Source organism: Pseudomonas sp. TUM25319 (assembly GCF_056388475.1).
Genome location: NZ_CM150751.1, coordinates 1,059,822 through 1,290,507, shown reverse-complemented (window position 1 = coordinate 1,290,507; position 230,686 = coordinate 1,059,822). Strand labels below are relative to the sequence as shown.

Here is a 230,686-nt window from a genome sequence, read left to right as displayed (position 1 = left end):
TAGCGCGCCCAATCGAATGCCGGCCCCGGGTCGGTCTTGCGTCCGGGCGCGATATCGCTGTGGCCCTGGATACCGTCGCCATCAAGGGCCGGCCAGGCCGCGCGCAGTTGCCGGGTCAGGCACTCCAGTGCCTGGTACTGGGCATCGGTGAACGGCAGCTCGTCGGTGCCTTCCAGTTCGATGCCGATGGAAAAGTCGTTGCACCCCTCGCGCGCGCCGAAGCGCGACACGCCGGCATGCCAGGCGCGGTCCAGGCAGGAAACGAACTGGGTGACATGACCGTCGCGCTCGATCAGAAAATGCGCCGAGACGCGCAGGTCCTTGATGGTGTCGAAAAACGGATGCTCGCCCGGATCGAGGCGGTTCTGGAAGAACGCCTGGACCTTGCCGGTGGCGAATTGTGCTGGCGGCAGGCTGATGTTGTGGATCACCAGCAGAGCGATCACTTCGCCGTCGGGGCGCGCATTGAAATTGGGGGAAGGGCAATGGGTGACACCGGCGAACCAGCCTGTAGTGCGATCCAACTGCATAGAAAGTCCTGAAACACGAGGGCACCGCAGCAGTATGCCCCGCCGGGGTGCCCTCTGTATCGTTAAAAAACCTGCTGGAACTCAGTGGCGGTTGCGGCGCAACTGGTTGACCACCGCGTCCAGTGCGCGGTCGAACAGCAGGCTGTCGTCGAGCAGGGTCACTTCGCCCCGCTGCAACGCCACCGCAAGGCCCATGGCCGTCCACTCGCGGACCTTCATGCCGTCGCGGTTGACGAACACATGGCGGTCGCGGTCATCGGCCAGGGCGATCAGCTTGCAGCGCAGCGGTGCGCCGCCGTCGTCCAGTTCGATCCAGGTGCCTGGCTGCAACTGCCTGACGCGCTGCAACGCCGGATCATCCTCGGCCAGTGGCGTGTCGCTGTCGCCCAGCGCCCACTCCTCCGGGCCGCGCAAGACGATTTCGTCCCTCACGAACACGCGCTCGCAGGCCTCGGCGATCTCGACCGTTCCACCCCCCGGATCGAACGCATTTACATGCAGGCTTTCCAGGCAGGAGAAGAAGTCACTGGTCGCGAACGGATCGAAGGCGGCGGCACCCAGCCCGTCGCGCAGCGCCTTGAGCAAGCCTGGCACCCGCTCCAGCAGGCGCGCGCGGTCATCGGGCTGATCCAGCGGACCGACGCTCCACAGCAGCGCGTCCATGGTCTGCAGCGCTTCGCGCCACGACGCCGAATCCTCGCCGTGCTTGAGCCAGGCCAGCAACAGCACCTGGCTCCAGGCATCCTCGAGCATCTGCACCACCGCCCGCGGCAGGTGCTTGCCCTGCACCCGCAGGTTGAGTTCCTGCTGCACCCGGCGCCGGGCCTGCTCGGTACGGGCGCGGCCCTCCTCGGCATCGCGGGTACGCTGCTCCAGCAGCTCGCTGCGGCGGCGCTCGTCGTTATTGAAGGCCAGAAAGTCGTTGAGCAATCCGGCGAAGATCGCCGGGTCATCGCTGAAGTCGTCCAGCAACTGCTGCACCAGCATGTCCACACGCTGGTAGAGGCTGTCACGCTGATAGTCGTCACGCTGGTTCCAGCCCATGGCGACGGTGGCGACTTCGTTGAGCAGACGCCGCGCCGGATGGGTGGCACGGCTGAAGAAGCGTTTGTCCTGCAGGGCGACCTTGAGCATCGGGATCTGCATCCGGCCGATCAGCACCCGCAGCGAGTGCGGAAGGTTGCGGTCGGTGTGGATGAAGTCGAAGAGCATGGCAATGAGGTTGATCACATCTTCGTCACCCGCTTCGATCAGGCGCCCATGACCGCGCTGCATGCTGAGCCGGGTGAGCAGTTGCTCAAGGTGGCGACGAAGGTCGAAGTCTTCCATTTCCAGTTCGGCGGGAACGTATTGCTGCAAGTGTGTGAGCAGCCTCAGCAGGTCGCGGGTGCCCAGCGGCCGGGGCGCAACACCGGCGCCCAGGCGCGGCGCGAGGCGGCCGCGCTCGGAAGAAAGCAGGTTCTGCAGAGAAGCGAACACCGCCTGGGTATTGGCATCGAGTTCGACATCGCCGGGGCTTGCGGGTGTCTCATTGGCCGGCGAGCGGTTTTCCAGCACCCGGCCATCCTCGGCGCGGCGGCGCGGCAACGGCTTGAGATCGGGCAAGACGCCCGTGGCGATCAGCAACTGGTTGGCTTCGCCGTACAACTGATCGGCTTCGCGCAGCACGTAGCGCTCGAACAGTTTGAGCAGGATCAGCTTGACCTTGATTCCCACCCCGAGGCTGCGCCCGGCGCGGAGGAAGTATTCGCACAGCAGCGTCGGGCCCAACGGATTGCTGCGGTCGTTCAGCGGCTGCTCGATCAGGCTGTTCAGCCGCAAGGTCAGCTGGCCGAGGGCAAAACCGTCGCGGGCCAGCACCCGGGCGACCATGGCGTCCACGGCCACGGTGCGCTCCAGTTCGTCGCTGACGACCAGGCCCAGTGCATCGTGCACCGCATCGCGGGAGGGTAGCGCCGCCGTGGGGTCGCCATGACCGACTTCCATGAACGCCGCGTAATAGCTGTCGAGAAAGCCGCGCTCGATGCTCTTGCGCTTGTGCCGCAGGTCACGCATGGCTTCGAAGAACAGGTTCTGCTGCTTGCTGCTGGTGGCCTTGTCGGCCATTTCGAAGAGCGTGTCGTCGGCGTTGTCGAACAGGCGATGCAAGGCATTGCGCAACTGCAGCGCGGCCTTGTCACGCACCGGCAGGAGGGCGACGGGCAGACGAGCGAGGGGCGTGTGCGACGCCTGGCTGGCGACGCTGCGAAAGGGCAGCACCTTGCCGTCTTTGTGCATCCCGGTCTCCTTGCAGGGGGTGAATGATCGTCAATGTCATGACGCCAAATAATAGGCGCGCATTATCGGGAAAAGTTCCCCGGCCCGCCAGAGAGCGAAGGGCGCGAATTCAGCCGTATGTAGACCGCGTCACGGCGCAAAACGCTCAAGCGGCCCGACCAAAGGCGCTGAACCGAGCCTCCGTCGCCGTTTGCTGCACGCGCGCCCCGCCCTGCCCTATAATCCCGGCCACTTAGCTTGTGGAGCCCGTCATGCCGAACCTACGCCTCGCCGATCTGACTGCCGAAATCGAAGCCAACGTGCGCCGCGCGTTGCTGGAAGACGTCGGCGGCGGCGACATCACCGCCCAGTTGATTCCTGCCGAACGGCTGGCCAAGGCCACCATCATTACCCGCGAAGATTGCATCATTGCGGGCACGGCATGGGTGGATGCGGTCTTTCGCCAGCTCGACCCGCGGGTAGCGGTGCACTGGCAAGTCCAGGACGGCGACCGCGCCGTCGCCAACCAGGCGCTGTTCCACCTCGAAGGTCCGGCCCGCTCGCTGCTGACCGGCGAGCGCAGTGCGCTGAACTTCCTGCAGATGCTCTCGGGTGTGGCCACCCGTGCACGTTTCCTGGCCGACAAAGTCGCCGATACCCAGGTCAAACTGCTCGACACCCGCAAGACCCTGCCCGGCCTGCGCCTGGCACAGAAATACGCTGTCACCTGCGGTGGCTGCCACAACCACCGCATCGGCCTGTTCGATGCCTTCCTGATCAAGGAAAACCACATTGCCGCCAGCGGTGGCATCGCCCAGGCGATCAGCGCCGCGCACCGGATCGCACCGGGCAAGCCGGTGGAAGTGGAAGTGGAAAGCCTGGATGAGTTGCAACAGGCGCTCGCGGCCGGCGCCGATATCGTCATGCTCGACGAACTGAGCCTGGATGAAATGCGCGAAGCCGTACGCCTCAACGCCGGCCGCGCCAGGCTCGAAGCCAGCGGCGGTGTGAATGAAAGCACCCTGCGGGTGATTGCCGAGACCGGCGTGGACTACATCTCCATTGGCGCGATGACCAAGGATGTGAAGGCGGTGGATCTGTCGATGCGTCTCAGCCTCTGAAGCTTCGTTGCCTTCGATGGGCCTGGGTATCTAAGGCAGATCACGTCGGGATCCAGTAGGAGCGGCTTTAGCCGCGATCGGCGGCGCAGCCGTCGTAGAGCCCGAATCCGCGATGTTTCTGGAATACCGGAAATACCGTTTTTGTGGCCGCTGCGCGGCCATTCGCGGCTGAAGCCGCTCCCACCTGGATGTGTGTCTGGCCGAGCATTGTGCAGATTCCCATGTCGCAATCCGACAGCCCCGGGACGCAAACGGGTCAATCCCCTCGTAACCGCTCAAGTTAAGGTACTTCCGCCGGCACGCCTGAGCCGGTGCACATGAGAACACGCGTAGAGGCACGTCCCTTGAAGCGGCCAGATTGACCTTCAAACGCTTCGCGGCGTCGCTTTCGTCTCTGCCTCCCATAATCCCTTCCAACACGAGCAGAGTATGTCGAGCCTGAACGACTCCAGCGGCGGACAGCTGTCCAACGGTTTCAAACCTCGCCACGTCACCATGCTGTCCATCGCCGGCATCATCGGTGCCGGGCTTTTCGTCGGCTCCGGCCATGCCATCGCCGCTGCCGGCCCCGCGGTGATCCTCGCCTATCTCGCCGCTGGCACCCTGGTGGTGCTGGTGATGCGGATGCTCGGTGAAATGGCCGTGGCCAACCCCGACACCGGTTCCTTCTCCACCTACGCCGAAAAAGCCATCGCACCCTGGGCCGGTTTCACCATCGGCTGGCTGTACTGGTGGTTCTGGGTGCTGGTGGTGCCGATCGAGGCATTGGCCGCCGGCTACATCCTCAACCAGTGGTTCCCGGTGGTGGATACCTGGATCTACGCCCTGGCCTCGGTGGTGCTGCTGAGCATCACCAACCTGTTCGGCGTGGCCAAGTACGGCGAGTTCGAATTCTGGTTCGCCCTGCTCAAGGTCACCGCGATCATCCTGTTCATCGGCTTCGGTGCCATGGCACTGAGCGGCTGGCTGCCGGCCCACGAAGGCGCCGGCCTGATCAACCTGATGCAGGAGCACGGCGGTTTCGCACCCAACGGCCTGTCAGCGGTGGTGGGCGCCTTTATCACCATCATGTTCAGCTTCATCGGCACCGAATCGGTGACCATCGCCGCCGCCGAATCCGGCGAGCCGTCGCGCAACATCGCCAAAGCCACCCGCTCGGTAATCTGGCGCATCGGCGTGTTCTACCTGCTGTCGATCATGGTGGTGATCTCTGTGGTGCCGTGGAGCGACCCGCAACTGGCCACCGTCGGTTCCTACCAGCGCGCGCTGGAGCTGCTGCAGGTGCCCCATGCCAAGCTGATCGTCGATCTGGTAGTGCTGGTAGCGGTGACCAGTTGCATGAACTCGTCGATCTACATCGCCTCGCGCATGCTGTTTTCCCTGGCCCGCCGTGGCGACGCCCCTGCTGCCGCCGCCCGTACATCAGGCAACGGCGTGCCGCGTACCGCCGTGCTGATCACTGCGTTCGTCGGCGCCTTCATCGCCGCGCTCAATCACTTCGCGCCGGCCAGCCTGTTCGACTTCCTGCTGTCCAGTTCGGGTGCCATCGCCCTGCTGGTGTATCTGGCGATCGCCATTTCGCAGCTTCGCATGCGCCGCAGGCACGGCGATGAACTGGTGCTGAAGATGTGGCTGTTCCCGTGGCTCACCTATGCGGTGATCCTGTTCATCTCGGCGGCGCTGGCGGTGCTGTTGTTCACCCCGGACCATCGCGCCGAAGCCACCAGTACGCTGGTGCTGGCAATGGGGGTTTCGCTGGTGGGAATCGTGGTCTGCCGCAAGCGCAGCAAGGTGTCCGTGGCAGGACTTGAACGAGTGTACTGACGACACCCGGGAAGGAAACCGCGAAGGGCCGTCAGGGCCCTTCGCGGTGCGTCATCAGAACGAAGCGTTCTGCAGACCGTCGAGGTAACGCTCAACATCCAGTGCAGCCATGCAGCCGGCGCCGGCCGAGGTGATCGCCTGGCGGTAGACGTGGTCGGCCACGTCGCCCGCGGCGAACACGCCTTCGATGTTGGTTGCAGTGGCGTTGCCTTCACGGCCACCGGCCACGACCATGTAGCCGTCCTTCAGCTCCAGCTGGCCTTCGAACAGCGAGGTGTTCGGGGTATGACCGATGGCGATGAACACGCCGTCGACCTTGATCTCGTCGAAGCTGCCGTCGTTGTTCTTCAGGCGCGCACCGGTGACACCCATGTTGTCGCCCAGCACTTCGTCCAGGGTAGCGTTGAGCTTGAGCTCGATCTTGCCTTCGGCAACCCGGGCGTGCAGCTTGTCGATCAGGATCTTCTCGGCGCGGAAGGTTTCGCGACGGTGGATCAGGGTCACCTTGCTGGCGATGTTGGCCAGGTACAGCGCTTCTTCAACGGCAGTGTTGCCGCCACCGACCACCGCCACCGGCTTGTTGCGGTAGAAGAAGCCGTCGCAGGTCGCGCAGGCGGAAACGCCCTTGCCCATGAAGGCTTCTTCCGACGGCAGGCCCAGGTAGCGAGCGCTGGCGCCCGTGGCGATGATCAGCGCGTCGCAGGTATAGGTGCCGTTGTCGCCCTTGAGGGTGAACGGCTTCTGCTGCAGCGCGACTTCATTGATGTGGTCGAAGACGATCTCGGTCTCGAAACGCTCGGCGTGTTCCTGCATGCGCTGCATCAGGGCCGGGCCGGTCAGACCGTGGGGATCGCCCGGCCAGTTGTCGACTTCGGTCGTGGTGGTCAGCTGGCCGCCGGCCTGCATGCCAGTGATCAGCAGCGGCTTGAGGTTGGCACGCGCGGCGTAGACGGCGGCGCTGTAACCGGCAGGGCCGGAACCGAGGATGATGACGCGGGAGTGACGAACTTCGGACATGAAACGCTCCTGTCGGGCTGGCGCTGGTATGCCAGCTCCATATCGCCGGGACTATCGGCGGAAATAAAAAAGGACCTGCCAGGCCTTGGGGAAGGCCCGTTGCAGCAGGTCCTGAAAACCGCTACAGCAGAGCCTTGAAAGCCTGTGGCGTGGTGCGCCGGATGGCTGCAGTGCTCACGGGAACTCCTTGCAAACACGGGATTCGAAGGCGTTGAAAAAGAATGTGGGCACTGTAGCGAGGGGGCAAAGATTAAGGAAATACCCTTAAACAATCCACCTTATAGACTGTCTCTATATAGCCCCAAGCCCTGCAGCGCTTTCCCTATCAGGCGCGGCCTGGCGTATTTGTTACAGTCCTTTGCGCCGCCGCCGTGCGGCTTTCGTCGCGTCGGCAAACTCGGTAAGGTCGGCGCGTTTTCCATCGCTCGGAGCCTTATATGCAAGCCCCTGTCCTTTCCGGCCCACAGTACCTGCGCGAGGGCCTGAAACTGGTCCTGAGCCCCGGGTTGCGGCTGTTCGTGCTGCTGCCCCTGGCGATCAACCTGCTGCTGTTCGTCGGTCTGATCTATTTCGCCGGGCATCAGTTCAGCCTCTGGGTCGATGCCCTGATGCCGACCCTGCCAAGCTGGCTGAGCTTTCTCAGCTACGTGCTGTGGCCGCTGTTCGTGGTGCTGGTGGTGCTGATGGTGTTCTTCACCTTCACCTTGCTGGCCAACATCATCGCCGCGCCGTTCAACGGTTTTCTCGCCGAAAAAGTCGAAGTGGTGGTGCGCGGCAAGGACGAGTTCCCGCCGTTCAGTTGGGGTGAGCTGGTGGCCATGGTGCCGCGCACCTTCGGCCGCGAAATGCGCAAGCTCGGCTACTTCCTGCCGCGGGCCATCGGCCTGTTCATCCTCTCGCTGATCCCGGTGGTGAATATCGTCGCCGCGCCACTGTGGTTGCTGTTCGGTATCTGGATGATGGCGATCCAGTACATCGACTACCCGGCGGACAACAACAAGATGAGCTGGCAGGACATGCTCGCCTGGCTGCGCAGCAAGCGCTGGCAGTCGCTGGGCTTTGGCGGGATCACTTACCTGGCGCTGATGGTGCCGTTCGTCAACATCCTGATGATGCCGGCAGCGGTGGCGGGTGCCACGCTGTTCTGGGTACGGGAGCGCAACTGATCCCTCTGCTGGCCGGTGCCTTGCGCACCGGCCATTGTTTTCCAGCCCTTACCTGAGCTGGTTGGAGAACTGCCCTACCGCGTTCACCACCTTCTGCGCGCCGTCCTGGATCTCGACGATCACCGTACCGGTCTGCCCGGCCAGGGCGAGGCCCTGTTCGGCCTGGCGCTTGCTGCTGTCGATGATGTCCACCGCCGCCTTGGCCAGTTGCTCGTTCTGCTGCACCACCCGGGCGATTTCTTCGGTGGCGCTGCTGGTACGCGAAGCCAACTGGCGGACCTCGTCGGCAACCACGGCAAAACCGCGGCCCTGCTCGCCGGCCCGCGCCGCTTCGATGGCGGCGTTGAGCGCCAGCAGGTTGGTCTGCCCGGCGATGTCGCTGATGGTCTTGATGATCGAACCGATGATCTGCGACTGCTTGTCCAGCGCCTCGATGCCGCTGGCGGCATCCTGCATGTAGGTTTCCAGGCCGCGCATCACTTCCACGGTCTGGGTCACCACTTCGGTGGCCCGACGGGCGCTTTCGTCGGTGGCGATGGAGTTGCTGTAGGCGATATCGGCCGCCTGGGCAACGGCGTTTTCCTGGTTGACCTGATCGGTGATGACGGTGGCGAACTTGACGATCTTGTAGAGCACGTCATGGGCATCGATGATCGGGTTGTACGAGGCTTCCAGCCAGACAGTGCGGCCATGGGCGTCGAGGCGCTTGAAGCGCTCGGCGATGAATTCACCGCGACGCAGCTTGTCCCAGAACGCCTGGTACTCGGCGGAGTTGTACTCTTCCGGCTCGCAGAACATACGGTGGTGTTTGCCACGCACCTGATCCAGGGTGTAGCCCATGGTGCGCAGGAAGCGGTCGTTGGCGGTCAGCACTTCGCCATTGAGGTTGAACTCGATGACGGCCGTGGAGCGCATCAGCGCCTTGATCAGGCTCTCGTGCTCGCGGGAGGTTTCGATGGTGCGGGTCAGGTCGCTGGAGTGCAGGGTGAAGTACTGGATGCGCCCTTCGCTGTTCTTCACCGGCTGCAGGATAGAGCGCAGCCAGGCTTCCTCGCCATTGCCGCGCAGCAGGCGGAAGGCACCGTTGAGGTGTTCGCCGCGGCTCAGTGCCGAGCGCATGCGCTGATAGAAATCCAGGGCCTTGACGTGTTCGGGGACGATCTCTTCGAGGCGGCGACCCAACAGTTGCGAGCTGTTGTAGAGCATTTCCTTTTCGAAATTGCTGTTGACCGATTCGATACGCCCGGTGGGGTCCAGCTGCAACACCAGCATTTCGCTGTCGAGACTGCTCTTGACCTGTTCGACGGACATCAGTTGTTCGCGTAAGTCAGCGACTTCTTTCTTCAATTTGCTGTTGAACATCACCGCTCTCCCGGAGCGCTATCGTCATTCGGAATGACAATGCATCGGCTGACAGGGCTGCATTCTTGAGCCATAAAACAGGAATATTTCAAGCGCTTGAAACGCCAATGATCGGGCGTCACGCAGCCGTCACAGGAGTGTCATCGGCACGCAATTGCGCCGCCGGACACTGGCGTTCATGACCACACTCCCGCTGCACATCACCCTCGTCAGTGAAACCTTCCCGCCGGAAATCAACGGCGTGGCCAATACCCTCGGTCGCCTCAGCGAGGGCCTGCGCCAGCGCGGCCATCGCGTCGAACTGGTCCGGCCGCGACAGCGCGATGATGCGCCCGGGCAGACCGACGCCGACCAGTTGCTCTGCCGCGGCTGGCCGCTGCCCGGCTATCCGGGGCTGCAGTGGGGCCAGGTGTCGATGCACAAGTTGCTGCGGCGCTGGCGGCGCGACCGGCCGGATGTGCTGTACATCGCCACCGAGGGTCCGCTGGGGCTGAGCGCGCTGCGAGCGGCACGGCGCCTGGGCATTGTCGTGGTCAGCGGTTTCCACACCAACTTCCAGCAGTACTCCAGCCAGTACGGCCTTGGCCTGCTGGCCCGGGCACTGACCCATTACCTGCGCTGGTTCCATCACCGCACCCACAGCACCCTGGTACCCAGCCCGAGCCAGTGCCAGGCCCTGGAGCGGCGCGGTTTCGAACGCCTGGCCCTGCTCTCCCGCGGCGTCGACAGTTGCCTGTTCAATCCGGCACGACGCAATGCCGCCCTGCGCGAGCAATGGGGGCTGGGCAACGACGATATCGCCCTGCTGTATGTGGGTCGCCTGGCGGCGGAAAAGAACCTGGGCATGCTGGGGCGCAGCCTCAAGGTGTTGCAGGAAAAATATCCACAACGGCGCATGCGCCTGGTGATCGTCGGCGACGGCCCGCAGTGGGCCGCCTTGCAAGAGCAATTGCCGGATGCCGTGTTCTGCGGTCCGCAGCGCGGCGAAGCACTGGCCGATCATTACGCCTGTGGCGATATCTTCCTGTTCCCGAGCCTGACCGAGACCTTCGGCAACGTGGTACTGGAGGCGCTGGCCTCAGGCCTGGGCGTGGTCGCCTACGACGAAGCGGGCGCCGCGCAGCACATTCGCCATGGCCATAACGGCGCGCTGGCCATGCCCGGCGACGCAGAGGGCTTCATCGACGCCGCCTGCTGGCTGCTGGAAGACCGCGAAACCCTGCGCCGGGTGCGCCTCAATGCCCGCCAGCACGCCAGCCGCCAGGGCTGGCAGGCAATCATCGAGCAATTCGAGGCGCACCTGCGCGGCGCCTGCGAGCCGCTGCACCCCGACCATTCGGCGCGCAGCGCACAGGCATTGCTGGTCAAACCAGGCTCGTCAGCGCCTCACGGCTGAACGGCAGAATCTCTTCCTCGCGGCCATCGCGCACTTTTGCCGCCCACTGCGGGTCCACCAGCAATGCGCGGCCCACGGCCACCAGGTCGAACTCCTGGTCGTTGAGGCGTTGCAGCAGGTTTTCCAGGCTGGCCGGCTGCGCCACCTTGTCGGTATCGACCATGAACTGCAGGAACTCGCCGTCCAGGCCGACGCTGCCGACGGTGATGGTCGGCTTGCCGGTGAGCTGACGGGTCCAGCCGGCGAGGTTGAGCGGCGAGCCGTCGAACTCCGGTTCCCAGAAGCGTCGGGTCGAGCAGTGGAAGATATCCACACCCGCGTCGGACAGCGGCTTGAGGAAAGCGCCCAGTGCCTCTGGCGTGGTGACCAGGCGGGCGCTGTAGTCCTGCTGCTTCCACTGGGAGAAGCGGAAAATGATCGGGAAGTCCGGCCCCACGGCAGCGCGCACGGCCTGGATCAATTCGATGGCGAAACGCGAGCGGCCGGCCAGATCACCACCGTATTCGTCGTCGCGACGGTTGCTGGCGTCCCAGAAGAACTGGTCGATCAGGTAGCCGTGGGCGCCGTGGATCTCCACACCGTCCATGCCGATGGCCTGGGCGTCGCGGGCCGCCTGGGCGAAGGCGGCGATAACCTCCTGGATGTCGTCGCGGGTCATTTCGTGAACCACCACTTCACCGTCCTTGAGCTTTCCGCTCGGGCCATGGCCCGGCACGCTGGCGTCCGGCTCGGTGCCGAGGCGGCGCACGCTGCCCACATGCCAGAGCTGCGGCACGATGCGCCCACCCTCGGCGTGCACGGCATCGACCACGTTCTTCCAGCCGGCCAGAGCGTCCTCGCCATAGAAACGCGGCACGTTGGGGTAGCCGTTGGCGGCCTTGTGACCGACGGTGGTGCCCTCGGTGATGATCAGGCCGACGCCGGCAGCGGCGCGATGGCGGTAGTAATCCACCACCTTGGCATGGGGTACGCCACCGGGGCAGAAGGTGCGGGTCATCGGCGCCATGACCACGCGGGTCGGCAGCTCAAGGGCGCCCAGCTGGAAGGGAGTGAAGAGTGCATTGGCGGACATGTGGCGCTCCGGGGGGTTGGCAAGAGCGCTTGAGGATAGGGTGGGGCTTGGGGAGGGCCCAGTACTATTGATTTGAGTGATTGAGAAGCATGGTCCTGACGTGCTCTTCAGGGCTTCATCGCTAACAAGCCAGCGATGAAGCCCTGAAGAACAGCAGAGGACTCAGGCCAATGCTTTCTCGATCGCCTGCACTACCGCCGGATCATCCGGTGCCGTACGGGGCGAGAAACGCGCCAGCACGCGGCCATCCTTGCCTACCAGGAACTTCTCGAAATTCCAGGTGATATCACCGGGAAACTCGGCGCCCTCACCCGCCAGCAGGCGGTACAGCGCATGGCGGTGCGGCCCGTTGACCTCCAGCTTGCCCCCCAGCGGGAAGCTCACGCCGTAGTTGAGGCTGCAGAACTCGGCAATCTGCGCCTCGGTGCCCGGTTCCTGCCCGGCAAACTGGTTGCACGGCAGGCCCAGGACACTGAAGCCCTTGCCCTTGTATTGCTGATAGAGGTTTTCCAGCGCCGCATACTGCGGTGTCAGACCACACTTGGAGGCGACGTTGACCACCAGCACCACCTGGCCCTTGAACGGCGCCAGCGGCAGTTCCTGGCCGTCCAATGCCTGTAACTTCAGGTCGTGAAATGCACTCATGACGAACTCCCCTCTCCAGATCCCCACCGGCCACCACTCGAACGCGGCCCACTAAAAAGGCGCCTGGCCTGCCGCATGCCCCCTTGCGGGCGACACGACGGAAGGGCCAAGGCGCCTTCGCGACTTTCTGAGCTTAGCGCAGAAAATCAGTGGTGATGACCACCTTCGCCATGGACGTGGCCATGGGCAATTTCTTCTTCGCTGGCGTCACGGATGTTGACGACCTTGACCTTGAAGTTCAGGCGCTGGCCCGCCAGCGGGTGGTTGCCGTCGACGGTGACGTCGTCGCCGTCCAGGTCGCGAATGGTGACGATCTGCATCTGGCCATCCGGCGCCGAGGCGTGGAACTGCATGCCGACTTCCAGTTGGTCGACGCCTTCGAACATGCTGCGGTTCAGGGTGCTGACCAGCTCGGCCAGGTATTCGCCGTAGGCGTCTTCCGGCTCGATGGTGACGTCCAGCTCTTCGCCGGCGCCTTTGCCTTCCAGGGCTTTTTCCAGGCCCGGGATGATGTTGCCGGCACCGTGCAGGTACACCAGCGGGGCGCCGCCGGCGGAGCTGTCGATGACCTCACCAGCGTCGTTGGTCAGGGTATAGTCGATGGAGACAGCCTTGTTGGCGGCGATCAGCATGGGGCGAGACCTTTTGCATAAGTATGTTGAACGGGCAAGTGTAACCAACGCATCGCCCGAAAGCGAACGCAACCCGGACAAACGGGTCAGCCGTATAACGGGTTTTCACCAGGACGACGAGGGCCACTGGGTGGTTGAGCTGTCCTGTGGTCACACCCAGCACCTGCGCCATCTGCCGCCCTGGCAATCACGCCCCTGGGTGCTCGACGCCGCCCAGCGCCAGCGCCGCATCGGCCAGCCTTTTGCCTGCGGCTGGTGCGCGCAAGGGGCCGATAGCGATACCCTTGCCAATTGACTCTTTTGCACAGCTCATTTCGAGAAGCTCGCATGCAGACTTTTTTCATCGCGCCGACCGACTTCGGCGTCGGCCTGACCTCCATTAGCCTGGGCCTGGTCCGCACCCTCGAGCGGGCCGGCCTGAAGGTCGGTTTCTTCAAGCCGATCGCCCAGCCGCATCCCGGCGATACCGGACCGGAACGTTCCACCGAGCTGGTTTCACGCACCCACGGTCTGAAGCCGCCCAAACCCCTGAGCCTGGCCCATGTCGAGCGCATGCTTGGCGAAGGCCAGCTGGATGAGCTGCTCGAAGAAATCATCACCCTCTACCAGCAGGCCTGCGTCGACAAGGACGTGCTGGTGGTCGAGGGCATGGTCCCGACCCGTCACGCCAGTTATGCCGCGCGGGTCAACCAGCACCTGGCCAAGAGCCTGGACGCCGAGGTGATCCTGGTCTCGGCCCCGGAAAACGACGTGCTCGCCGAACTCTCCGGCCGCGTCGAATTGCAGGCGCAACTGTTCGGCGGCCCGCGCGATCCGAAGGTGCTCGGGGTGATCCTCAACAAGGTGCGCGGCGACGAGAACATGGCCGATTTTGCCGCCCGCCTGCGCGAGCACTCGCCGCTGCTGCGCGGCGGCGACTTCCGCCTGCTCGGCTGCATTCCGTTCCAGGCCGGGCTCAACGATCCGCGCACCCGTGACGTCGCCGACCTGCTCGGTGCCCAGGTGCTCAATGCCGGCGACTACGAAACCCGGCGCATGAACAAGATCATCCTCTGCGCCCGCACCGTGGCCAACACCGTGCCGCTGCTCAAGCCCGGCACCCTGGTGGTCACCCCGGGCGACCGAGACGACATCATCCTTGCGGTCAGCCTCGCCGCCATCAACGGCGTGCCGCTGGCCGGCCTGTTGCTGACCAGCGACAGCAAACCCGACCCGCGCATCCTCGAACTGTGCCAGGGCGCGCTGCTCGCCGGTTTGCCGATCCTGTCGGTGAGCACCGGCTCCTACGATACCGCCAACCAGTTGAACGGCCTGAACAAGGAAATCCCGGTGGATGACCGCGAGCGTGCGGAAATCATCACCGACTTCGTTGCCAGCCACCTCGACGCCGACTGGCTCAACCAGCGCTGCGGCACACCACGGGAGATGCGCCTGTCGCCGGCGGTGTTCCGCTACCAGTTGATCCAGCGTGCGCAGCAGGCCAACAAGCGCATCGTCCTGCCCGAAGGCGCCGAGCCGATGACCGTGCAGGCCGCCGCCATCTGCCAGGCTCGCGGTATCGCCCGCTGCGTGCTGCTGGCCAAGCCTGACGACGTCCAGGCCGTGGCCCGCGCCCAGGGCATCAGCTTGCCCGAAGGCCTGGAGATCCTCGACCCGGACCTGATCCGCGACCGCTACGTCGAACCCATGGTCAGCCTGCGCAAGAGCAAGAGCCTGAACGCGCCGATGGCCGAACAACAACTGGAAGACCCGGTCGTGATCGGCACCATGATGCTGGCGCTGGACGAAGTGGACGGCCTGGTCTCGGGGCTGGTGCATTCCACCGCCAACACCATCCGCCCGGCCCTGCAACTGATCAAGACCGCGCCGGGCTGCAGCCTGGTGTCGTCGGTGTTCTTCATGCTCTTCCCCGAGCAGGTGCTGGTGTACGGCGACTGCGTGATGAACCCGCACCCGAGCGCAGCGGAACTGGCGGAAATCGCCCTGCAGAGCGCCGACTCCGCCGAAGCGTTCGGCATCGCACCGCGGGTGGCGATGATCAGCTATTCCAGCGGTGATTCGGCCAGCGGCGAGGAAGTGGAGAAAGTCCGCGAGGCAACCCTGCTCGCCCAGGAAACCCAGCGCGCCCTGCAGATCGACGGGCCGCTGCAATACGACACCGCCGCCAACCTCGACATCGCCCGGCAACTGGCCCCCAACAGCCCGGTCGCCGGGCGTGCGACGGTGTTCGTGTTCCCCGACCTGAACACCGGCAACACCACCCACAAGGCGGTCCAGCGCAGCGCCGACTGCGTCAGCCTAGGGCCGATGCTGCAGGGCCTGCGCAAGCCGGTGAACGACCTGCCACGAGGCGCGCAGGTGGACGATATCGTCTACACCATCGCCCTGACCGCGATCCAGGCCCACCGAGCGATGGACTACTGACCGATGGCCATTCTGCGCGGAGCCCTCGCCGCCTTGCTGCTGGGGCTCAACACCATTGTCTGCTGCACGCCGTTGTTCATCGTCAGCCTGTTCAAGCTGTGCCTGCCGTTCGCGGCGGCGCAGCGGGTGACCGACGAACTGATGCGGCATATCCATGAAGCCTGGATCAGCAACAACAACGCCTGGATCGACCTGCTCGCCCGCACCCGCTGGCAGGTCGACGGCCTGGCGGGGCTGGACTACCAGCACAGCTACCTGATCACCAGCAACCACCAGAGCTGGGTCGATATCCTGGTGCTGCAGTACGTGCTCAACCGACGGATCCGGCCGCTGAAGTTCTTCCTCAAGCAGGCGCTGATCTGGGTCCCGGTGATCGGTCTGGCCTGGTGGGCCCTGGGCTTCCCGTTCATGAAGCGCTACAGCAAGGCGTACCTGGACAAGCACCCGGAAAAGCGCGGCAAGGACCTGGAAACCACCCGCAAGACCTGCGCGAAGTTCCGTGGCAAACCGACGGCCATCTTCAACTTCGCCGAAGGCACGCGCTTCACCGACGCCAAGCATCGCCAGCAGCAGTCGCCCTTCCGTCACCTGCTCAAGCCCAAGGCGGGCGGTATCGCATTCGTGCTGGACGCCATGGGTGAGCAACTGGAATCGATCATCAACGTGACCATCCACTACCCCGATGGTGCACCGGGATTCTGGGACCTGTTATGCGGTCGGGTGCGGCGGATCGTGGTGCAGTTCGAGGAACTGGCGATCCCGGAGGCGTTCCTGGGGCGCAGCTACGACCAGGATGAGGAATACCGGCTGGCGTTCCAGCAATGGATCAACCGGTTGTGGGAAGTGAAGGATGAACAGCTGGAGAAGTTGAAGTCGTCCTGAACCACTTCGCCGGCAAGCCGGCTCCCACAAGTTCTTCAGTGCCCTCAGGACACTGTGGGAGCTGGCTTGCCAGCGATGAGGCCATCAAGGCTTATTGCTGATAGTTCTGCCCCGGAATCGGCTTCAGGTTCACCTCGACCCGACGGTTCTGCGCCCGGCCATTGGCATCGGCGTTGCTCGCGATCGGTTGGTCCGGGCCCATGCCGCGCACGCTCACCCGCGACGCATCGACACCCTGGGAGGTCAGGTAGGTGCTGACGGCCTGGGCACGACGCTGGGACAGGTCCATGTTGTGCTGGCGGCTGCCAGTGCTGTCGGTGAAGCCGACCACTTCGATGGTGTTCTGGTTGAACTGCTTGAACGAGTTCGCCAGGTTGTTCAGCGGCGAATAGAAGCTCGGTGCGATGTTCGCCGAGTCGGTGGCGAAGGTGATATTGCCCGGCATGATCAGCTTGATCTGGTCGCCTTCACGCTGCACTTCGACGCCCGTGTTGGCCATGCTCGCACGCAGCGCGGCTTCCTGCTTGTCGGCGTAGTAGCCATAGCCCGCCGCTGCAGCACCCACGGCGGCAGCACCAATCAGCGCGCCCTTGCCGCGGTTGTTATGGTCAATGGCAGCACCGGCGATTGCGCCAGCCAGTGCGCCCAGGCCGCCGTACTTGGCAGTCTTGCTCATCCCTGAGGAGTCCTGCGCCTGACCGCCCTGGTTGTCATAGGGGTTCTGGCCGGCACAACCGGTCATCAAGGCGGCGACGGTAGCGACGGTAATCAAACGACGCATGGTGAACATGGAAAGCTCCTGCAGCAGTGGTTCGTGTAGGTGGCGAACTGCATTCAGTTCGCCACCAGCCTTGGAGTGCGGCGGAGAGGAAAAATTCCCTGCGGCTTCAGGCCCGCACGAACGGGTTCTCGCGCATTTCCTCGCCCAGACGGGTGTCGGGCCCATGCCCCGCCACCACCGTCGCCTCTTCATCGAGGCGGTACAACCGCTGTTTGATCGAACGAACGATAGTCGCCTGATCGCCGCCCCACAAATCGGTACGGCCCACGCCACGGCGGAACAGGGTATCGCCGGCGATCAGCAGCTTGGCGTCGGCGAACCAGAAACTCATCGAACCCGGCGTGTGCCCTGGCGTGTGCAAGGCCACGCCGCAGCCACAGGCCAGCTCCTCGTCGTCGGCCAGCCAGCGGTCCGGCGAGGGCACCGGCACGTAGGGCACGCCGAACATGCGGCACTGCATCTCCAGGTTGTCCCAGAGGAACTGATCGTCCTTGTGCAGGTGCAGGGTGGCGCCGGTCTTTTCCTTCAACTGCCCGGAGGCAAGGAAGTGATCGAGGTGCGCGTGGGTGTGGATGATGCTCACCACCTTCAGGCCATGGGCGTCGAGCTTCTGCAGGATCAGATCGGGGTTGCCGCCCGGATCGACCACGATGGCCTTTTTCGTCACAGGGTCGCCGATGATCGTGCAGTTGCACTGCAACGGGCCGACGGGGAAGGTTTCACGGATAAGGGAGATAGGGGCGGGATTCATGACAGCGTCCTTTCAGGCGAATGGGCCATTCTAGCCACTCGCTCGGCGACCCCCCAGCGCCGCGTCCTGATTCAACTCAACGCACTAAAATCGCAATTGCGACAAATTCTTATCCGCTGCTAACATGCGCCCCGCTCGGATCGGGAGAACGCGCAATGGAGCCGGGAGTCGGCAAGCAAGAGCTGGATGCCTTATTCGTCGATCAACGACCGGTGCTGGTGCGCATGCTCGCCAAGGTGGTCGGCTGCGCCAATCTTGCCGAAGACCTCGCCCAGGAAGCCTACCTGCGCGTGGCCCAGGCACTGCCGGGCCGGCATATCGAGCACCTGCGCCCGTTCCTCTACCAGACCGCCCAGCACCTGGCCTTCGATCACTTGCGCAGCCAGCGCAGCAAGCGGCGTTTCGAGTACACGCCCGAAGACGACCAGCAACTGGCCGCCGTGCCCACGCCGCAACCCGGCCCGGAGTCCCACGCCCAGGGCCAGCAGCAGTTGCGCCAGTTGCAGGAGGTGCTGCGGCGTCTGCCCGAGCGCCAGCAGCGTATACTCCTGCTCCACCGCCTGCATGGCCTGTCTCAGAGCGCCATCGCCGAGCGGCTGGACATCTCGCTCAGCACTGTAGAAAAGGACTTGCGCATTGCCCTGGCCGCTTGCCTCAAAGGCACCGAGTGGGGGTCGCGATGACTGAACACGAGCTTGCCGCCTGTGAAGAACAGGCCCTGGTCTGGTTCACCCGCGGCCTCGACGCGCCCCTGTCAGCCGAACAGCAACAGCACTTCCAGGACTGGCTCACGGCCCGCCCGGAACACGCCGACGCCTACGCCCGGGTCGAAAACCTGTGGCACGCCAGCGCCTTCGAGAACGCCCTGCGCGACCTCGAGGCCGAGCTACCGCCCGTCACCGCGCAACGCTCTGCGGTGCGGCGCAGAAACCGCTGGGCGCACTTCGCCACCGCCGCCGCCCTGATGCTCGCCATCGGTTCCTGGCTCGGCGACGTCCCCGTGCGCCTGCAGGCCGACTACCTCACCGCCAGCGGCGAACAACAACGCATCACCCTGGCCGACGGCTCCCGCATCCTGCTCGGCAGCCACAGCGCCCTGGCCGCCGATATCGACACCGACCATCGCGCCCTGCGCCTGCTGCGCGGCGACCTCTACATCGAGGCGGCCCACGACAGCCAGCGGCCGCTGCGCATCGAGGCTGGCGAAGCCCGGATCGAGGTGGTCGGCACCCGCTTCAGCGTCAGCCTGCGCGAAGACAACACCGCCGTGGCCGTGGATGAAGGCAAGGTGCGTCTGAGCGCTCCCGCCGGCGAATCCAGCCTGCTGGAGGCCGGTGCCTGGCAGCACCTGCGCGCGGGGCGCCTGGGCGAGCGCCACCCTGAAGGCAGCGCCGAACAGCACGGCTGGACCGAAGGCCGGCTGATCTTCCAGGACCGCCCATTGGCCGAGGTGCTCGCCGAGCTGGGCCGCCAGCGCGTGGCGCCGATCCTGCTGTTCGGCGATGCCGGAAAACTGCGGGTCAGCGGCAACTACAAGCTGGACGACCCCGAAGCCGTGGTCACGGCCCTCGCCCGCCTCGGCGGCGCGCAACTCACCCGTCTGCCGGGAGGCGTCCTGATCGTCCACTGACCCCATTGCAGGGTGATGGCCAGACAATCGCAAAAAGTTTTACGGGTTTCCTCCCCTCAACCCGTCAAGGCGGTTCGCGGTTGCAAATCATTCCTGTTCATGAGGGTTCCATGCACGATCTCACTGTCAAAACCGTCTTCGCCTACAGTGCCCTGGCGCTGGCTGTCTGCCTGGGCAGCGGTCAGGTGCTGGCAGCGCCGCAAGCGCCTGTCGAGGCCAGCCAGCAAGGCGCCCAGCAGCGCTTCGATATTGCCGCGCAACCATTGGCCAGCGCCCTCAACCAGTTCAGCCGGCAGACCGGCTGGGAAGTCGGCTACACCGCCGACCTGGCGCGGGACGTGCGCTCCCCCGGCGTGCGCGGCGACATGACCCCGGCCGAGGCGATCGCCCACCTGCTGGCCGGCACGGGCCTGGGTTTTGACTTCAGCGGGCCGAAAGCGATCCTGCTCAACCGCCTGCCTGCGGACGGCAGCGTGCAACTCTCGGCCACCAGCATCGTCGGCGCCGGCGAACTGGGCAGCTACACCGAGAACAGCGGTTCCTACACCACCGGCGCCGTGGCCGTCGGCGGCAAGATGCCCCACAGCCTCAAGGACACGCCGCAGTCGGTGACCGTCATCACCCGCCAGCGCATGGAAGACCAGGCCATGACCAACCTGGCCCAGGTACTCGACCAGACGCCCGGCATCACCATCGTCGGCGGCAACGACGCCAACACCAAGATCTTCTCCCGCGGCTTCAACCTGACCAACATCCAGGTCGATGGCGGCGCCCCGGCGATGCGCGAGCAGACCTACGACACCCTGGCCGACACCACCGCCTACGACCACATCGAAGTGCTGCGCGGCTCCGATGGCCTGTTCGGCGGCACCGGCGAGCCCGGCGGCGCCATCAACCTGGTGCGCAAGCGCGCCCTGGCCGAGACGCAACTGAAGTTCAACACCTCTGCCGGCAGTTGGGACAACTACCGCACCGAAGTCGACGTCACCGGCCCCCTCGGTTTCGACGGCGCGCTGCGCGGGCGCATGGCCGCCTCGGTGGAAGACAAGCGCTACTTCTACGGCGGCGCCGACAGCGAAAAACACGTGCTGTTCGGCACCCTCGAAGCCGACCTGAGCCCGGACACCACCGTCAGCGTCGGCGGCATCTACGAATGGCGCGACCAGGACGGCTACTGGGAAAACGGTCTGCCGCGCTACAGCACCGGCGCGCCACTGGGCCTGTCGCGGGATGAAAAGCTGAGCGCCGACTGGTCGAGCAACAACTACAAGCGCACCGAGGTATTCGCCAAGGTCGATCACCGTTTCAACGACGACTGGAAGATCAACTCCAGCTTCACCCGCAGCCGTTTCGACTCGGAACAGGACATGGGTGAAGTCGCCAACCCGGTAAACCCCGACACGCATGCCGGCGCCACCTACCAACGGGTGATCCGCAACTTCGACAACAACCAGGACCTGTTCGACGCCAACCTGCAAGGCACCTTCGACGCCTTCGGCCGCCGCCACGAACTGGTGATGGGCGTGGACTACTCCGATATCCAGCGCAGCTACGCTGACCGCAGCGAGTGGGGCTCCCGCGTGCCGGTGGACCTCTTCACCAGCGATGTCGGCGCACTGCCCAAGCCGGGCGAACCTGCGCTGTACTACAAGTACCCGGACTGGAACGTGCGCAAGCACGGCGCCTACGTCACCACGCGCCTGGAACTGGCCGATCCGCTCAAGGCGGTTCTCGGCGCGCGTTACTCCGACTACAGCAGCACCCTTCACGCCATCGTTCCGTCGTTCGGCACCGACAGCAAGGACGGTGGCAAGGACAGCGGCATCGTCACCCCGTACGGCGGCCTGATCTACACCCTCACGCCGCAGTGGTCGGTCTATACCAGCTACGCGCAGATCTACAAACCGCAGATCGAAACCCTCGGCGCCGACTTCGCCCCGCTCGACGCCATCACCGGCGACACCTACGAGTTCGGCACCAAGGGCGAACTGCTGGACGGCCGCCTGAACCTGTCGGCGGCGCTGTACTACACCAAGCAGGAAAACAACGCGATCTACGTGTTCTCCCAGGCCACCACCTCCAACGCCTGCTGCTACGTCGCCGGTGGCGAGAACATCAGCAAGGGCGTGGACCTGGAAATCACCGGCGAACTGACCCCGGGCTGGCAGGTCAGCGCCGGCTACACCTTCAACCTCAACGAACAGCGCAAGACCGGTGACGATGCGTCCGCCGGCACGCCGATCAGCACCCAGACGCCGAAGCACCTGTTCAAGTTCTTCACCACCTACCAGTTGCCCGGCCAGTTCAACGACTGGAAAGTTGGCGGCGGCGCCACCATCCAGAGCCGCAACTACGTGACCGGCAGCGTCCAGTACCGGATGGAAGACGGCTCGCTGAGCCCGAGCACCAACGACTTCCAGTACACCCAGGCAGGTTACGCGGTGTGGAACGCCCTGGTGGAATACCGCATCGACGACCACTGGACCGCCGCCCTCAACGGCAACAACCTGTTCGACAAGGAGTACTACCAGACCGTGGCCAGCAGCGCGTATGGCAACTGGTACGGCACGCCGCGCAACTACATGCTGACCCTGCGCGGGAGTTTCTGATCGTCACATGCCCGGCGTCCGCCCTTGCGGCGGGCACCGGGGCACCGCCGGGCATTGTTCCGCCCCCATCAATAATGGCCTAATAGCATCTTTGTCATTTCCTGACCTGCCCCACAGGTTTCTGCCCCGACAAGGACCGTCTCATGACAGCCCGCCCGACGATGGAAGCCGACGCGCTTTTCACCGCCAATCTCGATGCCCTGCTCAACGCCGTCGCCGACGAAGACCAGCGCCAGCTCACGACCGTCGACAGCCCCCGCAACGCCCGTGAGGCCCTGAAGAAACAACGCCTACAGGACCTTCTGAGCCGCTGCCGCGAGGAAGCCCTGCAGCAGGTGGTCGGCCCGTTCGGGCTGTCGCCGGCCATGTTCTCGGACATCGACGGCGGCAACGTCACCACCCAGCACAACGCCAGCCAGGACATCTACGCCAAGCAGTCCGAGCGCTACAACCGCGAGGGCGGCGAGTACAACTACCAGAAGGCCAAGGAGGAAAAGCTCAAGGAGGCGTACAAGAGCGGGCAGATGAACTCGCAGACCTTCACCGACGCCTACACCGGCCAGACCGCGCCGACCAAGCGGACCACCGACAAAGGCAAGGTGATGATGAATGCCGAGCTGGACCACACCATTCCGCTCAAGCAGGCGCACCAGGAAGGCGGCTGGATGCTGACCAGGGAACAGCGCGACAAGCTGGCCTCGGAAAAGAAAAACCTCAACTACACCACGCTGAAAAACAACCGGGCGAAAAGCGACACCGCCGCCGAAACCGCCCTGTCGGCAGAAAACGGCTACGACGAAACCCTCACCCAACCGATCATCGACACCGCCCGCGCCGCCATCGACGAACACCTGCCCGGCACCCGCGAGCGGGTGATCTACCACGGCAAGGAACTGGGTATCACCGGTGCCAAGGAGTTCGGCAAGACCGGCCTGAACCGGGCCATGGGCGTGCTGTTGTTCGAGGTGGTCAACGGCAGCTTCGTCGAGGTGCACAAGGTCATCACCCACAAAGACGACACCCGCCCCCTGCTCGACCGCGCCCTGGCCGCTGTAGAGAGGGTGCTCAAGCGCGTCCAGAACAAGTTCCGCGCGGCCTTCGATGCCTTCTTCGAGGGCGGCCTGCAAGGCCTGGTCAGCAACCTGCTGACCTTCTTCATCAACAACCTCATCACCACCTCGGCCAAGGTGGTGAGCATCATCCGCCAGGGCATGAACGAACTGTTCAAGGCCCTGAAGCTGCTGCTCTGGCCGCCTGAAGGGATGTCCGGTGCCGACCTCATGCGCGCCGTGAGCAAAAGCCTCGCCGGCCTGTTCACCGTGGGGGCGGGGATGCTCTGGGAGCAGTCGATCAACGCCTTCATCCTCGGCATTCCGGTGCTCGCGCCCCTCGCCGGGATGATCGCGCCGGTGCTCACCGGCCTGATGACCGGCCTGGCCAATGCCCTGTTGATGTACGGCATCGACTCACTGATCGACTGGATGCTCGACAAAGGCACCGACTTCATCAACGCCCAGATCGACAACCTGCACGCCAGTGCCGAACTGGGCCAGCGCATGATCGACCACGTGCGCCTGCAGTTTCGCGTTTCGGCCCGATACCGCGAGATCTACGAGACCAACCGCCAGATCGCCGGCCGGCTCGACCAGGCCAATCGCGCGGCCGAAGCGACCGTGTCGCACGCCCAGGCCACCGTCAGCGAGCAGGCGGCTACCCTGGCCGCCCTGTCCAGCGCCATCGACACGAAACAACAGTTCAACGAGCGGCTCGGTGCCTTGCTCCAGCAGTACAGGAAGGAAACGTAAGAGATGTCCAAGGTTATCGCCCAACTCGCCAGCACCGTACCCAGCGAGGACTTGCTCGCCCAGATCGACATCGGCGAGGTGTATGAGAAATTCCACGCCACCTTCAAGCGTCTGGACGAGTTCAAGCGCGTGCGCGACGAACACGAACGGCGCAGCGTCCTCGGCCGCCTGTTCAATCGCGGCGAACTGAAGAACGCACAGCTCGACGCTCAGGAAGTGCAGGCCGAGTTCTCCAAGACCCTGGCGCAACTGATGGTGATCAGCTCGCTGCAGGCGCAGCAGATCACCGAACAACAGGGGCAACTGAGCGAGCAGCAAACCCAGCTCAAGGACAAGGCCGAGCAACTGGCCCGCCAGAACGCTCGCCTCGAACAGCACCAGGCCGTCATCAAGCACCAGGCGGCAAGCCTGCGCACCTACGTCGACAACCTGCTCAAGGTCCAGGGGCTCACCGAAGAGCACGGCGCGATGCTGATCAAGATCGCCGAAGAAGTCCTGCAGACCAAGGACAACCTGCTGGCCGAGTTCGACCGCCGCATGCAGCAGGTCCAGGCCGTGCTGGACGACCAGGCACACCAGGCCCGTGACCTGTTCGAGCAGCACGCCAGGGCATCCGGCGAACAACTGGCAGCGGTGCGCGCGGACGTCGACACACGGGTCGAGCAGCTCCGGCAGGATGTCCGCCAGCAGGTACAGGCCAGCGTCGACGCCCAGCGCGACGAAGCGGTGAAACGCGACGAGCGGCTGCGGGCCGACCTGGCCAGCCATGTGCAACAGCAGCAGGAAAAAGTCACCGACGTCGACCGGCAGATGAGCGAGCTGCGCGAGGTACTGGCCGAACAGGAGCAAGCGTTGCGCACTGAACGCGCCGAACGCCAGCACGAGGCGACCCGCCGGCAAGCCGAACTGGACGCCCTGCGCCACGACCAGCAACTCAGCGAAACCCGCCTGCGCCGCACCCAACGCCAACTGCTCGCCGGCCTGTGTGCCGTAGGCCTGGCCGCTGCGGTGGCGGCGAGCTTGCCGTGGTGGCCGGCGCTGAACACGCCACACCCGCCGGCCACGGTAGCAGCGCCCTGATCCTTCAGGGCGACCGGCCTGGCGTCAGATCCACGGCAGCAACACGCTCACCGCCAGTGGCAAGGCCACGGCGGCGAGCAGCGTCTGCCCGGCGATGATCCCCGCCATCAACGGCGCATCACCGCCCAGTTGCCGGGCCATGATGTAGGACGAGGACGCCGTCGGCAGCGCCTGGAACAACAGCACCGCCACCGCCGCCTCGCCCTTGAGGCCGAACAGGTGACACGCCGCCAGGGTGATCAGCGGCATGACCATGAATTTGGCGACCGACGACATCCCCACCGGCCGCAACCAACTGCGCACCGCCTGCAGATCGAGGGCCGCGCCCACGCACAGCAAGCCCAGCGGCAGCGACGCCTGCCCCAGCGCCTTGAGCAGCGGCTCGACCGCCATCGGCACGCCCAGCCCGGTGCCGTGCAGCAAGCTGCCGACCGCGCAGGCCAGCAACAGCGGGTTCAGCGCCATCTGCCTGGCAACGGTTTTCCAGCTCATCCGCCCCGTCGAGCCGTAGCGGGCAAACACCAGCACGCAGAGGATGTTCACCGTCGGCACGATCGCCGCATTGGCCACCGCCGCCAGCGCGACACCCTGGCTGCCGAACAGCCCCGCCGCCGCCGAAACGCCCACGTAGTTGTTGAAGCGCACACCGCCCTGGAACACTGAGGTGAAGGCAGGATCATCGACGCTGAAGCAGCGCCGCAAGCCGACGATCAACAGCGCCACCAGCACCGTGGACGACACCAGCGCGAGCATCATGCCTTGCACCGGCAGGCCATCGAGCTGTGCCGTTCCCAGCCCATGAACGAACAGTGCCGGCAGCAGCACGTAGTAGCCCAGGCGTTCGGCCTGGGGCCAGAAAGCGTCGGCGAGGAACTGGCTGTGCCGCAGCCAGGCACCCAGGGCGATCAGCAAGGCAATGGGCAAGAGTGCAAGCAGCAGGGATAGGGTCATGAAGCCGTCCGCGAAACCGTGAATGGCCTCACGATAAGGACACTGACGCTTGATTAAAAACGATGAATTATTGAGCCTTCCTCAAGTTTTACTCATCGTTCAGCGCCGCCTGCCGGCGCACCACCTGAGCCAGCGCCGCCGCCAGCCGGCCACGGGGCCGGTCTTCGCGTTCGATCAGCACCACCTGGCGGGTGCGCTGCGGATCGCCAAAAGGCACGAACGCCAGTTGTCCGAGCCGCTGCAGATTGCGCCGCGACGAGGGCACGATGGACACCCCCAGCCCGCTGGCGACCATCTGGATAATCGCTTCCTGGCTGTCCAGCTCCATGGTGGTCCGTACCTGCAGCCGCAGGCGGCGCAGTTCCCGTTCGATGGTGCGGCCGGCCCAGGCGCGGCGGTCGAAGCGGATGAAGGGCTGCTCCTGCAACAACCGGCGCGGCTCGGCGTCCGCCAGGTGCTGCGGCGCAATGATCCAGAAACCCTCCTCGTACAGCGGCGTGCTCACCAGCCCGTAAGGATGAGGCTTGACCGGCTCGGTGGTCACCGCCGCGTCGAGCTCGCCGGCCTCGACCCGCGTCGCCAGTTCCGCCGACATGCCTGAGGCGACGTTCACCCGCAAATGCGGATGCTCGGCGCCCAGCACGGCCAGCGCCGCCGGCAGAATGCCCGCCAGGGCCGTGTGGATCGCGCCCACCCGCAAGCGGCCGCGCAATTCGCTGTCTTCCCCCAGCTCGGCGGCGATGCTGTCGTACAGCGCCAGGATCTCCCGCGCCCGCTCCACCGCCAGGTGCCCGGCCTCGGTCAGCACCGGCAGGCGCCGCGAACGGTCGAACAGCGGCGCGTTGAATTCCTCTTCCAGCCCGCGAATATGCAGGCTCACTGCCGACTGGGTGAGGTGCACCGCCTCCGCCGCACGCACGAACGAGCCGTGCTGGGCGATGGCAACCAGGGTTCGCAGGGCGCGCAGGGACATGGCAATCATCCGCAGGAAAAGTCGCCAACAGGGTAGCAACCCCGCTGCGAAGCGTCTCGTACGGGCCTTCGGCAAAGTGCCATCTGTCGCTTCGTGGCACGTCCCGTCGCCCGCAAGACCGCGCAATTAATTTGAACTCGCTATCATTTGGAAAAGTCTCGAAATGAAAGACAGGTTGCAATGTCTACGCGAGCGAACTGCCCACTCCGCGGACCATTGCCAGACGGGACGAACCGATGCCAGACAAACAGCGCCGCCAGCTCAAGGCTCGAGCCACCATCATCTGCCTGCGCAGCGGCAAGGTCCTGCTGGTGCGCAAGAAAGGCGGCAAATGGAATTTCCCCGGCGGAGCCATCGAGTCCGGCGAGCACCCCGTCGACGCCGCCGCCCGTGAGCTCAAGGAAGAAACCCGCATCCGCAGCCTTGGCCTGCTGCCGCTTTGCACACTGGAAGTGGATGGCGTGCTCCACCACATTTTCACCACGCACCTGGGCGACTATGCCGACGCCGTGGCCGACAACGAAATCGTCGCCTGCAAATGGGTCCGCCGCGACCAGCTCACCGCCACCCTGCTCACGCCCACTGCCGCAGCCTTGATGAGCCGTCAGCTACCCGCCCTCAGCGCCTGACGCCGCGCACTTTGCACGGTGACTGGAAGGTCATTCATGCAAATTGCAGCCCGCGGGTTTTCCTCTCAACGCCCATGACCCCGTATTCATTGAGCCCGAGGCGGCAACCGCACTCGGCACGGCTTTCGCAACAGCCCTGATGAATTGGACGCTGGCGACAGGTATCGCCGGCGCATTTCTACAGGCCTGGAGGAGAAACCGATGAATGCCATCGACCTGCTGAAAGACGACCACGAGCGCGTCAAGAGCCTGCTCAGCGAACTGAGCGAATCCACCGAACGCGGCGTCAAGAAACGCGCCGACCTGCTGGCCAGGCTGGAGCGGGAAATCACCCTGCACACCGAGCTGGAAGAAAAGATCCTCTACCCCGCGTTCAAATCCGAAGGCGGCAAGGAAGAGGACGTCATGTATTACGAAGCCAAGGAAGAACACCGCACCGTCGACTCCCTGGTCTTGCCTGATCTGAAGGACACCGACCCTGGCACACCGGAGTTTTCCGGCCGGGTCAAGGTCGTGAAGGAACTGCTCGAGCATCACATCGAGGAAGAGGAAAAAGAGATGTTTCCAAAGGCCCGCAAGTTGCTGGGCAAGGCCAGGCTCGAAGAACTGGGTGCGCAGATGGAAGCGATGAAAGCCGAGTACAAGAAAGGTCTTCGCGCCCAACCGACGTTGTAAGGGGGTGTTGTCTCCTTGCCCGCCTTCGGGCGGGCTTTTTTACACCGATCGGATCACGCCCGCGAAGCGCGTTCTTCAAAGCCTCGAATCCAACTGAATTTTTTGTGAGCCCCTTGCTCAATACCGTGCACGCAAAGGAGGGATACCCATGGCAGGACAACAGTTGTACGTCATCGAATACGAGCTACAGGGGCAGCACCGCAGCTTCATCATCCGGCTCGAGCATATGGACAACGCCGAGGCCTGGCACTGGGCGAGTTGCGATGCCGGCGTGGGCGTCATCCCGCGTTTCGGTCAGCACAAGATCAAGAAGGTCAGCCGGCCCATGGCCGAGCGCTACGGCATCGCCAATGTCAGGTGGCGCATTTCCGGGCAGGGCCCGGAGTTCGTGCCCACACCGGTCGATCCCAAGACATTCGCCGAGTCGGATTGACCCGGGAACCGAATGGCGCCGGCCCCGCCAGCACGCCGCGAAGGGCCGCAACGCGGCCCACCTCACAACGCCTTCGCCATCTCGGCAGTCCCCGCCCAGCCCAACGCCTGGTACACCGGCCGTCCCACTTCCGTGGCATGCAATATCGCGAACCCCAGGCCGCGCCGCGCGAACTCCGCTTCGCCAAGCTTCATCAGCTTCGACGCCAGCCCCCGCCGCCGATACTCCGGCTCGACGTAGACGTTGAGGACATAGCCACGCTGATCGCTGTGCGGATGCGCCGGATGCGGCGGCCACTCGATGCTCATCAAGCCGATCGCGGCCGCTGGAGCAGCGTGCGCCAGCACCACGAACCCGTAATAGCGCCCGTCCGCCAGGCGTGGCGCCAGCCAGGGCCGAAAGTGCTCGGTCATCTGCCGCAGGTTCTGCGCATCGCCACCGGCTTCGAGAAACATCGCTTCGCGGTGACGGCAGATCATCTCGCGGTCGCCCGGCTCCAGCGGGCGCACCTCGAAGCCAGGAAAGTCGGAACCTGCGGGAATGTCGTTCATCGTCTCATACCTTGGTCGGAGTGCCGGATCGTCGCGCATCCGACGCTGGCGCGTTAGACACAGATCCCGGCCCCGCCTGCCATACAGATTCGCGGCTGTTCGCGCGCTCCCACACCCATGCGACCAAAGCACTGGCCGTCGAGACACTGCGCAGCTGGCGAAGAAAAATGTCGTTGTGGCCAGCGTGTTTGCCCGGTATCAATTGCACTACACGCCTGGAAACAAGACATTCCATGCATCAGATGCAACAGAACCGGACCGTTCACATGAATAACAACAAGACAACGGACGCTGCAGCCCTGCCCGCCCCTGCCCACTGGATCGGCCCTGCCGTCTTCGCTTTGCTGGCCTTTGCCGCCAACTCGGTCTTCTGTCGCCTGGCCCTGGTCAGCGACGCCATCGACCCGCACAGCTTCACCGCCGTGCGCCTGCTCAGCGGTGCGGCATTCCTTTGCCTGCTGGTCAGACTGCACCAGCCCGGCACAGCCCTGGGTGGCAGCTGGAAAGGCGCGCTGGCCCTGTTTCTCTATGCCTGGCTGTTCTCCATCGCCTACGTGCAACTGGGCGCCGGCGTGGGGGCGCTGATCCTGTTCGGCGCGGTGCAGATCACCATGTTCGCCGTCTCCTGGCTGCGCGGCGACGGCATCGCGCCACGGGTGTTACTGGGCATGCTGATCGCCTTTGCCGGGCTGGTTGCCTTGCTCCTGCCGGGCGCCAATGCCCCCGCGCCGGTCAGCGCGTTGCTCATGGTGGTGTCGGGCATTGCCTGGGGCGCCTATTCGCTGATCGGCAAGGGCTCGACCCACCCGGTCAACGACACCGCCGGCAACTTCATCCGCGCCCTGCCGCTGCTGCTGATCCCGGCACTCGCGGCGGTGCTCGCCGGGCATCTGCGGATCGGCGCGGCCGGCCTGTTCTATGCCCTCGGTTCCGGCATCCTGGCCTCGGGCGCCGGCTATGCGGTGTGGTACGGCGTCCTCAAACAGATCAACGCCCAACAGGCCGCGACTCTGCAGTTGAGCGTGCCGGTGATCGCCGCGCTGGGCGGGGTGCTGCTGTTGAGCGAGCCGGTTTCGCTGAGGCTGATGGGGGCTTCGGTGGTGGTGCTGGGTGGGGTGGGGCTGGCGCTGAGTGCTGGGAAAAGGCGCGAGAATTAATGCATCTGGGTTATGGCAGCTATCCCATTGGGCGGTGTTGGGCGGGCTGGCTTCGCAAGGTTCACCCCTATCAAATCGCTCAGGGTTTCCAAGGACGGAGCCCCGTTGGTGAACTGTTCAGGGCCGAAGGTCGCGGGCCGGGGAAAATCCACTCGCGCAATAATCAGAAAGCTGTGCACTGACTTCAAATACCTCAAGCCGGATGAATACATTGATCAGACGCTGCATGCGCTGGCCAATTGGAAAGTAGTGCTACAGGAAGGAGGCATCCCGATACAGGCGGAGAGCGGGATCTTTCAAGCGCTGGAACGAGTACACAACGACTTTGAAAAAGGCTAGGAGGGTGATGCATCAAGCAACAAAAGCCCTGTAATTTCCGACTTTTTCGTAGGCAATTTCCCAAGCATACTTCCGCGCCCTATCTGCCGTTGCGCACTGTGGAAACGCTGCCTAGGCTTGCCCCCGTCGTTGATTCCCAGCGACCGGTTGTGACAGGCCGTGCAAGGTTTCACCCAGTGCCATTTTTCATGGCGGCTGTGCGTGGGGCGCATTCGTGCGCGCCGGGATACCTTGCCTCGGTCTGTCAACCCGCGTACAGCTGCCACCCATTTGTTTGACAGCGAATTCGTGGCGGCTCCAACAGCAAGGTAGATGCCATGAAAAAGATCGTTCCAGATCCTCCCATTCTGTTCCTCTACGAATCCACCAAGCCGCCCCCCGCCGACGCCTGTGTCGATATGAAGATCCCGCAGATGGTGGCCTGGCCCCATGCTGATATCGAAAATGGCCTGCAACAGGTGTCGAGGCTGCTGCGCTCGGCGACCGAGTCCAATTACCACGCCTGTGAAGAAGCCGACCGCAATGTCGAGCCGCTGATCTGGAATACCCAGTTCATGCTGGAAGCGGCCCAGGCGGTGCTGGAGTCGGTGCAGCAGGTGGTGACGCGGAGGGACGCCGGCCGGTAGATCTCCACGGGTCCGAACCGGCCTCATCGCTGGCAAGGCCAGCTCCCACAGGGTCCGAGCCAACCGCACCTTAACACGAACGCGCAGCTCAACACCTTGTGGGAACTGGCTCAACAAAGTCCTCCATCTGGTAGCAACGCCTTTTCCTCCAGGCGGTGGTGCTTAAAGCAGCGAAAAGCGCGCAATTTCCGACTTTTTCGTAGGCAATTTCCCAAGCATACTTCCGCGCCTTATCTGCCGTTGCGCACTGTGGAAACGCTGCCTAGGCTTGCCCCCGTCGTTGATTCCCAGCGACCGGTTGTGACAGGCCGACTAGCGATTCATCCCTCAGTGCCACCTCTCAATGGCGGCTGTGCGTGGGGCGCATTCGTGCGCGCCGGGTTGTCTCGCTCCGGTCTGTCAACCCGCGTACAGCTGCCACCCGTTTGTTTGACAGCAACTCGTGGCGGCTCCACTTGCGAGATAGATGCCATGAAAAAGATCGTTCCAGATCCTCCCATTCTGTTCCTCTACGAATCCACCAAGCCGCCTCCCGCTGACGCCTGCGTCGATATGAAGATCCCGCAGATGGTGGCCTGGCCCCATGCTGATATCGAAAATGGCCTGCAACAGGTGTCGAGGCTGCTGCGCTCGGCGACCGAGTCCAATTACCACGCCTGTGAAGAAGCCGACCGCAATGTCGAGCCGCTGATCTGGAATACCCAGTTCATGCTGGAAGCGGCCCAGGCGGTGCTGGAGTCGGTGCAGCAGGTGGTGACGCGGAGGGACGCCGGCCGATAGATCACGGCGGCCGGCGCAGTTGCCTGATCGAACCTTGTGGGGCTTTAGCCGCGAATGGGCGCGAAGCGGCCACAAAACCTGTGCCCCGGCTGGGTCAGGTGGATGAGGGACTCAGGCTTTACGACGGCTGCGCCGCCGTTCGCGGCTGAAGCCGCTCCCACGAGGGATGTGCAACCCTTCAGATTTTGAGCAAGACAGTTGCTCCCACAGGGTCCGAGCCAACCGCACCATCAAGGCCAGCCCCAATACTTGTGGGAGCCGGCCTTGCCGGCGATGAGGCCGGCACTGACACCACAAAACCCTCGCCCGCCCCACAGCCAAGCGGGGCCAGACATCACTCAATACGCATACCGCAACGTCCCCATCACATTGCGCGGCGCGCCATACAAGCCCGCCGCCGTGGTGGTCAGGTATTCCTTGTCGAACAGGTTGTTGACGTTGACCGTCGCCGACAGCGCCGGGGTGATCTGGTAGCGGGCCATGAGGTTGGTCACGGCGTAGCTGCTCTGGGTGGTGGCGTAGCTCAGGGCGTAACCCGCTTCGCTCTGCCAGTTCACACCACCGCCCACGGTCCATTTGTCCAGCTCGCCCGGCAGGCGGTAGGTGGTGAAAACCTTGGCGCTGTTGCGCGGGATCTCGGTGACGATGCGCTCATCCTCGTCGTTGAAGCTGACGCTGTAGGAATAACCACCCGTAATCTGCCAGCCCTCGGCCAGTTCGCCGTTGACCTCCAGTTCCACACCCTCGCTGCTGGTGCCGCTGATGGCCTTGTACGCCTGGAAGCCGCTGGGCTGAAGGTTGCTGCCATCGGCCACGGCAAGGTTGTCCTGCTCGACGCGGAACAGCGCCAGGCTGGCGTTCAGGCGGCTGTCGAAGAAGTCGGCCTTCAGGCCCAGTTCATAACCGGTGCCTTCCAGCGGATCGAGCGGGGAGCCGCTGACGTCGCGGATGTTGGCGTTCTGCGGGTTGAAGATCTGGGTGTAGCTGGCGTACGCGGTCCAGGTGTCGTCCAGGTCGTAGACCAGGCCGGCATAGGGAATGACGATACCGGTCTCGGTGCGCTCGGTCCTGGTCGTCGCGCCCGTGCTGTACAGCCAGCTCTTGTTCTCGCGGTTCCAGTCCACCACCCGTGCGCCGAGGATCAGGCTGGCGGCGTCGGTGAGGTGCCAGCGCGAGGTCAGGTAGGCCGCGTACTGGGTCTCGGTCATGTCGCTGGCGCCCTGTTTGGTGAACGTTGGCTTGGGCGAGTTGCCATCCCAGGTGTAGATGTTGTCGATGCTGCCGGCATAGCCGGAACTGGCCCGCAGCCAGCCACCGTAGTTGGCGGTACCGCGCTCTTCGAGGCGCGACAGGGTGACGCCGGTGATCAGCTCGTGCTCGCGGCCCAGCAGCGAGAACGAGCCGGTGGCGTAGGCGTCGAGGTTGTCCTGGGTCGGCGCGGCCTCCCAGCGCGTCGGCATCAGATCCACGCCACTGCCGTCCGGCTCGACGTCTCCCGAAAGGTAGGTGGCCACAGTGTCGTAGTCGTTGCGGGCGTGGCTGTACTCGATCTTGCCACTCCAGCCATTGTCGAAGTGGTGTTCCAGCGAGGTGAACAGGGTGCTCTGCTGGCGATCGTAGTAGCTCCAGCTCGGCGAGCTGTTGAACGAACGGCTGAAGTCGGTCATGCCACCGTCACTGGTGAACAGCGGAAAACCGGTGCGCATGGGTGCGTTGCTGTGGGTCACCTGATGGCTGAAGCCGGCGGTCAGCAGGGTCGAGTCGCTGAGGTCGAATTCGGTGATGCCATAGACAGTGGACAGCTCCTGGCTGAAGCGGTCGATCCAGGCATGCTGGTCCTTGTGGTCGGCGACGAAGCGGCCACGGACATTACCCGCGTCGTTCAACGCGCCGCCCACGTCCACACTCAGGCCGTAGCGGTCCCAACTGCCGGCTTCGGCCGAGAGCAGCACCTGCGGATCGCTGGTGGGACGCTTGCGGATCAGGTTGATGGTCGCCGACGGGTTGCCCAGGCCGCTGATCAGGCCGGTAGCGCCCCGGACCACTTCGAAGCGGTCGTACATGGCGGTGTTCTGGGTGTAGTTGTCCATGTTCGCCGAGGTCGGCACGCCGTCGATCTCGAAGTTGCGGATGGCGAAGCCGCGGGACAGGTACGTGGTGCTGTCGGCGCCCAGGCTCTCGCGTACGACCGTGATGCCGGTGGTGGCGTCGAGGGCGTCGGTGAGGTTGTCGAGCTTCTGGTCTTCCATGCGCTGGCGGGTCAGTACGGTGATCGACTGCGGGGTTTCCTTGAGCGACAGGTTCAGCCGCGTCGAGCTGCTGGACGATTCGGTGGTGTAGGAGCCAGAGCCCTCGGTGGTGGCGCCCGGCGCCTTGCCGGAAATGCTCAGGGCGGTGAGCTCCAGCGCGCTGCTGCCCGCCGCCGTGGCCGGCACCAGCAGGTAGCCGCCGTTGCTTTCGCGGCGCACTTGCAGGCCGCTGCCTTCGAGCAGGCGCGCCAACCCTTCGTCCACAGTGTATTCGCCCCGCAGGCCAGGCGAGGTCAGGCCATCGGTCTGCTCGCTGGCGAACGACAGGGTCACGCCGGCGCGGTTGGCGAACTGCCCCAGCGCACTGCCCAGCGGGCCCGGCGCGATGTCGAAGCGGGCCACCTGCTGCTGCGCCACGGCGACTGCCGGCAGCATCACGCAGGGACCTGCGACAAAGCCCAGCAAGGCCAGGTGGACGGCGCGAGCCAGGGGGCTCGCCGCTTTCAGCGTAAGACGGGACATGCGGTTTTCCTTCGGTTGGCGTGGCAAAAATGCGGCAGTTGTCGCCGCTTCATTGCTTGGCCGCATGAGAATGAAAATCGGCAACCCCTTGGCGAAGGTTTTTTCACGCCGCGTCGATACGCACCCAGTAGCGGGTCAGGTAGCGCACGCGAATGGGCAGCGCACCGGCGAGGTTGGCAAGCACCGTGTCGGTATCGTCGATACGGAACGAGCCGGTGACCCGCAGCCCGGCAACCGAATCGTCGCAACTCAGATAGCCAGGACGGTAGCGCCCCAGTTCCCGCAACAGGTCGCCCAGGCGCCAGTCCAGGGCCATGAGCATGCCGTTGGTCCAGGCGTCGCTGGCGACCGGCACGGCGCTGACCGGGTCGAGGTGGCGGCGATCGAAGGCCGATTGCTGGCCAGCGTCCAGGAGCAGCACCCTGGACGGTGCCGCAGACGGGCGCAGTTCCACCGCGTGCTCGAACACCCGCACCTGGCTGCGACCGCCCTCGCTGAACACGCTGAAGCGAGTGCCGAGGGCCCGCACACTGCCTTCGGGGGTGTGCACCACCAACGGCCGGCGTGCGGGATCGGCAGCGGTTTCCAGCAGCACTTCGCCGCGGTACAGGCGGATCTCGCGCAGCTCGGGAGTGAACAGCACATCCGCCGCACTGCCGGTGTTCAGCGCCAGTTGCGTCCCGTCAGCCAGTTGCAGGCGCTGGCGCTCGCCCTTGCCGGTGCGGTACTGAGCCATGCGCGACGACAGCGGCTCGACCGTGAACACCGCAGCCCCCGTCGCCCCGGCGGCCAGCAGAATGCCGAGCACCTTGCCCACCGCCCGCCGCCGCGCCCGCACGCCGGCCAGCGCCGACAGCGCCACCTCCGGCGACAGCACGGCAAACTGGCGTTGTAGTTTCTCCACCTGGGTCCAGGCTTCGGCGTGGCGTGCATCGCTGGCCAGCCAGGCCTGCCAGGCAGCGCGCTGGCGTTCATTGCCGGGGGCCGCGCTCAGTTGCACGTACCAGGTGGCGGCGGCTTCCAGCACGTTGCGATCGAGCATCCGTTCAGCCCTGGGCCAGCAGCAGGCAGTTGGTGATGGCGCGGATCATGTGCTTCTTCACCGTGGTCACCGACACGCCAAAGCGCTCGCCGGCCGCCACATAGCTCAGGCCTTCCAGTTGCACCGCGAGGAAGATCGAACGGGTGCGGTCGCCCAGGCCGTCGAGCATGGCGTCTACGGCCGTGAGCGTCTCGATGATCAACAATCGCGTCTCCGGCGAGATATCCACCGCCTCGGGGCGCAGCGCCAGGGCATCGAGGTAGGCCTGCTCCACCGCCTGGCGCCGGAAACGGTCGATCATCAGGGCACGGGCGATGGAACTGAGGTAGGTGCGCGGCTCGCGGATGGCCTCGACATTGCGTGCAGCCAGCACCCGCACGAAAGTGTCCTGGGCGAGGTCCGCCGCATCGGCGGCGTTGCCCAGGCGCGTGCGCAGCCAGGTTTTCAGCCAGCCGTTGTGCGTCTGGTAGAGCTGATGCAGGGAAGAAGAATCGAGAGCGGACATGGGAATCGCGGATATGAGAATGATTCTCTACATTGTTGGCGCAAAGGCCGTGGGATAACAAGAGGCGAGTGCAAGAGGATCAACACCCTGTGGGATATGCCGGGCAATGGGGCTCCAGTCGCAGCAGAAACGAGACAAAAAGTCTCCTTCCAACTCACGCCTTCCCTAACTCACTCGTTCGTTCAAAAGCCCGTCCCACGGGCCTCAAAGCCAAATTGAGCAGCGGTTCTCAACCGCACCAGATTCGTGCGCCAGGTCATTTGAAATCCACGGAAATACTTCTAGTCTCACGGGGTCCAGAGTGGGCTGTGTTTACAACGGAATGTATTACCACGCTTTTTTGAGACCGCCGCCATGCCAGGTTCTTCTCGCTCTCCGTCGCCGCATTTTCGTCCGCAACGTCATGCCCTGGCCCTGGAGCCGAGGATCCTGTTCGACGGTGCCGCCGCGGTAGCCGCGGCCGATGCCCAGCACAGCGATCCGGCTCAGCCCGACGACGCCAATCCCCACGCCACCCAGACCGAACCACGCCCGGCCAGCGAAGCCGCCCCCTCGGCAGCGCGCAGCTTATTGGTGCTGGATAGCCGCATCGAGAACCGCGAGCAACTGCTGACCCAGTTGCCGGGCAATGTCACAGCCATCGTGGTCAACACGGGCGAAGACGGACTGGCGGCCATCTCCGCCGCACTGGCCCAACTCGGCCAGGTGGACTCGATCCAGGTGCTGTCCCACGGCGCCGCCGGGCAGTTCACCCTGGGCAACCGCACGGTCAGCGCCGACAACATCGGCCAGCTCGGCCAGACCCTCCAGCAGTGGAGCGATCACCTCGGCGCCGGTGCCGATATCCAGCTCTACGGCTGCAGCGTCGGCGCCGGCGAAGCCGGCAAGACCCTGGTCAGCGAACTGGCGCGCTGGACCGGCGCCGATGTCGCCGCCTCCAGCAACGACACCGGCAGCAGCGCCGCCGGCGGCGACTGGACCCTGGAAACCCGGGTCGGCCTGATTGACAAGAGCATCGCCCTCAGCGCCGGCGCCATCGCCAGCTTCGACGGCCTGCTGGCCGACGCCGCGCCCACCGTCAGCCTGCCCAGCGCCGGCAGCGACGTGCTGCTGGGCGACACCTTCACCTTCACCGTGAACTTCACCAACAGTTCCAGCCAGGAAGGCTACGCCCCCTTCATCAACCTGTTCATGCCCAGCACCGGCAAGGACGGCGACGACGGCGTCAAATTCATTTCGGCCAACTACCTGGGGCAGAACCTCGTCACCCACGTGGTCATCTTCGACGCCTCCGGCAACGCCAGCCACCCGCTGGCCAAGGACGCCACCGGCACCGCCCTGCGCATCAGCGCCGCCAGCTTCGGCCTGCGCGCCGGCGACCAGCTGGTGGTGGTGGAACTGCCATTCGCCAGCGTCTCCACCAACCAGCCGGTGATACCGGTGCAGATCACCGCCAGCCTGAGCAACCTGGCCGACACCGCCTTCTCCAACGGCAGCCCCGACCTGACCATCCGCGCCAGCGGCGGCTTCCAGTTCGGCAACGACGCCCTGGACAACCCGATCAACGACCCGAGCCTGATCGGCAGCGGCTCGTCGGCCTTCGTCGTGCACCCGACGGTCATCACCCTCGACCAGACCCTCACCACCCCCGAGGGCGAGACCGCCACCGGCCCCAACTACGGCCGCACCCTGACCGTCACCGTGACCCCGGCGCCGGGCCAGACCCTGACCCATGTAGTGGTCACCCAGCCACTGCCGGACAACGTCCAGGTCACCGCCATCACCCCCGGTGCCGGCGGGCGCCTGACCTCCATCACCCTGCACGACGGCACCGTGGTCACCGACCCCACCGCCATCGCCGCGCTGATCGCCGCCGACGACATCTTCATCAGCAGCTTCAGCGTCGAGTACGACAGCCTCGCTGCCGCCACCGACACGGTGGTCAATTTCTACGTCCCCGAGACCGACGCCAACGGCGCCCAGGTCCTCGACCCGGTCACCGGCGCGCCGCGCACCATCACCGTCGGCGCGCCCACCGCCGCCGGCGAATGGGTGCCGCTCGACCCGCGCGACGTGACCACGCCGGGCGACGTCATCGACTTCACCGGCACCGGGCGGCCCACCGATTTCATCGCCAAGTCCATCACCCTGCTCAAGCAGGTCAACCTGCAGACCGACATCGGCCAGACCGGCATCAGCCCCGGCGACACCCTGCGCTACGACCTGAACCTGGCGGTCTCGGACTACTTCGCCTTCGGCAAGGACTTCTTCAGCGACGGTCAGTTGATCGTGCGCGACCAGCTCAGCGACGGCCAGACCCTGGTCGGTACGCCGACCCTCACCGTTACCCTCGAAGGCGTCCAGCGCACCATCGCACTGGTCACCACCACAGTGGTCAACGCCGACGGCAGCACCTCGATGGCCTTCGACGTTGCCCAGTCGATGCGCAATGCCTTCGCCAACCTGCGCGGCTGGCTCAACGGCGACCTGGCCTTCGACGACGTCCAGCAAGGCGCGGTACTGGCGCTGATCAGCTACGCCGCCGTGGTCGGCCAGGCCTATACGCCACCGGCCGGTACGCCGCACAACGAGATCAACGAAGGCGACGAACTGGGCAACAGCGCCATCGTCGAAGGCACCCTGCTGCACGACATCTTCAACCTCACCGGGCAGAGCCAGAGCGACGATTCCCGCACCACCAGCATGATCCCCACCAACGTCGTGGACATCGAGCTGGTGGAGGTGAACAACGGCACGCCGCCGGCCAACGGCGAGCTGCGTCCGGGCGATGAAGTCACCTTCGAGATGAGCTACGACCTGGTCACCGGCGACTACGAGCAGTTCAAGCTCACCGCCTATCTGCCGCTGCCCCTGTTCAACGTGTCCGGGGTCAACTGGAGCGTCGGCGACAGCGCCGGGCAATGGCAGATCGGCGCCGGCAACACCAATGCCGGCAACGTGGTCAGCGTCACCAGCGGCATCGGCAATTCCATCGTCTTCGACTTCGGCAGCCACGTGACCGCCGATACCACCGGCAGCCGCATCGTCGTGCGCTTCACCCTGACCGTGGGCGACCAGCCGTTCGCCGACCAGCGCTCGCTGGACGTACTGGCCCAGTCCAGCCAGCAGACCACCCTCACCGACCGCACCCTGATTTCTTCCGACGTGGCGGTGATCGCCTCCATCGCCGAACCGGTGCTGGCGATCAAGCACGGTGTGGTGTCGTCGTCCAATGGCAGCGTGACCAACACCACCGGCAGCTGGAACGCGCCGGGCAGCAGCGGCCGGCCATTCAACGGTAGCGTCACCGACCTCGCCGCGGTGGACGGCAACGTCAGCGGCATCGACGGCGGCGACCGCCTGCGCCTGGCCACCGCCATCGAGAACAGCGGCGGCGGCGGTGCCTGGGACGTCACCACCAGCATCACCCTGCCCACCGGCCTGAGCTTCGTCGGCGGCAGCCTGGCGGCGGCCAACCTGCAGATCTACCGCGGCGACGGCACGGCGCTGGTGGCCGGCGTGGACTACAGCGTCTCCGGCCAGCAGATCACCTTCCTCGACGCCGGCGGCCAGGCCACCCTGCTGGCCGGGCGCAACGGCACCGCCGCCGATGCCAGCGGCGCCAACCTGGTGGTGATCAGCTACGACGTGGTGGTCAGCGACAGCATCGCCGCTGGCCGCAGCCTGCAAAGCAGCGCGACCCTGAGCAACTACGCCAGCGTCAACAACGGCAGCGACTTCACCCCGGTGGACCTCAGCGACGTGGCCGACCAGCAGATCGCCGCACCGGTGATCAGCAAGACCTTCGCCGACGGCAGCCTCGACAACGGCGACTCCAGCGCCAGCCACACCACCGGTAGCGATCTGGTGGTAGGCGAGAGCATGCGCTACGACATCCTCGTCACCCTGCCCGAAGGCACCACCCAGACCCTGCGCATCGAAGACCTGATCCCGCCCGGCCTGCGCCTGGACACCAGCTTCAACAACGGCCAGGGCTACCAGCTCATCACCACCCGTACCGGCAGCGGCGCCCTGGCGGCGGACTTTGCCGGCAGTGTCACGGTCAGCGGCTTCAGCGGCCAAGGTGGAGCCCTCGGTGCCGATGGCGCCGACGCCCGCTGGACCTTCAGCGCCGCCGGCGCCACCGCCGACAACCGCACCGACAACAACAGCTTCGTGATCCGCGTGCAGCTGGTGGCCAGCAACGTCATCGGTAACCAGGCCAACAAGTCGCTGCAAAACAGCGCGCAACTGTTCTTCAGCGACCCCGACGGCAACACGCCCAACGGCAACACCGCCCAGGATCGCACCGTCGCCCTCAGCGGCGGCCAGCCCACCGTGACCCTTCGTGAGCCGACGCTCCAGATCAGCCAGGTGCTGACCTCCAGCGCAGGCCAGGGCGGCTACGACCAGGGCGACGTGGTGAGCTTCACCATTACCCTGCGCAACGGCAGCGGCAGCACCGATTTCGACGCCTTCGACATCAGCCTGCTGGACAACCTGCCCAGCCAGTTGAACAACGTCACCCTCACCGGCGTGCTCTACCAGAACGGCGCCACCAACAACGGCGGTGTGGATTTCGAGATCGTCAACGGCCAGTTGCGCACCGCCAGCGGCGCCAATATCGATATCGCCAAGGGCGGCAGCATCGTCCTCAACCTGAGCGGCGTGGTCAACGCCACGGCGGCCTCGCAAGCCTCGTTCAGCAACCTCGCCCAGGTGCAGTGGACCAGCCTCAACGGCAGCGATAGCGGCGAACGTACCGGCGTCGACGGCCAGCTCAACAGCGGCCTGCTCAACGACTACCGCAACCTGTCGCTGCTGACCATTCCCGTGGCCCAGGCCATCCAGATTTCCCGCGTGGGCGGGTTGTCCGACACCCCGGCGCCCTCGCCCACCACCGCACCGCTGGAGTCGGTGACCATCGGCGAGGTGATCCGCTACCGCGTGGTGGTGATGGTGCCCGAGGGCAACAACCCCAATTACTCGGTGCAGGTGACCCTGGCCAACGGCCTGCAGTTCATCAGCCCGGATGCCCTGAGCAATGCCCTGCGCATTGCCTTCGTGTCTAACGGCGGGCTGAGCAGCGATGCCCGCCTGATCGTCGGCGGCACGCTCGATGTCGACGGCAACGAACACAGCCCAGAAGCCCTGCCGATCACCCCGGGTCTCACCGGCCTCTCGCCCCAGGGCGTGCTCGACCCGACCCGGGTCAGCGTGGTGACCAACGCCGACGGCAGCCAGGTGGTGACCTTCAACCTCGGCAACGTGGTCAACGGCAACGGCTTCGACGAAGACCTCGAAGGCGTGGTGCTGGAATTCAACGTACGGGTCGCCAACCAGGCCAGCAACGCCGTCGGCGTGGCCCTCGGCGTGCAGGCCAGCGAGCACGTCAACGGCATCACCCGGGCGGTCAGCGATACCGTGATGGAACGCATCGTCGAGCCGTACTTCACCGATTTCGACAAGCAGATCGTCAACTTCGACCCCAACCCCGGCGGCAGTACCGGCACCGCCACGGTACAGATCAGCTTCACCCAGAGCGGCGGCCTGCCGGCCTACGATGCACAACTGCGCGACAGCTTCGCCGGCGCCACCGATTACCGCCTGTTCAGCCTGAGCATCAACGGCGTCAGCTATGGTCCCGGCAACCTGCCGGCGGGCGTGAGCTTCAGCAACAGTGGCGGCATCAGCGTCGATTTCACCCAGCTCAATGTCGGCGACAAGGTCAGCGTGCAGTACCAGGTCACCCTGACCAACGCGGCGGTCACCGCCAGCAGCGATGCCACCCTGACCTGGACCAGCCTGCCGGAAAGCTTCACCGGCTGGGGCGGCTCGGCGGTGGGTGTCGACGGCACGGTCACCGGCGAGCGCACCGGCAGCGGCGTCGGCCCGAACCAGTACATCCTGCGCGACCGCGCCGGCCTGGGCATCATCAGCGGCACCCTGTGGGACGACACCGCCTCGGCCACCACCAGCACCGCCCCCGACGGCCCGGGCCTGGCCGGGCAGACCGTGACCCTGACCTGGGCCGGGCTGGACGGCAACCTCGGCACCACGGCCGACAACCTGCAATTCACCACGGTCACCGATGCCAACGGCCGCTACCACTTCGGCGTGCTACCGCTGGGTATCTACCGCATCGACGCGCCCACCGGCGTGGTCAGTTATCCACAGCCGCTGGGCGACCTGCGGGTGCGCATCGACAGCGATGGCGGCGCCCTCGGCCAGATCGTCATCAGCCTGGGCGATGCCGACAGCCAGCGCGCCGACGCCGGCTATGTCGAGCAGAACGACGCCCCGGTCAACAGCCTGCCCGGTACCCAGAACGGCCTTGAAGACGTGCCCCTGGCGATCGCCGGCATCAGCGTTGCCGACGTCGATGCCAACCGCAATCCGGACGTTGCCGGGCGCGCCATCAGCGTCACCCTGAGCGTGCTGCATGGCACCCTGTCGGTGGCCAGCAGCCTGCCGAGCGTGACCGTGACCGGCGCCAACAGCGCCAGCCTGACCCTCACCGGCAACCTCGCCGACCTCAACAGCGTGCTCGCCAGCCTGCACTACCTGGGCAACGCCAACTTCAACGGCAGCGACACCCTCACCGTGGTCAGCAACGACCGCGGCAACTGGGGCGACGCCAACGGCGACGGCATCCCCGGCACACCGGCCGACGCCCTCACCGACACCGACAGCCTGCAGATCATCCTCGCCCCGGTGAACGACGCGCCGATTGCCGTGGATGACAGCGTCACCGCGGTGGAAGCCGGTGGCACCTTCAACGGCATCGACGGCGTCGACCCCCGGGGCAACCTGCTGACCAACGACATCGATGTCGATATCGCCACCAACGCCGACCGCCTGCGGGTGATCGCCGTCGGCCCGGCCAATGGCACGGCGACCACCCTGCCGGACATCGGCGTGGTGGTGATCACAGGCCAGTACGGCAACCTGATCGTCGGCAGCAACGGCTCTTACCAGTACCGGGTGGACAACAACAACCCGGCGGTACAGGCCCTGCGCCTGGCCGGGCAAACCCTCACCGACCGCTTCGACTACGTGGTCAGCGACCTGGCCGGCGCCACCGACGGCGCCACCCTCACCGTGACCCTCCAGGGCGCCAACGACACCCCGGTAGCGGTGGACGACGAAGGCATCGCCGTCGAAGCCGGTGGCGTGTTCAACGGCACGCCGGGCAGCGACGCCACCGGCAACGTGCTGGACAACGACACCGACGTCGACAGCGTCGCCAACGGCGAGACCAAGACCGTCACCGGCATTCGCCACGCCCCGGAAGTCAACCCCGGCGCCTTCACCACGGTCGGTGGCGCCACCAGCATCGCCGGCCTCTACGGCACCCTGACCATCAACCCCGACGGCACTTACCGCTACGTGGTCAATAACGACAACGTCAACGTGCAGCGCCTCAGCGCCGGCCAGCAACTGAGCGAAGTGTTCAGCTACCGCGTCACCGACGCCGGCGGCCTCGACGACGTGGCGCAACTGCGCATCGTCATCCAGGGTGCCAACGACAACCCGGTGGCCAGCGACGACTACGCCCGGGCCCAGGCCGCCAGCTCCAATGGCAATGCCGCCGAAAGCAACCCGGCCGGCAACGTGATCTGGTTCCCCAGCCGCCCCGGCAGCATCGACCAGCCTGGCGGCAACGGCGTGGACAGCGACGTCGACCAGAACGACCGGCCCAACACCCGCCTGCAGGTCAATGGCGTCATCAACAAGCCCGAGGCCGCCTACGACCCGCAGAGCGATGTGCTGATCACCGTACCACCAGGCAGCAGCCTGGTCGGCGGCGTGGTGGTCACCGGCCTGTATGGCCGGCTGATCCTCGGCGCCGACGGCTCCTACGCCTATGACGTCGACAGCAACAACCCCACCGTGCAGGCACTGGCGGCCGGGCAGACCGTCACCGAGTACTTTACCTACCGCGTGGTGGACACCACCGGCCTGACCGATACCGCGCAGTTGGTGATCACCGTCTACGGCGTCAACGACCCGCCCGTGGCGCAGAACACCATCGTCGTCGCCGTCGAGGCCGGCGGTGTGGACAACCAGACACCGGGCCTGAACCCTTCCGGCGATGTCACGCTCGTGACCCACGACCCGGAAGGCGACCCCATCAGCGTGGTGCTGATCAAGTCGGGCGGGATCAACGAGCCGGGCATGGCCATCGGCGTGGCGCCGGGCGGTACCCAGGTGTTCGGCAGCTACGGCAGCCTGACCATCCATCCCGACGGCACCTACACCTACGTGCTCAACAACACTCACCCCGACGTGCAGGCACTGCGGGTGGCCAGCGACCTGCTGCTGGAGCGCTTCACCTACACCCAGGCCGACGACGGCTCGCCACCACAGATCGACGCCGGCGAAATCATCGTGCTCATCAGCGGACGCAACGACGCGCCGGTGGCCAACGATGACAGCAACACTGCCATCGAGGCCGGCGGCCTGAACAACGGCATCGCCGGTGTCGACCCGACCGGCAACGTGCTGGACAACGACACCGATGTGGACGGCGGCGAAATACCCGGCGACCTGCCTCACTACGACTACGGCGAAACCCGCGCCGTGTCCTCGGTGCGCACCGGCAGCGAGACCGGCACCGGCACTGCCGGCACCCTCGGCCAGGAACTGCGCGGCACCTACGGCTGGCTGAGGCTGCACGCCGACGGCAGCTACAGCTACCGCCTGGACAACACCATGGCCGCCGTCCAGGCGATGCGCGACGGCGACACCCTGCGCGACGACTTCAGCTACACCGTGATCGACGCCGCCGGCGCCGAAGACCGCGCCACCCTGGCCATCAACATCCTCGGCCGCAACGACACCCCGGTGGCGCAGAACGACACCGCCATCGCCGTCGAGGCCGGTGGCCTCAACAACGGCACCGCCGGCACCAACCCCAGCGGCAACGTGCTGACCAACGATATCGACGTCGATGCCAACGACGTGCTGCAGGTCACCGGCGTGCGCCAGAGCGGCATCATCGGCAGCGTCGGCACGCCGTTCAAAGGCCTCTACGGCACCCTGACCCTGGATGCCAACGGCAACTACAGCTACGTGGTCGACAATGACAACCCGCTGGTGCAGTCGCTGCGCACCAATGCCGAGATCCTGCGCGAAGTCTTCACCTACCAGATCCGCGACCTGGCCGGCGCCACCAGTTCGGCCACCCTCACCGTGGTCATCCGTGGCGCCAACGACAACCCGCTGGCGGTGGACGACACCGCCGTCGCCGTCGAAGCCGGTGGCACCTTCAACGGCACGCCGGGCGTCAACCCGACCGGCAACGTGCTGAGCAACGACCGCGACGTGGATGCCAACGACAGCAAGACCGTCACCGACATCCGCACTGGCACCGAGGCGGCCGGCGGCACCTTCATCAGCCTCGGCGGTGCACAGAGCCTCACCGGCCTGTACGGCACCCTGACGCTCAACGCCAACGGCAGCTACAGCTACGTCATCAACAACGACCTGGCGGCGGTGCAGGCGCTCAAGGCCGGCGACAGCCTGGTGGAAACCTTCACCTACCGCATGCGCGATACCGCTGGCGCCACCGATGTGGCGCAATTGAGCATCCGCATCGACGGTGCCTGGGATGCGCCGGTGGCCCGCGACGATGTGGCCGTGGCAGTGGCCGACAACGGCGGCAACAACGGCGTCAATCCAACCCGCAACGCACTGGACAACGACAGCGACGTCGACCAGGGCGACGTGCTGACCATCACCGGTATCCGCTTCGGCACCGAGGCTGCCGGCGGCACCCTGAGCGGGGTCAACGCCGGCACCGACAGCAGCAACGGCACCCTGGTCGACGGCCTCTACGGGCAACTGATCATCGGCTCCGACGGTAGCTACACCTACATCCTCGACTCGGACAACCCGACGGTGCGCGCCCTCGGCCCGGTGGACTTCCTCAACGAACGCTTCACCTATCAGGTGACCGACCGTGGCGGACTTACCGACCAGGCGGAAATCCACATCATCATCCGCGGCCGCAACGACGCACCCACCGGGGTCAACGACAACGCCACCGCCATCGAGGCCGGCGGGGTCAACAACGGCACACCAGGCCTCAACCCGAGCGGCAACGTGCTGGCCAACGACACCGACCCGGAATCCGATCCCCTGCACGTCATTGGCATCCGTACCGGCGCACTGGGCGAGAGCGGCACCGTCGGCAGCCTGGGCACCGTGCTGCGCGGGCAGTACGGCGACCTGCTGATCAACGCCGACGGCACCTGGGTCTACACCCTCGACAACAGCCTCCCTGAAGTGCAGGCCCTGCGGGTCAGCGGCCAGACCCTGACCGACGTGTTCAGCTACACCCTGGCCGACCGCTGGGACGACACCAGCCAGGCCGAACTGCGCATCACCATCGACGGGCGCAACGACACCCCGGTGGCCCGCGACGACAGCGGTACCGCCGTCGAAGCCGGTGGCGTCGACAACGGCACGCCGGGCAGCGATGCCACCGGCAACGTGCTGGACAACGACAGCGACGTCGACAGCGTGGCCAACGGCGAGACCAAACAGGTCGTCAGCGTGCGCAACGAAGGCGGCCAGTCGGCGAGCGCCGGGCAAGTGCTGATCGGCCGCTACGGCCAACTGCTGCTCAACGCCGACGGCCGCTACACCTACACCGTCGACAACGGCAACCCGCTGGTCCAGGCCCTGCGCACCGCCGGCGAAACCCTGCGCGAAACCTTCGCCTACACCCTGCGCGACACCGCCGGCGCCACTGCCGATGCGCGCCTGACCATCGTCATCCAGGGCGCCAACGACGCCCCGGTGGCACGCAACGACGCCAACGTCGCCAGCGACCAGACCCCGGCGCCACAGACCAGCGGCAACGTCCTGCCCAACGACAGCGACGTGGACGGCGGCGATGCTCTGGTGGTCTCTGGCGTACGCAGCGGCGCCGAGAACGGCACCGGCAGCAGCGGCGTGATCGGCCAGCCGATCAGGGGCCAGTACGGCACACTGATCCTCAATGCCGACGGCAGCTACACCTACAGCATCGACCTGAGCAACCCCGAGGTGCTGGCCGCCGCGGGCCTGGGCCGGGTGCTGCAGGACGTGTTCACCTACACCGTGCAGGACCTGGCCGGCGCCACCGACCAGGCCGAGCTGGTCATCACCCTGGATATCGCCTCGCCGTTCATTCCCGCGCCGGGTGTGGATAACTTCCCCTACCAGCAACCGCCGCAAGGGCCGGCGCTGCCGCTGTTCGACCGCACCCCGGCGATCTTCATCACCCCGGTGGTGGAACGCGATGCCGACCTGCAGAAAGTCTCCGAATGGAGCACCGACGGCAACCGCATGCGCCTGGCCAGTGTGATGACGATGCAGAGCGAATCGATCGGCGCCGGGCTGGGCCTGACGCCGGGGCAGTTCGTGTCGCAATCGGTACGCGACAGCCGCACGGCCAGCGACCAGGACCTCGCCTGGATTCTGGGCCGCGAAGGTCGCACCGAACTCAACGCCGACGGCCTGCTGGCCGACCCGTCGCTGTTCGCCACCGACCCGCGTGACATGGTGCACAACCCGTCCCATGTCGAACCCGAAAAACCGCGTCCTGCCCGGGGCTTCAGCGCCCAGTTGCGCCATGCCGCCGAGCGGCTGCACAAGGGAGGTCGCGCATGACCCGCTACCCAGACACTGCGGCCCCTGTGGGAGCAACTGTCTTTAAGGATTTTTTTCAAACGCCCCCTTCAGGCATGGCTTCGCCAGCGATACCGCATTGCGGTTTCGCTGGCGAAGCCCGCTTTTCAGTAAATCAGCCCTCGCTTGCTGTCAGGTTGCGGGTATCTGAGATTTCGGTTCTTTCCACTTCGTGCCGTCTCGCAGCATCGCGTTAAGACGTACCAGGATCTTGCGCATGCAGGCCACAATAACGACCTTGGCAAGTTTGCCTCGCGCTCGCAGAGCCTCATATTCGGCTTTGACTTCCGGATCGTGGCGAACCATTGACCAGGTCGACATATAGAGCACACGGCGCACTGCATAGCGCCCGCCTTCGATCGATCTGGGGCCGCTCTTCTTGCCGCTGTCGTTGTTGTAAGGGGCTAACCCTACCAGGGCCGCGATCTTGCGCCCTGTCACGGCTCCGAGCTCAGGCAGCGATGCCATGAGCGTGCCGCACGCAATGACTCCAATCCCTTTCACCGATCTCAACTGACTGGCTTTCTCCTGATTCAGGGCGTTCGAGGCCTTCTCAATCGCCTCATCCAGTGCTTTGATTTTCTGGTTCAGATAAGCGATGAGATCGGTGTAGGTGGATATAGCTATGGCCTGAGTGGTTTGTTGTATCCGGCGCTTGTTGCTGTCTCGATCCTTGACCAGATTGCCTCGCAGCTTGATCAACTCCCCCAGCTCATCCCGAGCCTGGTTAGGCTCAACCGGCGGCAAGTCCTCGATATCTCGGGCAAACTTCGCCAGCATCCGAGCGTCGATTTTGTCGGTCTTGGCAAGCTTGTTCATGGATCTGGCATAGTCACGAGCGCGCTTGGGATTGACGCGAACCACATTAAGACCGCTTAGCTGCAGGGCCTTGAGCAAAGCCCTCTCATAACCACCGGTGGCCTCAAGCAGTACTCGCTCGACTTCAAGCCCGTTCAGGCATGCAATCAGCTGAGCGAAGCCATCAGAGTCGTTACTGATCTGGAACTGCGGGTAATTCGCAGGAAGAAACCCCACATCCACAGTCGCTTTCGAAACATCGAGACCAACAAAGTAGGAAATCATCGCCAAGCCCTCTTACACTCAAGAAGTGAGAGCGCTCTGACCTATCCCTAGCTTGTGATTTCGAGTTTTGCCGCTCATCCAACTGTTCGGGCTTCTGGTCAGAGTGAGAGGTGGATGGCGACTTGGCTCCCACTCGTGCTTTAAGCACCGCTGGCATTCAGTCTGCCATCCACCGCTCTCACCCTTCTGAGTTTAAGAGGCCTTGAAGACACAAGCTGGCTTGCCAGCGATGACGATGCCGAACGCACTGACGCAATCGCTGGCAAGCCAGCGCCCACAAGGTCTCGCAAAATCCAAAGGATTGAACATGCCAAAACCCGCAGCCCGGTTCTACGTCATCGCCCTCGCGTCGGCGCTGCTGCTCAGCGCCTGCTCGTCGCTGGACCCCAAGCCCTCCACCGAGGAGGAAAACCGCCAACGCATCCTCGCCGACCAGAGCCGCATGTACGGCGAGCAGGAACCGGTCACCGCGCCCATCACCTTCTACGAGGCCGCCGCACGGGCACTGAAGTACAACCTCGACTACCGCCTCAAACTGATGGAAAGCGCCCTGGCCTCCGACCTGCGCGACGTCTCCAGCCACGAGATGCTGCCGCGCCTGGTGGCCTCCGCCGGCTACGCCGGGCGCAACAACGATTCCGGCGGCACCTCCATCGGCATCGAAGACCGCCAGGTCAGCTTGCGGCCCTCCACCTCCGAAGAGCGCTATCGCGAACTCTACGGCCTGGGCCTGAGCTGGAGCCTGCTGGACTTCGGCGTCGCCTATTACCGCACCCAACAGAAGTCCGACCAGATCCTCATGGCCGAGGAACGCCGCCGCAAGGTGGCGCAGAACGTCCTGCAGGACGTGCGCAACGCCTACTGGCGCGCCCTCGGTGCCCAGCGCCTGATGCCGGAAGTGGACAAGCTGCTGATGCGCACCCACCGCGCCCTGACCTCCGCCCGCGAAGCCGAGACCAAGGGCCTGCTGCCACGCCAGGAGATCCTCGCCTACCAGCGTGCCCTGCTCGACTCGGTGTACCTGCTCACCGTGCGCCGCCAGGACCTGGAGTTCGCCAACGCCGAACTGGCCGCGCTGATGTCGCTGCCGCCCGGCTCGAAGATGGTCCTGGCCGACACCGCCGAAACCCCACTGCCGGAACTGCGCCAGAGCATGGCCCAGCTCGAACAACTGTCGCTGCAGAACCGCCCGGAAATCATGGAGGAGTGGTACCGCAAGCGGGTCAACCAGAAAGACCTGGACATCGCCAAGGCGCAGTTGTGGCCGAACGTCAGCGTCGACTTCGGCTACAAGTACGACTCCAACAAATACCTCTACAACAACGACTGGATGGGCACCGGCCTGCAGGTGTCGATGAACCTGCTGCGCCTGCTGCAACTGCCGGCGATCAACAACGCCGCCAAGTCCCAGAGCGAGACCGACGACGCCCGCCGCGTCGCCCTGTCGATGGCGATCCTGACCCAGGTGCGGGTCGGCACCTTGCGCTACCAACTGGCGCGCCAGGAAGTGGCGTTCACCGACGACAGCCTGCGGGTCGATCGCAGCCTGCTCGACTACGCCACCGCCGCCAGGACCGGCGCCCTGGGCTCGGAGCTGGAAGTGATCCGCGCCGAAGGTCGCTACCTGCTGTCGCGCTACCAGCGCGAAGCGGCGTTCTCCAGCGCCCAGGCGGCCTGGGGCCGGCTGTACAACTCGGTGGGCCTGGACGTGCTGCCGGCCGAGATCGACAAGCACGACATCAAGACCCTCGCCCGGGAAATCCAGAACACCCTCAATGATCAGGAGCGCCAGCGCCTGCTCGTAAGCCAGCAAGGAATCCCGAATGCCCAAGCCGGTCGTTGATCCACGCAGTCTCGCCGTAGTGCTGGCCCTGGCCAGCCTCGGCGCCCAGGCCGACGAAACACCCGCCAGCACCGAACCGACCCTTCGCGTGCTGCTGGCGGCAGAACTGGAAACCACCCTCTCCAGCCAGATGAACGGCACCCTGGGTGACCTCAGTGCACGCTTCGGCGAACACGTCGGCAAGTCCGCCGTGCTCGCCCGCTTCAACTGCAACGAAGCCCAGGCCCGCAGCAAAGTGGCCGCCGCCGAACTGGCGATGGCCAGGCAGAACCTCGAAGCGAAAAAGCAGTTGCGCAAGCTCGAAGCCGTGGGCGACATCGAGGTTTCCATGGCCAACACCGAAGTGCTCAAGGCCGACGGCGCCCGCGCCATGGGCGAGGCCCAGAGCGGCTATTGCCAGGTGCTGGCGCCGTTTTCCGGGCACGTGGCCAAGGTCTACGTCAAACCCTTCCAGACCGTCAGCGCCGGCACGCCGCTGTTCGACCTGGTGGGCGACGGCGCGCTGAAAGTGCGCCTCAACGTGCCGTCCAGCCAGTTGAAAGACCTCAAGCCCGGCCTGCCGCTGCAGGTGACCATCCACGAAACCGGCAAGACCTACCCGGCCAAGGTCAGCGTCATCAATGCCCGCGTCGATGCCGTGGCCCAGACCGTGGAACTGGAAGCCCGGCTGGACGATAAATTCCCCGACCTGATAGCCGGCATGAGCGGCACCGCGCGGTTCAGCCATGACAATGAATGAGCCGTTGCCCCACCCGCACCTGCTGCTGCAACTGGACACCCTGCGCGACAAGGCCCAGGCCGCCGATTCGCTGAACGCCCTGGCGTTCGGCATGGCCAACGACCTTTACCCGATCCTGCCGTTTCACCAGGCGCTGGTGTTCGCCAGCCACGACAAGGCGCTGGAACTGCTCAGCGTCTCGGGCCTGGCCCGCCCTACTGAAGACTCGCCCTACCTGGTATGGCTGGAGCGCGCCGGCCGCTGGGTCGCCGGGCAAGTGCCCGATGCCGAACCGGTGTGGCTCACCGCCGACAGCGCCAACCCGCCCGAAGACATCGCCGAAGGCTGGAGCGAATGGTGGCCGGCGGGTGTCTGGTGCATCCCGTTGCACGACCGCGAACCGCGCCGTCTCGGCCTGCTCCTGCTGCTGCTCGACGAGCCGCCGCCACCGGTGCTGCGCCAGCAGATCGGCGGGCTGGTGGGCACCTGGGCCTATTGCTGGAGCGCCCTGAGCCGGCGCCAGCGCCTCGGCCGCTGGCGGATCAATCGCAAGCGCCTGCTCGTTGGCGTGCTGGTGCTGCTCGGCGTGCTGCTGATCCCGGTGCGCCAGACCGCCCTGGCGCCGGCGCAGATCGTCTCGCGCCAGGCGCAGATCATCAGCTCGCCCATCGACGGTGTGATCGCCCGGATGCAGGTGCGCCCCAACCAGCCGGTGGAGGCCGGCACGCCGCTGTTCAGCCTCGACGAGACCACCCTGCGCAGCCGCGCCGACGTGCTCGGCAAGGAAGTCGCGGTGGCCGATGCCGAACTGCTGGCCGCCAGCCAGCGCGCTTTCGACAATCCACAGAGCAAGAACGAGCTGACCCTGCTCGAAGGCCGCGCTCAGCAGCGCCGCGCTGAACTGGCCGCGGTACAGGCGCAGCTGCGGCGCACCCAGGTGCTGGCGCCACGGGCCGGTGTCGCAGTGTTCAGCGACCCCAACGACTGGCTGGGCAAACCGGTGGTCACCGGCGAGCGCATCCTGCAGGTGGCCGACCCGGCGAAGCCGGCCATGCAGATCCAGTTGGCCGTGGCCGATGCCATCGCCCTGGAACCTGGCGCCGAGGTGACGCTGTTCCTCACCGCCTACCCGCTGAGCCCGCTCAAGGGCCGGATTCTGGAGACCAGCTACCAGGCCCGCCCGAGCGATGAAGGCGTGGTCGCCTACCGCCTGCTGGCGAGCATCGACGACCAGCCCGAACACGCCCGCCTCGGCCTGCACGGCACCGCCAAGCTCTACAGCGACCGCGTGCTGCTGGGCTACTACCTGCTGCGTCGGCCGTTGGCGACCCTGCGCGCCTGGAGCGGCTGGTAATGCTCGACCCCGCCGATCTGCCGCTGCCGCCCCTGCGCGAAGACCTGCGCCTGAGTGAAGCCGCCACCGGCACCAGCGGCGAGCCGGCCTGGGTGATCCAGGACACCGTACTCAACCGCTTCTACCGCGTCGGCTGGCTGGAATTCGAATGCCTGCTGCGCTGGGGCGGCACGCCGCGGCAGATCAGCCAGACGATTTCCGACCACACCGCCCTCAAGCCCGACGTGGAGCAGATCCTCGACTTCCGCCAGTTTCTCGACCAGCACCAGTTGCTGCGGCCCACCCCCGCGCAACTGGCGCGCCTGCAGGCCAAGAGCGAGGAGCGCACCTGGTCGAGCTGGCGCTGGTGGCTGCATCACTACCTGTTCTTCCGCATTCCGCTGCTGCGCCCGCAAGCCGGCCTGCAACGCCTGGCGAACGCTCTCGGCTGGCTGTTCCACCCGCTGACCGGGCTGCTGGTGATCGTCCTCAGCCTGCTCGGCATCATCCTGGTGATGCAGCAGTGGGACAGCTTCACCCATGCCGTGGTCGAGTCATTTTCCACCGAGGGCCTGTTCAGTTTCGCCCTGGCCCTGATCGTCGCCAAGACGCTGCACGAGCTCGGCCACGCCCTGGTCGCCACCCGCCTCGGCTTGCGGGTCGGGCACATGGGCATCGCCTTCGTGGTGCTATGGCCGATGCTCTACACCGACACCGGCGAGAGCTGGAAACTGCAACGCTCGCGCCAGCGCCTGGCGATCGCCTCGGCGGGGATCATCACCGAGCTGTCGCTGGCGGGCCTCGCCACCCTCGGCTGGGCCCTGTGCGACCCCGGCGCACTGCGCAATGCCCTGCTCTACCTCGCCACCACCAGCTGGCTGCTGTCACTGGCGCTGAACGCCAGCCCGTTCATGCGTTTCGACGGGTACTTCATCCTCAGCGACCTGCTGGATTTTCCCAACCTCCACGAACGCGCCTCGGCCCTGGCCCGGGTCGCCCTGCGGCGCAACCTGCTGGGCCTCGACGAGCCGTGGCCGGAGCCCTTTGCGCCCCGTCAGCGGCGCGCGTTGGTGGCCTTCGCCATCGTCACCTGGCTGTACCGGCTGGTGCTGTTTCTCGGCATTGCCGTGGCGGTGTACCTGTTCTTCTTCAAACTGCTGGGGATCGTTCTGTTCATGGTCGAACTGTCGTGGTTCATCGCCCTGCCGGTGATGCGCGAGCTGGGTCACTGGTGGCGTGAGCGCGCACGCATTCCACGTCTGCGCAAAGTGCTGTTCAACGGCCTGCTGCTGGCGATGCTGGCCGGGCTGGCGATCCCCTGGCACAGCCAGATCGACGCCGTGGGCGTGGCCCGTGCCGAACACCAGTGGCGGGTCTATGCGCCATACCCGGCACGGCTGCAATCGGTGCACGGTAGCACCACGGTCGAGGCCGGGCAGGTGCTGGTCACCCTCGACGAACCCGACCTCGCCTCACGCATTACCAGCAGCGAAGCCAACGCCCGCAGTTACGAGGCGCGGCTGTCCGGGTTGCTGGCCGATCCGTCGGGGCTGGCCGAAGATGCCGCCACCCGTCAGCGCCTTAATGTGCAGCTCGAAGAGACCCGCGCCACCCGCACAGAGATCGCCCGGCTGAACCTGCAGGCGCCGTTCGCCGGTACCTGGCTCGACCTCAATCCTGACTGGAAGCCCGGCCAGTGGGTCAACCGCCAGGAACCGCTGGGCATCCTCATCGACCCTCGGCACTGGCAGATCGATGCTTATGTCGCGCAAGACCAGGTGCACCGCATCGCCGTGGGCGACCCGGTGCGTTTCTACCCTGAGGGCCAGACCGCGCCGGTCAGCGGGCGCGTCCTGGCCATCGGCAGTACCCGCACCGGGCAACTGGCACACCGCATGTTGTCGGCCCACTACGGCGGACCGGTGCAGGTCACGGCGCAAGAGCAGATGGTGCCCAGCAGCGCGCTGTTCCAGGTGCTGGTGGGGCTGGATGCGCCGCTGGCCGAGGTTCGGGAGACACGGGGACGGTTGAAGATCGAGGGCGAGCGGCGCAGCGTGCTAGGGGATTTCGGGCGCTGGGTGGCGGGGGTCGGGTTGCGGGAGAGTGGGTTTTAGGTAGGGGCCCGGGTGCATGGCTGTGGCTTTTTCAGCGCCCTTCAGATCGAGCGCCGCCCACGCGGCGCATCGCCGGCAACGCCGGCTCCCACAGGTTGCTGCAGGGTTGATCGCCTTGTGTGTAAGACACGATACCGAGTCGAGCCAGACAGCGTCCCCGCAATAGATCGCCAAGCACCAAAGACTGGCAACTCGAATCTCACAGGCCATGGCGCGTTGCAACGAATGTGGGAGCCGGCGTTGCCGGCGATGCGCCGCGCGGGCGGCGCTCGATCTCAAGAACGCTGAAGCCCTCCAGCCATGCACCACCAAACACACCCAATCCCCACCGATGGTGTCGCATAAAGCAACCAAACTTCCCCGATCTCCGACTTTCTTGTAGGCAATTTCCCAAGCATACTCCCGCACCCTGCCAGCTTGTTGCGCTCATCGGAAACGCTGTCTAGCCTCCCCGGGTCGTTGCCAAATCAACGACCGGATTAGCAGTCCGAACAGATGATATAGGCGCAAAAGCAGCTTTATGGCGGCTGTGCGCGTGGGCACCTTCGGGTGCGCCGGATTCCTATATCTCCGGTCTGCTAACTCGCGTACAGTCGCCACCCTTCGTCTAGCAGCGGATGGTGGTGACTCCAATGATCGATATAGGAGTTACACCATGAAAAAGCTCGTCCCAGACCCCCGCCCATCCTCTGCATCAAACCCGGCCTCACCCACGACCAGGCCCTGCGCCGTGCCGCCGAACATCTCGACAGCGCTCTGAATTTCGCCCTGCAGATCCCTGACCAGCCAATGCCCAAACACCAGACTCAGCTCAGTGACACGCAGATCCATCTGCGGCTGAGCAAGGCCTTCCTCAAGGCCGCCATGGTCGGCGGCACCGTGCAGGTCGAACTCTGACCCCTCACTGCAGGGCCTGGCCTCGCAGTTTCAAACTGAGTGCCTGATAGCCCTCGGGATTCGCACAATCACTCGTCCTGTCACGGTTTGTCGAGCGGCTCAGGAACGAACCCTTGTTCTCTGAGCGCCTTGATGACTCCACGAATCAGATAGTTGCTGGAGAAACCAATCGTGTACTGCCTGGAGCCAGGATTGACGGGAATGAGCATGCCCTGATCCACCAGTTTCTTGATCTGATAAGTGCGCTGGCTTGCACTGAGCTTGGGAACCGCTAGGGCGATGTCACCCGATTTCACGACCTTCATTTTGATCGCGGTAGAGAGAATCTGCTCCTCCGCCTCGGTGATCAACTCTCGGTTACGGGCAAAGCTCACTGCGGGCGACAAGATATGTTTCGTGAGGTAGCTGTAGTGAGTGAGCCTGTCCACTTTTTCAAGCTCGTCCCGAATGCCCTCCAATACATAAACACACCACGCCTCAAGGCCCTCGGTGGTGCCGGTATCAGCCATTCCGAGCATGGTGTAGTACTTCTCACGGTCGTTACAGAACACCGCTGTCGGATTCAGTACCCTTCCGCCCATGTTGACGTTAAAGCCGTACTTCATCAGGAGAGCATAAGTCAGCAGGCGAACCACTCGCCCATTACCGTTGCCAAAAGGGTGGATCCAGCCAAAGCGATGGTGCGCCAGTGCAACCTTCATCAACGCGTATTTTGGCGAATCATCACGGTTGATGAAGGCCACCAGCTCTTGCATGTACTGAGGCACCAACAGTGCGTCAGGGGGAAGATGATCCGACTGAGAAATTCTGACCGGCCCTTCCCTATAGGCTCCTGGAGTTTTATCACCCTCACGCCGCAGGTCATGCACCGTCATGGCGTGCAATTCTCGAATCAAGTGCTCCGTCAGATTCTCACCGGGAGCCATCATCGCCTCGATGTATTCCATCGCCTTTTCGATGTTGGCAACCTCAAGCAGTTGGTCTGTGCTATCGGCTTTCCCTTCGACCTTGCTTTCAATGTAATCCGCAAGCGTCGTGTGATTACCCTCAATCCGGGCGGACCCCAAGCTCTCCAATACATGGAAAAGCGACTTGAGCTGGAAAAAAACCTGCGGCGGCGTATCTCCCTCCAGCCTCAGCCTGCGCAGGTATTCCAGCTCACTCAGTACGTCAACCAGAGGCGAGTCGAAGGAAGGATTGAGCAGTTGAAGGTCGCGATGGGAAAATGTGGCCATGCAAAAACATCTCGAAGTTGAAAAACGATATCTTGAAAATTGTCCTGTAAACACCAGTAATTTAGGGCACAACGCCAATCCGTGAGTTGAACACTATCTCAAAAACCGTAAATCCATAAGTGAAAGATCCTGAGACGCCAACCCGAATGAGGCAGCCTCGCTGATCTCTGCGGGCGCGGCACCGGGGGAGCAGTATTGAACAGCTCGCGGTGTCGCATAAAGCAACCAAACTTCCCCGATCTCCGACTTTCTTGTAGGCAATTTCCCAAGCATACTCCCGCACCCTGCCAGCTTGTTGCGCTCATCGGAAACGCTGTCTAGCCTCCCCGGGTCGTTGCCAAATCAACGACCGGATTAGCAGTCCGCTCCGGCTTGAGACCCATCAGCAACCTGTAATGGCGGCTGTACGTGTGGGCACCTTCGGGTGCGCCGGGTTTTCTCAAGTCTCCGGTCTGCTACCCGCGTACAGTCGCCTCCAATCGTGTAGCAGCGTCCTGGAGCGGCTCAACCTGACTTGAGATACGCCCATGAAAAAGCTCGTCCCCGATCCACCGCCCATCCTCTGCGTCAAACCCGGCCTCAGCCACGACCAGGCCCTGCGCCGAGCCGCCGAACATCTCGACAGCGCCCTGAATTTCGCCCTGCAGATTCCTGTCCAGCCAATGCCCAAACACCAGACTCACCTCAGTGACACGCAGATCCATCTGCGGCTGAGCAAGGCCTTCCTCAAGGCCGCCATCGTCGGCGGCACCGTGCAGGTCGAACTCTGATCCCTCACTGCGGGGCCTGGCCCCGCAGTTTTCCGTCTATATCTGACGAGCCTTCCCGCCCTTCCTCCAGACCATTACTTACAACATGTTCCGGCCCTGTCCGACGAAGCCGTGAACAATGCCCGACTGCTAGCAGGTAGCGACTCAGGGATTAATTACCGCTCCCCCATGCACTTCGGAACAACAGCCCAATGCGCCCTGCCACACCATTGCTGATAACCCTTGGCCTCGCCCTTTCAGGCTGCGGCACCCTCAATACCGTCGTGCGCGGCGACGACGTTACCGCCCGCAACCTCAAGCAATGGCGCACTCACTGCGCCTCAGTCCCGCGGATCTACAGCGGAGCGGTCTACAACTTCTGCATCCTCAATGGCGAGCCCAACGCCACCGTCAACGACCCGGTAGCGCCGGCCGCCATTCCCTTCGTCATCTGGGACATCGCACTGTCTGGAGCACTGGATACGGTGGCGTTGCCCTACACGATTTTTCGTCAGATAGAGGACGGAAACATCGAACTGGGACGGTAGGAGAACCTTCCATGGCGGCTGTACGTGTGGGCACCTTCGGGTGCGCCGGAGTTTGCTCGTTGGCCGGTCTGCTACCCGCGTACAGTCGCCTCCAATCGCGCTATCAGTTCATGACGTTTCGTAAGCGATCCATGAACCCCACCTACCGAGAAGAGGAAGTCTCAGTTACCGTGGCATCTCCGGCGAGCAGTTCCATGGCAGTAACGCTTCATAGTCCGCCACAGACTGCGCGTGGGGCAGTCGCTCCAGTACGTGGCGCAGCCACGTATAAGGCTCTTGGCCGTTGATCTTTGCAGTCTCGACCAAGCTGTAAATCTGGGCACTGGCCGTAGCGCCCTTGGGCGTGTCGCTGAACAGCCAGGCCTTGCGACCGATGACAAACGGCTTGATCGAGCGTTCAGCCAGATTGTTGTCGATTGGCAGATAACCAGCCTCGACGTAACGCACCAACCGGCTCCAGTTGTTCGCCAGATAATTCACGGCCTTGCCCAGCACGCTTTGTGGCGTCACTTGGGATTGGGCCTTGTCCAACCAACTTTTCAACTGGGTCAGGACTGGCAGGCTTTGCGCTTGTCGCGCGGCAAAACGCTGCTCGTCACTGGCGTTTTTCAGTTCGCGTTCGATGCCATACAGCTTGTTGATCATCGTCAGTGCGACATCGGCCCGTCCGGTTTTGCCTTTAGGCTGCACTTTCTGCGCTTCGACAAACTTGCGCCGGGCATGCGCCATGCACGCCAACCGTTCTACGCCAGACTGCAGCGCCAACGCGTTATAGCCAGCGTAATCGTCCGTCATGACATACCCGCGGTAAGTTTCCAGCAGACGCAACGGCACTTCCTGCGCCCGGCTGGAGCTGTAGTCGAACAGCACGACTTTTCGGTCAGGCGGCCCGCTGACTTGCACCCACATCCAGGATTGGCTGGTCGGGTCTCGATCTGGCTCTTTCAGTACCTGGACACGGGTTTCATCGCAATGGATGACCGGACTTTCCAGCAATCGCTCACGCATCAGATTCAGCAGCGGCTGGACATGTTCGCTGCATTGGATAATCCAGCGCGCCAGTGTCTGCCGTGGAATGTCGATCCCGTGCCGGCCCAGGACACTTTCAAAACGGTGCAGCGGCAAGCCATCGACATACTTGGTGGTCAGCAACATCGCCAACACGCTCGGGCTGGCCATGCTCTTCTCGATCAGTTGAGCCGGTTTGTCTGCCGTGACCGGGGCAACTTCACAACCCCGGCAGCCGTAGACCTTACGGACATGTTTGAGCACGCGGATCTGCATCGGCACGATATCCAGTTGCTCACTGATTTCCTCGCCGATCTCATGCTTGCGGCAACCGCAGGCACAGGTCAGTTCGTGTTCAGGCAGTTCGTGGATGACTTCGATACGCGGCAGATCAGCCGAGAGTGGCTTGCGTTTTCCCCGGCGTGGCGCTGGCGTGACGACTTCTTCATCCGGCGTTTCCACCGTCAACAGAGGTTCGCTTTCTGCCTCGTTGAACATCGCCAGTTGCGGCGTGTTGGGATCGATGGCCTGCTCGGACTTGCGGCCGAAAAGGCGATCACGCAGCAACTTGATCTGTTCTTTCAGATCAACGATGTGAGTGGCGTAGGCTTCTTTGACTTCCTGCTCACGCGAGCGTGCTGCGTAAGCCTCAAGGAGCATTTGCTTGAGCAGGACAGGGTCATCGGGAAGGTCATCGGGCATGGAATCCATGCCGAGGATTATACCGATTCAGGCCACGAAACGAGGGGTCAAAACCTGATGTGGGCGGTTGCGCCAAAGGTCGAAGCCGTCGAGTAGCCAGTTCAGTTCCTGAACAGTCAGGACAATGGCTTCGTCAGTGGCGTCAGGCGAGGTCTTGAAGCGTTCGGACTCCAGGCGCTTGAGCCAGAGACAGAAACCGTTGCGCTCCCAATAGAGGATCTTCACGCGATTGCGCGGCTTGTTGAGGAACACGAAAAGTACCGGGTCGAACACGGCCACCTTGATATCCAGTTCGACCAGAGCGGCGAGGCCATCGATGGATTTTCGGAAGTCGACAGGCTTGGGGTAGAGATAGACTTTTTCGACTTTGGCGTCGGGGCGCATCATCGTCGGCAGGCTCCAGAAAGAAATCGGGAGCACAGCATCGGGGATCAGGTAAGCGCTTTGAATGTGGGGTTCATGGAGCGCTTACGACGTTTCCCTGTGTTGGCGCAACCGGATCAAGATGAAGATCGCCGTCGACATTCCTGATGTTTTCAAGGTTTGTGTAGGGGAAATAATCCGAGTTGTATTCATTGAGACCCTGCCCATAAGCGCAATACGCCGCGACCTTGCAGCGCTCGGGGTGAGCTTCATCCACGTAGGCCGATCCTTCGCAGGTCTTGGAGGCTGACGAACGCAGCCATTTATCGGTGCATTTGTCAGCGCTCGCCGCGTTGCCTGTTACCGGCACGAACAGGCAGAGGCAAAGCAGCAAAGCAGGCTTCTTGAATTCGAATGAATAGTTCATGACCAAAGCTCCTTATCTATAAACAGAACGTCAGCAGAAATACGTCTATCGAAAGAAAGGCACACGATCAAAAACTACACTTCCGCAAAAATGAGTATGAAAGTGGATAACGGACTGTCAACAAAACCGACCACAAACAGACAAACGGCACTACATCCATCAGATGCCTATATCCAATGAATTAACGCGAAGGTCTGAATGAAACAACAGCGCGGACGAAAACGACACCGCTGCCCCAAAACTGCAGCGGCTATCGTTTGGAACACCCACAGGACCCTATGGCAAGTCCATGGAGACTCGCAGACTATTTGACCTTGAGCTCTCCGTTATCATTCCATAGCTTCGGAACTTCGTTGATATAGAAGGTATGCCCCAGATAGCCTTCATACGCGTAATCCCCGTTGGATTTTTTGCACCTGACTTGCACAATGCACAAACTGCTGGAGACGTACTGGGCAGCCTGCACCTCGCAGCTCTCGGCCGCACTCGACCTCTTGAAGGCATCGTAACAATCGTCTGCTTTAGCCGAAACAGCGCTGAAAAGCAACAGCACAGAAAGCGCCGATGCCGCAGATTTCAAAATCACCGAATTATTGAGTTTCATGACATATCCCTCACGCGGAATTTAAATAACTGCCCCCTGCAATTCACAAAGGGGGCAGCCGATAATTAGCGCAAGCAGAAATACCGCTATCGAAAGACAGCCACACAATCAAAAACAACACTCCCGCAATACCAAGTATGAAATCGACAGCGTCATTGTCAATGCACGTAAAAGCAAGCAGACAGGCGGGCATTGATACAATGCCCGCTATTCATATCCAGCTAGTTACAAAGTTCCAATGCCCGGTTGCTCTTTCTCAAACCAGGCAGTGAGCCGCTGTTCGGCATCCGCCCCTCAAGGCAAATACATCCTGAACAACCCGCCCCCCAGCGACCCTCCATTGGCAATCTCGATCCGCCCGCGCACGCCATTGCGTTCGTGCAGCGCGGCGATGCGGGCGGCGAAGTACAGGCCCAGCCCCGTGCTGGCAGTGCTGTGCTCGATGCCCTGCACGTACTGGTCCTGCTGGGCGATCATTGCGGCGGGGAAGCCGGTGCCGTCGTCGTTGATGCTGATCACCAGCATCTCCTGCTCTTCGCGCACGGTCACCAGCAGCGCATGCCCGGCGTAGCGGGTGGCGTTGTTGATGATGTTGGACACCACCGACCCCACCAGCTCGCGGTCGAAGAAGCCCAGCGGCGCGGCTTCGTCGATCTCGAAGCGGGCAATGATGCCGCGGCTGTCGAGAATTTCCTGGTAACCGGCGAGCAATCCGCCGATGAAGTCGTCGAGTTCGTGGTAGTCGGGCAGCATCGGCAACTGGTTGATGCCCAGTTTGTAGAGCCCGAGCAGTTGCACCAGCATGCCGTTGAGGTGAGCGAACTCGTGTTCGATCACCACCTGTTCCGGGGCCTGCAACTGGTTGTCGGGCAGGCGCGATACCCATTGCGCATGGGCCTGCATGAGCATGGCCAGGGAGTTCTTCATGTCATGCACGGTGGAGGCGATCACCGTGGAAAAATCCAGCCCCGATTCGTTCGACATCATGTCCCCACGGCGCGGATGCGCAGTTTGCGGTAGCGCTCGAAGCGCGGATCGGTGTCGGGTATCCCGGCCACCTTGGCCAGGCAGTCGCGACACTCCTGCAGCACCGCCGACGCCGGTTGCTCACCGCCCAGGCGCAACAGGGCCTGGGCGGTGTTGAGGGCGATGCTGATGTTTTTCGGTTGCAGCCTGAGGGCCTTGCGAAACAGCTCCAGGGCTTCGTTCATCTGCCCGGCCTGATAGCTGCGCACGCCTTGCCGGTTGAGGTCGACGGCTTCATTGCCGGCACCGAGGATGCTCGGATCATCGGTGAGTTTGGCGATGCTCTGCATCACCGTGTTGTCGTCACCGTACACCTCGACGCAGTTCTTCAGGATCGATTTGCCGGCGTCTTCCTGGCCCAGTTGCTTGAGCTGTGCAGCCACCGCCAGGGCGGCCTCGGCGGAGAAGAACTGGTCCATGGTGTCGAGCCGGGCCATGGCTGCCTCGGTGAGCTTGGCGGCGGTCTCGGCATCGCCCGCCTGTTGCAGGCCGGTGGCCTTGATCAGCCGGGCACGCACCTGCAGGCCCTGATCTTCGCCGTATTCCTTGGCCACGTCGCCAAGCACCTGATTGATTTCCACGCGGGTGCGGGCGTCGAGGCCGTTGCCGGCGTTTTTCTGGATCAGCGCCTGGGCCAGGCCAAGGTTGCTCTCCGGATCTTTGAAGCGCGAGTTCTGGCCCTGGCTGACGGCCTGGCGATACGCCCGCGAGGCGCTGTCGAAGTCGGCGTTGCCCAGGGCCAGCTTGCCCAGCAGCATCTGCCGCTTCACCGCCAGCGGCGACAGGCGCACGGCATCTTCCAGCACATGCTGGGCGCGGCGGTGTTCGCCGGTGGCGGCCAGCACTTCGGCCAGGCCGTCGTACAGGCCGGGCATCATCGAGAACGACTTGATCGCCTGCTCGTAGACTTCACGCGCCTGGGTCATCTGGCCACGCTTGACCATCAGCTTGCCCAGCGCCGAATAGGCCCAGGGCGTCGGCCGGTTGGCGAGAATGGCCTTGAGAAAACGTTCCAGTTCTTCGTGGCGATTGAGCGCAGCCATGGCATCGGCGCGGTAGCGCAGGCACAACGGGGCAAAGCGCGGGTCCTTGCGGCACAGTTGCTCGCAGGCCACCAGCACTTCGGCCGGCTTGCCGCGGTCGAGGGCCTGGAGAATCGGCTTGAGCAGGGTCTTGCGCTGGACCAGCTTGTCCAGCCGCTGGGTCAGGCCGACGCGGTTGAACGGCTTGGTGAGGTAGGCGTCGGGCTCGTGTTCGAGGGCGCTGAGCACCACGGCCTGGCTGCTCTCGGCGGTGATCATGACGAAGATCGCTTCGTGGCTGATCAGTTTGTCGAGCATCAGGTCTTCGAGCACTTGCTGGCCGTTCTTCTTGCCGTCGCCCATGTGGAAGTCGTGCAGGACAAAGTCGTAGCGCTTCTGCGCACACATGCGGATCGCGGTTTCACCGCTCTCGGCGGTGTCGACGTCCTTGATTCCCATCTCCCGCAACATCGAGCGCAGTGAGGTGCGGAAGTCGGTGAAGTCATCGACGATCAGAAAACTCTTTTGGCTGTAGACCAGCATCCGCAAAACCTGTCATTGAAATAATTGAGACGCCCGCACACACAAGGACAGGCCCGGCACCGGCGCGCGCACCGGTCGAAACAAAAGCTCAGCCCTCTTCCTGGCCTCCCAGCCGGTACTGATTGTTGCCGCTGCGCTTGGCGTCATACATGGCCAGGTCAGCCCGTTGCAGCAGCGTGTCCATGCCGGCGGCGTGTTGCGGATAAACCGCCACGCCAAGGCTGCTGCCCACCTGCACGGTGATTCCATCGAGACGGATCGGCCCCGCCAGCGCCTGGATGATGCGCTCGCACAGGACGGACTCTTCGCCATCCTGTCCGCCTTCGACCACCATCACGAATTCGTCGCCGCCAATCCTCGCCACGGTATCGGCAGCCCGCGACAATTGCTTGAGCCGCGCGGCGATCACTGTCAGCACGCGGTCGCCGACGGAGTGACCGTGCTGGTCGTTGATGGTCTTGAAGCCGTTGAGGTCGATGAAGATCAGGGTCACGCGCCCCTCGCGGATTCGGGCCTGCTCCAGGGCAACGGAAAGGCGCTGTTCGAGCACCAGGCGGTTGGGCAGGCCGGTCAGCGCATCGTTGTGAGCCATCTGGTGCAGTTCGCTGGCCCAGGCCTTTTCTGCAGTGATGTCGCGCACCACGCCGATCATCTTGATCGCCACGCCCTCGGCGTTGCGCACGATGTTGCCGGTCTCGCGCAGCCAGCGCACACCGCCGTCGGGGCGGATGATGCGGTATTCCTCGTCGTGGTTTTCGCCGGTCTGGATGCAGCGCAGTTCACCCGCACGGACATGGGCGCGGTCGTCGGGGTGTACGGCGTTGCAGAAGCGCTCGTAGCTGGGGGTGATCTCGCCGACCTGGTAGCCGAACATGCCGTAGATGGCGTCGGACCAGTAGAGGCTTTCGGTGTCGATGTCCCAGTCCCAGGTGCCGATGCGGGCGAAGTACTGGCCGCGCTGGAAGCGTTCGCTATCGCCCGGAACAGGCCCCCGCGCCTCGGCCCGCGCCAACCGCGCCCGCAACTCGCCCTCGCGGCGCCGGGCACGCAGCAGCAGGATCAGCAACAGCAGGGAAACACCGCAAGCAAGCCAGGCGATGAAGGTCATGGGCGGGAAACCGGTGAAAAATAGCAATGTGCCATTATCGCCGCCCGTTTCTCGCCTTACAACGCGCCTCTGCCCAGGACGCCGACTGGCTCTCAGTTAGGGGTGGCTGCACCCGCGAGACGTCGCTCGCGGCTGTACGTGAGTGCCCAATGAGCCACCAGCCCGAAGATCAGCCCCCAGAACGCGGCGGCCAGACCGAGGAAGCTCATGCCCGAGGCGGTCACCAGGAAGGTGATCAGCGCCGCTTCACGCTGTTTCTCGTCCGCCATGGCACCGGCGAGGCCCGTCATGATGGCGCCGAACAGCGCCAGCCCGGCGAGAGCGGCGATCAACTCCTTCGGCAATGCCGAGAACACCGAAGCCAGGGTGGCGCCGAAGGTCCCCATGAGGATGTAGAACACACCGCAGGCGATCCCGGCGATGTAACGCTTGCCCGGCTGCTCGTGGGCTTCGCGGCCGGTGCAGATGGCGGCGGTGATGGCCGCGAGGTTGAAGCCGTGGGAGGCGAACGGCGCCAGCAGCACCGAACCCAGCGCAGTCACCGCCAGAATCGGCCGCGCCGCCGTGCTGTAGCCGGCGCTGCGCAGCACCGCCATGCCCGGCACGTACTGGCCGGTGAGGCTGACCAACGCCAGCGGCAGGCCGATGTTGATGATGGCGTGCCAGCTCCATTGCGGCGCGATGAACACCGGCTCGGCCAGGGCCAATGTCAGTGCTGCACCGTTCAACTGGCCAAGCAGCCCGGCCACGGCGCAGCCGACGATCAGCACCGAGAGAATCGCGTAGCGCGGCGACAGGCGCTTGAACACCAGGTAGCTGGCGAACATCGACAGCACCAGCCACGGCTGCACCTTGATCGAGGTGAACAGCTCGGCGCCGAAGCGGAACAGGATGCCGGCGAGCATCGCGGCGGCGATCGCCTTGGGCAGGCGGCTCATGAGCTTGTCGAAGGCGCCGCTCAGGCCCACGACGGCGATCACCAGCGAGGCGACGATGTAGGCGCCCACGGCTTCGGCCAGTGACACCTGCGGCAGCATCGACACCAGCAGCGCCGCGCCGGGCGTGGACCACGCGGTGATGACCGGCGCCCGCAAGCGCCAGCTCAGCAACAGGCCGGTGACGCCGCTGCCGATGGAGATCGCCCAGATCCACGACGACACTTCGGCCGGCGACAACTGCGCCTCGCGGGCTGCCTGGAAACGATGATCAACGGGCCAGCATAGGAAATGATCACGGCGATCAGCCCGGCGACGATGGCCGACAGGGAGCAGTCTTTTCTCAGGGTTTGCATAGCGTCTCCGGTGAGGTGCACAGCGAATTGATTCGATTCATTTAAAATCTAGTCGATTCAATTGATGCAATTCAATAGACTCAATTAAACAATTTGAAATATCTTTCGATTGCGACGCTGACCTCAACGCGCCGGGTTGATTGACGCATCGGGCCGATTGCCGCGATGTGATAGGCTCGACGCAATCGCTTTTACCGGTAGTCCTGTCCATGTGGGTTCCCCTGCTCAACACCTTCAACCAGCCTGTTTACCTGTCCATCGCCGATGCCCTGGCCCGGGATATCGCCAGCGGGCTGCTCAGCCCTGGCGAGCGCCTGCCGACCCTGCGCGAGCTGGCCCAGGCACTGCAGGTGACGCCGGGCACCATCAACCGCGCCTATGCCGAAGCGCAGCGGCGGGGGTTGTTGCAGGGTGAGGTGGGGCGTGGCACCTATGTGCGTTCGACGCCGGCAGAGCCCGTGCCGACGCCCATGGCCGCTCCCGCCGCCGCACCGACGCAGACCGCCGGGCAGGTGCTCGACCTGTCGATCATCAAACCTTCCGGCGACACCGCCGCTACCTGGCTGCGCGGTGCGTTGGTGGAGCTGGCCAACGGCACCGACTTCGCCCAGGCCCTGGACTACGCCCCCGATGGCGGCCACCCGCAGCACCGCGAAGCCGGTGCCCAGTGGTTGCGCCATTCGCTGCCGGAGGCGAACGGGCAGCAGGTGGTGATCACCGCAGGCGCGCAACATGGATTGATGGTGGCCATCAGTGCCCTGACCGAGAGCAACGACCTGATCCTCTGCGAATCGCTGTGCTATCCCGGCATCATCTCCCTGGCCCACAGCCTGCAGCGGCGATTGCGTGGGGTCGAGATGGACGAGGAAGGCATCACCCCCGAGTCGCTGCGCGAGCTGTGCCAGCGTGAGCGCCCGGCGATGCTGGTGTGCGTCGCCACCTGCCAGAACCCGACCACAGCGACCATGTCGCACCGGCGGCGCGAAGAAATCGCGGCGATCGCTGAAGCGTTCGACTTCCTGATTCTTGACGACGATATCTACGGCTTCCTCGCCAGTGATCCGACCGTGCGACCGCTGGCGAGCTACGCACCGGAGCGTTCGGTGTACCTCACCAGCCTGTCCAAGTCGGTGCTGCCGGCGCTGCGCATCGGCTACCTGTACAGCCCGCCGCGGCTGTTGTCGCGGCTGACGGCGATGGTCCGCAGCAGCGTGTGGATGCCTTCGCCGCTGACGGCGCAACTGGCGAGCAACATCGTCAATGAGGGACTGGATCAGCAACTGGTGCGCCTGCAACGCGAAGAAGCCGCCCGCCGCCAGGCATTGGCGCGGGAGCTGCTGCCGGGCCTGCGGATCAAGGCCCAGCCCCACAGTTATCACCTGTGGCTGGAACTGCCGGAGCCGTGGAGTGCCGACGAATTCACCACGCTGGCGCGGGCGCAGGGGGTGAAGGTACTGAGCGGCTCGCAGTTCCAGGCCGAGCGCAATGGCGAGACCCGTGGTGTGCGGGTAGTGCTGATGTCGCCGACACGGGAAGAGGAATTGAGGTTTGCCCTGACCCAGTTGGCGAGCCTGGCGGGGGCTTCGGATCCGCGGCGGTTTTATTGAGCTAGCCGAGAGGGCGGAGGCGCGCTCGATCGACAGAACGCTGAAGATCTGTCGACGAGCACACCTGAGGCAGATCAGACCTACCGCACAAACACCTGCGCCGTGGTAATCGCCATATCCCCACCCGGCAACTGGATCTTGCCCTTGGGCTCCAGGGTGTCGGCATCGAAGATCGCCACGTCGTTGTAGGTACCGGCCAGGTAGATCCGGGTGCCCGCCTTGTTCATCGACACGCAGTAGTAGGAATGATCGAGGCTTGCGGCCTTGAGCAGTTTCTTTTCCTTGATGTCGTACTTGGCCAGGCGATTAAGCACGCCATACACCACGTTAGGATCCTTCGGCGAGCGCATGCCGCTGAAGTAGATTTCAGTCAGCGGACCGAAGTCGACGGTCTGGCTCTTGCCGGTAGCCAGGTCGATGCTGAAGAAACCATAGACGTACTCGGCCGTCGCCGGATCCTGTTTCTCGTCCTTGAATTTCGACGCGGTGTAGAGCAGCGAGAACTCATGCCGCCAGGTCTGCTGGTTCCACACGTAGAGCACGTCCGGCGCGCTGTAGTTGGGGCGCTTCCAGTTGCGGCTAGGGACGATGACGTCGAATTTGCCGGTCTTGACGTCCACTTTGTAGATGTCCGGCCCGGCCACATACAAGCTGCCGTCATCGCCGCCCTGCATGATGGTCAGTTGCCGCGGCGCCGGGAAGCTGCGCAGCGGCTTGGCATTGAGCCCGCCATCGGTGCCGTACACATCGAGCCGCGGCGCCTGCACTTCGTAGTGGTCGCTGAACATCTTGGTCGGGTTGGCGACGGTGTAGATCTCCTTGCCATCCTGGCTGATGGTGAAGGAGAACATCGAACGCGCCGTCTCACCCGGCAACTGGCTGATGCTGGCGTGGAACACCTGCTTGCAGCTGTCCAGCTCGACGCCGTAGATGTCGGCGTAGTGGTTGTTGAGCACGTAGGCCACGCGCTTGTCCGGCGACATCTGTACCGACCCCGGGCCGAAGGCGTCGGGCATCTGGCAGGTCTTGTAGAGCTTCTCGCTGGCCAGGTCGATGACGTGCAGGTTGTTCGGGTAGTTGGTGACGGCCATGTACTCGTGGCCCGGCGTAAGCGCCTTGCCTTCGTCGGCGGCCATCGCCATACCGGCGCCGAGCGCCACCAGGGCGGCCAGGCCGCGGGTTGCAATCTGAAGCATGCGGATATCCCTCTTCTTGTCGGCCTGGGGGCTCATTTGTCGTCCGGGAACACGGTCCCGAGGTTGCGCCAGCTGTCGCCGGAGGACTGGGCGTCTTTGTTCCAGTCGGGGAAGGTGCTCATCATGTCGGGCACCTGCGCTGGCCACCAGCACGGGTCGGAACAGCCGTAGAGGTCCGATTCCATCGGCTGGCACAGCGACGAGACGCCACCGAAGGCGTCGATTTCCCAGCCCGGGTCGGTGGTCGAGGCGCAACCGGCGACCGAGTTCATGGCCACCACCTCTTCGATGCGGTTTTCCTCGGCGGCCTGTTCCAGCTTCAGGGCTTTGTTGTTGATCGGTTTGAGATGCTTCATGTCAGTGGACCTTGCGCGCAGTGATGTAGCGGCTGATGAAGGCCGGGTTCTCGGCCATGATCCGGGTGTAGACTTCGATGCCGAAGTCCACCCAGTCACGCATCAGTTCGCAATAGTGGTAGGTCGGATGGGCCGGGTCGCCGTAGCGGGCGTAGCTCTCGTGGTAGCAGCCGCCGGAGCACAGGTTGCGGATGCGACAGGTGTCGCAGCCGGTGTTGGTGCGGTCCAGGCGCTGGGAGAGGAAGTCGTTGAGCTCGACCTGCTTCACGCCGCTGTGCACGTTGCCGAAGGTCGGCAGGCTGGAGCCGGTGAAGCGATGGCAGAGGTTCAGCTCGCCCTTGTGGTCCACCGCCAGCATCTTCAGGCCGGCACCGCAGGGCAGCGCCTTCTTGTGGCCTTCGTGGATGTCGGTGAGCAACTGGTGCAGGTTGGAGAAACCGATGTTGCGGTGCTCCAGCGCCGCCTCCAGGTACTTGCGGCCGAGGGCCTTCATGTTGGCGAAGACTTCGATCAGTTCCTCGCCCGAGAGGTTGTAGGCGCTGACATCTCCCGAGGTGACCGGTGCGAAACCGACCTCGGCGAAACCCATCTCGTTGAACAGGTGGTTCCAGATGGTCTCGATATCGGTCACGCCCTTGGTCAGGGTGACCCGCGCCCCCACCGGGCGGCTGTCGTAGCGCGACAGCAGCATGTCGGCCTTGCGCCGTACCACGTCGTACGTGCCCTGCCCGCCCACGGTAATGCGGTTGCGGTCGTGTACGGTCTTCGGCCCGTCGATACTCACCGACAACCCGAAGCGGTGGGCGTTGAGGTAGTCGACGATCTCTTCAGTGAGCAGAGTCGCGTTGGTGGTCATCACGAACTCCACGCGCTTGCCCGCTTCGGCGAAACGCCGCTCGCAGTAATCGACCATGTACTCGATCAGCTTGCGGTTGCTCAGCGGCTCGCCGCCGAAGAACACCACGGTGTAGACCGGCTCGTCAGGCGACTCCTTGAGCAGCATTTCCACCGAGGCCACGGCGGTCTCGACGTCCATGCGCTTGCCCGCCGAGGGCTTGTCCAGGTCTTCCTTGTAGCAGTAGGTGCAGCTCAGGTTGCAGCCGGTGTTGACGTTGAGCACCACGGTGTTGAGCGCGGTGCGCTCGACCTTTTTCAGCGCCGTTTCCGGGGTCAGCGGCGAGCCGTCGCTGACCAGTTCCAGCGCGATCAGCTCGCGCAGGGTCTCGTTGATTTCCTCGCCGTCGAAACGCGCCGCCAGGCGCTGCACCAGAGCATCGCTGGAGCAGGCTTCACCGCGCAGCGCGTCGATGATTTCCCCGGTCAGGGCATCGCTGGCGAACAGCGAGCTGCTGGGGATGTGGAACAGCATGCGGGCGTCATCGACCCGCACTTCATGCAGATTGCGTTCTACCAGATTCAGAATCGCGCCCATCGCAACCTCCTAGAACATTCGGATGTGGCCAGGTCAAACCGCCGTGTCACGGGATGGGCGGGTTGTTCCAGCGCTGGATGGTCACAATCAGCTGGCCTTCGCCACTGCGGGCGGTGCCGGCATCGTCCACGTCGGCGATCACCTTGAGGTTGCCGGCGTTGTTGGTGGACATCTTGCGTGCCGGGTTCGGGCCGGCATCGCCGGGGGTGAACACGCCGCTGTCGGCCTGCATGATGCCGGCGTACTTGACGTCTTCATCCTCGCGGGCGCGCTCGTCGAACGGTTCGACCTTCCACTTGGCCGGGAACACGCCGATGCGATACGCCTTGCCATCGGCTCCCTGGCCCCAGGCTTCGGCGTCGAAGCGACCCTGGACCTTGGGCGTCGAGCCGCCGTTGTCGCCGACCCGCGCCACGGAGAACGCCGGCACCACCTTCACTTCGGCGATCTCGCGGTACACCGCCAGTTGCGGCCCGGCGAGCTTGCCGACGCTGACTGCCTGCAGGCCCGGCGCCGCATCGGCGGCAGCCTTGACCTTGACCCGCACGCGCTGCGGCGTGCTTTCCAGCACCTCCAGCACTTGCACGCCCTTGCCGAAGCCCGGCGTGCCGCTCAGGCCGCTGCCCACCAGGGTCAGCTCGGCCTCGCTGCCGGCTTTCACGTAGCCCGGCTGTACCGCCAGCAGACGCGGCGCGCCTTGCTGTGCGGCCACGAAGTCCAGGCCGCGCTCGTCGTGGGTCTTGTCGAACATGCGGCCGGTGAGCTGGCCCTGACTGGCGGCGAACACCTGGCGCATGCTCACGCCATCCACGTCCACGGTGCCGCGCCATTCATAGCCGCTGTAGAGCATGGCCGAGCCCTGGCCCTTGAACGGCGTGCCGTCGGCGTACTGGCCGTCGAGGCTGACCTTGAAGCGGTCGCCGGCCTCGGGGGTGACTTTCATCACGCCATTGAGTTCGCCCTTGCCCGGCAGGTGGCCGCTGAAGCTCCAATCGCCGGCCAGGGTCGCGGCCTTGGGCATGGACTTCTGCCAGTCGCTCCAGGCCTTGCTGTCGAACGGGTATTTCTGCGCCAGCAGCGGCACCATGTCTTTCTTCGCCAGCTCGAACCAGTCGCGGTCGCGGGACAGCGCCTGGTACTCCAGCGACGGCCACTGGCCGAGGTGGAAATTCACCAGCCGCTCCCATTCCTGGGCCGGACGCCGCTGCAGGGCGATCCGCGCGCCGGAGTGGCAGCGGGCGCACATTTGCTGGGTGGGCTCTTCGATCTGTTCGACGGTATTCAGACGACGTTCGAGGGCGTAGCGCACGCCATCGGTTTCGCTGGGCGCCAGGCCCTGGGTGTCGGCGAGGTACTTGACCAGGGTGCGACGGTCTTCGTCGCTGATCTGCAGGTGGTGCATGGTCTGCATGCGGCCGATGGTCATCAGCCAGCCTTCCGGGGTCTTGCGCTGGTGGCTGATGCGGCTCAGGGCGTTGTCACCTTCGGGCAGGTGGCAACCCTGGCAGGTTTCCTTGAGGATCTGCCGGGCCTCGCGGGCCTGGCTGAGCTGCGGTTGCAAGGCAAGGCTGACCGCCACGGCCAACAGGCCTCCGGTGCTGGCGAGCCTGAATGTTCTCTTCATCGATGACTGACCTCCCACGGTTTTTTCTTCTTGTTCGTGAATTTCTTATAGGTCTCTTCCGTCGGCCGTACAGCGGCAGAGCACGGACCGAAGAGCGGCTGATGGCACCGATACATATTGTGTGCCAACCGCCCGAAGCGCCGTTTCACGGGCTTCGCGGCCCATAGGACACGGGCCCTGCGGATAGATTCGCGACAGATGAGACCGCGTGAGACGGCTGTCGCAGCCCCTTGAGACTGTCTCGGGCCTTGTCGCATTTTGCGACGGCCGGTCTGCGACATCCTGCCACCCGACCAGCGGCGCGACCTTGGATTCAGCGGGCTCGCGGCGACTTCCAGCACCTTGGCACAGCGGTTGCGATCGGCCCTGGCCATCACTCACAAGAACGAGGTCCGCCATGTCCAGCACTGCCCCCCTGAATCCCGCCGTCGAGGCGTTCATCCGGCGTGCGCCGACCATGCTCGTCGGCGCCGACTGGGTCGAGGCCAGCGATGGCGAACGCCTGACCCTGCGCAACCCGGCCAGCGGCGAAGTGCTGTGCCAGGTGCCGGCGGCCACGCCTGCCGATGTCGGCCGCGCCGTGGCGGCGGCGCGCCAGGCGTTCGACGATTCGGCCTGGAGCCGCACCCGACCGCGGGAGCGGCAGAACCTGCTGTGGAAGCTGGCCGACCTGATGGAGCGCGACGGCGAGATCCTGGCCCAGCTCGAATGCCTGAACAATGGCAAGAGCGCTGCAGTGGCGCGGGTGATGGACGTGCAGCTGTCCATCGACTTCCTGCGCTACATGGCCGGCTGGGCCACCAAGATCGAAGGCCAGAGCGTCGAAGTGTCGATGCCGCTGATGCCCGACGACGACTTCCATGGTTTCGTGCGCCGTGAAGCGGTGGGTGTGGTCGGCGCCATCGTCGCCTGGAACTTCCCGCTGCTGCTGGCCTGCTGGAAGCTCGGCCCGGCGCTGGCCACCGGCTGCACCGTGGTCCTCAAGCCTGCCGACGAAACCCCACTGAGCGCGCTGAAACTGGCCGAACTGGTGCTGGAAGCCGGCTACCCGACGGGCGTGTTCAACGTGGTCACCGGCACCGGCGCCGTGGCCGGCGATGCCCTGACCCGTCACCCCGGCGTGGATAAACTGACCTTCACCGGTTCGACCGCCGTCGGCCAGCAGATCGGCCGCGTGGCGATGGACAACATGACCCGCGTGACCCTGGAACTGGGCGGCAAGTCACCGACGATCGTCATGGCCGATGCCGACCTGTCGGTTGCCGCCGCCGGTGCGGCCCAGGCGATCTTCTTCAACCAGGGCCAGGTGTGCTGCGCAGGCTCGCGGCTGTACGTGCACCGCAAGCACTTCGACAACGTGGTCGCCGACATCGCCGGCATCGCCAACGGCATGAAGCTGGGCAACGGCCTCGACCCGAGCGTGCAGATGGGCCCGCTGATCTCCGCCCGCCAGCAGAAGCGCGTGTTCGACTACATCGAACAGGGCCGCAACAGCGGCGCCACCATCGCCTGCGGCGGCGAGCAGTTCGGTCCGGGCTACTTCGTCAAGCCGACGGTAATCGTCGATGTCGACCAGCGTCATCCGCTGGTGCAGGAAGAAATCTTCGGCCCGGTGCTGGTGGCCATGCCCTTCGACGACGAAGCCGAGGCCCTGCGCCTGGCCAACGACAGCCCTTACGGCCTGGGCGCCAGCATCTGGTCCAACGACCTGGGCGCCGTACACCGGATGATCCCGAAGATCCGCTCGGGCTCGGTCTGGGTCAACTGCCACAGCGCGCTGGACCCGGCGTTGCCGTTCGGTGGCTACAAGATGTCCGGCGTCGGCCGCGAGATGGGCGCGGCGGCGATCGAGCATTACACCGAGGTGAAATCGGTGCTGATCAGGCTCTGACTCTTCAGGGACGGTAGCCCTGACTCAACAGCCAGCTTCGGATCTGGCGTTGCTGTTCAGGGCTCAAGGGCGCCAGCACCTGCTCCGCCGGCTCGCTACGCAGCCGGCTCACCAGCGGCGCCAGTTCCACACCATTCAGGTGCCAGATGCCAAGGGGCTGATCGGGGCTGATCACCACGGGCGCGAGGTCTACCAGACCATCACGCAGCACTGGCGCCTGTTCTATTCGCAGGTTGGCGAAATCGACCTCGGCATGGGTCGGCTCGTCATCCGGCCATTGCCTCCGCGCCTGCCAGAACGGCTGCTCGGCCCAGCGCTGTTCTTCCCGGTAGAAATCCCGCCCCAGACGGGCGAAGCGCCAGAACAGGTGCTCGACCCGCTGTTGATGAAAACGCAGTGCCAGGTCGCGGCGTTCAGGATGAGTCAGCAGGGTGTTGATCACCGCCGGTGCCTGCAATGCCGAAGACAACGACTGGAAGATGCCGTTGCCCGACAGCGGGTCTACAGCCATCGCCGCATCGCCCACCCGCAGGCTGGTGTCGCTACCGCAGGCCGGCGTGAGGATCGCCGTGCTGCTGCGCGCATGCAGTTGCAGGTCGTCTTCGTTCTGCTCGGCGAAGAAGGCTCGCGCCAGCGGCGATTGCCAGCGGCGCTCACGGCAGAAGTGCAGCAGCGAGGCTTTGTCCGGCAAGGCGCTGGCGGCCACGTCCAGGGTCCATTGCCAGTAACAGCGACCGTCGGCCTGGCGGGCCATCCACATCCAGCCGTCGGGCTGGCTTTCCACCGCACTGGCGCTGGCGCCGGGCGGACCTTGCCAGCGGTTGAGCAGGCTCAGGGTTTCCGGCCCGCGCCAGGCGCGGCCCAGGGATTTGTCGTGCTGCGGCGCCTGACGACCACGGGCCTCGACGTGGAAGTCGGCCGTCAGCGCCGATGCGCCATCCAGTTCGACAGTCACCCGCCCCGCCTCGCTGCGCACACCCAGCACCCGCGCTTCGATCAGGCGCACGCCAGCATGGTGCAGATCATCCCGCAGGGCCTGGTCGAAACGCGGCCGGTCGAGAAGAAACTCGACGTTGCGATCGTGGGCCTCGCCATTCCAGCGCGCATGCCGGCGTGACGGCTCGCTGGCCACTGCCAGGGCGCGCAGCAGACCCGCACCCCGCAGGGCGTCGAGCACCCGCTGCGACACCCCTTCCAGCGCCGCGAAGCGCCGCCATTCGCTGACCACACAGACCTCGTAGCCCAGCCGCCGCAGCCCCAGAGCCACGGCAGCACCGGCGGGCCCCGCGCCCAGCACGACGATGGATTTCATGCCAGGCCCTTGTATTCACGGCCGCGGTAATGGGCGTTGTACAGCAGCCAGGCCATCACTTGCGGATTGCTGGCGTGAGGCTGGTCACGCAGGAACGCGGCGATGTGGCCGGTGAGCGCTGCGCAGCCGAAACTGGCGCCGGAGAGCGGGCTTTCACGCGCACGCACGCAAGCGCCGAAATCGGCCTGGGGCGTGTCCAGCCAGCTCCACTCATCCGGCTGGCAGCGGGCATCGCCGGTGATGCGCAGCACCCCCGGATAAGCCGCAGGAAACACCGGCGTGCCCTGGGCCGGGGTCGAGGCGCAGATCAGCACGCCGGCCTTGATCGCGGCCGCACAGGCTTCGCGCAAGGCCGGACGATCCTCGCGCAAGCCGAGGCTGAGGTTGATCACCCGCACCCCGCGCTTCACCAGCCAGTCAATGCCGGCGGCGACCTGCAAGGCGGAGGTGATGCCACGCTGATCGAAGACCTGGGCGACATGGATCGGCAGGTCGCCCGCACCGGCGGCAATCAGTTGCACCACCGCGCTGCCGTGGCCCAGGGCATCCTCCAGCGGCGGCTGCTCGCTGACGCCCACCGAGGCCAGTTGAAAACGCCGAGCATCCGCCATGCGCTCGTGCGGCGTGCCGCTGTCGACCACGCCGATGCGCACCTCACGCATGACCGGCCTCCGTTTCCAGGTGCAGGCAGCCGTCGCGCAGGGTCAGGCGCACGCTGGCGTCGGCCAGGGTGGAAGCACGATGGCTGACCAGGATGCGGGTCCGGTCGGCAAACAGGTGGTCAATGGCGGCAATCACTTCACGCTCCGTGTGTTCGTCAACTTGTGATGTAGCTTCGTCCAGCACCAGCAGCAGTGGATCCTGCAGCAGGGCGCGGGCGATGGCGATACGTTGTTTCTGCCCGCCGGACAGTTGCTGACCACGCTCGCCCAAGGGGCTGTCGAGGCCTTCCGGCAGGCTGGCGATCAGGCTGTCCAGTTGCGCCAGGCGGGCGACCTCGGCGATGGCCTGGCGGCTGGCGTCCGGCACGCTGTAGGCGAGGTTGTCGGCCAGGCTGCCGCGAAACAGCACGATGTCCTGGCTGACCACCGCCACGCGCCGACGCAGTTCATGCAGATCGAGTTCGCGCAGGTCGATGCCGCCCAACAGGATCTGGCCTGCGTGGGGATCGTAGAAGCGCTGCAGCAGATCGATCAAGGTCGATTTGCCCGCGCCGGAAATACCGCTCAGGGCCACCTTGCTGCCGTGGGCAATGCTCGCCTCCACCGCCTGCAACAGCGGGGGCCGTCCCGGGTGGGCGAAGCTCACGCCGCACAACTGCAGATCGCCACGGGTCGGCATCGGCCGGGTGTTCGAAGGGCTATCGACCTCGGGCTCGACACCGCGCAACTCCATGACCCGGCCAAGGCTGACGCTCATGCGCTGCATCGCCACATACAGCCCGAGCAGGCTCTGCACCGGCCCCACCGCCATGCCCAGATAGGTGGAAAAAGCGATCAGCGCGCCCAGTTGCCAGGTGCCCTGCACCACCCAATAGCCGCCCACCAGAAAGGCGCAGGCACGGGAAAGCGAGGTCAGGGTGCCGGGCACCGCCTGGGTGAAGAATTCGGTGACCTGGGTGCGCAGCAATTGCTGCATATAGCCTTGGCCAAGACCGTCGAGGCGACGCGCTTCGCGCTGCTGCTGGCCGGCGGACTGGATGAATTTCATCGCCGGCAGGGTCTCCACCAGGAACGACGAGACATCCGCCGAGCGCTCGCGCAACTGCCGTACCTCGCGCTCGACCTTGCGCCGCATCCAGCGCAGCCACAGCACGTCCAGCGGAATCAGCACCAACGCCAGCAGCGCCAGTTTCCACGACAACACCAGCAGCATGGCCAGGGCGCAGACCAGGCCGATCACACTGGAGACCGCAGAGAACAGCGAGTCCACGGCGAAGCGCTGGATCTCGGCAACATCGCCGTCCAGACGCGACATCAGGTCACCGAGGCGGCGCTGGCCGTAGAAGGTCGGCGACAGCCGTTGCAGGTGGCGGTACAGCTCGTCGCGCAGGGCGAAGAGAATGCGCCCGGACAATCGTGTGTGCAGGTAACGGTTGAGCCCGGACAGCAGCGTGCCGAGGATGCCAGCCAGCACCATCAGCCCGGCGATCAGCGCCAGTTTGGGGAAGTCCCTGGCCAGCAGACCGTCGTCGATCAGCAGCTTGGTCAGCCAGGGCTGCACCAGCACCAGCGCGGTGGCACACAGCGACAGCCCGAGCAGGCCGGCGATGGCCAGCCGCTGCGGACGCACGAAGCTGTACAGCCAAGCCAGGGCGGCATGCAGGGCGGGACGGTCCTGATGGTCGATCAGGCGCGACAGCAGGTGCTGCATCACTGCGACATCTGCTTGAGCTTGCGGTACAACGTCGCGCGGCTGATGCCCAGGGCCAGCGCGGCAGCCGATGCATTGCCGTGATGGCGATCGAGGGCCTGGCGAATCAGTTCCAGCTGGTTGTCCCGCAGGTTGTCGGGACGGCTGGGCGGCTCGCCGGCGCGCAGTTCATCCAGCAGGTTGTCGGGCAGATGGTCCACGCCCAGCTCCTGCTCGCCCTCTTCGCGCATCGCCAGCAACAGCCTCAGGCTCATTTCCAGCTGGCGGATGTTGCCCGGCCAGTGATAACCGGCGAACAACCGTGCAACCTCGGCGGACAGCCGCACGCCCTGGCCGCCGAGGCGGGCCAGCAGGTTGTCGATCAGGGCCGGCAGGTCTTCGCGCTCACGCAGGGCCGGCAACTGCACGCTGATGCCGTTGATGCGGTAGTAGAGGTCCTGGCGGAACTGCTGCTCCTGCACCTGGCGCTTGAGGTCGCGGTGGGTGGCGCAGATCAGGGCGATGTCCAGGTCCTGTTCCTGGGCCGCGCCCAGCGGCGCCACCTTGCGTTCCTGCAGCACCCGCAACAGACGCGCCTGCAGGGCCAGCGGCATGTCGCCCACTTCGTCGAGGAACAGCGTGCCGCCGTGGGCCTGTTGCAGCCGCCCGACCATGCCGCCGCGGCGCGAGCCGGTGAAGGCGCCTTCGCGGTAACCGAACAGTTCCGATTCGATCAGCCCTTCGGGAATCGCCGCGCAGTTCACCGCGATGAACGGCTTGCCGGCGCGGGCGCTTTCCTGATGCAGGGCTCGCGCCACCACTTCCTTGCCGCTACCGGTTTCGCCGAGCAGCACCACCGGCAGCTCATTGGCCAGCCCTTGCCGGGCCATGCGCAGGGAACGTGCGAAACGGCTGTTACCAGCGCCGAGGATTTCCAGCGATGGCGTGGTGGATGACGGCGCAGTGGCGCGGCCAACCAGCGCCGGCACCGACACTGCCAGCGGGCGCTGGGGAACGTGGAGGGTCTTGTAGAAAAAAGCGCCCTTGGCGGTTTCGACATGGTCCATCTGGCCCTGTTGCAGACGCGCCAGCCACTGCTCGACGCGCAGGCCCAGCAGGCTGTCGCAACGCTGCCCCACCAGGCTGGCGCGGTCGCTGCGCAGCAACTGGCAGGCCTGGTTGCTGGCGGCGAGGATACGCCCGTCCAGGCTCACCGCCAGCAGACCCTGCCAGCAGGACTCCAGGTACTGCCGACGACTGTGGAAAGCCAGCACGATTTGCTCGGGGTAGCTGTTCTTGAACAGGCGGCCTTCGATCTGGCTGACCGCCATGGCCAGCAGCGCGGTGCGATCGTGCAGGCGACCCAACGGGCCCTGGCGGGTCAGGTCGAGCACACCGAGCAGTTCGCCCTGGGGGCAGTGGATCGGCACCGAAGTACAGGAAAAATCGCTGAGCCGTTCGAGAAAGTGTTCGCCGCAGTCGATCTGGATCGTGCGGGCCTCCACCAGTGCCGTGCCCAGGGCATTGGTGCCGCGGGCCGCTTCGCTCCAGCAGGTGCCGGGCGTGATGTCGTCCAGTCCGCAACGCTTGAGCGAGGCGGGTTCGCCCTGGACGTTGAGGATGGTCGCATCGGCGTTGGCAAGGATGACCACGCTGTCCGAGCCCTGGCGTGCGCCCAGGTAGTCGAGTTCGGCGGTGGCGGCGTCCAGCAGCGGGCGATTGTTGGCCAGCAGCAGGTCGAGGCTGGCAGCGGAGGTCAGGGCCACCTGCTGTCCGGCGTTACCGGCGACCCCATGGTCGAGGCTGCGGCGCCAGGAGGCGTCGATCTCCGCCCGCAGGAAACCGTCGGGCAACTGGCCCTCGACAGTCAGGCGTTCGCGGGCAAGGCGCGGGTTCGAGGTCGACGTTGTTTTTATTGTGCTCATCGGCGGCTCCGGATCGGTTAATCCGTTACAAGCAAGTCCTGCGCCAGCGGTGCAAGGCAGCGTCGCTGGCTTGCCAGCGATTTCGTCCTTGAATATACCCTGTTACAAAAGACCGAGCGACTTGGCTCTTGCCACCGCCTGGGTGCGCCGCTCCACACCCAGTTTGCTGTTGATGTGGCTGGCGTGGGTTTTCACCGTGTGCAGCGAGATGAACAACTGTTCGCTGATTTCCAGGTTGGAGCAGCCCTGGGCGATCAGCTTGAGTACCGCATGCTCCCGGGCACTGAGGGTTTCGCCGCTGCCGTTGGCTTCCTGGCTTGGCAGCAGCGCCAGCAGGCTGATCTGGGCCGGGCTGGCGGGTTGCGTCAGCAGTTGCTCGCGCAGCCAGTCGGGATGGTCGTTGAGCAGGCGCTGAAAAGGCTGCAGCGCTCCGCCTCGCGCAGCGTCCAGGCTGGCACCGAGGCGTTCGCGGGCCGCCGCCTGGTCGCCCTGGGCCAGGAGCAGCCCGACCTGCTGGCACAAGGCGGTGACACACAGCAGGTGCCCGCCGCTGGCCTGCCCGCGACCGACCAACGCCTGCAACCGCTGCCCGGCCTGGGCCACACGGCCCTGGACCTGCTCCAGCAACGCCTGCTGCAGTTCGATGTGCAGGGGCAGCAGCGGGTGGAACTCCGGAGCCGCGGCCGCCTGCTGTCCGCCGTAGGTCTGGCTCAGACGCAGCAACCACGACTCGGCCAGGTCGTTGCGTCCCTGGGCCAGCCACAGCTCGCACTTCACCAGGGTGATCATCGCCAGGTAGAAGATCGGCGGCACGTCCCAGATATGCATCAGTCGCTCGGCTTCGGCCAGTTCGGCGAAGGCTTCGGCGAAACGGCCTTCACGACCATCGAGGGTCGCCAGTACGCAGTGACCGATCAGCACACTGATATCGCGGCAGGCCCGCGCCTCGATCAGGCCGGCGCGCAAGCGGCTGCGGCCGGTATCGGATTGCAGGCGGCCCACCAGCAGGTAGCCCTCGTAGAGCATCAGCCGCGCGCGCACCGCGTACAGCCGCTGCGACGACAGGCCGTGAAGGCGCTGCAAGCCCTGGCGCACTTCATCCAGTGCCCGCAAGACCTCGCCACGGGCATGCAGCACCCGCGCCCGATCGTAGTGGGCCAAGGCCTCGAACAGCGGATTGCCGACCCGCTGGGCCAACTCCAGTGCTTCGCGGTTCCAGCCCCGGGCACGCCAGAAATCGGCGTCGGCAATGGCCAGGTTGGACAGCGTCGAGAGGCACATCAGGCGCTGGCCGTAACGCTTGTGCGGCAGGCTTTGCAGCGCCTGCTCGCAATAGGACCGGGTGCGCTCGCGATCACCCCGGCCACGGGCGATGATCCCGCTCAGCGCCAGCCACTGGGCAAGCATGGACTTCTGCGCGGTGGCCGAGGGCGCCGGGAGGAAACGGCTGAGGTGGCTGGCCAGTTCCTCGGCGGCGTCCAGTTGGCAGGCCAGCCCCAACGCCCAGCTGTAGAGCACGATCAGTCGCGGTGTACTGATCAGCAGGCTGTCGGGCAAGTCCATCTTCCAGCGCAGGAGCATGCCGACGTTCTGTTCGGCCAGCAGCTGCTCCTCGGACAGGTTCTGCACCAGGTTGGCCGCCACATCCAGATGCCCGGCGCGCAGGGCCTGCTCCACCGCTTCATCCAGCAGGCCCTGGCCGTGGAACCAGCGGCAGGCGCGCAGGTGCAGGCTCGACAGCGGCAGGCTGGCCTGGCGGGTACGCAGCAGGTCGGAGAACAGGTGGTGATAGCGGAACCAGTAGCCGTGTTCGTCCAGCGGCACCAGGAACACATGGTGCGATTGCAGGTAGCGCAGGATCTCGGCGCTGTCGTGGCTTTCGCGCAGGGCATCGCACAGGTCGGCGCAGAAGCGCTCCTGGCAGGCGGTGTCGTTAAGGAAGTTCTGCACCTCGGCGGGCAGGCAGTCGATGACTTCTTCCAGCAGGTAGTCGCGGATCAGCCCTTCGCCACCGTGCAGCGCCTGGGGCAAGGCGCTGTCGGCACCGGACTCGGTGGCCGCCAGCAGCCAGAAGCGCAGGCCGGCGACCCAGCCGTCGCTGCGCTGGATCAGGTTGTCCAGCGCCTGGCCGCGCACCGAGGGATGCTGGCCGAGCACGGCGAGGGATTCGTCGGGGGTGAGCCGCAGGTCCTGCTCGTTGAGTTCCAGCAATTGCCGTGACAGGCGCAGGCGCGCCAGGTGCCAGTCCGGGCGCTGGCGGCTGGTGACCAGCAAAACCAGGCCCGGAGGAAGGTGATTGAGGAAGAACTGCAGGCAACGGTCCAGTACCGGGCCTTGGGCCAGGTGGTAATCGTCCAGCACCAGCAGGATCGGCGCAGCGCTCTGCAGGTGCCCGGCCAGTTCGTCGAGCAGGCCGTCGAGCCATTCTTCGAAGGCAAATGGCTGGTGGCGCTGGCGCATCTTCAACAGGCCGAGGGCCTGGCTGCCGAGGCTCGGGCAGCTTTGTTGCAGCCCCTCCAGCAAGCGCTCCAGAAAACGACCGGGGTCGCTGTCACGCCGGCTCAACCCCAGCCACAGGCTGCGCCACTGGCTGGGCAGGCTCTGGCAGAACTCCACCGCCAGCGAACTCTTGCCGAAACCCGCCGGCGCATTGACCAGCAACAGTCGCCCGCCGAGCCCGGCCTGCAAACGCTGGCAAAGGCGTGCCCGCGGCACATGCCCTTCAGGCAGCGGTGGCCGGTAGAAACGTCCTTCCAGAACAGACACGGTCTGTTGGGTAAACCCTTGCGTGCTGGACAGATCAGTCATGGCCGGCTCGTTTTTGGTGGAATGCTTCGGCGACAGGGATTGGCGCAGACTAGCGGGTTAACCGGCACATTTGAAGGCGATTGCCGCCGATGCGGAAAAAAAGACTACAACAAGAAGCAACAGAGACAACATTGACGGGAGACAACAGACTACGAGGCAGGCGAAAAAACAGATCCGGGCAAGCACGCTCCGAAATCAGAACGCCCCGGCAAGCCGGGGCGTTCTGGGGATCACACGGAGGGGTCGAACGTCAGCGAACGCCCGACTGGCGCAGCGCTGCTGGCTGGAAGTCAGCCTTGCTGGCGCTGAAGCCGAAGTCGTAGGCCTTCTTCTCTTCGTTCTTCATGCCCAGTGCCAGGTAACGGCCCGATTGCAGGTCGTAGATGGCTTCCAGGGTGTACCACGGCACTTCCACGTTGTAGTAGTCCTGGGAATGCGCCTCGGACACACGCCACAGCTGGCCGCGACCGTCGTACTGGTCGATCACCGCGGCTTGCCAGGTGTCTTCGTCGATGTAGAAGTCACGCTTGGCGTAGATGTGGCGCTGGCCCGGCTTCAGGGTCGCCACCACGTGCCAGACGCGGCGCAGCTCGTAGCGGGTCAGGTCCTGGTTGATATGGCCAGGCTTGAGGATGTCGGCGTACTTCAGGCTCGGCGAGTCCAGCTTGTAGCTGTTGGAGGCGATGAACATCTCCTTCTTGCCTTCCAGCTTCCAGTCGTAGCGGTCTGGCGCACCGTTGTACATATCGAGGTTGTCGGACGTACGCAGGCCGTCGGCCGCCGTACCCGGACCGTCGTAGGACACCTGCGGCGCCTGGCGCACGCGACGCTGACCGGCGTTGTAGATCCACGCCTTGCGCGGCTCCTTGACCTGGTCGAGGGTCTCGTGAACCAGCAGCACGGTCCCGGCCAGACGCGCCGGCGCGGTCACTTCCTGCTTGAAGTAGAACAGGATGTTGCCCGGGTTGGCGGGGTCGTAGTCCTTCATCCGGTCACGGAAGACGAACTGGTCCTGGAAGTACACCAGGCTGTAGCTGCCGTTCTGCTGCGGGGTAGCTTGCGTGACCAGACGGGTTACGCTGCCACCGCGGTAGCGGGTGATGTGGTTCCAGATCACTTCCAGGCCGCTTTTCGGGATCGGGAAGGGAACTGCCACCTGGAAGTTGTTCAGGCCGTTGCCGCCTTCGACCAGCGTGGTCTCGGTGGCGTTTTTCTTGATGGCCGCGAACACGCTGTCCGGCACGGTGGAGCCGCGATGGGTCGGGTAGACCGGGATCTTGAAGCTGTCCGGGTAACGCTTGAACATCGCGACCTGGCCCGGGGAGAGCTTGTCCTTGTACTGGTCGACGTTCTGCGCGGTGATGACGAACTTCGGCTGCTCGCTGCCGTACGGGTCGGACAGGAAGCCCTTGGCATCCACGGTTCCGGCGGTCTTGGACAGCGGTTGCCAGGCGCTGATGGAACCGTCGGCGTTACCGGCCTTTTCGGCGCCCATCGGCGTCAGCGTGGAACCCAGCTTGGCCGCTTCATCGGCGGAAACGGCCGCCATCACGCTGGTCGCCAGCAGGGACAGGCCCAGCACACCGGCTTGCAGCAGAGTCTTGGTGGTTTTCATTGTCATGTTCTTCTTCCTGAATAATGCGCTTAGAAGTTCACGCCGAAGCTGAGGGCGACGAAGTCGCGGTCATCCACGGTGGTGTACTTGCCGTCGAAGAAGTTGGTGTACGACAGGCTCGCGGTGTAGGTGTTCTGGTATTCGGCATCCAGACCGAGGCTGACCGCCTTGCGGCCTTCCTCGAAGTTGCCGCCAGGGCCTGGCGAGTAGCCATCGACGTCGTGGGACCAGGCCACGCTCGGCTTGAGGTTCACACCGGCGAACACGTCCGGGTATTCCCAGATGGCGCGGGCGCGGTAGCCCCAGGAGTCGGAGGTGGTGAAACCGTCGTTCTCGCAGTAGCGGGTCAGGTTGTTCTTTTCAGCACCTGCCAGGGTGCTGGCGTTGAGCGAGGCGCAACGGCCGTTTGGCAGAGGCCCCGGGCCGTAGACCGGGTCGCGGCCATAACGCGCCTTGGAGTTGCTTTCCAGGCCGCCCACGTGAGTCCAGCCGATTTCGCCGACCAGGGTCAGGCGGCTCGCGCCCATGACCTGATCGAAGAAGTGGGTGAAGGTGGTCTGCAGCTGGGTGATTTCCTTGCGGCGATAGCCGGGTTGGTCCTGACCTGGACGACCTTGCAGGACCGATGCGGTCGGATCCAGCGGCGTCAGACCGGAATACAGGATGTCGGTGGTGTTGAGCTGTACCGGCGCGTTCGGCCGGTAGCTGACTTCACCGCTCCACGCGGTGCCGGTAGGCAGCGTGGTGGAGAAGCTCAGACCGTACAGACGGATATCTTCGGGGTACTCGACGTAGTAGCTGGAGTTGCCCGCAACCACGAGAGGCAGCAAGGTCGGCGCCAATGCCACCGCCTGGCCCTGGGTCAGCCCGTTGGCCATCAGCCGGCCGACCAGGCCGGCGGCGCTGTAGGCACTGGCCGGACCGCCCTTGCCACTGAAGATCGGCGCGCGGCTGTGGTAGTTCATGAAGTAGGCGCCGAACTCGGTGTCCAGCGGCTCGAACATGTAGCGGAAGGCAACACCGAACTGGCCGCTGTCACGGGCATCACGGTCGCCGTCGCGGCGCACGATCACACCTTCGTCAGGCGAGCCGTAGTTCACGCCCAGTTGGGTCAGGGCATTGCGCACGGCCGGCGAGGCAATGCTCGACTGCTTGGCCAGTACGGCCAGGTTGCGGTCGCAGCCGTCGGCGATCACGTCAGGCTGGGAGAAGAAGGTGCCGCAGTTGTCGGCGACGGTCTGGTCCCATTCAAGCTGGTAGAAGGCCTCGGCCGACAGGTTGTCGGTCAGGCTCTGGGACACGTAGAACATGTTGACCGGGATCAGGCCTTCCTTGATCTCGGAACCCGGACGACGGAATGCGGACACGTCGATCGGGTTGATGCTGTTGATGCCGCCACCGATGAAGGTACTTTCACCCCAGCTCACCACCTGCTTGCCCAGGCGGACGCTGCCCGGCAAGTCGGCGATGGAATAGTTGTGGTACACGAAGGCGTCGAGAATCTGCGCGCCGGACGACTTGGCGCCTTCCTTGCGGTTGGAGTCGCTGATGTCCTTGAACTCGCGGCCCTCGTCCTTCAGTTCGAAGTCATACCAGTACTTGCCCCGGACGAAGACGCCGGTGTCGCCGTACTTGAGTTCGAGGTCATGGATACCCTTGAAGATCTTCGAGAAGGTCTCGCCCTTCTTGAAGTTCAGGTGGCCATCGTCGGAAGTCTGCGAAAGGCCCCGGCCGCCGTTGTTCGCACCGATCAGGTTCTTGTTCGCATCGGCGGTGGACCAGCTCGCGCCGATCGACAGCGACGAGTCGAAACTCCCCTCGATTTCCCCGATGTTGAAGCTGACGGCGAATGCTGGACTTGCAAGCGTAGAAGCGAGGCTGACAGCCAGGGGCAGTTTCGCCCGGCGCCAGAACAGGTTTGCTGATGTCATCGACGCTACTCCATGTACTTTATTTTTATGGCAGTGAGTCCTTCAAAGAAACGGAAGCCGATGTCGCCAGATATGGCAGGGCGTCTGTCGGTGCGCAGCCTGCGCATCCCCGTTCCTCAAAATCCCCTGACCCGACTATAGCCAGCAGGTAGTAGTGCTTGATCCCTCTAAAGTGTGATTTGCACATCCCCCCTGTCGATGGCAGGTTGCCTTCGTGCCGGCTGAGCAAGAATGGCTGATATTTTTCATTTCACAAGGCGGCGAAGCCTCTGGAACGCGGCCCGCACCGGTGAGGGCGCGGGCCGGTGCGGCCTACAGGGTGGAAAGGAAGGCGCTGTTGCTGGCCTGCCACTCGATGATGTCGACGCGGATGCGCTTCTTGTCGAGCTTGCCGACACTGGTCTTGGGAATTTCGGTAACAAGGGCGATCTGGCTGGGAATCGCCCACTTGTTGATGTGTCCGAGTTCCACGAAGGGCTTGAGGTGTTCCTTCAATACCCGCGCATCGATGCTCGCGCCGTCGCGCACCACCAGCAGGGCGAAGGGGCGCTCGCCCCACTGCGGATCGGCCACGCCCACCACCGCCACTTCGCGGACCGCCGGGTGACGGCTGATGAGGTCTTCCAGGTCCAGTGACGAAATCCACTCGCCACCGGTCTTGATCACGTCCTTGATCCGGTCGCGGATATCGATCACGCCCATGCTGTCGAGGGTCGCCACGTCACCGGTGTGCAGCCAGCCTCCGGCCCACAGCTCTTCGCTTTTCTCGGCCTCGCGGAAGTAACCCATGGTCAGCCAGGGGGCACGCAGGACCAGTTCGCCCTGGGACTCGCCATCGGCAGGCAGGAACCGGCCTTCGCCATCGATGATCGCCGCCTCCACCAGCGGCACCGGTACCCCCGCCTTGATCCGGTAGGTAACGCATTCGTCCTCGCTGCCGGCCAGCAGTTCGTCGTTGAGGTGGGCGCAGGACACCAGCGGGCAGGTTTCGGACATGCCGTACGCGGCCGTGAGCTGGATGCCGCGGGCCTTGGCCGCCTCGTACAGGGCGCGGTTCAGCGCGCTGCCACCGATGATGATCTTCCAGCCGCCGAAGTCCTCGTTCTGCGCGCCCTTGGCGTTGAGCAGCATCTGCAGGATGGTCGGCACGCAGTGGGAGAAACTGACCTTTTCGTCACGCCACAACCTGACCAGCAGTTCCGGATCGTAACGCCCCGGGTACACCTGCTTGAGCCCGAGCATGGTTGCCACATACGGGATGCCCCAGGCATGGACGTGGAACATCGGGGTGATGGGCATGTAGACGTCGTCGGTGCCGAGCAGGCGGATGCTATCGATGCTGCCGGTGACCGTGGCCACGCCCATGGTGTGCAGCACCAGTTGGCGGTGGGTGAAGTACACGCCCTTGGGATTGCCGGTGGTGCCGGTGGTGTAGAAGGTGGTGGCGACGGAGTTCTCGTCGAAGTCAGGGAAGTCGTAGTGCGGGCTGGCGGCGGCCAGCAGTTGCTCGTACTCACCCACCAGATCGGGCAGGTCGGCGGTCTTCTCCTCGCCGTCGGTGAGCAGCAGGGTCTTTTCCACCGTGGTCAGCTGCCCGGCAATCGCCTGGTAGAGCCCGACGAACTCGCTGTTGACCAGCACGAAGCGGTCTTCGGCGTGGTTCAGGGTGTAGAGGATCTGCTCCGGCGACAGCCGCACGTTGATGGTGTGGACCACCGCGCCGATCATCGGAATCGCGAACATGCACTCCAGGTAGCGATGGCTGTCCCAGTCCATCACCGCCACGGTGTCACCGGCCTTGACGCCCGCTTCGGTCAGTACGTTGGCGAGCCGGGCGATGCGCTCGTTGAGGGTCAGGTAGCTGTAGCGCAACTGGTCGCGGTAGACGATCTCGCGGGTTTTCTCGTAACGGCTGCCAGACATCAGCAGACGCTTGATCAACAGCGGAAACTGATACGCACCCTCTGCCGGGGCGATGATACGGGTCTGCAACATAAGAATCCCTTTTCTGGAGTTGCACGGGGCATGAACGAAACTGCCCTTACTCTAGATCGGGGATGTGACGGTCAAATCAGCCAAAGGAATGATTTGACCGTCTTTCGACCCAACGGTCATACCGTCGGGCGCCTCTGTTCAGCGTATTTCGCTGAACGCGATCTTCACGCCGAGGGCAATCAGCACCGCCCCCATGGTACGGTCGAACCAGTGGCCCATGCGGGCGAAACCGGCGCGCACCCGGGCCTGGCTGAACAGCATCGCCACCAGGCAGAACCACAGGCCGGTGGCGATCGCCAGGTACACACCGTAACCGGCCTGGACCAGCAGCGGGGTGTGCGGGTTGATGACCACGGTGAACAGCGACAGGAAGAACAGCGTCGCCTTGGGGTTCAGGCCGTTGGTCATGAAGCCGGCGACGAAGGCGGCACGCGGCGTGCGCTCCACCGTGGATACCTGGATCGCCTCGCCAGCCGCCGCAGGCCTGGCGCGCAGGGCCTTGAAGCCGATGTAGATCAGGTACGCCGCAGCCAGCCATTTGAGCGCGTTGAACAGCATGATCGACTGGGACACGATCAGGCCGATGCCCAGCAGCGAATAACCGACGTGCAGGAAGATCGCTGTACCGACCCCGAGAGCGGTCCAGGTGCCGGCGCGGCGACCGTGGGTCACGCTTTCGCGGACCACGACGGCGAAGTCCGGGCCGGGGCTGGCGACAGCCAGCAGGTGGATCAGGGCGACGGTGAGAAATTCTGCCCAGTACATTGAGGGGCTCCAGATGAAGGTGGGTTGCGTACCTTAACCATTCACACCTTGTTACAACAGATACAGCTGGGCACGACTTTGCGGCCCTCTCGCTGGCAAGGCCAGCTCCCACAGGGTTCTGGGCCAGCCAAGCTATCGAACCGTCATAGCAGGCACCAGCATTACCGATGCCGGGCTCATCACTGCGGTTCGGCCCTGACGACTTGACCCTCCCCTATGGGTCACCCCCTACCCTGCGGCCCTTTTCCCTTCGAGACCCGGGCCCATGACCCAACGCACCCTGATCATCCTCGGCCATCCCGCCGCCGACAGCTTCTGCGCCAGCCTCGCCCGGCAATACGCCGACGCCGCCGGCGAGGCCGGCCATGAGGTCCGCCTGCTGGCCCTTGGCGAGCTGGCGTTCGACCCCGTCCTGCATCAGGGCTACCGTCAGGAACAACCACTGGAACCCGATCTGCTGGACGCCCAGCAGCAAATCCTCTGGGCCCAGCGCCTGGTGCTGGTGTTCCCGATCTGGTGGGGCGGCGTGCCGGCGCTGCTCAAGGGCTTTCTCGACCGGGTGCTGCTGCCGGGCTTCGCCTTCCGCTACAAGCGTGGTTCGCCCTTTCCGGAAAAACTCCTGGCCGGGCGCACTGCCCACCTGCTGGTAACCTTGGACACGCCACCCTGGTACTTCCGCTGGTTCCAGCGCATGCCCGGCCTGCACCAGATACGCCGTACGACGCTCGCCTTCTGTGGCATCCGCCCCGCGCAGACGCTAACCTTCGGCCCGGTGCTCGACTCCACCGAGCGGCGCCGCCGGTCCTGGCTGGAACAGGCCCGCACCCTAGCCCTGCGTTGAAAAGGATCTTCATGTTCATCGGCGAAGCTGCCCGCCTGTCAGGCACCACCATCAAATGTATCCGCCACTACGAAAGCATCGGCCTGCTGCCACCGGCCCGGCGCCAGGGCAGCTACCGCATCTACGACCAGCATGACGTCGATCTGCTGGCGCTGATCAAATGCGCACAGAAGCTCGGCTTTACCCTCCGCCAGATGCAGGCTCTAATGGCCGACGGCCAGATATCCCGCCAACGGGTGACCGAAGCCATCACTGCCAAGCGCGCGGAACTGCTCGACCGCATCGCCGGACTGCAACGCCAGCACGACGAATTGCAGGCGTTCGAACGCCATTTCCAGCAGATTCCCGACGATTGCTTGCGCTCTAACGTCGCCGATTCAGGAGCCCCGCATGACCCACGCCGTCTTTCTCGACCACAGCTCGCTTGACCTCGGCGACCTCGACCTCAGCGAGCTGAGCGGCTGCTTCGAGCGTTTCGATGTCCACGCCGCCACCGCCCCGCAGCAGGTAGTGGAACGTCTACACGGTGCCAACGTGGTGATCAGCAACAAGGTCGTGCTGGATGCTGCCACCCTCAAGGCCTGCCCGGACCTGAAACTGATCCTCGTGGCCGCCACCGGCACCAACAACGTCGACCTCCAGGCGGCCCGCGCGCAGGGCATCGTGGTCAGCAACTGCCAGGGCTACGGCACGCCGTCGGTAGCCCAGCACACCCTGGCGCTGCTGCTGGCCCTGGCGACCCGCCTGCCGGATTACCAACAGGCCGTTGCCGCCGGCAAATGGGGCCAGGCCAAGCAGTTCTGCCTGCTGGACTTCCCCATCGTCGAGCTGGAAGGCAAGACCCTCGGCCTGCTCGGCCATGGCGAACTGGGCAGCGCGGTCGGCCGCCTGGCGGAAGCCTTCGGCATGCGCGTGCTGCTCGGCCAGTTGCCGGGCCGCCCGCCACGGGAAGACCGCCTGAGCCTCGATGAACTGCTGCCTCAGGTCGACGCCCTGACCCTGCACTGCCCGCTCAACGACAACACCCGCCACATGATCGGCGCCGCGCAACTGGCCCGGCTCAAGCCTGGCGCGTTCATCATCAACACCGCCCGCGGCGGGCTGATCGATGAACAGGCGCTGGCCGACGCCCTGCGCGCCGGCCACCTGGGTGGCGCGGCCACCGACGTGCTGTCGGTGGAGCCGCCGGTCAACGGCAATCCGCTGCTGGCCGCCGACATTCCGCGCCTGATCGTCACCCCGCACAGCGCCTGGGGTGCGGTGGAAGCGCGGCAACGCATCGTCGGCCAGTTGAGCGAAAACGCCCGTGCCTTCCTGGCCGGCAGCCCGCGACGGGTAGTCAGTTGAGCCACGGCGGCTTCTGGTAGACTTCGCCACTTTTTTCAGGAGCCGCCGCCCATGGACCCGCGCAGTGAAGTGTTGCTACGTCAGGCCGATCTGTTCACCGGCCCGCTGTTGATCGCCGGCCTGCCCGCCGACAGCCTGCTGGGCAGCTTTCCACAGGCCCACGGCTGGTGCTGGCATGCCGGCGACCAGGCGGCGCTGGATGCCCGTTACGCCGGGCGCAGCCACTATGGCGTGGACGTACCGGACGTCGCCTTCGACAACGCCGTGCTGTTCCTGCCCAAATCCCGCGACCTCGCCAACTACCTGCTCAACGCCCTCGCCTCGCGCCTGGGCGGCCGCACGCTGTACCTGGTGGGTGAAAAGCGCGGCGGCATCGAGGGCGCGGCCAGGCAACTGCACGCCTTCGGCAAGCCACGCAAGCTGGACAGCGCCCGCCATTGCCAGCTCTGGCAGGTGACCGTGGAACATCCCCCCGTGGCGCAGCCGCTGGAAAGCCTCGCCGAACGCTTCGAGCTGCCCCTGGCCGACGGCCCGCTGCACATCGTCAGCCTGCCGGGCGTGTTCAGCCATGGCCGCCTGGACCGCGGCACCGCGTTGCTGCTGGAACACCTGGATGGCCTGCCCTCGGGTCATGTGCTCGACTTCGGCTGCGGCGCCGGGGTGCTGGGCGCCACGATCAAGCGTCGTTATCCACAAAGCCGTGTCACCTTGCTGGACGTTGATGCCTTCGCCGTCGCCGCCAGCCGCCTGACCCTGGCGGCCAATGGTCTGGAAGGCGAGGTGATCGCCGGCGATGGCATCGACGCCGCACCACGCGAACTGGACGTCATCCTGAGCAATCCGCCGTTTCACACCGGGGTCCACACCAACTACCAGGCGTCAGAAACCCTGCTGAAAAAATCCGGCGAACATCTGAGAAAAGGTGGTGAAATGCGCCTGGTCGCCAACAGCTTCCTGCGCTACCAGCCGCTGATCGAAGGGGCCCTGGGCAACTGCGAAACCCTGGCCCAGGACAACGGCTTCAAAATCTACCGGGCACGGCGTTCGTAAAAACTTCGCTTGCCGAAACGATTTGGCGGAGGCAGAATCCGCCCCGTCCTAGGGGAGTAGTCTCCCGCGAGCGCCCTGCTCGCATGGTGCGACGTCAACATACTTGGTCCACAGACCATGGCGCGCACGACCCACGGTCCGCATCAGACGGATCCAGGGTTTGACAAGACCTATGACACGCACACCTTACCCGGGGCGGGGAGGCTGTACGTGTCATAGCCGTGTCGACCCGCCCCCGTAGGAACCCTGATGCTGGAATCGCTGCTCGTCCCCACCGCTGTCGTTGCCCTCGCCGAAATCGGCGACAAGACGCAACTGCTTGCCCTTATTCTCGCTGCGCGCTTCCGCAAGCCGTGGCCGATCATCGCCGGTATCATTGCCGCGACCCTCGCCAACCACGCCGCCGCCGGTGCGGTCGGTGCCTGGGTCGGCAGTTTCTTCAGCGAGGCCACTCTGCACTGGATCCTGGCCGCGAGCTTCCTCGCCACGGCGCTGTGGACCCTGGTGCCGGACAAGATGGACGATGACGAAGCCAGCACCGCGCGCCGCTTCGGGCCGTTCCTGACGACGCTGATCGCATTCTTCCTGGCGGAAATCGGTGACAAGACCCAAGTGGCCACGGTGATGCTGGCGGCCCAGTATCCGCACCTGATCATGGTCATCATCGGCACCACCCTGGGCATGCTGATTGCCAACGTGCCGGTGGTTTTGGCGGGCAACTTCGCCGCCGAGAAACTGCCGCTGACCCTGATCCGTCGCCTGGCGGCGAGCGCCTTTGCGGTGCTGGCGGTGATCGCGGTGTATTCGGCGATGAAGGTGAGTGGCTGGGTGGGATAAGGCTGCAACGCGGGCGGTGAGGCGGATGGCGTCATCGCCGGCAAGCCGGCTCCCACAGGGTCATTGTGGGGCCGGCAGTTGGGGCTGGCTTATTTCTTCGCCTGCTCGTAGAGCGGCATCACTTTCGGAATCGCCGCCTGCAACGAGGCGATCCGGCTTTCCGAAGCCGGGTGAGTGCTCATGAACTCAGGCTGCGAACTGCCGCCGGAGGCCGCGCTCATCTTGTTCCACAGGGTGATCGCGGCATTCGGGTTGTAGCCGGCGCGAGCCGCCAGCTCCAGGCCGATCAGGTCGGCTTCGTTCTCGTTGCTGCGGCTGTTGGGCAGGGTCAGGCTGTACTGGACCACGGTGTCGGCCAGCGCCAGGCTGTCGTCACCCAGGCCCAGCAATGCGCCCGCGCCCTGGCGAGCCATCTGCACGCCATAGGCCTTGGACATCGCCTCACGACCATGCTCGCGCAGGGCGTGGGCGATTTCATGGCCCATCACCGCGGCGATTTCATCGTCGGTCAGCTTCAGTTTGTCGATCAGTCCGGTGTAGAAAATGATCTTGCCGCCCGGGCCGCAGTTGGCGTTGAGCTCGTCGCTCTTGATCAGATTGACCTCCCACTGCCATTGCGCCGAGTCCGGGCGGAATTGCGGCGCCTGGGCGATCAGGCGATCGGCGATGGCCTGCACGCGCCGGGCATTGGCGCTGGTCTTGTCCAGTACGCCCTGGGTCGACGCCTCGCCCAGGGTCTGCTGGTAGGACTGGGCATACATCTGGTTGACCTGGTCGGTCGACAACATGCTGAACATGTATTGCTTGCGCTCGACGCCCACCGCACCACCACTGGTGGTGTTCACCGCCTGGCAACCGGCCAGCAGCAGCGAGGCGCCCAAGGCACCGATAACAACCGATCTACGCATGAAAAAACTCCCTTCTAACCTGGGCCGTATCCTAGGACGGCGCACGGGAACGCGCCACCGCCATCAACAAAGATTTCTGTCAGACAAGACTCATGATTTACCGGTTCCAGGCCGATAACAGCGGGGCAAGGCGACCCTTCTCTGCGCTCGGAGCTCCCCATGAAGTTCAAGTCGATCCAGTTTTCCGTTGCCGCCCTGGCGGGCGCAATCGTGTTGAGTATCGTCGCAGCCCTGGTGCTGTATGCGGTGTATTCCGGCGCCAAGACCCAGGAGCTGGTCGAAACCCGGACCCAGCAACAGTTCGACGCGGTGATCGAGCAACGCCTGACCGCCCTGGCGCAGACCCAGGTCAGCCAGATCCTGCGCCGCCTGGAAGCACCGCTGCTGATCGCCCGCGGCCTGGCCACCACCAACTCGCAACTGGGCATGAAGGACCAGGCCGGCAACCCGCGGGTGCACCTCGAGCGCGAGGACCTGATCAACCTGCTGAAACAGACGATCGTCGACAACCCGTTGCTGCTGGGCGGCTACATCGCCTGGGAGCCGAACGCCCTGGATAAAGACGACGCGCGCTTCGTCGGCACCTCGGTCAAGGGCATCGACCCGGCCACCGGTCGCTTCCAGCCCTGGTGGTACCGCAACACCGACGGCACCCTGGGCCTGGAGCCACTGGTAGACCTGAGCAACAACACTCTGCTCTCCACCGGCGTGCGTGCCAGCGAGTACTACCTGTGCTCCCAGGAAAGCAAGCGCGCCTGCGCCATCGACCCGGCGCCCTACAAGGTCGGCGACAAGATGGTGATGCTCGCCTCGTTCATCGAGCCGATCCTGGTGGACGGCAAGTTCCAGGGCATCGTCGGCGCCGACCTGTCGGTGAACTTCATCCAGGACCTGCTCAAGGCCGCCGACGCCCAGCTGTACGACGGCGCAGGCGAGCTGGCGCTGATCTCCAGCAACGGCCGCCTGGTGGCCTACACCAAGGACGAAAACAAGTTTGGCGAGAAGGCCAGCGACACCCTCGACGCCCCGGCGGCGGCCGGTCTGGCCAAACTCAGCGGCGACGCCCTGCGCTACGAAGTGGACCACGCCAATGGCCAGATCCGCCTGCTGCTGCCGTTCAGAATCGCCGACACCGACGCCCGCTGGACCCTGCTGCTGCAACTGCCGCTCTCGGCAGTGATGGCTGACGCGCAAAAACTGCAGAGCGACCTCAGCCACCAGCGCGCCACTGACATCACTGGCATGACCCTGGTCGGCCTGGTGATCGCCGGCCTCGGCCTGCTGGTGATCTGGCTGCTGGCCCATGGCATTGCCCGTCCGCTGCGGCAGATGGTGGCGATGCTCGACGACATCGCCCAGGGCGAAGGCGACCTGACCCGTCGCCTGCACAGCGACCGTGCCGACGAACTGGGCTCGATCGCCAAGGGCTTCAATACCTTCCTCGGCAAGCTGCAGTCGATGATCAGCCAGGTGGTGAGCTCGGTGCAGAAGGTCAGCGATTCGTCGGAGCACACCGCCGACATCGCCATTCGCACCAATCAGGGCGTGCATAAACAGATGGCCGAAATCGACCTGGTGGCGACTGCCGTCCACGAGATGACCGCCACCGCGCAGGACGTGGCACGCAACGCCACCCACGCCGCTCAGGCTGCGAGCAATGCCGACCAGGCCGCCAACCAGGGCCTGGGCATCGTCCGCGACACCTCGCAGTCCATCGCCGCCCTGGCCGATGAAATCGGCCGGGCGGTGGGCGTGGTGCAGAACCTGGCCCGCGACAGCGAGAACATCAACGCGATCCTGGTGGCGATCCGCGCCATCGCCGAACAGACCAACCTGCTGGCACTCAACGCCGCCATCGAGGCGGCGCGGGCGGGCGAACAGGGTCGTGGTTTCGCCGTGGTGGCCGACGAAGTGCGCAACCTGGCGCAGAAGACCCAGCAGGCCACCGAAGAAATCCAGCAGATGATCCAGCAACTGCAGCAGGGCACCCGCGACGTGGTGCGGGTCATGGAAGACAGCCAGAGCAAGACCGACGTCAGCGTGCAGCAGGCGGCGAAGGCGGCGGATGCGCTGGAAAGCATCACCCGCGCGGTGTCGGTGATCAACGACATGAACACCCAGATCGCCAGCGCGGCCGAGGAACAGAGCGCGGTGGCCGAGGACATCAACCGCAACGTGATCAACATCGGCCAGGTGGCCAACGAGGTGGCCGGAGGGGCGGACGAGTCCAGCACCGCCAGCGCCGAACTGACCAAGCTGGCCGAACAGCAGCGCCGGCTGATCAACCAGTTCCGGGTGTGAAGCAGCTGCAAGCTGCAAGCTTCAAGCTGCAAGTAAGAGCAGGTGCGCGGCGCTTCTTCTTGCAGCTTGCAGCTTGCAGCTTAAAGCTCGCCGTTGATCAGGCGGGGGTGAGGCACTCGGGGGCGTTGAGCTTCGGGTCGTTGACGAAGTTGGCCAGCACCCGCTCGCGCAAGGCGGCGGGAGGGCTGGTCAGCAGGCCCTGAAGCTCGCCCGGCGGGGTGTCCGGGTTGAGCCAGGCGGCCTGGCCGGCGGCGTCGAGGATCAGCGGGCGACGCTGGTTCATCGCCGCCTGAGTCACCACTGCCGTGCTCAGCCACACCTGCTCCTGCACCGGATACGCCTCCCACACCGCCGCGAAGAACAGCGACGAGCCCTCCCCCGGCGTCAACCAGTAAGGCCGCTTGCGCACCGTACCGCGCCACTCGTAGAAACCGTTGGCCGGCAACAGGCAGCGCCGCTGGGCGAAGGCTTCGCGGAACATGGGCTGTTCGGCCAGGGTTTCGGCGCGGGCATGGGCAGGCGTTCGGGTCAGGTCAGTCAGCCAGGGCGGCGTCAGGCCCCAGCGGGCCCGGGCCAGGGTCATCCGGCCGTCTTCCTGACGCTGGATCAGCACCTGGGCACCAGGAGAAATGTTCCATTGGGCCTGCTGGCCAGCAGGAAAGCCGGGCAGCGCAGCGAAGGCCGGCGACCAGCGAAACAGGGCGTAGCGTCCACACATCAGGCGAAACCTAGCAAATCAGGACTCCAGGGAGATTATCCGGCTCGTCGCCAGGAAGCGGCAGCGCGGCATTGTACGCGGTGATCAGCTCCCGCGCGTAATCGGCCTGCTCGTCGGACACCGCCAGCCCCAGCAGGCCATGCAGCGGTAACTCGCCGATGCCACCGAGCAGATCACCACCGACCAGAAGCGCATCGATCCCTTCGCTGTCGAGCATGCCGATCAGCATTTCGGCCTCCAGCAGGTTCTCCGGCTCGTAGATTCGCCGCATCACTCATCCTCGCGCTTCACGTCGAGCATCCATTCGTCACCATGGACCTGCAGAATGAACACCACCGGTCGACAACACACCTGGCAGTCCTCGATGTAGCGCTGGTCGCCACCGGAAAGATCGACGGTGGTTTCCACCTCTTCACCGCAATAAGGACAATCGTAGAACGCAGTTTCGAGCATCGCGGCCTCCGCGGTTACTTGTGCGTATAATTGCCGGTCTTGCGCCCCCCGAGCCCGGTATTTCGGGCGCAGCCCTACCCTTTACCCTAGCCGTTTCACAACAAGAGAGCATGATGGGCGAATTCGATGCCATCCGACCGTACGACGACGCTGAGGTCCCTGCCGTTCTGGCACGCCTGCTCAGCGACCCGGCATTCCTCGATATCCTGACCCGGTTCCGCTTTCCGCGCATGGCCGACAGCTTCGGCTGGCTGCTCAAGCCGCTGATCGCCCGCCGTCTGCGCAAGGAATTCGCCGGCGTGACCTGCGTCTCGACCCTGCAGGACAAGGTCGAGTTCTACGTCGACCACACGATCGAGCGGGCCACCGATGGCGTCACCTACACGGGCGTGGAGCAATTCAAGTCCGGCACTGCCTATCTGTTCCTGGCCAACCATCGCGACATCGTGATGGATCCGGCGTTCGTCAACTACGCGGTGTACCACGCCGGCCTGCCGACCCCGCGCATCGCCATCGGCGACAACCTGCTGCAGAAGCCGTTCGTCAGCGACATGATGCGCCTGAACAAGAGCTTCATCGTGCACCGCTCCATCAGCGGCCGGCGGGAAAAGCTGGCGGCCTATCAACTGCTCTCGGCCTACATCAACCACTCGATCCGCAACGACGGCGCCTCGATCTGGATCGCCCAGGCCGAAGGCCGCGCCAAGGACGGTGACGACCGCACCGACTCGGCGATCCTCAAGATGTTCCACATGAGCCGCAAGGACGAGCCGTTCGGTGCGGTGATCCAGTCGCTGAACCTGAGCCCGGTGTCGATCAGCTACGAATACGACCCGTGCGACCAGGCCAAGGCCCGCGAGCTGTTCATCCGCGCCACCACCGGCAGCTACAGCAAGGCGCCGGGCGAAGACGACCTGAGCATTGGCCTGGGCATCACCGGCTACAAGGGCCGGGTGCACATCAATTTCACCCCGCCGATCACCGCGCAGTTCGATGACACCAAGCAACTGGCGGCAGAAATCGACAGGCAGATTCTCGGCGGCTACCGACTGTTCCCGGTGCATTACCTGGCGTACGCGCAGTGGGCCGAGGCCGACCCGCAGTTGCAGGTGCCGAAGGCGAGCGAAGTGTTTGGCGCCGAAGAACTGGCCAAGGCCCAGGCCGAGTGGCAGCGCCGGCTCGACGCCTGCCCGCCGGAGCATCGTCCGTACCTGGTGCTGCAGTACGCGACGCCGGTGAGGAATCAGTATCGGGTCAAGGCCGGATTGCCACTGTAAATCCTGACGGCCTCATCGCCGGCAAGGCCGGCTCCCACAAGGGTCGGTGCATGCCAGCCTTCTGTGGGAGCTGGCCGGGCGGCGCTCCGCTTGCCAGCGATGAGGGCCCCGAAGGGCTCAGATCCAGGTGCTGACCCAGGACAGCAGCAAGGCCATCGCCAGGAAGGCGAAGCCCAGGCTGTAGTAGAAGCGGTTGACCCGCTGGGTCAGCAGGTCGATGGCTGCCTCGCTCGACGGCAGGCTGGCCATGGCCCGCGAAGCGCGGCGGCGGGCACTGTGCAGGAGCATGCCACCCGGGCAGGTGAGCAGCAGGGCCAGCAGATTGATCAGTTTGGCGGGGGGGGAAACGAACAGCCCCCAGAACATTTGCAGCGACATCGCCTTACCTCGAAAAACCACGGAATCCGGTGAAAACGCGCGCATTCTACCCAAGCTGCACATCCGTGCCCGTGCTTTGCGACCAATGACGATAAATCCCACCGTCATACAGTCGTCATCCAGACAAGCCACCCTGTCGCCCTCCCAACGAACCGGAGCTTGTCATGTTGCACGCCGAAAACCAGGATCGCCTCTATCTGATTGCCCAGAGCGAGGAGCAGGAAGCGCTGATCGACGGTTTGGCCTTCAACGTCCAGGACCGCCAATGGCTGGTCTATTGCGCCCTGGGCGGCCATCCCCACGATCATTTGCCGGAGGTCGACAGCCAAACCGGCATCAGCGTGCTGGACTTCTACGTCGAAGCGGCCTGAAACGATTTGGAGCTGCAAGTTTCAAGCTGCAAGCTGCAAGAAAAAGCCCGATACCTGTCTTCAGATATCGGGCTTTCTCTTATGGCTTGCAGCTTGAAGCTTGCAGCTCGTAGACCGCTTATTCGCCGAGGACCTGACCGATGGTCGGGTCCTTGAACAGACGGGTCAGGGCATCACTGAGCACATCGCCCACCAGCTTGGTGTTGGTTTCCTGGTTCGGCGCCATGCCGAAACGCTGGTCCAGCGAGGCACCGTAGCGACCGCTGTAGCGACGGTTGGCGTTGCTCACGTCAGCCTTGAAAGTCGCGCCGATGGTGGCTTCGGTCACGTACAGGCCTTCCTTGGGCGACTGGTACTTCAGCTCGGCCAGGGTCACGGTCAGTTGCGGCGCGTTGTAGGCGTTCGGCGACGGGGTGAAGCCCAGCAGGCGTACAGCGGCTTCGGCCTGGGCCTGCAGTTTCGGCAGGATGTCGTTGCCGCTCACGCTGATGGCGCTGGTTTCGGGGTACAGGCCACCGCGGGTGCCGAGGGTCTGGGTGCCACGGCCATCGACCACACGCACCACCACGGGCTGGCCGTGGCCAACCGGCGCGAGCTGGGCGGTGAGTTTCGGTTGCGGGCTGAGCTGTTGCGGACTATGGGCGCAACCCACCAGGGTCAGGCTGGTCACAGCGATCAAACCGAACAACAAACGTTGCAACATGCTCATCTCTCCTGGAATGGCGGCAAAGGGCGCCAGTATACCCAGCGCACGCCGCGCCAGTCATCGGCCCCATGCGGGGTAAGACCGCTCTTTCATGCGCGGATTCCCTGTCACACGGACTTCATCATCGCCGACGTATCCTTGCGTCAGTTCCCAACAGGTAGATCGCCATGTCCAGCTTCTGGTCCCTGCTCTTCAAACGCCCGCAACGTCACTTCGCCCGTCTCGACGCCCAGGGCCTGTGCCAGGCATTGAAGTGCTGCGAACAGCCGCCAGCAGGCGCCGGCTGGGTCGAAGTCGGCGAATCCGCCCTGCACTGGCTGAACCGTCCGCTACCCGCCGGCGCCCGGGTCGTACAGCGCCGTCGCCCGAATCTGCTGCAACGCGCCCTCGCCGCCTGACCGCCGAGCAAGAAAAGTCATTAATAAAGGCCATTTCTGCCCGCGACATCGTTATAATCTGCCCCCGATTATAAGGACGTCTCCTGATCGGGCCCCGCAGCACCGCCAATGTCATGCATCGGCACCCCCCATATCCGCCCACAGAGAGCCGTTCACACAGGTCTTGCGAAGCCGGTGTGCCCGCTTTTTTTCGGCCCCACGCTCTGCCTGAACCTGACGAGCCTGCCCCGCACGGCTCCTTTTTGAGGTTCACGACTCCAAAAGAGCGTGAAAAAACGGGTTTTCACAACTTCACGAGAGTGTGGCGAGCATGAACAGTCTGGTATGTGCAAAAGCATCATCAGTGTCCCGAACAGCCCCGATCAGCTGGCAACAGTCCTCATCCACGGTGGGTGACTGAGGCCGGTCCACAGCGCACGACGGGCGCCCTCGACCATAAGTCGAATTGCCGCACCGGCCGCCAGATGCGTTCATATGCATCGTAGATAGCCCGGTTGGCGGTGTCCGTGAACGTTGGAAAAACTGCGAAGTATCGGACATGGCGATTCTGGTGAGTCCGGGATCCTATGCTGTCATTTAGGTGCTGAAGATTTTGGAGATGCGTTAATGGCGCAGAACGAAACAGTCGATGTGGTACTGGTAGGGGCGGGCATCATGAGTGCCACCCTGGCCGTACTGCTCAAGGAACTCGACCCGGCGATCAAGCTGGAAGTCGTGGAGGCAATGGACTCGGGTGCCGCGGAAAGTTCCAATCCGTGGAACAACGCGGGGACCGGCCATGCCGGGCTGTGTGAACTGAACTACACGCCTCAGGCCGCTGACGGCAGCATCGACATCAAGAAAGCGGTGCACATCAACACCCAGTTCGAGGTTTCCCGGCAGTTCTGGGCCTACCTGAGCAAGAAGGGTGCTTTCACGTCGCCGCGGGCGTTCATCAATCCGGTGCCGCACCTGAGCTACGTCGAGGGTGAAAAAGGCATTGCCTTCCTCAAGAAGCGCTTCGAGCTGCTCAAGCAGCACCATGCCTTCGCCGAGATGGAATACACCGAAGACCAGTCGGTGATGAAAGAGTGGATGCCGCTGATGATGCCAGGGCGCCCGGCTGACCAGAAGATCGCCGCCACCCGCGTACTCAAGGGCACCGACGTCAACTTCGGCGCACTGACCAACAAGCTGCTCAAGCACCTGGGCAACGCCCAGGACGCACAGGTCAAGTACAGCAAGAAGGTCACCGGCCTGCGCCGTAACGGCAGCGGCTGGACCGTCACGGTCAAGGACGTCAACAGCGGCAGCAGCCGTGATGTCGACGCCCGCTTCGTCTTCCTCGGCGCCGGCGGCGCGGCCCTGCCGCTGCTGCAAGCCTCGGGCATCCCGGAAAGCAAAGGCTTCGGCGGCTTCCCGGTGAGCGGCCAGTGGCTGCGTTGCGACAACCCGGAAATCGTCAAGCAGCACCAGGCCAAGGTCTACAGCCAGGCTGCCGTCGGCGCCCCACCGATGTCGGTTCCGCACCTCGACACCCGTGTGGTGGACGGCAAGAAATCCCTGCTGTTCGGCCCCTACGCCGGCTTCACCACCAAGTTCCTCAAGCACGGCTCGTTCCTCGACCTGCCGCTGTCGGTTCGCATGGGCAACATCGGCCCGATGCTGGCCGTGGCCCGCGACAACATGGACCTGACCAAATACCTGGTCAGCGAAGTGATGCAGTCGATGGAGCAGCGCCTGGACTCCCTGCGCCGCTTCTACCCCGAGGCGAAAGCCGAGGACTGGCGCCTGGAAGTGGCGGGTCAGCGCGTGCAGATCATCAAGAAAGACCCGAAGAAAGGCGGCATCCTGCAGTTCGGTACCGAACTGGTGGCCGCTCAGGACGGCTCCCTCGCCGCCCTGCTGGGTGCCTCGCCAGGTGCCTCGGTGACCGTGTCGATCATGCTGGAACTGATCGAACGCTGCTTCGCCGACAAGGCCAAGGGTGAATGGGCCGCCAAGCTCAAGGAAATCTTCCCGGCACGGGAAAAAGTCCTGGCAGCCGATGCCGACCTGTACCACAAGGTCGCGGCCTACAACGACGAGGCCCTGGGCCTGGTCGAAAGCAGCCCGGCCCCGAGCTACGCCTGAGGCGCAGCCCAAAAAAAACGCCCTTCGGGGCGTTTTTTTTGGGCGGGATTCGATCAGCCGCGGGCTTTCTCGATGATCTCGACGTAGTCAGGCGCGTTGCGCTGGTCGGCGATCACTTCGATGAAGGTCTTGCCGTGCTCGTCCTTGCCGTCCAGGTCATGGCCGGCTTCGACGAAGAACCCGACGAAGCGCTCGAAGTCGTCGATACGCAGGCCACGGTAGCCCTTGATCAGCTTGTGGTGCGAAGGCGAGGTCACGCCATCGGCTGGCTCGAAATTGAGGAACGATTTGACGTAGTCGTCGCTGATCTCGTCGCCAATCACCTGCTTCTTGTCTTTACGCATTACCGACTCCAACTGAACCATCACGGACATTTTCCACGGGCGGGCAGTGTACCCCCCGGCGCCCTCGCCGCTCAACGCGCGCGAAGGGTTCCGGTATGCAGATCGGCCCAGATATGGCCGTTGGCGTAGCTGAGGAACTGCACGTAGACGGTGTCGTTGCGCAGCAGGTCGAGAATGACCCGGTACTGCGCCGGTGGGTAATTGAGCGTCAGGGTACGGGTGGCGCTGTCGTAGGCCGGCTTTTTCAGGCTCTTGCCCTCGCCATCGAAGCTGATCAGCACCTGGGCGATGGTCGCGCCCTGGCTCAGCGGCTTGCCTTTGAGGCGCATGGTCAGGGTCGAGGTGATCGGCAGTGGCTGCTGGTTGGACTGACGCTGGTTGCCCACCACCACCGAATAGCTGGTCACCTGCAACAGTTGCTGGCTTTCCGGCGCGTCCTGGCGCACCGCCTGCTCGTCTGGCGGCAGGAACTGGCTGTGCATCGGCGCGGCGGCCAACGGCAAACTCATGAACAGCAGAAGCGGAAGAATCGCACGCATGACAGGCTCCTTGGGGGCAGCCTGGCACTCTAGCATGATGCGCGGGGCTGCCGCCCCGCGGTATCAGAGCCCTTTGACGGCGTAGATGCCATTGGCGTTGCGCCAGTAGCCCTTGTAGTCCATGCCGTAGCCGAATACGTAGCGATCGACACAGCTCAGGCCGACGAAATCGGCCTTCAGGTCCGGGCTGGCCTTGCGGTCGTGGTCCTTGTCGATCAGCACCGCGGTGTGCACGGCGCGGGCACCGGCATGGCGGCAGAAGTCGATGATGGCGCTGAGGGTGTGACCTTCGTCGAGGATGTCGTCGATGATCAGCACGTCGCGGTCAATGAACGACACTTCCGGCTTGGCCTTCCAGAACAGGTCACCGCCGCTGGTCTGGTTGCGGTAGCGGGTGGCGTGCAGGTAGGAGGACTCCAGCGGGAACTGCAGATGAGTCAGCAGTTTGCCGGCAAAGATAAGACCGCCGTTCATGACACAGAACACCACCGGATTGCTCTCGGCCAGACGCTCGGTGATCTGGGCGCCGACGCGGGCGATGGCCGCTTCGACCGTGGCCTCATCGTGCAGGCAATCGGCCTCGCGCATGACTTGACGGATGTGCTCGAGATCAGCGGACATGAAACTCTCCAGGGAGTCAGGTTTTGGAAAAGCGGGCAAAGGTACGCATCCACACGCACCAGATCAAGCATTTCTGGACTAACGTCCAGTATGCCTAAGGACACACGCGACCGAATGGATTAATCTAGCGCGGTTTTTTTGCCCGCATTCCGGAGCCCTCCCCCTATGCCCATCCGTGAGATCCGCCATCCGCTGATCCGCCACAAGCTCGGCCTCATGCGCCGCGCCGATATCAGCACCAAGAATTTTCGCGAACTCGCCCAGGAAGTCGGCGCGCTCCTGACTTATGAAGCCACCAAGGACCTGCCGCTGGAAACCTATTCCATCGACGGCTGGTGTGGCAGTGTCGAGGTCGAGAAGATCGCCGGCAAGAAGATCACTGTAGTGCCGATCCTGCGTGCCGGCATCGGCATGCTCGAAGGCGTGCTCAGCCTGATCCCGGGCGCCAAGGTCAGCGCCGTCGGCGTGGCCCGCAACGAGGAAACCCTCGAAGCCCACACCTACCTGGAAAAACTGGCCCCGGAAATCGACCAGCGCCTGGCGCTGATCATCGACCCGATGCTGGCCACCGGCGGTTCCATGGTCGCCACCATCGAGCTGCTCAAGCGTGCCGGCTGCAAGGACATCCGCGCGATGGTTCTGGTGGCGGCGCCGGAAGGTATCGCCGTGGTGGAGAACGCCCACCCTGACGTGCAGCTCTACACCGCCACGATCGACCAGCGCCTGAACGAAGACGGCTACATCATTCCCGGCCTGGGCGATGCCGGCGACAAGATCTTCGGCACCAAGCAGAAGGACGCCTGAGCATGCAGGACGAGTTCAACGACCCGCTCTGGCGTCAGATCGTCTCTGGCGCGCAAATGCTCTTCGTGGCCTTCGGCGCCCTGGTGCTGATGCCGCTGATCACCGGCCTGGACCCTAACGTCGCGCTGTTCACCGCTGGCCTCGGCACACTGCTGTTCCAGGTGGTGACCGGGCGCCAGGTGCCGGTATTCCTCGCCTCCAGCTTCGCCTTCATCACCCCGATCATCCTCGCCAAGGGTCAGTTCGGCCTGGCCGAAACCATGGGCGGCGTCATGGCCGCAGGCTTCGTCTACACCTTCCTGGGCCTGGCGGTGAAGATCAAGGGCACCGGCTTCATCGACCGTCTGCTGCCGCCGGTGGTGATCGGGCCGGTGATCATCTCCATCGGCCTGGCCATGGCGCCGATCGCTGCCAACATGGCCATGGGCAAGGCTGGCGACGGTAGCGTCCTGATGCCTTACAGCACGGCCATGATGATCTCCATGCCGGCACTGCTGACCACCTTGATCGTCGCGGTCTTCGGCAAGGGCATCTTCCGCCTGGTGCCGATCATCGCCGGTGTGCTGGTGGGCTTTGCCTTGTCGTTCGCCTTCGGCGTGGTCGACGTGGCCAAGATCGCTGCCGCGCCCTGGCTCGAGCTGCCGAAGTTCACCGCGCCGGCCTTCAACTGGCAGGCCATCCTGTTCATCGTCCCGGTGGCACTGGCGCCGGCCATCGAGCACATCGGCGGGGTGATTGCGGTCGGCAGCGTGACTGGTCGCGACTACCTGAAGAAGCCGGGCCTGCACCGCACCCTGCTGGGTGACGGCATCGCCACCACCACAGCCGGCCTGTTCGGCGGCCCGCCCAACACCACCTATGCCGAAGTGACCGGCGCGGTGATGCTGACCAAGAACTACAACCCGAAGATCATGACCTGGGCGGCGGTGTTCGCCATTGTCCTGGCCTTCATCGGCAAGTTCGGCGCGCTGCTGCAGAGCATTCCGGTGCCGGTGATGGGCGGCATTCTCTGCCTGCTGTTCGGCTCCATCGCCGCCGTGGGCATGAACACCATGATCCGTCACAAGATCGACCTCTCCGAAGCCCGCAACCTGGTGATCGTCTCGGTGACGCTGGTGTTCGGTATCGGCGGCGTGCTGATCGGCAGCGGTGACGGCCCGGATGACTGGGGCCTGAAAGGCATCGCGCTGTGCGCGATCGTGGCGATTGCCCTGAACCTGCTGTTGCCCAAACAGCAGCATTAAGCCGCAAGCGACAAGCTGCAAGAGGACCGAGGCGGCCACTCTTGCAGCTTTTGACGCTAGCTTGAAGCTTGAAGCTCGAGGCTTGAGGCTCTTTCACACAGCGTGGTCAGAGCCCTTACCCACTCCGGGTGGTCGTTCAGGCAAGGCACCAGTTGCAGCTCTTCGCCGCCCGCCTCGATGAACTGTTCGCGACCGCGGTCGCCGATCTCCTCGAGCGTCTCGATGCAGTCGGCGACGAACGCCGGGCACATCACCAGCAGCTTCTTCGCGCCGCCCTTGGCCAGTTCGTCCAGACGCGCCTCGGTGTAGGGCTCGATCCACTTGGCCTTGCCCAGCCGCGACTGGAACGACACCGACCACTTGCCGTCCGGCAGCCCCATCTTGCGGGCAAACGCCTGGGCGGTGCGCAGGCACTGGCCGCGGTAGCAGACGGCAAGCATCTCGGCGGAGGCATCGCGGCAGCAGTCGGCGTCCTGGAAGTTGTGAGTGCCGGTGGGGTCGAGCTTCTTCAGGTGGCGCTCCGGCAAACCGTGGAAACTCAGCAGCAGGTGATCGAAATCCTGCTGCAGGTAGGGCCTGGCGCTTTCGACCAGGGCGTCGATGTACTCCGGCTGGTCATAGAAGGGTTGCAGCACGTTCATCTGCAGCGGCAGTTTCTGCTCGGCGATGACCGCCTTGGCCTGTTCCACCACGGTGGTCACGGTGCTGTCGGCGAACTGTGGATAAAGTGGCGCCAGCGTCACCTTGCGCACACCCTGGGCGGCGAGCTTCTGCAGCACCGACGGCAGCGACGGCTCGCCATAGCGCATGGCGATTTCCACCGGGCCGTGGCGCCAGTGCGAAACCATGGCCTGTTGCAGGCGACGAGTGAGCACCACCAGCGGCGAGCCCTCCTCCCACCAGATCGAGGCGTAGGCGTGAGCCGACTGCTCGGGGCGCTTGATCAGGATCAGCGACACCAGCAGCCGCCGCACCGGCCACGGCAGGTCGATAACGTAGGGGTCCATCAGGAACTGATTGAGGTAACGGCGCACATCGGCGACCGAGGTGGACGCCGGCGAACCCAGGTTGACCAGCAGCAAAGCGTGATCGGTCATGCAACATCCTTTTCAGAGGCGCGGTGACAACTCATCCAGCGCCGATTGCACATCGTTGAAACGGAAGGTGAAGCCCGCCGCCAGCGCCTTGACGGGGCGGGCGCGCTGGCCACCGAGCAGCAGCGTCGACAGCTCGCCGAGCCCGGCCTTGAGCACCAGCGCAGGCAGCGGCATGAAAGCCGGCCGGTGCAAGGTGCGGCCAAGGCGCCGGGCGAATTCGCGGTTGCGGACCGGTTCCGGAGCGCAGGCATTATAAGGACCGCTGGCGTCATCGCGCTGCAAGAGAAAATCGATCAGGGCGATTTCATCGTCGATATGAATCCACGGCATCCACTGCCGACCATCGCCGATAGGCCCGCCCAGCCCGAGTTTGAACGGCAGGCGCAGGCGCGACAAAAAGCCGCCCTCGCTCGACAGCACCAGGCCGGTACGCACCAGCACCACACGCACTCCCAAAGCCTCGGCGCGCTGCGCGGTTTCTTCCCAGGCGATGCACAACTGGCTGGCGAAATCTTCCCGCACCGGGCGCGAGGTCTCGGTCAATTCGCGTTCGCCACCATCACCGTACCAGCCCACCGCCGAGCCGGAGATCAGCACCCGTGGCCGCTGCTCCCGCCGTTCGAGCCAGGCCAGCAGGTGCTCGGTCAGGGTGATCCGGCTGCCCCAGAGTTGCGCACGCCGCGAAGCGGTCCAGGGACGATCGGCAATGGGCGCGCCGGCGAGGTTGATGACCGCATCCAGCGGCCCGTCACCGTAGGCCGAGAGTTCAGCGATACCGCGTGCACCCGCACCACAGAGCCGGCCGACCTGATCCGCGCGTCGACTCCAGACCGTCAGGCTGTGGCCCTGGTCGAGCCAGTGGCGACACAGTTGCTGTCCGATAAGGCCGGTACCGCCGGTCAGCAATATATTCATGGCCGTGTCCTCATGATGGCGCGCGCTGGTCTACCTTTAAGAGCAAGGCACTTTTTTGACCGTTCACTCTGGGATAAACATAGGCCAACTTGCAGTAACGAGCCGATTAATCTTATACAGAACTTCAGAGTTGTACAGGTTTGTCCGACAGCGCGGCTGTCTGTACCTATCACAGGTTCGAAGAGGCCATCATGACTGTACCTATCGCCATCATCGGTGCCGGCATCGCCGGACTCTCCGCCGCACAGGCATTGCAGAAGGAAGGACTGACCGTCCACCTGTTCGACAAGGGCCACGGCAGCGGCGGACGCATGGCCAGCAAGCGCAGCGAGGCCGGGGCACTGGACCTGGGCGCGCAATACTTCACTGCACGCGACCGCCGCTTCGTCGAACAGATCCAGCAGTGGCAGGCCAAGGGCTGGGTCGCCGAGTGGAAGCCGCAGTTGTACAACTACCGGGACGGCCAGTTGACCCCCTCCCCTGACGAACAGACCCGCTGGGTCGGCGTACCGCGCATGAGCGCCATCACCCGCGGCCTGCTCAAGGACGTGACGGTCAACTTCAGTTGCCGGATCAGCGAAGTGTTCCGCGGCAAGCAGTACTGGCACCTGCAGGACACCGAAGGCTGCAGCCATGGCCCGTTCAGCCGGGTCATCGTCGCAGTGCCCGCCCCGCAGGCCACGGCCTTGCTCGCCGCCACGCCGAAACTCGCCGCCGCAGCAGCCGGCGTGCAGATGGAGCCGACCTGGGCCATCGCCCTCGGCTTCGACAACCCGCTGGATACGCCGATGCAGGGCTGCTTCGTGCAGGACTGTGCCCTCGACTGGCTGGCCCGCAACCGCAGCAAGCCAGGCCGCGAGGAACGACTCGACACCTGGGTGCTGCACGCCACGTCAGCCTGGAGCAAGCAGCACATCGATCTGCAGAAGGAGTCGGTCATCGAGCACTTGCTTGGCGACTTCGCCGAGCTGGTGGGCTGTGCGGTTCCTGCGCCGAGCTTCAGCCTGGCTCATCGCTGGCTGTATGCGCGCCCCGCCAGCAACCATGAATGGGGTGCGCTGGCCGATGCCGACCTGGGCCTTTATGCCTGTGGCGACTGGTGCCTGTCGGGCCGGGTCGAAGGGGCCTGGCTCAGCGGTCAGGAGGCAGCCCGTCGGCTTATCGAACATCTGGAATAAACCGGCACGCACCCGCTGACCTCTACAAAGACATTGACTTGTACAACTTCGAGCCTATGCTGAGCGAAGTTGTACAGGTTTTCATCTTTGTACAAGAAAGGTCGCTTACAGCATGCCCGTCACCAAGCCCAGAATCGCTATCAGTGCCTGCCTCGCTGGCGAAGAAGTTCGCTACAACGGCGGTCACAAGGAATCACGCCTTTGCACCGAAGCACTGGCGGAGCATTTCCAGCTCGTGCCCGTGTGCCCGGAAATGGCTATCGGCCTGGGCACGCCCCGCGCCGCGATCCGTCTGACCGGCGACCCCGACCAGCCCCGCGCCACCTGCAGCCGCGATCCCTCCATCGACGTCACCGACGCTCTGGTACACCACGCGGAGCAGATGGCAGGCGATCTGGACGACATCTGCGGCTACATCTTCATGCAGAAGTCGCCGTCCTGCGGCCTGGAGCGGATCAAGGTCTACCAGGCCAACGGTTATCCCGCCCACCAGCGCGCCAGCGGCCTGTACGCCGCACGCTTTCGCGACCTGCGCCCCGATTTGCCGGTGGAAGAGGAAGGCCGCCTGTGCGATCCGGTGCTGCGGGAAAACTTCATCATTCGCGTGCTGGCCTTCGCCGACTGGCAGCGGTTGTGCGCCGAGGGCCTGACCCGGCAGGCGTTGATCGGCTTCCATTCCCGCTACAAGTACCAGCTGATGGCCCACAATCCCGAGCAGTACAAGGTGCTCGGCAAACTGCTGGGCAGCATGACCCGCCAGGACGACCCCGCGCAGATCGGCCCGCTCTACTTCAGCCAGTTGATCGCGGCCCTGCGTCGTTGCGCCAGCCGAGGTACCCACGGCAACGTGCTGATGCACCTGAGCGGCTATCTGCGACGCTTCCTCGATCCACGGGACAAACAGGAAATCCGCCACCTGATCGATCAGTACATGGCCGGGATCGTACCGCTGGTGGTTCCCATGACGCTGCTCAAGCATCATCTGAGTCATCACCCCGATCCCTATCTGCTGTCTCAGGTGTACCTGCAGCCGCACCCGGAAAACCTGAGTCTGCGCAATGCCATCTGAGCCGCTGCTGCCGATTCGCGAGGTCGCCCGACTGACCGGCGTCAACCCGGTCACCCTGCGCGCCTGGGAGCGTCGCTACGGGCTGGTGGTGCCGCAGCGCACCGGCAAGGGCCATCGGCTTTACAGCAGCGATCAGGTGCAGCGTATCCGCACCATCCTGTCGTGGCTCAATCGCGGCGTTGCCGTGAGCCAGGTGCTACCGCTGCTCGACGGCGACGCCCCGCCCGAACCGAGCACTCCTGGCGATGACTGGCAGGCGCTGCGCGACCACCTGACCGACTGCATCGCACACCTTGCCGAGCGCCAGCTCGACCAGCAGTTCAACCAGGCCATGGCGCTGTACCCGGCAACCACGCTCTGCGAGCAATTGCTGCTGCCGCTGTTGGCCCACCTGGATACCCGCTGGCAGATCCACCCCGCCGCGCGCCTGGAACGAGGCTTCTTCAATGCCTGGTTGCGCAGCAAGCTGGGGTTGCGGGTCTACCACAACAACCGCCAGTGCACCGGCGCACCGGTGATGCTGGTCAACGGCGGCGCCCTGACCTTCGATCCCTGGTTATGGCTGTGTGCCTGGCTGGTCAGCGACTCAGGCCGCCCGGTCGAAGTCTTCGACCAGCCGCTGTCGGCCCGCGACCTCGTCGTGGGGATGGAAAGGCTCAACGCCGGGGTCTTGCTGATCAGCGCGAGCACCACGCTGGACAGCGTCTTGACCCTCTCTCAGCTCGCACCGCTCAGCGCCCCGAAACTCTTGTTCGGCGCTGCGGTCGCTTTACATAAGCACGCTTTGACGGCCGACGGCGGCTGGTACCTGCTCGACACGCCACTGACGGCATATCGCTGCCTGCAGGGCCTTGCGCCGATTACCGTACAAACCTCGTAACCGGAACCACTCCATGCAACTGATCTGGCTGCGCAACGACCTGCGCATGCATGACAACACTGCACTGTCCGCCGCCGCCGAGCGCGGGCCGTGCCTGGCCCTCTGGCTGGTCAGTCCCGGCCAGTGGAAGCGCCATGACGACGCCGCCTGCAAGGTCGATTTCTGGCTGCGCAACCTGCGCGAACTGAAAGAGTCGCTTGCCGGCCGCAATATCCCGTTGCTGGTGCGTCATGCCGAGCACTGGTCGGACGCGCCCAAGGTGCTGCTCAAGGTCTGCCGCGAACACGGCATCGACGCCGTGCATGTGAACGAGGAATACGGCATCAACGAGCAGCGGCGCGATACCGAGGTGGCCAGCCACCTGGCCAGGCACGACATCCCCCTGCACAGCCATCTGGATCAACTGCTGTTCAAACCCGGCACCGTGCTGACCCGCGAGGGCGGCTATTTCAAGGTCTTCACTCAATTTCGCAAGGTCTGTTACCAGCGTCTGCACCATGGGCTTCCGGCGCTGCAGCCCCTGCCGCGCAAGCAGGATGCAAGCACAATCGCCAGTGACGAGATCCCCGACGCAGTGAAAGGCTTCCCGCTACCGCCGCAATCCCTGCGCGAGCACTGGCCGGCCGGTGAAACCCATGCTCGCCGACGGTTGTCCGGTTTCGTCGAAGACGACATGGCCGATTATCCCGAGCAGCGCGACGTGCCTTCCGTGGACGGCACCAGCCAGTTGTCGCCCTATCTGGCGGCCGGTGTGATCTCCGTGCGCCAGTGCCTGCATGCGGCGCTGGCGAACAACCAGGGCGAATTCGAAAGCGGCAATCCCGGTGCGGTTACCTGGATCAATGAACTGCTGTGGCGCGAATTCTACAAGCACGTGCTGGTGGGCTATCCGCAGGTGTCCCGGCACCGCGCGTTCCGCCCGGCCACCGAGGCGGTGAAATGGCGCGACGCGCCCCAGGACCTGGCCGCCTGGCAGGAAGGTCGCACCGGCATCCCTATCGTCGATGCCGCCATGCGTCAATTGCTCGCCACCGGCTGGATGCACAACCGCCTGCGCATGGTGGTGGCCATGTTCCTTAGCAAGAACCTGCTGATCGACTGGCGCGAAGGTGAAGCATTCTTCATGCGCCACCTGATAGACGGCGATCTGGCCGCAAACAACGGTGGTTGGCAATGGAGCGCTTCGACCGGAACCGATGCCGCCCCATATTTCCGGGTATTCAACCCCCTCAGCCAGTCCGAGCGCTTCGACAGCAAGGGTCGCTTCCTGAGACACTGGCTGCCGGAGCTGAGCGCATTGAGTGACAAGGATATCCACAGCCCGGGCGGGCTGTTTGCCGTTCAAGGTTATCCACAACCCATAGTCGACCTGGGATCGAGTCGCCAGCGGGCGATCGACGCATTCAGGCAGCTTCCAAAAGAGCATGGCACAGAGCATGAGCGTGAGTACTGAGCATTCCGAACGTATCTGGGTAACCGGCGCCAGCAGCGGCCTGGGGCATGCCCTGGCGCTGCAGTTGCTCGCCACAGGTCACCAGGTAGCGATGAGCGGGCGGGCGCCCTTCGACCCACTGCCTGAAACCCTGAAGTCGCGCTGCCTGCTCCTGGATGGCGACCTCAGCGATGCCACCCAGGCCGAACACATGAGCCAGCAGATCCAGCAGCACTGGGGGGCACTCGATGCCCTGATCATCAACGCCGGCACCTGCGACTATCTCGACCCGCAAGCCACCGGTACCGCCCTGTTCGAAAGCCTGATCGAAAGCAACCTGAGGGCCAGTGCGAACGGCGTGCAAAGCGCGCTGCCGCTGCTGCAAGCCGGCCAGAACGCCCATGTGGTGGGTATCCTGAGCAGCGTCACGGCGCTGCAACAGTATGAAAGCAGCCAATGGCCGACTGCCCAGAACAGCCTCGGCCAGTGGTTCAGCGAAGTCCGCAGCCAACTGTCGCCCAAGGAAATCGATCTGACGCTGGTGGGGCCGCAGACCTTGAAAAAGCCGGTGACCCTGACCGTCGCGCTGCCCCAGGGGTGGGACGCGCAGTCCGCGGCCAGCGCGATCATCGATCGCCTGCCATTGCGGATGCCGGAGATGGTGCTGGAAGCAATGTCGGTGAGCAGCCTGTGGCCGCTGCACCGCGACTGAATCGAAAGGGGCCGCTTCAGCGGCCCCTTCGGTTTTACAGCGACATCCGGTAATGCAGCGCGAAGCTTTCCGCGCCGTCATTGGGCTGGCTCAGGCCGGCGTTGGAATAGTGAATGGCGCGGATGCCCACCTCATGGCCGCCGGCGAAGCGCAGACCGAAGCCGATCCTGTCCTCGAACTGGAAGGATGAGCCCAGTTCATTGCTTTCCAGCTTGGTGTGGGCGAATGCCGCAACACCGATGCCTGCCTCGATGTACGGTTTGACCGAGCCGCCGCCGAACTCGTAGACGAATACCGGGGCGAACGACAGGCTGTGGTTGCTCGAGGTTTCGTCGCCATCCCAATAGGTGTAGCCGGCGTCCCAGTAGCCGGTCAGGCGACCGACGCTGGTCTGCCACCAGCTGGCGTCCCAGTCGGATTCCAGGCCGATGCGGTAGGTCATGGTGGAGTCGCTGGTCTGGCCGACGGCGAAAGTGACGCCCGCGGCCTTTGCGGTAAGTGTGGCCCCCAGGGTTGCGGCTGCAACCACAGCCAAACAAAGCAGTTTCTTCATGAGAAACGTCCTTTCAGAAATCCATGTTTGTTGGTTTTGTTGTCTCATCAGACACAAAGTAGAAATCGCCGATTGCAAAGGAGTTCACTGGTTTTTCAGCTTTTTTTCACAAACTGATTACCTGCTGAAGCTTTGCACAGAGTCAGATTTATTCCACAACAAAGGTAGGATTCTTCTTAAATGCTCAGGGTCCGCACTGGTCCAGAATTGCGGAGGGCGCGCAGGGCCTGTCGCCAGGAGGTGGCGTTCGGCCAGTAAGCGCTGAAGTTGCCGGGCCACGGCGGCACCGGTATCGATGATCGCCACGCTCGCGGGCACCATCTGCGCCAGCAGCGGCTTGAGGAAGGGATAGTGCGTGCAGCCGAGAATGATGGTGTCGCACCCGGCATCCAGCAGAGGCGTCACGTAGCCTTGCAACAACTGACGCAGGACCGGGCTGTCGAGGTCGCCGGACTCGATCAGTTCCACCAGCCCGGGGCAGGGTTGAGTCACCACCCGCACATCGGTGGCGAAGCGGTCGAGCAGTGCGGCGAATTTGGCGCTTTGCAGCGTGCCCGTGGTGGCCAGCACGCCAACCACGCCGCTGCGGGTAGCCGCAGCGGCCGGCTTGACCGCCGGTTCCATGCCTACCAGTGGCCACTGGGGGAATTGCTCGCGCAAGTCGGCGGCCGCCGCCACGGTGGCAGTGTTGCAAGCCAGGACCACGGCCTTGACGCCCTGCTCCTGGAAGAATTCGGCCACCCGCCGGCATCGCTGACGGATGAATTCCGGCGACTTCTCGCCGTACGGAATATGCCCGCAGTCTGCCACGTACAGCAGCGACTCGTCGGGCAGCAAGCGGGTGATCTCCGCCAGCACCGACAGACCGCCGACACCGGAGTCGAAGACGCCTATCGGCGCCGAAGCCTCAGGCATGGGCGGTCCCGCACACGGCGCAGGCCGGATCGCGCTTGACACGCAGTTCGCGGAAACGGCTGCCCAGCGCATCCACCAGCAGCAAACGCCCCACCAGCGGCTCGCCGAAACCGGCCAGCAGTTTCAGCGCTTCAAGCGCTTGCAGGCTGCCTACCAGGCCCACCAGCGGACCGACCACTCCAGCCTCGCTGCAGGTCAGCTCGGCATCGCTGCCATGGCCGTACAGGCAGTGGTAACAAGGGCTTTCGGCGCGGCGCGGGTCGAACACCGACAACTGGCCTTCCAGGCGGATCGCCGCGCCGCTGACCAGTGGCTTGCCCGCCTTGACGCACGCAGCATTGACCGCCTCGCGGGTAACGAAGTTATCGCAACAGTCGAGCACCAGGTCGACAGCAGCGACGGCCTCGGCCAGTGAATCCTCATCCAGCGCCTGGCGATGGGCAACCAGAGTGATATCCGGGTTGATCGCCCGCAGCCGCGCCAGGGCCGAGTCCACCTTGGGCAGACCGACCGAGGCGCCATCATGGATGATCTGCCGTTGCAGATTGGTCAGATCGACCGTGTCGAAGTCCGCCAGATGCAGCGTACCGACGCCGGCCGCCGCCAGGTACAGCGCCACCGGCGAACCCAGGCCACCGAGGCCGACGATCAGGGCACGGCTGTCCTTGAGACGCAACTGGCCGTCGATATCGATCTGGGCCAGCAGGATCTGCCGGCTGTAGCGCAGCAACTCTTCGTCGGTCAGCACGGCAGGCGTCCCAGGGTGATGCGTTCATGGCCGCCCAAGTCGACGCGGCTCTCGATCTGCTCGAAAGCGTGCCGCGCCAGCAGTTCGCGCACGGCAGCGGCCTGGTCGTAGCCATGCTCCAGCAACAGCCAACCGCCTGGCAGCAAGTGATCAGGGGCCTGGGCAGCGATCTGGCGCAGGTCGTCCAGGCCGTCGATACCGGCCACCAGGGCACTGCTGGGCTCGAAACGCACGTCGCCGGCGACCAGATGCGGGTCTTCGGCACGGATGTACGGCGGGTTGCTGACGATCAACTGGAAGCGCTGGCCGCCCAGGGCACTGAACCAGTGGCTGTTGAGCACGCTGACGTTGTCCAGTTGCAGCCGTTGACGGTTGCGCTCGGCCAGTGCCACGGCTTCAAGGACCCGGTCCACTGCCGTGACCTGCCACTGGCGCCGCTCGCTGGCCAGCGCCAGGGCGATGGCACCCGTGCCGGTGCCGAGGTCGAGCACCTTCGCCGGCTCGGCGGGCAGCAACGCCAGGACGGTTTCCACCAGCAACTCGGTGTCGGGACGCGGGATCAGGGTGTGCGGCGCCACTTCCAGGTCGAGGTTCCAGAAACCCTGCTGACCCAGGATGTAGGCCACCGGCTCGCCGGCCCGACGGCGTTGCAGGTAGCTGGCGAAAGTCTGCGCCGCCTCGCTGCTGACGATGCGCTCCGGCCAGGTGTGCAGGTAACTGCGCGACTTGCCGATGGCCGCGGCCAGCAGCAGTTCGCTGTCCAGGCGCGCGGTCGGGGAATCAGGAAGCTCCGCACCGCGGAGCAGGCTGGCAATGATGGTCATTCAGTCACCCAGTGCGGCCAGTTGATCGGCCTGGTACTCGGCCAGCAGCGGTTCGATCACCGCGTCTACGCCGCCAGCCAGCACGTCGTCCAGCGAGTACAGCGTCAGGTTGATACGGTGGTCGGTGACCCGGCCCTGTGGATAGTTATAGGTGCGGATGCGCTCGGAGCGGTCGCCGGAGCCGACCAGCAGCTTGCGCTCACTGGCGATGGCGTTCTGTGCGGCGCTGGTCTGCATGTCGTTCAGCCTGGCCGACAGCCAGGACATCGCCCGCGCGCGGTTCTTGTGCTGCGAGCGCTCTTCCTGGCACTCGACCACGATGCCGGTGGGCAAGTGGGTGATGCGGATGGCCGAGTCGGTCTTGTTCACATGCTGACCACCGGCGCCCGAGGCGCGGTAGGTGTCGACGCGCAGGTCGGCCGGGTTGATCTCGATCGCCGCCTGCTCGTCCGGCTCCGGCAGCACCGCCACGGTGCAGGCCGAGGTGTGGATACGGCCCTGGGATTCGGTTTCCGGCACTCGCTGCACACGGTGCGCACCGGACTCGAACTTCAGCTTGCCGTAGACGTTCTCGCCTTCGACCCGACAGATGATTTCCTTGTAGCCGCCGTGCTCGCCCTCGTTTTCCGAGAGGATTTCCAGGCGCCAGCCACGCCGCTCGGCGTAGCGCGAATACATGCGGAACAGGTCGCCGGAGAAGATCGCCGCCTCGTCGCCACCGGTACCGGCACGAATCTCGAGGAATACGTTGCGACCGTCGTTGGGATCCTTCGGCAGCAGCATGCGCTGCAGCTGGCCTTCCAGTTCGGCCAGTTGCTCCTTGGCTTCGCGGACTTCCTCCACGGCCATTTCCCGCAGGTCGGGGTCGCTGTCCTTGAGCAACGCCTGGGCACCTTCCAGGTCGTCCTGCAGCTTGCGCCACTGGACATAGCCGGCCGCCACCGGTTCGACCTCGGCGTACTCCCGGGAGTAGGCGCGGAAACGGGTCTGGTCGGAAATGACCTCGGCATCGCCCAGCAGGGCGGTCAGTTCCTCGAAGCGGTCCTGGAGGGTTTCCAGTTTAGTGAGCAGCGACGCTTTCATTGCGGGGTTTTATCCGTGGGGCCCTCGGTGAGGGCAAAGAGTTCCTGGGCCATGGCCAGCGCATCGAGGCGGCCTTCGGCGGAGAGCTTTTTCAGTTGCACGCTGGGGGCGTGCAGCAGTTTGTTGGTCAGGCCGCGGGCCAGTTGCACCAGTACGTCTTCGGCACTGGCGCCGTTGGCCAGCAGGCGCTGGGCCTTTTGCAGTTCGTCGTCACGCAGGCGCTCGCTCTGCTGGCGGTAGGCCTTGAGCACGTCCACGGCGGCCAGCTCGCGCAGGCGCGACATGAAGTCCTCGGCACCGACCGTGACCAGTTCCTCGGCGGCCTGGGCCGCGCCCTGGCGGCTCTTGAGGTTCTCGGCGACCACGTCGTGCAGGTCGTCGACCGTATAAAGGTACACGTCGTCCAGCTCGCCCACTTCGGGTTCGATGTCCCGGGGCACGGCGATATCGACCATGAAGATCGGCTTGTGCCGGCGCAGTTTCAGCGCACTTTCCACCGCGCCCTTGCCGAGGATCGGCAACTGGCTGGCGGTGGAACTGATGACGATGTCGCTGTTGACCAGTTCCTGCGGAATGTCGGCCAGCAGTACCGCATGGGCACCGAACTGTTCGGCCAGGATACTGGCGCGCTCCAGCGTGCGGTTGGCGACCACGATGCGGCGCACGCCCTGCTCGTGCAGGTGGCGGGCGACCAGGGTGATGGTTTCGCCGGCACCGATCAGCAGCGCCTGGCTGCGACCGAGATCACTGAAGATCTGCCGGGCCAGGCTGACGGCGGCGAACGCCACCGAAACCGGGTTCTCGCCGATGGCGGTGTCGGTGCGCACCTGCTTGGCGGCGCTGAACGTCGCCTGGAACAAGCGCCCCAGCAACGGGCCGATGGTCCCGGCCTCGCGCGCCACGGCGTACGCGGACTTCATCTGGCCGAGGATCTGCGGCTCGCCGAGCACCAGCGAGTCGAGGCCGGAGGCCACCCGCATCATGTGCCGGACGGCGGCATGGTCTTCGTGGATGTAGGCACTGGCGCGCAGTTCGTCGATGCTCAACTGGTGATAGTCGGCCAGCCAGCGCAGGACGCTGTCCGCCGCCAGGTGGTCCTGCTCGATGTACAGTTCGCTGCGGTTGCAGGTCGAAAGGATCGCGGCTTCGCGGCTGGCGGTCAGTCGGCAGAGCTGCTGCAAGGCTTCGACCAGCTGCTCGGGGGTAAACGCCACGCGCTCGCGTACGTCTACCGAGGCAGTCTTATGGTTGATACCGAGGGCAAGAAAGGCCATTCAAGGTCGCTGGTTGTGACGTGAAGCCGATAATTGTCCTACTTCGCTGGATCGAGAACAACCACCGCTCGCGATTGTCTCTATAGACTGTATCCATCACACCCATCGCGAGTGGGTTTGCCATGACGCTTGTGTCATGATGGCCCGACCGCAGGTCAGTCGCTCAAAATCCTCAATATGAATAGATCTTCCGCGTTGCTCCTCGCCCTCGCCCTGCTTCAGGGTTGCCAGGCCCTGCCAGGTGCCCGGGACGCCACGCCGCCCGCCGAACAACCGGCGGCACCGCCGGCTGCGGCCGAGCCGACGGTCTACGGTTCGTTCAGCCAGGAAACCGTCTACAGCCTGCTGGTGGCCGAACTGGCCGGGCAGCGCAACCGCTTCGATATCGCCCTGGACAATTACGTTGCCCAGGCCGAGAAAACCCAGGACGCCGGGATTTCCGAGCGTGCCTTCCGTATCGCCGAGTACCTCGGTGCCGACCAGTCGGCGCTGGACACCTCGCTGCTGTGGGCGAAGAACGACCCCGAGAACATCGACGCCCAGCGCGCCGCGGCAATCCAGCTGGCCCGCGCCGGCCGCTATGACGACGCCATGGCCTATATGGAGAAGGTGTTGCAGGGCCAGGGTGACACGCACTTCGACTTCCTTGCCCTGTCCGCCGCCGAAACCGACCAGGACACCCGCGACGGCCTGCAGAAAAGCTTCGACCGCCTGCTGCAGAAGTACCCGGACAACAGCCAGCTGGTGTTCGGCAAGGCCCTGCTGCTGCAACAGGACGGCAAGTCCGAGGCCGCGCTGAAGCTGCTCGAAGACCACCCGCCGCAAGACGACGAAATCGCCCCGATCCTGCTTCGCGCCCGCCTGCTGCAGAGCCTGGACCGCGGCGCCGAAGCCCTGCCGCTGCTGCGCAAGACCATCGCCAGACACCCTGACGACAAGCGCCTGCGCCTCACTTACGCACGCATGCTGGTCGAGCAGGACCGGGTCGACGACGCCAAGGTCGAGTTCGCCAGCCTGCTGCAGCAGTACCCGGACGACGACGAACTGCGCTACTCGCTGGCGCTGGTCAGCCTGGAGGCCAAGGCGTACGACGAGGCCGCCACCTACCTGGAAGACCTGATCGCCCGCGATAGTCACGTCGATGCCGCGCACCTCAACCTGGGCCGCATCCGCGAGGAGCGCAACGACCTCGAAGGTGCACTGGCCGAATACGCCCAGGTCGGCCCCGGCAACGACTACCTGCCGGCACAACTGCGCCAGGCCGATATCCTGATCGCCAACGGCCGTAGCGAAGAAGCCGTTCGCCGCCTCGACGCCGCCCGCGAGGCCCAGCCCGACTACGCCATCCAGCTTTACCTGATCGAAGCCGAGACCCTGGGCAACAACGAGAAAGATCAACAGGCACTGCAGGTCCTGGAAAAGGCCATCAAGCAGTACCCCGACGACCTCAACCTGCTCTATACCCGTGCCATGCTGGCCGAAAAGCGCGACGATCTGTCGCAGATGGAAAAGGACTTGCGCAGCATCATCACCCGCGAGCCGGAAAACGCCATGGCGCTCAATGCCCTCGGCTACACCCTGGCCGACCGCACCACGCGCTACGCCGAAGCCAAGCAACTGATCGAGAAAGCCCACCTGATCAACCCGGAAGACCCCGCCGTGCTCGACAGCCTGGGCTGGGTGAATTATCGCCTGGGCAACCTCGACGAGGCCGAGCGTCTGCTGCGCCAGGCCCTGCAGCGCTTCCCCGACCATGAAGTCGCGGCCCACCTGGGCGAAGTGCTCTGGGCCAACGGCAAGCGCCGCGAGGCGCGCCAGGTCTGGGCCAAGGCCTTCGAAGCCCAACCCGACAGCACCATCCTGCGCAAGACGGTCTTGCGCCTGACCGGATCAGAGACTCTTTAAATGTTCTTGCGCCACCTCATCACCTTCAGCCTGATCGCCCTGCTCGCCGGTTGTGCCGGCTTCGCTGGCAAGGAAGCCGTCCAGGGCGAAGGCAGCCCGCAACTGTGGAAAGAACACAAACAGCAGTTGAGCACCCTCGACGGCTGGCAGATCAACGGCAAGGTCGGCATTCGCGCACCGAAGGACTCCGGCAGCGGCACCCTGTTCTGGTTGCAACGCCAGGATTACTACGACATTCGCCTGTCCGGCCCGTTGGGTCGCGGCGCCGCCCGCCTGACCGGCCGCCCGGGCCAGGCCGTGCTGGAAGTCGCCAGCCAGGGCCGCTTCGAAGCACAGTCTCCGGAAAGCCTGCTGGCCGAGCAACTGGGCTGGGAATTGCCGGTGTCGCATCTGGTCTGGTGGGTTCGCGGCCTGCCGGCCCCCGACAGCAAGAGCCGCCTGACCCTCGACGGCGACAGCCGCCTGGCGCATCTGGAACAGGACGGCTGGAAAGTCGAATACCTGTCCTATAGCGAACAGAACGGCTACTGGCTGCCCGAGCGGATGAAGCTGCACGGCGAAAACCTCGACGTGACGGTGGTCCTCAAGGAATGGCAGCCACGCCAGCTGGGTCACTGACATGAACCGACTGACCCTGCCCGCCCCGGCCAAGCTCAACCTGATGCTGCACATTCTGGGTCGCCGCCCGGACGGTTATCACGAGTTGCAGACCCTGTTCCAGTTCCTCGATCACGGCGACGAACTGAGCTTCGCCGTTCGCCAGGACGGTGAAATCCGCCTGCACACCGAGATCGACAACGTCCCCCACGAAAGCAACCTGATCGTCCGCGCCGCCCGCAAACTGCAGCAACTGACCGGCTGCCCCCTGGGCGCCGACATCTGGCTGACCAAGGTGCTGCCCATGGGCGGTGGCATCGGCGGCGGCAGCTCGGATGCCGCGACCACCCTGCTGGGCCTGGATCACCTGTGGAAAACCGGCTGCAGTGAAGACCAACTGGCGGAACTGGGTCTGGGCCTGGGCGCCGATGTCCCGGTGTTCGTCCGCGGCCATGCGGCCTTCGCCGAAGGTGTGGGCGAGAAACTCACGCCCGTAGATCCGGAAGAGCCTTGGTACGTGGTTCTGGTCCCACAAGTGTCTGTAAGTACAGCGGAAATTTTTTCGCACCCTTTGTTGACACGTGATTCAAAGCCCATTAAAGTGCGCCCCGTTCCCAAGGGAAACAGTCGAAATGACTGCCAAGCGGTAGTTGAGCAGAGTTACCCAGAAGTACGTAACTCACTGAATTTGCTAAACAAATTCACTGATGCAAGACTCACCGGCACTGGAAGTTGTGTGTTTGGGGCCTTCCCAGACAAAGCTGAAGCTGATAAAGTTTTGGCCCTTCTTGCAGAGACCCAGACAGGGTTCGTAGCAAAGGGAAGCAACGTTTCGATGTTGCATCGCGAGTTACGAAATCTGCTTCAGGAATCGAGTACCAGGTACTCGCAGTAACAGATACAGGGGCGTCGCCAAGCGGTAAGGCAGCAGGTTTTGATCCTGCCATGCGTTGGTTCGAATCCAGCCGCCCCTGCCATTTTCCTTATACTCATCCAGGTATACCCTCAGCCTTCAGGTACTGCGCGTGTCCAAGATGATGGTCTTTACGGGGAACGCCAACCCCGATCTGGCTCGGCGTGTCGTACGTCAGCTGCATATCCCACTGGGTGATGTTTCTGTCGGCAAGTTCTCCGACGGCGAAATCAGCACTGAGATTAATGAAAACGTCCGCGGTAAGGACGTCTTTATCATTCAGCCGACTTGCGCGCCAACCAACGATAACCTGATGGAACTGGTAGTGATGGCCGATGCCTTCCGCCGCTCCTCAGCGTCCCGAATCACCGCCGTGATTCCTTACTTCGGATATGCCCGCCAGGACCGCCGTCCGCGTTCGGCGCGTGTTGCAATCAGCGCCAAAGTCGTCGCTGACATGCTCACCGTCGTAGGTATCGACCGTGTTCTCACCGTCGACCTGCACGCTGACCAGATCCAGGGTTTCTTCGATATTCCGGTAGATAACATCTACGGCTCCCCCGTTCTGGTGGATGACATCGAAGACCAGCGTTTCGAAAACCTCATGATCGTTTCCCCGGACATCGGTGGTGTCGTGCGTGCACGTGCCGTCGCCAAGTCCCTGGGTGTCGATCTGGGTATCATCGACAAACGCCGCGAGAAGGCCAATCACTCCGAAGTGATGCACATCATCGGTGATGTCGAAGGACGTACCTGTATTCTCGTCGACGACATGGTCGATACCGCCGGCACCCTGTGCCACGCGGCCAAGGCCCTGAAAGAACACGGCGCTGCCAAGGTTTACGCCTACTGCACGCACCCTGTCCTCTCCGGTCGCGCGATCGAGAACATCGAGAATTCCGTGCTCGACGAGCTGGTGGTGACCAACACCATCCCGCTGTCTGCCGCTGCACAAGCCTGTGATCGTATCCGTCAACTGGATATCGCACCGGTCGTCGCCGAAGCGGTCCGCCGCATCAGCAACGAAGAATCGATCAGCGCGATGTTCCGCTGAGGGCTTGCCCTCGCGAACACCGAGTTGACGTAAAGCGCCCCGCCCCAGCACTGGTTGTTGGGGCGGGGCTTTTTTGCCCTTTCCGCTTTGGCGTTGGTCGCAAACGCCATTCGGAACCGGCTAATTTTGGAGATACAAAATGACTGATTTCATCCTGAACGCCCAAGCGCGTACTGACCTGGGGAAAGGTGCGAGCCGCCGCCTGCGTCACGCTCTGAGCATCCCTGCCGTTGTTTACGGTGGCGACAAAGCCGCTGAATCCGTAACCATCCTGGCCAAGGAAATCGCCAAACTGTTCGAAAACGAAGCTGCCTTCAGCCACGTTATCGAACTGAACGTTGACGGCGCCAAGCAGAACGTCGTTGTCAAAGCGATGCAACGTCACCCGTCGAAAGGCATCATCCTGCACGCTGACTTCGTTCGCGTCGTAGCTGGCCAGAAACTGACCGCTGTTGTTCCGGTTCACTTCGTCAACGAAGAAGCTCCGGTCAAGAAAGGCGGCGAGATCTCCCACACCCTCAACGAGATCGAAGTTTCCTGCGAAGCCAAGGACCTGCCTGAGTTCATCGAAGTCGACCTGGCCAACGCCGAAATCGGCACCATCATCCACCTGTCGGACCTGAAAGCTCCGAAAGGCGTAGAGTTCGTCGCTCTGGCCCACGGTGATGACAAGGCTGTTGCCAACGTCCACGCTCCGCGCGTTGCACCTGAAGCAGAAGGCGCTGCCGAGTAATCCACTCGGTACGCCGGTGTTGACCGGGTTGCGGTGCTGACACCGCAACCCCCAACTCCAAGGAAGAGCCCCTGACGTGACAGCCATCCAGTTGATCGTCGGCCTGGGAAACCCGGGCCCCGAATACGAACAGACCCGGCATAACGCAGGGGCTCTTTTCGTTGAACGCATTGCCAGCGCCCAGCGCGTCTCCCTGACAGCTGACCGCAAGTATTTCGGCCTGACGGCAAAATTCAGCCATCAGGGCAAAGACGTTCGTCTGTTGATCCCCACCACCTACATGAACCGCAGCGGCCAGGCCGTTGCTGCTCTGGCCAATTTCTTCCGTATCGAGCCAGATGCAATCCTGGTGGCCCACGACGAACTCGACCTGCCTCCGGGCGTCGCCAAACTCAAGAAAGGCGGCGGCCATGGCGGCCACAACGGCCTGCGCGACATCATCGCGCAGCTCGGCAACAAGAATGACTTTCACCGTCTGCGGCTTGGCATCGGCCACCCGGGTGATGCCAAGCTGGTGTCCAACTTCGTTCTGGGCAAGGCGCCGCGCGCCGAACAGGACAAACTGGACGCCAGCATCGATTTTGCCCTCGGCGTGCTGCCGGACATCCTCGCCGGCGACTGGACGCGTGCGATGAGAGAGCTGCACAGCCAGAAGGCCTGACTTCACGAAGAGGGATTCACCATGGGATTCAATTGCGGCATCGTCGGCCTGCCCAACGTCGGCAAGTCCACCCTGTTCAACGCGCTGACCAAATCCGGTATCGCGGCGGAGAACTTCCCCTTCTGCACCATCGAGCCGAACAGCGGCATCGTGCCAATGCCCGATGCACGCCTGGATGCGCTGGCAGCCATCGTCAAGCCGCAGCGCATCCTGCCGACCACCATGGAATTCGTCGACATCGCCGGTCTGGTGGCGGGCGCGTCCAAGGGTGAAGGCCTTGGCAACAAGTTCCTCGCCAACATCCGCGAGACCGACGCCATCGCCCACGTGGTGCGCTGCTTCGAAGACGAGAACGTGATCCACGTCTCCAACAGCGTCGATCCCAAGCGCGACATCGAGATCATCGACCTGGAACTGATCTTCGCCGACCTCGACAGCTGCGAGAAGCAACTGCAGAAAGTCGCACGCAACGCCAAGGGTGGTGACAAGGACGCCCTGGCCCAGAAAGCCATTCTGGAAAAGCTCATCCCTCACTTCACCGAAGGCAAGCCTGCGCGCAGCCTGATGAAGAACATGGGCGACGACGAGAAAGCCGTGATCCGTGGCTTCCACCTGCTGACCAGCAAGCCGGTGATGTACATCGCCAACGTCGCCGAAGATGGCTTCGACAACAACCCGCACCTGGACGTGGTCCGCGCCATCGCTGAAGAAGAAGGCGCGGTCGTGGTGCCGGTGTGCAACAAGATCGAAGCGGAAATCGCCGAGCTGGACGAAGGCGAAGAAAAGGACATGTTCCTCGAGGCCCTGGGCCTGGAAGAGCCTGGCCTGAACCGCGTGATCCGCGCCGGTTACGCCCTGCTCAACCTGCAGACCTACTTCACCGCCGGTGTACAGGAAGTCCGCGCCTGGACCGTCCGCGTCGGTGCTACCGCCCCGCAAGCCGCCGGTGTGATCCACACCGACTTCGAGAAAGGCTTCATCCGCGCCGAAGTAGTCGCCTATGACGACTTCATCCAGTACAAGGGTGAGGGCGGTGCAAAGGAAGCCGGCAAATGGCGTCTGGAAGGCAAGGACTACATCGTCAAGGACGGTGACGTGATGCACTTCCGCTTCAACGTCTGATTCGATCACGAATCACCGAAACCCCTTGAGGACCAGGGCTTCAAGGGGTTTTTCTTTGCCTGCGGCCATCGCCCCATACCCCATCGCGCATAGTCAACATATCGCCCGCGACATGGGCGCCCCTCCCCCGGTTCTCTAGCATGGACCCCGCACCCGCATCCGGACTCGCCCCGGCCGGTGCCATGCCCATAACAGGAGAACCTCCATGAACACCGCCGCCCTGGCCTGCCAGAACGTGACCTGGAACCCGATCACCCGAACCAGTACCTTCACCGATCACGACCGCGAGATCCTCACCCACCATTGGCATCCGGTCGCGTTTTCCGCGGATGTGAAAGACAAGCCCTACGCCGTCACCCTGCTGGACGAACCCGTGGTGCTCTACCGCACCGGCGACAAGGTGAACGCCGCCCGTGACATCTGCAGCCACCGTGGCGCGCCGCTGAGCAAGGGCTGGGTCCAGGGCGAGAACCTGATCTGCCCTTACCACGGCCTGCACTTCGGCACCGATGGCCGCTGCACCCGCATTCCGTCCGAACCGAACGCCAACCTCACCGAACGCCACCGCATCCAGATGTACAAGACCCGCGAAGACTACGGGCTGATCTGGGTGCTGATGGCCGGCGACAGCGCACCGTTCGCCGAAATGCCGTCGTGGCACGACGAGGACTTCCAGCGCATCCTGCCTCCGTCGATCGATATCGCCGCCTCGGCCGGCCGCCAGGTGGAAGGCTTCATCGACGTCGCCCACTTCGCCTGGATCCACCACGAAGCCTTTGCCGAGCGGGACAACCCGGTGGTGCCAACCTACAAGGCCGAGGTCACGCCGTACGGGGTTCACGCCGAGTACGTCAGCAACTTCCCCAAGTCGCTGCAGCACCGCGCACCGAAAGACTTCCAGTGGACACGCACCTTCGATGTGTTTGCGCCCTTCACAGCGCGCCTGACGGTCAACTTCCCCGACCCGGAACAGCGCCTGGTGATCCTCAACGCCGCCAGCCCGATCTCGGCGCGCAAGACCCGCATGTTCTGCGCCATCACCCGCAACTTCGACAAGGAGATGCCGCTGGAAGACGTCTACGCCTTCAACCAGCAGGTGTTCGAGGAAGACCGCGACATCGTCGAGCTGTGCCGACCCGAAGACCTGCCGCTGGACCTGTCGCTGGAGATCCACATTCCCGCCGACCGCTCCTCCACCGCCTACCGCCGCGCCCTCCGTGCGCTGGGTCTGGGCCGCGCCTTCACCAGCTGAACAATCGACGGGAGTTTTCACCATGTACACATGGGAATGTCTGGTGTGCGGCTTCATCTACGACGAGGCGGCCGGCAGGCCGGAAGACGGCATTGCCGCCGGCACCCGCTGGGAGGACGTGCCGCAAGACTGGTACTGCCCGGAATGCGGCGTCGGCAAGGCCGATTTCGAGATGGTCCGGGTCGCGGCAAGCGCAGCTCCGGCCCAAGTCGCGCAAGCGGACCCGGTGATCATCCTCGGCTCCGGCCTTGCCGGTTACACCCTGGCTCGCGAGCTGCGCAAGCTCGATACCGGGACACCAATCCTGATCGTTACCCGCGACGGCGGCGAGTTCTACTCCAAGCCGGCGCTGTCCAATGCGTTCCAGACCGGACGCCAGCCGGATCAACTGGTCACCTCCAGCGCCGAGCAGATGGCGGCGCAATTGAACGCTCAGGTCAGGCCCCGCACCGAAGTCGAACGGATCGACGCCGAGGCGCAACTGATCTGGCTCGACGGCCAACCGCAACGCTACCGCTCGCTGGTGCTGGCCCTCGGCGCCGATGCGCGGCGTCCGACGCTGGCGGGCGACGGCGCGGACGCAGTCACCACGGTCAACGATCTGGAAGACTACCGCGGCTTTCGCCAGCGCATCGGCGACAACAGCCGCATCGCCATTCTCGGCGCGGGGCTGATCGGCTGCGAGTTCGCCAACGACCTGCGCCATGCGGGGCACGAGGTGCACATCATCGACCGCGCCACCTGGCCACTGAGCCGCCTGCTGCCCTGCGAAGCCGGCGAGGAAATGGCCAATGCGCTGAAATCCATCGGCGTGCGCCTGATACTGGGCAATGCGCCGGTGGCGGTGCAGCGCAATGGCGCAGGGTTCCGGCTACAGCTGGCCGACGCCAGCGTGCTCGATGTCGACTATGTGCTCTGCGCCATCGGCCTGGAGCCCCGTGGCGATCTGGCGCGGTCAGCGGGAATCGCGGTGGCCGGCGGCATCGTCACTGACGCCTGCCTGCGTACCAGCGCACCGAACGTCTATGCCCTGGGAGATTGTGCGCGGGTACATGACCTGGTGTTGCCCTACGTGATGCCGATCATGCTCCAGGCCCGCGCCCTCGCCCGCACGCTGGCCGGGGAGCCGACGCCCGTGGCTTATCCGGCGATGCCGGTGACCATCAAGACCAGCGTCCTGCCCACGGTGGTCGCCTCGCCGCTGGACGGCAACGGCCTGTGGTCCACCGCCCTGGGCGAGCGTTGCGACAAGGGCATCGCGGCGGTGCGGTCGCTCTGCCACGACGAAGACAGCCGCATGCTGGGCTTCGTGCTGATGGGCGCAGCGACCCAGGAAAAAGCCGAGCTACTGAAAGCGCTCCCGGACTGGCGCTGACAGAGGGAGCATCTGCGCATGGATGCGCTTTCGGGCATCGCTATATATTCAACTACATAGCGATGCCTTTTTTCCGAGAACCGCCATGCCCAACTGCGATGCCCATTTGCTGCGCACGCTCTACACCCTGCTGACCGAGTGCAGCGTGTCGCGCACCGCCGACCTGCTCGGGCAAACCCAGCCCGCCGTCAGTGTCGCCTTGCGCCGGCTGCGCGAACTGACCGGCGATCAACTGCTGGTACGCAGCGGCAGCCGCATGCTGCTGACCAGCCATGGCCAGTCGCTGATCGATCCGGTCGCCCAGGCGCTGGAAGGCATCGAGCAGATCCTCAACCCCATCGACCGCTTCGACCCCGCCAGCACCCGCCAGACCTTTCGCATCAGTACACCGGATTACCTGAGTGTGTTCTTCGTCCCGGCGATCATCGAGCACTTCTACGCCGAAGCCCCGTTCGCCACCCTGGAATTCACCCACCTGCAAGCCGAAGGCGGTTACTCGCGCGGTCTGGAAGAGGGCTATCTGGACCTGGTGATCGGCAACTGGCGTACACCGGCCGATCACCTGCACCTGCAGCCCCTGTGCGACGACGACCTGGTCTGCCTGATGCGCGAGGCGCACCCGATCGCACCCGGCGGCCTGACCCGCGAAGCCTATACCGCCGCAGATCACCTGGCGGTGATGACCCACAACGCTTCCGGCCAGGGCACCATCGGCGCCGAACTGGCCGGCAGCGGCCTGGAGCGGCGCGTCACCACCACCCTGCCCTACTTCTGCCTGGCGCCCTATGCGCTGGTGAAGTCCAATCTGGTGTTCACCACCACCCGCTCCTTCGCCAAGCATTACAGCGACCTGCTGCCGCTGCGCATCGAGCCCTTCCCGGTACCGGCGCCGCCGCTGCGCTATTACCAGCTATGGCATGCCCGCAAGCACCGTTCGCAGGCATCGAAGTGGTTGCGGGCCGTGGTGCTGGCAGCGGCGCGGGCGATTACGCCCAGCCTTTGAATGCGCCGTTTGTTCAAGCGCCCACGGCCACGCCTGGCCGAGACTCGCAGCTCCTTTTTCATGGAGCAGCCTCATGCGCAGCCTGTACGGTCCACTGTTCTTCTTCGGTTTCATCGGTGCCGCAACGCTCGTCGTCAGCCGTGGCGCAAGCCCCGGCTGGCTGCTGTTGCTGCTGGTCGCGGCGATCGTCGTCAGCACGACCTGCGAACGTCTGTGGCCATACCGCCCCGGCTGGAACCAGAGCCGCAACGACAGCGCGCGGGACGTACTGCACGCCAGTGTCAATGAAAGTCTGAACATCCTCAGTGTCGCGGCGATTCCCTTCATTGCCCTGTTGCTGCCGGACGTCGGCCTCTGGCCCCGGCACTGGCCGATCGCGTTACAACTGCTGCTGGCGCTGCCCATCGCCGACCTCGGCATCACCCTGGTGCACTACGCCAGCCATCGTTCGGCCCTGTTGTGGCGGCTGCACGCGGTGCACCACAGCGTCACCCGCCTGTATGGGTTCAATGGCCTGATGAAACACCCGTTGCACCAGTTGCTGGAAGCGCTCGGCGGGACCTTGCCGCTGCTGTTGTGCGGCCTGTCCCAGGAAGTGACGGCGCTGCTGGCGTTCAGCATTTCCATTCAGTTGCTGCTGCAGCACAGCAACGTCGATATGCAGATCGGCCCGCTGCGTCATGTATTCGCCTGGGCACCGGTACACCGCCTGCATCACCTGAAATACGGTCGCAACGGCGACGTGAACTTCGCCCTGTTCTTCAGCCCGTGGGACCGTTTGCTGGGCACGGCGCTGCATCTGCCGGACTACCGATTGGCGGAGGATGATCTGGGTATCGGCGACAGCCCGGATTATCCGGTGGACTATTGGGATCAGTTGAGCCAGCCCTTCGCGGGCGAGGCGGCCACTCATCCGCCCGCGCCGCTACCGGCCGGCCTGCGCGACGCCCTGGCCGATCACATGAAGGGCTAGGTGACGCAGGGTGTGGTCGGCGCGGACGCCGAAGTGGCGACGGATCGAACGGGACAGATGGGCCGAATCGGCGAAGCCGGCGGTGGCCGCCGCCATGGTCAGGTTGCTGCCGGACAGGGCCAGTTGCAGAGCAAAGCGCAGGCGCTGCCAGAGCACCAGCCGACGCACCGACACGCCCAGTTGACCGCTGAACAGTCGCTCCAGCTGGCTGAGGGAAAGGGCCGCTTCGCTGGCCACGACCGAGGCGGGAAGCGTGTCGGCATCGAGCTGGCGGATGCGTTGCACAGCGTTCGCCAGGCGTGCCGGCAAGGCGCGGCGGGGCAGATCGTGCAACTGCCGGATCAGCCCGTCGATATCCGGGCCTTGCTGCGTGCAGAGGCGCAGCAGGTCTGCCGACTCGAAGGCCAGTGGCTCGGCGAACAGACTGATCAGCGGCTGTGCGGTCAGGATGACATGCGGCTGGTTCGACTCGATCAGCACCACCGGAGCGCACCTGGGGTGGCCATCGACCGTGACCGCTACCTCGTCCCCGCAAGCGATCAGCACCTGATGAGGATAATGGGCGTGCTCGTCGGTGTGCCCGGCACTGCCGGCGACCAGACAGAAATCGCTGGCGAGCCAGAGCTGACCCTGCCAGGCCGTTCGGGACGACGGTTGTTGCACGAAAGGCTCCGCTGGTGTCTTGCGAAAGAGCCAGACAGTAACACCTTGCAGTGGCTCACCGGCAACCCTGCGGGCGCGCACCACCAAGGCGTAGGACTCATCTGATTCCTGCGTCCACCCCAGCTAATTTCTCGGCAGTACCGTTCCAGCTACAACCCTCACGCCCTCGCGTCTGCAAGTACCGAATTTTCGCCAAGGTCTCTCGGAATTGTCTTATTTATCCGGGAAGCGCTCCCCCGGAGAATCCGGCCTCGGGACATCCGCTGACTCCACTGACGCACCCGCCGTCGCTCACACCGCGCACCTGCGGCCAAGGCGGATCTCCCGCACAGGGAGGAGGCATGGCATCACTCAAGGAAAAATTCGTCGAGGAACTGGACTACCTGCGTCGGTTGGGGCGGGTCTTTTCTCGTCGCAATCCGGCCCTGGAACCCTTTCTGGGGGGTTCGGCAAAAGACCCCGGCGTCCAGCACCTGCTCGAAGGCTTCGCTTTTCTCAACGCCAGGCTGCGCCTGAAGATCGACGACGACTTCCCGGAAATCACCCAGCCGCTGCTGCAGGCCCTGGACCCGGCCTGCCTGCAACCCAGCCCCAGCATGACCATCATGCGCTTCACACCGACGGAAGGTGCCCTCACCGCGCCTCACCGCGTGTCCCGGGCAACGGTAGTGCAGTCGCGTCGGGTGCAGGGCGTGCGCTGCCAGTTTCGCACCTGCACCGACGTGACACTGCTGCCACTGACCCTCGAGTCCGTCCGGGACAGCCACGGCCCCGACGGCAGCCTGCTGCGCGTAACCCTTCAGGCGTTCCCCGGCACGTCCCTGCATACGCTGGGCTGCGACGACCTGGAATTCCACCTGAGCGGCAGCGAAGACACCGCTTCGATGCTTTACGGCTGGCTGGGCAGGCATCTGCAGGACGTCCGCCTGGAGTGCGATGACCGGCGCCACATGCTGCCAGCACACAATGTCGAGTTTTCCGGCTTCGCGCCCCACGAAGCCCTGCTGCCACAGCCGCCCGGCAAACCCGATGGCTACCGGATCCTGCAGGAATACTTCTGCTACCCCGGCCGTTTCCACTTCTTCCGCCTCACTGGCCTGCGCCGCCTGTGGCCAACCACACCCTGCCAACGCGCCATCCTCGAGTTTCGCTTCCACCGCCCGATGCCCGACGGCAGCCGCGTGACCACCCGCGACCTGGCCCTGTTCTGCACCCCGGCCATCAACCTGTTCCCGGGCAAGAGTTCGGCCATCAGCCTGGAAGAACCCAGGCTCGGCCACCCCCTGGAGCCCGCCGGGGCGAGCGATGCCGGCGCACGGGAGATCTTCAGCGTCGACGGCGTCTCCTGCGCACGTCGAGCCACCACGGCCGAGGGCGCATCGCCGGTCCCGGATTTCCGACCGTATTCATCGGTGCGCCACCCACTGCTCGAGCGCGACGAAGGCTTCTACCTGCACGAGGTCAGCGCCCACCTGCTGCACGACGGGATGGCCCACCGCCTCTCGTTGCTGCGAGGCGACGGCAGCCCCTACGTCGCCAGCGACGAGATTGCCCGAGCCAGCCTGACCTGCACCGACGGCCAGTTGCCGGCCTGTCTGGCACCCGGCGATATCACCTGCCAGACCGACACCACCACCGACCTCGCGGAGTTCACCAACCTCACCGTGCCCACGAAGGCCTGGCCGCCGGAGTTCGGCGGAGACCATCAGTGGCACTGGATATCCAACCTGTCCCCCAGCTACCTGACCCTCGGCAACGTCGAAGCGCTCGCCAGCTTCCTGAGTGCCTACGACCTGCCCGGCCTGCGCGATATCCAGCAGGCCCGCGCGACGCGCCGCAAGCTGGGCGCCATCCGCTCGATCAGCACCCAGCCGGTAGACCGGATGTTCAAGGCGTTGCCGGTGCGCGGAATCCAGACCCACCTGGAACTGAACCCGGAGGGCTACACGAGCGAAGGCGAGATGCACCTGCTGTTCAGCGTGCTCAGCCATGCCCTGTCGGTGTTCTGCACCACCCATTCCTTTCACACCCTGTCCATCGGCACGGGCCCGGGCGAGGCGCCCTACCAATGGCCCCTGCGCCCGGGCACGCAGCCATTGATGTGAGAGGACCCTCGCCTTCGCATGAACCCAAGCAGACAAAGGACGTATCGATGAGCCACCAGGCCAACACGCGCTTCACCTTCTCGGTGACCGACGCAGACGACTTCGAGGTCGTCGAGTTTTCCCTCACCGAGGCGTTGTCCGAAACGTTTCGCCTGGACATCGAGCTTTCCAGCCCTGAGGCGGACATCGACTTTGCCCGGATCGTCGACCGCGGCGCCCGCTTTGTCATCTGGCAGGACGAGCGACCGGTGCGCTACCTCAACGGCCGCATCAGCTCGTTCTTCCAGGGTGAAACCGTGTTTCGCCGGACCCGATACCGGGCAGTGGTCGAGCCGCCGCTCGCGCGCCTGGCACTGTCGTCGGACTGGCGCATCTTCCAGACGCACAGCGCTGCGCAGATCCTCAGGATACTGCTGAAGGAGCACGGCATTGCCTACGATGACCAACTCCTGACCGAAGCACACCTGCCCCGGGAATACTGCGTCCAGGCGGGAGAAACACACCTCGGTTTTCTGCAGCGCCTGGCAGCCGAAGAAGGCATTTTTCACCGTTTCGTCCACGACGCCGAAGGCAGCCGACTGGTGCTGGGCGACCACCTCTACATCCACGGCGCCATCGACGGCGGACCGGTGCAGTACAACCCGACGCCGGGTGGCGATACGGCACGCCCCTGCCTGCGCCGCTTCACCTACGGCGAACATGTGCGCACCGGCCAGCAGGCCCAGCGCGACTACAGCTTCAAGCACCCGCGCTCCCAGCAAGAGTACAGCGCCCAGGCCGAGGACAACGGCTACCAGACGTCGCAGTACGAGCGCTTCGACTACCCCGGCCGCTACAAGCAGGAGAGTGCCGGCGTTCCTTTCACCCGTGACCGCCTGCGCGGCCTGCGCCGCGACACGCAGGTGGCCGTGGTCGAAGGCGACGACCCGAGGCTGGTCCCCGGCGTGGCCTTCGACCTCGTCGGCCATCCGCGCCAACAGTGGAACCACGGCTGGCGCCCCGTGCACATCCGGCACGTCGGCCGCCAGTCCACCCGCCAGCTCGAGGAAAGCACCGACGCCCCGCGGGGCACCCACTACAGCTATGTCGCCGACATCATTCCCGACCGCGTCGAGTGGCGCCCTGCCCCGCTCCCGCGCCCGATCATCCCGGGGCCGCAGATCGCCACCGTGGTCGGTCCTCCGGGCGAGGAGTTTCACGTCGACGAGCACGGTCGCGTGCGCGTGCAGTTCCCGTGGGACCGCCACAGCCGCAACGAAGCCGACAGTTCCTGCTGGATTCGCCCGGCTCACGCCTGGGCCGGCACCCGCTGGGGGCAGGTCGCCCTGCCCCGGATCGGCCAGGAAGTCATCGTCGACTTCCTCGACGGAGACTGCGACCAGCCGGTGATCACCAACCGGCTCTACCGGGTCACCAACCCCTCGCCGTACAAGCTGCCCGACCACCAGGCGCTCTTCACCCTCAAGAGCAAGGAGCACAAAGGTTCCCGCGCCAGCGAATTGCGCCTGGACGACAGCAACCAGCAAATCAGCGCAGCCCTGATGAACGACCACGGTGCCAGCCACCTGCACCTGGGCTACCTCACCCATCCCCGTCCGGACGGCGGCAAGCCGCGTGGCGAAGGCTTCGAACTGCGCACTGATCTGCAAGGCGCGCTGCGAGCTGCACAAGGCCTGCTGCTGAGCACCGAGGCACGGACCGGGGCCGAAGGCGGCCAGCTCGACCGCGACGAGATCGTCGCCACCCTCGAGGCAGCGCTAGATCTGGCCCGTAGCCTGGGCCAGCACGCCAACCAGCACCAGGGCATGCTCCATAACGCACAGCCGCGCGAGCAATTGACCGACGCGGTACGCAAGCTGGGCCAGGGCGCCAACGACCAGCCCGGTGGCAACGGCGCGGAACCGGTCATGGCCTTTTCCGCCCCGGCCGGCATCGCTGCCGGCACACCCCGCTCCATCGCCCTGGCTGCAGGCGAACACCTCGATGGCGCGGCCCAGGTCAACGTGCAACTGACGGCGGGCGACCGCGTGGTGATCAATGCCGGCTACGGCCTGGGCACCTTCACCCAGCGCGGTGACATGCGCCATATCGCCCACACCGGCCAGCTCCTGCTGCAGGCCCAGCACAACGATATCCGCATCGAGGCGGACCGCAGCGTGGAGATCAGCGCCAACCGGCACCACGTCACGCTGTCCGCCGAAGAACACCTCACCCTGCTGTGCGGCGGCGCCTACATCCGCATGGCCGGCGGCAACATCGAAATGGGCATGCCCGGCACCTTCACCGTCAAGGCCACGGACCACAACCTGGTCGGGCCGGCCACCATGACCCCTGACCTGGGCCGGTTCCCCGGATTGCCTGGCGACTTCAAGGAGTATTTCGTCCTGCAGGATCCAAACACCCAGAAGCCCCTGCCAAACCATGCCTACGAGATCGTCCGCGCCAGCGGCGACATCCTGCGCGGCCGTACCGACGAGAACGGCCAGACCGAAGTCGTCACCAGCGACCGCCCGGAAGCCCTGGAAGTCACGCCAATACCCGACCCGGATGACCTGCTGCAACTCGAGGCCAGCTACTGGAGCGGCGACGGCGAGCACTCGCTGGACTTTCTTCGCGACCCCACCCAGGAGAGGGACTGAACCATGACCGCCAATACCCGCAAGGTCGGAAAAAAGAACGATTCGGGCGTCGCCCGCGGCAGCACCAAAGCTGATGTTTCAGGGCAGGTGCTGCCGGTGACCAACCCCCTCGACCTCTGGTACCTCTGCGAAAAAGCCCGTTATGCCAAGGCCAACCCGTACCGGCGTACCGGCGACGAAGCGCCCATGTACCAGCGCACCGTGGCCCTGCTGGTGCGCGCCGACAACGAGATGTTCGAGTACCGCTGGCCCTACTGCGCCGAAGTCGGCTACGACATGACCAAAACTCCACCGGCCCCGATCATGAGCCGCAAACAGCCGCACCGGCCAAGTTCCTTTCCGCTGTCCCAGTACAAGCGCATCAGCAGCACTTATCTGCCGGAATACAGCAGCGTGGAAGTGGTGCAGGACATCCTGGGGTTGAAGGAACTGGAACAGATGATCGAGCTGCCGTTGCCTGCAGGAGTTGAGAACGGCATTCGGCTGGGGACGGGGAAAAAGAAACAGGTACTACTGCGTATTCCTGATGTGGTGCGGGTCATCGATCACACCTCTGGCGGTGAAGGGCAGTACAGCCAGTCCAATCTGGCTAGCGTGATTGAGATGAAGTTCGAGAAGGACGTACTTAATGAGCAACAGAGAATGGCTTATGTAGAGATCGCAGGTAGGACTGAGAGATTTAGATTGCTACGCACCGACCGATGCGACAAAGCGGACCGGCGCCAACGACGGGAATGGATGACCGCCGCCCAGCATGAACCGGTCTACAAACCCGTATCGCAAGTCCTGTCCCGGCCCCTGCGCGCCTCAGCCGACCCTCATGGGCTGATCGTCGGCCTGATCGATGCCGAACACCTGGCCGCCCGACGGCAACTCGAAGTCCTGCTCCCACCACCCGGCACTCACATCATGAGCGCCAGCCCCGATATGCGGGAAGCCAACGCACAGGCGGCCCGGGCACGCATGCAGATGGAACTGCCGTTGATAGCGCCTTTCCTCGCGCTGGCCGGCCCGGCCTTTGTGTCTCGATTAACGGCTACTGCTGGCACTGGAACAACCACGGCGCCGGTCCTTACAGCCCGGGCAGGCCCAAAGGTCGTTCGTTATGCGCGGCTCCTCGACTGGGCACGCCTGGGCGTTGGCACCAGCGCCGCAAGCGCCCCTCTTGCCTTTGCCGAAGCCGAAGGGGGCACCTCCTCTCCCGTTCTCACACCCGAGCACCTGCGTCACTGGCAGGCCTACAAGGACTGGGAATTCACTCAACTTCATAAACCCCGCACGGAACAGCTTTATCTGTTCTGGCCAGATGCTCCGGAAATCGACCAATGACTGATTTTTTCACCGAATTCGACGCAGAACGCTGGCATTTCACTTATGTCGATGAGAACGATCATGATCTGCCCGTTCAACAAGTTGGAATAGTCGCGACATTTCAGTTGCTCGACGCCTATCACCCTTTACGCCGAAAGGGCATCGCAGAGGCTTTTTCCTTATACAACGAACTATATCACGGCAAACTCAAAGGGGGCTATCGAGGAGACAAGCCAATGGTCGTTCGCCCTCTTTCCAAAATGGGAATTGATGAATACCACGACTATATAATCAACACCGACCCCATGGATGCAGTTGAATTAAAATGCATGTCTAGACTTAGCTTTGAGCATACAAGCGATTATGCATTCAGTGTTTTTTCCCCCGAAGGTTGGTTTGAGAAAATCCACAAAAGGTTCACCACTGTACGAATCTATTTACCCATAGAAGCACTTTTGGATGATGGAAAAAAACGATTTGAAAGTTTTCTACTGAAGTGCTGCACCTTGCTTCGGCCAATTCATGGAGCAGCCGGACTGGGAATACAGGATTGCCACAGTTGGGAAGACTACCAGCACCTGGGCTATGAGACCGCCTGGGCGTACAGGGGAGTGGATGTGTGTCCGCCAACAGCCGAAAAAAATTGGCGAGCGGGCTACTCCAATCTCAACTGGTACACCTTCCTCGCCCACCACTGGATCGCCACGCTGGGCACGCCTGAAGAACTCCAGGCCAAACTGGGCGATCCCCGTATCGTGCAGATCCCCTACGAGTGGGGGACGGTGATCCGCGCCGGTGACTGGCCGGCACTGGGCAAGGCCCAGGTGGATCCGCAGCCGGAACTGTACGTCAAGGTCAATAACGCCATCCGCAACCTCCGGGTACGGGACATGGGCTCCCTGCACTACGGCTCCATCGGCGGCGAAGTGCGCTTCAACCCGCTCACCAGCAACCTCTGGCTGCGCCGTTTCGATACGCCAGAGGAAATCCGCAAGGCCATCGACGAGGCCGGCAAGGTCACGACCAAAGAGCATCACTACCTGCGTGTCGTGTCTGGAATGCCGTGTCCATGGCCCGGCATCTGGATATGCGAAGAAGACTCTTCTCCGGGACGACAGACATTCCAGCACAACGTGATCCTGCCCGAAGTAAACGGCCAGCGGGTGACGTGGCGCATGGTCAAGTTCTTTTGAGCCGAATTCATGAATCACGGACGAAACACAGGAACAAAACCATGACCGACTTTTTTACCGAGTTCGATGCTGAACGCTGGCACTTTACCTATGTTGATGAGGACGACCACGACCTGCCCGTTCAACAGGTAGGGATCGTCGCCATCTTCAGTTTGGTCGACGCCTACCTTCCTATTCGCCGAAAAGGAATCGCTGAAGCATTTTCGCTTTATCACGACCTTTATGGAGACAACATAAATGGAGGATATCGCGAAGACAAGGGGACGACTATACGGCCCTTGTCAAAGATGAGGTTCGAGGATTACAAAAGCTACATCATGAATAGCGACCCAATGGACGTTATCGAACTCAAGTATCTATCAAGACTCAGCTTCGAACACCCCAGCGACTATAGCTTTGAAGTCTACTCCCCCGAGGGATGGTATGAAAAAATCCATGAAAGAATCAGTACAGTCCGAATTTATTTACCGATTGAAGAACTTCGCGGGGAAGGAAAGTCCAGATTCGAATCTTTTCTGTTGAAGTGCTGCACTTTACTTCGCCCCCTTCACGGTGCCGCCGGATTGGGAATGCAGGACTGTCATAACTGGGAGGACTATCAGAGCATCGGATACGAAACAGCCTGGTCCTACAGGGGAGTGGATCTATGCCCACCGACAGGAAACAAAAGATGGCGTGATGGCTACGTCAATCTCAACTGGTACACCTTCCTCGCCCACCACTGGATCGCCACGCTGGGCACGCCTGAAGAACTCCAGGCCAAACTGGGCGATCCCCGTATCGTGCAGATCCCCTACGAGTGGGGGACGGTGATCCGCGCCGGTGACTGGCCGGCACTGGGCAAGGCCCAGGTGGATCCGCAGCCGGAACTGTACGTCAAGGTCAATAACGCCATCCGCAACCTCCGGGTACGGGACATCGGCTCCCTGCACTACGGCTCCATCGGCGGCGAAGTGCGCTTCAACCCGCTCACCAGCAACCTCTGGCTGCGCCGTTTCGATACGCCAGAGGAAATCCGCAAGGCCATCGACGAGGCCGGCAAAGTCACGACCAAAGAGCGTCACTACTTGCGTGTCGTGTCTGGAATGCCGTGTCCATGGCCCGGCATCTGGATATGCGAAGAAGACTCTTCTCCGGGACGACAGACATTCCAGCACAACGTGATCCTGCCCGAAGTAAACGGCCAGCGGGTGACGTGGCGCATGGTCAAGTTCTTTTGAGCCGAATTTATTAATCACGGACGGAACACAGGAACAAAACCATGACCGACTTCTTCACCGAGTTCGATGCCGAACGCTGGAACTTTACCTATGTTGATGAAACCGACCATGACATTCCCGTTCAGCAAGTTGGGATTGTCGCGAACTTTCATCTATTGGACGCCTACCACCCTATTCGTAGAGAAGGTATTGCGCAGGCATTCTCTTTATATAACGAACTATATGGAGACAAGCTCAAGGGAGGGTATAGAGAAGACAAGCGCATGATCGTTCGCCCCTTCTCAAAGATGAGCACGGACGATTACAAAAACTATATCTTGAACACGAGCCCCATGGAAGCAATCGAGTTCATGTGCATGTCACGACTGAGCTTGCAGCATACCAGCGACTACATGTTTGGGGTTTTCTCCCCTGAAGGCTGGTTTGAAAAAATTCATGACTCATTTACTACTGTAATAATCTATCTCCCCACAGAAGAACTACAGGGGGAAGGAAAAGACCGATTCGAGCTTTTTCTTCTGAAATGCTGTGCTTTCCTGCGACCTATCCATGGTGTTGCGGGGTTGGGTATACAAGAATGTCAGAACTGGGAGGATTATCAGCACCTTGAGTACGAAACAGCCTGGGCCTACAGGGGCGTTGATGTATGTATCCCTACCGGGAATGAAGAATGGCGAACGGGTTATTCCAATCTCAACTGGTACACCTTCCTCGCCCACCACTGGATCGCCACGCTGGGCACGCCTGAAGAACTCCAGGCCAAACTGGGCGATCCCCGTATCGTGCAGATCCCCTACGAGTGGGGGACGGTGATCCGCGCCGGTGACTGGCCAGCATTGGGCAAGGCCCAGGTGGATCCGCAACCGGAACTGTACGTCAAGGTCAATAACGCCATCCGCAACCTCCGGGTACGGGACATCGGCTCCCTGCACTACGGCTCCATCGGCGGCGAAGTGCGCTTCAACCCGCTCACCAGCAACCTCTGGCTGCGCCGTTTCGATACGCCAGAGGAAATCCGCAAGGCCATCGACGAGGCCGGCAAGGTCACGACCAAAGAGCGTCACTACTTGCGGGTCGTGTCTGGAATGCCGTGTCCATGGCCTGGCATCTGGATATGTGAAGAAGACTCCTCTCCGGGGCGACAGACATTCCAGCACAACGTGATCCTGCCCGAAGTAAACGGCCAGCGGGTGACATGGCGCATGGTCAAGTTCTTTTGAGTCGAGCTCATGAATTACGGACGGGGCACAGGAATAAAACCATGACCGACTTTTTCACCGGGTTCGATGCCGAACGCTGGCACTTTACCTATGTTGATGAGGACGACCACGACCTTCCCGTTCAACAGGTTGGGATCGTCGCCATCTTCAGTATGGTCGACGCTTATCTTCCTGTTCGCCGAAAGGGAATTGCGGACGCGTTTACCCTATACCACGACCTATACGGCGACAACCTAAAGGGGGGATACAGGGGAGATAAGCGCATGATAGTACGCCCACTTTCAAAAATGGACTTCAACGCATACCGAGACTATGCAATAAAAACCAGCCCTGATAGCGCGATAGAGTTTGATTGCATGTCGAGAATTAGCCTTGATCACGCCAGTGATTATCTGTTCGGCGTATTCTCACCGGCGGGCTGGTATGAAAATATCCATAAAAGAATTACTACAGTACGAATTCATTTACCAATAGAAGAACTTCGCGACAAGGGAAAGTCCAAGTTCGAATCTTTTCTGTTGAAGTGCTGCACCTTACTCCGCCCCCTTCACGGTTCCGCTGGATTGGGAATGCAGGATTGCCATAACTGGGAAAACAATCAGAGCGCCGGATACGAAACAGCCTGGTCCTACAGGGGAGTGGATCTATGTCCACCGACAGGAAACAAAAGGTGGCGTGATGGCTACATCAACCTCAACTGGTACACCTTCCTCGCCCACCACTGGGTCGCCAAGCTGGGCACACCCGAAGAACTTCAGGCCAAACTGAACGACCCACGTATCGCCCTCCTCCCCTACAAGTGGGGCACTGCCATCCGTGCCGGTGACTGGCCGGCACTGGGCAAGGCCGAAACAGACCCTCGCCCCGAGCTCTATGTGAAGGTCAACAACGCCATCCGCAGCCTGCGCGTGCAGGACATCGGCTCGCTGCACTACGGCGCCATCGACCGCGAAGTGCGCATGAACCCGCTCAGCAGCAACCTCTGGTTGCGCCGCTTCGACACCCCGCAGGAGATCCGCCAGGCCATCGACGCCTCCAGCGAACAGGACCTCCTGCGCATGCCCTCGGGCTTGCCGTGCCCATGGCCCGGCGTATGGATCTGCGAGCAACAACCCGACCTGAAACCACACACCTTCAGCCACGCCGACCGCCTGCCCGACGTGAAGGGGCAGAGGGTCAGCTGGCGCCTGGTCGAGACTCACTAGCACGGAGGACAATACATGCTGGAAATCATCCGCAAAGGCGACCGCACCGACCATGGCGGCATGGTTCTGGAAGGCTTTGCCCACAGCCATCTCAACGGCAGCCCCATGGCGGGCATCGGTCATCAGGTGTCTTGCCCACAATGCGGCGGAGTGTCTGCCATCGAAGAGGGCAGCAAGCGCTACAAGGTCAATGGCATCCCCGTCGCCTTGCACGGCATGCAAACCGGCTGCGGTGCCCGACTGATCGCCAGTGGGGCAAAGGGGCAGGTCGATGGATAAGTTGCCTGAAACGACGACACCGCAGGCTCCGCACCCGGTGCTGGACCGCCTTCCCCTGCTGCGTCAGGCTGCTGATCGCCAGGGTTTCGAATGCCTGGACGATACCTGGAAAGGCCACCACGCACGCTATCGCTTCCGCTGCGCGCAGGGGCACTTTTTCCTGCGAACCATGAGCTGCTTCAGCCCTGGTCGGGAAATCAAATGCCAGCAGTGCTACCAGCAAGCCAAGTGGAACAAGCTCAGTTCACTCGCTGAGCAGGCCGACGTAAAGTGCCTGGACGAGCGCTGGCAGGGCGCGAAACACGCCTACCGCTTCGAGTGCACGCAGGGCCATGCCTGGACGCGGATTGGTCGCCGGGCAATGGGCGATATCGGTTGCCCACGTTGTGCACGTTACTCCGTTTACCAAAACTGGGTTTCGGAAAGCTGGCAACGGCTGAACGAGAGCGTCACCAGACGGGGTGGTCAGGTCCTGACGGACAGGGCTGACTACGTCGGCACCAATCACGTCTATGGGTTTCGTTGTGAGGCAGGCCATGAGTGGTTCACTCAGGGCAGCCACCTGATAGGAGGCACCTGGTGCCCCGAGTGTGCAAGCCTGCGCAAGGCCAGGGAGTACCTCGATCAGGACGGCCTCAAGCGCCTGCAAGACAAAGCGACAGAACAGGGCGGCCAATGCCTCTCGAGCAGCTATCACGGCATCGTCAGAAAGTATCGCTTCCGCTGTGCCCGGGGGCATGAATGGGAGATGGTGGGCTACAGGGTTGTGGAGGGAGGCTGGTGTCGGCAATGCGCCATCGACCGCAGTCGCCTGACCCTGAACGACGCCCATGCTTCTGCGCGGGCGCGGGGCGGCCAGTGTCTGTCCACCCGCTACACGGGCTGTTTTGAAAAGTTGCATTGGCTCTGTGCCAGCGGGCACAGTTGGCACGCAACCTATGCTTCGGTTCGGAGGGGCAGCTGGTGCCCGGACTGCGCCTGTATGGCAAGAACCTTCAGCCGCAAGGCGAAAAGCCTGAAACGCTACAAGCCCTTTCCCGTGTAGGCGACCTGCGCTGGTGCGCGCTGGTCGACTGACTCCCGTGACGGATCTGTCACGGGAGTATCCGCTGCCTACTCGGTCTTGAGATCCACCACCAGGTCTCTGGCGGCCTTGCTCGCCAGGACGCTCATCAGCTTGTTCATCTCGTCCTGCCGTCCGACACCACCCTCGGCGCTGCCCATCATGACCGAAGGCACCGGTGCCCGCGCGGCGGCCTCGGCCCAGGCCTGGTTGATCCGTACCAGGGCATCGAGCTTGGCCTGCAAGGCACCGTCCGCCTTGAGCGATGCCGCACGCGCGTAGGCTTCGGCATCGGCGGTGACCTTGGTCGCCTCGCCGGTGACACGGGCCTTGTCCCGCAGCAGTTCGGCGGTGCTTTTCTCGATTTCGGCGCGCCGCAGTTCACGCTCGGCATTGATCAGCGTGAGCTGTTTCTCGGTCTCGGCCTGGGTGGTGCGCTCAATCTGCTCGCGCAGGCTCTCCTGGCGCTTGGCCTCGACGTCCTTGGCACCACGGGCCGAGACCAGTTGCTTCTCTTCCTCTTCCTTGAGCCGGTTCTGCCGGGCCACGGCCAGTTCGGCCAGCGCCTGCTGCACCCGTACCATGCGCTCCTGGTATTGCGGATTGGGGTCGATATGGGTGACCCGTGCGTCTACCACGTCCACACCGAACAGGCGGAATTGCTGCTGCTTGCGGATCTCTACGCCATTGCCATCGCGCAATTTCTCGATGATGAAGCGAGTGGAGAGCGTGTCGCCATACTGGCCCTGCTCGGTACCCGCCTGGAGGATCGCGGTCTGGGCTGGCGGGTTGTCGCGCTGGACACGCACTTCCTTGCGCTTGGTCAGGTACAGGCCATCGCGCAACTGGTTCTCGAACTCCGCACCGAACTGGTTGCGGTCGCCGGCGTAGTAGTCGTCGGCGCTCATCAGCGAAGCGGTGGCCTGCAGGGTTTCCTTCACCGCCGGCAGCAGTGCCCGCTGCATGAAGTTTTCCGGGGTGCGGTATTCCTGCGCGATGGTCAGGAATGCGTCGCCTGCCGGCAGGCGAAACTGCGTACTGAACTCGGCCTTGGCGTCGACGTTGCCCAGGAACACGATCGGCAGGGTACCGACGGTCACCGTGGGATTGCCACTGGCGTGGGTATCGCCCTGCAGGGCCGATTGCACGCCAATCGTCCGCTTCCACGTGGTGGTGCGACCGAACCACTGGGTGGCGTAGCCAACATCCTCGACCACCTTCTCTTCACCGAAGATGGTGCGCACATGGGCCATATGACCGGCTTCGTTGTAGAAAAACACCTGGTTGAACACAGCAGCCAAGGTACCGAGCGCAATCAGGGGGATGGCGACGAGGGCAACCGTCTTGCGGCGGATGCGTGGAAAGTCGATGTCACGCATTGAAGAGTTTTCCATAAAGGCCTCCTTGAAATGGAAGCGCGCATGCTCTGCGCTGGGCCTTTTCACCACAATGAGCCGATTCAGAACAACCTGTGAGAATCGTCTGACGTATAGGGCCTGATTTTCTTCGCCCTTCAGACGCCGGGCGAATTCGGTATTCAGACCCGCCTGACAGAAGGAGCGAAAACAGAACGGGCCGCACAAGGCGGCCCGTTCCAGGTTCAGGTCGAACTCAGCGATACCGCTCCAGCCAGTGTGCGTAAGGCGCCGGCAGCACCCACGAGGCTTTGTCCACACCCAGCTCTTTCGCGGCAAAGTACGCCCAGTGCGGATCGGCCAGGTGCGCACGGCCCACCGACACGATATCCAGTTGCCGCGAGCTCACCGCCTCTTCCGCCAGTTGTGGCGTGCCGAAGCCCCAGGCGGAGGTGACCGCCAGCCCAGACTCGTCACGCACGCGGCGGGACACTTCGCCCAGGAAGGCCGGGCCCCACGGGATGTTGGTCTCGGCAATGGTGAAACCGACGCTGACGCTCAGCAGATCCAGGCCACCGGCCTTGAAGCGGCGGGCCAGTTCGATGGATTCGGCGAGGGTCTGCTCGTCGCGGCCGTCGTATTCGATCACGCCGAAACGCGCGGTCAGCGGCAGGTGCTCCGGCCAGACTTCACGCACGGCGGCCAGGGTTTCCAGCAGGAAGCGGCTGCGGTTGTCGAAGCTGCCGCCGTAGGCGTCGGTACGTTTGTTGGAATGTTCGGAGAAGAAACTCTGGGCGAGGTAGCCGTGGGCGAAATGCAGTTCGATCCACTCGAAACCGGCTTCCAGGGCACGGCGGGCACCGTCGACGAAGTCCTGCTTGACCCGGGCGATGTCGTCGAGGGTCATTTCCCGTGGCACGTTCGGCAGGTGATGACCGAAGGCGATGGCGGACGGGGCGATGGTCTGCCAGCCGCGAGCGTCATCGGCAGCGATATGGTCGTCACCTTCCCACGGACGGTTGGCGCTGGCTTTGCGGCCGGCGTGGGCGATCTGGATGCCCGGGACCGAACCCGCCGCCTTGATGGCTTTCACCACGGGCACGAACGCCTGGGCGTGGGCGTCGCTCCAGATACCGGCGCAAGCCGGCGTGATGCGGCCTTCAGGCGCGACGGCAGTGGCCTCGACCACCACCAGCCCGGCGCCGCCACGGGCCATGCTGGCGTAGTGCACCTGGTGCCAGTCGTTGACGATACCGTCTTCAGCCATGTACTGGCACATCGGTGGAATGGCGATGCGGTTGCGCAGGGTGACGTCTTTGAGTGAGTAGGGTTGGAAGAGTTTGGACATGCAGAAAGCTCCGACAGGTTTTGATACGATTGTTCGATAGTATTCGAACTATGGCATTTAGTGAAGCCTCCGTTATCATTGCCCCTATGCGTGCCTACAAACATCCTGATCCCAAAGACCTCGTCCTCGAGCGCGTCCTCTACGCGCTGAGTGATCCTGTTCGCATGGAAATCGTTCGCCATCTGGCCGGTGTTGCCGAAGCCAGTTGCGGCGAGCTGGACGGCGGACGGCCGAAGTCCAGCATGTCCCACCACTTCCGCGTGCTGCGGGATGCGGGCCTGGTGCAGACCCGTTCGGTGGGCACCACGCACATGAATTCCTTGCGTCTGGACGCGATGGACGGGCGTTTCCCGGGGCTGATCGGGGCGATCCTGTCGCACAAGTGATCCCTTCGCCCAACGAAGAAAGGCCGCTATCGAGCGGCCTTTCTTCGTTTCGCAGGGTTTATTTGCCAGCGGTCAGGGCGTTGTAGCTGGTGATGAGGTTGCGGTAGTCGGGGATGTGGTTGGAGCACAGCGCCGCCAGGCCTTCGATATCGTTGCGCCAGTCGCGGTGCAGCTCACAGGCTACGCCGAACCAGGTCATCAGTTGCGCGCCGGCCTGGCTCATGCGGTCGTGGGCGGCGTCGCGGGTCATCTCGTTGAAGGTGCCGGAGGCATCGGTCACCACGAACACCTCGAACTCTTCTTCCAGGGCCGACAGCGCCGGGAAGGCTACGCACACCTCGGTAACCACACCGGCGATGATCAGCTGCTTCTTGCCGGTGGCCTTCACCGCCTTGACGAAGTCTTCGTTGTCCCAGGCGTTGATCTGGCCTGGGCGGGCGATGTAGGGCGCATCCGGGAACAGTTCTTTCAGTTCCGGCACCAGCGGGCCGTTGGGGCCTTGCTCGAAGCTGGTAGTGAGGATGGTCGGCAGGTTGAAGAACTTGGCCAGGTCCGCCAGGGCCAGGACGTTGTTCTTGAAGCGGTCCGGCTCGATGTCGCGCACCAGCGACAGCAGGCCAGCCTGGTGGTCAACCAGCAGTACAGCGGCGTCGTCTTTGTTCAGGCGGTTGTATTTGAATGCGGTCATGGTCGTTGCTCCTAAAGGTTCTGATCTTCGTAAGGGGTGGTGTTTCGCGTTGATGGGAGAAGATTAATTTCAGAACCTTTAGGGCGGTAGATAGTGAAAATTGGCTTTAGCGTTCCATTTCGGGAACGATAAAAACCACAGCCCTGCGGTAGCCCGCCCACACCGCCAGCAGCACCAGCCCAGCCGCTCCCAGGGCCACCGCAAACCCCGCCTGCGTCCCGTGGGCATCGAGCATTTGCCCGGACAACGCCGCGCCCGCCGCTACACCGACATTCAGCCCTGCCAGCAGCCAGGTCATGCCTTCGGTCAACCGCGCCGGCGGTACGACCCGCTCCACCAGCGACATGGCCACGATCAGGGTCGGGGCAAAGAACACGCCTGCCAGCAGCACCGCAGCGGCCAGTGCCGGAAGGCTGCCGGCGAGCCACAGGGGCAAGGTGGTCGCCGCCGTCGCCAGGCCGCCCAGGAGCAACAGGCGAGGCAGCGGCTGTTGCAGCTTCAGCGCACCGAATACCAGCCCCGCCACGCAGGATCCGGTTGCGTAGGCCGCCAGCACCAGACTCGCCGCCGCAGGCTGGCCGCGCTCGGCGGCAAAAGCGACGCTGACGATATCGACAGTGCCGACGATCACGCCCATGGCCACCATCAGCAGCGTCAGCAGGCGCACCTGAGCCAGGCGAAGCAGCGAGCCATCGGCCTGATCGCCCGCCGTGCTCAGCGCCGGTTCACCGATCCGCTGCATCACCAGCGCCAGCACGCCCGCCACCAGCAACAGCGCTGCCATCAACGGCCCTGCCTGAGGGAACAGCGTCACGCACAAGCCCACCGACAGCGGCGGGCCGGCGATGAAGGTCAGCTCGTCGAGCACCGTTTCCAGCGAATACGCCGTCTGCAACAGTGGCTGGCCCCGGTAGAGCGCGGTCCAGCGCGCCCGCACCATCGCCGACAGGCTGGGCATGAAGCCGGCCAGCAAGGCACCGACGAACAGGCTCCAGTCGCCCAGCTCCAGCCAGGTGCCAAGCAGCAACAACGCGGTGCCCGTCACACTGACCATCATCGCCAGCGGCAACACCCGTCGCTGTCCGTGGCGGTCTACCAGCCGGGAAATGCGCGGTGAAAGCACCGCATAGGTCAGCACGAAGGTCGCGGACACCGCGCCCGCCAGGGCGTAGCTGCCGCGCAATTGCGCCAGCAGGGTGATGATGCCGATGCCGGTCATGGGCAGCGGCAATCGCGCCAGCAGGCCGGCCAGGACAAACGTCCCGGTGCCTGGCCGGTTGAACAGTGCTCGGTAAGGGTTGGTCATTTCGCTCTCCTTGGCTCTCGCTGCTTGCCATCTCGACCCGCTGCAGGAAAAATACATACGCCGCGTATGAATAAAACCTACTTACCTACGAGCCGTATGTAAAGCCTCTTTTCTCAGGAGAACCCATGGCCCGCCGAACCCGCGCCGAGATGGAAGAAACCCGCATCGCCCTGCTGGCCACGGCCCGCAAGGCGTTCTGCGAGACCGGCTACGCCGCCGCATCGATGGACGAACTCACCGCCCAGGCCGGCCTCACCCGTGGCGCGCTGTACCATCACTTCGGTGACAAGCAGGGCCTGCTGGCCGCTGTCGTGGAGCAGATCGACGGTGAGATGGATGAGCGCCTGAAGGCCATTTCCGACTCAGCCGACAACGCCTGGGAAGGCTTCCGCCAACGCTGCCAGGTCTATCTGGAAATGGCGCGGGAGCCTGAAATTCAGCGCATCGTTATGCGCGATGCCCGGGCGGTGCTGGGCAATGCCTCGGCAGAGGCGCAACAGCCCTGCATTGCTTCGTTGCAGGGGCTGCTCGAGCAGTTGATGGCACAGGAGACGCTGGTCGACACTGACCCGCAGGCGCTGGCGCGCCTGATTCACGGCAGTCTGACCGAAGCCAGCCTGTGGATCGCCGAGGGCGAAGATGGCGAGGCGCGACTGGCCAAATCCAGTGCCGCGATCGACATGCTGTTGCGGGGGCTGCTGCGTCGACCACTGCCCGCATGAAGGGGACCGCTGTGCGGTCCATCGCGGCTGACAGCCGCTCCCACAGGGTTTCCGTCGCCGCGAGTACTGAGGACGCCTTTTACTCCACCGCCGACACCCGATACGCCTTGCGATTGGCCGACCGCGCAAAGCACACGAACAGCGCCGCCATCACCGACAGCGCCATCGGCAGGCCATGGGGCGCAGCATCCATGGCCGCACCGCTGACCAAGGGTCCGACCAGGCTGCCAACGCCCCACAACAGGCCGACGCTGGCATTGGCCGTCACCAGATCCTGGCCCTTGAACTGCTGGCCGATCAGGACCAGCGCCAGGGTATAGACCCCGCCTGCCACTGCGCCCAGCAGCACCAGCGCCGGCCACAGCAGCCATTGCACCTGGATCAGCCAGGGCAGCGCCAGGCCGATCAGCATCGCGATCACCCCGCACACCAGATGCACCAGGGTCCGCTCGCAGCGGTCGGCGAGCCAGCCGATGGGCAACTGGAACAGCATGTCGCCCGTGAGGATCACCGTCACCATCAGCGCCGCCACGCCCACAGCAAAGGCGTGGTGGGTGGCATAGACCGGCAGCAGCGAGAGGACCACCGCATCGAAGAAGGAGAAGAACAGCACGCCCATGCACAAGGCCGGCGCGACGCGGAAGAAACCGGCCAGGGAGAAGCTCTTGTCACCGTCGTCGCCGTGTTCGACATGATCGTTGGGCACCGTCCAGACAATGCATGCCAGCGCCAGCGCATAGCCCACCGACACCATGACGATCAGCCACGGCCCCTGCGCGCCCAGCAGCGACAGCATCGCGGGGCCGAGCATCTGGCAGCCGGTGAAGGCGGTGGCGTAGAGCGCCATGACCTTGCCGCGGTTGTGTTCCTCGCTCAGTTCGTTGACCCAGGACTCGCCCAGGATGATCGCCACGCCCATGCCGATGCCCAGCCCCAGACGCAAGGCGGCAAGCAGGTAGATCGAGGAGAACGCCCATTCGATCAACGCCACGCTGAGGGCGCAGACGCTGAAGCTGAGCAGGTAGATCGTGCGGCGGGTCAGGTGGCGACAGCAGGCATCGACAAGGAATGCCGAAAGCATCATGCCCGCCGCCGGCATCGCCGAGAGGATACCGATGCGCAGGCTGCTGGCCCCGGACTCCAGCAGGCGCAGGGACACCAGCGGCAAGGTGGCACCGAGGCTGAAACCGACGATGGAAACGACAAACAACAGACCGACGAGAAAACGCTTGTTCACAACTCACTCCACAACCGCCGGCGCGCGAGGCAAAAGGCTCGTGCGCGGGCACAGGCACGCTCGATGACGAAAGAAGACGGGCAGGCGGCGAAGGCCCGCAAGAGGTCAGCGCAAGGAGCGGTGTGGCGAGAATGTGAAGGCGAACAGCACGCTGCGCCGGCGCTTGAGCACGGTGTCGCTCGGCCAGTCACGACGAACGGCCCGGGCGACGGGCAGTTGGGCGGTGAAAGGAAGGACAGCGCAGGTCATGGTTCGGCGACAGCAAAGGCGACTGGAAAGGGCCGGCACTCTAGGCCATGGGGTTCGTTTACGTCAATGGAACGATGGTCAGGGAACCGCCGGCAGCTTCTCGTCGTCCAGCCCCGTGCCCTCGACCAGGCGGTTGCGGCCCTGCTGCTTGGCCCGGTACAGCGCCAGATCCGCCACGCGCAGCAACGCGGTGAGGGCGATGCTCTGGCCGGGGCGGCCCGGGTCGTGGCTGGCACTGCCGATGCTCAAGGTCACTCGACCAAGCGGACTGCCAGCGTGACTGAGATTGGCGTCGTAGATTTCCTGGCACAACTCGCGGGCGACGGTGCGGGCACCGTGGGCATCGGTATCGGGCAGGATCACCGCGAACTCCTCGCCACCATAGCGGCAGACCTGGTCGCCCGGGCGCAGCAGCGACTGGCCCAGCAGCATGGCGATCCGCCGCAGACAGTCGTCACCGGCCTGGTGCCCGTAGTGGTCGTTGAACACCTTGAAGTGGTCGACGTCCACCATCAGCAGCGACAGTGGCCGGCTCTCGCGGCGGGAGCGGGCTTTCTCCTGCAACAGCGCCTCGTCGAAACGGCGACGGTTGGGCAGGCCGGTGAGGAAGTCCTCGCTGGCCAGCGCCTGCAAGCGGGCGTTGGCTTCGGCCAGTTGCGCATTGCTTTCGGCCAGTGCCTGGCGCATCAGACGCTGCTCGGTGATGTCACTGAGGGCCAGGGTCATGCCGAGGATCTCGTCGTCCAGATCCCGCACCGCACCGATCTGCAGCAGATAGGTACGGTTTTTCCAGTCCAGTTCGCGATCAGCCAGCGTCTGCCCGCGCTCCAGTTCGCCCAGGCACTGGCTCAGGTCCAGTTGCTCGGCAGGCAGCAGACCGTCGAGGCGCTGCCCCACCAGGTGCGTCGCATCGCCGCCGAGCAGTTGGCCGAGGGCGCGGTTGACGTTGACCAGCACACCCTGCCGATCCACCAGCCCCAGGGCCACGGAAGCCGCCACGTACAGGGCTTCGAGCTGCACCTCGCGGCGATCCAGCGGACCGTTGCCCGGCGTCACGTCGCGGTCGATGCCACGATAGCCGGTGAAATTGCCCTGGGCGTCGAACAGTGGCACGCCACTGGTTTCCAGCACCACCAGACGACCGTCGGCGCGCACGTTGCGGTTGATCAGCCCGGCGAAGGGCCGTTGCTCGGCGACGATCCCGCCGAAGATCGCACCGACCCGCGCCGCTTCATCCGGCGGCATGAAGTCGAATGGCGTCTTGCCCAGCACCTCGCTCGGGGCGAAACCGAGCATCTGCCGGCTGTGCTCGGAACAGAAGGTGTAGCGGCCCTGGCTATCCACTTCCCAGAGCCAGTCGGAGTTGTGCGCAATGATTTCGCGCAGGCGCAGGACTTCCTGGTCCTGGGACAGCGGATCGGGATCGGAAACGTTGGGCATGGCGGGCACTTCGGGCAAGAGCCAAACGATTGCTAAAGCGCCACGTTACTGGATCGGGGCCTCAGCGGGCAAATCCGACGCAACGCGGCGCATGTGCCCTGTGTCAGCGCTTCTTCGTGGAAGGCAGGAGAATCGCCAGAATCCCCAGCAGCGGCAGGAACGAACACAGGTAATAGACGTACTCGATGCCATGGATATCGGCCAGGTAACCCAGCAGCGCCGCACCGATCCCGCCGAAGCCGAACATCAGGCCGAAGAACACCCCGGCGATCATGCCGACGTTGCCCGGCACCAGTTCCTGGGCGTAGACCACGATGGCGGAGAAGGCCGAGGCGAGGATGAAGCCGATGATCACGCTGAGCACGCTGGTCCAGAACAGGTCGGCGTACGGCAGCGCCAGGGTGAACGGCGCCACACCGAGGATCGAGAACCAGATCACCGCCTTGCGGCCGATACGGTCACCGATCGGTCCGCCGAAGAAGGTGCCGGCGGCCACCGCGCCGAGGAACAGGAACAGGTGCAGTTGCGAGCTGCCCACCGACAGGTCGAATTTCTCGATCAGGTAGAAAGTGTAGTAGCTGGTCAGGCTGGCCATGTAGAAGTACTTGGAGAACACCAGCAAGCCCAGCACCACCAGGGCGCCGGTCACTCGCCCGCGGGACAGGCCATGGGTCGCGGCCTGCCCGGCCTTGGCCTTGAACAGGTTGAGGTGCTCGCGATACCAGCGGCTCAGGCCGTAGGTGACGATCACCGCCGCCACCGCGAACAGCCCGAACCAGGCCACATTGCCCTGGCCGAAGGGAATGATGATCGCCGCCGCCAGCAGCGGGCCGAACGCCGAGCCGGCGTTGCCGCCCACCTGGAAAGTCGACTGCGCCAGGCCGTAGCGCCCGCCCGAAGCAAGCCGGGCGATGCGCGAGGTTTCCGGGTGGAAGGTCGAGGAACCGATACCCACCAGCGCGGCGGCCAGCAGAATCATCCAGAAGCTGCCGACGAAGGCCAGCATGACGATCCCCACCAGGGTACACAGCGTGCCCAGCGGCAGCAGGTTCGGCTTGGGATGACGGTCGGTGTAGAAGCCCACTGCCGGTTGCAGCAGCGAGGCGGTGATCTGGAAGGTCAGGGTAATCAGGCCGACCTGGGCGAAGCTCAGGTCATAGTTGGTCTTGAGCAACGGGTAGATCGACGGCAGCACCGCCTGGATCAGGTCGTTGATCAGGTGCGCCAGGGCACAGGCAGCAATGATGCGCATCACCAGCGGGCTGCTCTGGCTGGCAGCAGTGGTCGGCGCGGCGGTAGTTGCGGACATGGGAACGACATCCATACGGGCGGATCGGGATCCGATTATGGCGAAATCGTTAGCAAGCGCACTATTCTTTTTGCCGAATGGCTGCTTGTGAATAATTCTCAATAACGCTAGCATCGCCGCTCATTTCACCTGCGCGGCGCCCCAGCATGTCCGAGGATCAGCAAGACCGCAGCCTCGCCGGCCTCTACCAGCGCCATCGCAACGAGCTGATGGCCTTTCTCACCCGCCGTACCCGCTGCCGCGAAACCGCCAGCGACCTGTTGCAGGACGCCTTCCTCCGCCTGATGCACAGCGAACGCGGCGAGGTGGGCAACCTGCGCGCCTTTCTCTACCGCATCGCCAACAACCTGAGCATCGATCACGCCCGTCGTAACCAGGTGCGCGGGGTCAATGACGAGCAGGCACTGGAACAGTTGCTCAACGAGGCGACGCCGGAGCGCAGCGCCGTGGCCGGCAACACCCTCGAACACCTCGAACGCCTCATTGACGGCCTGCCCTCGCCCACCCGCGAGGTGTTTCTGCTGGCCCGGGTCGAGCAAATGAGCTACAAGGACATCGCCGTGAAACTGGGCCTTGAGCCGCGAGCGGTGGAGCGTCACCTGAACAAAGCCCTGAGCCACTGCGCAGCCGCCGCCCTGCATGCGCGCCAGCAGACCGAATCGCCATGACCGTCCCGCCCTCTTCCGCCGACACCGCCACCGACACCGCCCAGCAAGCGCTGGACTGGTTCACCCGGCTGCGCGCCGAGGACGTGAGTGACGCGCAGCGCCAGGCGTTCACCGCGTGGCGCTCAACGCCGGACAACGCCCGGGCGTTTGCCGAGGTCGAGGCGCTGTGGGGCGCGCTGGAGCTGCCGGCGCGCAGGGTGCGCAAGGCGGACCGCAAGCGCACCGCCCGTTGGCCGCGCCTGGCGACGGCGGCATGCGTGCTGCTGGCGGCCGGCGTGCTCTGGCTGCAATGGCCGACGATCCAGCGTCTGGACAGCGACTACGCGACCCGTGCCGGCGAGCGTCGCGACATCACCCTCGCCGACGGCTCGCGCGTGCAACTGGACAGCCAGAGCGCGGTAGATGTGCAACTGACCGGCGAGACCCGTGTCCTGCGCTTGCGCCAGGGCCGTGTGTTCCTCGATGTGAAGCACGATGGCCGGCCATTCGTGGTCGAGGTCGACGAAGCGCAGGTGCGTGTCCTCGGCACGCGCTTCTCGGTGGCGCGCCAAGGCGACAGCGATGAAGTGCTGCTGCAGAGCGGCAAGGTGGAGGTGCTTGCCGGCAACCATCGCCAGTTGCTCGCTCCCGGTCAGCGCCTCAGTGTGCAAGGCACCGACATTGACGCCCCGCAAGCGGTGGATGCCGAACGTCTGCTGGCCTGGCGCGACGGCCAGCTGAGGGTTCGCGACGTGCCCTTGCGCGAGGTGCTGCAACGGCTGGCGGACTACCGGGGCGAAGTCTTGGTGATGCTCGACAGTGCCGCCGGGCAACGCCCGGTCAGCGGCAGCTTCAATCTGGACCAGGCCGACAGCGCCCTGGACGCGCTGCTGTCTTCGCAAAAACTCCGCGCTCACGCGGTCGCCGGGCGCTGGCTGATCGTTCGCTGAAAATTTTTTCGCGGGCGTTCGGTAATTTCAGATCCTGCTGCGTCACACCTCCACATGAGAAGCATTGGCATTTGTATTCCTGGGGAGGAACACATGCAGTACCCGTTCGATTTCACCTTCAAGCCGTTGGTCCGTGCCGTCCTGGCGGCCACCCTGGTCACCACGCTGCCGGCCATGACGCACGCCGCTGAAACCGGCAACAGCGAGGTCCGCGCCCAGCGCTTCAGCTTCAATATCGCCGCCCAGCCGCTGGCAGATGCGCTTGACCAGTTCAGCGCCCAGAGCGGTTACCAGGTGATCTACCAGTCCAGCCAGGTCAACGGTCTGCGCTCGCCGGGCGTGCAAGGCCAGCTCAGCGCCGGGGAGGCGATCCAGCACCTCACCGAAGGCACCGGCGCGCGCATGAGCCAGCCCAACGCCAACAGCTTCCTGCTCGACCTGCCGATGAACCTGGGCAGCGGCAGCCTGCAACTGGAGGCCCTGAGCATTTCCGGCAAGGCGCCGGGCTCGATCACCGAAGGCACCGGGCTGTACACCACCTACTCCTCCAGCAGTTCCACACGGCTGAACCTCAGCCCGAAGGAAACCCCGCAGTCGCTCACCGTGATGACCCGCCAGCGCCTGGATGACCAACGCCTGACCAACCTGACCGATGCACTGGAAGCGACCCCGGGCATCATCGTCACCCGCGACGGCCTGGGGGCGGAAAGCGACTCCTTCTGGTCCCGCGGCTTCCAGATCATCAACTACGAGATCGACGGCGTGCCCACCGCCTCGCGGATGGACAATTACACCCAGAGCATGGCGATGTACGACCGCGTCGAAGTGGTCCGCGGCGCCAGCGGCCTGATCAGCGGCATGGGTAACCCGGCGGCGACCATCAACCTGATCCGCAAGCGCCCGACCTACGAGAACCAGGCCAGCATCACCGGCTCGGCCGGCACCTGGGACCGCTACGGCAGCGGCTTCGACGTGTCGGGCCCGTTGAACGACAGCGGCAATGTGCGCGGCCGGCTGGTAGCCGACTTTAAGAGCGAACATGCCTGGGTCGATCGCTACAAGCTGGACTCGCAACTGCTGTACGGCATCAGCGAGTTCGACCTGAGCGAAGACACCCTGCTCACCGTCGGCTTCAGCTACCAGCGCACCGATGTCGATGCCCCGGCCCGCAGCGGCCTGCCCACTCGCTTCAGCACTGGCGAGCGCAGCAACCTGAGCCGCTCCCTCAGCGGTACGCCGGTCTGGTCCTACAACGACCACGAGCAGACCAGCTACTTCGCCTCCCTGGAGCACCAGTTGGGCAACGGCTGGAGCGGCAAGATCGAGTACAGCCACTCGGAAAACCAGTTCGACGAGCTGTTCGGCTACGTCACCGGCGACCTCGCCCCGGACGGCAGCGGCATGGGCCAGATGCCGGTGCGTTTCTCCGGCACCCCTCGCCAGGACAACCTCGACCTGTACCTGACCGGCCCGTTCAGCCTACTGGGTCGCGAGCATGAACTGATCACCGGCCTGACTCTGTCGCAGTACCGGGAAAACGTTCCGAGCTGGGGCGGCTGGCGCCGCGATTACTACGCAACGCCAGGCGCGCAGATCCCGAATATCTTCGACTGGGACGGCAAGCAGCCGAAGCCGGACTTCGCCGTGTCGGGCAAATCCAGCATGGAAGAAAACCAGTACGGCGCGTACGCCACCACTCGCCTGAACCTCGCCGACGACCTCAAGCTGATCATCGGTGGCCGCCTGACCGACTGGAAACGCGACACCGAGGACTACAGCTACGGCTCGCCGGCCAGCGAGGTCAAGCGCAAGGAAACCGGTGTGTTCATCCCCTACACCGGCGTGGTCTACGACCTGGACGACACCTGGTCGGCCTACGCCAGCTACACCAAGATCTTCAGCCCGCAGGCGTCCTACGTGCGTGACGAAGAGAACAAGCCACTGGACCCGATGGAAGGCGTCGGCTACGAGATCGGCATCAAGGGCAGCCACCTGGACGGCAAGCTCAACTCCAGCCTGGCGCTGTTCAAGCTGCAGCAGGACAACCTGGCGATCTGGATGCACGACGATGTGTACAGCGCCGAGCAGGACACCACGTCCGAAGGTGTCGAGCTGGAACTCAATGGCGAACTGGCGGAGGGCTGGCAGGCATCGGCGGGCTACGTCTACACCACGACCACCGACAAGGACGACGAACGCATCAACACCCTGCTGCCGCGCCACAGCCTGAAAACCTTCACCACCTACCGCCTGCCGGGCGCGCTGGACAAACTGACCGTGGGCGGCGGTGTGAACTGGCAAAGCAAGGTGGGCTACGACCTGCACAGCTTTACCCAGGGCAGCTATGCCATCACCAACCTGATGGCGCGCTACCAGATCAGCCAGAACCTCAGCGCGACGGTCAACCTGGACAACGTCTTCGACCGCAAGTACTGCAGCGTGGCGAGCAGCTACGGCACCTACGGCGCGCCGCGCAACCTGATGGCGGGGTTCAGATACGACTTCTGAGGGCCCGGACGGCTAAGCAGTTGAAAGCGCGTAAAATTTTTTGAAATAGAGTGTTGACAGATATCCGTTTCAGGCGAATAATGCGCGCCACTTGGCTACATAGCTCAGTTGGTTAGAGCATAGCATTCATAATGCTGGGGTCCGGGGTTCAAGTCCCTGTGTAGCCACCATACCCCGCCAGAGAATCTTCGGATTCGACGGCAAACAGAAAAGCCCGCCTCGCGCGGGCTTTTTTGTGCCTGCTGTCCCGTCCTGAATAAGGTTTACACCTCCCATCCCGAATTTCCGGAGAGTCAGATGGAGCAAGGTGTAAAGCGCACACAGCGGGATTACTCACTGTCTTTTAAATTGGCGGTGGTTGATCAGATTGAAAAAGGCGAGCTGACCTACAAGCAGGCCCAGGTGCGGTATGGCATCCAGGGTCGGTCAACGGTTCTGGTATGGTTGCGTAAGCACGGTCGCCAGGATTGGAGCCAGGGGGCCTCGATCCGAGACGAGAGGAGCTGCGCGATGTCTGACCCCAAAACGCTCACTCCCGAGCAGCGGATCAAAGAGCTTGAGCAACAGCTTGAGCTGATGAGCCAGAAGGCCCAGTTCTTTGAGACGGTCGTTGATGTTCTGAAAAATGACTATGGTGTCTCGGTCGTAAAAAAGCGATCCGGCAAGTCCTCTCGCAAGGTCAAGTCTCAGGACTGAGCATTGCCAGGGCTTGTCAGTTTCTAGGCATCAGTCGACAGGCTTACTACAAGCGCAACCGAGCGGCTGATGGCAAAGAGCATCAGGCAGACCGGGTGGTTGAGTTTGTTCAGCAAGTCCGGATGCGCCAGCCTCGTTTGGGTACACGCAAGCTGCACTATCTGCTGCATTGCCAACCTGACAAACGATTCCAAGTCGGCCGAGATAGGCTGTTCCAGGTCTTGGGAGAGCGCCGTTTGCTGGTGCTGCCCAAGCGGGCCTACCACAAGACAACACAGAGCTTTCATCGCTTCTACCGCCATCCCAATTTACTCAAGCCCGGTCCAAGCCAAGTCGTTCCGACAAGGCCGGAGCACGTCTGGGTTGCCGACATTACTTACCTGCCCGCACGTAACGGCCCGCTGTACCTGAGCCTGGTAACGGATGCGTACTCCAGGAAAATTGTTGGCCACCACGTTCATGAAAGCCTGCATGCCGAGTCAGTGGCGCAAGCCTTCAAGCAGGCATTACGAACGCGACGTCGTCGCCAGCCATTAGTCCACCATTCGGATCGAGGCATCCAATATTGCTCAGCGCTGTACCAGTCACTGCACCAACGGCACGATGTTCAGTGCTCCATGACTGATGGGTATGACTGCTACCAGAACGCGCTGGCCGAGCGAATCAACGGAATCCTCAAAATGGAGCTGCTGTTGAGCAGCCCTGAAGATCTTGAGCAGGCGAGACAGATGGTTGACGAGGCAGTGCAGATCTACAACACAGAACGGCCCCATATGGCCCTGAAAAACAAAACGCCCGATGCAGTGCATCGGGCGTTTTGAGGCCTATCGGCCTACCTGAACAGGTGTAAACCTATTTCAGGACTAGACATGCAATTCGGACTTGATGCGCTGTAACGCAAAAGGCCTCATCGCGGGCAAAGCCAGCGATGAGGCCCGTCAGCCTGCGAAGATCGGTCAGACCAGCGACGTGTCCCCACGCAACTCCCGCGCTGCCGCCACCATGTTTACCAGTGCCGCCTCGGTCTCAGGCCAGCCACGGGTCTTCAGGCCGCAATCCGGGTTGACCCACAGGCGCTGCGCCGGAATCCGTTTCGCCGCCTTGCGCAGCAACTTGACCATCTCTTCCTTGCCCGGCACCCGCGGCGAGTGGATGTCGTAGACGCCAGGGCCGATCTCGTTCGGATAGTCGAACTTCTCGAAGGCCTCCAGCAATTCCATGTCCGAACGCGAGGTCTCGATGGTGATGACGTCGGCGTCCATCGCGGCGATCGACTCGATCACATCGTTGAATTCGCTGTAGCACATGTGGGTGTGGATCTGGGTTTCGTCGCGCACGCCGGAGGCGCACAGACGGAATGCTTCGGTCGCCCAGTCCAGGTAATGCCCCCAGGCACCGCGACGCAGCGGCAGTCCTTCGCGGAACGCGGCTTCGTCGATCTGTACGATCCTGATGCCGGCAGCTTCCAGATCAACCACTTCGTCACGGATCGCCAGGGCCAGTTGCCGGGCCTGCACTTCACGGCTCACGTCCTCGCGCGGGAACGACCACATCAGCATGGTCACAGGGCCGGTCAGCATGCCTTTCATTACCTTGTCGGTCAGGCCCTGGGCGTAGCGGATCCACTCCACGGTCATGGCTTTCGGCCGGCTCAGGTCACCGAAAATCACCGCCGGTTTCACACAGCGGGAACCGTAGCTCTGCACCCAGCCAAAGCGGGTGAAGACGTAGCCGTCCAGTTGCTCGGCGAAGTACTCGACCATGTCATTGCGCTCGGCCTCGCCGTGCACCAGCACATCCAGCCCCAGGTGCTCCTGGATCTGCACGGCGTGACGGATCTCGCTCTGCATGGCTTCGATGTAATCGCTCTCGGTGAGCTTGCCCTGCTTGAAGGCCTGACGTGCCAGGCGGATCGCCGAGGTCTGCGGGAAGGAGCCGATGGTGGTGGTCGGGAACGCGGGCAAGTCGAGGCCGGCCCGTTGTTTGGCGATACGCTGCTCGAAGGCGGAAACCCGCTGGCTGTCAGCGGGCTTGATCGCCGCCAGACGCGCCTGCACCGCCGGCTTGTGGATACGCGGCGAAGCGGCGCGGCTGGCCTGCACGGCGCGACTGTGCTCCAGCGCCACGATGACATCGGCGGCTTCCGCCTGGTTGACGGCTTTGGTCAGCACCGCGACTTCATGGCACTTCTGCACGGCGAAGGCCAGCCAGCTTTTCAACTCGGCATCGAGCTTGTCTTCACGGGCCAGGTCCACCGGACTGTGCAGCAGCGAACAGGACGGCGCGACCCACAGGCGATCGCCCAGGCGTTCGGCGGCGTGACGCAGAATGCCCACGGCTTTCTCCAGGTCGCAGGCCCAGACGTTGCGGCCGTTGACCACGCCCAGTGACAGGACCTTGTAGGCCGGCAGGCGGTCGAGGATGGTCGGGTACTGGTCCGGCGCACGCACCAGGTCGATGTGCAGGCCATCCACCGGCAGGTTGGCGGCCAGGCCAAGGTTGTCTTCCAGGCCGCCGAAGTAGGTGGCCACCAGCTTTTTCAGCGGCTCGCGCTGGATGATGTTGTAGACGCGCTCGTAGGCGTTCTTCCAGTCCTGCGGCAGGTCGAGGGCGAGGATCGGTTCGTCGATCTGTACCCATTCCACGCCCTGGCTCGCCAGGCGCTGGAAGATTTCGCCGTACAGCGGCAGCAGGTGGTCGACCAGGTCGAGCTTGTCGAATTCGACGCCCTTGGTCTTGCCCAGCCACAGGTAGGTCAGCGGACCGATCACCACCGGCTTCACCGCGTGGCCCAGGGCCCTGGCTTCCTCGACTTCCTCGAACAGTTGTTCCCAGCTCAGCTCGAACTGCTGGTCAGCGCTGAACTCCGGGACCAGGTAGTGGTAGTTGGTGTCGAACCACTTGGTCATCTCCTGGGCGTGGGCACCGCCGCAGCAACTGTCGGAAACACCGCGGGCCATGGCGAACAGGGTCTGCAAGGTGGGCTTGGCACCGCCGTGGCCACGGAAGCGCTCGGGGATCACACCGAAGGTCAGCGAGTGGGTCAGTACCTGGTCGTACCAGGCGAAATCGCCGACCGGCAGGAGTTCGATACCGGCGTCTTTCTGCACCTGCCAGTGAGTGGCACGCAGCTCGCGACCCACGGCACGCAGGCCGGCCTCATCCAGTTCGCCTTTCCAGAAGGCTTCCTGGGCCTTTTTCAGTTCACGGTCGCGTCCGATGCGCGGAAAGCCCAGGTTGTGTGCCAAAGCCATTTGCAGTTCCCTCAAGGTAAATATGAATGAGGGAATTGTCGGGATCTGCCATTAATGAAACAAACTCATTTTCTTAACGATGATCTGTAGAATTGCTCACGTTAAAAGCTCAACCCCATGTCTTTTTCAAAACAGCCTCGTACGGTTTCGGGCATGGCGGCGCGACCGGCATGGCCCAGAATGGCCGCAAGGTCAGCCCGCTCGATTAGCGAGAAATCATGAATGTGTTGAAACAGGCACTCCTGCAACGGCAGTTCGTGTGCGTCATGGAGTTCGTTCCCAAGCCGCAGCGCTTCGCCGCGTTCGAGCAGGTCATGCAGCGCCCGCACTTTCGCGGCTGGCCGATGATCGCTGCCATCGGCGATCGGGTCGGCAGCCCGTTCGACCTGTCTCCGGAAGACGCCTTCACCACCCTCGCCCATCCGGTGCCGACGCTGCTGCACTTCTCCGGCAAGAACCGCGAACGCCAGGACCTGCTGGCGCAGCTCGAACGCATGGACGCCTTGGGCCTTGACCAGTTGCTGCTGCTCACCGGCGACCGCCTGCCGGGCCACTACCCCGGCCAGCAGCCGGTACGCTACCTGGAGTCGGTGCCGGCGCTGCAGATCGTGCGCAAGGCACGGCCGGACTGGCTGCTGGGCGCTGCCCTCAACCCGTTCAAGTACCGCGAGGAAGAAGGCGGCGCACAGTACTTCAAGGCCGAGAAAAAACTCGCGGCGGGGGCGGACTTCCTGACCCTGCAACTGGGCTTCGACATGGACAAGTTCCGCGAAGCCTTCGCCTGGATGAGCCGCCAGCCATCACCCAAGCCGCTGATCGCCTGCATCATGAGCCTGACCCGTGGCCGGGCGGCGATGCTCGACAACGTCGCCGGGGTCACGGTGTCGCCGTCGATGCACGCCCTGCTGGCGGCGGAAGAGGCCGTCTCGAAAGCCCATGCGCAAGCCCGCAGTGTCGAGCGCCTGGCACTGCAGATCATCGGCCTGCGGCTGATCGGCTATGCCGGCATCCACCTTTCCGGCATCCATGAAGCGGCGCAACTGGAGGCGCTGGAACAGGCGCTGGATCACTGGGAAACGAAGGTCCATACCCTTGAGCAATGGGCGCCGGCCTGGGAGGCCAGTTGGCGGATGCCGAACGTGCCGACCGTGACCTTTCATCCGCCGGGTATGGATTGGCAGGCCGGGCAATCGCGGGTCAGCGCCTCGTTGAAGGAAACACTGCGCTATCGGCTGCTGTCCGGCCTTCATTCGCACCTGTTCGACCGCGCTACGCTGCTCAGCCGTGCCTTCGGCTGGGCCGTGCGCCGCCCGCTCTGGTCCACAGCCGGCGGCGCCCGCTGGCTGCACCGTATCGAACGCAGTCTGAAACGCCCGCTGGTAGGCTGCGACACCTGCGGCCACTGCCGCCTCGAAGACACCCTCTACACCTGCCCCGAAACCTGTCCCAAGGGCCTGGCCAACGGTCCGTGCGGCGGCACCCGGCTGAACCGCTGCGAGTTCGGCGACCGGGAGTGCATCCACAGCGTCAAGTACCGCACAGCCAAGGCGGTCGGGCAGACGGCGGTGCTGAGCGAGCGACTGATTCCGAGCGTGGAGGTGGGTGGACGGCATCGGAGCTCCTGGCCGGAGTGGTTCGAGATCGAGACCCCGAACCGGCATCCGACAGTGACCAGAAATCTAGTCAGAAACCCGGAAAACCCGGCTTAACGGATGACATTTCATCCATTGGATCAGACCAGCGCCACAACCCCGATCACCGGCCAACCCACCACCGCCAGCCACACCGCGCCGCGGGCGCGATACGGCAACAGCAGCACCAACCCCAACCCCGCCAGCGACAACAGCCCGAACCAGCCAATCGGTCCCATTGCCCACCCCCAGGCGGCGACGCTGGTGGCAAAGCTGCCTGCCAGCGCCAGCCAGCCGGCAATGCGCAGCACGCGGCGCAGGGTGGGCGACAGCACACGCCCCCACACCTGCTTGAAATGCCGCTCCAGCCCCAGGCACAAACCGAGCATGCCGCTGTAGGCCAGCAACAGCCCTGTGGATAACGCCAGACTCATCTCAATTGACCTCCAGGCTGGCGCCAGCGGCCCGTCGGGCCGGACGTTCCTTGGCCGGCTGGCCAATCTTCCAGCAGCACCAGCCGAGCAATACGCCGATCAGCACGGTGGTGATTTCCAGAGACAGGAAGTCGCCACGGTTGACGGTGTGGAAATTCAGCAGCGGCAAGGTCAGGCAGAGCAATGCTGCCGCGCCGAGTTGTTCCTGCCAGGCGCGCAGCCATGGCCGGACGATGGCGTGCCCCAGGGTTGCCAGCCAGATCAGGAAGAACACCCGCACTTCCCAGCCACCGCGCTGGGCCAGTTCCACCGGCAGAAGGCGATTGGCCCAGAGCAGGCCGATACAGGCCAGCGACAGGCCGGCCACCACGCTGACATTCAGGCGCTCGGCGACGTGATACAGCACCGCACCGATCGCGCCTTCGCTGTCGTGGCGGCGGCGACGCTTGACGGTGAACAGCACCAGCCCGGTGGCGATCATGGCGCAACTCGCCAGACCACACAGGAAGTACAGCCAGCGCATCGGGTAGCCACCGAACTGGGCGAAGTGCATGCCGGACATGACCCGCTGGGTCAGCAGGCTCGGCCGGCTCTCGGCGGGAGCCCGCAGCACCTTGCCGCTGACACCGTCGAAAACCATGCTCTGGCCCTTGGTCAGTTCGATGCGGTTGCCCAACATCGGGCGGACCTCGATGCGCGCATCGCTGCGTCCGGGGTTCTGGATCGACAGGCCGGACAACGGCCCCATGGCCTTCTCCGCCTCATCCAGCACCGGCCCCAGCGCGGCCAGCGGCGCCGCTTCGCCCTGCGCCCTGCCCGCCTCGCCACCACGCCCGCCCCCTGCGCGTTCACCGCCGTGCTGGCCCTGCTGCTGCCCACGCTGCCCGCCATTCGGCGCGGCGGCATGCTGTTGCGTTGGCATGCCGCGCATGGCCCGGTTGAGCGCATCGCGGTCGCCGTCGAACAACGCATCGGACGCGGCCGGCATGTAGATCAGGTAGAAAATCACCAGCCCGGTGTAGGTGATCATCAGGTGGAACGGCAACACCAGCACCGCCGTGGCGTTGTGCGCGTCGAGCCAGGAACGCTGGCCTTTGGCCGGGCGGAAGGTGAAGAACTCCTTGAAGAATTTCTTGTGGATGACGATGCCACTGATCAGTGCCGCCAGCATCGCCATGGCCGCCAGCCCTACCACCCAGATGCCGATGTTGCGCGGCAGGTTGAGGGTGAAGTGAAAGCGGAAGAAGAAGCTGCCGCCAGCGGTCTCGCGCACGTCCAGCGTCTCGCCGGTGTGCGGGTCCAGCGCGGTGCCGCCGCCCCGGCGCTGCTCGCCGGCGGACACCGTGAGGTTGGGCGAGCGCTCGCTGGGCAGGCCGATGTTCCAGGCGCTGGCGCCGGGATGGTTGGCCTGCAGGTAGTCCAGCCCGCGCTGCGCCGCCTCGTTGCGGTCGAGGGTGTGGGTCGGGATTTCCGGACGCATCCAGCCGTCGATTTCCTTGTCGAACACCGCCAGGGTGCCGGTGAGGAAAATGGCGAACAGCACCCAGCCAAAGATCAGGCCGCTCCAGGTGTGCATCCACGACAGCGATTGGGTGATGGTTTTCTGTTTCATCCGGCGATCCCCGTCAGTTGCGGCCAGAAGCCGATCGCGGCCAGCGGCAGACCCAGCGCCAGCCCGGCCCAGGCGCGGGTTGCGCTGCGGCAGGCGAACGCCCAGAGAATCGCGCCGGTGTAGACGGCGAAGGACAACAGGCTGGCGCTGATCAGGGCATCCACCTTGTCCAGCGGCAGCAGCCGCGCCAGGGCGGCGGTGAAGGCGTAGGTGAAGGCATAGCCGCCCAGCAGCGCGGCGGCGATGCGCGACAGCATGGGCCAGGAGAAGGTCGTTGTTTTCATGAGGGCCTCATCGGCTCAGGACGACGCAAGCCCTTGGGGTAGCACGCACAGAGGGAGCGGCTTCAGCCGCTCCCTCAGGGATTTGCACCGTCCTGGAGGTTTGGGTCAGAAGCTGGTCGTCACCGACGCATAGAACGCCCGGCCCGGTTCGTTGTAGGTGCTGGCACCGGCGCTGGTGCCCGCGCCTTCGCGGTACACGCGCTTGTCGAACAGGTTGTTGATGCCGGCGCCGAACGACAGGTTCTTGTTCAGCGCGTACGTGCCGCCGATGCCCCAGACATGGTACGGATCGAGGGTCTTCATTTCGTTCTGCGCGGTGACGCTGACGTCACGGGTCGGGTTGAACTTGCGCGGCTCCTGCTTACCGTAATAAGTGCCGGTCAGGCTCAGGGCCAGGGCTTCGGTCACTTGCCAGTCGAGCATGGTGTTGACGGTGTATTCCGGCACCACCGACAGCGGGTTGCCGTCGCTGTCCTCGTTGGAGTCCATGTAGGTGAAGTTGGTGTTCCAGCTCAGCACTTCACCCGCTTCGCCCAGCAGCGGCACGCCGACGTTGCCTTCCCAGCCCTTGACCATGGCGTCCTTGGCGTTGTCCCACTGCAGGATGGCTTCGTTGGCCGAGGTGCGGCCCACCAGGTCGTTGGACGAGACGATCTTGCTCTCGTAGTCGTTGCGGAAATAGGTCAGGCCGGCAGTCCAGCCGTCGCGGGCAAAGCTGATGCCCAGCTCCTTGTTGATGCTGATTTCCGGATCGAGGTCGGCGTTACCCAACACGTAGCAACCATTCGAACTCAGGCTCGGCGCACAGCCGTTGCCGTTGCTGCGGTACAGGTAGTTGGGGTTGGACTGGTACAGGTTCGGCGCCTTGAAGGCGCGGGCGATACCGCCCTTGAGGGTGATGTCCTCGGTGAGCTTGTACGAGGTGTTCAGGCTCGGACTCCAGTTGGCGCCGAACTGGTCGTGATGGTCCAGGCGCAGACCCGGGGTCAGGTACCAGTCGGGGGTCAGCTCGATGTTGTCCTCGGCGTACAGCGCCATGATGGTCGCGTCCATGTCGGTCGGACGCGCACTGGCAGCGGAGTTCGGCAGGGTGGTACCGATGGCGCGATCCATGGTGCTCGGGTCATCCAGCTCCTGGTAGTTCCATTCGGCGCCGAGGGTCAGGGTCTGCGGGCGCAGCACGTCCAGCGGGATGTCCAGCTGGCCCTGGACCAGGTAGCTGTCGTAGGTGCTCAACGACTTTTCCGCATTGGCACTGATATCGCCGTCCACCGAACCGGTCTGGCCTTCCAGCAAGCGGTCGTTGCGGGTTTTCTCGTACTGGGCGAGCAGGCGCGACGTACCGAACTCCCAGTCGCCACGGTGGGTGACGGAGAAGTTCTGGCGGTACATGGTGTTGGTCTCGCGCCCCAGCCAGCCGTTGATGGTGCTGCCTGGCGTCAGGGATTCGGTGCCGCCCGTGCCGACGTCGCCGGTGTAGATGTTGCCCTGGCGGCTGAAGCCGGTTTCGAAGTCGATGGTCTGCTGGTTGTCCAGCGCCCAGCTCAGCAGCGCGTTGACGTCCTTGTTGCGCACGCCTTCGCGGCCTGCGGCCAGGGAGGCGCCCGAGGCGGTGTCGGTATGGGCCTGGTTGATGTCGGCGTCGTCGGCGTCGGTCTTGTTCAGGTTGCCGTAGACGCGGAAGGTCAGCGAGTCGGTCAGGGGGCCTGCGAGGCTGAAGGTGGTGCGCTTGGTCACGCCTTCGGCGTCGTCTTCGGGCAGGTTGGTGAAGGCGGTGATGCTGCCGGTCATTTCCTGGGTCGGGCGCTTGGTGATGATATTCACCACACCGCCCATGGAGCCGGAACCGTAGCGCGCTGCTGCCGGGCCGCGCAGCACTTCGATGCTCTCGACTTCGTTGGCCGGCACCCAGTTGCTGTCGCCGCGGGTGTCACGCTCGCCGGAGCGGGTGTAGCGCACCGAGTTGCGGGAAGTGACCGGCTTGCCGTCGATCAGGATCAGGGTGTTTTCCGGGCCCATGCCGCGCAGGTCGATCTGACGGTTGTTGCCGCGGGTGCCGCTGGCACTGTTGCCGGTCAGGTTGACGCCGGGCATCTTGCGCACGATTTCCGACAGGTCGTTCACCGGCGGGCGTTTCTTGATGTCTTCGGCGGTGATCAGCGATACGCCCGGCGCCTGTTTCAGCTCTTCCTCGGCGGTCGCCACCACGTGGGTTTCGCTCAGTTCCAGAGCGTCGTCGGTCTTCGCCTCGGTGGCGGCCATCAAGGTCGACGGGGACAGGGCCAGCAGGGCCAGGCAGAGGGGATTGAGCTTGAATCGGGGTTGCATCGACGACGCTCCTTTCGCAGTGAGGGCACGCAGGAAAGGAGCGAGGGAGGACGTTGGAAACAGTCAGGTCCGGCTCGCCCCGGACCTGCCCGGGACGAGCGCGAATGCTATAGATTCGTAAATGAGAGTAAATCTTTTTTACATTTCATACACTTCTCAGCCGCAGGTTCACCCGCAAGCCCGGCGAGACGTTCTGCGCCCAGACCTCGCCGCCCTGCAACTGCACCACGCTGCGGGCGATCGACAGGCCAAGACCGAAGCCGTCGCCGCCAGGACGCGCCGCGTTAAGCCGGGTGAATGGCTGGAAGATGCTCTCCAGCTTGGCCGGCGATACGCCGGGGCCCTGGTCTTCGATCCACAGGTGCCAGTCATCGCCATCGCGCCCGCCGCCCAGGCGCACGATGCCGCCGGGCGGCGAGTGACGCACCGCGTTGCGCAGGATGTTTTCCATGGCCTGGGCCAGGCTGTTGAGGTTGCCGAGCACCCGGCAGCCGGCCGGCAGTTCGTTGTGCAACTGCTCGGCCGGCCAGCCGGTCTCGTAGCAGACGTCTTCGCACAGCACGTCCCAGAGGCGACCGATATCCACCGGTTCCAGCGGCAACAGCGGCCGCTCGGTATCGAGCCAGACCAGCTCCAGGGTGTCGTTGATCAGCCGCTCCATGCTCTGTACTTCCCGCTCCAGACGCTGACGCAGGGCGGTGGTGTCCTGCTCGCGCTCGCCGGTGACCCGCAGGCGACTCAGCGGCGTGCGCAGTTCGTGGGAGAGGTCGCGCAACAACTGACGCTGGAACTGCACGGTGTTTTCCAGGCGCCCGGCCATATGGTCGAAGGCCCGCGCCAGCTCGCCCAGCTCGTCGCGCCGATGGGTGAGCTGCGCGCCGACCCGGGCCGACAGATTGCCGGAGCTCAGGGCATTGGCCTGACGCCGCAGGATCACCATCGGCGCGATCACCGTGCGGTACAGCAGCACGCCCAGCCCCAGCGCCAGGCACGCCGGCAGGATGCGTTCCAGCAACAGGCGCCAGAGGTGGTTGTACTTGCGCGGATCGAGCCGGGCCGGCAGGTCCATGACCAGTCGCGCCTCGCTGTCGCTGAACGGCATGTAGAAGGTTGGCGTGCCACCGGGCCGCCCCACCGACCAGTCCAGCGAACGCATGAAATTGAGCTTCTTGCGCTCGCGCCCACGCAGCGGATGCGACGACAGCGATTTGTCGTACTGCCCCACCACCACCGCCCACACGCCCTCACGCGCCTTGAGTGAGGCGAGGAACTCGTCTACCCCAGGCGTACCGCGCTCGTTCCAGGCCGCCTCGGCTTCCCGCGCATAACCGGAGAGCACCGCCTGGGTCGACTGCGGCAGTTTGGCGGTGGCCATGTCGATGCGCTGGCTGACATCCACATGCAGGCTGATGATCAACAGGCTGAGCAGCGCGATGCCGCCTACCAGTTTCCAGAACAGCGAGTGTCGGTCAGGCAGACTCATGGCGTGACGCGCTTGAGCACGTAGCCCGCACCGCGCACCGTCTCCACCCGGCCGGCGCTGTAGCCGATGGCCTGCAGCTTGCGGCGGATGTGGCTGACATGCATGTCGAGGCTGCGGTCGTGGATCGAGTAGGCGCGATGCAGTGCCTGCTGGTACAGGAAGGTCTTGCTCAGCACTTCGTTGGGCGAATGCAGCAGGGTTTCCAGAATGCGGTATTCGGTACTGGTGAGGTCCGCCCAGGTGCCATTGTTACAGACGTCGCTGCGCACCGGATCGAAGGTCAGGCCGAGAGCCTGACTCAGCTCCTCGTGGCCGCTGTGCTCTTTGCGCTCGTAGGCCACGCGACGCAGGATCGCGTCGATGCGCACGTCCATCTCGACCATGCTGAACGGCTTGGGCAGGTAGTCGTCGGCGCCCTGGCTGAAGCCGACGATGCGGTCCTGCTCGGCGCCCAGCGCCGACATCAGGATCACCGGCACCCGCTGGCGCCGGCGCAGTTCGGCGAGCATTTCCAGGCCATTGCTGTCGGGTAGCAGGATATCCAGCAGCACCAGGTCGTAGGCCCCGTCGCGCACCAGCTCCACCACATCGCTGGCGTCATGGCGCAGTGTTACCGCGAAGCCGCGCTGGCCGAGATGGCTGTCGATATGCGCGGACAACACCGGATCGTCCTCGATGGCGAGGATGCGTACCGGAGCACGGGGAGAGGCGGCGAACTGCATGTGGGCACCCTGCAAATGAGAATGTTTCTTTGTCGCGTATTCTGACGAAAGAAAGGGAAGATGCCCATAGCTGTTTGTAGGACTCGGGCTTTATCGCTGGCAAGCGGAGCACCGCCAGCGATGAGGCCATCAGTAACAATCAGGAGTCTGCCATCCAGCGAAACTTCAAAAAAATCCTATGCCACTCTCGGAAACGTCTGATTCTTTTCCCTATATCAATACGTCAGGGTTGCAGGCTTCCAACCGACAAGCACCGTCGCCTTTTCACTCCTGGAAGAGGACGGTGCTCATGAGCAAGGAGCCATACCATGCAATCCCCCCCTGCACGTTTCACCAACGAAGTCTCCCCTGAGTATCTGCGTTCGCTGGATCACCACGATCCCGAACACCCGGCATTGGCAATCTTCCGCCTGGCCACCGAAGGCAGTCGCAGTCGCAACGGAGGTGTCATTCGCAACGCATCCAGCTCGGTGCAAATCGCCCTCCCCAATGGAGACAAGGTCCGTGTGGCCTGCGCCGGCGACCTTGTCGAATACGCCGATGGCAGCAGCGCTGCGATCCTTTCCGAGTCTGGCGAGGAACACGGTCAGGTTGCAGTCGTCGGCAGTCGAATAGCCAATGGCGACGAAATCATCGATACCCCGCAGCAAGCGACGCATCTCGTCAAACGGGAAGGCAAGCCATTTTCCGTCGATCATTTTCGTCTGAAGAGGGCTTGAGCCATGGCTCGTGCAATCGTGGACGGCCTGGGTCAGGGACTCCACGGCGACAAGACCACCACTGGCGCGACCTGCATCGGCAATTTCCCCTGGGCGACCCAGGATGATCGGGACGTCCTGCGTATAGGCGACACTACAACCCCATGCCCCAAATGTGGCGAGGCAGGCACCATCGTGGAAGGCTCACCTGCCATTCACTGGCACGGCCGCGCGACAGCACTGCATGGTGCGCTTATTCGATGCGCTTGCCCGACAGGTGACAACCGGCTGATTGCATGGCCTGAACCCGAGCTGGTCAGGGAGATGCCGCCGATACCCCTGCCATTCGCCGACGCCCCCTCGCCAGCGGCACCGTCAACTGCTTCACGTCCCAATAACTCCCTCAGCGGTTCGGGGCCTGGTTCTGCGGATGAAGACAACGAAGCTGCCGAACCCGGCTTCTACATCGTGCCAAAGTCCACCACCCGCCAGCAGTTGATTGCCGAACTGTTCGGCGAAACGCCCTCGCCCGAGGTGATGCGCAAGTTCAACGGGCTGAATGGCAGCCTTGGCGAAGACATCGTCAAGGCCGGGCAGATGGTGGTGCTGGGGGATCCGCGCAATTACATGTGCATGCGCGAAGAAGCGCATCTGATGGAGGCAGCGGACGAGGTTGCGGTGGCGTTGGCAGATCTGGAGCCGGCCGACGCTGATTTCATGGTCAAGTACCGCGGGGAGATTGCGGCGCTGCTCGGTGAAGTCTCGCTTTGGGCGGGGGTTTCCGCAGCCGTGCTGGAAAAGCACATGCGGGATCTCACTGACACTTTGATCCGGTTAGAAAAGCTTCATCAGGATACCCATCGCACTTACGGACACCTGCGAGTACCCGATTTTTTTGAGAAGCGAAAAAAAACTGCTTGAAGAGCTGGATAGTAAATTTTTCAAGTCAACTCGCGTTCGAGGTTTCACTTCGCTGGGGGATCATCCGAAGCTGCGAAAATCCCTGAGCATCTCGACAAAGAGCCTTGTGCATCACTGGAGAAAAGCTGGTGGCCCCGGGGATATCCCTGGTTTCTCGCGATACGTAAAATCCATGTCCAAAGCCGCAGAATATATGAAAACTGGCGGGTTTATAGCTATTGGAATCGGTGGAGTATCTTCAGCATTAGCGATTTGGGAGACATGCACCACAGACAATGACGCCGCATGCAAACAGGTAGCCATGAAGGAAGTTCCAAAATTCCTGATCTCATCGGGCACGGGTTTTCTTGCCGGAAACATGGCAGCCAAGCACAGCCTGAAAATATGCGGTGGTCGCAGTAGAAGCCCTACCGGATTCACGGCCTGCGTTGCAACTGTGGTTGGAGGGGCTTCATTTGCAGGGGTAGCCATGGGTGAGCTCGCTGGAGAATATCTAGGGGAGTCCGTGCATGATCACTTTCTCCGTGATTGACATGAGCACATGGTCAAAGGGCATGTGGCTTTGCATCATAGGCTTCGGCATCCTTATGCTTATTGCAGCCTTTCGACTCACAAACAAACTGGAAGAACTGCATCACAAGAAGCTATTCAAGGAAATGAAAAACAGCAACTACATGAACATTATCGAGCATCAGCTCGAAATTTCAACGAAGCGCCAGAGCAAGAGCATACGAAATGCTCTGAACCATATATTAACTTCTCCAGAACCCTTTTTCGGAGATGGACGAATCTGCAAAGATGACATAAAGAAAGTACAACCGCTCATGGACGAATGGGTAAAAACAAACCGACTCATCCTGGCATTTCCACTCGCCTGGATAATCGTTTTCACCGTAGCCATGAAAATATACACAGACTAAAGTGCAAGCGCCCCCTCGTTTCACGAGGGGGCGATCACATTCAAAACTCCCACTTCGTCGTCACCATCACATTGCGCGGCTCCCCGTAACTCCCGCTGTAGAAGTTCTCGTCCAGCGAACTCACGTACTTCTTGTCGAACAGGTTGTTCACCGTCGCGGTCGCCGACCACTGTGGCGTCAGCTGGTAGCGGGCCATCAAGCCCACGGTGGCGTAGTCATCCTGCTTGTAGGTGGACGCCTGTGGCAGCATCCAGCTCTCGGAGGTGAAGTGGATGCTGCTCTGCCAGTTCACGCCGCCGCCCACGGTCAGGCGCTCCAGGGCGCCGGGCAGGCGGTAGCTGGTCCAGAGTTTGAAGATGTCCAGCGGCACGATGGTCTTGATGCGCTCGCCTTCGCTGTCTTCGACCCGGGAATGGCTGTAGCTGGCATCGATGTTCCAGCCAGGCAGGATCTCGCCGCTGATCTCCAGGTCGAGGCCGCGGGTGGTGGTTTTCTTCGGCGCGTAGGCGGTGTCGTAGTCAGTGCCGATGATGATGCCGTCAGGCACGTTGTCGTTTTCCAGTTTCACTTCGAACAGGGCGATGGCGGTGTTCAGCCGGCCGTCGAAGTATTCGCCCTTGAGGCCGATCTCGTAGTTGTCGCCCTCCCGTGGCTGCAGGACCTTGCCGTTCTGGTCCTTGTAGGTCTGCGGCTTGAAGATGCTGGTGTAGCCGGCATAAACCGAGTGGTGCTGGTCGAGGTCGTAGACCACGCCGGCATAGGGCGTCACTTCGCCCGAGGCGGTGATGCTGTTGTCGGTGTCGAGGTAGACCATCGCCGGCACGTTGTAGTGGTAGCTGTCGCGGTACTCGAAGTTGCTCACCCGCGCACCGAGCACCAGCGAGAGGTCGTCGGTGGGCTTGAGGCGGGTGGCGAGGTAGGCGCCGTTCTGCCGCTGACGCAGGTTGTCATCCTCGCGGTTGATGCTGTAGGTGGGGCGCGGGGCGTAATTGTCCCAGTTCCAGATGTTCACCGGCAGGCCGCTGACCAGATTGTTGCTGCCACCGGTCGCCGTGGGATGGCCGAAGCCGTTGCGGCGGTTTTCGTAGTCCTGGTAGTTGAAGCCCATTACCAGTTCATGCTCGCGACCAAACGCCTGGAACGGGCCGGACAGCATCAGGTCCAGCCCCTTCTGCCGCTGCCAGTTCTCGCCCTTGGTCGCGGTGTACTTCAGGCCGCTGCCGGTGGCCGGATCGACGAAGCCGGTGGAGGTGCCAGCGATCACCGAGTCGTAGTCGCGGGTGCCATAGAGGTAGCTGGTGGACAGTTTGAGGGTCCAGTCGTTGGCCAGCTTCTGCTCAAGGGAGGCGAAGCTGTTGATCACCTGCTGACGGTTGGTGCTGTCGCGGCTGGCCGGGTTGTCGGAGCGCGAGGTGTGCAGCTTGTTGCCGTATCGGTCGAGCACCGGCAGGCCGGTGGTGGAGAAACCACGGGGGTTGTTGTCCAGGTAGTCCACACCGACGGTGAGCAGGGTGCTGTCGCTCAGGTCGAACTCGGTGATTCCGTAGAGGATGGTTTTTTCCTGCTGCAGGTGGTCGGTGAAGCTGTTGCTCTGCTGATAGGCCGCGACCGCCCTGCCGCGTACATTGCCGGTTTCGGTGAGAGGCCCCGAGACATCCACTTCCGAGCGGTACAGGTCCCAGGAGCCCAGGCCGCCGCTGATGTAGCCCTTGAACGTATCGGTCGGCCGCTTGCGCACCAGATTGACGGTTCCGGAGGGATCGCCCGCGCCCGACATCAGTCCGGTCGCCCCGCGCACCACTTCGACACGGTCATAGATCGCCATGTCGGCCAGCGCATGGGGCAACGCCTGGCTGAAGGCGAAGGACGTGGTGGGCATGCCGTCGAACTGATAGTTGTCGATGGCCAGGCCGCGGGAGAACACATAGAGCCGGTCGCTGCCCGGGCTCTGTACGTTGAGTCCCGGTGTCTGCTCCAGTACCTGGCCAATGCTGCGCAGGTTCTGGTCGTCGATGCGCTGGCGGGTCATCACGCTCACCGACTGCGGCGTTTCACGCAGGCTCATGTTCAGTCTGGTGGCGGTGTTGGTCGACCCGGTGGTGTACGAGCCGCTGCCTTCGGTGGTGCTCCCCAGCCCCACACCGGTGATGCTGGTGGCGCCCAGTTCCAGCGCGCCGCTGGTCACGGGTACATCAATCAGCACGTAGCCGTCTGCGCTCGACTGCGCCTGCAATCCTTGCCCCTGCAGCAGTGCAATGAAACCTTCCTGTACACCGTAGCTGCCTTGCAGGCCGGTGCTGCGCTTGCGGGCGACCTGCTCGGCATTGAAGGAAATCGCGACGCCTGCCTCGCGGGCATAGCGGCTGAGCACATCCCCCAGCGCACCGGCGGGAATGTCGTAGCGCTGGACCTGTTGCTGGGCCTGGGCGGGCAGTGCCGCCAGCAGTGGCGTGCCGATCGCGGCGAAATGAATGGCCAGCGCCAGGGTGCTGCGGCGGCGGAACAGTGCGGGCATGTTGCGTAGTCCTCGTTAGGTGTTGGGTAGTACAAGGACGCACCACGACGCAAAAGTGGAAAAAGCGTTGAGAATTATTTCTGTTGAGGACTGATGCGCGTCAGCCACGGCGTGTAGTGCTCGACGCGAATCGGCAAGCTGCGCGCCAGCAGCCGCAAGGCGCGTTCGCTGTCGTCGGCCGGCAGCACCGCCGACACCCTGATCCGCGCCAGTGCCTCGGCGTCGTAGCTCAGGTAGCCGCTGTGATGGCGGGCCAGGCGCTCCAGCACCCGGTTCAGCGGCTGCTCGCGAATCACCCATTGATGGGCGTTCCAGGCCTGCTCCAGGCCCGCGCCGTCCACTGGTTGCGGCGGCCGGATGCCGCGGGCGTCGAATTGCACCTGCTGGCCGGCTGGCACGATGAGGCTGTCACTACCGCTCTTCACCTCGGTGCTGGATTCGATCATCGCCAGCCGCGTGGAATCACCCAGGCGCTCCACCACGAAGCGGGTGCCGAGGGCACGCACGCTGCCGTGCTCGGTGACCACCACAAATGGCCGGCTGGCATCCTTGGCCACCTCCACCAGAATCTCGCCGCTAAGCAGCCGCAACGTCCGGCTGGCGGCATCGAACTGCAGGTCCACGGCCGAGCGGCCATCGAGCTGCAGGCGACTGCCGTCCGGCAATTGCTGACTGCTCCACTGACCAACCCCGGTGCGGATATCGGCCAGCAGGTAGGCCGGTGGGAACTGCTGCAAGGCCAACCCCGCCGGAATCGCCAGCAGCGCCGCCAGTGCCAATGCCTTGAGCGCACGTGGTCCACGAGAACGCGTCGTCACACTGCCCAGCGCGGCGCGCACCGGCGCTCGCGGCAACTCGCGCAACGGTGCCAGGCTGCCCTGCAGCGCCTGAACCGCCTGCAGGTGCGCGGGGTCGGCACTCAGCCAGTCACGGAAGGCTTCCCGGTCTGCGGCATCCGGTTCGTCGTCCAGGCGCACCAGCCACTCGGCGGCCTGCTTCAGGACCGCGGCGGACGGCTTCACCAGGCACCGCCAGCCGCGTGGCATTGCAGCAGCGCCTGGACCAGATCGTTCTGCACGGTCTTGGTCGACACCTGCAACTGCTCGGCGATTTGCGCGTGGCTCAAGCCATCCAGGTGGCGCAGCACGAACACCTGACGCATGCGCGGCGCCATGGTTTCCAGCGCACGGGCGATATGTTCCAGCGCCTGTATCGCCGCCATCACCTCTTCGGCAGAGGGCGCCTGCTCCATGAATTCGGCATGGCGCGCCAGTTCATCGCGATAGGCCTGCTCCAGCTTGTGCCGACGGCCACGGTCCACCAGCAGCCGGCGCGCCACCGTGGCGAGAAAGGCCCGAGGCTCACGCGGCGCGGCGTAGGCACCGGCGCCGAGCAGACGGGTGAAGGTGTCCTGGGCCATGTCCGCGGCGTTGTGCGGACAGTCCAGGCGACGCCGCAGCCAGCTCAGCAACCAGCCGTGATAGCCCTTGTACAACGCGTCGAGACTGTCTGCTGGTGGAGTGGCTTTCATGGGGTACGAGACTAAATGGGAATGATTCTATCTTATGGTGCCGACACAGAAAGTTGCAATCCGCTCAGCGCACGCTGGCGAACAACACCATGACACCGAGTCCGAGCAAGGCCGTACCAATCACGCGATCGACCATGCGCTGGCGCTCGATCATCAACCGACGCATGGACGCATTGGAAAAGCCCAGCGCCACCAGGCTGAACCAGGCCCAGTGCGCCAGCGACATGAACAGCCCGTAGCCGAACTGCTGCACCAGCGAACTGCCCGGCTGCACGACCTGGGTGTAGGCACTGACCACGAACAGCAAGGTCTTGGGGTTGAGCGCGTTGGTGAGGAAACCCGACACGAAAGTGCCGGCAGCCGCGCCGTCGCTCTCCAGCGAGACCTGGGTGGTGTTGGTCAGCGAGCTGTAGCCGAGGTAGATCAGGTAGCCGGCGCCCAGCACTTTCATGGCCATGAACAGCGCTGGCGAATGCTGCACCAGCACCGACACACCGAGCACGGTGTACAGCACATGCACCTGTACGCCACAGGCGATTCCCAAGGCAGCACGCAGACCACTGCGTCGGCCGAAGGCATAGCTGGCCCGGGTGACCATGGCGAAATCCGGCCCCGGGCTGATGACCGCCAGCACGGTGAACAGGGCGACGGCGATGAGTTCGTTCACGAAAGGCTTCCTCTTCTGATACGCAAGAAAATGGCGCAGATTGATTGCGCCCCTCGCATTATCGAAAGCCTTGTTGCTGGGTAAAAACGATTTATAGTGCGGCACATCCGCTAGTTTTCCTCACCGATATGAAACTACCCGCCCTCACCGCCTTTCGTTACTTCGACGTGGCTGCGCGCACCGAAAGCTTCGTTCGCGCCGCCGAGCTGCTGCATGTCACTCACGGCGCGGTGAGCCGCCAGGTCCGCCTGCTGGAAGCTTCGCTGGGCGTGGAATTGTTCGAGCGTCGCAACCGCGCCCTCTTCCTCACCGCCGCCGGCCGCACCCTGCTCGGCACCACCCAGTCGGTGTTCGAGCAACTGGAAGGCACCGTCTCGCGGCTGCACCAGCAGGCGCGGGAAAACGTGCTGGTGCTGTCTTGCGAGCCGACCCTGGCGATGAAATGGCTGATCCCGCGTCTGCCGGATTTCCAGGCCGCGCATCCCGATATCCAGTTGCACCTGATGGCCGCCGGCGGCCCCGTGGATTTCGCCCGCAGCGGGGTGGACCTGGCCCTGCGGCGGGACGACTTTCAGTGGGAGGACGGGCTGCACGCGCACAAGGTCTGCGACGAATGGGTCGGCCCCGTACTCAGCGCGGCGCTGCCGGGTCGCCTGGACGACCAGCGCCGTCTGCACAGCGCCACTCGCCCCGATGCCTGGCCCACCTGGCAACGCCTGAGCGGCCAGCCGGACCGCAGCAGCGGACGCGCTGATTTCGAACATTTCTATCTGTGCATCCAGGCAGCGGTGGCAGGGCTGGGCGCTGCCATGGCGTCGCGGCTGATGGTGGGTGACGAACTGGCCAGCGGGCAGTTGAAGGCGCCCTACGGTTTCGTTCGCGACGGTTCGGCGTATGTGCTGTTGTGTCCATCGTCGCTGGCGGAGTCGGACAAGTGTCAACGGTTTACCGGCTGGGTTACGGAACAGGCCCAGCGCTCCCTGGGTCAGTGACCCTGGCCGCTCAATCGCGGGCAGTACGACGAGTCCGATCCAGAATCGGCGCCCCAGGTGCGATACCCCGCCGTGTCGATATGAATCCGTCCCGACGGATAACGGCCCAACCCCATGTTCCAGGCCTCGCCATAACGCTGCCAGAAACGACAGAGCCCCTGCGCGTCGGCAGCGTCGGCCAGCAGCAGGTCCACGGCGAACGCCCGGATGTGAGCACTGTTCGCCGCACCGCCGGCACAACGGTTGAGCGCCGGATTGCGATAGGCCGAGACCACCTCGAACACCCCGAGAACCCGCTCGTCCCTGAGCAGATCCAGCAGCCGCAGCGTGCGGCGCACCTGCGGCCATTGCGCCTGCGGCGGCACCGCGAAGGGCTCGGCATGGCACTGGCGCCAGTCGCTGGCCGAACGCAGCAACTGATGAATCGGCACCACCCCATACAGCCGCGCCTCCACCAGCATCTCGCGCAAGGGGCGGGTCTGATGGTCCGCGGTCCATTGGGCGAACAGCCACTCATCACGCTCGTCGGCCTGTACCACACTGCTGACCAGCAGCACCGCGATCGCCGTTTTCCATCCGTTCATGCGCCCTCTTCCCACAGCCCCGATACCTCCGCCAGTATGGCAATCCTCCCGAACGCGGGGAGCTTTCTGACAAGGAGTTAAGCATGCGCAAGATTGCACCGATCGCCCTGGGACTGATCGCCCTCGGTGTTGGCAGCCAGGCGGCAGCCGATACCCGAGTAGAGCTGGGCAATCAGGAACGGGTGACCCGACTGTTCGCCTATCCCAACAACTGCAATGTCATCTGCTTCAAGGACTGGACGCTGGAACAGACCGTCGAGCATTACCTGAACCAGAGCGTTCAACGGGACGGCTACCCCGCCGCGACGGTAAAAGTGCATCGGGACAACGACAGGTACTACGCCGATATCAACGGCGTCCCACATGACTACAAGAACCCGCTGAACGCCCTGCTCGACACCGGCGAGCTGGCCTACAACGGTGCGAAAAAACTCAACGCCGATGGCAAATGGGCCTACAACTGGTACCTGTTCCTGCCGCTGGGCATGGCCCTGGAAAACCGTCGCAGCATCGAATTGCTGCACTTCCCGCCGGACTACTCGCTGACCCAGGCCCAGGACTACCTGCGTTCCAACACCACCGACCGCTGGGCCAGCCTGCTGACCTTCAACGGCATCCCCGCCGACCAGACACCGGCCTTCCAGACCATCGTCGACATCGCCCCGATCGCCGCCCCGGCCAGCGCCGGCAGCGACCTGGAAGGCACCTACGGCTACTTCCAGGACTACCAGGTGCGCATGGTCAAGGAAGTCACCCGCACCCAGAGCGGCGCGTCATTGCCGATGGTGGCGTTCGGTTCGCCGGTGCGTAGCTGGATCAAGCAGCAGTACGGCGTTGAGCTGAAAGTGCTGGGGCTGGGGATCATCAGCCCCAGCGAAGGCCAGAAGGTGCCGGTGCTCGGCTCCAATCACCCGAGTGCCATCTGGTATGCGGCGGACAAGGCCAATTACAACGGCGACCAGGACAAGGCCGACGCGGCGGGCTTGAAGATGATGGGCCAGGACTTGAGCGCCGCTTGCTGGCAGGCCGGCGTGGGCAGCAATACGAACGCCGATCCGCAGGCCACGCTTGAGGCCTGTACGCAGAAATGGCAGGTCACGGCGAAAAAGCAGACCTGCGAGCTGTTCTACCGGACCATCCGCGAGATGACCCCGGAGCAGGCGAGCGCGAAGTGCAATACCGGGGCGGTGACGCGGGAATTGCGGGAGTTGCAGAAGCCGGTCGAAGAGGGCTGAGGCGCAGCCTTTGCACATGGCCTCATCGCCGGCAACGCCGGCTCCCACAGGCCCGATACTGTGGCTGAGCGAAAAACCTGTGGGAGCTGGCCTTGCCAGCGATGAGGCCGGCACCGGCAACTGCGTCGGCTGCAATGACGCCATCGCCGGCAAGACCGGCTCCCACCGCGTCAGGCCCGATACTGTGGCTGGCCGGGAACCCTGTGGGAGCTGGCCTTGCCAGCGATGAGGCCAGTATTGGCTGAAGATTATTCCTGCGGCCGCAACCGATACTGCGGCGGCACCTGTTCCATCCCGCTGATGGTCACATCCAGACTCTTCCAGCGACCGTCCTTGATGCCATAGATACACCCATGCACCGACAGTTCCTGACCACGATGCCAGGCGTTCTGGACGATGGTGGTATGGCTGACATTGGCCACCTGCTGGATCACGTTCAGCTCGCACAGCCGGTCCACCCGGGCTTCCTCGGTCGGCAGTTTGGCCAGGTCATTGCGATGCTCGTAGTACAGGTCGCGGATCGAACGCAGCCAGCCGTCGATCAGGCCGAACTGGCGGTCCTGCATCGAGGCCCGCACACCGCCGCAACCATAATGGCCGGTCACCAGAATGTGCCGCACCTTGAGCACGTCCACCGCGTACTGGATCACCGACAGGCAGTTGAGGTCGGTGTGCAGCACCACGTTGGCGACGTTGCGGTGGACGAACAGATCACCCGGCAACATGCCGACGATCTCGTTGGCCGGCACCCGTGCATCCGAGCAGCCGATCCAGAGGAATTCAGGGGTCTGTTGGCGCGCCAGCTTGGCAAAGAAATCAGGATCCTTCTGCTTGATGCCATCGGCCCAACGTTCGTTGTTGTCGATCAGTTCTTGCAGGTCGTGCATGGTCAAGCCTCACGGAAATGATGCTTTCTTGTGACAGGCAGCGACCCGCGAGGGTCACCGCCCTTATTCGATCAGGGTGCAGGCCATCACCAGCGCATCCTCGCGCCCGCCTGCCGCCGGGTAGTAATCGCGACGCCGGCCCACTTCGTTGAAACCGTAGCGCTCGTACAGGCGATAGGCCGACTGGTTACTGGCGCGCACTTCGAGGAAGCATTCGCGGCCGTTCAACTCGTAGGCGCGCTTCATCAACTGTTCCAGCAGCGCCAGGCCCAGGCCGCGGCCCTGGCTTTCCGGTTTGACGGTGATGTTGAGCAGATGGGCTTCGTCGATGATCACATTGATCACGCCATGGCCGACCTGCTGCTCGCCTTCGAACATCAGCCAGATTTCGTAGCTCTTCAGGCCATCGAGGAAAATCCCGCGGGTCCACGGATGGCTGAAGGCGGCGTATTCGATCTTCAGTACGGCATCCAGATCCGCCTCGGTCATGCGGCGGAAGCTGAGGGTGTCACTCATTGCTCGGTTTCCAGCGCGCCATCAGCCGGCGCATGGCTTTCCAGACGTCCGCCTTGCGCGGCGGCTCGTCCATCAACAATTCAAGGGCCGGCAGCCCCCAGGCAGCGCCCAGGCCTTGCACCGACCATTCACGGTAATAAGCGTCTTCGTCGGCCTCGCCGGCGAAACGGATGGCCGGCAGGCCGACCAGCCACAGGCAGGTGCAGGGTTCTTCTTCGAGACGGGCAAGAATGAAGCCCTGGACGAAGTCCCGTGCCGCGTCCGGTCCCTGGTCGAGGCTGCCACGCACCAACAGCGGCCAGCGCACCGGTTCGCCGACGATGCGCGGGCTGTCCGGCAGGCCGGCGGCGCGCAGCATGTCCTTGAGCAGCAGGTAGGACGGGTCGCGGCTCTGGAAGGGCTGGCCGGTGGCGAGTTCGACGAGGATCAGGCAACTGCCGGCCCGCAGCAGTTGCAGGGAAAAACGTGGCGGTGGAGCGACCACGACCTTGACCGGGGCGGGCGTTGCCGCTTCGGCCTCGACCGGCTTGCCGGCGGCCTTGGCGACGACACTCGGGCGGGGAATCTCGATCTTCGGCCGTTCCGTCGGCTTGGCCGAGGGCCTGGCCTCAGGCTCGCTGCGGGTTGGCACAACGGATGGCGCGTCCTCCACCAGCGGCTCCGGCGGCAACAGCAGTTCCGGGCGCGACGGCGCGGCGAACGGCAGTTCGGTACGCGGCAGCCAGTGCACCACTTGCATGGCGTTCAGGTAAGCGCGGCGGCGGGACTCGGTGAGCAAGGCGATCGGCCATCTGTGGATAAGTCAGGGCGCATAGTCTAACGCCGTTGCGCGCTGTGCGCCGCAGTCGATCGGCGGAAAAACGCCGGACACCACCGGCAAACGATCAAGGGTGAAGCCAATCCCCCCCAATGCAGTACAATCGGCGCTTTTATTTGGCAGCGAGTCGAACCGCCAATGATCGAACCCAAGCGCGTCCTGCGCGCCCTGGCTGAACACTGGAACCTGTTGGAACCGCTGTGCGAGCGGTTCGACGGGGGCACCCTGAGCCTGGGCGAACTGCGCCAGCAACTGGCTGCCCAGCAGTTGGAAAGCACGCCCCAGGACATCACCAACCTGCTCGACGTATGGATCCGCCTGGACATCCTCGTCCCGGTGGCCAAAAGCCCGAACCGCTTCGAGCTGAACGCCCAGATCCACGATTTTCTCGCCTACCTGCGCCGCGAACACCGCCTGGGCCTGTGCCTGGAGATCGAAGCCTACCTGCGCCACCTGGAGCGGCTGGCCGGGCATATCCAGGACGCCTTCGACATCCGCGACGGCCACGATCTGGCCCGTCAGTTGCGCCTGCTCGACATGCGCGTGCGCGATGTGTTGAAGAAGCTCGACAACGACGAGCAGGCGCTGGTCGGCGTGGCCGAACGGGCCAAGACCAGCGACCGGCAGATCCCGCTGCGCCAGCGTTACGCCGAGGTCCTGGCGACCTGGGACGAATACGTCGAGCCGATGATCCAGTTGGTCAACGCCGACGGCGCCTTCGAGCAAGGCGTGCGCAAGGTCGAGACCGTGCTGCTGCGCCTGCTCAGCGAGCAGGCCCGGCTCGGCCAACTGGTCGACGACGACATGCTGTTGCGTACCCACGCGCGCATCCTGGAAATGCAGACCAGCGCCCAGTTGACCCTGCGCCACGCCCGCGAACTGCTGCTGCCGCTGCGTGAAGAGGCGCGCCGGCACAACGCCGTGACCCGCGGCGCCGCCCTCGCCCTTTCGGTGATCCGGCGCAAGGGCATCGACGCCGTGCCGCAGGCCGCCATGCCGCTGTTCACCCGGCCGCAGAGCACCTTCCTCGGCAGCGCCAGCCAGGTCGAGGCCTATGTCTACGCCCTCGCCCGCTTCGAACCCAAGCCGGCGCAGTTCCCCAAGGCGCACAAGAGCCACAAGGGCGAGCCGACCCGTGCGCCACGCACGGTCAAGGAAATGCTCGAACGCTGCGAAGATGCCCTGCCGCTGCCGGACCTGATGGTCTGGCTGCTGGAACAGGAACCCGAAGGCGCCACCGACGAGTTGCTCTACTGGTTCTCGCGCCTCTCGCGGGAAAAACGCTTCGCCCGCGAGCGCCTCGAACGCCGCAACTACACCACCCGCGAACACCTGGTCAGCCTGCGCTCCTTCGCCCTGACATCCAGCCGCGAGACTTCGCCCGAGCCAAAAGCGAGCCCTACCCATGCATCTTGATCTTTCCGAACTGTCCCAGCTCGCACCGATCTTCCGCGAGCTGTTCAAGGGCTTCCACATCAGCCGGCGCGACCCGGAGCTGTACGCTCAACTGTCGAATTTCCAGGACCAGTACCGCAGTCTGTTCAGGGCCCTGGGCTTCGAGCTGGTGTGCGATACCCGCGGGTTCTACTACTTCGTCCCCGAGCAGGCCGCCGCCCAGGTCAACAAGACCGCGCAGCGCCTGTCGCTGTTCACCTTCATCCTGGTGGAACACCTGGCCGACCAGGGCCGCGACCCGATGGCCGTGCTCGACGGCGGCAGCCTTGGCCGTGACGAACTGCCTTCGCTGCTGGACAAGTACCGCGACCTGTTCCTCCAGGCCGAAGTGCAGACCCCCGACGAGCTGGAAGAAAAAATCATGCGCCGCATGACCCAGCTCGGCTTCGCCCATGAAGAGAACGGCATCTACCGCTTCCTGCCGCCGATGCACCGCTTCCTCGATGTCTGCCTGTCGGTCCAGCAGGACCGCGACCTGGCCGCCAGCCTGCACAGCAACCTGCCGCTGCCGACCCCGGTGCTGGTGGAAGAGGAAAGCCCCGAAGAGCTCAACCGCACCGACGATCCGCTGGATCTGGCGCCGTTCGAGGAAAGCGAAGAAGAGGCCCTGGCCCGGGCCATCGCCGAAGAGCAACAGGAGATTGACGCATGAGCCAGGAACGCTACGGCATCCGCCGCTTCGCACTGCTCAACACCGCCGGCTACAGCCTTGGCCTGTTCCCCCTGGAACACCCGCTGTCGGTCTACGGCGCGAACAACCTGGGCAAGAGTGCCTCGATCAACGCCCTGCAATTCCCCATCCTGGCGCGCATGTCGGACATGAGCTTCGGCAAGTACAGCCTGGAACAATCGCGGCGCTTCTACTTCGCCAGCGACACCAGCTACATCCTCTGCGAAGTCAACCTGCCCCACGGCCCCCATGTGATCGGCGTGGTCGGTCGCGGTCCGGGCGGCGGTTTCGGTCACCAGTTCTTCGCCTACGCCGGCGAACTGGACCTGGCCCACTACCAGAAGAACGACACCTGCCTGCGCCAGAAAGAGCTGTTCGCCAACCTCGAGCGCAACGGCCTGAAAGCCTACGAACTCAAGCCTGACGAACTGCGCCGGCTGCTGGTGGGCGGGCACACTTCGATCCCGCTGGACCTGACCCTGATCCCGCTGCGCTCCACCAGCGAACAGAGCCTGAAGACCTTCCGTGCGCTGTTCATCAACCTGCTGCACATGCGCGAAATCACGGCGGCCAAGCTCAAGCAACTGTTCCTCGACGCCTTCGAGCACAGCCTGCGCTCGGGCAGCGTCGACTACATCGCCGCCTGCGAAGAAGCCTTCCGCGACGTGCGCCGCATGGAGCAGGACTACAACTCGCTGGTGGCCGCAGGGCCACTGGTCGAAGCCCTGGCCAACGGCGTGGCGCAGCGCGACATTTTGCGCGGCAAGCTGCACCGCCTGTCACCGCTGCTCGACTCGCTGCTGGGCACCTGGCAGGACTACGCCAGCGCGCGCAAGGAAGAGCTGGTCATCCAGTCCGAACACTACCGCGGCGAGCAGGACGCGCTGCAGAACGACCAGCGCAGCGGCACCCAGGAACTGATGCGCCTGGAGCGGGAAATCACCGGGATCCAGCGCTGGCTCGGCGAGCTGTCGGTGCTCAAGCACCGCTTCGCCCTGGTCGATGACGTCAAGGTCCTGGAGCAGCAACTGCTGGCAGCCAAGGACGCCCACGACGAGCTGGCCGGCGCCCTGGCGCAATCCCGCCAGTTCAGCGCCGAAGACCTCGACGAGCGGGTACGCGAGCTGGAAAAACGCCTGAAGGCGGTCAAGCAGCAACTCGACCACGCCGACAACAACAGCTACGCCCGCCTGCGCGAGGAATTCTCCCAACAGGACGTCGAACGCCTGATGCGCCTGTTCAACGGCGCGCTGTTCAGCCTGCCGCTGGGTGAACGTGGCATCGAGCTGGACGACAGCGAGGTGTGGGTCAAATCCCTGGAAAGCGTACTCGACCGCTTCAAGGGCGAGCGCTTCGAAGTGCCGGGCCTGTCCATCGACCTGTCCCACATCGAGCCACCGGCGCTGCAGGCCCTGGCCGACCGTGCCGCGCTGCGTGACCAGAAGGAGCGCCTGGAGAAAGAGCTCAAGCAGCTCAAGACCCAGCAGTCCGTGGCCGCCGACCGTGCCGCCAGCAAGACCCAGACCGAAACCCTGTACCAGCAGGTGCTCGACGCACAGAAAGCCCTGGAAGACTTCCGCCGCACCCAGACCCTGTCGGCCGAGGAAGGCGACAAGCTGGAGCAACTGGCACAACTGGAAGCCGCCCAGGACGAGCTCAAGCGCTCCAGCGACGCCTTCACCGAGCGCGTCCAGCAATTGTCCGCCAAGCTGCAACTGGTGGGCCGGCAGATCGCCGACATGGAAGCCAAGCAGCGCACCCTCGACGACGCCCTGCGCCGCCGCCAGTTGCTGCCGGCAGACCTGCCGTTCGGCACGCCGTTCATGGAACCGGTGGACGACTCCATGGACAACCTGCTGCCGCTGCTCAACGACTACCAGGACAGTTGGCAGGGCCTGTTGCGTGTGGATAACCAGATCGAAGCGCTGTACGCCCAGGTCCGCCTCAAGGGCGTGGCCAAGTTCGACAGCGAAGACGACATGGAGCGCCGCCTGCAACTGCTGATCAACGCCTATGCCCACCGTACCGACGAAGCCCTGACCCTGGGCAAGGCGCGCCGTGCGGCCGTCACCGACATTGCCCGGACCCTGCGCAACATCCGCAGCGACTACGACAGCCTCGAACACCAGCTGGCCCTGTTCAACCGCGAGATCAACCGTCGCCAGGTGTCCAACCTGGAAAGCTTCCGCATCGTTCTTGCGCCGAACAAGGAAGCACTCAAGCACATCGACCAGATCATCCACAGTGCCGGCCAGTACGAGGAAGGCGAGACCCTGTCGGTGTTCGACCTGAGCCAGAGTGCCGAGCAGGACAACAAGAACGAGGAAGCCAAGGAATACCTGGCCCGCCTCGTGGCCGCCAACCATAACCAGCTGGGCCTGAAGGACCTGTTCGAACTGGCGTTCGAGATCACCAAGGTCAACGGCCAGCCGATCATCCACACCGACATCGACGGCGCCGCCTCCAACGGCACCACCATGACCATCAAGGCGCTGACCAACATGTACCTGTTGTTGCACCTGATGGACCGCGACCTCGCCGGCCGCGTGCGGTTGCCGTATTACCTCGACGAGGCAGCGGACATCGACGAACGCAACCAGGCGGCACTGCTGGAAACCAGCCTGCAACTGGGCTTCGTACCGATCCTGGCGAGCGTGAAGCCGCAGGTGTCGGCGCGCGTGGCGATCGACCTTGAAGGTGGCAGCGGACCGAACGGTATCTACATCGACGAGGCGGACTGGAAGTTCATCAGCCGGCTGGATGTGGAGAAGGCGGTGGTGCGGGAAGAGGCTGAAGAGACTTCAGCATGAATGTGATGCGGGGCTTTTTCGGGCCCCATCGCCGGCAACGCCGGCTCCCACTGGTTTCGCGGCGTACTCAAACTCGTGGGAGCCGGCGTTGCCGGCGATGAGGCCCGAAAGCCCCCTGAATCAATTGGCCCAAGGCAGAATCGGAATCGCCGTCACCGCGTTCTGCGGGCTGCCTTCGATCAGGCGGTCGCTGTACACCAGGTAGACCAGCGTGTTGCGCTTCTTGTCGAGGAAGCGCACCACCTGCATGGTCTTGAACACCAGCGAGGTGCGCTCCTTGAACACTTCCTCGCCATCCTTGAGCTGGCCCTTGAAGTTGATCGGCCCGACCTGGCGGCAGGCGATCGACGCCTCAGCCCGATCTTCCGCCAGGCCCAGGCCGCCTTTCAGGCCGCCAGTCTTGGCCCGGGACAGGTAGCAGGTCACGCCGTCGACCTTGGGGTCATCGAAAGCTTCGACCACGATGCGGTCATTGGGCCCGACGAACTTGAACACGGTGGAGACCTGACCGATCTCCTCCGCCGAGGCCAGCATTGGCAACGCCAACACGGCGGCGGCAAGCAATCCCTTGAACACGCGGTCTCTCCTCACACCAGAATCAGGTTGTCGCGGTGCACCAGCTCAGGCTCGGCGCTGTAGCCCAGCAGGCTCTCGATGGCGTCCGACGGCTGGCCGATGATTTTCTGCGCTTCCAGGGCGCTGTAGTTGGCCAGGCCGCGGGCCACTTCCAGGCCATCAGGGCCGACACAGACCACCATCTCGCCACGGCGGAAGCTGCCTTGCACGGTTTTCACGCCAACCGGCAGCAGGCTCTTGTTCGCTTCGCGCAGGGCCTGCACGGCACCGGCGTCCAGCACCAGGGTGCCACGGGTCTGCAGATGACCGGCCAGCCATTGCTTGCGCGCCGCCAGCATGCCGCGCTCGGGCGACAGCAGGGTGCCGATGCGCTCGCCAGCCTTGAGACGGTCCAGCACGCGCTCGATACGGCCACCGATGATGATGGTATGGGCGCCGGAACGGGCCGCCAGGCGCGCAGCGCGCAGCTTGGTCTGCATGCCGCCACGGCCCAGCGCGCCGCCGGTACCGCCGGCCACGGCATCGAGGCTCGGGTCGTCGGCGCGGGCTTCGTAGATCAGTTGGGCCTCGGGGTTGTTGCGCGGGTCGGCGTCGAACATGCCGTCGCGGTCAGTGAGGATCACCAGCAGGTCGGCTTCCACCAGGTTGGCCACCAGCGCAGCCAGGGTGTCGTTGTCGCCGAAACGGATCTCGTCGGTGACCACGGTGTCGTTCTCGTTGATCACCGGTACCACGCCCAGCTCCACCAGCGTACGCAGGGTACTGCGGGCGTTGAGGTAACGCTTGCGATCGGACAGGTCGTCGTGGGTCAGGAGGATCTGTGCGGTGTGCTTGCCGTGCTCGGCGAAGCTCGATTCCCACGCCTGCACCAGCCCCATCTGACCGATGGAAGCAGCGGCCTGCAGCTCGTTCATCGCACTCGGTCGCTTGGTCCAGCCCAGACGGCTCATGCCGGCAGCCACGGCCCCCGAAGAGACCAGCACCAACTCGACGCCCGCTTCACGCAGCGCCACCATCTGTTCGACCCAGACACCCATGGCCGCGCGATCCAGGCCCTTGCCATCCGCTGTCAGCAGGGCACTGCCAATCTTCACGACCCAGCGCTGGGCACCTGTCACCTTGCTCCGCATCTTCTTCCAACCTATCGATCTGTGTGGATTCTGTAGATTCTGTAGATAACAAAACGCCGCTTGAAAAAGCGGCGTTCAGTGTACTGCAACGGATCAGTCGCGCACGTAAATGATTTCCGGACCGTCTTCGTCGTCCTCGTCGTCCCAGAAGTCATCGTCGTCGCTGACATCGTCCACGCTCTTGACGCCGGTGCGGCGCAGGGTGCGGGCGTCGTCGAGGGCCTGCAACTGGGCGCGGGCTTCGTCTTCGATGCGCTGGTCGAGGTCGGCCAGTTCCTCGGCGTAGGCCGGGTCGTTGGCCAGCCGGTCGGCACGGTCTTCCAGGTAACGCATCAGGTCATGGCTGAGCTGCTCGGTCCCCTGGCGGGAGATGGCCGAGATCACGTAGACCGGGCCTTCCCACTGCAGACGATCGACCACTTCCTTGACCCGCTCGTCGCGCTCGTCGTCCGGGATCATGTCCGACTTGTTCAGCACCAGCCAGCGCTCGCGCTCGCCCAGGGAGGGACTGAAGCGCTCCAGCTCGTTGACGATCACTTCGGCGGCATCGGCCGGGCTGCTTTCGTCCAGCGGCGCCAGGTCGACCAGGTGCAGCAGCACACGGGTACGCGCCAGGTGCTTGAGGAAGCGGATACCCAGGCCGGCACCGTCGGAAGCGCCTTCGATCAGGCCGGGAATGTCGGCGATGACGAAGCTCTTCCAGCGATCGACGCTGACCACGCCCAGGTTCGGCACCAGGGTGGTGAACGGGTAGTCGGCAACCTTCGGCTTGGCCGCGGAAACGGCGCGAATGAAGGTGCTCTTGCCGGCATTCGGCAGGCCCAGCAGGCCAACGTCGGCCAGGACTTTCATCTCCAGCTTCAGGTCACGCTGGTCGCCCGGCTTGCCAGGCGTGGTCTGGCGTGGCGCGCGGTTGGTGCTGGACTTGAAACGGGTGTTGCCCAGGCCGTGCCAGCCGCCCTGGGCGACCATCAGTTTCTGGCCGGGTGCGACCAGGTCACCGATCACTTCCTGAGTGGCCGAGTCGATCACCGTGGTGCCGACCGGCACGCGCAGGATCAGGTCGTCGCCTTTCTTGCCGGTGCAGTCGGTGCTGCCGCCGTTGGCGCCGCGCTGGGCTTCGAAATGACGGGTGTAACGGTAGTCGACCAGCGTATTGAGGTTTTCGTCGGCAACCATGAACACCGAGCCACCGTCACCGCCGTCACCACCGTTGGGGCCACCGTTCTCGATGAATTTTTCGCGGCGGAAGCTCATGCAACCGTTACCGCCATCACCGGCTTTGACCCGGATCGATACTTCGTCAACAAACTTCATAAAAACCGCCTCTCGTCAGCTGGACGAGCTGAATGACACAAAGACATAAGGCTCTTGCAAAAATGAGCGCGGCGGCCCCCGTCAACGACCGTAACAACCAGCGCCGGCAGCCCATACAAACAGTTTTGCAAGAGACTCACCCCACAAACGAAAAAGCCCCGTCGCAAGACAGGGCTTTTCCAGCGTTCGCGCGATTACTCGGCGACAACGCTCACGTAACGACGACCGAAGGCGCCTTTTACTTCAAACTTGATCTTACCCGCGATCTTGGCGAACAGGGTGTGATCCTTGCCCATGCCAACGCCGTAGCCAGCGTGGAACTGGGTGCCGCGCTGACGGACGATGATGTTGCCAGGAACGATAGCCTGGCCGCCATACATCTTCACGCCAAGGCGTTTGGCTTCTGAGTCGCGACCGTTACGGGTACTACCACCAGCTTTTTTGTGTGCCATGGTTCAAATTCTCCAGAAGTGGATTCAGGCGATTAAGCCGAAATACCGGTGATCTTGATTTCGGTGAACCACTGGCGGTGGCCCATACGCTTCATGTGGTGCTTACGACGGCGGAACTTGATGATGCGCACTTTGTCGTGACGGCCTTGGGAGACCACTTCAGCGACAACCTTGGCACCCGCTACGACTGGAGCGCCGATGTTCACGTCGTCGCCATTGGCGACCAGCAGAACGCGGTCGAAAGTAACGGATTCGCCAGTGGCGACTTCCAGTTTTTCGATTTTCAGGTATTCACCTTCGGTGACTTTGTACTGCTTGCCACCGGTAACGATTACTGCGTAAGACATGGTATTTCTCCGATAAATCCTGCTCACCCAGCTCTTTATAGGAAGAGTATTGGCTGGCATGGCTGCACGAGGCTGGAACGGCCCGGTGCATTGCGTAAGGCAGGTGCTGCCCAGGAAGTTAGGGTGCGCGATTGTACGCAAGGCATTGCACCCTTGCAAGTGCCGCCCCCCGGCGTCCGGCCGGGCGCCTTGACAGGCCGGGACCCGCAACCTAGCATGCCGCGCAACCTCTATGGAGCACCTGTGGCCGATGCAACCCCAAGCTTTCTACCGCGCGGTAGCGGACGATTTCAGCGCCGTTGACGAGATCATCAAGAAACAGCTGACTTCCCGCGTCCCGCTGGTATCGAAAATCGGCGACTACATCACCTCGGCCGGCGGCAAGCGTCTGCGCCCGCTGCTGGTGCTGCTCTGCGGCAAGGCCCTGGGCCGCGAAGGCGACGATCTGCGCCTGCTGGCCGCCACCATCGAATTCCTGCACACCGCCACCCTGCTGCATGACGACGTGGTCGACATGTCCGGCATGCGCCGCGGCCGCTCCACGGCCAACGCCCTGTGGGGCAACGCGCCAAGCGTGCTGGTGGGCGACTTCCTCTACTCGCGCTCCTTCGAAATGATGGTCGAACTGGGCTCCATGCCCGTGATGCAGATCCTCTCCAAGGCCACCCGGGTGATCGCCGAAGGCGAAGTGCTGCAACTGTCGCGGATCCGTGACGCCAGCACCACCGAAGAAATCTACATGGACGTCATCCGCGGCAAGACCGCGATGCTGTTCGAAGCCTCGACCCACAGCGCCGCCGCCCTGGCCGAAGCCAGCCAAGAGCAGCGCGAGGCCCTGCGCACCTTTGGCGACCACCTGGGCGTGGCCTTCCAGTTGGTGGACGACCTGCTGGACTACAAGGGCGACGCGCAGACCCTGGGCAAGAACGTCGGCGACGACCTGGCCGAAGGCAAGCCGACCCTGCCGCTGATCTACACCATGCGCGAAGGCACCCCTGAACAGGCCGCCCTGGTTCGCCAGGCGATCCAGAAAGGCGGGATCGAGGACCTGGAAAGCATCCGCGAAGCCGTGGAAGCAGCGGGCGCCCTCGACTACACCGCACAACTGGCCCGCGACTACGTCGCCCGTGCCATCGCCTGCCTCGACGCACTGCCGCCGAGCGAATACCGCGATGCACTGGTCGAACTCAGCGAATTCGCCGTCGCCCGCACACACTGATAGTCCCTCCGGCCCGTCGCTCGACGGGCCAGGCTTCTCCCGCGCTTTTCCTCTGCCAGGCAAAACCCTATACAATGTGGGCTTTCTGTACGCACGCCCCGAGGAAATGTAGTGAGCACCTTGCCACCCTGCCCCAAATGCAACTCCGAATACACCTATGAAGACGGCGCCCAGCTGATCTGCCCCGAGTGCGCCCACGAGTGGTCCGCCAGCGGCGAAGCCGAAGCGGCCAATGACGATGTGGTGAAGAAGGATGCAGTGGGCAACGTCCTGCAGGACGGCGACACCATCACCGTGATCAAGGACCTGAAGGTCAAGGGCACCTCGCTGGTGGTCAAGGTCGGCACCAAGGTGAAGAACATCCGCCTGTGCGATGGCGACCACGACATCGACTGCAAGATCGACGGCATCGGCCCGATGAAGCTGAAATCCGAGTTCGTCCGCAAGGTCTGACCCTGAATTCAGAGGCGCGCCCTGCGACACGGGCGCGCACTTCGACAGAAAATGCAAAAAATTCTCATTTGTCACTTGCCATTTAGATAATAAGAATTATTCTCATTGAACGCTTTCAAGGAGAATAGCCATGACTTATCTGATCGACGCCTGGCTTGACCGCCCCCAACCTTACCTGCGCATCCTTCATCGCGAGACCGGCGAAGTCTGTGCCGTACTCGAAGAAGCCGCGCTCGATGAACTGCGCGACCAGGGCGACCTGGATCTCAGTGGATTGAATTCGAGTGAGCCGATCGTGCTCAAGGAACTGGTGAGGAACCTGTTCCTGTTCTGTTATGCCCGGGCGTTGCGCCCGAACACCCCGCATACGGGGTTCTAGCGGATTACTTTGCTGGTCTTTAGGGCCTTATCGCTGGCGACGCCAGCGATAAGGCCTGAAGCCTTACAGAACGTCCAGCAGCTCGACGTCGAACACCAGGGTGCTGTGCGGCGGGATGCTGCCGACGCCCTGGGCGCCGTAAGCCAGCTCGCTCGGCACATACAGGCGCCATTTGCTGCCTGCGTTCATCAGTTGCAAGGCTTCGGTCCAGCCGGCGATCACGCCGCCAACCGGGAATTCGGCTGGCTGGCCGCGCTCGTAGGAGCTGTCGAAGACAGTGCCGTCGATCAGGGTGCCGTGGTAGTGGGTACGCACGTTGTCTTCGCGGGTCGGCTTGGCGCCTTCACCGGCGGTCAGCACTTCGAATTGCAGACCCGAAGCCAGGGTGGTGATGCCTTCGCGCTTGGCGTTCTCGACCAGGAATTCCTTGCCGGCAGCCGCTGCAGCTTCAGCCTTGGCGGCTTGTTCGGCCTGCATGACTTCACGGATGACCTTGAAGCTGGCGGACAGGGCTTCTTCGCTGACGCGGCTTTCGGCACCGTTGAAGGCGTCGGTCAGGCCAGCCAGGATGGCTTCCAGGCTGACACCCGGTGGCGGGTTGTCACGCAGTTGGCCGCCCAGTTGACGGCCGATGCCGTAGCTGACGCGGGTTTCATCGGTGGACAGGTTGATTTCGGACATTGACGTGCTCCGCTGCAGGGCGCATGAAGACCGCGCCCTTCATGAAAAGGGCAAGCAGCCTAGCACACTGCGGCAAAGCAGTTCAGCTACGAGACGGAGCCGCGGGACAACGGCAGCCTGAGGTCTTCCTCGGCGACATCGGCCATGCCACACATTTCATCCTGCACCGACCAGTGCACCAGGTGCGTGGGCAGCGCTGGCAGCCCCACCAGCAGGCGCTGCGCGTCGACCACCGAGTGGACTTTAAGGCGGGCGCCACGGGCGTCGGTCAACGCATGGGCCTTGCCGTGGCAGCGCGCTTCGAGGAGGAAGTCTCCGCCTTCTATGGCGATCAGGTTCAGCTCCTGGACATGACCCGAGCGGGCCTGGGCGTTCAACTCATGCAGGTTCATGGACGTACCTCGCAACAGAAACATTCGAGCGACCGTTCATTTTTTGTACAGCACCGGACAAAGCACAAGGCAAAAACGCAACCGCCCGTCCGTTTTGCAACGGACGGGCGGTGTCTTCGGGGCGGCAATCCGGGATCAGTGCTTGGTCAGCTTGTCCAGGTAACCCATGGCGAACGCCGAGACCACGAAGGTCATGTGAATGATCACGTACCACATCAGGTAGTTCGACGAGATGTTCTGGGCATCCATGAACACCCGCAGCAAGTGGATCGAGGAAATCGCCACGATCGACGCTGCGACCTTCATCTTCAGCGAAGACGAGTCCATCTTGCCCAGCCAGTTGAGCTTTTCCTTGCTTTCGTCGATGTCCAGTTGCGAGACGAAGTTCTCGTAGCCGGAAATCATCACCATCACTAGCAGGCCGCCCACCAGTGCCATGTCGATCAGCGACAGCAGCACCAGGATCAGATCGGCTTCCGCCAGGGCGAAAACGTTCGGCAGGACATGGAAGATCTCCTGGAAGAACTTCAATGCCAGCGCCAGCAGGCCCAGTGACAATCCAAAGTAGATCGGTGCGAGCAGCCAGCGCGAGGCGTACATCGCATTTTCGATAAAGCGTTCCATTGAGCTAGTCACCTGAAGGCGGGGGGAAAATCGAGCGCGAGTATATCAGCCAGACGTGTCAGAAAAAGCCCGCGACGCGCTGCCGCAGGCACGAAGAAAGGCCGGAACACGGGTGTTTCCGGCGCTGCGGGGCTCAGACCGCCTGATGCACGTGGCCGTTGACCCGCCGCAATTGTGCCTGCAGGTGCACGCACCAGATCTGCGGGTCGTCAGCCACCTGATAGCCGTGCAACGTCAGGCTGTCGACGATGGCATTGAGCACCGACTCGGCCACGAATGGTCCGTGGAAAGGGCCTTGGGCCTTGATCGCCGAGGGTTGTTCGCCCGCCATGCCGGCGGCGAAGAGGAGCGTCCACATGCCGTTGTCGCCGGCCAGCGGGCGAATGCTGCATTCGATGCGGGTCACCAGACCCAGGCATTGACGGGTGAGACTGAGGCTGCGCGTCATGGCGAAGACCCTCGGAAGGAACCTTGTTCAGCCTTCGACCACAGAAAAGGCTGTTTCTATCCTGTACCGACGACTATCCATGCCCTGAAGGATAGAAGAAAACCGGCTCCGACAAGTCCACCATGGAAAACGGGCGCCGAATGGTCATGCCACTGCGGCGCCCGCCACTGCTCCATCAGGCCGGCTTGACCTCCGCCAGCGCCTGCTCTGCCTGTTCCTTCTCGGCTTCCTTGAGGTCTTCCTCGCTGATCATCTCGGCAATCACCCGCAGCCGCTCCACCACCCGGGCGTTGACGCTGCCCTCGGGGAACTCGCCGTTCTCGTCCGGCGCGCCGGCAGGCTCGCCCACCAGCAGGCTCAGGGCTTCGTCGGCCTGACTGACCGCGTAGATATGGAACTGCCCGGCACGTACCGCCTGCAGCACACGCTCGTCGAGCATCAGGGTGACGACGTTGGCCTTCGGAATGATCGCGCCCTGCTCGCCGGTAAGACCGCGAGCCTCGCACAGGCGGAAGAAGCCTTCGATCTTCTCGTTGACCCCGCCCACCGCCTGCACTTCACCGAACTGGTTGATCGACCCGGTGATGGCAAAGCATTGCTTGAGCGGTGTCTTCGACAGCGCCGAGATCAGCGTGCACGCCTCGCCCAGCGACGCGCTGTCGCCATCGACGTAGCCGTAGGACTGCTCCAGGGCGATGCTCGCCGAAATCGCCAGCGGGAATTCCTGGGCGTAGCGGCTGCCCAGGTAACCGGTCAGGATCATCACGCCCTTGGAGTGGATCGGCTGGCCAAGGTTGACCTCGCGTTCGATGTCGACGATGCCGCTGCCTCCGGGATAGACGGTGGCGGAAATCCGCGCCGGCACGCCGAACGCCGAGTCCCCCACTTCCAGCACGGTGAGGCCGTTGCACTTGCCCACCGCCGCGCCTTCGGTATCGATCAGGATGATGCCCGCCAGCATGTCGTCGAGAATCCGCGCCGACACCCGTCCGGTGCGGAATGCCTTGGCCTTGAGCGCACGCTCGATATGACCGACGTCGGTCTGCTCGTCGTTGGCCAGGTGGCGGATGAAGTCCGCTTCGCTGACCAACTGGAACAGGTCGCCAATCCGCGCCGACAGACGCTTCTGGTTTTCCGCCAGACGTGCACTGTAGGTCGCCAGGCGCGCCACCGCATCGGCGGTCAGCGGCGCCATGCCTTCCTCGCTGGTACGGGTCTTGAGCAACTGGGCGAACTGCTCGAGGCTCTCGTCATGCATCGGGATTTCTTCGTCGAAGTCCACCAGCACGCGGAACATCTCCTGGAAGTCCGGATCATGGTCCTGCAGCGCGTAGTACAACTGGCGCGAACCGATGATGACCACCTTGACCTGCAGCGGGATCATCTGCGGCGTCAGGGTCACGGTGGCAATGCGGCCCAGCTCGCCCAGCGGCGACTCCATCTTCAGCTTGCGCGATTGCAGCGCGCGCTTGAGGGCGTCCCAGACGAAGGGCTCGCCGAGCATCTTCTCCGCTTCGAGAATCAGGAAACCGCCATTGGCCCGGTGCAAGGCGCCGGGGCGCAACTGCCGGTAAGTGGTGTACAGCGCACCCTGGTCGGTGCTGTATTCGATACGGCCGAACAGGTTGTCGTAGGTCGGGTGCGGCTCGAACACCACCGGCGCACCGCCGCTGGCCGAATGGCCGACCACCAGGCTCGGAGCGTACTGCTCTTCGAGCATCTTGCGCGCGGCGGCGTCGCTCTTGGCGTCATCCACCAATTGCTCGACCACGGTGCGCAGCAGGTTGACCTGCATGGCCTGCAGGTAGGCGCAGACCGCAGCGTTCTCCGAATACTTTTCAGAAAGCGGCGCCAGCAACGGCTGCAGGGCCAGGGTAATGGTCTCTTCGTTGAGCTGACGCAACTGGTTGTTCGACTCGCGCTTCCATTGCGGCAAGCTGGCCAGTTCCTCGTTGAGGCGCTCCTCGAGCTCGGCGATGTCTTCGTGGAAGCGCTCGCGCTCGGCTTCCGGCAACTGGGCGAATTCCGCCTCGTCAAGGGCCTTGCCGTCGCTCATCGGGGTGAAGGCGACATTGCTGCTGTCGCGATACAGCGCCACGTCCTTTTCCAGCGAAGCGCGTTCGATCACATCGAGGGCGCGGTCATAACGCTGGTTGAAGGCGCGGTCGATGCCGCTCTTTTTCTGCTGGTAGGACGGGTGTTCGAAGACCGCCGGGAAGGTCGCCAGCAGGTTGTCGATCAGGCCGCCGATATCGGCGATGAACGTGTTCGCGCTGCCTGGCGGCAGCTCCACCGCACGGGGCTCGCGCGGTTCGTCGAAGTTGTTGACGTAGACCCAGTCCGACGGGGTCTGCAGGCGCTTGCCTTCGGCCTTCAGGTAGCGTTTGACGAACGAGAAGCGGCCGGTGCCCGGCTCGCCCATGACGAAAACGTTGTATCCCGGACGTGGCATGGCGACGCCGAACTGCAAGGCTTCGACCGCACGCTCCTGGCCCAGCACACCGCGAAATGGCTCCAGATCATTGGTTGTGGAAAAAGCGAACTGTTCAGCGGAAAACGGCCGGGTCAGGGCTTCGGGCGCAAGACGCAGGCTCGCAGCGACAGGATCGGGCATCGGGCTTCCTTACTTCGGCGGGGCAGATGTCGGCATTCTGGCGCCGCCAGCGCCCGCGTTGCAAGGCTCTTGGCGCATTTGCCCACAAGGCTCGAAAGCGTTATGAGTCAAGGGCGTTAAAGCAATATTTCGCAATTAATCGCGGAACCGTGGAAGCTGCCTAAACTCATACACTGCGCGGCCGGGTGATAACCGGACCCGATCTGGCAACGCCAGCCCTGGCAGGCCAGACAACCCTGACCTTTGGTTTGCACAATCAGAAAGAGAACAAAGCTATGAAACGGATTCTTCTGGGTACTCTGTTCACCGCAGTTTCGATCAACGCCATGGCCCAGGCGCCGGGCGGCCCGGATTGCGGTTGGGGCAACATGCTGTTCGAAGGGCAACGCGGCACGCCTGCCCACTTCCTCGCTTCCACCACCAACGGCACGTCCGGCAACGCAACCTTCGGCATGACCTCGGGCACCAACGGCTGCTCGACCAACGCCGCACTGACCTATGGCGGCAAGTCCTGGTTCGCCATGAACGGCATGATGAACGAGCTCTCCGAAGACATGGCCAAGGGCCAGGGCGAAGCCCTGACCACCTATGCCGTGGTACTCGGCGTGGCACCGGAAGACCGCGCGCACTTCGCCGCTGTCACCCACCAGCACTTCCAGGACATCTTCAAGACTGCGGACATCACCGCCGAAGACGTTCACACCAATACCCTCGCTGTCCTCAAGTCCGACGCGCGCCTGGCCAAGTACGCGACCCCGGCCTAAGCGCTGCTCATCCCGCCCCGGTCCGGGGCGGGATATTCCGGATCGTCCCTAATATCGGCTTCATTCAAGACGTAGTTGCCCGACATGCTCAAACGCCTCGCCTATCTGGCGCTGTTCGCCTGCGCCCCGCTGCACGCCGCACCCTTCATGGACGATTCGCGCCTGCAACGGCTGGCCGCCGATCCCTACTGGATCAGCCTGGGGCATTACGAGACCGGCAAGCTGGGCGGCTGGCGAAGCTATGTCGACGACACGCGATTCTTCCTCGCCGAGGACGGCGCCCATCACCCCGACCGTGAACTGGCGGCGACCCTCAAGGCCCTCTACGAGCCTGCCAGCAAGGGCGAGCAGCATGCGCAATGTGTCTTTCCGGCACGCACCCGCTGGTTGCGCGATCAACTGCAACTGAACGACCTGCCGGCGCCAGCGTGCAAGGAATACCAACAGTGGTTCAAGGATGTCTCGCCGCACAGCGCGGTGCTGATCTTCCCGGCCGCCTATCTCAACAGCCCGTCGTCGATGTTCGGCCACACCCTGTTGCGCATCGACCAGGCCGACGTGCAGAGCAACGAAACCGCCCTGCTCAGCTACGCGGTCAACTTCGGCGCCTACATCGAAGGCAACGACAACAGCATTCTCTACGCCTGGAAGGGCCTGATGGGCGGTTACCCCGGCCTCTTCGCCCTGGTGCCTTACCAGGAAAAACTCTCCGAATACCGCAGCCTGGAAAACCGCGACCTGTGGGAATACCGGCTGAACCTCACGCCCGAGGAAACCGGGCGCATGGTCGAGCACATCTGGGAGCTCAAGCAGATCCGCTTCGACTACTTCTTCTTTGATGAAAACTGCTCCTACCGCCTGCTCGAACTGCTGCAAGTGGCGCGCCCGAGCCTCGACCTGACGTCACAATTCCCGCTCACCGCCATCCCCACCGATACGGTGAAGGCGGTCAAGCAGGCCGGGCTGGTCGAGCGCACCGACTACCGTCCCTCCCGCGAACGCGAGTTGCTGGACCGCGCCGCGCCCCTGGACAAGGCCGAGCAGCAACAAGTGCTGGCCATCGCCGCCGATACCGGCCATCTGCAAACCCACGAGTTCACCAGCTTGCCGCGTGATCGCCAGGCACTGGTGCAAGATGCCGCCTACCGCCTGGAACGCTACCGCGCCAACGGCCAGGAGCGTGATCCGGCGCAGGCCAGACGCAGTTTCGAACTGCTGCGGGCGATCAACCGCAATCCGCCACCGCCGCTTCAGGTCGAACGCCCGGGGCTGCCGGAAGACGGTCACCAGTCACGGACCTGGCAACTGGGCGTCGGCACCCGCGAAGACCGCGCCTTCGCCGAGTACGGCCTGCGCATGGCCTATCACGATCTCAACGACAACCTGTACGGCTTCCCGCTGGGCGCACAGATCGAGATCCTCCAGCTCAAGCTGCGCCAGTACGAGGGCAACGACTGGCAGGTGCAGCGCCTCGACCTTGCGACCATCCGCTCGCTGACACCGCGCAACGACCTGCTGCAACCCTGGTCGTGGCAGGTGGCGGGCGGCCTGGAGCGAGTGCCGGGCAAGCATGACGACGAAGTGCTGGTCAGCCATGTCAACGGCGGCGCCGGCGGCACCTGGACGCTGGGCGATGACATGCTCGGCTTCGCCCTCGGCACGGTGCGGGTCGAGCATCACAACGACTTCGCCCAGTTCATCGCCCCCGCAGCGGGCTTCAATACCGGCGTGCTGTGGCGCAACGGGCTGGGCAACCTGAGCCTGGAGGCCAAGGGCGACTACTTCATCAACGGTGAAGTGCGCCGCAGCCTGAGCCTGAACCAGCAGTGGGAACTGAGCGACAGCCTGGGCCTGCGCCTGAGCGCGAAGCGGGAGTTCAGCCAGTTGGCGACTGCACAGAACGAAGTGATGCTGGAACTGAAGTGGTACAACTACTGAGCTTGATGCCGCTCTTCAAGGCCTCATCGCAACAGTTTCACGGTCTTTTGACGGCACTCTGACAATCCCGCACCTAGACTTTTCCGATCATGCGGAGAGTGTTGCGATGCGGCGGTACGCGTTTGTTCTGTTGTTACTGTTGGCCGGTTGCCAATCAACCCACCAGCAATTGCTCGACCGGGGTTATCCACCGGCGTACGCCGATGGCTTCCAGGACGGTTGCGGCAGTGGCCGCCAGGCCGCCGGGGTGATGGCGGGAGAATTCCGCAAGGACGTGCCGCGCTATCTCCACGAGCGCCAGTACGAAACCGGCTGGGACGACGGCTTTCGCCAGTGCCAGGCCATGCGCCAGCGCCAGGACCAGCAGAACTACTACAACCGTCACTGGGATGAACGGGAAGAACAATGGCAACAGGAAAAGGACCGTGACGCTGCCCGCGCCTATCGGCGCTGAAAAGGTCGCGAATGGACATCCACTGAAACCGTGACCCTGCCAGCATGGTCTTCTGGCAAAGGAGACCGTTCATGAGCCGTGCATTCGTCAACGAAGACCAGGCCGCCGCGCAGGCCAGCCAACCGGTGGAGCGCAAGGTCAGCGACCAGCCCAACTACGTCACCGCCCAGGGGCTGACACACCTGCAGCAGCGGGTGGCGCAACTCAACCAGCTACGTAGCGAACTGCTCGCCCAGGGTGAACGGGCCGACAAACAGCGCCTGGCCGATACCGAACGAGACCTGCGTTACTTCAGCGCCCGGCAGCAGAGCGCCCAGGTGGTGCCGGCGGCAACGTCGCGAAAGAAGGTGCAGATCGGCAGCCGGGTGACCTACGCCGATGAGCAGGACCGGGAGCACCAGGTGCAACTGGTGGGGGAAGACCAGGCCGACATCGCTGCCGGCCTGGTCAACTGGGGTTCCCCGTTGGGCCGGGCGCTGCTGGGAGCGGCGCCCGGTGACGAGATTGTGTGGCGACGACCGGCGGGCGATCAGTTGATCGAAGTCGTCGCCATCGAGCCGGAGCCCGAAACTTAGACTACGCCTTGAGCAAGCATGGCATCGGCGACCTTCACGAAGCCGGCGATGTTGGCGCCCTTGACGTAGTTGATACGGCCGTTTTCTTCACCGTAGTGAACGCAGGCGTGGTGGATCGACTGCATGATGTTGTGCAGCTTGCTGTCCACTTCACCGGCGGTCCACAGCAGGCGCATAGCGTTCTGCGACATTTCCAGGCCGCTCACCGCAACGCCACCGGCGTTGGACGCCTTGCCCGGAGCGAAGAGGATGCCGGCTTCGATGAACAGGTCCACTGCTTCCAGCGTAGTCGGCATGTTGGCGCCTTCGGCCACGCAGATGCAGCCGTTGGCCAGCAGTGCACGGGCGTCTTCCAGGTCCAGTTCGTTCTGGGTCGCGCACGGCAGCGCGATATCGCACGGCAGGCTCCATGGACGCTGGCCGGCACGGAATTCTAGGCCGAACTGGCTGGCCAGTTCGCTCAGGCGGCCGCGCTTGACGTTCTTCAGCTCCATCAGCGCGTTCCACTGCTCGTCGGTCAGGCCGGCTTCAGCAAACAGGGTGCCTTCGGAGTCGGACAGCGAGATAACCTTGCCGCCCAGGTCCATGACCTTGCGCGCAGCGTACTGGGCAACGTTGCCGGAACCGGAGATGGCAACGCGACGACCGTCGATACGCTTGTCTTCACGCTTGAGCATTTCTTCGGCGAAGTACACGCAGCCGTAGCCGGTGGCTTCCGGACGGATCAGGCTGCCGCCGTAGTTCATGCCCTTGCCGGTCAGCACCGAGGTGAACTGGTTGGCGAGGCGCTTGTACTGGCCGAACATGAAGCCGATTTCGCGCGCGCCCACGCCGATGTCACCGGCAGGCACGTCGAGGTCGGCGCCGATGTGGCGGTACAGCTCGCTCATGAAGGCCTGGCAGAAGCGCATGACTTCCGCGTCGCTCTTGCCCTTCGGATCGAAGTCCGAACCGCCCTTGCCGCCGCCCATGGGCAGCGAAGTCAGGGAGTTCTTGAACACCTGTTCGAAGGCAAGGAACTTCAGCACGCCGATGTTCACCGACGGGTGGAAGCGCAGGCCGCCCTTGTAAGGACCGATGGCGCTGCTCATCTGGATGCGGTAACCGCGGTTGACCTGGACCTTGCCAGCGTCATCGACCCAGGAGACGCGGAACAGTACGGCGCGCTCGGGCTCGACCATGCGTTCGAGAATGCCGGCTTCGAGGTAATGCGGGTTGGCTTCGAGGAACGGCCACAGGCTGCGGAGAACTTCTTCGACGGCCTGATGGAATTCGGGCTGGGCAGGATCGCGCTGTTTCAGGCGCGCGAGGAAATGGTCGACAGATTCGATCATGAGTAGACATCTCACCGAGGGAGTTGGACTTTTTGGTTTTTTCGGGACTTTACCAAGAAGCAATCGCACTGGAATAGGGCGAAATGTCGTTTTTATGAATTTTTTTGGTGCATTTCTGTAAGTGTATACAGCCTTCGATGGCCTCATCGCTGGCACAGACCTGATTCACAGGCACAAAAATGGGGCCACCAAGGGCCCCATTCCTGTGCATCAATAACCGACCTTACTGGGCCAGCTTCTTGTGGCGTACGCGGTGCGGCTGGGCAGCTGCGTCGCCGAGACGCTTCTTGCGATCCGCTTCGTACTCGGTGTAGTTGCCTTCGAAGAACACCGCCTGCGAGTCATCCTCGTACGCCAGGATGTGCGTCGCAACGCGGTCCAGGAACCAGCGATCGTGGGAAATCACGATGGCGGCGCCCGGGAAGTCCAGCAGGGCTTCCTCCAGCGAACGCAAGGTTTCGACGTCGAGGTCGTTGGACGGTTCGTCGAGCAGCAGGACGTTGGCACCCTCTTTCAGGGTCAGGGCCAGGTGCAGACGGCCACGCTCACCACCGGAGAGGTCCTTGACGAACTTCTGCTGGTCGCCGCCCTTGAAGTTGAAGCGGCCGACGTAGGTCCGCGACGGGATCTCGTAGTTGCCGATGCGGATCTGATCGGAACCATCGGAGATCTGCTGGAACACGGTCTTGTTGCCGTCCAGGTCTTCGCGGCTCTGGTCGACGCAGGCCAGTTGCACGGTTTCGCCGATCTCGATGCTGCCGGAGTCCGGTTGTTCCTTGCCCATCAGCATGCGGAACAGTGTGGATTTACCAGCACCGTTACCACCGATAACGCCGACGATCGCGCCTTTTGGCATGGTGAACGACAGGTTGTCGATCAGCACGCGGTCACCGTAGCCCTTGGAGACGTTCTTGAATTCGATGACCTTGTCGCCCAGGCGCGGGCCGGCCGGGATGTAGATCTCGTTGGTCTCGCTGCGTTTCTGGAATTCCTGCGACTGCATTTCCTCGAAGCGCTGCAGACGAGCCTTGGACTTGGACTGGCGGGCCTTGGCGCCTTTGCGCACCCACTCCAGCTCTTCCTTCATGGCCTTTTCATGAGCCGACTGCTGCTTGGATTCCTGGGCCAGACGCTCGGACTTGGCTTCCAGCCAGCCAGAGTAGTTGCCCTCGTAAGGAATGCCGGCGCCGCGGTCGAGTTCCAGAATCCAGCCGGCGACGTTGTCCAGGAAGTAACGGTCGTGGGTAATCGCGACCACGGTGCCCGGGAAGTCGTGGAGGAAGTGTTCCAGCCAGGCGACGGAGTCGGCGTCCAGGTGGTTGGTTGGTTCGTCGAGCAGCAGCATGTCCGGAGCGGACAGCAGCAGACGGCACAGGGCGACCCGACGCTTTTCACCACCGGACAGGTGTTCGACCTTGGCATCCCAGGCCGGCAGACGCAGCGCATCGGCGGCAACTTCCAGCTGGCGCTCCAGGTTGTGGCCGTCGCTGGCCTGCAGGATGGCTTCCAGCTTGGCCTGCTCGGCGGCCAGCTTGTCGAAGTCGGCATCCGGCTCGGCGTAGGCCGCATAGACCTCGTCCAGGCGGGCCTGGGCGTCCTTGATCACGCTGACCGCTTCCTCGACCACTTCACGCACGGTCTTGGACGGATCCAGTTGCGGCTCCTGGGGCAGGTAACCGACGTTCAGCTCGGGCATCGGGCGGGCTTCGCCATCGAACTCGGTGTCGACGCCAGCCATGATTTTCAGCAGGGTGGACTTACCCGAGCCGTTCAGGCCGAGCACGCCGATCTTGGCGCCCGGGAAGAAGGAAAGGGAGATGTTCTTGAGAATTTCACGCTTGGGCGGAACAACCTTGCTCAGCCGGTGCATGGTGTAAACGTATTGAGCCAAAATGCGGACCTCGCTCGAATCGTTGGAAACGCCCCGTCGCCAGGACGGAGCTTGAATAAACCGGGTATCGGGGGACGGCCGCGTCGCTGCGTCGGCGGAATACTCCCCAGGCAGGCGCGCGGCGGGTTCAGGCAACGGCCTCACCCGTTTCTGTCGCGTAGTCGAAGGCCGTAAGGTTACCCGAACTGGGCGGCCGCGGGCAGTGGCTCCCACGGCGCGAGCGGTGTCGCCGACGAACAGGACTGGCACTTTGCCACAACTCAGGGCATGCTAGCCGCCCTTCGGGCGTCAGGCTTATAGTGCAGCCCTCAGATCGCCGCCCGTGTGGTCGGCATTGCCCACGGGCTGCTGCGCCACGGCCAGCCATACCGCAGGATCACCGTTTGACCAATCTCACTCAGTCGTCTTCCTTGCGCAAAGCCCCCACTGCGTCGGGTCAGTCCCTGCGCGGATCGCTGAAAGGCGCGCTGGCCCTGCTGGTGCTGTTGCTGCTGGCGTTGCTGTTTTGGCAGATGATCGACCAGTATCACCACACCCTCGCCGATCGCCGCCAGCACAGCGTCGATGCCAGCGCCGAGCTGGCCGATCGCCTCAACCTGAGCCTGGCCCTCGAGGCACAGACCGCGCTCAACCTGCTGCCGTCCGGCACTGCGGCACCCGACGAAACCGACATGCCGGTGCTGTTCACCCGTGCCCACCAGCGTCTGCCTGCCCTGCACAGCCTGGCCTGGATGGATAGCGAAGGGCGCATCCTGCGCGACAGCATGAACAACACGCCAGACCAGGCGGCCATGGCTGAACTGCTGCGGCAGAACCGCGATCACACCCACCGCTTCAGCAACGCCGAAGACAACACCTTCGTCTATCTGCTGCTGCGCCAGCCCGGCGACGCGCCCGACGGTTACTGGCTGCTGCGCTTCCAGCCGGTGTGGTACGAACAACTGGCGAGCCGCCTGGGACATGACGGGAAAACCCGCTGGCAACTGGAAAACAGCCGCACCGCACAGGTGCTCAGCGAACACCCCACGGCGCAGCCGGTTGCGGCACCCGACAGCGAAGTGGAACCGCTGCAAAGCGTGATGCTGGCTTTCCTCGACAACAGCGACTGGCAACTGCGCGGCCTCTACGATGCCGAACGCAGCCGTCGCGAGTTGCTTCCGGCCCTGATCGGCAAGGCCATGTTCGGCGTGCTCTGTGCACTACTGCCGTTGCTGGCGCTGATCAATATGCGCCGCCGTCACCAGGTGCTGCAGGAAGGTCGGCGACGCTACCAGGACATTTTCGAAGGCACCGGGGTGGCACTGTGCGTGCTGGACCTCTCGGGCCTGACCGCAATGCTCGACCGCCTGCGCCTGCGCAGTCGCCTGGAACTGGAGCAGCGCCTGGAACTGGACCCGGCACTGCGCGAGATCCTGCTGCACGAGTTGAAAGTCACCGAGGTCAATCAGGTTGCCCTGCAGTTGCTCGGCGTGGACTGCTGCGAAGGTGCCTGGCGCCATCTGGTGGCCGGCAGCGCCCTGGAAAACGACGGCATCGGCCTGCAACTGGTCAGCTCCGTTCTCGACAATCAGGCGCAACTCGAGCTGGAAGTCCGCCTGCCCGGGCCCCAAGGCCTGGAGCAACACCTGTGGCTGATGGTGCGTTTTCCAGATGAGCGCCGTGACTACCATGCGGTGATCCTCAGCATCAGCGACATCACCAGCCGCAAGCGGGTCGAGCTGTCGCTGCTGGAGCGCGAGAGTTTCTGGTCCGACGTGGTCCGTACCGTGCCGGACCAGCTCTACGTCCAGGACGTGCAGAGCATGCGGATGATCTTCAGCAACCGGCATCTCGGCCAGACCCTCGGCTACGCGCGCAACGAGCTGGCGCAGATGGGTGAGTTCTTCTGGGAGATCCTGCTGCACCCCGAGGACGCCGAGCTCTATCGCAGCCTGCGCCAGCACCAGCGTCAGACCGGCTATGTCGAGCAACTGCATTGCCAGTTGCGCTTCCGTCACCATGACCAGCGCTGGCGCCGCTATGACATCCGTGAGCAGGCCCTGACCCGCGACACGACGGGTCATGTCACGCGGATCATCGGGGTGGCCAAAGACGTCACCGACCAGCTGGAAGCCAGCGAGTCGCTGCGCGACAGCGAGCAGCGCTACCGCATGCTCGCCGAGAGCATCAGCGACGTGATCTTCTCCACCGACGATCAGTTGCGCCTGAACTACGTCAGTCCGTCGGTGCGCACGGTACTGGGCTACGACGTCGACTGGATCTTCAACAACGGCTGGCAATCGACCATCGCCAACCCAGGGCAACTGTCCGGCCTGTCGGCCCTGGTGGAGCGGGTCAACCGCGCCCTGGGCGACGCCGCGCAACTGGAAGCCCTGCGCACCCAGGTTCCGACCCAGCTGTTCCTGTTCGACTGCCTGCGTGCCGACGGCCGCAAGATCCCCATCGAATTGCGTCTGGTGCTGGTCTGGGACGAACACGACCAGTTCGGCGGCATCCTCGGCGTCGGCCGCGATATCAGCCAGCAACGCCGCGCGGAAAAAGACCTGCGCATGGCCGCGACGGTCTTCGAGCACTCCACCTCGGCAATCCTCATCACCGACCCGGCCGGCTATATCGTCCAGGCCAACGAAGCGTTCAGCCGGGTCAGCGGCTATGCAGTCAGCGATGTCCTCGACCAGTTGCCGAGCATGCTCACGGTCGACGAACAGCAGGAAGCCCACCTGCGCTATGTGCTCAAGCAATTGCACCAGCGCGGCACCTGGGAGGGCGAAGTCTGGCTCAAGCGGCGCAACGGCGAGCACTACCCGGCCTGGGTCGGCATCACCGCGGTGCTCGACGACGAGGGCGACCTCGCCAGCTACGTGTGCTTCTTCACCGACATCAGCGAACGCAAGGCCAGCGAGCAGCGCATCCACCGCCTCGCCTACTACGACGCCCTGACCCACCTGCCCAACCGCACACTGTTCCAGGACCGCCTGCACACCGCGTTGCAGCAGGCCGAGCGGCACAAGTCGTGGGTGGTGCTGATGTTCCTCGACCTCGACCGCTTCAAGCCGATCAACGACTCCCTGGGCCACGCCGCCGGCGACCGCATGCTCAAGGACATGGCCGAGCGCCTGCTGGACTGCGTCGATGACGACGACACCGTGGCGCGCATGGGCGGCGACGAGTTCACCCTGCTGCTGCAGCCGCGGGCGACCCGGGACATGGCGCTGAACCGTGCCATCCATGTGGCCGAGCAGATCCTCGGCAGCCTGGTGAGGCCGTTCGTCCTGGAGAACCGCGAGTTCTTCGTCACCGCCAGCATCGGCATCGCCCTCAGCCCGCAGGATGGCAGCGAGCTGAGCCAGTTGATGAAGAACGCCGACACCGCCATGTACCACGCCAAGGAACGCGGCAAGAACAACTTCCAGTTCTACCAGGCGGACATGAACGCCAGCGCCCTGGAGCGCCTGGAACTGGAAAGCGACCTGCGCCATGCCCTGGAACAGAACGAGTTCATCCTCTATTACCAACCGCAGTTCAGCGGCGACGGCAAGCGCCTGACCGGCGCCGAGGCGCTGCTGCGCTGGCGTCATCCGCAGCGTGGACTGGTGCCGCCGGGCGACTTCATCCCGGTGATCGAAGAGCTGGGCCTGGTGGTGGATGTGGGCGACTGGGTGATTGCCGAAGCCTGTCGCCAGCTCAAGGCCTGGCACCAGGCGCGGGTCCGGGTGCCGAAGGTGTCGGTGAACATTTCGGCGCGGCAGTTCTCCGACGGCCAGCTCGGCACGCGGATCGCCACCATCCTCGGCGAAACCGGCCTGCCGCCGGCGTGCCTGGAACTGGAGCTGACCGAAAGTATCCTGATGCGCGAGGTCAACGAAGCGATGCAGATCCTCGACAGCCTCAAGAACCTTGGCCTGAGCATTGCCGTCGACGACTTCGGCACCGGCTATTCGTCGCTCAACTACCTCAAGCAGTTCCCCATCGACGTACTGAAGATCGACCGCACCTTCGTCGATGGCCTGCCGGAAGGCGAGCAGGACGCGCAGATTGCCCGGGCGATCATCGCCATGGCCCACAGCCTCAACCTGGCGGTGATCGCCGAGGGCGTGGAAACCCACGAGCAACTGGAGTTCCTGCGTGAGCACGGCTGCGACGAGGTCCAGGGCTACCTGTTCGGCCGGCCGATGCCGGCCAACCAGTTCGAGGCGCAGTTCAGCAACGAGACGCTGTTCATGCTCGAATAGCGGCGAGCTTTAAGCTGCAAGCTGCAAGAAAAAGCGGATCGCGGTGCCCTTCCGTCTGCGCTCAGGCCCAACAGGTTGCCCCGGAGAAGCAAGAGTTCGTGCGGCGACACCGTACCGCTCTTCTCTTGCGGCTTGCAGCTTGAAGCTTGCAACTCCTCTTGAACCCCATTTGTCTGCCAGATGATCCCCTTTCATATGCCAGACAAAAGTCTATGGGGTAGAATGCCCGCCTATTTCAGCCCGATCCTTGAGGACCGCCATGTTCAGCCGTGATTTGACCATTGCCAAGTACGACGCCGAGCTCTTCGAAGCCATGCAGCAGGAAGCTCAGCGCCAGGAAGAGCACATCGAGCTGATCGCTTCGGAAAACTACACCAGCCCAGCCGTGATGGAAGCCCAGGGTTCGGTTCTGACCAACAAGTACGCCGAAGGCTACCCAGGCAAGCGCTACTACGGTGGTTGCGAGTACGTCGACGTGGTCGAGCAACTGGCCATCGACCGTGCCAAGGAACTGTTCGGCGCCGATTACGCCAACGTCCAGCCGCACGCCGGTTCCCAGGCCAACGCCGCGGTCTACCTGGCCCTGCTGCAAGCCGGTGACACCATCCTCGGGATGAGCCTGGCCCACGGCGGCCACCTGACCCACGGCGCCGCCGTAAGCTCGTCGGGCAAGCTGTACAACGCCATCCAGTACGGCATCGACGGCAACGGCCTGATCGACTACGACGAAGTCGAGCGCCTGGCAGTCGAGCACAAGCCGAAAATGATCGTGGCCGGTTTCTCGGCATACTCGCAGGTCCTGGACTTCGCCCGCTTCCGCGAAATCGCCGACAAGGTCGGTGCCTACCTGTTCGTCGACATGGCCCACGTTGCCGGCCTGGTTGCCGCTGGCGTGTACCCGAACCCGGTTCCGTTCGCCGACGTCGTCACCACCACCACCCACAAGACCCTGCGCGGTCCACGTGGTGGCCTGATCCTGGCTCGCGCCAACGCCGACATCGAGAAGAAACTGAACTCCGCGGTCTTCCCTGGCGCCCAGGGCGGCCCGCTGGAGCACGTGATCGCCGCCAAGGCCATCTGCTTCAAGGAAGCGCTGCAGCCTGAGTTCAAGGCTTACCAGCAACAAGTGGTGAAGAACGCCCAGGCCATGGCCGGCGTGTTCATCGAGCGCGGTTTCGACGTGGTTTCCGGCGGTACCCAGAACCACCTGTTCCTGCTGTCGCTGATCAAGCAGGAGATCTCCGGTAAAGACGCCGACGCCGCCCTGGGTCGCGCCTACATCACCGTGAACAAGAACTCCGTCCCGAACGACCCACGCTCCCCGTTCGTCACCTCCGGCCTGCGCTTCGGCACCCCGGCAGTGACCACTCGCGGCTTCAAGGAAGCCGAGTGCAAGGAACTGGCCGGCTGGATCTGCGACATCCTGGCTGACCTGAACAACGAAGCGGTAATCGACGCTGTTCGCGAGAAAGTCAAAGCCATCTGCAAGAAGCTGCCGGTTTACGGCAACTGATTCAGGGCTGAAATGAAAAAACCGATGCCGGGTGACCGGCATCGGTTTTTTTGTGCCTGGGTTTCGAGGGCTGCTGACGGCCTTATCGCGGGCAGCGGCAACGCTGTTCCCGACCTGCAGCCACGCCCTCAGCAAACGCCTCTTCACGAACGCACAGTCATTTCGTCCTTTTGCTTGGGATTTTTCCTATATACCCACCACTGACCGGCCTTCAGGATTTGCACGGAACTTCTTCCCCAAGGAATTCCAATGGCCAGCGCCCATCCCGTCCAGTCCGCCCCCAATCCCAGAGACACCGTCACCAACTTCGCCGAGCAATCCCGTAATCCGGATGACTACCTCTACCTGCTGGTGGACGGGCAGGCCGAATGTGCGCTGGATCATCCGCTCAGTGTGCCGTCGCTGATCAAGTCACTGGGCGCCAGCGCAGTCACGCGGGTACTAGGCTCTGTACGAAATGTATTCGAGCGAAGGCCAGGCAAGGCGAAAACAGGCGAGGAAGCGGAGTTTACTGGCTGTAAATGAGCATTCCGAGCCTGTTTTCAACGCAGCATGGGCGAGTTCGGATGCATTTCGTACAGAGCCTAAGGCCAGACCTCAGCCACTCCCCCGAGTGTTGCCCGGCGCTGATACAGCTGGCCGCACCAGGCGAGGAGGTGTCGCCGCACTACCTTGAGCTCAGCGCCAAATACGCCGAATGGGACCTTGGTTACAACCGGCGCTATATCTGCGGCTAGGCTGGCCAGTGAGCAGCCGCTGGAAGTCATCGCCAGCCATATCGCGACCCGCTGCGAAACCATCGCCTCCGAAGACGGCTGGCCCTCGCCCTGGTTCGAACCCCTGAGGCTGGAGTTGCTGGTCGGCGCAATGGGGGCCCAGGCAGGCGACTTGCTGGGGCCGATCCGGTTGTGGCTTTTCCCGGTCAGTTGGGAAGAGGGCTACACCCAGATACGCAGCACCCACTACTTCCCTGATTCGGGACTTCCCAAACTGGTCCGCGAGACCCAGCAACTGGCGCCGGTGATTCGGCGGTTCCTGGGCGTCTGGCGGTATGCGGTGCAGAACCCGCCGGTATTTGCGCCGTGGGGCTGGAGGGGCAAATCAGTGCTGCCGCCCCAGGCCGGTGTGCACGGTTTTCGCCTGATCCGCGATGCCCGCAGGCTCGGGCTCAAAGACAGTCGCGACCTTATCGTCCTCAGTCTGCACCGGGTGTTCTATCACCCCGATCTGCCACAGCACCCGGATATCCAGAACGCCATCGCCCAAGTGCGGGCGGGCGATAGAGACCTGCTGAGCCATTTCACGAAATACACCCCGAACGACTGGAAACGCATCTTTGCCGAGCTGCCACGAGCGGAGGATTACTCATGACTTTCGACATCAACTTCAAGCCCGAGCTCAACCTCGAGGCGGCCACCGAGCAAGCCGATCCGGTCCCCCTCGAACGCTGCATGACCTGCCAGCGCTGGGGACTGCCCATCCTGCCGCTGCGCGCCGCCTACGCCCCCGAGCCTTGGCAAGTCCACGCCCAGCCGGTGTCTGGTGACTCCGAGGTCACGGCCGTGCGCATGGTGCCCGACCAGCCGCGCATCCTGCGCCGGGGCTTCCTCTATGTCCTGCTCGACCGCACGTATTGGCAGGCCTACCAGATTACCCCCGAGGGCGCCTTGCGCCAGTTCCCGGCGCTCCAGATCCCGCGCGAGGAACCGGTGCCCTTGAGCGAGCTCTGCCTCCAGCAGGACCACGACATTCCCGCCGCTTTCATCAATATCAATACCCACCGGTACTCCACCGCCTGGCTGGCCATCTCCAACGATCCCTGGCCCCGGGAGGTGCTGCACGCCTACAAGCGCGGCGACGTGGTCGACGGCATGAACCTGCACGACCGTTTCTACAAGCTCGACCTCAAGGTCGCCCGCGACGACCCGGCCAGCGTCGGCATCGCCATGACCGAAACCGACCTGCAATTGCACCAGGTTCTTGAATATGCCCAGTCCATGACCGGCGATTTCTGCAGCGTGCACGGCTTCTATCCGCGCAATCACCGGCTGCGTGCCATGGCCGGGCATGTGCGGGCCGTGACCAAGGAATACCAGTTGCCCAAGGGTGTACTGGCCCTGGTGTTGCCCGATCCTGTTGGTATGGTCCAGGAAATGAATAACCAGCGTCTGTTGCGCTATCAGGCCATGCAGGAATGGATGGCCGAACCGCAACGGTGTTTCGAGCTTTTCACCTCGCAGACATTGCTCGGCATCCGTCAGTTTCAGGTCAAAAGAGCGCATGACCGTGCGGTCAAGGGGGCCGAGGCAGTGTTCGAGCACCGGGAGAGCCACAACAGATTCACCGAGTCTGAGGGGTACCCTTACTACATGCCCCCCCTGCCGGCCCTCGATCTGGAGCAGGAGAAGAAGCTCCGGAGCACCGAGGCAATCGCCGATGCCCACAAACGGCTCGACGAGCGCTACGACGAAGAAAAACGCAAGACGTTCCAGGACAAGTACGACAAGACCCTGGCGGCCTGGCAGAAGACTGTAGACGACGTCGCCGAGCTCTATGCCGACCATCACGATGGCGCGGCGTTCCGGCTGGCGGCGCTCCATGACTACGACTGCCATGTCACTGAATCGCATGATGGCTTTCTCTGCATGTTGGCGATGTGTCAGGCCGGCGGCGTCACCGAGTCCCGCACCGCCAAGCAGCCCGGCGCAACGCGCAGCCTCTGGCTGGAGCAACTGGAAGATCAGGACAGCTTGTTCCACAAGGCCATGCGGGACCGCGACCGGACGGGCCTCGAACAGTTCTTCCACGACCTGGCTGGCGACGAGCAGACCCGGGTTTTCCACGGCGGCAAGACCCTGATCGGCGGAGTCGAGGGCGACAAAGGCATTGCCAACGCCGTCAGCCAGTTGCTCAGCGCTGCTGCAATTGCCAGCAATGCCCTCGGGGAGCAGTTATCGGAAAAGAGCAGAACATTGCTATTGGAACTGCACCGGAAGGCCTGGCTGCGCTATTACGGCCTCGAGACCACCCGGATCACCGTACCCCTCAAGGCGGGCGAGTACCTCACGCTGCTCAACAAAGTGCTCTACGAGGGTGTCGAGCGGGTTGCCAGCAAAGTCGACCAGCAGTTCCGCAAGCCGGCCGAGCGCAAGGTTCGGGCCATGCTGCTGAGCAATAGCATTGCCCCGGCACTGGCCAGCAGCCACGCCAAATTGATCGATGTCGTCGTATGGACGACGGAAAGCGCCGAAAGCCTCAAGGCCCGCCTGGACAAACTGGGAGGCGGCCTCGACGATGCCCTGCGCAGCGTCAACATCGACGGTTATGCCTTTAAGGCCGGTATGACGGACTTGGCCCACCGCCTCAGCCTCGATGCTGAAGCCGCCCGTGTGCTGGTTGGGGATTCGATGCGCAACATGCGCAATGCCGTGAATTTCAACGGGACCGGTGCGGCCAATGTGGGGATGGCCTTGGGCAGCCTGTACTTCCAGCAGGATGCGCTGCGCAGGAGCTACAAAAACATGCTCAAGACGATTGGCGACGAGCATGACGAAGCGGTGGCGGCGGTGCTGTCGGCGTCGGTCGGGGTGATGGGGGCGGGGGTCGAGATTGTTGGTGGGACTATTCAGATGCTGCGGCCGGATTTGAAGGTTGCGGTTCGCACTGCTGGGGGGCTGGAGAAGATCGGCTTGGGAAGCCGGATTCTGCAATACGGCGGGGCGATTGTGTCGGTGGCGAGTGCGGTGGAAGGGGTGCAGTATGCGCTGGCAGCGGTTCGGACTGGAAAAGTTGGTGATAAAGCTGCAAGTGGTGCTTACATGGGGGCGACTCTTGCATCTGCGTTGTCGGCAGGGGCTGGGATATTAGGTTCTGTTGGCGGGACAAGCATGCTTCTCGGCCCGCTCGCCATCGCTGTTTTTGTGGGCTTTGTTGCTTTTGGACTTGCAGTGTGGGCGAAAAGATTGGAGTCGCAGCCTCTGGAGTTCTGGGCAAGACATTCGCTCTGGGGGCTGCCTGTCGAGCACCGACGCTGGGTGGAATCGCACGAAATGGATACAGCCATCGGCGCGTTGAATGCGGCGCTGCTGGGTTTGATTGCGCAGCTTGACGTAGTCCATCAGATCCAAGCGCGAGGTAAGGAGATATTAGGCTCAGGTGGGTTCATAGACTACAAAATCGTCTTGCCAGGCTACAAAGCTGACGCCTCGCGCTATGAATGGGCATTGTGGGCGTACCGGCAGCGAGAGGTGCCGGGGCAGACTATCGCTGGTGGGCGGAGTGATAGCACTAATGCTTCTCTGCCTGCTCCTGCATCATGGAAGCAACCTGCTTACCTCCCTGCCACAACAGCACCAGTAATTCAGCATGATGCCGAGTCAGAAACGCTCGAGATCAAAGGTTCCATTTCTTTCTTAGGGAAACTTGATTTTCACGCCTTGGAACTTGAGGTGTCCTTCTGGCCAGACAAAAGCGATGAATCCGGAGTAGCTCGACTGGGCGTCAAGGAAGACAAAATTAGCGGTAAGCAAGGGTGGGGCTCTCATGAGTAACCCAAAACTTGCTCCCCCCTGCTCTGGCTGGCAGGAGGATCTGCCCCGCCCTGACGAAGTGGTAACTGTGATTCCTACTCTTGGATTCCATGCACCCAATCATCAGGATGAGACCTATTTGGAGTTGCCACGAGCGGCAGCACTTATAAGAGGTTTGCTGGTCTGGTTTGCACTGGTCAGTAGCTTCATACTTGCTGAAATGTTGTGGATTTACTTGTCAAGTACACGAACACTGTGGCGTGAAGAGTCGTTCATATTCGGTTCTCTTGCTATCTTTGGTATTTGGTTGATTCTAATTTTCTGGAAGTTCGATGTAGCTCCTCCCAGGGATCAACCCCTACGCTTCAACCGAGCCCGCCAACGCCTCTATGCCTACAACTTCAAATTCCGCTGGTGGAATCCCTTCGAACGCTGGTGGGTGAAGCCGGTCGCTTACGACTGGTCCCAGGTCCGGGCCGAACGCTGGTTGAAGCGCGGTGCAACGACGGATGGAGCGGTCATCAAGGGCGGTGTAGTGCTCTCCATCGTCAAGCCCGGCACCAACGAAGTCATCGACCGTTTCCCCCTGACAACCATGGGTGCTGACGAGCATGCCTGGGCCTATGTCTGCACCTACATGCAACAAGGCCCCGATGCACTACCACCTCCAGGCCCGCCGAAAGACCACAACGATGTGTCGGCTCTCAACATCGCCCTGCTTCTGGCGCCGAAGGTGAAATGGCCTGCGGATATGGATCTGGAATCGAGGACTGCGCCATGAGCGACGTAATGAGGAAGGCTTTTCATGAAAAGGCCTAACCTTGCCCCGCCTTGCTTTGGCTGGAAGGAGGACCTGCCCGGTCCTGATGAGTTGCCGGTCGTAGTTCCGGCACTTGGGTTCGATACCCCGAATCATCAAGATGAAGTCTTTCTCGAGCTGCCGCGCGCGTCCGCACTCCTAAGAGGCGTGGTGATCTGGCTTTTACCATTCATGGTAATTTCACTGGCCGCTATAGTTTGGAGCTCTTTGTCGGCCGAACGTACTTTGAAGCTCGAAGAGTGGATCTCATCTGCGTCGGTTACTTTCGTTGGAGTTTGGCTAACTTTAATCGCTTGGAAGTTCGACGTAGCCCCTCCCCGGGATATGCCTCTCCGCTTTAATCGGGCCCGCCAACGCATCTACGCCTACAACTTCAAATACCGCATCTGGAACCCTTTCGAACGCTGGCGAGTGGTACCCGTCGCCTACGACTGGTCGCAAGTACGGGCTGAGCGCTGGTCGGTAGGCGCTGGAACTTCGTTCCGGTGCGGCGTGGAACTGTCCATCGTCAAGCCTGGCACCAACGAAGTCATCGATCGTTTCCCACTGACCGCCATGGGCGCCAACGAGCATGCCTGGGCCTACGTCTGCACCTACATGCAGCAAGGCCCCGAGGCACTTCCGCCACCGGGTCGCCCTTGGGACCACAACTTCGTTTGGTGGACGAACGTCTCCATGCTGCTGGCGCCCAAGGTGAAGTGGCCCGCCGATATGGATATGGAGTCGAGGACTGCGCCATGACCAGGATGTCTTTCCGGGAGCACCGAGTGCATGTGCCTGTCCGGTCTCATCAAGGTGGGCAACCTGCATAGGTGCCGATACTTAATAGCAAGAGTCCGATACGACTAAGCTGACCTCGGTCTTCGCGGGAGGGGCGCGCTCCTTGCTTATCCTTCAGGGATCAGGCGGACCTCTATTCGTTGCCCCAGCGCGCGAGCGGCACTGGCCAGCGTTGCCAGCGTCATGCCGGAATCACTTTGATCCAGCGCTCGATCCACTGCCGCTCGGCTCGTTTTCATCCTCTCTGCCAAGGCCTTCTTGCTGATTTTCAGCTCTTTCATAGCCTGTTCGAGTTGCCAGGCTATCACTCGCTTGAGTGCAGCAGCAGAGACCTCCTCATCAAGGCCTTCTTCGGCAAGGAAGTCGTCAAAGTCCGACCCGATATGCTGGCTCATGTTCTTCCCTCACAATTTCGCCTTTCGTTGCCTGGCGGTTTCCAGGTCGGACAATGGCGTTTTCTGACTCTTCTTGATGAAACCGTGGAGCAGGACCATGCTCCCCTCCACAAGCGTAAAAAACACTCGTGCACCTACATCACCCAGATCGACACGGATTTCCCAAAGGCCACGTTCCATTTTCCTGACCAGCGGCATGCCTAGAGGCCAACCTGTCTGCACCGTTTTGATCTCTATTCCAATCAACTGCCGATACGCTCGTGGCAGTTGGCTCAGCCACTCTCGCACAGGCTCATTGCCAACCTCCGTCCGAAAAAACCTGACCGTTAAAACCAGCGACTGGGGATTTGAATCGAAGTGTACCAAAAATGGTACTCCTTTCAACAAGACTGATCGTTGTGCTCCGCAACAGCGGGGCGCCTTGAAAATCCAAGGCAAAAAAATGCCGCCATCAGGCGGCATCAACCAGTCAGAAACGTCCTAATCAACCCCCACTCAACGCCGCAAACCCCGCCCGAATCTTCTCCTCCGGCAACTGGTCGGCAATGAACACCATCACACTCTCCCGCGTCTCGCCCTCGGCCCATTCGGTATCCCAGTCGAAGCCGTAGAGCTTCAGCACCCCCTGGAACACCAGGCGGCGATCTTCGCCGGCGATGCTCAGCACGCCTTTGTAGCGCAGCAGTTGCTTGCCGTGCGCTTCCAGCAGTTCGTTCATGAAGTCGCTGAGGCGGTCGATGTCCAGTGGGGTTTCGCTGCGCAGCACCAGGCTGGAGATTCGGTCCGGTGTCGTGGTCGCGGTGACCGGGCGCAGGCTCATGCCGGCATTGAGGTTGAAGCCGCGCACATCCAGCAGTTCGGCGAGGTCGATGCGGCCGTTATCCACCACACGGATCGGCGCGCGCCGGTTGATGCGGCCAAGACGCTCGGTCAGGGCTTCGACGCTGGCAGCGTCCACCAGGTCGGTCTTGCTCAGCAGCAGGCGGTCGGCGAAACCGACCTGGGCCTGGGCAATGGCCTGGGTCAGGTGCAGGTCGGCATGGGCCGCGTCCACCAGGGTGATGATGCCGTCGAGGATGTAACGCTCGCGCAGTTCCTCGTCGATGAAGAAGGTCTGCGCCACCGGCGCAGGGTCGGCCAGGCCGGTGCATTCGATCACCAGCCGGTCGAAGGCGATTGCTCCGCTGTCCAGGCGTTCCAGCAACAGGAACAGCGCCTTGGTCAGGTCGGTGTGGATGCTGCAGCAGACGCAGCCGTTGGCCAGGGTCATGACCTGGACCGGTTCGTCGCCCAGCAACTGGGTGTCGATGCCGGCATCGCTGAATTCGTTCTCGATGACGGCGATTTTCAGGCCGTGCTCGGCCTTGAGGATGTGGCGCAGCAAGGTGGTCTTGCCGGCACCGAGGAAGCCGCTGAGCACGGTTACGGGAATCGGGGACTGCACGGGGAAATTCTCCTGACGCTGAAAATGACTGTGGGAGCCCGGCGCACCGGGCTCCCACAGGTCTGTCACTGGCGCCGAGCGCTGTGTTTCAACAGCACTTGGGCCCACCCTTGCCGCCGTAACGGGCTTCCTGGCGTTCCCGGAAGAACGCCTCGTAGCTCATCACCGGCTTGTCCGGGTGTTTCTTCTGCATGTGTTCGACATAGTTGTCGTAGTCGGGCATGCCGACCATCAGGCGGGCTGCCTGCCCCAGGTACTTACCCAGTCGACCCAGGTCGTTGAACATCACTGCATTCCTCGGTTAGGCGTCCGGCTGAGCCTGGAACGGGGTTTCCTTGTCGGTGCGCTCTTTCTTGCCGAGGGCGGCGATGCCGACCTTGAGGGCGAAGAACAGAATGCTGAACACCACGACCAGGAACAGCACGGTCAGGGTTGCGTTGGTGTAGGCATTGAAGATCACATGCTGCATCTGCCCGATGTCCTTGGCCGGAGCCAGCACCTGACCGGCATCCAGCGCGGTGCTGTACTTGTTGGCCAGGGCCAGGAAGCCGACCGCCGGGTTCGGGTCGAACAGCTTGATCAGGCCTGCGGTGGTGGTGCAGATCAGCAGCCACACTGCCGGTACCAGGGTGACCCAGATGTATTGCTGACGCTTCATCTTGATCAGGACCACGGTGCCCAGCATCAGCGCAATACCGGCCAGCATCTGGTTGGAGATGCCGAACAGCGGCCACAGGGTGTTGATGCCACCCAGCGGATCGATCACGCCCTGGTACAGCAGGTAACCCCAGAGGGCCACGCAACCGGCAGTCGCCAGCAGGTTGGCGCCCCACGACTCGGTGCGACGCAGCGCCGGAACGAAGCTGCCCAGCAGGTCCTGGAGCATGAAGCGACCGGCACGGGTACCGGCATCCACCGCCGTCAGGATGAACAGCGCTTCGAACAGGATCGCGAAGTGGTACCAGAACGCCATGGTGTTCTCGCCCGGCAGCACCTGGTGCAGGATCTGCGCGATACCCACCGCCAGGGTCGGCGCACCACCGGCGCGAGCCAGAATGGTGTGCTCGCCGATGTCGCGGGCGGTTGCTTCAAGCTGTTCCGGGGTGATGGTGAAGCCCCAGCTGCTGACGGTCTGCGCCACCGACACGACGTCGGCACCGACCACGGCGGCCGGGCTGTTCATGGCGAAGTACACGCCCGGCTCGATCACCGACGCGGCGACCATGGCCATGATGGCGACGAACGACTCCATCAGCATGCCGCCGTAGCCGATGTAGCGGGCGTTGGTTTCGTTGTCCAGCAGCTTGGGCGTGGTGCCCGAGGAGATCAGCGCGTGGAAGCCCGACACCGCGCCGCAGGCGATGGTGATGAACAGGAAGGGGAACAGGGTGCCCTTCCAGACCGGGCCGGTGCCGTCGGTGAACTGGGTCAGCGCCGGCATTTTCAGCTCGGGGGCGATGATCAGGATGCCGATGGCCAGGCCGACGATGGTGCCGATCTTGAGGAAGGTCGACAGGTAGTCACGCGGCGCCAGCACCAGCCAGACCGGCAGTACGGCAGCGACGAAACCATAGCCCACCAGCATCCAGGTGATCTGTACACCGGTGAAGGTGAACGCCGGGCCCCAGACCGGATCGGCGGCAATCTGGCCCCCCAGCCAGATCGACAGCAGCAGCAGGACCACACCGATCAGTGAGATCTCGCCGATGCGACCCGGACGGATGTAGCGCATGTAGATGCCCATGAACATCGCGATCGGGATGGTCGCCATCACGGTGAACATGCCCCATGGGCTTTCGGCCAGGGCCTTCACCACGATCAGCGCCAGCACCGCGAGGATGATGATCATGATCAGGAAGCAGCCGAACAGGGCGATGGTGCCCGGGATGCGGCCCATCTCTTCGCGCACCATGTCGCCCAGGGAGCGGCCGTTGCGGCGGGTGGACAGGAACAGGACCATGAAGTCCTGCACCGCACCGGCCAGGACCACGCCGGCGATCAGCCAGAGCGTTCCCGGCAGGTAGCCCATCTGCGCGGCCAGGACCGGACCCACCAGAGGGCCGGCGCCAGCGATGGCGGCAAAGTGGTGACCGAAGAGAATGTGTTTGTTGGTCGGAACGTAGTCCAGGCCATCGTTGTTGAGCACCGCCGGGGTGGCCCGACGCGGATCCAGTTGCATCACCTTGGTGGCGATGAACAGGCTGTAGTAACGGTACGCGACCAGGTAGATCGCCACCGAGGCGACGACAATCCACAAGGCATTGATGGCTTCGCCACGCCGCAGGGCAACCACCCCGAGCGCGCAGGCCCCTATCACTGCCAGCGCCAGCCAGGGGATATGGCGGGCCAGGCTATTATTGTTGTTCATGGTTCGCTTCCAGCTAGTGGATAAAAGGTAGCTTTCCGAGTCTAGCGACACTGACCGGAAAGGCCAGCCCCAACGTTGGTCTAGAGCCTCCAAGGCCCATCGCCACCATCGAAGATTGCGCCCCTTGGCCGACGCTGGCAAGCACCTCGAACACGCACTGGACTATAGTTCAGACGTTACCCGGAGGGCCGAGCATGAGCGAGCACACTGAACGTCGACGCTTCAAACGCATTGCCTTCGATGCGCCCACCCGATTGATCCAAGGCGACCGGGAATGGCCGGTCAACCTGCTCGACATTTCCTTCAAAGGCTTTCTGATCGAATCTCCCGAACCCTGGGATGGCGATACCGAGCAACTGTTCGATGCGCGGATTGATCTGGACAAGAACGTACGGGTGTCGATGCAGGCGCAACTGCGCCATATAGAGGACACACAGCTGGGGTTCATTTGTCTACATATCGACATCGACTCAATGGAGCATCTGCGCCGCCTTATAGAGCTCAACCTGGCCGACCGCACCGAATTGGAGCGGGAATTCCATGAACTGATCGAAGTTTAAGATCTTTTAGCCAGCTACCCAGTTAAACCTGACTGGTCGATCAGCTTTATCCGCCGGTATTTCCACACACCCAAAGGGCCCTTTCAGGGCCTTTTCGCGCTACGACGGGCTTTTTGGAACGAAAGCTGCAAACGGAGACAGTGCTCAAGTCAAGGGCTGAAGTGTCCTGAGCCAATCAAAAAATTGTATACAATTGTGCTGGTAGGACCTTGTAGGAATTGTCTACAGTGGCGGCACAACAATAAACAGAGATCACGCTCCCATGAACACGTCCTCACCCAGCACGTCTTCAGTTTCGCGTCCGGAAGACGAAAACCTCGGCCTCGGCGCGAACCTGGCCTATGGTCTGCAACACGTTCTGACGATGTACGGCGGTATCGTTGCGGTTCCCCTGATTCTCGGCCAGGCGGCCGGGCTGGGGCCTTCCGAGATCGGCCTGCTGATCGCTGCCTCGCTGTTCGCCGGTGGCCTGGCCACCCTGCTGCAAACCCTCGGCCTGCCGTTCTTCGGCTGCCAGTTGCCGCTGGTGCAGGGGGTTTCCTTTGCCGGTGTCGCCACCATGGGCGCGATCCTTTCCACTGAAGGCGGTGGCGGTCTGCCGGGTGTCCTGGGTGCGGTCATGGCTGCGTCGGTGCTGGGCTTCCTGATCACGCCGATCTTCTCGCGCATCACCAAGTTCTTCCCGCCACTGGTGACCGGTATCGTCATCACCACCATCGGCCTGACCCTGATGCCGGTCGCGGCCCGCTGGGTGATGGGTGGCAACAGCAAGTCGCCGGACTTCGGCAGCATGGAAAACATCGGCCTGGCCGCCCTGACCTTCACCATCGTGCTGCTGCTGAGCAAACTGGGCAGCGCCTCGATCTCGCGCCTGTCGATCCTGCTGGCCATGGTCATCGGTACCCTGATCGCCTGGTCGCTGGGCATGGCCGACTTCAGCAAGGTGCCTGACGGTCCGCTGGTGGCGATGCCGTCGCCCTTCCACTTCGGCATGCCGACTTTCCACATCGCCGCGATCCTGTCGATGTGCATCGTGATCATCGTGACCCTGGTGGAAACCTCGGCGGACATCCTGGCGGTTGGCGAGATCATCGACACCAAGGTCGACTCCAAGCGCCTGGGCGATGGTCTGCGCGCTGACATGGCGTCGAGCATCCTGGCGCCGATCTTCGGCTCCTTCACCCAGAGCGCCTTCGCCCAGAACGTCGGCCTGGTGGCCGTAACCGGCGTGAAAAGCCGTTATGTGGTGGCGACCGGGGGCGTGATCCTGGTGGTGCTGGGCCTGCTGCCGATCATGGGCCGGGTCATTGCCGCCGTACCGACCTCCGTGCTCGGTGGCGCCGGTATCGTGCTGTTCGGCACCGTGGCAGCGAGCGGCATCCGCACCCTGTCCAAGGTGGAGTACAAGAACAACATGAACCTGATCATCGTCGCCGCCTCCCTGGGCTTCGGCATGATCCCGATCGCGGCGCCGAACTTCTACGATCACTTCCCGAACTGGTTCGAAACCATCTTCCACTCGGGCATCAGCTCGGCGGCCATCATGGCGATCTCGCTGAACCTGCTGTTCAACCACTTCAAGGTCGGCAACTCGGACCAGCAGTCGGTGTTTGCCGCAGGCTACGAGCGCACCCTGAACTACTCCGACATTTCCTCGCTGCGCGACGGCGACTTCTTCAAGGACGGCAAGCTGTTCGATGCCGATGGCAAGGAAGTCCCGGTCGTGGACCATGACGGCAACCCCGACACGGCGCCACGACGACAGGCCGTCGCGGAACACTGATCCCCCCGCAGTCCTTTCAGGGCCGGTCGCGAAAGCGCCGGCCCTTTTCATTGGCGAATGCTCGCACGCTGGCAGGTTAAAAAATCCGACACAGGGTCATGGCACTTTACTGGCACTGATCTATCGTCAATCGGCCCGTATGGAGCACCCTTCACATGGAAAAGGAGCAGGTGAGCATGACCTATGTACGCAAGGATCTGTGGAAACTGGGCGAAACCTGGAACCCGACACTGCTGTGGTACGCCAAGGCGATCCGCGAACTGCAATCGCGGCCGCTGAACGACCCCACCAGCTGGCGCTTCCTCGCCGCGATCCATGGTTTCAACCAGAAACTGTGGACCACCGAGGGCTACTTCAAACCGGGCGACAAGCTGCCGGATATCAAGGACCGCGAACTGTTCTGGAACCAGTGCCAGCACCAGTCCTGGTTCTTCCTGCCGTGGCACCGCCCCTACCTGTTGTCGTTCGAGGAGATCGTCCGCGCCGCGGTGGTCAAGCTCGGCGGCCCGGCTGACTGGGCGCTGCCCTACTGGGACTACGACGACTATGTGAATCGCCCGCAAGTGCTGGGCCTGCCAGAGGAGTTCTACGCCAAGACGCTCCCGGACGGTACGCCGAACCCGCTGGCGCTGCCGGTGGAGCTGCGCTTCGGCCTGCAACGCGACGGCATCATCACGCTGGACATCGAGCAGATCGAACTGGCCAAGGCGATCACCGAGGTGCAGTACACCGGCGTTGCAGGCGGTTCACCAGGCTTCGGCGGTCCGAGCACGCGCTTCAACCACAACGGCGGCCACCCGTCCGGCCTGCTGGAAAGCAGCCCGCACAACCACGTTCATATTATGGTCGGCAACGACAATGGCCTGGACCCGGACGACCCGGACTACCGCGAGGGCCTGATGTCCGATCCGGAAAGCGCCGGCCTTGACCCGATCTTCTGGCTGCACCACGCCAACATCGACCGTCTGTGGCAGGTCTGGCTGAACCGCGACCCAAGCCACCAGAACCCGACCGAGCCTGCGTTCCTCGACGGCCCGCCCGTCGGCCGCCCGTTCGTGTTCCCCGAAGCCAACGGCGAAAGCCGCTTCTGGAAGGTCGCCCAGACCCTGGACCTCAATGCCCTGGGTTATACCTACGAAAGCTTCGACGATCCGGTGCCGAAGGCTGCCAAAGCACCGCAACACGCCGCGGCCTTCGCCGCCCAACCGAAGGTGGCTGCCGTGAAGGAACCTGTGGTCGAACTGATCGGCGCCAACGCCAGCCGGGTGAAACTGCTGGGTCGCAAGAGCTCCACCGAGGTGCAACTGGACAAGCCAGGCGTCGCCAAGGTGGCCAAGCGCATCGCCGCCAAAGGCCTGGTGGCCGGTGCCGCAGCAGCGCCTTCCCATGACCGGGTGTTCCTCAATCTGGAAAACATCCGCGGCCGCCGCAACGCCGTGCGCATCGAGGTGTTCCTCAACCTGCCCGATGGCCAGCAGCCCGACGCCCATCCGGAATTGTGCGCCGGCTCCATATCGCTGTTCGGCGTGGTCGCCGCCAGTGACGTCAACTCCAGCCATGGCGGCAGCGGCCTGAGCGCCTCGCTGGAGATCACCGATCTGGTCAACACCCTGCAGCAGAAAGGCGGGCTGGACCTGGCGCACCTGCAGGTCAGCCTGTATCCCGACAAGGACCTGGGGGACAGCGACGACATCTCGGTGGGGCGTATCAGCCTCTATCGCCAAGGCGAGTGAGCATGGCGGTCAGGCAAACCCTCACCGCCTGGCTGCACAGCCCCTGGCCATGGCTGGCCACCGCCAGCCTGGCCGGTTGGGCCGCGTTGACGGCGACGCCGACACAATCGGCGCTGCCGGCGTTCTGCGGTTCCATCGCCGACGTTCTGTCGGCGCTGGGCTGGCGCGGCGTGACCCAGGCACTGGTGCTCGACCCGTTCGGATTACTGCTGGCCTGGCTGGTCATGCTGCTGGCGATGATGCCGCCGCTGCTGGCCGGGCCCATGGACTACCTGTGGCAGCGCAGCCTGCCGCGCAAACGGCCACTGGCAATCGCCCTGTTCGTCGTCGGCTACACGCTGGCCTGGAGCCTGGCCGGCGTGGCGCTGACGGTCGTGTCGATCAGCCTCAAACTGTTGGCGGGCGAATCCGGCTGGAATGCCATCCTGCTGGCATTGCTGACATGGCTCCTATGGCAAGCCACGCCGCTCAAGCAGAAGGCGCTCAATCACTGCCACTATCCACCCCGCATCTCCGCGTTTGGCTGGCCGATGGTCCGCGACTGCCTGCGTTACGGGCTGGTCAAGGGCGGCTGGTGCATCCTCGCCTGCTGGCCGGCGATGCTGCTGCCAATGCTGGTGCAACAAGGCCATTTGCTGGTGATGCTGGCGTGCATGGCGTGGCTGATTCACGAGCGTCGCCGCCTTGGCCGCCAGGCTGTCTGGCGCTGGCCTTTGCCCGGTTATCGCACGGTAGCGGGGCGCTGGTCGCGGCTGGCGAAGTAGCGGTCCAGCCGCTGCAGATCGCCAGCTTCCAGGGTTCCCGCCAGGTAGTGCACCTGCAACCAGGCCCGCAGGTATTCATGGCGGGCCTGGGCCAGGTCGCGGCGGGCGGCATACAGCTGCTGCTCGGCATCCAGTACGTCCCGGTTGACCCGCTCCCCGCCCGCCACGCTCTTGCGCGTGGCCTCCACCAGGCGATCCGCCGATTCCACCGCCAGCTCATAGGCGCGCACCTTGGCCACGCTGCTGGCACACAGGTTGAACTGCTTGCGCAATTGATTGAGGGTATCGGCGGTGGCGCCGTCCAGTTGATATTGCACGCGGTCGCGCTCGGCGCGGGCCTCGCGGGTCGCTGCCGACACGCCGCCGCCGGCGAACAACGGCATGCTCAGCTGGATGCCGACACTGTCGGTGTCATAACGCTGGTTGTACGTGCTCTCGGAGCTCGAACTGGAGCGCCCGGTGCTGGCATAGGCGCTGAGGCTGGGCAGGTGCCCGGCGCGATTGCGTTCGACGCCCTGCTCTGCCGCTTCGACGGCGTGACGCTGGGCAATCAGCTCGGCGTTGTTGGCCACTGCCAGATCGCGCCAGTGTTCGAACCTGGCCGGTGCCAGCGGCTCCACCCGGAACCCTGCGGCCAACGGCGCCAGGTCGTCCACCGCCACCGGCTCACCGATGATGGCCTGCAACTCGCGCAGGGCCGCGTCCTGATTGTCCGCCGCTTCGATTTCCTGGGCCTCGGCCAGTGAGTAGCGAGCGCGGGTTTCCAGCACATCGGTGCGGGTGCCCTCGCCGCCCTTGAGCAAGCGTTCGTTCAATTGCAATTGCTCGGCGTAGGCCCGCCGCTGGGCCTGGGCCAGGGCGATCTGCTCGCGGGTGAACAGTGCCTCGCTGTAGGCCTGAAACAGGCGCACCACCAATTCCTGCCCCCGCCCGCGGAACTGCGCATCGGCCAGCAATGCCTTGGCCACGCCCTGGCGGTACTGGGCCCAGGCCGCGTAATCGAACAACGGCTGTTGCAGGGTCAAGGTCGAAGAATAACTGCGGTAGTCACGCTCACTGGTGAGCTTGCCCACCGTGGTGGACTGGGTCACTTGCGAATCGTTGCGCGCACTGTTGTAGCGATACGACAGGTTTGGCAGCAGTGCCGCGCGGCCAATGGCACGCTGCTCCAGCCCGGCGTCGCGTTCGGCGATGGCGGCATGGAAGGTCGGGTCGTTGCGCAGCGCCAGGACGAAGGCATCACTCAGATCGAGGGCCGCAGCGGGAAGGCTCAGGCCCATCAGCATCACACAGGACAACAGGCGCATCATTCCTCCGCCAGGGCGACATGGGCCCGGTCGGTCAACGGCTTGAACAGGTAATTGAGCATCGAGCGTTCACCGGTGCGGACAAAGGCTTCCACCGGCATGCCGGGGCGGATGTCCTGCCCGGCCAGTTGGCGCAGGCCGTCTTCGCCGACCCGCACGCGCACCTGGTAGTACGGCTGTCCGTCGCGTTCGTCCAGCAGGCGATCGGCCGACACCAGGGTGACCTCGCCCTCGACCCGCGGCGTGGTGCTCTGGTTGAAGGCGATGAACATCAGCTCCACCGGCAAGCCCGGGCGCAGACGGTCCACCAGGTCCACCGGGGCGCGGGCATCCACCAGCAGCGGCACGTCACGAGGGACGATCTCCATGAGCGACTGACCGCGGGCGATCACCCCGCCGTTGGTGAATACGCTGGAGCCCACCACGGTGCCGCTGGCCGGCGCTTTGATCGCGGTGCTGTCCAGGTCGAAGGCGGCGCTGCGCAGGCGGTTGTCGAGGTCGGCGGCGCTGGACTGGGCCTCGGTGAGTTGCTGCTGGACCTCGCGCCGGTACTCCTGCTGGCGCTGGTCGATGCGCAGTTTCAGCTCGCCGAGCTGGCGGCGGGTGCGGCCGAGGGTGCCGAGGTCTTCGGCGATGGAGCCGTTGACCTGAGCGTACAGGCGTTCGTTTTCCAACAGGCGGTTGCGCGGGATGTAACCGTCGCGCGCCAATTCACGCAGCCCCTGCAACTGCTCCTGCAGGGCCGCGCGCTGTTCCTGCCTGGCCGCCAGCGATCCCTGCACCCCGTCGAGGCCGGCCTGGGCCCCGGCGCGGTTTTCGCGCAGTCCGGCCAGCTCCATTTCCAGCGCCAGCCGGCGGCTGTGCAAGAGTTGCCGCTGGGTGTCGAGGATCGCCGCCAGCCACGGTTCGCTGGCTTCCTTGAGCAAGGCCGGGGAAAACACCACGCCGCTGGCGCCATCGCGCTCGGCCATCAGGCGCTCCTGCATGGCCAGCGCCGTCAGATACTGCACCCGCAGCGATTGGTACTGGGCTCTGGCCTGGGTGGCGTCGAGGCGCACCAGCACCTGCCCCGCCGTCACCGGGTCGCCATCGCGCACCAGCAATTGCTCGATCACGCCGCCGGTGGGGTGCTGAACCACCTGGCGGCTGCCGGCCACCACCACGTTGCCGGCCAACGGCACGCCTTTGTCCAGCGGCGCCAGGGCGGCCCAGAGCATGAAGCCGCCGAATCCGGCCAGCACCAGCCACAGGCCGAACCGCGCCGGACGGCGGTCATCCATGTTCAGTACGTTAGCGGGCCGGGCGGTATCGACCGGGCCGGGAAGCGGTGCGCGGGCATTCATGGATCAGGCTCTCGGTGTGCCGTAGCTCATGCTGACGGTGTTGGGGCTGCGCGGGGCGGCGGGGGCCGGCACCACGGTAGGACGGGCGGCCCGTTGCAGATCCTGGAGCACCCGTGCGGTCGGACCGAATGCCTGCAACTGGCCGTTTTGCAGCACCAGCAGCTTGTCCAGGCCGGCCAGCAGGCCGGGCTTGTGGGTGATCAGGATCAGCGTGCGGCGTTGTTCACGGACCTTGGCTACGGCTGCCAGCAATGCCTGCTCGCCCGCTTCGTCGAGGTTGGAGTTGGGCTCGTCGAGCACGATCAATGCCGGCAGCCGGTACAAGGCGCGGGCCAGCCCGATCCGCTGGCGCTGGCCACCGGACAAACCGCTGCCACCCTCGCCGAGCAGGGTGTCGTAGCCGGCCGGCAGCTTGAGGATCATCTCGTGCACGCCGGCCAGTTGCGCCGCCGCCACCACCGCGTCGGCGTCCACCTCGCCGAGACGGGCGATGTTTTCGGCGATGCTGCCGGCGAACAGCTGCACGTCCTGCGGCAAGTAGCCGATGTGCTGGCCCAGGGCGTTCTTGTTCCAGCGTTGCAGGTCGGCACCGTCGAGGCGGACCTTGCCGTCGAAGGGCTTGGACGCGCCCACCAGCAGGCGGGCGAGGGTCGACTTGCCCGAACCCGAGGCGCCGATGATGCCCAGCGAATCCCCGGCGTCGAGGGCAAAGCCCAGGTTGGTCAGGCACGGCTTGCGGGTGCCCGGCAGCAGCGCCGTGACCTGCTCCACCATGAGCCGGCCGTTCGGTGCCGGCAGCGGCATGCCTCCAGGGCGTGGCGGCTGGGCCTGGAGCAACGCGGTCAGGCGCTCGTAGGCCTGGCGCGCCGACCCCCACTGGCGCCACACGGCGATCACCTGGTCGATCGGCGCCAGCACCCGCGCCATGAGGATGGAGCCGGCGACCATCATGCCCGGGCTCACCTGCTTCTCCAGCGCCAGCCAGGCTCCCAGGCCCAGCACCAGCGATTGCAGGGTCAGGCGCAAGCCCTTGGAGACCGCCGCAACCGCTGCGGCGCGCTCGCTGCCGTAGTTCTGCCGGCCGAGAAAACCGTGGTGCAGGCCGGTCCAGCGCTGGCGCACGGCGTCGAGCATGCCCATGGCCTCCATCGCCTCGGCATTGCGCAGGTTGCCGCTGGCCTGCAGCCCGGCCTGCTGGGCCAGTTGCCCGGCATCGGCGAAGGGCTTTTGCGTCAGCCGTTCGTTGAGCCAAGCCAGGGCCATCAGCAGCACCGCACCGACCAGTGCCATCAGGCCAAGCCAGGGGCTGAACAGGAACATCACCGCGAGGTAGACCGGAAACCACGGCGCATCGAAGAAGGCGAACAGCGCCTGGCCGGTGGCGAACTGGCGCAGGCTGGTCAGGTCCGCCAACACCTGGCCGGCGGCGCCCTTGCTGCCGGCCAGGCTGGCTTCATAGGCGGCCTGGAACACCCGCGGGCTGAGGCGCAGGTCCATATGCGTACCGAGGCGGATCACCACCAGGCTGCGCACCCACTCCAGCACGCCGAGAAAGACGAACACGCCGACGATCATCAGGCTGAGCATCAGCAGGGTCATTTCATTGCCCGACGACAGCACCCGGTCGTAGACCTGCAGCATGTACAGCGCCGGCGCCAGCATCAGCAGGTTGATCACCGCCGTGAACAGGCCGACATTGGCGAAGCCGGCGCGGCAGGCTTTCAGCGCCTGGCGCACTTCATTGACCGAAACGGGAGCGGTTCCCATTGCTTGTTTTCCTCGCAGACA

General features: G+C 63.9%; 195 protein-coding genes, 2 tRNA genes and 4 pseudogenes (1 of these 201 running past the window's edge). 101 read left to right on the top strand and 100 right to left on the bottom strand.

Translation table 11 applies throughout. The features are described from left to right. Both ampD and AC05QJ_RS05965 read right to left on the bottom strand, forming a co-directional pair. A protein-coding gene (gene ampD / locus AC05QJ_RS05970) for a 1,6-anhydro-N-acetylmuramyl-L-alanine amidase AmpD (protein ID WP_476746045.1) crosses the window boundary here: on the bottom strand, positions 1–530 show its 5' portion. It extends 31 nt beyond the left edge of the window; only the first 530 of its 561 coding nucleotides appear in the window; it begins with the start codon at positions 528–530; its stop codon lies off the left edge, out of view. A gap of 81 nt (positions 531–611) precedes the next feature. Next, positions 612–2,807 (bottom strand): DUF1631 domain-containing protein, encoded by a 2,196-nt coding sequence (locus tag AC05QJ_RS05965; protein ID WP_476746044.1) that lies wholly within the window; start codon positions 2,805–2,807, stop codon positions 612–614. Between the two features lie 251 nt (positions 2,808–3,058). Between AC05QJ_RS05965 and nadC the strand changes: the two genes are divergently transcribed. Both nadC and AC05QJ_RS05955 read left to right on the top strand, forming a co-directional pair. Continuing rightward, the gene (gene nadC, locus AC05QJ_RS05960) at positions 3,059–3,907 is read left to right on the top strand and encodes a carboxylating nicotinate-nucleotide diphosphorylase (RefSeq protein WP_476746043.1); all 849 of its coding nucleotides are present in this window, start codon (positions 3,059–3,061) and stop codon (positions 3,905–3,907) included. A gap of 429 nt (positions 3,908–4,336) precedes the next feature. Continuing rightward, a complete protein-coding gene (locus AC05QJ_RS05955) occupies positions 4,337–5,731 on the top strand; it encodes an amino acid permease (protein ID WP_476746042.1) in 1,395 nt (464 codons plus the stop codon). Positions 5,732–5,785: 54 nt separating this feature from the next. Here AC05QJ_RS05955 and trxB read toward each other — a convergent pair whose 3' ends face one another. After that, complete coding sequence (trxB, locus tag AC05QJ_RS05950) at positions 5,786–6,748, bottom strand: thioredoxin-disulfide reductase (protein ID WP_476746041.1); 963 nt, start codon at positions 6,746–6,748, stop codon at positions 5,786–5,788. Positions 6,749–7,185: 437 nt separating this feature from the next. Between trxB and cysZ the strand changes: the two genes are divergently transcribed. After that, positions 7,186–7,914 (top strand): sulfate transporter CysZ, encoded by a 729-nt coding sequence (cysZ, locus tag AC05QJ_RS05945; RefSeq protein WP_476746040.1) that lies wholly within the window; start codon positions 7,186–7,188, stop codon positions 7,912–7,914. 48 nt (positions 7,915–7,962) lie between these two features. Here the strand turns inward: cysZ and AC05QJ_RS05940 are convergent, their stop codons facing one another. Both AC05QJ_RS05940 and AC05QJ_RS05935 read right to left on the bottom strand, forming a co-directional pair. Further along, positions 7,963–8,370, bottom strand: a complete 408-nt coding sequence (locus tag AC05QJ_RS05940) for a methyl-accepting chemotaxis protein (RefSeq protein ID WP_476747876.1) — start codon at positions 8,368–8,370, stop codon at positions 7,963–7,965. Positions 8,371–8,499: 129 nt separating this feature from the next. Beyond that, a pseudogene (locus AC05QJ_RS05935) lies at positions 8,500–9,186 on the bottom strand (PAS domain-containing protein); the annotation flags it as partial. 268 nt (positions 9,187–9,454) lie between these two features. Here AC05QJ_RS05935 and AC05QJ_RS05930 point away from each other — a divergent pair. Next, positions 9,455–10,672 (top strand): glycosyltransferase family 4 protein, encoded by a 1,218-nt coding sequence (locus AC05QJ_RS05930; RefSeq protein WP_476746039.1) that lies wholly within the window; start codon positions 9,455–9,457, stop codon positions 10,670–10,672. Here the strand turns inward: AC05QJ_RS05930 and AC05QJ_RS05925 are convergent. The 3 genes from AC05QJ_RS05925 to AC05QJ_RS05915 all read right to left on the bottom strand — a co-directional run bounded on the left by AC05QJ_RS05925 (position 10,641) and on the right by AC05QJ_RS05915 (position 13,021). Further along, positions 10,641–11,744 carry an NADH:flavin oxidoreductase gene (locus AC05QJ_RS05925; protein WP_476746038.1) on the bottom strand — a complete coding sequence of 368 codons (1,104 nt, stop codon included), beginning with the start codon at positions 11,742–11,744 and terminating at the stop codon, positions 10,641–10,643. The two genes, AC05QJ_RS05930 and AC05QJ_RS05925, sit on opposite strands and share 32 nt — an antisense overlap. Positions 11,745–11,906: 162 nt before the next feature. Further along, positions 11,907–12,389: a glutathione peroxidase gene (locus tag AC05QJ_RS05920; RefSeq protein ID WP_476746037.1), complete on the bottom strand. Its 483-nt coding sequence runs from the start codon at positions 12,387–12,389 to the stop codon at positions 11,907–11,909. Between the two features lie 146 nt (positions 12,390–12,535). Beyond that, positions 12,536–13,021, bottom strand: coding sequence for an FKBP-type peptidyl-prolyl cis-trans isomerase (locus AC05QJ_RS05915; protein WP_476746036.1), 486 nt, complete (start codon positions 13,019–13,021; stop codon positions 12,536–12,538). Between AC05QJ_RS05915 and AC05QJ_RS05910 the strand changes: the two genes are divergently transcribed. From AC05QJ_RS05910 to AC05QJ_RS05900, 3 genes are read left to right on the top strand one after another with little or no spacing between them, the layout of a single operon-like run. Continuing rightward, positions 13,020–13,316, top strand: coding sequence for a DUF3565 domain-containing protein (locus AC05QJ_RS05910; protein ID WP_476747875.1), 297 nt, complete (start codon positions 13,020–13,022; stop codon positions 13,314–13,316). The genes AC05QJ_RS05915 and AC05QJ_RS05910 overlap by 2 nt on opposite strands. Positions 13,317–13,348: 32 nt before the next feature. Beyond that, positions 13,349–15,445 carry a phosphate acetyltransferase gene (gene pta, locus AC05QJ_RS05905; RefSeq protein ID WP_476746035.1) on the top strand — a complete coding sequence of 699 codons (2,097 nt, stop codon included), beginning with the start codon at positions 13,349–13,351 and terminating at the stop codon, positions 15,443–15,445. Positions 15,446–15,448: 3 nt separating this feature from the next. After that, complete coding sequence (locus tag AC05QJ_RS05900) at positions 15,449–16,327, top strand: acyltransferase (protein WP_476746034.1); 879 nt, start codon at positions 15,449–15,451, stop codon at positions 16,325–16,327. Between the two features lie 91 nt (positions 16,328–16,418). Here AC05QJ_RS05900 and AC05QJ_RS05895 read toward each other — a convergent pair whose 3' ends face one another. Beyond that, positions 16,419–17,117 (bottom strand): YiaD family glycine zipper/OmpA-like lipoprotein, encoded by a 699-nt coding sequence (locus AC05QJ_RS05895; protein WP_476746033.1) that lies wholly within the window; start codon positions 17,115–17,117, stop codon positions 16,419–16,421. 97 nt (positions 17,118–17,214) lie between these two features. After that, positions 17,215–17,859 carry an MBL fold metallo-hydrolase gene (locus AC05QJ_RS05890; protein ID WP_476746032.1) on the bottom strand — a complete coding sequence of 215 codons (645 nt, stop codon included), beginning with the start codon at positions 17,857–17,859 and terminating at the stop codon, positions 17,215–17,217. Between the two features lie 155 nt (positions 17,860–18,014). Between AC05QJ_RS05890 and AC05QJ_RS05885 the strand changes: the two genes are divergently transcribed. The 5 genes from AC05QJ_RS05885 (at position 18,015) to AC05QJ_RS05865 (ending at position 24,983) form a co-directional block, all read left to right on the top strand. Further along, the gene (locus tag AC05QJ_RS05885; protein ID WP_476746031.1) at positions 18,015–18,542 is read left to right on the top strand and encodes an RNA polymerase sigma factor; all 528 of its coding nucleotides are present in this window, start codon (positions 18,015–18,017) and stop codon (positions 18,540–18,542) included. Beyond that, complete coding sequence (locus tag AC05QJ_RS05880; RefSeq protein ID WP_476746030.1) at positions 18,539–19,489, top strand: FecR family protein; 951 nt, start codon at positions 18,539–18,541, stop codon at positions 19,487–19,489. The genes AC05QJ_RS05885 and AC05QJ_RS05880 overlap by 4 nt, the downstream gene beginning before the upstream one ends. A gap of 110 nt (positions 19,490–19,599) precedes the next feature. Continuing rightward, positions 19,600–22,098, top strand: coding sequence for a TonB-dependent siderophore receptor (locus tag AC05QJ_RS05875; protein ID WP_476746029.1), 2,499 nt, complete (start codon positions 19,600–19,602; stop codon positions 22,096–22,098). A 143-nt stretch (positions 22,099–22,241) separates the two neighbouring features. Continuing rightward, positions 22,242–23,903: a hypothetical protein gene (locus AC05QJ_RS05870; RefSeq protein ID WP_476746028.1), complete on the top strand. Its 1,662-nt coding sequence runs from the start codon at positions 22,242–22,244 to the stop codon at positions 23,901–23,903. 3 nt (positions 23,904–23,906) lie between these two features. Next, on the top strand, positions 23,907–24,983 hold the full coding sequence (locus AC05QJ_RS05865; protein ID WP_476746027.1) for a hypothetical protein: 1,077 nt from the start codon (positions 23,907–23,909) through the stop codon (positions 24,981–24,983). Positions 24,984–25,007: 24 nt separating this feature from the next. Here the strand turns inward: AC05QJ_RS05865 and AC05QJ_RS05860 are convergent, their stop codons facing one another. Both AC05QJ_RS05860 and AC05QJ_RS05855 read right to left on the bottom strand, forming a co-directional pair. Further along, complete coding sequence (locus AC05QJ_RS05860) at positions 25,008–25,934, bottom strand: AEC family transporter (protein WP_476746026.1); 927 nt, start codon at positions 25,932–25,934, stop codon at positions 25,008–25,010. A gap of 88 nt (positions 25,935–26,022) precedes the next feature. Next, on the bottom strand, positions 26,023–26,907 hold the full coding sequence (locus AC05QJ_RS05855; protein ID WP_476746025.1) for a LysR family transcriptional regulator: 885 nt from the start codon (positions 26,905–26,907) through the stop codon (positions 26,023–26,025). A gap of 236 nt (positions 26,908–27,143) precedes the next feature. On the opposite strand from AC05QJ_RS05855, the gene AC05QJ_RS05850 reads away from it, so the two are divergent. The 3 genes from AC05QJ_RS05850 to AC05QJ_RS05840 all read left to right on the top strand — a co-directional run bounded on the left by AC05QJ_RS05850 (position 27,144) and on the right by AC05QJ_RS05840 (position 28,644). Then, entirely contained in the window at positions 27,144–27,536 is a 393-nt protein-coding gene (locus tag AC05QJ_RS05850) for an NUDIX hydrolase (RefSeq protein WP_476746024.1), read from the top strand. Positions 27,537–27,737: 201 nt separating this feature from the next. Then, entirely contained in the window at positions 27,738–28,211 is a 474-nt protein-coding gene (locus AC05QJ_RS05845; RefSeq protein WP_476746023.1) for a hemerythrin domain-containing protein, read from the top strand. Positions 28,212–28,359: 148 nt separating this feature from the next. Further along, on the top strand, positions 28,360–28,644 hold the full coding sequence (locus AC05QJ_RS05840) for a DUF6555 family protein (protein WP_476746022.1): 285 nt from the start codon (positions 28,360–28,362) through the stop codon (positions 28,642–28,644). A 62-nt stretch (positions 28,645–28,706) separates the two neighbouring features. Here AC05QJ_RS05840 and AC05QJ_RS05835 read toward each other — a convergent pair whose 3' ends face one another. Continuing rightward, positions 28,707–29,195, bottom strand: coding sequence for a GNAT family N-acetyltransferase (locus AC05QJ_RS05835; RefSeq protein ID WP_476746021.1), 489 nt, complete (start codon positions 29,193–29,195; stop codon positions 28,707–28,709). Between the two features lie 266 nt (positions 29,196–29,461). Between AC05QJ_RS05835 and AC05QJ_RS05830 the strand changes: the two genes are divergently transcribed. The 3 genes from AC05QJ_RS05830 to AC05QJ_RS05820 all read left to right on the top strand — a co-directional run bounded on the left by AC05QJ_RS05830 (position 29,462) and on the right by AC05QJ_RS05820 (position 32,097). After that, on the top strand, positions 29,462–30,352 hold the full coding sequence (locus tag AC05QJ_RS05830) for a DMT family transporter (protein ID WP_476746020.1): 891 nt from the start codon (positions 29,462–29,464) through the stop codon (positions 30,350–30,352). A gap of 656 nt (positions 30,353–31,008) precedes the next feature. Then, positions 31,009–31,317 carry a hypothetical protein gene (locus AC05QJ_RS05825; RefSeq protein WP_476746019.1) on the top strand — a complete coding sequence of 103 codons (309 nt, stop codon included), beginning with the start codon at positions 31,009–31,011 and terminating at the stop codon, positions 31,315–31,317. 471 nt (positions 31,318–31,788) lie between these two features. Continuing rightward, positions 31,789–32,097 (top strand): hypothetical protein, encoded by a 309-nt coding sequence (locus tag AC05QJ_RS05820; protein WP_476746019.1) that lies wholly within the window; start codon positions 31,789–31,791, stop codon positions 32,095–32,097. 338 nt (positions 32,098–32,435) lie between these two features. Here the strand turns inward: AC05QJ_RS05820 and AC05QJ_RS05815 are convergent, their stop codons facing one another. The 3 genes from AC05QJ_RS05815 to AC05QJ_RS05805 form a co-directional block, all read right to left on the bottom strand. Next, entirely contained in the window at positions 32,436–34,868 is a 2,433-nt protein-coding gene (locus AC05QJ_RS05815; protein ID WP_476746018.1) for a TonB-dependent siderophore receptor, read from the bottom strand. A 103-nt stretch (positions 34,869–34,971) separates the two neighbouring features. Then, the gene (locus AC05QJ_RS05810; protein WP_476746017.1) at positions 34,972–35,910 is read right to left on the bottom strand and encodes a FecR domain-containing protein; all 939 of its coding nucleotides are present in this window, start codon (positions 35,908–35,910) and stop codon (positions 34,972–34,974) included. 4 nt (positions 35,911–35,914) lie between these two features. Then, positions 35,915–36,415 carry a sigma-70 family RNA polymerase sigma factor gene (locus AC05QJ_RS05805; protein WP_476746016.1) on the bottom strand — a complete coding sequence of 167 codons (501 nt, stop codon included), beginning with the start codon at positions 36,413–36,415 and terminating at the stop codon, positions 35,915–35,917. Positions 36,416–36,769: 354 nt separating this feature from the next. On the opposite strand from AC05QJ_RS05805, the gene AC05QJ_RS05800 reads away from it, so the two are divergent. After that, positions 36,770–48,076 (top strand): VCBS domain-containing protein, encoded by an 11,307-nt coding sequence (locus AC05QJ_RS05800; RefSeq protein WP_476746015.1) that lies wholly within the window; start codon positions 36,770–36,772, stop codon positions 48,074–48,076. A gap of 150 nt (positions 48,077–48,226) precedes the next feature. On the opposite strand, the gene AC05QJ_RS05795 is transcribed toward AC05QJ_RS05800, so the two are convergent. Further along, a complete protein-coding gene (locus AC05QJ_RS05795) occupies positions 48,227–49,177 on the bottom strand; it encodes an IS110 family transposase (RefSeq protein ID WP_476742461.1) in 951 nt (316 codons plus the stop codon). A gap of 307 nt (positions 49,178–49,484) precedes the next feature. Here AC05QJ_RS05795 and AC05QJ_RS05790 point away from each other — a divergent pair, with 307 nt between their 5' ends. Genes AC05QJ_RS05790 through AC05QJ_RS05775 form a run of 4 tightly spaced genes read left to right on the top strand, consistent with a single transcriptional unit; the run spans position 49,485 to position 55,185 of the window. Further along, the gene (locus AC05QJ_RS05790; protein WP_476746014.1) at positions 49,485–51,020 is read left to right on the top strand and encodes a TolC family protein; all 1,536 of its coding nucleotides are present in this window, start codon (positions 49,485–49,487) and stop codon (positions 51,018–51,020) included. Next, positions 51,001–51,759 carry an efflux RND transporter periplasmic adaptor subunit gene (locus tag AC05QJ_RS05785; protein WP_476746013.1) on the top strand — a complete coding sequence of 253 codons (759 nt, stop codon included), beginning with the start codon at positions 51,001–51,003 and terminating at the stop codon, positions 51,757–51,759. Before AC05QJ_RS05790 ends, AC05QJ_RS05785 begins: the two co-directional genes overlap by 20 nt. Next, entirely contained in the window at positions 51,746–53,092 is a 1,347-nt protein-coding gene (locus AC05QJ_RS05780; RefSeq protein WP_476746012.1) for an efflux RND transporter periplasmic adaptor subunit, read from the top strand. The genes AC05QJ_RS05785 and AC05QJ_RS05780 overlap by 14 nt, the downstream gene beginning before the upstream one ends. Next, the gene (locus AC05QJ_RS05775; protein WP_476746011.1) at positions 53,092–55,185 is read left to right on the top strand and encodes a site-2 protease family protein; all 2,094 of its coding nucleotides are present in this window, start codon (positions 53,092–53,094) and stop codon (positions 55,183–55,185) included. The genes AC05QJ_RS05780 and AC05QJ_RS05775 overlap by 1 nt, the downstream gene beginning before the upstream one ends. 977 nt (positions 55,186–56,162) lie before the next feature. Here AC05QJ_RS05775 and AC05QJ_RS05770 read toward each other — a convergent pair. After that, entirely contained in the window at positions 56,163–57,317 is a 1,155-nt protein-coding gene (locus AC05QJ_RS05770) for a Fic family protein (protein ID WP_476746010.1), read from the bottom strand. 527 nt (positions 57,318–57,844) lie between these two features. On the opposite strand from AC05QJ_RS05770, the gene AC05QJ_RS05765 reads away from it, so the two are divergent. Together AC05QJ_RS05765 and AC05QJ_RS05760 are read left to right on the top strand one after the other, a co-directional pair. Next, on the top strand, positions 57,845–58,087 hold the full coding sequence (locus AC05QJ_RS05765) for a hypothetical protein (protein WP_476746009.1): 243 nt from the start codon (positions 57,845–57,847) through the stop codon (positions 58,085–58,087). Between the two features lie 191 nt (positions 58,088–58,278). Then, positions 58,279–58,614, top strand: a complete 336-nt coding sequence (locus AC05QJ_RS05760; RefSeq protein ID WP_476746008.1) for a YceK/YidQ family lipoprotein — start codon at positions 58,279–58,281, stop codon at positions 58,612–58,614. A 165-nt stretch (positions 58,615–58,779) separates the two neighbouring features. Here the strand turns inward: AC05QJ_RS05760 and tnpC are convergent, their stop codons facing one another. From tnpC to AC05QJ_RS05720, 8 genes and pseudogenes are all read right to left on the bottom strand, one after another. After that, complete coding sequence (gene tnpC / locus AC05QJ_RS05755; protein WP_476743066.1) at positions 58,780–60,333, bottom strand: IS66 family transposase; 1,554 nt, start codon at positions 60,331–60,333, stop codon at positions 58,780–58,782. Between the two features lie 18 nt (positions 60,334–60,351). Next, positions 60,352–60,711: an IS66 family insertion sequence element accessory protein TnpB gene (tnpB, locus tag AC05QJ_RS05750; RefSeq protein ID WP_004883347.1), complete on the bottom strand. Its 360-nt coding sequence runs from the start codon at positions 60,709–60,711 to the stop codon at positions 60,352–60,354. 70 nt (positions 60,712–60,781) lie between these two features. Then, positions 60,782–61,114: a hypothetical protein gene (locus AC05QJ_RS05745; protein ID WP_476746007.1), complete on the bottom strand. Its 333-nt coding sequence runs from the start codon at positions 61,112–61,114 to the stop codon at positions 60,782–60,784. Between the two features lie 304 nt (positions 61,115–61,418). Then, on the bottom strand, positions 61,419–61,718 hold the full coding sequence (locus AC05QJ_RS05740) for a hypothetical protein (RefSeq protein WP_476746006.1): 300 nt from the start codon (positions 61,716–61,718) through the stop codon (positions 61,419–61,421). Positions 61,719–62,012: 294 nt separating this feature from the next. Then, positions 62,013–62,705, bottom strand: coding sequence for a sensor histidine kinase (locus AC05QJ_RS05735; RefSeq protein WP_476746005.1), 693 nt, complete (start codon positions 62,703–62,705; stop codon positions 62,013–62,015). Further along, positions 62,702–64,309, bottom strand: coding sequence for a response regulator (locus AC05QJ_RS05730; RefSeq protein ID WP_476746004.1), 1,608 nt, complete (start codon positions 64,307–64,309; stop codon positions 62,702–62,704). The genes AC05QJ_RS05735 and AC05QJ_RS05730 overlap by 4 nt, the downstream gene beginning before the upstream one ends. Positions 64,310–64,397: 88 nt before the next feature. After that, the gene (locus AC05QJ_RS05725; protein ID WP_476746003.1) at positions 64,398–65,417 is read right to left on the bottom strand and encodes a diguanylate cyclase domain-containing protein; all 1,020 of its coding nucleotides are present in this window, start codon (positions 65,415–65,417) and stop codon (positions 64,398–64,400) included. 92 nt (positions 65,418–65,509) lie between these two features. Next, positions 65,510–66,708 (bottom strand): annotated as a pseudogene (locus AC05QJ_RS05720) (benzoate/H(+) symporter BenE family transporter). Positions 66,709–66,917: 209 nt separating this feature from the next. On the opposite strand from AC05QJ_RS05720, the gene AC05QJ_RS05715 reads away from it, so the two are divergent. Further along, positions 66,918–68,315 carry an aminotransferase-like domain-containing protein gene (locus tag AC05QJ_RS05715; RefSeq protein ID WP_476746002.1) on the top strand — a complete coding sequence of 466 codons (1,398 nt, stop codon included), beginning with the start codon at positions 66,918–66,920 and terminating at the stop codon, positions 68,313–68,315. Positions 68,316–68,395: 80 nt separating this feature from the next. Here AC05QJ_RS05715 and peaD read toward each other — a convergent pair whose 3' ends face one another. Genes peaD through peaA form a run of 4 tightly spaced genes read right to left on the bottom strand, consistent with a single transcriptional unit; the run spans position 68,396 to position 72,923 of the window. Then, positions 68,396–69,511 carry a quinohemoprotein amine dehydrogenase subunit beta gene (gene peaD / locus AC05QJ_RS05710; protein ID WP_476746001.1) on the bottom strand — a complete coding sequence of 372 codons (1,116 nt, stop codon included), beginning with the start codon at positions 69,509–69,511 and terminating at the stop codon, positions 68,396–68,398. 32 nt (positions 69,512–69,543) lie between these two features. Continuing rightward, positions 69,544–69,867: a quinohemoprotein amine dehydrogenase subunit gamma gene (gene qhpC, locus AC05QJ_RS05705; RefSeq protein WP_476746000.1), complete on the bottom strand. Its 324-nt coding sequence runs from the start codon at positions 69,865–69,867 to the stop codon at positions 69,544–69,546. 1 nt (position 69,868) lies between these two features. Beyond that, positions 69,869–71,299 (bottom strand): quinohemoprotein amine dehydrogenase maturation protein, encoded by a 1,431-nt coding sequence (gene peaB / locus AC05QJ_RS05700; RefSeq protein WP_476745999.1) that lies wholly within the window; start codon positions 71,297–71,299, stop codon positions 69,869–69,871. 46 nt (positions 71,300–71,345) lie between these two features. After that, positions 71,346–72,923: a quinohemoprotein amine dehydrogenase subunit alpha gene (gene peaA / locus AC05QJ_RS05695; RefSeq protein ID WP_476745998.1), complete on the bottom strand. Its 1,578-nt coding sequence runs from the start codon at positions 72,921–72,923 to the stop codon at positions 71,346–71,348. A gap of 397 nt (positions 72,924–73,320) precedes the next feature. Here peaA and AC05QJ_RS05690 point away from each other — a divergent pair, with 397 nt between their 5' ends. Next, entirely contained in the window at positions 73,321–74,814 is a 1,494-nt protein-coding gene (locus tag AC05QJ_RS05690) for an aldehyde dehydrogenase family protein (protein ID WP_476745997.1), read from the top strand. 4 nt (positions 74,815–74,818) lie between these two features. On the opposite strand, the gene qhpG is transcribed toward AC05QJ_RS05690, so the two are convergent. The 9 genes from qhpG to AC05QJ_RS05645 form a co-directional block, all read right to left on the bottom strand. Next, entirely contained in the window at positions 74,819–76,126 is a 1,308-nt protein-coding gene (gene qhpG, locus AC05QJ_RS05685) for a flavin-dependent monooxygenase QhpG (protein WP_476745996.1), read from the bottom strand. Then, entirely contained in the window at positions 76,123–76,788 is a 666-nt protein-coding gene (gene qhpE / locus AC05QJ_RS05680) for a subtilisin-like serine protease QhpE (RefSeq protein WP_476745995.1), read from the bottom strand. The genes qhpG and qhpE overlap by 4 nt, the downstream gene beginning before the upstream one ends. Next, the gene (locus AC05QJ_RS05675) at positions 76,781–78,499 is read right to left on the bottom strand and encodes an ABC transporter ATP-binding protein (RefSeq protein WP_476747874.1); all 1,719 of its coding nucleotides are present in this window, start codon (positions 78,497–78,499) and stop codon (positions 76,781–76,783) included. Before AC05QJ_RS05675 ends, qhpE begins: the two co-directional genes overlap by 8 nt. Further along, positions 78,499–80,403: a sigma-54-dependent Fis family transcriptional regulator gene (locus AC05QJ_RS05670; protein WP_476745994.1), complete on the bottom strand. Its 1,905-nt coding sequence runs from the start codon at positions 80,401–80,403 to the stop codon at positions 78,499–78,501. The genes AC05QJ_RS05675 and AC05QJ_RS05670 overlap by 1 nt, the downstream gene beginning before the upstream one ends. Before the next feature lie 102 nt (positions 80,404–80,505). Beyond that, the gene (locus AC05QJ_RS05665) at positions 80,506–83,211 is read right to left on the bottom strand and encodes a helix-turn-helix transcriptional regulator (RefSeq protein ID WP_476745993.1); all 2,706 of its coding nucleotides are present in this window, start codon (positions 83,209–83,211) and stop codon (positions 80,506–80,508) included. A gap of 250 nt (positions 83,212–83,461) precedes the next feature. Then, positions 83,462–84,826, bottom strand: coding sequence for a DUF1329 domain-containing protein (locus tag AC05QJ_RS05660; RefSeq protein WP_476747873.1), 1,365 nt, complete (start codon positions 84,824–84,826; stop codon positions 83,462–83,464). 29 nt (positions 84,827–84,855) lie between these two features. Continuing rightward, positions 84,856–86,757: a DUF1302 domain-containing protein gene (locus AC05QJ_RS05655; RefSeq protein ID WP_476745992.1), complete on the bottom strand. Its 1,902-nt coding sequence runs from the start codon at positions 86,755–86,757 to the stop codon at positions 84,856–84,858. A 312-nt stretch (positions 86,758–87,069) separates the two neighbouring features. Then, positions 87,070–88,752: a fatty acid--CoA ligase gene (locus AC05QJ_RS05650; protein ID WP_476745991.1), complete on the bottom strand. Its 1,683-nt coding sequence runs from the start codon at positions 88,750–88,752 to the stop codon at positions 87,070–87,072. Positions 88,753–88,890: 138 nt separating this feature from the next. Continuing rightward, positions 88,891–89,517: a LysE family transporter gene (locus tag AC05QJ_RS05645; RefSeq protein ID WP_476745990.1), complete on the bottom strand. Its 627-nt coding sequence runs from the start codon at positions 89,515–89,517 to the stop codon at positions 88,891–88,893. Between the two features lie 265 nt (positions 89,518–89,782). Here AC05QJ_RS05645 and AC05QJ_RS05640 point away from each other — a divergent pair, with 265 nt between their 5' ends. The 5 genes from AC05QJ_RS05640 to AC05QJ_RS05620 all read left to right on the top strand — a co-directional run bounded on the left by AC05QJ_RS05640 (position 89,783) and on the right by AC05QJ_RS05620 (position 93,592). Further along, a complete protein-coding gene (locus AC05QJ_RS05640; RefSeq protein WP_476745989.1) occupies positions 89,783–90,358 on the top strand; it encodes an NAD(P)H-dependent oxidoreductase in 576 nt (191 codons plus the stop codon). Between the two features lie 11 nt (positions 90,359–90,369). After that, positions 90,370–90,786: a MerR family transcriptional regulator gene (locus AC05QJ_RS05635; protein ID WP_476745988.1), complete on the top strand. Its 417-nt coding sequence runs from the start codon at positions 90,370–90,372 to the stop codon at positions 90,784–90,786. Beyond that, positions 90,749–91,705, top strand: a complete 957-nt coding sequence (locus AC05QJ_RS05630; RefSeq protein ID WP_476745987.1) for a 2-hydroxyacid dehydrogenase — start codon at positions 90,749–90,751, stop codon at positions 91,703–91,705. Before AC05QJ_RS05635 ends, AC05QJ_RS05630 begins: the two co-directional genes overlap by 38 nt. 51 nt (positions 91,706–91,756) lie before the next feature. Continuing rightward, a complete protein-coding gene (locus AC05QJ_RS05625; RefSeq protein ID WP_476745986.1) occupies positions 91,757–92,755 on the top strand; it encodes a methyltransferase in 999 nt (332 codons plus the stop codon). Positions 92,756–93,007: 252 nt separating this feature from the next. Then, the gene (locus AC05QJ_RS05620) at positions 93,008–93,592 is read left to right on the top strand and encodes a TMEM165/GDT1 family protein (RefSeq protein WP_476747872.1); all 585 of its coding nucleotides are present in this window, start codon (positions 93,008–93,010) and stop codon (positions 93,590–93,592) included. A gap of 89 nt (positions 93,593–93,681) precedes the next feature. Here the strand turns inward: AC05QJ_RS05620 and AC05QJ_RS05615 are convergent, their stop codons facing one another. Next, positions 93,682–94,500, bottom strand: a complete 819-nt coding sequence (locus AC05QJ_RS05615) for a M48 family metallopeptidase (RefSeq protein ID WP_476745985.1) — start codon at positions 94,498–94,500, stop codon at positions 93,682–93,684. A gap of 159 nt (positions 94,501–94,659) precedes the next feature. On the opposite strand from AC05QJ_RS05615, the pseudogene AC05QJ_RS05610 reads away from it, so the two are divergent. Continuing rightward, positions 94,660–95,943 (top strand): annotated as a pseudogene (locus AC05QJ_RS05610) (methyl-accepting chemotaxis protein); the annotation flags it as partial. A gap of 15 nt (positions 95,944–95,958) precedes the next feature. Continuing rightward, on the top strand, positions 95,959–96,801 hold the full coding sequence (locus AC05QJ_RS05605; RefSeq protein ID WP_476747871.1) for a methyl-accepting chemotaxis protein: 843 nt from the start codon (positions 95,959–95,961) through the stop codon (positions 96,799–96,801). Positions 96,802–96,898: 97 nt separating this feature from the next. Here the strand turns inward: AC05QJ_RS05605 and AC05QJ_RS05600 are convergent, their stop codons facing one another. The 3 genes from AC05QJ_RS05600 to AC05QJ_RS05590 are packed head-to-tail and all read right to left on the bottom strand — an operon-like array spanning position 96,899 to position 97,972. Continuing rightward, positions 96,899–97,519 (bottom strand): SOS response-associated peptidase, encoded by a 621-nt coding sequence (locus AC05QJ_RS05600; RefSeq protein ID WP_476745984.1) that lies wholly within the window; start codon positions 97,517–97,519, stop codon positions 96,899–96,901. Between the two features lie 10 nt (positions 97,520–97,529). After that, positions 97,530–97,790, bottom strand: a complete 261-nt coding sequence (locus tag AC05QJ_RS05595; protein WP_476745983.1) for a putative signal transducing protein — start codon at positions 97,788–97,790, stop codon at positions 97,530–97,532. After that, complete coding sequence (locus AC05QJ_RS05590; protein WP_476745982.1) at positions 97,790–97,972, bottom strand: CPXCG motif-containing cysteine-rich protein; 183 nt, start codon at positions 97,970–97,972, stop codon at positions 97,790–97,792. The genes AC05QJ_RS05595 and AC05QJ_RS05590 overlap by 1 nt, the downstream gene beginning before the upstream one ends. 110 nt (positions 97,973–98,082) lie before the next feature. On the opposite strand from AC05QJ_RS05590, the gene AC05QJ_RS05585 reads away from it, so the two are divergent. Continuing rightward, complete coding sequence (locus AC05QJ_RS05585) at positions 98,083–99,249, top strand: 1-acyl-sn-glycerol-3-phosphate acyltransferase (protein WP_476745981.1); 1,167 nt, start codon at positions 98,083–98,085, stop codon at positions 99,247–99,249. Between the two features lie 117 nt (positions 99,250–99,366). On the opposite strand, the gene AC05QJ_RS05580 is transcribed toward AC05QJ_RS05585, so the two are convergent. Continuing rightward, positions 99,367–99,627, bottom strand: coding sequence for a hypothetical protein (locus AC05QJ_RS05580; RefSeq protein ID WP_476745980.1), 261 nt, complete (start codon positions 99,625–99,627; stop codon positions 99,367–99,369). Positions 99,628–99,791: 164 nt separating this feature from the next. On the opposite strand from AC05QJ_RS05580, the gene AC05QJ_RS05575 reads away from it, so the two are divergent. After that, on the top strand, positions 99,792–99,998 hold the full coding sequence (locus tag AC05QJ_RS05575) for a hypothetical protein (protein WP_428585679.1): 207 nt from the start codon (positions 99,792–99,794) through the stop codon (positions 99,996–99,998). A gap of 118 nt (positions 99,999–100,116) precedes the next feature. Here AC05QJ_RS05575 and AC05QJ_RS05570 read toward each other — a convergent pair whose 3' ends face one another. After that, a complete protein-coding gene (locus tag AC05QJ_RS05570) occupies positions 100,117–100,701 on the bottom strand; it encodes a YajG family lipoprotein (RefSeq protein WP_476745979.1) in 585 nt (194 codons plus the stop codon). A 170-nt stretch (positions 100,702–100,871) separates the two neighbouring features. Here AC05QJ_RS05570 and AC05QJ_RS05565 point away from each other — a divergent pair, with 170 nt between their 5' ends. Both AC05QJ_RS05565 and mqo read left to right on the top strand, forming a co-directional pair. Then, positions 100,872–101,102, top strand: a complete 231-nt coding sequence (locus AC05QJ_RS05565) for a hypothetical protein (protein WP_476745978.1) — start codon at positions 100,872–100,874, stop codon at positions 101,100–101,102. A 606-nt stretch (positions 101,103–101,708) separates the two neighbouring features. Beyond that, positions 101,709–103,214, top strand: a complete 1,506-nt coding sequence (mqo, locus tag AC05QJ_RS05560; RefSeq protein WP_476745977.1) for a malate dehydrogenase (quinone) — start codon at positions 101,709–101,711, stop codon at positions 103,212–103,214. 53 nt (positions 103,215–103,267) lie between these two features. Here the strand turns inward: mqo and AC05QJ_RS05555 are convergent, their stop codons facing one another. From AC05QJ_RS05555 to AC05QJ_RS05545, 3 genes are all read right to left on the bottom strand, one after another. Next, complete coding sequence (locus tag AC05QJ_RS05555) at positions 103,268–103,558, bottom strand: PA4642 family protein (protein ID WP_476745976.1); 291 nt, start codon at positions 103,556–103,558, stop codon at positions 103,268–103,270. Between the two features lie 71 nt (positions 103,559–103,629). Next, the gene (locus tag AC05QJ_RS05550) at positions 103,630–104,097 is read right to left on the bottom strand and encodes a hypothetical protein (RefSeq protein WP_476745975.1); all 468 of its coding nucleotides are present in this window, start codon (positions 104,095–104,097) and stop codon (positions 103,630–103,632) included. Positions 104,098–104,160: 63 nt separating this feature from the next. Beyond that, a complete protein-coding gene (locus AC05QJ_RS05545) occupies positions 104,161–104,718 on the bottom strand; it encodes a hypoxanthine-guanine phosphoribosyltransferase (protein ID WP_476745974.1) in 558 nt (185 codons plus the stop codon). A gap of 165 nt (positions 104,719–104,883) precedes the next feature. On the opposite strand from AC05QJ_RS05545, the gene upp reads away from it, so the two are divergent. Beyond that, the gene (upp, locus tag AC05QJ_RS05540; protein ID WP_476745973.1) at positions 104,884–105,522 is read left to right on the top strand and encodes a uracil phosphoribosyltransferase; all 639 of its coding nucleotides are present in this window, start codon (positions 104,884–104,886) and stop codon (positions 105,520–105,522) included. 2 nt (positions 105,523–105,524) lie between these two features. Then, positions 105,525–106,766, top strand: a complete 1,242-nt coding sequence (locus tag AC05QJ_RS05535) for a uracil-xanthine permease family protein (protein WP_476745972.1) — start codon at positions 105,525–105,527, stop codon at positions 106,764–106,766. 56 nt (positions 106,767–106,822) lie between these two features. Here the strand turns inward: AC05QJ_RS05535 and hemH are convergent, their stop codons facing one another. Together hemH and AC05QJ_RS05525 are read right to left on the bottom strand one after the other, a co-directional pair. Next, a complete protein-coding gene (gene hemH, locus AC05QJ_RS05530; RefSeq protein ID WP_476745971.1) occupies positions 106,823–107,863 on the bottom strand; it encodes a ferrochelatase in 1,041 nt (346 codons plus the stop codon). Between the two features lie 12 nt (positions 107,864–107,875). Beyond that, on the bottom strand, positions 107,876–108,778 hold the full coding sequence (locus AC05QJ_RS05525; protein WP_476745970.1) for a TIGR01777 family oxidoreductase: 903 nt from the start codon (positions 108,776–108,778) through the stop codon (positions 107,876–107,878). Positions 108,779–108,969: 191 nt separating this feature from the next. Between AC05QJ_RS05525 and AC05QJ_RS05520 the strand changes: the two genes are divergently transcribed. From AC05QJ_RS05520 to AC05QJ_RS05500, 5 genes are all read left to right on the top strand, one after another. Beyond that, complete coding sequence (locus AC05QJ_RS05520) at positions 108,970–109,956, top strand: NAD(P)/FAD-dependent oxidoreductase (RefSeq protein ID WP_476745969.1); 987 nt, start codon at positions 108,970–108,972, stop codon at positions 109,954–109,956. 112 nt (positions 109,957–110,068) lie between these two features. Further along, positions 110,069–111,025: a YbgA family protein gene (locus AC05QJ_RS05515; RefSeq protein WP_476745968.1), complete on the top strand. Its 957-nt coding sequence runs from the start codon at positions 110,069–110,071 to the stop codon at positions 111,023–111,025. Then, a complete protein-coding gene (locus AC05QJ_RS05510; protein WP_476745967.1) occupies positions 111,015–111,905 on the top strand; it encodes a MerR family transcriptional regulator in 891 nt (296 codons plus the stop codon). The genes AC05QJ_RS05515 and AC05QJ_RS05510 overlap by 11 nt, the downstream gene beginning before the upstream one ends. A gap of 13 nt (positions 111,906–111,918) precedes the next feature. Next, positions 111,919–113,358: a deoxyribodipyrimidine photo-lyase gene (gene phrB, locus AC05QJ_RS05505; RefSeq protein WP_476745966.1), complete on the top strand. Its 1,440-nt coding sequence runs from the start codon at positions 111,919–111,921 to the stop codon at positions 113,356–113,358. Further along, complete coding sequence (locus AC05QJ_RS05500) at positions 113,342–114,049, top strand: SDR family NAD(P)-dependent oxidoreductase (protein WP_476745965.1); 708 nt, start codon at positions 113,342–113,344, stop codon at positions 114,047–114,049. The genes phrB and AC05QJ_RS05500 overlap by 17 nt, the downstream gene beginning before the upstream one ends. A 34-nt stretch (positions 114,050–114,083) precedes the next feature. On the opposite strand, the gene AC05QJ_RS05495 is transcribed toward AC05QJ_RS05500, so the two are convergent. From AC05QJ_RS05495 to hemA, 6 genes are all read right to left on the bottom strand, one after another. Further along, positions 114,084–114,602, bottom strand: a complete 519-nt coding sequence (locus tag AC05QJ_RS05495) for an acyloxyacyl hydrolase (RefSeq protein WP_476745964.1) — start codon at positions 114,600–114,602, stop codon at positions 114,084–114,086. Positions 114,603–114,719: 117 nt separating this feature from the next. Next, positions 114,720–115,517: a glutamate racemase gene (murI, locus tag AC05QJ_RS05490; protein WP_476745963.1), complete on the bottom strand. Its 798-nt coding sequence runs from the start codon at positions 115,515–115,517 to the stop codon at positions 114,720–114,722. Next, positions 115,510–116,265: a molybdopterin-synthase adenylyltransferase MoeB gene (locus tag AC05QJ_RS05485; RefSeq protein ID WP_476745962.1), complete on the bottom strand. Its 756-nt coding sequence runs from the start codon at positions 116,263–116,265 to the stop codon at positions 115,510–115,512. Before AC05QJ_RS05485 ends, murI begins: the two co-directional genes overlap by 8 nt. Further along, positions 116,259–117,089: a peptide chain release factor N(5)-glutamine methyltransferase gene (gene prmC, locus AC05QJ_RS05480; protein ID WP_476745961.1), complete on the bottom strand. Its 831-nt coding sequence runs from the start codon at positions 117,087–117,089 to the stop codon at positions 116,259–116,261. Before prmC ends, AC05QJ_RS05485 begins: the two co-directional genes overlap by 7 nt. Then, positions 117,090–118,172 carry a peptide chain release factor 1 gene (prfA, locus tag AC05QJ_RS05475; protein WP_476745960.1) on the bottom strand — a complete coding sequence of 361 codons (1,083 nt, stop codon included), beginning with the start codon at positions 118,170–118,172 and terminating at the stop codon, positions 117,090–117,092. Next, positions 118,169–119,446 carry a glutamyl-tRNA reductase gene (hemA, locus tag AC05QJ_RS05470; protein WP_476745959.1) on the bottom strand — a complete coding sequence of 426 codons (1,278 nt, stop codon included), beginning with the start codon at positions 119,444–119,446 and terminating at the stop codon, positions 118,169–118,171. Before hemA ends, prfA begins: the two co-directional genes overlap by 4 nt. 177 nt (positions 119,447–119,623) lie before the next feature. Between hemA and AC05QJ_RS05465 the strand changes: the two genes are divergently transcribed. The 12 genes from AC05QJ_RS05465 to AC05QJ_RS05410 all read left to right on the top strand — a co-directional run bounded on the left by AC05QJ_RS05465 (position 119,624) and on the right by AC05QJ_RS05410 (position 131,034). Then, positions 119,624–121,351 carry a tetratricopeptide repeat protein gene (locus AC05QJ_RS05465; RefSeq protein ID WP_476745958.1) on the top strand — a complete coding sequence of 576 codons (1,728 nt, stop codon included), beginning with the start codon at positions 119,624–119,626 and terminating at the stop codon, positions 121,349–121,351. After that, positions 121,352–121,969, top strand: coding sequence for a lipoprotein insertase outer membrane protein LolB (gene lolB, locus AC05QJ_RS05460; RefSeq protein WP_476745957.1), 618 nt, complete (start codon positions 121,352–121,354; stop codon positions 121,967–121,969). Between the two features lies 1 nt (position 121,970). Further along, positions 121,971–122,843, top strand: a complete 873-nt coding sequence (ispE, locus tag AC05QJ_RS05455) for a 4-(cytidine 5'-diphospho)-2-C-methyl-D-erythritol kinase (RefSeq protein ID WP_476745956.1) — start codon at positions 121,971–121,973, stop codon at positions 122,841–122,843. A gap of 7 nt (positions 122,844–122,850) precedes the next feature. Next, a tRNA-Gln gene (locus tag AC05QJ_RS05450) sits at positions 122,851–122,925 on the top strand. Between the two features lie 48 nt (positions 122,926–122,973). Then, positions 122,974–123,915: a ribose-phosphate pyrophosphokinase gene (locus AC05QJ_RS05445; protein ID WP_009405962.1), complete on the top strand. Its 942-nt coding sequence runs from the start codon at positions 122,974–122,976 to the stop codon at positions 123,913–123,915. Positions 123,916–124,054: 139 nt separating this feature from the next. After that, the gene (locus tag AC05QJ_RS05440; protein ID WP_476745955.1) at positions 124,055–124,648 is read left to right on the top strand and encodes a 50S ribosomal protein L25/general stress protein Ctc; all 594 of its coding nucleotides are present in this window, start codon (positions 124,055–124,057) and stop codon (positions 124,646–124,648) included. A 76-nt stretch (positions 124,649–124,724) separates the two neighbouring features. After that, positions 124,725–125,309: an aminoacyl-tRNA hydrolase gene (gene pth / locus AC05QJ_RS05435; RefSeq protein WP_476745954.1), complete on the top strand. Its 585-nt coding sequence runs from the start codon at positions 124,725–124,727 to the stop codon at positions 125,307–125,309. Positions 125,310–125,330: 21 nt separating this feature from the next. Next, entirely contained in the window at positions 125,331–126,431 is a 1,101-nt protein-coding gene (ychF, locus tag AC05QJ_RS05430; protein WP_476745953.1) for a redox-regulated ATPase YchF, read from the top strand. Positions 126,432–126,636: 205 nt separating this feature from the next. Beyond that, complete coding sequence (locus AC05QJ_RS05425) at positions 126,637–127,683, top strand: Rieske 2Fe-2S domain-containing protein (protein WP_476745952.1); 1,047 nt, start codon at positions 126,637–126,639, stop codon at positions 127,681–127,683. Between the two features lie 22 nt (positions 127,684–127,705). Further along, positions 127,706–129,058 (top strand): FAD-dependent oxidoreductase, encoded by a 1,353-nt coding sequence (locus AC05QJ_RS05420; RefSeq protein ID WP_476745951.1) that lies wholly within the window; start codon positions 127,706–127,708, stop codon positions 129,056–129,058. An 85-nt stretch (positions 129,059–129,143) separates the two neighbouring features. Beyond that, on the top strand, positions 129,144–130,061 hold the full coding sequence (locus AC05QJ_RS05415; protein WP_476745950.1) for a LysR family transcriptional regulator: 918 nt from the start codon (positions 129,144–129,146) through the stop codon (positions 130,059–130,061). A gap of 73 nt (positions 130,062–130,134) precedes the next feature. Continuing rightward, positions 130,135–131,034 carry a sterol desaturase family protein gene (locus AC05QJ_RS05410; RefSeq protein WP_476745949.1) on the top strand — a complete coding sequence of 300 codons (900 nt, stop codon included), beginning with the start codon at positions 130,135–130,137 and terminating at the stop codon, positions 131,032–131,034. Here AC05QJ_RS05410 and AC05QJ_RS05405 read toward each other — a convergent pair. Then, positions 130,987–131,697, bottom strand: coding sequence for an AraC family transcriptional regulator (locus AC05QJ_RS05405; RefSeq protein ID WP_476745948.1), 711 nt, complete (start codon positions 131,695–131,697; stop codon positions 130,987–130,989). The genes AC05QJ_RS05410 and AC05QJ_RS05405 overlap by 48 nt on opposite strands. A 341-nt stretch (positions 131,698–132,038) precedes the next feature. Between AC05QJ_RS05405 and tssF the strand changes: the two genes are divergently transcribed. Genes tssF through AC05QJ_RS05360 form a run of 9 tightly spaced genes read left to right on the top strand, consistent with a single transcriptional unit; the run spans position 132,039 to position 143,914 of the window. Then, positions 132,039–133,802: a type VI secretion system baseplate subunit TssF gene (gene tssF, locus AC05QJ_RS05400; protein WP_476745947.1), complete on the top strand. Its 1,764-nt coding sequence runs from the start codon at positions 132,039–132,041 to the stop codon at positions 133,800–133,802. A 47-nt stretch (positions 133,803–133,849) separates the two neighbouring features. After that, positions 133,850–136,441, top strand: coding sequence for a type VI secretion system Vgr family protein (locus AC05QJ_RS05395; RefSeq protein WP_476745946.1), 2,592 nt, complete (start codon positions 133,850–133,852; stop codon positions 136,439–136,441). Positions 136,442–136,444: 3 nt separating this feature from the next. After that, the gene (locus AC05QJ_RS05390) at positions 136,445–137,770 is read left to right on the top strand and encodes a hypothetical protein (protein WP_476745945.1); all 1,326 of its coding nucleotides are present in this window, start codon (positions 136,445–136,447) and stop codon (positions 137,768–137,770) included. After that, positions 137,767–138,945 (top strand): type VI immunity family protein, encoded by a 1,179-nt coding sequence (locus AC05QJ_RS05385; RefSeq protein WP_476745944.1) that lies wholly within the window; start codon positions 137,767–137,769, stop codon positions 138,943–138,945. Before AC05QJ_RS05390 ends, AC05QJ_RS05385 begins: the two co-directional genes overlap by 4 nt. Positions 138,946–138,986: 41 nt before the next feature. Next, on the top strand, positions 138,987–140,165 hold the full coding sequence (locus AC05QJ_RS05380) for a type VI immunity family protein (RefSeq protein ID WP_476745943.1): 1,179 nt from the start codon (positions 138,987–138,989) through the stop codon (positions 140,163–140,165). A 41-nt stretch (positions 140,166–140,206) separates the two neighbouring features. Then, complete coding sequence (locus tag AC05QJ_RS05375; protein WP_476745942.1) at positions 140,207–141,385, top strand: type VI immunity family protein; 1,179 nt, start codon at positions 140,207–140,209, stop codon at positions 141,383–141,385. A gap of 41 nt (positions 141,386–141,426) precedes the next feature. Then, entirely contained in the window at positions 141,427–142,590 is a 1,164-nt protein-coding gene (locus tag AC05QJ_RS05370) for a type VI immunity family protein (RefSeq protein ID WP_476745941.1), read from the top strand. 15 nt (positions 142,591–142,605) lie between these two features. Next, positions 142,606–142,869, top strand: a complete 264-nt coding sequence (locus AC05QJ_RS05365; protein WP_476745940.1) for a PAAR domain-containing protein — start codon at positions 142,606–142,608, stop codon at positions 142,867–142,869. Beyond that, on the top strand, positions 142,862–143,914 hold the full coding sequence (locus tag AC05QJ_RS05360; RefSeq protein WP_476745939.1) for a hypothetical protein: 1,053 nt from the start codon (positions 142,862–142,864) through the stop codon (positions 143,912–143,914). The genes AC05QJ_RS05365 and AC05QJ_RS05360 overlap by 8 nt, the downstream gene beginning before the upstream one ends. Positions 143,915–143,982: 68 nt before the next feature. On the opposite strand, the gene AC05QJ_RS05355 is transcribed toward AC05QJ_RS05360, so the two are convergent. Together AC05QJ_RS05355 and AC05QJ_RS05350 are read right to left on the bottom strand one after the other, a co-directional pair. After that, on the bottom strand, positions 143,983–145,326 hold the full coding sequence (locus tag AC05QJ_RS05355; protein ID WP_476745938.1) for an SPFH domain-containing protein: 1,344 nt from the start codon (positions 145,324–145,326) through the stop codon (positions 143,983–143,985). A gap of 217 nt (positions 145,327–145,543) precedes the next feature. Beyond that, positions 145,544–146,635, bottom strand: a complete 1,092-nt coding sequence (locus AC05QJ_RS05350) for an NADH:flavin oxidoreductase/NADH oxidase (RefSeq protein ID WP_476745937.1) — start codon at positions 146,633–146,635, stop codon at positions 145,544–145,546. Positions 146,636–146,685: 50 nt separating this feature from the next. Between AC05QJ_RS05350 and AC05QJ_RS05345 the strand changes: the two genes are divergently transcribed. Then, entirely contained in the window at positions 146,686–147,021 is a 336-nt protein-coding gene (locus tag AC05QJ_RS05345; RefSeq protein WP_476745936.1) for an ArsR/SmtB family transcription factor, read from the top strand. 58 nt (positions 147,022–147,079) lie between these two features. Here the strand turns inward: AC05QJ_RS05345 and ycaC are convergent, their stop codons facing one another. Then, positions 147,080–147,709, bottom strand: coding sequence for an isochorismate family cysteine hydrolase YcaC (ycaC, locus tag AC05QJ_RS05340; RefSeq protein WP_476745935.1), 630 nt, complete (start codon positions 147,707–147,709; stop codon positions 147,080–147,082). A 106-nt stretch (positions 147,710–147,815) separates the two neighbouring features. Then, on the bottom strand, positions 147,816–149,015 hold the full coding sequence (locus tag AC05QJ_RS05335; RefSeq protein ID WP_476745934.1) for an MFS transporter: 1,200 nt from the start codon (positions 149,013–149,015) through the stop codon (positions 147,816–147,818). 125 nt (positions 149,016–149,140) lie between these two features. On the opposite strand from AC05QJ_RS05335, the gene AC05QJ_RS05330 reads away from it, so the two are divergent. Beyond that, positions 149,141–149,737, top strand: a complete 597-nt coding sequence (locus tag AC05QJ_RS05330) for a TetR/AcrR family transcriptional regulator (RefSeq protein WP_476745933.1) — start codon at positions 149,141–149,143, stop codon at positions 149,735–149,737. A 79-nt stretch (positions 149,738–149,816) separates the two neighbouring features. Here the strand turns inward: AC05QJ_RS05330 and AC05QJ_RS05325 are convergent, their stop codons facing one another. From AC05QJ_RS05325 to AC05QJ_RS05310, 4 genes are all read right to left on the bottom strand, one after another. Beyond that, complete coding sequence (locus AC05QJ_RS05325) at positions 149,817–150,974, bottom strand: MFS transporter (RefSeq protein WP_476745932.1); 1,158 nt, start codon at positions 150,972–150,974, stop codon at positions 149,817–149,819. Positions 150,975–151,079: 105 nt separating this feature from the next. Then, complete coding sequence (locus tag AC05QJ_RS05320; RefSeq protein ID WP_476745931.1) at positions 151,080–151,223, bottom strand: hypothetical protein; 144 nt, start codon at positions 151,221–151,223, stop codon at positions 151,080–151,082. A 78-nt stretch (positions 151,224–151,301) separates the two neighbouring features. Beyond that, complete coding sequence (locus tag AC05QJ_RS05315; protein WP_476745930.1) at positions 151,302–152,663, bottom strand: sensor domain-containing diguanylate cyclase; 1,362 nt, start codon at positions 152,661–152,663, stop codon at positions 151,302–151,304. A 103-nt stretch (positions 152,664–152,766) separates the two neighbouring features. After that, complete coding sequence (locus AC05QJ_RS05310; RefSeq protein ID WP_476745929.1) at positions 152,767–153,972, bottom strand: MFS transporter; 1,206 nt, start codon at positions 153,970–153,972, stop codon at positions 152,767–152,769. A 146-nt stretch (positions 153,973–154,118) separates the two neighbouring features. Between AC05QJ_RS05310 and AC05QJ_RS05305 the strand changes: the two genes are divergently transcribed. The 5 genes from AC05QJ_RS05305 (at position 154,119) to AC05QJ_RS05285 (ending at position 159,594) form a co-directional block, all read left to right on the top strand. After that, a complete protein-coding gene (locus AC05QJ_RS05305) occupies positions 154,119–154,640 on the top strand; it encodes an RNA polymerase sigma factor (protein WP_476745928.1) in 522 nt (173 codons plus the stop codon). Then, a complete protein-coding gene (locus AC05QJ_RS05300) occupies positions 154,637–155,569 on the top strand; it encodes a FecR family protein (RefSeq protein WP_476745927.1) in 933 nt (310 codons plus the stop codon). Before AC05QJ_RS05305 ends, AC05QJ_RS05300 begins: the two co-directional genes overlap by 4 nt. A 93-nt stretch (positions 155,570–155,662) precedes the next feature. Beyond that, positions 155,663–158,077, top strand: a complete 2,415-nt coding sequence (locus tag AC05QJ_RS05295; RefSeq protein WP_476745926.1) for a TonB-dependent siderophore receptor — start codon at positions 155,663–155,665, stop codon at positions 158,075–158,077. A 93-nt stretch (positions 158,078–158,170) separates the two neighbouring features. Next, positions 158,171–158,247, top strand: a tRNA-Met gene (locus tag AC05QJ_RS05290). Positions 158,248–158,374: 127 nt separating this feature from the next. Continuing rightward, positions 158,375–159,594 (top strand): IS3 family transposase gene (locus AC05QJ_RS05285; RefSeq protein WP_476745068.1). Its coding sequence is split into 2 segments (ribosomal slippage): positions 158,375–158,723 and positions 158,723–159,594, totalling 1,221 coding nucleotides; the frame shifts between segments, so codons are not numbered across the junction. Between the two features lie 135 nt (positions 159,595–159,729). Here AC05QJ_RS05285 and metE read toward each other — a convergent pair. After that, a complete protein-coding gene (metE, locus tag AC05QJ_RS05280) occupies positions 159,730–162,027 on the bottom strand; it encodes a 5-methyltetrahydropteroyltriglutamate--homocysteine S-methyltransferase (protein ID WP_476745925.1) in 2,298 nt (765 codons plus the stop codon). Between the two features lie 218 nt (positions 162,028–162,245). On the opposite strand from metE, the gene AC05QJ_RS05275 reads away from it, so the two are divergent. Continuing rightward, positions 162,246–163,736 carry a methylenetetrahydrofolate reductase C-terminal domain-containing protein gene (locus tag AC05QJ_RS05275; protein ID WP_476745924.1) on the top strand — a complete coding sequence of 497 codons (1,491 nt, stop codon included), beginning with the start codon at positions 162,246–162,248 and terminating at the stop codon, positions 163,734–163,736. 23 nt (positions 163,737–163,759) lie between these two features. On the opposite strand, the gene AC05QJ_RS05270 is transcribed toward AC05QJ_RS05275, so the two are convergent. From AC05QJ_RS05270 to AC05QJ_RS05245, 6 genes are all read right to left on the bottom strand, one after another. Beyond that, positions 163,760–164,092: a DUF3325 domain-containing protein gene (locus tag AC05QJ_RS05270; RefSeq protein WP_476745923.1), complete on the bottom strand. Its 333-nt coding sequence runs from the start codon at positions 164,090–164,092 to the stop codon at positions 163,760–163,762. A 1-nt stretch (position 164,093) separates the two neighbouring features. Next, a complete protein-coding gene (locus tag AC05QJ_RS05265) occupies positions 164,094–165,704 on the bottom strand; it encodes a PepSY-associated TM helix domain-containing protein (protein WP_476745922.1) in 1,611 nt (536 codons plus the stop codon). Then, a complete protein-coding gene (locus AC05QJ_RS05260) occupies positions 165,701–165,988 on the bottom strand; it encodes a DUF3649 domain-containing protein (RefSeq protein ID WP_476745921.1) in 288 nt (95 codons plus the stop codon). Before AC05QJ_RS05260 ends, AC05QJ_RS05265 begins: the two co-directional genes overlap by 4 nt. Positions 165,989–166,093: 105 nt before the next feature. Further along, the gene (locus tag AC05QJ_RS05255; RefSeq protein WP_476745920.1) at positions 166,094–168,316 is read right to left on the bottom strand and encodes a TonB-dependent siderophore receptor; all 2,223 of its coding nucleotides are present in this window, start codon (positions 168,314–168,316) and stop codon (positions 166,094–166,096) included. Between the two features lie 145 nt (positions 168,317–168,461). Beyond that, positions 168,462–169,799: a sensor histidine kinase gene (locus AC05QJ_RS05250; protein ID WP_476745919.1), complete on the bottom strand. Its 1,338-nt coding sequence runs from the start codon at positions 169,797–169,799 to the stop codon at positions 168,462–168,464. After that, positions 169,796–170,521: a response regulator transcription factor gene (locus AC05QJ_RS05245; protein WP_476745918.1), complete on the bottom strand. Its 726-nt coding sequence runs from the start codon at positions 170,519–170,521 to the stop codon at positions 169,796–169,798. The genes AC05QJ_RS05250 and AC05QJ_RS05245 overlap by 4 nt, the downstream gene beginning before the upstream one ends. A gap of 308 nt (positions 170,522–170,829) precedes the next feature. On the opposite strand from AC05QJ_RS05245, the gene AC05QJ_RS05240 reads away from it, so the two are divergent. From AC05QJ_RS05240 to AC05QJ_RS05225, 4 genes are all read left to right on the top strand, one after another. Then, entirely contained in the window at positions 170,830–171,240 is a 411-nt protein-coding gene (locus AC05QJ_RS05240; protein WP_476745917.1) for a hypothetical protein, read from the top strand. Positions 171,241–171,243: 3 nt separating this feature from the next. After that, a complete protein-coding gene (locus AC05QJ_RS05235; RefSeq protein WP_476745916.1) occupies positions 171,244–172,140 on the top strand; it encodes a PAAR domain-containing protein in 897 nt (298 codons plus the stop codon). Positions 172,141–172,312: 172 nt separating this feature from the next. Next, positions 172,313–172,672 carry a hypothetical protein gene (locus AC05QJ_RS05230; protein WP_476745915.1) on the top strand — a complete coding sequence of 120 codons (360 nt, stop codon included), beginning with the start codon at positions 172,313–172,315 and terminating at the stop codon, positions 172,670–172,672. Beyond that, positions 172,650–173,060 (top strand): hypothetical protein, encoded by a 411-nt coding sequence (locus tag AC05QJ_RS05225; RefSeq protein ID WP_476745914.1) that lies wholly within the window; start codon positions 172,650–172,652, stop codon positions 173,058–173,060. The genes AC05QJ_RS05230 and AC05QJ_RS05225 overlap by 23 nt, the downstream gene beginning before the upstream one ends. Positions 173,061–173,100: 40 nt before the next feature. Here the strand turns inward: AC05QJ_RS05225 and AC05QJ_RS05220 are convergent, their stop codons facing one another. The 4 genes from AC05QJ_RS05220 to AC05QJ_RS05205 form a co-directional block, all read right to left on the bottom strand. Then, positions 173,101–175,575 carry a TonB-dependent siderophore receptor gene (locus AC05QJ_RS05220; protein WP_476745913.1) on the bottom strand — a complete coding sequence of 825 codons (2,475 nt, stop codon included), beginning with the start codon at positions 175,573–175,575 and terminating at the stop codon, positions 173,101–173,103. Positions 175,576–175,649: 74 nt separating this feature from the next. Beyond that, positions 175,650–176,597, bottom strand: a complete 948-nt coding sequence (locus tag AC05QJ_RS05215; RefSeq protein ID WP_476745912.1) for a FecR family protein — start codon at positions 176,595–176,597, stop codon at positions 175,650–175,652. Continuing rightward, complete coding sequence (locus tag AC05QJ_RS05210) at positions 176,594–177,106, bottom strand: sigma-70 family RNA polymerase sigma factor (protein WP_476745911.1); 513 nt, start codon at positions 177,104–177,106, stop codon at positions 176,594–176,596. Before AC05QJ_RS05210 ends, AC05QJ_RS05215 begins: the two co-directional genes overlap by 4 nt. 64 nt (positions 177,107–177,170) lie before the next feature. Next, a complete protein-coding gene (locus tag AC05QJ_RS05205; protein ID WP_476745910.1) occupies positions 177,171–177,773 on the bottom strand; it encodes a LysE family translocator in 603 nt (200 codons plus the stop codon). Between the two features lie 128 nt (positions 177,774–177,901). On the opposite strand from AC05QJ_RS05205, the gene AC05QJ_RS05200 reads away from it, so the two are divergent. Then, a complete protein-coding gene (locus AC05QJ_RS05200; RefSeq protein ID WP_476745909.1) occupies positions 177,902–178,765 on the top strand; it encodes a LysR substrate-binding domain-containing protein in 864 nt (287 codons plus the stop codon). Here AC05QJ_RS05200 and AC05QJ_RS05195 read toward each other — a convergent pair. Further along, entirely contained in the window at positions 178,759–179,349 is a 591-nt protein-coding gene (locus AC05QJ_RS05195; RefSeq protein WP_476745908.1) for a D-Ala-D-Ala carboxypeptidase family metallohydrolase, read from the bottom strand. The genes AC05QJ_RS05200 and AC05QJ_RS05195 overlap by 7 nt on opposite strands. Positions 179,350–179,432: 83 nt before the next feature. On the opposite strand from AC05QJ_RS05195, the gene AC05QJ_RS05190 reads away from it, so the two are divergent. Further along, positions 179,433–180,584, top strand: coding sequence for a hypothetical protein (locus tag AC05QJ_RS05190; protein ID WP_476745907.1), 1,152 nt, complete (start codon positions 179,433–179,435; stop codon positions 180,582–180,584). 248 nt (positions 180,585–180,832) lie between these two features. Here the strand turns inward: AC05QJ_RS05190 and can are convergent, their stop codons facing one another. The 3 genes from can to AC05QJ_RS05175 all read right to left on the bottom strand — a co-directional run bounded on the left by can (position 180,833) and on the right by AC05QJ_RS05175 (position 182,765). Then, a complete protein-coding gene (can, locus tag AC05QJ_RS05185) occupies positions 180,833–181,471 on the bottom strand; it encodes a carbonate dehydratase (RefSeq protein WP_476745906.1) in 639 nt (212 codons plus the stop codon). A 63-nt stretch (positions 181,472–181,534) separates the two neighbouring features. Further along, the gene (gene rimI, locus AC05QJ_RS05180) at positions 181,535–181,987 is read right to left on the bottom strand and encodes a ribosomal protein S18-alanine N-acetyltransferase (RefSeq protein ID WP_476745905.1); all 453 of its coding nucleotides are present in this window, start codon (positions 181,985–181,987) and stop codon (positions 181,535–181,537) included. Further along, positions 181,980–182,765, bottom strand: a complete 786-nt coding sequence (locus tag AC05QJ_RS05175; RefSeq protein WP_476745904.1) for an energy transducer TonB — start codon at positions 182,763–182,765, stop codon at positions 181,980–181,982. Before AC05QJ_RS05175 ends, rimI begins: the two co-directional genes overlap by 8 nt. 177 nt (positions 182,766–182,942) lie before the next feature. On the opposite strand from AC05QJ_RS05175, the gene mksB reads away from it, so the two are divergent. The 3 genes from mksB to mksF are packed head-to-tail and all read left to right on the top strand — an operon-like array spanning position 182,943 to position 187,739. Beyond that, positions 182,943–184,220 carry an Mks condensin complex protein MksB gene (gene mksB, locus AC05QJ_RS05170; RefSeq protein WP_476745903.1) on the top strand — a complete coding sequence of 426 codons (1,278 nt, stop codon included), beginning with the start codon at positions 182,943–182,945 and terminating at the stop codon, positions 184,218–184,220. Continuing rightward, a complete protein-coding gene (mksE, locus tag AC05QJ_RS05165; protein ID WP_476745902.1) occupies positions 184,210–184,911 on the top strand; it encodes an Mks condensin complex protein MksE in 702 nt (233 codons plus the stop codon). The genes mksB and mksE overlap by 11 nt, the downstream gene beginning before the upstream one ends. Next, on the top strand, positions 184,908–187,739 hold the full coding sequence (gene mksF, locus AC05QJ_RS05160) for an Mks condensin complex protein MksF (RefSeq protein ID WP_476745901.1): 2,832 nt from the start codon (positions 184,908–184,910) through the stop codon (positions 187,737–187,739). The genes mksE and mksF overlap by 4 nt, the downstream gene beginning before the upstream one ends. A 120-nt stretch (positions 187,740–187,859) precedes the next feature. Here the strand turns inward: mksF and AC05QJ_RS05155 are convergent, their stop codons facing one another. The 5 genes from AC05QJ_RS05155 to rplU form a co-directional block, all read right to left on the bottom strand. Continuing rightward, positions 187,860–188,273, bottom strand: coding sequence for a CreA family protein (locus tag AC05QJ_RS05155; protein WP_476747870.1), 414 nt, complete (start codon positions 188,271–188,273; stop codon positions 187,860–187,862). 53 nt (positions 188,274–188,326) lie between these two features. Next, positions 188,327–189,445: a glutamate 5-kinase gene (gene proB, locus AC05QJ_RS05150; protein ID WP_476745900.1), complete on the bottom strand. Its 1,119-nt coding sequence runs from the start codon at positions 189,443–189,445 to the stop codon at positions 188,327–188,329. A 93-nt stretch (positions 189,446–189,538) separates the two neighbouring features. Continuing rightward, positions 189,539–190,762 (bottom strand): Obg family GTPase CgtA, encoded by a 1,224-nt coding sequence (cgtA, locus tag AC05QJ_RS05145; RefSeq protein WP_476745899.1) that lies wholly within the window; start codon positions 190,760–190,762, stop codon positions 189,539–189,541. Between the two features lie 194 nt (positions 190,763–190,956). Further along, on the bottom strand, positions 190,957–191,214 hold the full coding sequence (gene rpmA, locus AC05QJ_RS05140) for a 50S ribosomal protein L27 (protein ID WP_009398991.1): 258 nt from the start codon (positions 191,212–191,214) through the stop codon (positions 190,957–190,959). A gap of 32 nt (positions 191,215–191,246) precedes the next feature. Next, positions 191,247–191,561 carry a 50S ribosomal protein L21 gene (gene rplU / locus AC05QJ_RS05135; protein ID WP_476745898.1) on the bottom strand — a complete coding sequence of 105 codons (315 nt, stop codon included), beginning with the start codon at positions 191,559–191,561 and terminating at the stop codon, positions 191,247–191,249. Positions 191,562–191,811: 250 nt separating this feature from the next. On the opposite strand from rplU, the gene AC05QJ_RS05130 reads away from it, so the two are divergent. The 3 genes from AC05QJ_RS05130 (at position 191,812) to AC05QJ_RS05120 (ending at position 193,612) form a co-directional block, all read left to right on the top strand. Next, positions 191,812–192,780: a polyprenyl synthetase family protein gene (locus tag AC05QJ_RS05130; protein ID WP_476745897.1), complete on the top strand. Its 969-nt coding sequence runs from the start codon at positions 191,812–191,814 to the stop codon at positions 192,778–192,780. Between the two features lie 111 nt (positions 192,781–192,891). Further along, positions 192,892–193,233: a zinc ribbon domain-containing protein YjdM gene (locus AC05QJ_RS05125; protein WP_042124778.1), complete on the top strand. Its 342-nt coding sequence runs from the start codon at positions 192,892–192,894 to the stop codon at positions 193,231–193,233. A 130-nt stretch (positions 193,234–193,363) separates the two neighbouring features. Continuing rightward, positions 193,364–193,612, top strand: coding sequence for a PA4570 family protein (locus tag AC05QJ_RS05120; RefSeq protein WP_476745896.1), 249 nt, complete (start codon positions 193,364–193,366; stop codon positions 193,610–193,612). A 63-nt stretch (positions 193,613–193,675) separates the two neighbouring features. Here AC05QJ_RS05120 and AC05QJ_RS05115 read toward each other — a convergent pair whose 3' ends face one another. From AC05QJ_RS05115 to AC05QJ_RS05095, 5 genes are all read right to left on the bottom strand, one after another. Next, entirely contained in the window at positions 193,676–194,293 is a 618-nt protein-coding gene (locus AC05QJ_RS05115) for an FKBP-type peptidyl-prolyl cis-trans isomerase (RefSeq protein WP_476745895.1), read from the bottom strand. An 86-nt stretch (positions 194,294–194,379) separates the two neighbouring features. Further along, on the bottom strand, positions 194,380–194,685 hold the full coding sequence (locus AC05QJ_RS05110) for a DUF6482 family protein (protein WP_476745894.1): 306 nt from the start codon (positions 194,683–194,685) through the stop codon (positions 194,380–194,382). Between the two features lie 135 nt (positions 194,686–194,820). Further along, positions 194,821–195,309: a TIGR00645 family protein gene (locus AC05QJ_RS05105; RefSeq protein WP_476745893.1), complete on the bottom strand. Its 489-nt coding sequence runs from the start codon at positions 195,307–195,309 to the stop codon at positions 194,821–194,823. A gap of 133 nt (positions 195,310–195,442) precedes the next feature. Next, entirely contained in the window at positions 195,443–195,757 is a 315-nt protein-coding gene (locus AC05QJ_RS05100) for a PA4575 family protein (protein WP_476745892.1), read from the bottom strand. Between the two features lie 175 nt (positions 195,758–195,932). Next, positions 195,933–198,371: a Lon protease family protein gene (locus tag AC05QJ_RS05095; RefSeq protein ID WP_476745891.1), complete on the bottom strand. Its 2,439-nt coding sequence runs from the start codon at positions 198,369–198,371 to the stop codon at positions 195,933–195,935. A 275-nt stretch (positions 198,372–198,646) separates the two neighbouring features. Here AC05QJ_RS05095 and AC05QJ_RS05090 point away from each other — a divergent pair, with 275 nt between their 5' ends. The 4 genes from AC05QJ_RS05090 to AC05QJ_RS05075 all read left to right on the top strand — a co-directional run bounded on the left by AC05QJ_RS05090 (position 198,647) and on the right by AC05QJ_RS05075 (position 202,102). After that, entirely contained in the window at positions 198,647–199,135 is a 489-nt protein-coding gene (locus AC05QJ_RS05090) for a DUF3015 domain-containing protein (RefSeq protein WP_476745890.1), read from the top strand. An 84-nt stretch (positions 199,136–199,219) separates the two neighbouring features. Then, entirely contained in the window at positions 199,220–201,073 is a 1,854-nt protein-coding gene (locus tag AC05QJ_RS05085) for an Lnb N-terminal periplasmic domain-containing protein (RefSeq protein WP_476745889.1), read from the top strand. 106 nt (positions 201,074–201,179) lie between these two features. Then, positions 201,180–201,527, top strand: coding sequence for a hypothetical protein (locus AC05QJ_RS05080; protein WP_476745888.1), 348 nt, complete (start codon positions 201,180–201,182; stop codon positions 201,525–201,527). 71 nt (positions 201,528–201,598) lie between these two features. Next, positions 201,599–202,102 (top strand): GreA/GreB family elongation factor, encoded by a 504-nt coding sequence (locus tag AC05QJ_RS05075; RefSeq protein ID WP_476745887.1) that lies wholly within the window; start codon positions 201,599–201,601, stop codon positions 202,100–202,102. Here the strand turns inward: AC05QJ_RS05075 and gdhA are convergent. Then, positions 202,099–203,436, bottom strand: coding sequence for an NADP-specific glutamate dehydrogenase (gene gdhA, locus AC05QJ_RS05070; RefSeq protein WP_476745886.1), 1,338 nt, complete (start codon positions 203,434–203,436; stop codon positions 202,099–202,101). The genes AC05QJ_RS05075 and gdhA overlap by 4 nt on opposite strands. Before the next feature lie 223 nt (positions 203,437–203,659). Next, positions 203,660–205,327 (bottom strand): energy-dependent translational throttle protein EttA, encoded by a 1,668-nt coding sequence (gene ettA, locus AC05QJ_RS05065; RefSeq protein WP_476745885.1) that lies wholly within the window; start codon positions 205,325–205,327, stop codon positions 203,660–203,662. 1,091 nt (positions 205,328–206,418) lie between these two features. On the opposite strand from ettA, the pseudogene AC05QJ_RS05060 reads away from it, so the two are divergent. The 7 genes and pseudogenes from AC05QJ_RS05060 to AC05QJ_RS05030 form a co-directional block, all read left to right on the top strand. Next, positions 206,419–209,559: pseudogene (locus AC05QJ_RS05060) on the top strand (sensor domain-containing protein); the annotation flags it as partial. A 259-nt stretch (positions 209,560–209,818) separates the two neighbouring features. After that, positions 209,819–211,072 (top strand): serine hydroxymethyltransferase, encoded by a 1,254-nt coding sequence (glyA, locus tag AC05QJ_RS05055; protein ID WP_476745884.1) that lies wholly within the window; start codon positions 209,819–209,821, stop codon positions 211,070–211,072. A gap of 249 nt (positions 211,073–211,321) precedes the next feature. Continuing rightward, positions 211,322–211,597, top strand: a complete 276-nt coding sequence (locus AC05QJ_RS05050) for a hypothetical protein (protein ID WP_476745883.1) — start codon at positions 211,322–211,324, stop codon at positions 211,595–211,597. 180 nt (positions 211,598–211,777) lie between these two features. After that, positions 211,778–212,443 carry a hypothetical protein gene (locus AC05QJ_RS05045; protein ID WP_476745882.1) on the top strand — a complete coding sequence of 222 codons (666 nt, stop codon included), beginning with the start codon at positions 211,778–211,780 and terminating at the stop codon, positions 212,441–212,443. After that, complete coding sequence (locus AC05QJ_RS05040; RefSeq protein WP_476745881.1) at positions 212,440–215,622, top strand: T6SS effector BTH_I2691 family protein; 3,183 nt, start codon at positions 212,440–212,442, stop codon at positions 215,620–215,622. The genes AC05QJ_RS05045 and AC05QJ_RS05040 overlap by 4 nt, the downstream gene beginning before the upstream one ends. Continuing rightward, a complete protein-coding gene (locus AC05QJ_RS05035; protein ID WP_476745880.1) occupies positions 215,615–216,382 on the top strand; it encodes a DUF6708 domain-containing protein in 768 nt (255 codons plus the stop codon). The genes AC05QJ_RS05040 and AC05QJ_RS05035 overlap by 8 nt, the downstream gene beginning before the upstream one ends. A gap of 24 nt (positions 216,383–216,406) precedes the next feature. Continuing rightward, positions 216,407–217,162, top strand: a complete 756-nt coding sequence (locus AC05QJ_RS05030) for a DUF6708 domain-containing protein (protein WP_476745879.1) — start codon at positions 216,407–216,409, stop codon at positions 217,160–217,162. Between the two features lie 146 nt (positions 217,163–217,308). On the opposite strand, the gene AC05QJ_RS05025 is transcribed toward AC05QJ_RS05030, so the two are convergent. The 5 genes from AC05QJ_RS05025 to AC05QJ_RS05005 all read right to left on the bottom strand — a co-directional run bounded on the left by AC05QJ_RS05025 (position 217,309) and on the right by AC05QJ_RS05005 (position 221,408). Next, complete coding sequence (locus tag AC05QJ_RS05025; protein ID WP_476745878.1) at positions 217,309–217,596, bottom strand: helix-turn-helix domain-containing protein; 288 nt, start codon at positions 217,594–217,596, stop codon at positions 217,309–217,311. A gap of 9 nt (positions 217,597–217,605) precedes the next feature. After that, positions 217,606–217,980: a type II toxin-antitoxin system RelE/ParE family toxin gene (locus AC05QJ_RS05020; protein ID WP_476747869.1), complete on the bottom strand. Its 375-nt coding sequence runs from the start codon at positions 217,978–217,980 to the stop codon at positions 217,606–217,608. 100 nt (positions 217,981–218,080) lie between these two features. Next, a complete protein-coding gene (yjiA, locus tag AC05QJ_RS05015; protein ID WP_476745877.1) occupies positions 218,081–219,040 on the bottom strand; it encodes a GTPase in 960 nt (319 codons plus the stop codon). 88 nt (positions 219,041–219,128) lie between these two features. Next, the gene (locus AC05QJ_RS05010; RefSeq protein WP_075801516.1) at positions 219,129–219,326 is read right to left on the bottom strand and encodes a YbdD/YjiX family protein; all 198 of its coding nucleotides are present in this window, start codon (positions 219,324–219,326) and stop codon (positions 219,129–219,131) included. 15 nt (positions 219,327–219,341) lie between these two features. Beyond that, positions 219,342–221,408 (bottom strand): carbon starvation CstA family protein, encoded by a 2,067-nt coding sequence (locus AC05QJ_RS05005; protein ID WP_476745876.1) that lies wholly within the window; start codon positions 221,406–221,408, stop codon positions 219,342–219,344. A 194-nt stretch (positions 221,409–221,602) separates the two neighbouring features. Between AC05QJ_RS05005 and AC05QJ_RS05000 the strand changes: the two genes are divergently transcribed. The 4 genes from AC05QJ_RS05000 (at position 221,603) to AC05QJ_RS04985 (ending at position 226,248) form a co-directional block, all read left to right on the top strand. Then, positions 221,603–221,968, top strand: a complete 366-nt coding sequence (locus AC05QJ_RS05000) for a PilZ domain-containing protein (protein WP_476745875.1) — start codon at positions 221,603–221,605, stop codon at positions 221,966–221,968. A 262-nt stretch (positions 221,969–222,230) separates the two neighbouring features. Further along, the gene (locus AC05QJ_RS04995; RefSeq protein WP_476745874.1) at positions 222,231–223,751 is read left to right on the top strand and encodes a nucleobase:cation symporter-2 family protein; all 1,521 of its coding nucleotides are present in this window, start codon (positions 222,231–222,233) and stop codon (positions 223,749–223,751) included. Between the two features lie 155 nt (positions 223,752–223,906). Beyond that, positions 223,907–225,484 (top strand): tyrosinase family protein, encoded by a 1,578-nt coding sequence (locus AC05QJ_RS04990; protein ID WP_476745873.1) that lies wholly within the window; start codon positions 223,907–223,909, stop codon positions 225,482–225,484. A 2-nt stretch (positions 225,485–225,486) separates the two neighbouring features. Continuing rightward, the gene (locus AC05QJ_RS04985; RefSeq protein ID WP_476745872.1) at positions 225,487–226,248 is read left to right on the top strand and encodes a copper chaperone; all 762 of its coding nucleotides are present in this window, start codon (positions 225,487–225,489) and stop codon (positions 226,246–226,248) included. Here AC05QJ_RS04985 and AC05QJ_RS04980 read toward each other — a convergent pair. Genes AC05QJ_RS04980 through AC05QJ_RS04970 form a run of 3 tightly spaced genes read right to left on the bottom strand, consistent with a single transcriptional unit; the run spans position 226,206 to position 230,665 of the window. After that, entirely contained in the window at positions 226,206–227,555 is a 1,350-nt protein-coding gene (locus tag AC05QJ_RS04980; protein ID WP_476745871.1) for a TolC family outer membrane protein, read from the bottom strand. The genes AC05QJ_RS04985 and AC05QJ_RS04980 overlap by 43 nt on opposite strands. Next, entirely contained in the window at positions 227,555–228,898 is a 1,344-nt protein-coding gene (locus AC05QJ_RS04975; protein ID WP_476745870.1) for an HlyD family type I secretion periplasmic adaptor subunit, read from the bottom strand. The genes AC05QJ_RS04980 and AC05QJ_RS04975 overlap by 1 nt, the downstream gene beginning before the upstream one ends. Before the next feature lie 3 nt (positions 228,899–228,901). Beyond that, a complete protein-coding gene (locus tag AC05QJ_RS04970; RefSeq protein ID WP_476745869.1) occupies positions 228,902–230,665 on the bottom strand; it encodes a type I secretion system permease/ATPase in 1,764 nt (587 codons plus the stop codon). Positions 230,666–230,686: the final 21 nt, after the last annotated feature.

Coding starts and splice junctions, on each gene's coding strand:
- AC05QJ_RS05865 (WP_476746027.1), top strand. CDS start 23,907: ATGTCCAAGGTTATCGCCCAACTCGCCAGCACCGTACCCAGCGAGGAC.
- AC05QJ_RS05225 (WP_476745914.1), top strand. CDS start 172,650: ATGATCACTTTCTCCGTGATTGACATGAGCACATGGTCAAAGGGCATG.
- AC05QJ_RS05345 (WP_476745936.1), top strand. CDS start 146,686: ATGGCATTTAGTGAAGCCTCCGTTATCATTGCCCCTATGCGTGCCTAC.
- AC05QJ_RS05930 (WP_476746039.1), top strand. CDS start 9,455: ATGACCACACTCCCGCTGCACATCACCCTCGTCAGTGAAACCTTCCCG.
- AC05QJ_RS05885 (WP_476746031.1), top strand. CDS start 18,015: ATGGAGCCGGGAGTCGGCAAGCAAGAGCTGGATGCCTTATTCGTCGAT.
- hemA (WP_476745959.1), bottom strand. CDS start 119,446: ATGGCCTTTCTTGCCCTCGGTATCAACCATAAGACTGCCTCGGTAGAC.
- AC05QJ_RS05595 (WP_476745983.1), bottom strand. CDS start 97,790: ATGCGGCGAATCTACGAGCCGGAGAACCTGCTGGAGGCCGAAATGCTG.
- AC05QJ_RS05300 (WP_476745927.1), top strand. CDS start 154,637: ATGACCGTCCCGCCCTCTTCCGCCGACACCGCCACCGACACCGCCCAG.
- AC05QJ_RS04995 (WP_476745874.1), top strand. CDS start 222,231: ATGAACACGTCCTCACCCAGCACGTCTTCAGTTTCGCGTCCGGAAGAC.
- peaB (WP_476745999.1), bottom strand. CDS start 71,299: ATGGGCGCGATTCTGAATCTGGTAGAACGCAATCTGCATGAAGTGCGG.
- AC05QJ_RS05740 (WP_476746006.1), bottom strand. CDS start 61,718: ATGAAACTCAATAATTCGGTGATTTTGAAATCTGCGGCATCGGCGCTT.
- AC05QJ_RS05520 (WP_476745969.1), top strand. CDS start 108,970: ATGACTGTACCTATCGCCATCATCGGTGCCGGCATCGCCGGACTCTCC.
- AC05QJ_RS05760 (WP_476746008.1), top strand. CDS start 58,279: ATGCGCCCTGCCACACCATTGCTGATAACCCTTGGCCTCGCCCTTTCA.
- AC05QJ_RS05005 (WP_476745876.1), bottom strand. CDS start 221,408: ATGAACAACAATAATAGCCTGGCCCGCCATATCCCCTGGCTGGCGCTG.
- AC05QJ_RS05660 (WP_476747873.1), bottom strand. CDS start 84,826: ATGAAAACCACCAAGACTCTGCTGCAAGCCGGTGTGCTGGGCCTGTCC.
- AC05QJ_RS05415 (WP_476745950.1), top strand. CDS start 129,144: ATGCCCAACTGCGATGCCCATTTGCTGCGCACGCTCTACACCCTGCTG.
- AC05QJ_RS05105 (WP_476745893.1), bottom strand. CDS start 195,309: ATGGAACGCTTTATCGAAAATGCGATGTACGCCTCGCGCTGGCTGCTC.
- lolB (WP_476745957.1), top strand. CDS start 121,352: ATGTTCTTGCGCCACCTCATCACCTTCAGCCTGATCGCCCTGCTCGCC.
- AC05QJ_RS05635 (WP_476745988.1), top strand. CDS start 90,370: ATGTTCATCGGCGAAGCTGCCCGCCTGTCAGGCACCACCATCAAATGT.
- can (WP_476745906.1), bottom strand. CDS start 181,471: ATGCACGACCTGCAAGAACTGATCGACAACAACGAACGTTGGGCCGAT.
- AC05QJ_RS05235 (WP_476745916.1), top strand. CDS start 171,244: ATGGCTCGTGCAATCGTGGACGGCCTGGGTCAGGGACTCCACGGCGAC.
- mksB (WP_476745903.1), top strand. CDS start 182,943: ATGATCGAACCCAAGCGCGTCCTGCGCGCCCTGGCTGAACACTGGAAC.
- AC05QJ_RS05525 (WP_476745970.1), bottom strand. CDS start 108,778: ATGAATATATTGCTGACCGGCGGTACCGGCCTTATCGGACAGCAACTG.
- AC05QJ_RS05915 (WP_476746036.1), bottom strand. CDS start 13,021: ATGCTGATCGCCGCCAACAAGGCTGTCTCCATCGACTATACCCTGACC.
- AC05QJ_RS05330 (WP_476745933.1), top strand. CDS start 149,141: ATGGCCCGCCGAACCCGCGCCGAGATGGAAGAAACCCGCATCGCCCTG.
- AC05QJ_RS05625 (WP_476745986.1), top strand. CDS start 91,757: ATGGACCCGCGCAGTGAAGTGTTGCTACGTCAGGCCGATCTGTTCACC.
- AC05QJ_RS05425 (WP_476745952.1), top strand. CDS start 126,637: ATGAACACCGCCGCCCTGGCCTGCCAGAACGTGACCTGGAACCCGATC.
- AC05QJ_RS05585 (WP_476745981.1), top strand. CDS start 98,083: ATGATGGGCGAATTCGATGCCATCCGACCGTACGACGACGCTGAGGTC.
- AC05QJ_RS05575 (WP_428585679.1), top strand. CDS start 99,792: ATGTTGCACGCCGAAAACCAGGATCGCCTCTATCTGATTGCCCAGAGC.
- AC05QJ_RS05780 (WP_476746012.1), top strand. CDS start 51,746: ATGACAATGAATGAGCCGTTGCCCCACCCGCACCTGCTGCTGCAACTG.
- AC05QJ_RS05830 (WP_476746020.1), top strand. CDS start 29,462: ATGAATAACAACAAGACAACGGACGCTGCAGCCCTGCCCGCCCCTGCC.
- metE (WP_476745925.1), bottom strand. CDS start 162,027: ATGGCTTTGGCACACAACCTGGGCTTTCCGCGCATCGGACGCGACCGT.
- AC05QJ_RS05365 (WP_476745940.1), top strand. CDS start 142,606: ATGCTGGAAATCATCCGCAAAGGCGACCGCACCGACCATGGCGGCATG.
- AC05QJ_RS05845 (WP_476746023.1), top strand. CDS start 27,738: ATGAATGCCATCGACCTGCTGAAAGACGACCACGAGCGCGTCAAGAGC.
- AC05QJ_RS05670 (WP_476745994.1), bottom strand. CDS start 80,403: ATGAGCACAATAAAAACAACGTCGACCTCGAACCCGCGCCTTGCCCGC.
- AC05QJ_RS05770 (WP_476746010.1), bottom strand. CDS start 57,317: ATGGCCACATTTTCCCATCGCGACCTTCAACTGCTCAATCCTTCCTTC.
- AC05QJ_RS05310 (WP_476745929.1), bottom strand. CDS start 153,972: ATGTCCGCAACTACCGCCGCGCCGACCACTGCTGCCAGCCAGAGCAGC.
- glyA (WP_476745884.1), top strand. CDS start 209,819: ATGTTCAGCCGTGATTTGACCATTGCCAAGTACGACGCCGAGCTCTTC.
- nadC (WP_476746043.1), top strand. CDS start 3,059: ATGCCGAACCTACGCCTCGCCGATCTGACTGCCGAAATCGAAGCCAAC.
- AC05QJ_RS05735 (WP_476746005.1), bottom strand. CDS start 62,705: ATGATGTCGAACGAATCGGGGCTGGATTTTTCCACGGTGATCGCCTCC.
- AC05QJ_RS05305 (WP_476745928.1), top strand. CDS start 154,119: ATGTCCGAGGATCAGCAAGACCGCAGCCTCGCCGGCCTCTACCAGCGC.
- AC05QJ_RS05690 (WP_476745997.1), top strand. CDS start 73,321: ATGTCCAGCACTGCCCCCCTGAATCCCGCCGTCGAGGCGTTCATCCGG.
- AC05QJ_RS05665 (WP_476745993.1), bottom strand. CDS start 83,211: ATGACTGATCTGTCCAGCACGCAAGGGTTTACCCAACAGACCGTGTCT.
- AC05QJ_RS05035 (WP_476745880.1), top strand. CDS start 215,615: ATGAGTAACCCAAAACTTGCTCCCCCCTGCTCTGGCTGGCAGGAGGAT.
- AC05QJ_RS05775 (WP_476746011.1), top strand. CDS start 53,092: ATGCTCGACCCCGCCGATCTGCCGCTGCCGCCCCTGCGCGAAGACCTG.
- AC05QJ_RS05320 (WP_476745931.1), bottom strand. CDS start 151,223: ATGACCTGCGCTGTCCTTCCTTTCACCGCCCAACTGCCCGTCGCCCGG.
- peaD (WP_476746001.1), bottom strand. CDS start 69,511: ATGCTTCAGATTGCAACCCGCGGCCTGGCCGCCCTGGTGGCGCTCGGC.
- gdhA (WP_476745886.1), bottom strand. CDS start 203,436: ATGATCGAATCTGTCGACCATTTCCTCGCGCGCCTGAAACAGCGCGAT.
- AC05QJ_RS05255 (WP_476745920.1), bottom strand. CDS start 168,316: ATGCAACCCCGATTCAAGCTCAATCCCCTCTGCCTGGCCCTGCTGGCC.
- AC05QJ_RS05725 (WP_476746003.1), bottom strand. CDS start 65,417: ATGACCTTCATCGCCTGGCTTGCTTGCGGTGTTTCCCTGCTGTTGCTG.
- AC05QJ_RS05590 (WP_476745982.1), bottom strand. CDS start 97,972: ATGCTCGAAACTGCGTTCTACGATTGTCCTTATTGCGGTGAAGAGGTG.
- AC05QJ_RS05120 (WP_476745896.1), top strand. CDS start 193,364: ATGACTTATCTGATCGACGCCTGGCTTGACCGCCCCCAACCTTACCTG.
- AC05QJ_RS05080 (WP_476745888.1), top strand. CDS start 201,180: ATGCGGCGGTACGCGTTTGTTCTGTTGTTACTGTTGGCCGGTTGCCAA.
- AC05QJ_RS05090 (WP_476745890.1), top strand. CDS start 198,647: ATGAAACGGATTCTTCTGGGTACTCTGTTCACCGCAGTTTCGATCAAC.
- AC05QJ_RS05515 (WP_476745968.1), top strand. CDS start 110,069: ATGCCCGTCACCAAGCCCAGAATCGCTATCAGTGCCTGCCTCGCTGGC.
- AC05QJ_RS05900 (WP_476746034.1), top strand. CDS start 15,449: ATGGCCATTCTGCGCGGAGCCCTCGCCGCCTTGCTGCTGGGGCTCAAC.
- trxB (WP_476746041.1), bottom strand. CDS start 6,748: ATGTCCGAAGTTCGTCACTCCCGCGTCATCATCCTCGGTTCCGGCCCT.
- prmC (WP_476745961.1), bottom strand. CDS start 117,089: ATGACCATCATTGCCAGCCTGCTCCGCGGTGCGGAGCTTCCTGATTCC.
- AC05QJ_RS05645 (WP_476745990.1), bottom strand. CDS start 89,517: ATGTACTGGGCAGAATTTCTCACCGTCGCCCTGATCCACCTGCTGGCT.
- AC05QJ_RS05765 (WP_476746009.1), top strand. CDS start 57,845: ATGAAAAAGCTCGTCCCCGATCCACCGCCCATCCTCTGCGTCAAACCC.
- AC05QJ_RS05220 (WP_476745913.1), bottom strand. CDS start 175,575: ATGCCCGCACTGTTCCGCCGCCGCAGCACCCTGGCGCTGGCCATTCAT.
- AC05QJ_RS05640 (WP_476745989.1), top strand. CDS start 89,783: ATGACCCAACGCACCCTGATCATCCTCGGCCATCCCGCCGCCGACAGC.
- rplU (WP_476745898.1), bottom strand. CDS start 191,561: ATGTCTTACGCAGTAATCGTTACCGGTGGCAAGCAGTACAAAGTCACC.
- phrB (WP_476745966.1), top strand. CDS start 111,919: ATGCAACTGATCTGGCTGCGCAACGACCTGCGCATGCATGACAACACT.
- AC05QJ_RS05730 (WP_476746004.1), bottom strand. CDS start 64,309: ATGCTGGTCTACAGCCAAAAGAGTTTTCTGATCGTCGATGACTTCACC.
- AC05QJ_RS05240 (WP_476745917.1), top strand. CDS start 170,830: ATGCAATCCCCCCCTGCACGTTTCACCAACGAAGTCTCCCCTGAGTAT.
- AC05QJ_RS05500 (WP_476745965.1), top strand. CDS start 113,342: ATGAGCGTGAGTACTGAGCATTCCGAACGTATCTGGGTAACCGGCGCC.
- AC05QJ_RS05075 (WP_476745887.1), top strand. CDS start 201,599: ATGAGCCGTGCATTCGTCAACGAAGACCAGGCCGCCGCGCAGGCCAGC.
- AC05QJ_RS05650 (WP_476745991.1), bottom strand. CDS start 88,752: ATGTTGCAGACCCGTATCATCGCCCCGGCAGAGGGTGCGTATCAGTTT.
- AC05QJ_RS05030 (WP_476745879.1), top strand. CDS start 216,407: ATGAAAAGGCCTAACCTTGCCCCGCCTTGCTTTGGCTGGAAGGAGGAC.
- AC05QJ_RS05155 (WP_476747870.1), bottom strand. CDS start 188,273: ATGCTGGCCTCGGCGGAGGAGATCGGTCAGGTCTCCACCGTGTTCAAG.
- hemH (WP_476745971.1), bottom strand. CDS start 107,863: ATGACCGATCACGCTTTGCTGCTGGTCAACCTGGGTTCGCCGGCGTCC.
- tssF (WP_476745947.1), top strand. CDS start 132,039: ATGGCATCACTCAAGGAAAAATTCGTCGAGGAACTGGACTACCTGCGT.
- AC05QJ_RS05390 (WP_476745945.1), top strand. CDS start 136,445: ATGACCGCCAATACCCGCAAGGTCGGAAAAAAGAACGATTCGGGCGTC.
- AC05QJ_RS05805 (WP_476746016.1), bottom strand. CDS start 36,415: ATGTCCGCTCTCGATTCTTCTTCCCTGCATCAGCTCTACCAGACGCAC.
- mqo (WP_476745977.1), top strand. CDS start 101,709: ATGGCGCAGAACGAAACAGTCGATGTGGTACTGGTAGGGGCGGGCATC.
- AC05QJ_RS05655 (WP_476745992.1), bottom strand. CDS start 86,757: ATGACATCAGCAAACCTGTTCTGGCGCCGGGCGAAACTGCCCCTGGCT.
- proB (WP_476745900.1), bottom strand. CDS start 189,445: ATGCGGAGCAAGGTGACAGGTGCCCAGCGCTGGGTCGTGAAGATTGGC.
- AC05QJ_RS05820 (WP_476746019.1), top strand. CDS start 31,789: ATGAAAAAGATCGTTCCAGATCCTCCCATTCTGTTCCTCTACGAATCC.
- AC05QJ_RS05715 (WP_476746002.1), top strand. CDS start 66,918: ATGTGGGTTCCCCTGCTCAACACCTTCAACCAGCCTGTTTACCTGTCC.
- AC05QJ_RS05335 (WP_476745934.1), bottom strand. CDS start 149,015: ATGACCAACCCTTACCGAGCACTGTTCAACCGGCCAGGCACCGGGACG.
- AC05QJ_RS05130 (WP_476745897.1), top strand. CDS start 191,812: ATGCAACCCCAAGCTTTCTACCGCGCGGTAGCGGACGATTTCAGCGCC.
- AC05QJ_RS05790 (WP_476746014.1), top strand. CDS start 49,485: ATGCCAAAACCCGCAGCCCGGTTCTACGTCATCGCCCTCGCGTCGGCG.
- AC05QJ_RS05350 (WP_476745937.1), bottom strand. CDS start 146,635: ATGTCCAAACTCTTCCAACCCTACTCACTCAAAGACGTCACCCTGCGC.
- AC05QJ_RS05275 (WP_476745924.1), top strand. CDS start 162,246: ATGAATGTGTTGAAACAGGCACTCCTGCAACGGCAGTTCGTGTGCGTC.
- AC05QJ_RS05355 (WP_476745938.1), bottom strand. CDS start 145,326: ATGGAAAACTCTTCAATGCGTGACATCGACTTTCCACGCATCCGCCGC.
- ycaC (WP_476745935.1), bottom strand. CDS start 147,709: ATGACCGCATTCAAATACAACCGCCTGAACAAAGACGACGCCGCTGTA.
- AC05QJ_RS05860 (WP_476746026.1), bottom strand. CDS start 25,934: ATGACCCTATCCCTGCTGCTTGCACTCTTGCCCATTGCCTTGCTGATC.
- AC05QJ_RS05890 (WP_476746032.1), bottom strand. CDS start 17,859: ATGAATCCCGCCCCTATCTCCCTTATCCGTGAAACCTTCCCCGTCGGC.
- tnpB (WP_004883347.1), bottom strand. CDS start 60,711: ATGATGCGCCCCGACGCCAAAGTCGAAAAAGTCTATCTCTACCCCAAG.
- AC05QJ_RS04985 (WP_476745872.1), top strand. CDS start 225,487: ATGGCGGTCAGGCAAACCCTCACCGCCTGGCTGCACAGCCCCTGGCCA.
- AC05QJ_RS05630 (WP_476745987.1), top strand. CDS start 90,749: ATGACCCACGCCGTCTTTCTCGACCACAGCTCGCTTGACCTCGGCGAC.
- AC05QJ_RS04990 (WP_476745873.1), top strand. CDS start 223,907: ATGGAAAAGGAGCAGGTGAGCATGACCTATGTACGCAAGGATCTGTGG.
- AC05QJ_RS05535 (WP_476745972.1), top strand. CDS start 105,525: ATGCAGGACGAGTTCAACGACCCGCTCTGGCGTCAGATCGTCTCTGGC.
- AC05QJ_RS05040 (WP_476745881.1), top strand. CDS start 212,440: ATGACTTTCGACATCAACTTCAAGCCCGAGCTCAACCTCGAGGCGGCC.
- AC05QJ_RS05810 (WP_476746017.1), bottom strand. CDS start 35,910: ATGCTCGATCGCAACGTGCTGGAAGCCGCCGCCACCTGGTACGTGCAA.
- AC05QJ_RS05600 (WP_476745984.1), bottom strand. CDS start 97,519: ATGTGTGGACGCTACGCCCTGTTTCGCTGGTCGCCGGCCTTCGCTGCG.
- murI (WP_476745963.1), bottom strand. CDS start 115,517: ATGCCTGAGGCTTCGGCGCCGATAGGCGTCTTCGACTCCGGTGTCGGC.
- AC05QJ_RS05495 (WP_476745964.1), bottom strand. CDS start 114,602: ATGAAGAAACTGCTTTGTTTGGCTGTGGTTGCAGCCGCAACCCTGGGG.
- qhpG (WP_476745996.1), bottom strand. CDS start 76,126: ATGAAATCCATCGTCGTGCTGGGCGCGGGGCCCGCCGGTGCTGCCGTG.
- AC05QJ_RS05785 (WP_476746013.1), top strand. CDS start 51,001: ATGCCCAAGCCGGTCGTTGATCCACGCAGTCTCGCCGTAGTGCTGGCC.
- AC05QJ_RS05675 (WP_476747874.1), bottom strand. CDS start 78,499: ATGCAGCACCTGCTGTCGCGCCTGATCGACCATCAGGACCGTCCCGCC.
- AC05QJ_RS05745 (WP_476746007.1), bottom strand. CDS start 61,114: ATGAACTATTCATTCGAATTCAAGAAGCCTGCTTTGCTGCTTTGCCTC.
- AC05QJ_RS05880 (WP_476746030.1), top strand. CDS start 18,539: ATGACTGAACACGAGCTTGCCGCCTGTGAAGAACAGGCCCTGGTCTGG.
- peaA (WP_476745998.1), bottom strand. CDS start 72,923: ATGAAGAGAACATTCAGGCTCGCCAGCACCGGAGGCCTGTTGGCCGTG.
- AC05QJ_RS05555 (WP_476745976.1), bottom strand. CDS start 103,558: ATGCGTAAAGACAAGAAGCAGGTGATTGGCGACGAGATCAGCGACGAC.
- AC05QJ_RS05420 (WP_476745951.1), top strand. CDS start 127,706: ATGTACACATGGGAATGTCTGGTGTGCGGCTTCATCTACGACGAGGCG.
- AC05QJ_RS05260 (WP_476745921.1), bottom strand. CDS start 165,988: ATGAAAACAACGACCTTCTCCTGGCCCATGCTGTCGCGCATCGCCGCC.
- cysZ (WP_476746040.1), top strand. CDS start 7,186: ATGCAAGCCCCTGTCCTTTCCGGCCCACAGTACCTGCGCGAGGGCCTG.
- AC05QJ_RS05835 (WP_476746021.1), bottom strand. CDS start 29,195: ATGAACGACATTCCCGCAGGTTCCGACTTTCCTGGCTTCGAGGTGCGC.
- AC05QJ_RS05380 (WP_476745943.1), top strand. CDS start 138,987: ATGACCGACTTTTTTACCGAGTTCGATGCTGAACGCTGGCACTTTACC.
- AC05QJ_RS05210 (WP_476745911.1), bottom strand. CDS start 177,106: ATGAAAGCCACTCCACCAGCAGACAGTCTCGACGCGTTGTACAAGGGC.
- AC05QJ_RS05825 (WP_476746019.1), top strand. CDS start 31,009: ATGAAAAAGATCGTTCCAGATCCTCCCATTCTGTTCCTCTACGAATCC.
- AC05QJ_RS05010 (WP_075801516.1), bottom strand. CDS start 219,326: ATGTTCAACGACCTGGGTCGACTGGGTAAGTACCTGGGGCAGGCAGCC.
- AC05QJ_RS05410 (WP_476745949.1), top strand. CDS start 130,135: ATGCGCAGCCTGTACGGTCCACTGTTCTTCTTCGGTTTCATCGGTGCC.
- AC05QJ_RS05910 (WP_476747875.1), top strand. CDS start 13,020: ATGGGGCGAGACCTTTTGCATAAGTATGTTGAACGGGCAAGTGTAACC.
- AC05QJ_RS05570 (WP_476745979.1), bottom strand. CDS start 100,701: ATGTTGCAACGTTTGTTGTTCGGTTTGATCGCTGTGACCAGCCTGACC.
- rpmA (WP_009398991.1), bottom strand. CDS start 191,214: ATGGCACACAAAAAAGCTGGTGGTAGTACCCGTAACGGTCGCGACTCA.
- AC05QJ_RS05250 (WP_476745919.1), bottom strand. CDS start 169,799: ATGAGTCTGCCTGACCGACACTCGCTGTTCTGGAAACTGGTAGGCGGC.
- AC05QJ_RS05895 (WP_476746033.1), bottom strand. CDS start 17,117: ATGTTCACCATGCGTCGTTTGATTACCGTCGCTACCGTCGCCGCCTTG.
- AC05QJ_RS05800 (WP_476746015.1), top strand. CDS start 36,770: ATGCCAGGTTCTTCTCGCTCTCCGTCGCCGCATTTTCGTCCGCAACGT.
- AC05QJ_RS05245 (WP_476745918.1), bottom strand. CDS start 170,521: ATGCAGTTCGCCGCCTCTCCCCGTGCTCCGGTACGCATCCTCGCCATC.
- AC05QJ_RS05190 (WP_476745907.1), top strand. CDS start 179,433: ATGCGCAAGATTGCACCGATCGCCCTGGGACTGATCGCCCTCGGTGTT.
- AC05QJ_RS05100 (WP_476745892.1), bottom strand. CDS start 195,757: ATGACGCGCAGCCTCAGTCTCACCCGTCAATGCCTGGGTCTGGTGACC.
- AC05QJ_RS05510 (WP_476745967.1), top strand. CDS start 111,015: ATGCCATCTGAGCCGCTGCTGCCGATTCGCGAGGTCGCCCGACTGACC.
- AC05QJ_RS05580 (WP_476745980.1), bottom strand. CDS start 99,627: ATGTCGCTGCAAATGTTCTGGGGGCTGTTCGTTTCCCCCCCCGCCAAA.
- AC05QJ_RS05085 (WP_476745889.1), top strand. CDS start 199,220: ATGCTCAAACGCCTCGCCTATCTGGCGCTGTTCGCCTGCGCCCCGCTG.
- AC05QJ_RS05795 (WP_476742461.1), bottom strand. CDS start 49,177: ATGATTTCCTACTTTGTTGGTCTCGATGTTTCGAAAGCGACTGTGGAT.
- AC05QJ_RS04975 (WP_476745870.1), bottom strand. CDS start 228,898: ATGAATGCCCGCGCACCGCTTCCCGGCCCGGTCGATACCGCCCGGCCC.
- AC05QJ_RS05115 (WP_476745895.1), bottom strand. CDS start 194,293: ATGTCCGAAATCAACCTGTCCACCGATGAAACCCGCGTCAGCTACGGC.
- AC05QJ_RS05375 (WP_476745942.1), top strand. CDS start 140,207: ATGACCGACTTCTTCACCGAGTTCGATGCCGAACGCTGGAACTTTACC.
- AC05QJ_RS05955 (WP_476746042.1), top strand. CDS start 4,337: ATGTCGAGCCTGAACGACTCCAGCGGCGGACAGCTGTCCAACGGTTTC.
- prfA (WP_476745960.1), bottom strand. CDS start 118,172: ATGAAAGCGTCGCTGCTCACTAAACTGGAAACCCTCCAGGACCGCTTC.
- AC05QJ_RS05615 (WP_476745985.1), bottom strand. CDS start 94,500: ATGCGTAGATCGGTTGTTATCGGTGCCTTGGGCGCCTCGCTGCTGCTG.
- qhpE (WP_476745995.1), bottom strand. CDS start 76,788: ATGCGTGAGGTGCGCATCGGCGTGGTCGACAGCGGCACGCCGCACGAG.
- AC05QJ_RS05550 (WP_476745975.1), bottom strand. CDS start 104,097: ATGCGTGCGATTCTTCCGCTTCTGCTGTTCATGAGTTTGCCGTTGGCC.
- AC05QJ_RS05000 (WP_476745875.1), top strand. CDS start 221,603: ATGAGCGAGCACACTGAACGTCGACGCTTCAAACGCATTGCCTTCGAT.
- AC05QJ_RS05385 (WP_476745944.1), top strand. CDS start 137,767: ATGACTGATTTTTTCACCGAATTCGACGCAGAACGCTGGCATTTCACT.
- AC05QJ_RS05605 (WP_476747871.1), top strand. CDS start 95,959: ATGATCAGCCAGGTGGTGAGCTCGGTGCAGAAGGTCAGCGATTCGTCG.
- AC05QJ_RS05265 (WP_476745922.1), bottom strand. CDS start 165,704: ATGAAACAGAAAACCATCACCCAATCGCTGTCGTGGATGCACACCTGG.
- AC05QJ_RS05360 (WP_476745939.1), top strand. CDS start 142,862: ATGGATAAGTTGCCTGAAACGACGACACCGCAGGCTCCGCACCCGGTG.
- AC05QJ_RS05565 (WP_476745978.1), top strand. CDS start 100,872: ATGTCCAGCTTCTGGTCCCTGCTCTTCAAACGCCCGCAACGTCACTTC.
- tnpC (WP_476743066.1), bottom strand. CDS start 60,333: ATGGATTCCATGCCCGATGACCTTCCCGATGACCCTGTCCTGCTCAAG.
- pta (WP_476746035.1), top strand. CDS start 13,349: ATGCAGACTTTTTTCATCGCGCCGACCGACTTCGGCGTCGGCCTGACC.
- mksE (WP_476745902.1), top strand. CDS start 184,210: ATGCATCTTGATCTTTCCGAACTGTCCCAGCTCGCACCGATCTTCCGC.
- AC05QJ_RS05965 (WP_476746044.1), bottom strand. CDS start 2,807: ATGCACAAAGACGGCAAGGTGCTGCCCTTTCGCAGCGTCGCCAGCCAG.
- AC05QJ_RS05195 (WP_476745908.1), bottom strand. CDS start 179,349: ATGAACGGATGGAAAACGGCGATCGCGGTGCTGCTGGTCAGCAGTGTG.
- AC05QJ_RS05855 (WP_476746025.1), bottom strand. CDS start 26,907: ATGTCCCTGCGCGCCCTGCGAACCCTGGTTGCCATCGCCCAGCACGGC.
- AC05QJ_RS05025 (WP_476745878.1), bottom strand. CDS start 217,596: ATGAGCCAGCATATCGGGTCGGACTTTGACGACTTCCTTGCCGAAGAA.
- AC05QJ_RS05815 (WP_476746018.1), bottom strand. CDS start 34,868: ATGTCCCGTCTTACGCTGAAAGCGGCGAGCCCCCTGGCTCGCGCCGTC.
- AC05QJ_RS05315 (WP_476745930.1), bottom strand. CDS start 152,663: ATGCCCAACGTTTCCGATCCCGATCCGCTGTCCCAGGACCAGGAAGTC.
- AC05QJ_RS05940 (WP_476747876.1), bottom strand. CDS start 8,370: ATGCAGGATGCCGCCAGCGGCATCGAGGCGCTGGACAAGCAGTCGCAG.
- ispE (WP_476745956.1), top strand. CDS start 121,971: ATGAACCGACTGACCCTGCCCGCCCCGGCCAAGCTCAACCTGATGCTG.
- AC05QJ_RS05050 (WP_476745883.1), top strand. CDS start 211,322: ATGGCCAGCGCCCATCCCGTCCAGTCCGCCCCCAATCCCAGAGACACC.
- AC05QJ_RS05095 (WP_476745891.1), bottom strand. CDS start 198,371: ATGCCCGATCCTGTCGCTGCGAGCCTGCGTCTTGCGCCCGAAGCCCTG.
- cgtA (WP_476745899.1), bottom strand. CDS start 190,762: ATGAAGTTTGTTGACGAAGTATCGATCCGGGTCAAAGCCGGTGATGGC.
- AC05QJ_RS05840 (WP_476746022.1), top strand. CDS start 28,360: ATGGCAGGACAACAGTTGTACGTCATCGAATACGAGCTACAGGGGCAG.
- AC05QJ_RS05925 (WP_476746038.1), bottom strand. CDS start 11,744: ATGTCCGCCAATGCACTCTTCACTCCCTTCCAGCTGGGCGCCCTTGAG.
- AC05QJ_RS05230 (WP_476745915.1), top strand. CDS start 172,313: ATGTCCAAAGCCGCAGAATATATGAAAACTGGCGGGTTTATAGCTATT.
- AC05QJ_RS05870 (WP_476746028.1), top strand. CDS start 22,242: ATGACAGCCCGCCCGACGATGGAAGCCGACGCGCTTTTCACCGCCAAT.
- AC05QJ_RS05295 (WP_476745926.1), top strand. CDS start 155,663: ATGCAGTACCCGTTCGATTTCACCTTCAAGCCGTTGGTCCGTGCCGTC.
- ychF (WP_476745953.1), top strand. CDS start 125,331: ATGGGATTCAATTGCGGCATCGTCGGCCTGCCCAACGTCGGCAAGTCC.
- qhpC (WP_476746000.1), bottom strand. CDS start 69,867: ATGAAGCATCTCAAACCGATCAACAACAAAGCCCTGAAGCTGGAACAG.
- AC05QJ_RS05110 (WP_476745894.1), bottom strand. CDS start 194,685: ATGAACCTGCATGAGTTGAACGCCCAGGCCCGCTCGGGTCATGTCCAG.
- AC05QJ_RS05270 (WP_476745923.1), bottom strand. CDS start 164,092: ATGAGTCTGGCGTTATCCACAGGGCTGTTGCTGGCCTACAGCGGCATG.
- AC05QJ_RS05440 (WP_476745955.1), top strand. CDS start 124,055: ATGACTGATTTCATCCTGAACGCCCAAGCGCGTACTGACCTGGGGAAA.
- rimI (WP_476745905.1), bottom strand. CDS start 181,987: ATGAGTGACACCCTCAGCTTCCGCCGCATGACCGAGGCGGATCTGGAT.
- upp (WP_476745973.1), top strand. CDS start 104,884: ATGCCCATCCGTGAGATCCGCCATCCGCTGATCCGCCACAAGCTCGGC.
- AC05QJ_RS05545 (WP_476745974.1), bottom strand. CDS start 104,718: ATGTCCGCTGATCTCGAGCACATCCGTCAAGTCATGCGCGAGGCCGAT.
- AC05QJ_RS05875 (WP_476746029.1), top strand. CDS start 19,600: ATGCACGATCTCACTGTCAAAACCGTCTTCGCCTACAGTGCCCTGGCG.
- AC05QJ_RS05850 (WP_476746024.1), top strand. CDS start 27,144: ATGCCAGACAAACAGCGCCGCCAGCTCAAGGCTCGAGCCACCATCATC.
- AC05QJ_RS05465 (WP_476745958.1), top strand. CDS start 119,624: ATGAATAGATCTTCCGCGTTGCTCCTCGCCCTCGCCCTGCTTCAGGGT.
- AC05QJ_RS05370 (WP_476745941.1), top strand. CDS start 141,427: ATGACCGACTTTTTCACCGGGTTCGATGCCGAACGCTGGCACTTTACC.
- mksF (WP_476745901.1), top strand. CDS start 184,908: ATGAGCCAGGAACGCTACGGCATCCGCCGCTTCGCACTGCTCAACACC.
- AC05QJ_RS05395 (WP_476745946.1), top strand. CDS start 133,850: ATGAGCCACCAGGCCAACACGCGCTTCACCTTCTCGGTGACCGACGCA.
- AC05QJ_RS05920 (WP_476746037.1), bottom strand. CDS start 12,389: ATGAGTGCATTTCACGACCTGAAGTTACAGGCATTGGACGGCCAGGAA.
- AC05QJ_RS05200 (WP_476745909.1), top strand. CDS start 177,902: ATGAAACTACCCGCCCTCACCGCCTTTCGTTACTTCGACGTGGCTGCG.
- AC05QJ_RS04980 (WP_476745871.1), bottom strand. CDS start 227,555: ATGCGCCTGTTGTCCTGTGTGATGCTGATGGGCCTGAGCCTTCCCGCT.
- AC05QJ_RS04970 (WP_476745869.1), bottom strand. CDS start 230,665: ATGGGAACCGCTCCCGTTTCGGTCAATGAAGTGCGCCAGGCGCTGAAA.